This is a genomic window from Streptomyces sp. NPDC033216 (genome assembly GCF_055577115.1).
The window spans coordinates 310,558-538,431 of the sequence record NZ_JBVIQK010000003.1 but is presented as its reverse complement, the minus strand read 5'-3'; the positions used below and the strand labels follow the sequence as shown (position 1 = coordinate 538,431).

Annotated in this window: 193 protein-coding genes and 7 pseudogenes (1 of these 200 only partly in view); 88 read left to right on the top strand and 112 right to left on the bottom strand. The window is 73.0% G+C overall.

Annotated elements, in window-relative coordinates; translation table 11 throughout:
- Nucleotides 1-121: the beginning of a LacI family DNA-binding transcriptional regulator gene (locus tag ACZ5Y0_RS09050; protein ID WP_469127951.1), read on the bottom strand. 992 nt of this gene lie to the left of the window's left edge; 121 of the gene's 1,113 nt are visible here — the first part of the coding sequence; it begins with the start codon at nt 119-121; the stop codon falls past the left edge of the window.
- A 268-nt stretch (nt 122-389) separates the two neighbouring features.
- On the opposite strand from ACZ5Y0_RS09050, the gene ACZ5Y0_RS09045 reads away from it, so the two are divergent.
- From ACZ5Y0_RS09045 to ACZ5Y0_RS09025, 5 genes are all read left to right on the top strand, one after another.
- Complete coding sequence (locus tag ACZ5Y0_RS09045) at nt 390-1,316, top strand: carbohydrate ABC transporter permease (protein WP_469127950.1); 927 nt, start codon at nt 390-392, stop codon at nt 1,314-1,316.
- Between the two features lie 4 nt (nt 1,317-1,320).
- On the top strand, nt 1,321-2,268 hold the full coding sequence (locus tag ACZ5Y0_RS09040) for a carbohydrate ABC transporter permease (RefSeq protein ID WP_469127949.1): 948 nt from the start codon (nt 1,321-1,323) through the stop codon (nt 2,266-2,268).
- Nucleotides 2,269-2,369: 101 nt separating this feature from the next.
- Nucleotides 2,370-3,707 (top strand): ABC transporter substrate-binding protein, encoded by a 1,338-nt coding sequence (locus tag ACZ5Y0_RS09035; RefSeq protein ID WP_469127948.1) that lies wholly within the window; start codon nt 2,370-2,372, stop codon nt 3,705-3,707.
- A 73-nt stretch (nt 3,708-3,780) separates the two neighbouring features.
- A complete protein-coding gene (locus tag ACZ5Y0_RS09030) occupies nt 3,781-5,832 on the top strand; it encodes a beta-galactosidase (RefSeq protein ID WP_469127947.1) in 2,052 nt (683 codons plus the stop codon).
- 141 nt (nt 5,833-5,973) lie between these two features.
- Nucleotides 5,974-8,007, top strand: a complete 2,034-nt coding sequence (locus ACZ5Y0_RS09025) for an RICIN domain-containing protein (protein WP_469127946.1) — start codon at nt 5,974-5,976, stop codon at nt 8,005-8,007.
- Between the two features lie 84 nt (nt 8,008-8,091).
- On the opposite strand, the gene ACZ5Y0_RS09020 is transcribed toward ACZ5Y0_RS09025, so the two are convergent.
- From ACZ5Y0_RS09020 to ACZ5Y0_RS08995, 6 genes are all read right to left on the bottom strand, one after another.
- Nucleotides 8,092-9,648: a CYTH and CHAD domain-containing protein gene (locus tag ACZ5Y0_RS09020; RefSeq protein ID WP_469127945.1), complete on the bottom strand. Its 1,557-nt coding sequence runs from the start codon at nt 9,646-9,648 to the stop codon at nt 8,092-8,094.
- A 28-nt stretch (nt 9,649-9,676) separates the two neighbouring features.
- Entirely contained in the window at nt 9,677-10,579 is a 903-nt protein-coding gene (locus tag ACZ5Y0_RS09015; protein ID WP_469127944.1) for an STM4011 family radical SAM protein, read from the bottom strand.
- Between the two features lie 7 nt (nt 10,580-10,586).
- Nucleotides 10,587-11,924 carry an STM4012 family radical SAM protein gene (locus ACZ5Y0_RS09010; RefSeq protein ID WP_469127943.1) on the bottom strand — a complete coding sequence of 446 codons (1,338 nt, stop codon included), beginning with the start codon at nt 11,922-11,924 and terminating at the stop codon, nt 10,587-10,589.
- Nucleotides 11,921-12,748, bottom strand: coding sequence for an STM4013/SEN3800 family hydrolase (locus ACZ5Y0_RS09005; RefSeq protein WP_469128039.1), 828 nt, complete (start codon nt 12,746-12,748; stop codon nt 11,921-11,923). Before ACZ5Y0_RS09005 ends, ACZ5Y0_RS09010 begins: the two co-directional genes overlap by 4 nt.
- Nucleotides 12,749-12,860: 112 nt before the next feature.
- Nucleotides 12,861-13,997, bottom strand: a complete 1,137-nt coding sequence (locus ACZ5Y0_RS09000; RefSeq protein ID WP_469127942.1) for an STM4014 family protein — start codon at nt 13,995-13,997, stop codon at nt 12,861-12,863.
- A 70-nt stretch (nt 13,998-14,067) separates the two neighbouring features.
- Nucleotides 14,068-15,027 (bottom strand): STM4015 family protein, encoded by a 960-nt coding sequence (locus ACZ5Y0_RS08995; protein WP_469127941.1) that lies wholly within the window; start codon nt 15,025-15,027, stop codon nt 14,068-14,070.
- A gap of 541 nt (nt 15,028-15,568) precedes the next feature.
- Between ACZ5Y0_RS08995 and ACZ5Y0_RS08990 the strand changes: the two genes are divergently transcribed.
- Nucleotides 15,569-18,115 carry a discoidin domain-containing protein gene (locus ACZ5Y0_RS08990; RefSeq protein ID WP_469127940.1) on the top strand — a complete coding sequence of 849 codons (2,547 nt, stop codon included), beginning with the start codon at nt 15,569-15,571 and terminating at the stop codon, nt 18,113-18,115.
- A gap of 55 nt (nt 18,116-18,170) precedes the next feature.
- Here the strand turns inward: ACZ5Y0_RS08990 and ACZ5Y0_RS08985 are convergent, their stop codons facing one another.
- Nucleotides 18,171-18,914: an FAD binding domain-containing protein gene (locus tag ACZ5Y0_RS08985; protein WP_469127939.1), complete on the bottom strand. Its 744-nt coding sequence runs from the start codon at nt 18,912-18,914 to the stop codon at nt 18,171-18,173.
- 212 nt (nt 18,915-19,126) lie between these two features.
- Between ACZ5Y0_RS08985 and ACZ5Y0_RS08980 the strand changes: the two genes are divergently transcribed.
- Nucleotides 19,127-20,053 carry a GNAT family N-acetyltransferase gene (locus ACZ5Y0_RS08980; RefSeq protein WP_469127938.1) on the top strand — a complete coding sequence of 309 codons (927 nt, stop codon included), beginning with the start codon at nt 19,127-19,129 and terminating at the stop codon, nt 20,051-20,053.
- 317 nt (nt 20,054-20,370) lie between these two features.
- On the opposite strand, the gene ACZ5Y0_RS08975 is transcribed toward ACZ5Y0_RS08980, so the two are convergent.
- From ACZ5Y0_RS08975 to ACZ5Y0_RS08955, 5 genes are all read right to left on the bottom strand, one after another.
- Nucleotides 20,371-23,745: a pyruvate carboxylase gene (locus ACZ5Y0_RS08975; protein WP_469127937.1), complete on the bottom strand. Its 3,375-nt coding sequence runs from the start codon at nt 23,743-23,745 to the stop codon at nt 20,371-20,373.
- A gap of 84 nt (nt 23,746-23,829) precedes the next feature.
- The gene (locus ACZ5Y0_RS08970) at nt 23,830-24,282 is read right to left on the bottom strand and encodes a hypothetical protein (RefSeq protein WP_469127936.1); all 453 of its coding nucleotides are present in this window, start codon (nt 24,280-24,282) and stop codon (nt 23,830-23,832) included.
- A gap of 91 nt (nt 24,283-24,373) precedes the next feature.
- Nucleotides 24,374-25,216, bottom strand: a complete 843-nt coding sequence (locus ACZ5Y0_RS08965) for a lysozyme (protein WP_469127935.1) — start codon at nt 25,214-25,216, stop codon at nt 24,374-24,376.
- Between the two features lie 124 nt (nt 25,217-25,340).
- The gene (locus ACZ5Y0_RS08960) at nt 25,341-25,535 is read right to left on the bottom strand and encodes a hypothetical protein (RefSeq protein WP_469127934.1); all 195 of its coding nucleotides are present in this window, start codon (nt 25,533-25,535) and stop codon (nt 25,341-25,343) included.
- A 167-nt stretch (nt 25,536-25,702) separates the two neighbouring features.
- Complete coding sequence (locus tag ACZ5Y0_RS08955; RefSeq protein WP_469127933.1) at nt 25,703-26,362, bottom strand: beta-glucanase; 660 nt, start codon at nt 26,360-26,362, stop codon at nt 25,703-25,705.
- Between the two features lie 300 nt (nt 26,363-26,662).
- On the opposite strand from ACZ5Y0_RS08955, the gene ACZ5Y0_RS08950 reads away from it, so the two are divergent.
- A complete protein-coding gene (locus ACZ5Y0_RS08950; RefSeq protein ID WP_469127932.1) occupies nt 26,663-31,861 on the top strand; it encodes a family 43 glycosylhydrolase in 5,199 nt (1,732 codons plus the stop codon).
- A gap of 150 nt (nt 31,862-32,011) precedes the next feature.
- Here ACZ5Y0_RS08950 and ACZ5Y0_RS08945 read toward each other — a convergent pair whose 3' ends face one another.
- The 5 genes from ACZ5Y0_RS08945 to ACZ5Y0_RS08925 all read right to left on the bottom strand — a co-directional run bounded on the left by ACZ5Y0_RS08945 (nt 32,012) and on the right by ACZ5Y0_RS08925 (nt 37,166).
- Nucleotides 32,012-33,727, bottom strand: a complete 1,716-nt coding sequence (locus ACZ5Y0_RS08945; protein ID WP_469127931.1) for an immunity 49 family protein — start codon at nt 33,725-33,727, stop codon at nt 32,012-32,014.
- Nucleotides 33,728-33,822: 95 nt separating this feature from the next.
- Complete coding sequence (locus ACZ5Y0_RS08940; protein WP_469127930.1) at nt 33,823-34,431, bottom strand: flavin reductase family protein; 609 nt, start codon at nt 34,429-34,431, stop codon at nt 33,823-33,825.
- A gap of 50 nt (nt 34,432-34,481) precedes the next feature.
- Nucleotides 34,482-34,922, bottom strand: a complete 441-nt coding sequence (locus ACZ5Y0_RS08935) for an Lrp/AsnC family transcriptional regulator (RefSeq protein WP_469127929.1) — start codon at nt 34,920-34,922, stop codon at nt 34,482-34,484.
- 35 nt (nt 34,923-34,957) lie between these two features.
- Nucleotides 34,958-36,307: a transaminase gene (locus ACZ5Y0_RS08930; RefSeq protein ID WP_469127928.1), complete on the bottom strand. Its 1,350-nt coding sequence runs from the start codon at nt 36,305-36,307 to the stop codon at nt 34,958-34,960.
- A gap of 103 nt (nt 36,308-36,410) precedes the next feature.
- Nucleotides 36,411-37,166: an ANTAR domain-containing protein gene (locus ACZ5Y0_RS08925; RefSeq protein WP_469127927.1), complete on the bottom strand. Its 756-nt coding sequence runs from the start codon at nt 37,164-37,166 to the stop codon at nt 36,411-36,413.
- A gap of 125 nt (nt 37,167-37,291) precedes the next feature.
- Here ACZ5Y0_RS08925 and ACZ5Y0_RS08920 point away from each other — a divergent pair, with 125 nt between their 5' ends.
- Both ACZ5Y0_RS08920 and ACZ5Y0_RS08915 read left to right on the top strand, forming a co-directional pair.
- The gene (locus ACZ5Y0_RS08920; RefSeq protein WP_469127926.1) at nt 37,292-37,633 is read left to right on the top strand and encodes a helix-turn-helix transcriptional regulator; all 342 of its coding nucleotides are present in this window, start codon (nt 37,292-37,294) and stop codon (nt 37,631-37,633) included.
- Between the two features lie 367 nt (nt 37,634-38,000).
- Nucleotides 38,001-39,704 (top strand): C40 family peptidase, encoded by a 1,704-nt coding sequence (locus tag ACZ5Y0_RS08915; RefSeq protein WP_469127925.1) that lies wholly within the window; start codon nt 38,001-38,003, stop codon nt 39,702-39,704.
- Nucleotides 39,705-39,745: 41 nt separating this feature from the next.
- Here the strand turns inward: ACZ5Y0_RS08915 and ACZ5Y0_RS08910 are convergent, their stop codons facing one another.
- Complete coding sequence (locus ACZ5Y0_RS08910) at nt 39,746-39,919, bottom strand: hypothetical protein (RefSeq protein WP_467515876.1); 174 nt, start codon at nt 39,917-39,919, stop codon at nt 39,746-39,748.
- 217 nt (nt 39,920-40,136) lie between these two features.
- On the opposite strand from ACZ5Y0_RS08910, the gene ACZ5Y0_RS08905 reads away from it, so the two are divergent.
- Complete coding sequence (locus tag ACZ5Y0_RS08905) at nt 40,137-40,772, top strand: class I SAM-dependent methyltransferase (protein ID WP_469127924.1); 636 nt, start codon at nt 40,137-40,139, stop codon at nt 40,770-40,772.
- A gap of 18 nt (nt 40,773-40,790) precedes the next feature.
- Here the strand turns inward: ACZ5Y0_RS08905 and ACZ5Y0_RS08900 are convergent, their stop codons facing one another.
- The 9 genes from ACZ5Y0_RS08900 to ACZ5Y0_RS08860 all read right to left on the bottom strand — a co-directional run bounded on the left by ACZ5Y0_RS08900 (nt 40,791) and on the right by ACZ5Y0_RS08860 (nt 49,785).
- Nucleotides 40,791-41,375, bottom strand: coding sequence for a phosphatase PAP2 family protein (locus tag ACZ5Y0_RS08900; RefSeq protein ID WP_469127923.1), 585 nt, complete (start codon nt 41,373-41,375; stop codon nt 40,791-40,793).
- Complete coding sequence (locus ACZ5Y0_RS08895) at nt 41,368-42,747, bottom strand: diacylglycerol/lipid kinase family protein (protein WP_469127922.1); 1,380 nt, start codon at nt 42,745-42,747, stop codon at nt 41,368-41,370. The genes ACZ5Y0_RS08900 and ACZ5Y0_RS08895 overlap by 8 nt, the downstream gene beginning before the upstream one ends.
- Nucleotides 42,748-42,900: 153 nt before the next feature.
- Nucleotides 42,901-44,631, bottom strand: coding sequence for a tetratricopeptide repeat protein (locus tag ACZ5Y0_RS08890; protein ID WP_469127921.1), 1,731 nt, complete (start codon nt 44,629-44,631; stop codon nt 42,901-42,903).
- Nucleotides 44,632-44,801: 170 nt separating this feature from the next.
- Nucleotides 44,802-46,814: a DUF1996 domain-containing protein gene (locus ACZ5Y0_RS08885; RefSeq protein ID WP_469128038.1), complete on the bottom strand. Its 2,013-nt coding sequence runs from the start codon at nt 46,812-46,814 to the stop codon at nt 44,802-44,804.
- Nucleotides 46,815-47,007: 193 nt separating this feature from the next.
- Nucleotides 47,008-47,997, bottom strand: coding sequence for a hypothetical protein (locus ACZ5Y0_RS08880; RefSeq protein ID WP_469127920.1), 990 nt, complete (start codon nt 47,995-47,997; stop codon nt 47,008-47,010).
- A gap of 228 nt (nt 47,998-48,225) precedes the next feature.
- Nucleotides 48,226-48,762: a cysteine hydrolase family protein gene (locus ACZ5Y0_RS08875; RefSeq protein WP_469127919.1), complete on the bottom strand. Its 537-nt coding sequence runs from the start codon at nt 48,760-48,762 to the stop codon at nt 48,226-48,228.
- A gap of 394 nt (nt 48,763-49,156) precedes the next feature.
- Nucleotides 49,157-49,279, bottom strand: a complete 123-nt coding sequence (ykgO, locus tag ACZ5Y0_RS08870; RefSeq protein WP_073498960.1) for a type B 50S ribosomal protein L36 — start codon at nt 49,277-49,279, stop codon at nt 49,157-49,159.
- 108 nt (nt 49,280-49,387) lie between these two features.
- Complete coding sequence (gene rpmG, locus ACZ5Y0_RS08865; protein WP_469127918.1) at nt 49,388-49,552, bottom strand: 50S ribosomal protein L33; 165 nt, start codon at nt 49,550-49,552, stop codon at nt 49,388-49,390.
- Between the two features lie 77 nt (nt 49,553-49,629).
- A complete protein-coding gene (locus tag ACZ5Y0_RS08860) occupies nt 49,630-49,785 on the bottom strand; it encodes a hypothetical protein (protein ID WP_469127917.1) in 156 nt (51 codons plus the stop codon).
- A gap of 217 nt (nt 49,786-50,002) precedes the next feature.
- Here ACZ5Y0_RS08860 and ACZ5Y0_RS08855 point away from each other — a divergent pair, with 217 nt between their 5' ends.
- Nucleotides 50,003-50,674, top strand: coding sequence for a lipoprotein (locus tag ACZ5Y0_RS08855; RefSeq protein WP_469127916.1), 672 nt, complete (start codon nt 50,003-50,005; stop codon nt 50,672-50,674).
- 23 nt (nt 50,675-50,697) lie between these two features.
- Here ACZ5Y0_RS08855 and ACZ5Y0_RS08850 read toward each other — a convergent pair whose 3' ends face one another.
- Nucleotides 50,698-51,540 carry a DUF72 domain-containing protein gene (locus ACZ5Y0_RS08850; RefSeq protein ID WP_469127915.1) on the bottom strand — a complete coding sequence of 281 codons (843 nt, stop codon included), beginning with the start codon at nt 51,538-51,540 and terminating at the stop codon, nt 50,698-50,700.
- A 922-nt stretch (nt 51,541-52,462) separates the two neighbouring features.
- Here ACZ5Y0_RS08850 and ACZ5Y0_RS08845 point away from each other — a divergent pair.
- Entirely contained in the window at nt 52,463-55,156 is a 2,694-nt protein-coding gene (locus tag ACZ5Y0_RS08845) for a SpoIIE family protein phosphatase (protein ID WP_469127914.1), read from the top strand.
- Between the two features lie 246 nt (nt 55,157-55,402).
- Nucleotides 55,403-56,767 (top strand): FAD-dependent oxidoreductase, encoded by a 1,365-nt coding sequence (locus ACZ5Y0_RS08840; protein ID WP_469127913.1) that lies wholly within the window; start codon nt 55,403-55,405, stop codon nt 56,765-56,767.
- Between the two features lie 510 nt (nt 56,768-57,277).
- On the opposite strand, the gene ACZ5Y0_RS08835 is transcribed toward ACZ5Y0_RS08840, so the two are convergent.
- The 3 genes and pseudogenes from ACZ5Y0_RS08835 to ACZ5Y0_RS08825 all read right to left on the bottom strand — a co-directional run.
- The gene (locus tag ACZ5Y0_RS08835) at nt 57,278-57,532 is read right to left on the bottom strand and encodes a hypothetical protein (protein ID WP_469127912.1); all 255 of its coding nucleotides are present in this window, start codon (nt 57,530-57,532) and stop codon (nt 57,278-57,280) included.
- Between the two features lie 268 nt (nt 57,533-57,800).
- Nucleotides 57,801-58,079 carry a hypothetical protein gene (locus tag ACZ5Y0_RS08830; RefSeq protein ID WP_469127911.1) on the bottom strand — a complete coding sequence of 93 codons (279 nt, stop codon included), beginning with the start codon at nt 58,077-58,079 and terminating at the stop codon, nt 57,801-57,803.
- Between the two features lie 20 nt (nt 58,080-58,099).
- Nucleotides 58,100-58,315: pseudogene (locus tag ACZ5Y0_RS08825) on the bottom strand (serine/threonine protein kinase); the annotation flags it as partial.
- A gap of 315 nt (nt 58,316-58,630) precedes the next feature.
- Between ACZ5Y0_RS08825 and ACZ5Y0_RS08820 the strand changes: the two are divergent.
- Nucleotides 58,631-59,128 (top strand): hypothetical protein, encoded by a 498-nt coding sequence (locus tag ACZ5Y0_RS08820; RefSeq protein WP_469127910.1) that lies wholly within the window; start codon nt 58,631-58,633, stop codon nt 59,126-59,128.
- Nucleotides 59,129-59,156: 28 nt separating this feature from the next.
- On the opposite strand, the gene ACZ5Y0_RS08815 is transcribed toward ACZ5Y0_RS08820, so the two are convergent.
- Both ACZ5Y0_RS08815 and ACZ5Y0_RS08810 read right to left on the bottom strand, forming a co-directional pair.
- The gene (locus ACZ5Y0_RS08815; protein ID WP_469127909.1) at nt 59,157-59,657 is read right to left on the bottom strand and encodes a roadblock/LC7 domain-containing protein; all 501 of its coding nucleotides are present in this window, start codon (nt 59,655-59,657) and stop codon (nt 59,157-59,159) included.
- A 589-nt stretch (nt 59,658-60,246) separates the two neighbouring features.
- A pseudogene (locus ACZ5Y0_RS08810) lies at nt 60,247-60,558 on the bottom strand (SDR family NAD(P)-dependent oxidoreductase); the annotation flags it as partial.
- Nucleotides 60,559-60,797: 239 nt separating this feature from the next.
- On the opposite strand from ACZ5Y0_RS08810, the gene ACZ5Y0_RS08805 reads away from it, so the two are divergent.
- The 7 genes from ACZ5Y0_RS08805 (at nt 60,798) to tgmB (ending at nt 67,897) form a co-directional block, all read left to right on the top strand.
- Nucleotides 60,798-61,943 carry a hypothetical protein gene (locus tag ACZ5Y0_RS08805; RefSeq protein ID WP_469127908.1) on the top strand — a complete coding sequence of 382 codons (1,146 nt, stop codon included), beginning with the start codon at nt 60,798-60,800 and terminating at the stop codon, nt 61,941-61,943.
- Nucleotides 61,944-62,110: 167 nt separating this feature from the next.
- Nucleotides 62,111-62,671, top strand: coding sequence for a (2Fe-2S)-binding protein (locus ACZ5Y0_RS08800; RefSeq protein WP_469127907.1), 561 nt, complete (start codon nt 62,111-62,113; stop codon nt 62,669-62,671).
- Nucleotides 62,668-63,666: an FAD binding domain-containing protein gene (locus ACZ5Y0_RS08795; protein WP_469127906.1), complete on the top strand. Its 999-nt coding sequence runs from the start codon at nt 62,668-62,670 to the stop codon at nt 63,664-63,666. Before ACZ5Y0_RS08800 ends, ACZ5Y0_RS08795 begins: the two co-directional genes overlap by 4 nt.
- Complete coding sequence (locus ACZ5Y0_RS08790) at nt 63,663-65,768, top strand: xanthine dehydrogenase family protein molybdopterin-binding subunit (RefSeq protein WP_469127905.1); 2,106 nt, start codon at nt 63,663-63,665, stop codon at nt 65,766-65,768. The genes ACZ5Y0_RS08795 and ACZ5Y0_RS08790 overlap by 4 nt, the downstream gene beginning before the upstream one ends.
- Before the next feature lie 397 nt (nt 65,769-66,165).
- Nucleotides 66,166-66,447: a DUF1232 domain-containing protein gene (locus ACZ5Y0_RS08785; RefSeq protein ID WP_469127904.1), complete on the top strand. Its 282-nt coding sequence runs from the start codon at nt 66,166-66,168 to the stop codon at nt 66,445-66,447.
- 257 nt (nt 66,448-66,704) lie between these two features.
- A complete protein-coding gene (tgmA, locus tag ACZ5Y0_RS08780) occupies nt 66,705-66,896 on the top strand; it encodes a putative ATP-grasp-modified RiPP (protein ID WP_469127903.1) in 192 nt (63 codons plus the stop codon).
- Between the two features lie 14 nt (nt 66,897-66,910).
- The gene (gene tgmB, locus ACZ5Y0_RS08775) at nt 66,911-67,897 is read left to right on the top strand and encodes an ATP-grasp ribosomal peptide maturase (RefSeq protein WP_469127902.1); all 987 of its coding nucleotides are present in this window, start codon (nt 66,911-66,913) and stop codon (nt 67,895-67,897) included.
- 18 nt (nt 67,898-67,915) lie between these two features.
- Here the strand turns inward: tgmB and ACZ5Y0_RS08770 are convergent, their stop codons facing one another.
- The 11 genes and pseudogenes from ACZ5Y0_RS08770 to bdeA all read right to left on the bottom strand — a co-directional run bounded on the left by ACZ5Y0_RS08770 (nt 67,916) and on the right by bdeA (nt 81,837).
- On the bottom strand, nt 67,916-68,194 hold the full coding sequence (locus ACZ5Y0_RS08770; RefSeq protein ID WP_469127901.1) for a DUF5133 domain-containing protein: 279 nt from the start codon (nt 68,192-68,194) through the stop codon (nt 67,916-67,918).
- A 163-nt stretch (nt 68,195-68,357) separates the two neighbouring features.
- Nucleotides 68,358-70,127, bottom strand: coding sequence for an ABC transporter ATP-binding protein (locus tag ACZ5Y0_RS08765; protein WP_469127900.1), 1,770 nt, complete (start codon nt 70,125-70,127; stop codon nt 68,358-68,360).
- Nucleotides 70,128-70,427: 300 nt separating this feature from the next.
- Nucleotides 70,428-70,998 (bottom strand): annotated as a pseudogene (locus ACZ5Y0_RS08760) (aldo/keto reductase).
- Between the two features lie 163 nt (nt 70,999-71,161).
- Nucleotides 71,162-72,430 (bottom strand): ABC transporter substrate-binding protein, encoded by a 1,269-nt coding sequence (locus ACZ5Y0_RS08755; protein WP_469127899.1) that lies wholly within the window; start codon nt 72,428-72,430, stop codon nt 71,162-71,164.
- Nucleotides 72,427-73,575, bottom strand: coding sequence for a branched-chain amino acid ABC transporter permease (locus ACZ5Y0_RS08750; RefSeq protein ID WP_469127898.1), 1,149 nt, complete (start codon nt 73,573-73,575; stop codon nt 72,427-72,429). Before ACZ5Y0_RS08750 ends, ACZ5Y0_RS08755 begins: the two co-directional genes overlap by 4 nt.
- Nucleotides 73,568-74,464: a branched-chain amino acid ABC transporter permease gene (locus ACZ5Y0_RS08745; RefSeq protein WP_356567197.1), complete on the bottom strand. Its 897-nt coding sequence runs from the start codon at nt 74,462-74,464 to the stop codon at nt 73,568-73,570. The genes ACZ5Y0_RS08750 and ACZ5Y0_RS08745 overlap by 8 nt, the downstream gene beginning before the upstream one ends.
- Nucleotides 74,461-75,384, bottom strand: coding sequence for an ABC transporter ATP-binding protein (locus ACZ5Y0_RS08740; RefSeq protein ID WP_469127897.1), 924 nt, complete (start codon nt 75,382-75,384; stop codon nt 74,461-74,463). The genes ACZ5Y0_RS08745 and ACZ5Y0_RS08740 overlap by 4 nt, the downstream gene beginning before the upstream one ends.
- The gene (locus ACZ5Y0_RS08735; RefSeq protein ID WP_469127896.1) at nt 75,381-76,175 is read right to left on the bottom strand and encodes an ABC transporter ATP-binding protein; all 795 of its coding nucleotides are present in this window, start codon (nt 76,173-76,175) and stop codon (nt 75,381-75,383) included. The genes ACZ5Y0_RS08740 and ACZ5Y0_RS08735 overlap by 4 nt, the downstream gene beginning before the upstream one ends.
- A gap of 422 nt (nt 76,176-76,597) precedes the next feature.
- Entirely contained in the window at nt 76,598-77,863 is a 1,266-nt protein-coding gene (locus ACZ5Y0_RS08730) for a PucR family transcriptional regulator (protein WP_469127895.1), read from the bottom strand.
- A gap of 143 nt (nt 77,864-78,006) precedes the next feature.
- Nucleotides 78,007-80,691 (bottom strand): helix-turn-helix transcriptional regulator, encoded by a 2,685-nt coding sequence (locus ACZ5Y0_RS08725; protein WP_469127894.1) that lies wholly within the window; start codon nt 80,689-80,691, stop codon nt 78,007-78,009.
- A 213-nt stretch (nt 80,692-80,904) separates the two neighbouring features.
- Nucleotides 80,905-81,837 carry a bis(hydroxyethyl) terephthalate hydrolase gene (gene bdeA / locus ACZ5Y0_RS08720; protein WP_469127893.1) on the bottom strand — a complete coding sequence of 311 codons (933 nt, stop codon included), beginning with the start codon at nt 81,835-81,837 and terminating at the stop codon, nt 80,905-80,907.
- A gap of 482 nt (nt 81,838-82,319) precedes the next feature.
- Here bdeA and ACZ5Y0_RS08715 point away from each other — a divergent pair, with 482 nt between their 5' ends.
- Nucleotides 82,320-82,520 carry a hypothetical protein gene (locus ACZ5Y0_RS08715; RefSeq protein ID WP_469127892.1) on the top strand — a complete coding sequence of 67 codons (201 nt, stop codon included), beginning with the start codon at nt 82,320-82,322 and terminating at the stop codon, nt 82,518-82,520.
- A 161-nt stretch (nt 82,521-82,681) separates the two neighbouring features.
- Nucleotides 82,682-83,569 carry a Gfo/Idh/MocA family protein gene (locus ACZ5Y0_RS08710; protein WP_469127891.1) on the top strand — a complete coding sequence of 296 codons (888 nt, stop codon included), beginning with the start codon at nt 82,682-82,684 and terminating at the stop codon, nt 83,567-83,569.
- Nucleotides 83,570-83,589: 20 nt separating this feature from the next.
- Here ACZ5Y0_RS08710 and ACZ5Y0_RS08705 read toward each other — a convergent pair whose 3' ends face one another.
- Nucleotides 83,590-83,868, bottom strand: a complete 279-nt coding sequence (locus tag ACZ5Y0_RS08705; RefSeq protein WP_469128037.1) for a GlsB/YeaQ/YmgE family stress response membrane protein — start codon at nt 83,866-83,868, stop codon at nt 83,590-83,592.
- Between the two features lie 521 nt (nt 83,869-84,389).
- Between ACZ5Y0_RS08705 and ACZ5Y0_RS08700 the strand changes: the two genes are divergently transcribed.
- Together ACZ5Y0_RS08700 and sthA are read left to right on the top strand one after the other, a co-directional pair.
- Nucleotides 84,390-84,596, top strand: coding sequence for a hypothetical protein (locus tag ACZ5Y0_RS08700; RefSeq protein WP_469127890.1), 207 nt, complete (start codon nt 84,390-84,392; stop codon nt 84,594-84,596).
- A gap of 145 nt (nt 84,597-84,741) precedes the next feature.
- The gene (gene sthA / locus ACZ5Y0_RS08695) at nt 84,742-86,145 is read left to right on the top strand and encodes a Si-specific NAD(P)(+) transhydrogenase (protein ID WP_469127889.1); all 1,404 of its coding nucleotides are present in this window, start codon (nt 84,742-84,744) and stop codon (nt 86,143-86,145) included.
- A 211-nt stretch (nt 86,146-86,356) separates the two neighbouring features.
- Here the strand turns inward: sthA and ACZ5Y0_RS08690 are convergent, their stop codons facing one another.
- Nucleotides 86,357-86,830, bottom strand: coding sequence for a DUF5709 domain-containing protein (locus tag ACZ5Y0_RS08690; RefSeq protein WP_469127888.1), 474 nt, complete (start codon nt 86,828-86,830; stop codon nt 86,357-86,359).
- Nucleotides 86,831-87,164: 334 nt separating this feature from the next.
- On the opposite strand from ACZ5Y0_RS08690, the gene ACZ5Y0_RS08685 reads away from it, so the two are divergent.
- Together ACZ5Y0_RS08685 and ACZ5Y0_RS08680 are read left to right on the top strand one after the other, a co-directional pair.
- Nucleotides 87,165-88,634, top strand: a complete 1,470-nt coding sequence (locus ACZ5Y0_RS08685; RefSeq protein ID WP_469128036.1) for an APC family permease — start codon at nt 87,165-87,167, stop codon at nt 88,632-88,634.
- A gap of 11 nt (nt 88,635-88,645) precedes the next feature.
- The gene (locus ACZ5Y0_RS08680; protein ID WP_469127887.1) at nt 88,646-89,605 is read left to right on the top strand and encodes a hypothetical protein; all 960 of its coding nucleotides are present in this window, start codon (nt 88,646-88,648) and stop codon (nt 89,603-89,605) included.
- Nucleotides 89,606-89,860: 255 nt separating this feature from the next.
- Here the strand turns inward: ACZ5Y0_RS08680 and ACZ5Y0_RS08675 are convergent, their stop codons facing one another.
- The 5 genes from ACZ5Y0_RS08675 to ACZ5Y0_RS08655 form a co-directional block, all read right to left on the bottom strand.
- Entirely contained in the window at nt 89,861-90,805 is a 945-nt protein-coding gene (locus ACZ5Y0_RS08675; protein WP_469127886.1) for a lysylphosphatidylglycerol synthase domain-containing protein, read from the bottom strand.
- The gene (locus ACZ5Y0_RS08670; protein ID WP_469127885.1) at nt 90,802-92,298 is read right to left on the bottom strand and encodes a hypothetical protein; all 1,497 of its coding nucleotides are present in this window, start codon (nt 92,296-92,298) and stop codon (nt 90,802-90,804) included. Before ACZ5Y0_RS08670 ends, ACZ5Y0_RS08675 begins: the two co-directional genes overlap by 4 nt.
- A gap of 371 nt (nt 92,299-92,669) precedes the next feature.
- The gene (locus ACZ5Y0_RS08665; protein WP_469127884.1) at nt 92,670-95,015 is read right to left on the bottom strand and encodes a glycoside hydrolase family 65 protein; all 2,346 of its coding nucleotides are present in this window, start codon (nt 95,013-95,015) and stop codon (nt 92,670-92,672) included.
- Nucleotides 95,012-95,755 carry an HAD family hydrolase gene (locus tag ACZ5Y0_RS08660; RefSeq protein WP_469127883.1) on the bottom strand — a complete coding sequence of 248 codons (744 nt, stop codon included), beginning with the start codon at nt 95,753-95,755 and terminating at the stop codon, nt 95,012-95,014. Before ACZ5Y0_RS08660 ends, ACZ5Y0_RS08665 begins: the two co-directional genes overlap by 4 nt.
- A gap of 66 nt (nt 95,756-95,821) precedes the next feature.
- Nucleotides 95,822-96,217: a nuclear transport factor 2 family protein gene (locus tag ACZ5Y0_RS08655; RefSeq protein ID WP_469127882.1), complete on the bottom strand. Its 396-nt coding sequence runs from the start codon at nt 96,215-96,217 to the stop codon at nt 95,822-95,824.
- A 65-nt stretch (nt 96,218-96,282) separates the two neighbouring features.
- Here ACZ5Y0_RS08655 and ACZ5Y0_RS08650 point away from each other — a divergent pair, with 65 nt between their 5' ends.
- Nucleotides 96,283-96,993, top strand: a complete 711-nt coding sequence (locus ACZ5Y0_RS08650; protein ID WP_469127881.1) for a nucleoside/nucleotide kinase family protein — start codon at nt 96,283-96,285, stop codon at nt 96,991-96,993.
- Nucleotides 96,994-97,088: 95 nt separating this feature from the next.
- Here the strand turns inward: ACZ5Y0_RS08650 and ACZ5Y0_RS08645 are convergent, their stop codons facing one another.
- The 5 genes from ACZ5Y0_RS08645 to ACZ5Y0_RS08625 form a co-directional block, all read right to left on the bottom strand.
- Entirely contained in the window at nt 97,089-98,915 is a 1,827-nt protein-coding gene (locus tag ACZ5Y0_RS08645; protein WP_469127880.1) for a hypothetical protein, read from the bottom strand.
- A gap of 6 nt (nt 98,916-98,921) precedes the next feature.
- Entirely contained in the window at nt 98,922-99,800 is an 879-nt protein-coding gene (locus ACZ5Y0_RS08640) for a carbohydrate ABC transporter permease (protein ID WP_469127879.1), read from the bottom strand.
- A 33-nt stretch (nt 99,801-99,833) separates the two neighbouring features.
- Nucleotides 99,834-100,811, bottom strand: coding sequence for a carbohydrate ABC transporter permease (locus ACZ5Y0_RS08635; protein WP_469127878.1), 978 nt, complete (start codon nt 100,809-100,811; stop codon nt 99,834-99,836).
- A 46-nt stretch (nt 100,812-100,857) separates the two neighbouring features.
- Entirely contained in the window at nt 100,858-102,189 is a 1,332-nt protein-coding gene (locus ACZ5Y0_RS08630; protein WP_469127877.1) for an ABC transporter substrate-binding protein, read from the bottom strand.
- A 270-nt stretch (nt 102,190-102,459) separates the two neighbouring features.
- Nucleotides 102,460-103,590 carry an ROK family transcriptional regulator gene (locus ACZ5Y0_RS08625; protein WP_469127876.1) on the bottom strand — a complete coding sequence of 377 codons (1,131 nt, stop codon included), beginning with the start codon at nt 103,588-103,590 and terminating at the stop codon, nt 102,460-102,462.
- A gap of 337 nt (nt 103,591-103,927) precedes the next feature.
- Here ACZ5Y0_RS08625 and ACZ5Y0_RS08620 point away from each other — a divergent pair, with 337 nt between their 5' ends.
- From ACZ5Y0_RS08620 to ACZ5Y0_RS08600, 5 genes are all read left to right on the top strand, one after another.
- Nucleotides 103,928-104,881, top strand: coding sequence for a BadF/BadG/BcrA/BcrD ATPase family protein (locus ACZ5Y0_RS08620; protein ID WP_469127875.1), 954 nt, complete (start codon nt 103,928-103,930; stop codon nt 104,879-104,881).
- A gap of 353 nt (nt 104,882-105,234) precedes the next feature.
- A complete protein-coding gene (locus ACZ5Y0_RS08615; protein WP_469127874.1) occupies nt 105,235-107,130 on the top strand; it encodes a phosphatase PAP2 family protein in 1,896 nt (631 codons plus the stop codon).
- Between the two features lie 183 nt (nt 107,131-107,313).
- Nucleotides 107,314-108,237 carry a MurR/RpiR family transcriptional regulator gene (locus tag ACZ5Y0_RS08610; RefSeq protein WP_469127873.1) on the top strand — a complete coding sequence of 308 codons (924 nt, stop codon included), beginning with the start codon at nt 107,314-107,316 and terminating at the stop codon, nt 108,235-108,237.
- 309 nt (nt 108,238-108,546) lie between these two features.
- Nucleotides 108,547-108,927 (top strand): hypothetical protein, encoded by a 381-nt coding sequence (locus ACZ5Y0_RS08605; RefSeq protein ID WP_469127872.1) that lies wholly within the window; start codon nt 108,547-108,549, stop codon nt 108,925-108,927.
- A gap of 99 nt (nt 108,928-109,026) precedes the next feature.
- Complete coding sequence (locus ACZ5Y0_RS08600) at nt 109,027-111,429, top strand: SpoIIE family protein phosphatase (RefSeq protein ID WP_469127871.1); 2,403 nt, start codon at nt 109,027-109,029, stop codon at nt 111,427-111,429.
- Nucleotides 111,430-111,466: 37 nt separating this feature from the next.
- On the opposite strand, the gene ACZ5Y0_RS08595 is transcribed toward ACZ5Y0_RS08600, so the two are convergent.
- Nucleotides 111,467-112,294, bottom strand: a complete 828-nt coding sequence (locus ACZ5Y0_RS08595) for an ATP-grasp domain-containing protein (RefSeq protein ID WP_469127870.1) — start codon at nt 112,292-112,294, stop codon at nt 111,467-111,469.
- A 271-nt stretch (nt 112,295-112,565) separates the two neighbouring features.
- On the opposite strand from ACZ5Y0_RS08595, the gene ACZ5Y0_RS08590 reads away from it, so the two are divergent.
- The 4 genes from ACZ5Y0_RS08590 (at nt 112,566) to ACZ5Y0_RS08575 (ending at nt 117,849) form a co-directional block, all read left to right on the top strand.
- Entirely contained in the window at nt 112,566-113,414 is an 849-nt protein-coding gene (locus ACZ5Y0_RS08590) for a bifunctional methylenetetrahydrofolate dehydrogenase/methenyltetrahydrofolate cyclohydrolase (protein WP_469127869.1), read from the top strand.
- Between the two features lie 85 nt (nt 113,415-113,499).
- The gene (locus tag ACZ5Y0_RS08585) at nt 113,500-114,285 is read left to right on the top strand and encodes a TetR family transcriptional regulator (RefSeq protein WP_469127868.1); all 786 of its coding nucleotides are present in this window, start codon (nt 113,500-113,502) and stop codon (nt 114,283-114,285) included.
- A gap of 167 nt (nt 114,286-114,452) precedes the next feature.
- Entirely contained in the window at nt 114,453-114,869 is a 417-nt protein-coding gene (locus ACZ5Y0_RS08580; RefSeq protein ID WP_469127867.1) for a Zn-ribbon domain-containing OB-fold protein, read from the top strand.
- 205 nt (nt 114,870-115,074) lie between these two features.
- Nucleotides 115,075-117,849 (top strand): alpha/beta hydrolase family protein, encoded by a 2,775-nt coding sequence (locus ACZ5Y0_RS08575; protein ID WP_469127866.1) that lies wholly within the window; start codon nt 115,075-115,077, stop codon nt 117,847-117,849.
- A gap of 56 nt (nt 117,850-117,905) precedes the next feature.
- Here ACZ5Y0_RS08575 and ACZ5Y0_RS08570 read toward each other — a convergent pair whose 3' ends face one another.
- Nucleotides 117,906-118,286 (bottom strand): PPOX class F420-dependent oxidoreductase, encoded by a 381-nt coding sequence (locus tag ACZ5Y0_RS08570; protein ID WP_469127865.1) that lies wholly within the window; start codon nt 118,284-118,286, stop codon nt 117,906-117,908.
- 29 nt (nt 118,287-118,315) lie between these two features.
- The gene (locus ACZ5Y0_RS08565) at nt 118,316-119,494 is read right to left on the bottom strand and encodes a MalY/PatB family protein (RefSeq protein ID WP_469127864.1); all 1,179 of its coding nucleotides are present in this window, start codon (nt 119,492-119,494) and stop codon (nt 118,316-118,318) included.
- Between the two features lie 156 nt (nt 119,495-119,650).
- Between ACZ5Y0_RS08565 and ACZ5Y0_RS08560 the strand changes: the two genes are divergently transcribed.
- Together ACZ5Y0_RS08560 and ACZ5Y0_RS08555 are read left to right on the top strand one after the other, a co-directional pair.
- Complete coding sequence (locus tag ACZ5Y0_RS08560; RefSeq protein WP_469127863.1) at nt 119,651-120,481, top strand: SAM-dependent methyltransferase; 831 nt, start codon at nt 119,651-119,653, stop codon at nt 120,479-120,481.
- A gap of 119 nt (nt 120,482-120,600) precedes the next feature.
- Nucleotides 120,601-122,001: a S1 family peptidase gene (locus ACZ5Y0_RS08555; RefSeq protein WP_469127862.1), complete on the top strand. Its 1,401-nt coding sequence runs from the start codon at nt 120,601-120,603 to the stop codon at nt 121,999-122,001.
- 141 nt (nt 122,002-122,142) lie between these two features.
- Here ACZ5Y0_RS08555 and ACZ5Y0_RS08550 read toward each other — a convergent pair whose 3' ends face one another.
- From ACZ5Y0_RS08550 to ACZ5Y0_RS08530, 5 genes are all read right to left on the bottom strand, one after another.
- Nucleotides 122,143-122,316 carry a hypothetical protein gene (locus ACZ5Y0_RS08550; RefSeq protein WP_469127861.1) on the bottom strand — a complete coding sequence of 58 codons (174 nt, stop codon included), beginning with the start codon at nt 122,314-122,316 and terminating at the stop codon, nt 122,143-122,145.
- 113 nt (nt 122,317-122,429) lie between these two features.
- Nucleotides 122,430-123,125, bottom strand: a complete 696-nt coding sequence (locus ACZ5Y0_RS08545) for a L,D-transpeptidase family protein (RefSeq protein ID WP_469127860.1) — start codon at nt 123,123-123,125, stop codon at nt 122,430-122,432.
- Between the two features lie 200 nt (nt 123,126-123,325).
- Complete coding sequence (locus ACZ5Y0_RS08540; protein ID WP_469127859.1) at nt 123,326-124,240, bottom strand: SDR family oxidoreductase; 915 nt, start codon at nt 124,238-124,240, stop codon at nt 123,326-123,328.
- 124 nt (nt 124,241-124,364) lie between these two features.
- Entirely contained in the window at nt 124,365-124,994 is a 630-nt protein-coding gene (locus tag ACZ5Y0_RS08535; protein ID WP_469127858.1) for an MBL fold metallo-hydrolase, read from the bottom strand.
- On the bottom strand, nt 124,994-126,082 hold the full coding sequence (locus ACZ5Y0_RS08530) for an S-(hydroxymethyl)mycothiol dehydrogenase (RefSeq protein ID WP_469127857.1): 1,089 nt from the start codon (nt 126,080-126,082) through the stop codon (nt 124,994-124,996). Before ACZ5Y0_RS08530 ends, ACZ5Y0_RS08535 begins: the two co-directional genes overlap by 1 nt.
- A gap of 172 nt (nt 126,083-126,254) precedes the next feature.
- On the opposite strand from ACZ5Y0_RS08530, the gene ACZ5Y0_RS08525 reads away from it, so the two are divergent.
- Nucleotides 126,255-128,009: an ABC transporter ATP-binding protein gene (locus ACZ5Y0_RS08525; RefSeq protein ID WP_469127856.1), complete on the top strand. Its 1,755-nt coding sequence runs from the start codon at nt 126,255-126,257 to the stop codon at nt 128,007-128,009.
- A 120-nt stretch (nt 128,010-128,129) separates the two neighbouring features.
- On the opposite strand, the gene ACZ5Y0_RS08520 is transcribed toward ACZ5Y0_RS08525, so the two are convergent.
- Both ACZ5Y0_RS08520 and ACZ5Y0_RS08515 read right to left on the bottom strand, forming a co-directional pair.
- A complete protein-coding gene (locus ACZ5Y0_RS08520; RefSeq protein ID WP_469127855.1) occupies nt 128,130-128,375 on the bottom strand; it encodes a hypothetical protein in 246 nt (81 codons plus the stop codon).
- Between the two features lie 50 nt (nt 128,376-128,425).
- Nucleotides 128,426-129,136, bottom strand: coding sequence for a TetR/AcrR family transcriptional regulator (locus ACZ5Y0_RS08515; RefSeq protein ID WP_469127854.1), 711 nt, complete (start codon nt 129,134-129,136; stop codon nt 128,426-128,428).
- Nucleotides 129,137-129,284: 148 nt separating this feature from the next.
- Here ACZ5Y0_RS08515 and ACZ5Y0_RS08510 point away from each other — a divergent pair, with 148 nt between their 5' ends.
- Nucleotides 129,285-130,541 (top strand): YncE family protein, encoded by a 1,257-nt coding sequence (locus ACZ5Y0_RS08510; RefSeq protein WP_469127853.1) that lies wholly within the window; start codon nt 129,285-129,287, stop codon nt 130,539-130,541.
- Between the two features lie 60 nt (nt 130,542-130,601).
- Here ACZ5Y0_RS08510 and ACZ5Y0_RS08505 read toward each other — a convergent pair whose 3' ends face one another.
- Entirely contained in the window at nt 130,602-132,473 is a 1,872-nt protein-coding gene (locus tag ACZ5Y0_RS08505) for an endoglycosylceramidase (RefSeq protein ID WP_469127852.1), read from the bottom strand.
- Nucleotides 132,474-132,566: 93 nt separating this feature from the next.
- Nucleotides 132,567-134,525, bottom strand: a complete 1,959-nt coding sequence (locus ACZ5Y0_RS08500) for a GTP-binding protein (RefSeq protein ID WP_469127851.1) — start codon at nt 134,523-134,525, stop codon at nt 132,567-132,569.
- Nucleotides 134,526-134,705: 180 nt separating this feature from the next.
- Here ACZ5Y0_RS08500 and ACZ5Y0_RS08495 point away from each other — a divergent pair, with 180 nt between their 5' ends.
- On the top strand, nt 134,706-135,815 hold the full coding sequence (locus tag ACZ5Y0_RS08495; RefSeq protein WP_469127850.1) for an XdhC family protein: 1,110 nt from the start codon (nt 134,706-134,708) through the stop codon (nt 135,813-135,815).
- A gap of 10 nt (nt 135,816-135,825) precedes the next feature.
- On the opposite strand, the gene ACZ5Y0_RS08490 is transcribed toward ACZ5Y0_RS08495, so the two are convergent.
- The 4 genes from ACZ5Y0_RS08490 to ACZ5Y0_RS08475 form a co-directional block, all read right to left on the bottom strand.
- Nucleotides 135,826-136,326, bottom strand: a complete 501-nt coding sequence (locus ACZ5Y0_RS08490) for a metallophosphoesterase family protein (protein WP_469127849.1) — start codon at nt 136,324-136,326, stop codon at nt 135,826-135,828.
- A 156-nt stretch (nt 136,327-136,482) separates the two neighbouring features.
- Nucleotides 136,483-136,665, bottom strand: a complete 183-nt coding sequence (locus ACZ5Y0_RS08485; protein ID WP_469127848.1) for a hypothetical protein — start codon at nt 136,663-136,665, stop codon at nt 136,483-136,485.
- A gap of 28 nt (nt 136,666-136,693) precedes the next feature.
- Complete coding sequence (locus tag ACZ5Y0_RS08480; protein WP_469127847.1) at nt 136,694-137,065, bottom strand: DUF6479 family protein; 372 nt, start codon at nt 137,063-137,065, stop codon at nt 136,694-136,696.
- 50 nt (nt 137,066-137,115) lie between these two features.
- Nucleotides 137,116-139,563, bottom strand: coding sequence for a SpoIIE family protein phosphatase (locus ACZ5Y0_RS08475; RefSeq protein WP_469127846.1), 2,448 nt, complete (start codon nt 139,561-139,563; stop codon nt 137,116-137,118).
- A 343-nt stretch (nt 139,564-139,906) separates the two neighbouring features.
- Between ACZ5Y0_RS08475 and ACZ5Y0_RS08470 the strand changes: the two genes are divergently transcribed.
- Complete coding sequence (locus tag ACZ5Y0_RS08470; RefSeq protein ID WP_469127845.1) at nt 139,907-142,048, top strand: PP2C family protein-serine/threonine phosphatase; 2,142 nt, start codon at nt 139,907-139,909, stop codon at nt 142,046-142,048.
- A 123-nt stretch (nt 142,049-142,171) separates the two neighbouring features.
- On the opposite strand, the gene ACZ5Y0_RS08465 is transcribed toward ACZ5Y0_RS08470, so the two are convergent.
- Nucleotides 142,172-143,539, bottom strand: a complete 1,368-nt coding sequence (locus tag ACZ5Y0_RS08465) for a S1 family peptidase (RefSeq protein ID WP_469127844.1) — start codon at nt 143,537-143,539, stop codon at nt 142,172-142,174.
- Between the two features lie 189 nt (nt 143,540-143,728).
- Here ACZ5Y0_RS08465 and ACZ5Y0_RS08460 point away from each other — a divergent pair, with 189 nt between their 5' ends.
- The 10 genes from ACZ5Y0_RS08460 to ACZ5Y0_RS08415 all read left to right on the top strand — a co-directional run bounded on the left by ACZ5Y0_RS08460 (nt 143,729) and on the right by ACZ5Y0_RS08415 (nt 154,280).
- Nucleotides 143,729-144,142, top strand: a complete 414-nt coding sequence (locus ACZ5Y0_RS08460) for a PaaI family thioesterase (RefSeq protein WP_469127843.1) — start codon at nt 143,729-143,731, stop codon at nt 144,140-144,142.
- A gap of 507 nt (nt 144,143-144,649) precedes the next feature.
- Nucleotides 144,650-144,865 carry a type A2 lantipeptide gene (locus ACZ5Y0_RS08455; RefSeq protein ID WP_469127842.1) on the top strand — a complete coding sequence of 72 codons (216 nt, stop codon included), beginning with the start codon at nt 144,650-144,652 and terminating at the stop codon, nt 144,863-144,865.
- 127 nt (nt 144,866-144,992) lie between these two features.
- Entirely contained in the window at nt 144,993-145,799 is an 807-nt protein-coding gene (locus tag ACZ5Y0_RS08450) for a hypothetical protein (protein WP_469127841.1), read from the top strand.
- A complete protein-coding gene (locus ACZ5Y0_RS08445) occupies nt 145,796-148,015 on the top strand; it encodes an NHLP family bacteriocin export ABC transporter peptidase/permease/ATPase subunit (protein ID WP_469127840.1) in 2,220 nt (739 codons plus the stop codon). The genes ACZ5Y0_RS08450 and ACZ5Y0_RS08445 overlap by 4 nt, the downstream gene beginning before the upstream one ends.
- A 1-nt stretch (nt 148,016) precedes the next feature.
- Complete coding sequence (locus ACZ5Y0_RS08440) at nt 148,017-150,869, top strand: NHLP bacteriocin export ABC transporter permease/ATPase subunit (RefSeq protein WP_469127839.1); 2,853 nt, start codon at nt 148,017-148,019, stop codon at nt 150,867-150,869.
- Between the two features lie 113 nt (nt 150,870-150,982).
- Nucleotides 150,983-151,990 carry a Ppx/GppA family phosphatase gene (locus ACZ5Y0_RS08435; RefSeq protein ID WP_469127838.1) on the top strand — a complete coding sequence of 336 codons (1,008 nt, stop codon included), beginning with the start codon at nt 150,983-150,985 and terminating at the stop codon, nt 151,988-151,990.
- A 134-nt stretch (nt 151,991-152,124) separates the two neighbouring features.
- Complete coding sequence (locus ACZ5Y0_RS08430; RefSeq protein ID WP_469127837.1) at nt 152,125-152,343, top strand: hypothetical protein; 219 nt, start codon at nt 152,125-152,127, stop codon at nt 152,341-152,343.
- 76 nt (nt 152,344-152,419) lie between these two features.
- On the top strand, nt 152,420-153,427 hold the full coding sequence (locus ACZ5Y0_RS08425) for an iron-containing redox enzyme family protein (RefSeq protein WP_469127836.1): 1,008 nt from the start codon (nt 152,420-152,422) through the stop codon (nt 153,425-153,427).
- A gap of 12 nt (nt 153,428-153,439) precedes the next feature.
- Nucleotides 153,440-154,102, top strand: coding sequence for a HemK2/MTQ2 family protein methyltransferase (locus tag ACZ5Y0_RS08420; RefSeq protein WP_469127835.1), 663 nt, complete (start codon nt 153,440-153,442; stop codon nt 154,100-154,102).
- Entirely contained in the window at nt 154,083-154,280 is a 198-nt protein-coding gene (locus ACZ5Y0_RS08415) for a CDGSH iron-sulfur domain-containing protein (protein WP_383247797.1), read from the top strand. Before ACZ5Y0_RS08420 ends, ACZ5Y0_RS08415 begins: the two co-directional genes overlap by 20 nt.
- A gap of 172 nt (nt 154,281-154,452) precedes the next feature.
- Here the strand turns inward: ACZ5Y0_RS08415 and ACZ5Y0_RS08410 are convergent, their stop codons facing one another.
- On the bottom strand, nt 154,453-154,884 hold the full coding sequence (locus tag ACZ5Y0_RS08410) for a subtilase-type protease inhibitor (RefSeq protein WP_469127834.1): 432 nt from the start codon (nt 154,882-154,884) through the stop codon (nt 154,453-154,455).
- A 433-nt stretch (nt 154,885-155,317) separates the two neighbouring features.
- Between ACZ5Y0_RS08410 and ACZ5Y0_RS08405 the strand changes: the two genes are divergently transcribed.
- The gene (locus ACZ5Y0_RS08405; RefSeq protein ID WP_469128035.1) at nt 155,318-156,487 is read left to right on the top strand and encodes a lactate 2-monooxygenase; all 1,170 of its coding nucleotides are present in this window, start codon (nt 155,318-155,320) and stop codon (nt 156,485-156,487) included.
- Between the two features lie 19 nt (nt 156,488-156,506).
- On the opposite strand, the gene ACZ5Y0_RS08400 is transcribed toward ACZ5Y0_RS08405, so the two are convergent.
- The 5 genes from ACZ5Y0_RS08400 to ACZ5Y0_RS08380 all read right to left on the bottom strand — a co-directional run bounded on the left by ACZ5Y0_RS08400 (nt 156,507) and on the right by ACZ5Y0_RS08380 (nt 164,910).
- Nucleotides 156,507-158,156 carry a ricin-type beta-trefoil lectin domain protein gene (locus ACZ5Y0_RS08400; protein WP_469127833.1) on the bottom strand — a complete coding sequence of 550 codons (1,650 nt, stop codon included), beginning with the start codon at nt 158,154-158,156 and terminating at the stop codon, nt 156,507-156,509.
- Nucleotides 158,157-158,599: 443 nt separating this feature from the next.
- On the bottom strand, nt 158,600-158,977 hold the full coding sequence (locus ACZ5Y0_RS08395) for a toxin Doc (RefSeq protein ID WP_356565833.1): 378 nt from the start codon (nt 158,975-158,977) through the stop codon (nt 158,600-158,602).
- Nucleotides 158,978-158,980: 3 nt separating this feature from the next.
- Nucleotides 158,981-159,226 carry a hypothetical protein gene (locus ACZ5Y0_RS08390; RefSeq protein WP_469127832.1) on the bottom strand — a complete coding sequence of 82 codons (246 nt, stop codon included), beginning with the start codon at nt 159,224-159,226 and terminating at the stop codon, nt 158,981-158,983.
- A gap of 188 nt (nt 159,227-159,414) precedes the next feature.
- On the bottom strand, nt 159,415-161,655 hold the full coding sequence (locus ACZ5Y0_RS08385; protein WP_469127831.1) for a glycoside hydrolase family 9 protein: 2,241 nt from the start codon (nt 161,653-161,655) through the stop codon (nt 159,415-159,417).
- Nucleotides 161,656-161,823: 168 nt separating this feature from the next.
- A complete protein-coding gene (locus tag ACZ5Y0_RS08380; protein WP_469127830.1) occupies nt 161,824-164,910 on the bottom strand; it encodes a glycoside hydrolase family 2 TIM barrel-domain containing protein in 3,087 nt (1,028 codons plus the stop codon).
- Between the two features lie 266 nt (nt 164,911-165,176).
- On the opposite strand from ACZ5Y0_RS08380, the gene ACZ5Y0_RS08375 reads away from it, so the two are divergent.
- Both ACZ5Y0_RS08375 and ACZ5Y0_RS08370 read left to right on the top strand, forming a co-directional pair.
- Nucleotides 165,177-167,564, top strand: coding sequence for a SpoIIE family protein phosphatase (locus tag ACZ5Y0_RS08375; protein WP_469127829.1), 2,388 nt, complete (start codon nt 165,177-165,179; stop codon nt 167,562-167,564).
- 116 nt (nt 167,565-167,680) lie between these two features.
- On the top strand, nt 167,681-168,394 hold the full coding sequence (locus ACZ5Y0_RS08370) for a DUF4232 domain-containing protein (protein WP_469127828.1): 714 nt from the start codon (nt 167,681-167,683) through the stop codon (nt 168,392-168,394).
- 60 nt (nt 168,395-168,454) lie between these two features.
- Here ACZ5Y0_RS08370 and ACZ5Y0_RS08365 read toward each other — a convergent pair whose 3' ends face one another.
- The 3 genes and pseudogenes from ACZ5Y0_RS08365 to ACZ5Y0_RS08355 form a co-directional block, all read right to left on the bottom strand.
- Nucleotides 168,455-170,422 carry an RICIN domain-containing protein gene (locus ACZ5Y0_RS08365; RefSeq protein WP_469127827.1) on the bottom strand — a complete coding sequence of 656 codons (1,968 nt, stop codon included), beginning with the start codon at nt 170,420-170,422 and terminating at the stop codon, nt 168,455-168,457.
- A 434-nt stretch (nt 170,423-170,856) separates the two neighbouring features.
- Nucleotides 170,857-171,390 (bottom strand): annotated as a pseudogene (locus ACZ5Y0_RS08360) (aldo/keto reductase); the annotation flags it as partial.
- Between the two features lie 13 nt (nt 171,391-171,403).
- A pseudogene (locus ACZ5Y0_RS08355) lies at nt 171,404-171,499 on the bottom strand (flavoprotein); the annotation flags it as partial.
- A gap of 259 nt (nt 171,500-171,758) precedes the next feature.
- On the opposite strand from ACZ5Y0_RS08355, the gene ACZ5Y0_RS08350 reads away from it, so the two are divergent.
- Entirely contained in the window at nt 171,759-172,382 is a 624-nt protein-coding gene (locus tag ACZ5Y0_RS08350) for a LysE family transporter (protein ID WP_469127826.1), read from the top strand.
- Between the two features lie 98 nt (nt 172,383-172,480).
- The gene (locus tag ACZ5Y0_RS08345; RefSeq protein ID WP_469127825.1) at nt 172,481-172,933 is read left to right on the top strand and encodes a nitroreductase family deazaflavin-dependent oxidoreductase; all 453 of its coding nucleotides are present in this window, start codon (nt 172,481-172,483) and stop codon (nt 172,931-172,933) included.
- A 222-nt stretch (nt 172,934-173,155) separates the two neighbouring features.
- Here ACZ5Y0_RS08345 and ACZ5Y0_RS08340 read toward each other — a convergent pair whose 3' ends face one another.
- Nucleotides 173,156-174,088: a cation diffusion facilitator family transporter gene (locus ACZ5Y0_RS08340; RefSeq protein ID WP_469128034.1), complete on the bottom strand. Its 933-nt coding sequence runs from the start codon at nt 174,086-174,088 to the stop codon at nt 173,156-173,158.
- Between the two features lie 254 nt (nt 174,089-174,342).
- Between ACZ5Y0_RS08340 and ACZ5Y0_RS08335 the strand changes: the two genes are divergently transcribed.
- Together ACZ5Y0_RS08335 and ACZ5Y0_RS08330 are read left to right on the top strand one after the other, a co-directional pair.
- Nucleotides 174,343-175,365: a glutathione S-transferase family protein gene (locus tag ACZ5Y0_RS08335; protein WP_469127824.1), complete on the top strand. Its 1,023-nt coding sequence runs from the start codon at nt 174,343-174,345 to the stop codon at nt 175,363-175,365.
- A gap of 45 nt (nt 175,366-175,410) precedes the next feature.
- A complete protein-coding gene (locus tag ACZ5Y0_RS08330) occupies nt 175,411-175,707 on the top strand; it encodes a DUF4235 domain-containing protein (protein WP_467515971.1) in 297 nt (98 codons plus the stop codon).
- Between the two features lie 42 nt (nt 175,708-175,749).
- Here the strand turns inward: ACZ5Y0_RS08330 and ACZ5Y0_RS08325 are convergent, their stop codons facing one another.
- Both ACZ5Y0_RS08325 and ACZ5Y0_RS08320 read right to left on the bottom strand, forming a co-directional pair.
- Nucleotides 175,750-176,142 carry a VOC family protein gene (locus tag ACZ5Y0_RS08325; RefSeq protein ID WP_469127823.1) on the bottom strand — a complete coding sequence of 131 codons (393 nt, stop codon included), beginning with the start codon at nt 176,140-176,142 and terminating at the stop codon, nt 175,750-175,752.
- A 70-nt stretch (nt 176,143-176,212) separates the two neighbouring features.
- Entirely contained in the window at nt 176,213-176,476 is a 264-nt protein-coding gene (locus ACZ5Y0_RS08320; RefSeq protein WP_469127822.1) for a hypothetical protein, read from the bottom strand.
- A gap of 45 nt (nt 176,477-176,521) precedes the next feature.
- Here ACZ5Y0_RS08320 and ACZ5Y0_RS08315 point away from each other — a divergent pair, with 45 nt between their 5' ends.
- Both ACZ5Y0_RS08315 and ACZ5Y0_RS08310 read left to right on the top strand, forming a co-directional pair.
- On the top strand, nt 176,522-176,884 hold the full coding sequence (locus ACZ5Y0_RS08315) for a DUF1304 domain-containing protein (RefSeq protein ID WP_469127821.1): 363 nt from the start codon (nt 176,522-176,524) through the stop codon (nt 176,882-176,884).
- Nucleotides 176,881-177,444, top strand: a complete 564-nt coding sequence (locus ACZ5Y0_RS08310; RefSeq protein WP_469127820.1) for a TetR/AcrR family transcriptional regulator — start codon at nt 176,881-176,883, stop codon at nt 177,442-177,444. Before ACZ5Y0_RS08315 ends, ACZ5Y0_RS08310 begins: the two co-directional genes overlap by 4 nt.
- A 268-nt stretch (nt 177,445-177,712) precedes the next feature.
- Here the strand turns inward: ACZ5Y0_RS08310 and ACZ5Y0_RS08305 are convergent, their stop codons facing one another.
- Nucleotides 177,713-178,672: a GlxA family transcriptional regulator gene (locus tag ACZ5Y0_RS08305; RefSeq protein WP_469127819.1), complete on the bottom strand. Its 960-nt coding sequence runs from the start codon at nt 178,670-178,672 to the stop codon at nt 177,713-177,715.
- 71 nt (nt 178,673-178,743) lie between these two features.
- Here ACZ5Y0_RS08305 and ACZ5Y0_RS08300 point away from each other — a divergent pair, with 71 nt between their 5' ends.
- Complete coding sequence (locus tag ACZ5Y0_RS08300) at nt 178,744-179,694, top strand: NADP-dependent oxidoreductase (protein ID WP_469127818.1); 951 nt, start codon at nt 178,744-178,746, stop codon at nt 179,692-179,694.
- Nucleotides 179,695-179,753: 59 nt separating this feature from the next.
- Here ACZ5Y0_RS08300 and ACZ5Y0_RS08295 read toward each other — a convergent pair.
- A pseudogene (locus tag ACZ5Y0_RS08295) lies at nt 179,754-180,179 on the bottom strand (zinc-binding dehydrogenase); the annotation flags it as partial.
- Nucleotides 180,178-180,495: pseudogene (locus ACZ5Y0_RS08290) on the bottom strand (aldehyde dehydrogenase family protein); the annotation flags it as partial. The pseudogenes ACZ5Y0_RS08290 and ACZ5Y0_RS08295, both read right to left, overlap by 2 nt.
- Nucleotides 180,496-180,608: 113 nt before the next feature.
- Between ACZ5Y0_RS08290 and ACZ5Y0_RS08285 the strand changes: the two are divergent.
- The 4 genes from ACZ5Y0_RS08285 to ACZ5Y0_RS08270 all read left to right on the top strand — a co-directional run bounded on the left by ACZ5Y0_RS08285 (nt 180,609) and on the right by ACZ5Y0_RS08270 (nt 183,713).
- Nucleotides 180,609-181,037 (top strand): MarR family winged helix-turn-helix transcriptional regulator, encoded by a 429-nt coding sequence (locus tag ACZ5Y0_RS08285; protein WP_469128033.1) that lies wholly within the window; start codon nt 180,609-180,611, stop codon nt 181,035-181,037.
- A gap of 215 nt (nt 181,038-181,252) precedes the next feature.
- Nucleotides 181,253-181,633, top strand: a complete 381-nt coding sequence (locus ACZ5Y0_RS08280) for an anti-sigma factor antagonist (RefSeq protein ID WP_469127817.1) — start codon at nt 181,253-181,255, stop codon at nt 181,631-181,633.
- A gap of 375 nt (nt 181,634-182,008) precedes the next feature.
- Nucleotides 182,009-182,671, top strand: a complete 663-nt coding sequence (locus ACZ5Y0_RS08275) for a DUF4230 domain-containing protein (RefSeq protein ID WP_469127816.1) — start codon at nt 182,009-182,011, stop codon at nt 182,669-182,671.
- A gap of 400 nt (nt 182,672-183,071) precedes the next feature.
- Complete coding sequence (locus ACZ5Y0_RS08270; RefSeq protein WP_469127815.1) at nt 183,072-183,713, top strand: VanZ family protein; 642 nt, start codon at nt 183,072-183,074, stop codon at nt 183,711-183,713.
- A gap of 44 nt (nt 183,714-183,757) precedes the next feature.
- On the opposite strand, the gene ACZ5Y0_RS08265 is transcribed toward ACZ5Y0_RS08270, so the two are convergent.
- Both ACZ5Y0_RS08265 and ACZ5Y0_RS08260 read right to left on the bottom strand, forming a co-directional pair.
- Nucleotides 183,758-184,000 (bottom strand): hypothetical protein, encoded by a 243-nt coding sequence (locus tag ACZ5Y0_RS08265; RefSeq protein ID WP_469127814.1) that lies wholly within the window; start codon nt 183,998-184,000, stop codon nt 183,758-183,760.
- A gap of 201 nt (nt 184,001-184,201) precedes the next feature.
- Complete coding sequence (locus ACZ5Y0_RS08260; protein WP_469127813.1) at nt 184,202-185,011, bottom strand: SDR family oxidoreductase; 810 nt, start codon at nt 185,009-185,011, stop codon at nt 184,202-184,204.
- Between the two features lie 126 nt (nt 185,012-185,137).
- Here ACZ5Y0_RS08260 and ACZ5Y0_RS08255 point away from each other — a divergent pair, with 126 nt between their 5' ends.
- The 4 genes from ACZ5Y0_RS08255 (at nt 185,138) to ACZ5Y0_RS08240 (ending at nt 189,614) form a co-directional block, all read left to right on the top strand.
- Nucleotides 185,138-186,175 (top strand): PHP domain-containing protein, encoded by a 1,038-nt coding sequence (locus ACZ5Y0_RS08255; protein WP_469127812.1) that lies wholly within the window; start codon nt 185,138-185,140, stop codon nt 186,173-186,175.
- 131 nt (nt 186,176-186,306) lie between these two features.
- Nucleotides 186,307-186,963, top strand: coding sequence for an HAD family hydrolase (locus ACZ5Y0_RS08250; protein WP_469127811.1), 657 nt, complete (start codon nt 186,307-186,309; stop codon nt 186,961-186,963).
- On the top strand, nt 186,960-188,162 hold the full coding sequence (locus ACZ5Y0_RS08245; RefSeq protein ID WP_469127810.1) for an FUSC family protein: 1,203 nt from the start codon (nt 186,960-186,962) through the stop codon (nt 188,160-188,162). Before ACZ5Y0_RS08250 ends, ACZ5Y0_RS08245 begins: the two co-directional genes overlap by 4 nt.
- Nucleotides 188,163-188,585: 423 nt before the next feature.
- A complete protein-coding gene (locus tag ACZ5Y0_RS08240) occupies nt 188,586-189,614 on the top strand; it encodes an SDR family oxidoreductase (RefSeq protein WP_469127809.1) in 1,029 nt (342 codons plus the stop codon).
- A gap of 352 nt (nt 189,615-189,966) precedes the next feature.
- Here ACZ5Y0_RS08240 and ACZ5Y0_RS08235 read toward each other — a convergent pair whose 3' ends face one another.
- From ACZ5Y0_RS08235 to ACZ5Y0_RS08225, 3 genes are all read right to left on the bottom strand, one after another.
- On the bottom strand, nt 189,967-190,227 hold the full coding sequence (locus tag ACZ5Y0_RS08235; protein ID WP_469127808.1) for a hypothetical protein: 261 nt from the start codon (nt 190,225-190,227) through the stop codon (nt 189,967-189,969).
- A 68-nt stretch (nt 190,228-190,295) separates the two neighbouring features.
- On the bottom strand, nt 190,296-191,585 hold the full coding sequence (locus ACZ5Y0_RS08230) for an ROK family protein (protein ID WP_469127807.1): 1,290 nt from the start codon (nt 191,583-191,585) through the stop codon (nt 190,296-190,298).
- Between the two features lie 92 nt (nt 191,586-191,677).
- Nucleotides 191,678-191,893, bottom strand: a complete 216-nt coding sequence (locus ACZ5Y0_RS08225) for a hypothetical protein (RefSeq protein ID WP_469127806.1) — start codon at nt 191,891-191,893, stop codon at nt 191,678-191,680.
- Nucleotides 191,894-191,981: 88 nt separating this feature from the next.
- On the opposite strand from ACZ5Y0_RS08225, the gene ACZ5Y0_RS08220 reads away from it, so the two are divergent.
- The 4 genes from ACZ5Y0_RS08220 (at nt 191,982) to ACZ5Y0_RS08205 (ending at nt 196,597) form a co-directional block, all read left to right on the top strand.
- Nucleotides 191,982-192,581 (top strand): HD domain-containing protein, encoded by a 600-nt coding sequence (locus tag ACZ5Y0_RS08220; RefSeq protein ID WP_469127805.1) that lies wholly within the window; start codon nt 191,982-191,984, stop codon nt 192,579-192,581.
- Nucleotides 192,582-193,171: 590 nt separating this feature from the next.
- Nucleotides 193,172-193,666: an FBP domain-containing protein gene (locus tag ACZ5Y0_RS08215; RefSeq protein ID WP_469127804.1), complete on the top strand. Its 495-nt coding sequence runs from the start codon at nt 193,172-193,174 to the stop codon at nt 193,664-193,666.
- Between the two features lie 108 nt (nt 193,667-193,774).
- The gene (locus tag ACZ5Y0_RS08210; RefSeq protein ID WP_469127803.1) at nt 193,775-195,040 is read left to right on the top strand and encodes an FUSC family protein; all 1,266 of its coding nucleotides are present in this window, start codon (nt 193,775-193,777) and stop codon (nt 195,038-195,040) included.
- A gap of 312 nt (nt 195,041-195,352) precedes the next feature.
- A complete protein-coding gene (locus ACZ5Y0_RS08205) occupies nt 195,353-196,597 on the top strand; it encodes a lactonase family protein (protein ID WP_469127802.1) in 1,245 nt (414 codons plus the stop codon).
- Here the strand turns inward: ACZ5Y0_RS08205 and ACZ5Y0_RS08200 are convergent.
- On the bottom strand, nt 196,565-197,290 hold the full coding sequence (locus ACZ5Y0_RS08200) for a DUF2470 domain-containing protein (RefSeq protein WP_469128032.1): 726 nt from the start codon (nt 197,288-197,290) through the stop codon (nt 196,565-196,567). The genes ACZ5Y0_RS08205 and ACZ5Y0_RS08200 overlap by 33 nt on opposite strands.
- Nucleotides 197,291-197,385: 95 nt before the next feature.
- Nucleotides 197,386-198,000: a TetR/AcrR family transcriptional regulator gene (locus ACZ5Y0_RS08195; RefSeq protein ID WP_469127801.1), complete on the bottom strand. Its 615-nt coding sequence runs from the start codon at nt 197,998-198,000 to the stop codon at nt 197,386-197,388.
- Between the two features lie 107 nt (nt 198,001-198,107).
- Between ACZ5Y0_RS08195 and ACZ5Y0_RS08190 the strand changes: the two genes are divergently transcribed.
- Nucleotides 198,108-199,670 (top strand): cytochrome P450, encoded by a 1,563-nt coding sequence (locus ACZ5Y0_RS08190; RefSeq protein WP_469127800.1) that lies wholly within the window; start codon nt 198,108-198,110, stop codon nt 199,668-199,670.
- On the opposite strand, the gene ACZ5Y0_RS08185 is transcribed toward ACZ5Y0_RS08190, so the two are convergent.
- The 10 genes from ACZ5Y0_RS08185 to ACZ5Y0_RS08140 form a co-directional block, all read right to left on the bottom strand.
- Entirely contained in the window at nt 199,632-200,462 is an 831-nt protein-coding gene (locus ACZ5Y0_RS08185; protein ID WP_469127799.1) for a pentapeptide repeat-containing protein, read from the bottom strand. The genes ACZ5Y0_RS08190 and ACZ5Y0_RS08185 overlap by 39 nt on opposite strands.
- 218 nt (nt 200,463-200,680) lie before the next feature.
- Nucleotides 200,681-201,469, bottom strand: a complete 789-nt coding sequence (locus tag ACZ5Y0_RS08180) for a PIG-L deacetylase family protein (protein ID WP_469127798.1) — start codon at nt 201,467-201,469, stop codon at nt 200,681-200,683.
- Nucleotides 201,470-201,524: 55 nt separating this feature from the next.
- Entirely contained in the window at nt 201,525-202,826 is a 1,302-nt protein-coding gene (locus tag ACZ5Y0_RS08175; protein ID WP_469127797.1) for an alpha/beta fold hydrolase, read from the bottom strand.
- A 148-nt stretch (nt 202,827-202,974) separates the two neighbouring features.
- On the bottom strand, nt 202,975-204,006 hold the full coding sequence (locus ACZ5Y0_RS08170; protein WP_469127796.1) for a LacI family DNA-binding transcriptional regulator: 1,032 nt from the start codon (nt 204,004-204,006) through the stop codon (nt 202,975-202,977).
- Between the two features lie 83 nt (nt 204,007-204,089).
- A complete protein-coding gene (locus tag ACZ5Y0_RS08165) occupies nt 204,090-205,514 on the bottom strand; it encodes a BNR repeat-containing protein (RefSeq protein ID WP_469127795.1) in 1,425 nt (474 codons plus the stop codon).
- Nucleotides 205,515-205,566: 52 nt separating this feature from the next.
- The gene (locus tag ACZ5Y0_RS08160) at nt 205,567-205,887 is read right to left on the bottom strand and encodes an L-rhamnose mutarotase (protein ID WP_469127794.1); all 321 of its coding nucleotides are present in this window, start codon (nt 205,885-205,887) and stop codon (nt 205,567-205,569) included.
- A 17-nt stretch (nt 205,888-205,904) separates the two neighbouring features.
- Nucleotides 205,905-206,987 (bottom strand): rhamnose ABC transporter substrate-binding protein, encoded by a 1,083-nt coding sequence (gene rhaS, locus ACZ5Y0_RS08155; RefSeq protein ID WP_469127793.1) that lies wholly within the window; start codon nt 206,985-206,987, stop codon nt 205,905-205,907.
- 50 nt (nt 206,988-207,037) lie between these two features.
- Nucleotides 207,038-208,051 (bottom strand): ABC transporter permease, encoded by a 1,014-nt coding sequence (locus tag ACZ5Y0_RS08150; RefSeq protein WP_469127792.1) that lies wholly within the window; start codon nt 208,049-208,051, stop codon nt 207,038-207,040.
- Nucleotides 208,044-209,081, bottom strand: coding sequence for an ABC transporter permease (locus ACZ5Y0_RS08145; protein WP_469127791.1), 1,038 nt, complete (start codon nt 209,079-209,081; stop codon nt 208,044-208,046). The genes ACZ5Y0_RS08150 and ACZ5Y0_RS08145 overlap by 8 nt, the downstream gene beginning before the upstream one ends.
- Nucleotides 209,078-210,595: a sugar ABC transporter ATP-binding protein gene (locus ACZ5Y0_RS08140; RefSeq protein ID WP_469127790.1), complete on the bottom strand. Its 1,518-nt coding sequence runs from the start codon at nt 210,593-210,595 to the stop codon at nt 209,078-209,080. The genes ACZ5Y0_RS08145 and ACZ5Y0_RS08140 overlap by 4 nt, the downstream gene beginning before the upstream one ends.
- A 296-nt stretch (nt 210,596-210,891) precedes the next feature.
- Between ACZ5Y0_RS08140 and rhaI the strand changes: the two genes are divergently transcribed.
- The 6 genes from rhaI to ACZ5Y0_RS08110 all read left to right on the top strand — a co-directional run bounded on the left by rhaI (nt 210,892) and on the right by ACZ5Y0_RS08110 (nt 218,588).
- Nucleotides 210,892-212,052 carry an L-rhamnose isomerase gene (rhaI, locus tag ACZ5Y0_RS08135; protein WP_469127789.1) on the top strand — a complete coding sequence of 387 codons (1,161 nt, stop codon included), beginning with the start codon at nt 210,892-210,894 and terminating at the stop codon, nt 212,050-212,052.
- 112 nt (nt 212,053-212,164) lie between these two features.
- Nucleotides 212,165-214,204 carry a bifunctional aldolase/short-chain dehydrogenase gene (locus ACZ5Y0_RS08130; protein ID WP_469127788.1) on the top strand — a complete coding sequence of 680 codons (2,040 nt, stop codon included), beginning with the start codon at nt 212,165-212,167 and terminating at the stop codon, nt 214,202-214,204.
- Nucleotides 214,205-214,257: 53 nt separating this feature from the next.
- Nucleotides 214,258-215,646, top strand: coding sequence for a rhamnulokinase (locus ACZ5Y0_RS08125; RefSeq protein WP_469128031.1), 1,389 nt, complete (start codon nt 214,258-214,260; stop codon nt 215,644-215,646).
- 73 nt (nt 215,647-215,719) lie between these two features.
- Nucleotides 215,720-216,475: a (Fe-S)-binding protein gene (locus ACZ5Y0_RS08120; RefSeq protein ID WP_469127787.1), complete on the top strand. Its 756-nt coding sequence runs from the start codon at nt 215,720-215,722 to the stop codon at nt 216,473-216,475.
- Nucleotides 216,472-217,950 (top strand): LutB/LldF family L-lactate oxidation iron-sulfur protein, encoded by a 1,479-nt coding sequence (locus tag ACZ5Y0_RS08115; RefSeq protein ID WP_469127786.1) that lies wholly within the window; start codon nt 216,472-216,474, stop codon nt 217,948-217,950. The genes ACZ5Y0_RS08120 and ACZ5Y0_RS08115 overlap by 4 nt, the downstream gene beginning before the upstream one ends.
- Complete coding sequence (locus ACZ5Y0_RS08110; protein ID WP_469127785.1) at nt 217,947-218,588, top strand: LutC/YkgG family protein; 642 nt, start codon at nt 217,947-217,949, stop codon at nt 218,586-218,588. The genes ACZ5Y0_RS08115 and ACZ5Y0_RS08110 overlap by 4 nt, the downstream gene beginning before the upstream one ends.
- 6 nt (nt 218,589-218,594) lie before the next feature.
- On the opposite strand, the gene ACZ5Y0_RS08105 is transcribed toward ACZ5Y0_RS08110, so the two are convergent.
- From ACZ5Y0_RS08105 to ACZ5Y0_RS08090, 4 genes are all read right to left on the bottom strand, one after another.
- Nucleotides 218,595-220,133, bottom strand: a complete 1,539-nt coding sequence (locus ACZ5Y0_RS08105) for an FAD-dependent oxidoreductase (RefSeq protein WP_469127784.1) — start codon at nt 220,131-220,133, stop codon at nt 218,595-218,597.
- Nucleotides 220,134-220,629: 496 nt separating this feature from the next.
- Entirely contained in the window at nt 220,630-220,989 is a 360-nt protein-coding gene (locus ACZ5Y0_RS08100; protein WP_469127783.1) for a cupin domain-containing protein, read from the bottom strand.
- Between the two features lie 164 nt (nt 220,990-221,153).
- Nucleotides 221,154-222,131 carry a pyridoxal-phosphate dependent enzyme gene (locus ACZ5Y0_RS08095; protein ID WP_469127782.1) on the bottom strand — a complete coding sequence of 326 codons (978 nt, stop codon included), beginning with the start codon at nt 222,129-222,131 and terminating at the stop codon, nt 221,154-221,156.
- Complete coding sequence (locus ACZ5Y0_RS08090) at nt 222,128-222,841, bottom strand: helix-turn-helix transcriptional regulator (protein ID WP_469127781.1); 714 nt, start codon at nt 222,839-222,841, stop codon at nt 222,128-222,130. Before ACZ5Y0_RS08090 ends, ACZ5Y0_RS08095 begins: the two co-directional genes overlap by 4 nt.
- Nucleotides 222,842-223,055: 214 nt before the next feature.
- On the opposite strand from ACZ5Y0_RS08090, the gene ACZ5Y0_RS08085 reads away from it, so the two are divergent.
- On the top strand, nt 223,056-223,874 hold the full coding sequence (locus ACZ5Y0_RS08085) for an SAM-dependent methyltransferase (RefSeq protein ID WP_469127780.1): 819 nt from the start codon (nt 223,056-223,058) through the stop codon (nt 223,872-223,874).
- Nucleotides 223,875-223,909: 35 nt separating this feature from the next.
- On the opposite strand, the gene ACZ5Y0_RS08080 is transcribed toward ACZ5Y0_RS08085, so the two are convergent.
- Together ACZ5Y0_RS08080 and ACZ5Y0_RS08075 are read right to left on the bottom strand one after the other, a co-directional pair.
- Nucleotides 223,910-224,830 carry a helix-turn-helix domain-containing protein gene (locus ACZ5Y0_RS08080; RefSeq protein ID WP_469127779.1) on the bottom strand — a complete coding sequence of 307 codons (921 nt, stop codon included), beginning with the start codon at nt 224,828-224,830 and terminating at the stop codon, nt 223,910-223,912.
- Between the two features lie 138 nt (nt 224,831-224,968).
- Complete coding sequence (locus ACZ5Y0_RS08075; protein WP_469127778.1) at nt 224,969-225,199, bottom strand: DUF397 domain-containing protein; 231 nt, start codon at nt 225,197-225,199, stop codon at nt 224,969-224,971.
- Between the two features lie 128 nt (nt 225,200-225,327).
- Between ACZ5Y0_RS08075 and ACZ5Y0_RS08070 the strand changes: the two genes are divergently transcribed.
- From ACZ5Y0_RS08070 to ACZ5Y0_RS08055, 4 genes are all read left to right on the top strand, one after another.
- Nucleotides 225,328-225,783, top strand: coding sequence for an ATP-binding protein (locus tag ACZ5Y0_RS08070; protein WP_469127777.1), 456 nt, complete (start codon nt 225,328-225,330; stop codon nt 225,781-225,783).
- Between the two features lies 1 nt (nt 225,784).
- Nucleotides 225,785-226,276 (top strand): hypothetical protein, encoded by a 492-nt coding sequence (locus ACZ5Y0_RS08065; RefSeq protein WP_469127776.1) that lies wholly within the window; start codon nt 225,785-225,787, stop codon nt 226,274-226,276.
- 18 nt (nt 226,277-226,294) lie between these two features.
- Nucleotides 226,295-227,260 carry a pirin family protein gene (locus tag ACZ5Y0_RS08060; protein WP_469127775.1) on the top strand — a complete coding sequence of 322 codons (966 nt, stop codon included), beginning with the start codon at nt 226,295-226,297 and terminating at the stop codon, nt 227,258-227,260.
- A 95-nt stretch (nt 227,261-227,355) separates the two neighbouring features.
- Nucleotides 227,356-227,715, top strand: a complete 360-nt coding sequence (locus tag ACZ5Y0_RS08055; RefSeq protein WP_469127774.1) for a tetratricopeptide repeat protein — start codon at nt 227,356-227,358, stop codon at nt 227,713-227,715.
- Nucleotides 227,716-227,874: the final 159 nt, after the last annotated feature.

Below are 227,874 nucleotides of genomic sequence, written 5' to 3'. Positions count from 1 at the left end.
CCGTCTGCGAGGACACGCCCGCGAGGCGTGCCACGTCCGCCATCGAGGCGGTGGCCCGGCCACGGCCGCGAGCCCGTCGCACCGCGCCGCCCGTCTCCTGAACGCCCCCGGCCGGGCCCATGGCCGTCCCGGCTCCGTTCGCCGGGGCTCCTCCAGCCGTCTCCACCCGTCGCCCCCACCTCTCTGTCGCCGCAGCTTTCAGGGTCTCCTCAGATGACCCTTGACCATGGTTATCGGGGCAGTGTAGACATGCCGCCATCAGATGTTTACGTAAACATAACAGCCCAGCGAGTCTTCGCGGGGGTCGATGTTTGCGTAAACATCGTGGCGGTGCGCACGGCACGTCGGCGCGGCACCGCGGGTCCAGGACTGGATGAGCGAGGAACGACATGACGACGCTGCAACCGCCGGTGGCCGCCGAGCCGCGGCCGGCGCCCCCTCCGGCGAAACGGGACCGCCGCTCGTGGACGGGCTGGGGCTTCATCGGCCCCTTCGTGGCCGTGTTCGCCCTGGTCTTCCTGGCTCCGATCGTGTATTCGATCTACCTCAGTCTCTTCCGCGACCAGCTCATCGGCGGCACGCGGTTCGTCGGCCTCGACAACTACACGCAGGCGTTGCAGGACGACCGGTTCTGGGCCGCGCTCGGGCGGGTGTCGCTGTTCCTGGCCATACAGGTGCCGATCATGCTGGGCATCGCCCTGTTGGTGGCGCTGGCACTGGACAGCGGACGGCTCTACGGCAAGAGCTTCTTCCGCATCACGATCTTCCTGCCGTACGCCGTGCCCGCCGTGGTCGCCACCCTCATGTGGGGCTTCATGTACGGCACGAAGTACGGCCTCGTCGGTGACATCAACGAGGCGTTCAGCGTCTCGCTGCCCGACCCGCTCTCCCCCGACCTGGTGCTGGCGTCCATCGGCAACATCGTCACCTGGGAGTTCGTCGGCTACAACATGCTGATCTTCTACTCGGCCCTGCGTGTCATCCCGCACTCGCTGTACGAGGCGGCGGAGATCGACGGCGCCGGACAGTTCCGCGTGATCACCGCGATCAAGCTGCCCGCGATCCGGGGCGCCCTGGTCATCGCGACGATCTTCTCCATCATCGGCAGCTTCCAGCTGTTCAACGAGCCGAACATCCTGCGGCCGCTCGCCCGCAACGCCATCACCACCGACTACACGCCGAACTACTACACGTACTCGCTGTCCTTCAACGGCCAGCAGCACAACTACTCCGCGACGGTGGCCATCATCATGGGCCTGATCACGATGGTGATCGCCTACGTCGTGCAGCTGCGCGGCATGCGCAAGGGAGCGTGACCCGATGAGCAGCCCTCTCACCACCGCCTCCCCCTCCGCACCCGCGAAGACCCCGGGGCCCGGCCGGAACACGCCGCGGCTGCGCAAGCCGCGCAAGCCCTCCGCCGGCAAGCCCAGGCGCAGCGTGCTGCTGACGGTGCTGACCTCGCTGATCGTCGTCTACACCGTCGTACCGCTGATCTGGCTGGCCATCAACGCCACCAAGACGCAGGCGGGTCTGGCGGACTCGTCCGGGATGTGGTTCGCCGACGACTTCGCGCTGTGGGACAACATCCGCGACACCTTCACCTACGACGACGGCGTGTTCACGCGCTGGCTTCTGAACACCCTGATGTACGTGGTGCTGGGCGCCGGCGGGGCCACCTTCCTCGCGATCCTGGGCGGTTACGCGCTGGCGAAGTTCGACTTCCCCGGCAAGCGCGGCGTCTTCGCCACAGTCATCGGCGCGGTGGCGGTCCCCGGTACGGCCCTCGCGGTGCCCACCTTCCTGATGTTCAGCAAGATGGGCCTGACCGACACCCCGTGGGCGGTGATCATCCCTTCGCTGGTCTCGCCGTTCGGCCTGTACCTGATGTGGGTGTTCGCCACCGAGGCCATCCCCACCGAACTGCTGGAGGCCGCCCGCATCGACGGGGCCGGCGAGGCCCGCACCTTCTTCACCGTCGCCCTGCCGCTGCTCGCGCCCGGCATCGTGACCGTGCTGCTGTTCACCACGGTCGCCACCTGGAACAACTACTTCCTGCCGCTGATCATGCTCAAGGACTCGGACTGGTACCCGCTGACGCTCGGTCTGAGCGCGTGGAACTCCCAGGCCGAGACCATCGGCGGCGACGTCATCTTCAACCTGGTGATCACCGGTTCGCTCCTCACCATCCTGCCGCTCATCGCCGCGTTCCTGCTGCTCCAGAAGTACTGGCAGTCGGGTCTCGCCGCGGGCAGCGTCAAGGAGTGATCCCGCGGCCCCGCGGCCGCGCCCCCCAGCCCCACGTTCAGTCCGCACCGCGCACCACCACCCTCACCCCGTCCCACCCACGAAGAAGTGGAAGCACCTCCATGCGCAGAAAGACCAGCCGCCTGCTTCGCGGCATCGCCCTCCTGTCCACTCTCGCCCTGGGCGCCACCGCCTGCGGTGGCTCGGACGACGACTCCGCCCAGAAGGCGGTCTCCGCCTCGGACGTCCAGGCGGCGCTGAAGAAGGGCGGCACGGTGACGGTGTGGGCCTGGGAGCCCACGCTGAAGACGGTCGCCGCCGACTTCGAGAAGAAGTACCCGAAGGTCAAGATCAACCTGGTCAGCGAGCGGTCGGGCGACAAGCACTACACCGCCCTGTCCAACGCGATATCGGCCGAGAAGGGCGTCCCGGACGTCGCGCAGGTCGAGTACTTCGCGGTGAGCCAGTACGCGCTCACCAAGGGCCTCTCCGACCTCGCCCCCTTCGGGGCGGGCAAGCTGGCGTCCACGTACACGCCGGGCCCGTGGAACGCCGTCACCGAGGGCAAGGCGGTCTACGGCCTGCCGATGGACTCCGGCCCCATGGCGATGTTCTACAACAAGAAGGTCTTCGACAAGCACAAGATCGCCGTCCCGACCACGTGGGACGAGTACGTCGACGCCGCGCGGGCGCTGCACAAGGCCGACCCCAAGGTGTACATCGCCAACGACGCCGGTGACGCGGGCTTCACCACCAGCATGCTGTGGCAGGCCGGTTCGCGCCCGTACAAGGTCGACGGCACCGACGTGAAGATCGACTTCAACGACGCGGGCGCCAAGAAGTACACGGACACCTGGCAGAAGCTCATCGACGAGAAGCTCGTCGCGCCGATCAACGGCTGGACCGACGACTGGTACAAGGGCCTGGGCGACGGCACCATCGCCACCCTGACCACCGGCGCCTGGATGCCCGCCAACTTCGTCACCGGTGTGCCGAACGCGGCCGGTGACTGGCGTGCGGCCCCGATGCCGGCGTGGACCAAGGGCGACAAGGCCGGCGCGGAGAACGGCGGCAGCTCGCTGACCCTGCCGTCGCTCGGCAAGAACAAGGAACTCGCGTACGCCTTCGTCGAGTACGCGAACTCCGGTGACGGCGTGCGGACCCGCGTCAAGCAGGGCGCCTTCCCGGCGACCACCGCGGAGTTGCAGTCCTCCGAGTTCCAGAGCACCAAGTTCGACTACTTCGGTGGCCAGGAGGCGAACAAGATCTTCGCCGACTCCGCCGCGAACGTCGCCGACGACTGGTCGTACCTGCCGTTCCAGCAGTACGCCAACTCGATCTTCAACGACACCGTCGGCAAGGCCTACGTCTCCGGGACCAAGCTCTCGGACGGTCTGAAGGCCTGGCAGGACGCCTCGGTGAAGTACGGCGAGGAGCAGGGCTTCACCGTCGAGAAGTAGGACAGCGACAGACGCAGGGCGGCGCGGGCGATCTCCGCGCCGCCCCCGTGCACCACACCCCGGAAGGACCACCATGATCTCCACCCTCCACTCCCGCCGCCGCGGGGCGGACGGTGACCCCGCCCCGCGTCTGGCCTACGGCGCCGACTACAACCCCGAGCAGTGGTCCCGGGACGTGTGGGAGGAGGACGTACGGCTGATGCGCGAGGCCGGCGTCACCGTGGTGTCCGTGGCGATCTTCTCCTGGGCCCGGATCCAGCCGACCCGGGACACCTGGGACTTCGGCTGGCTCGACCAGGTCATGGACCTCCTGCACGCGGCGGGCATAGGCGTCGACCTGGCCACCGCGACCGCGTCCCCGCCGCCCTGGCTGACCACCGCCCACCCGGAGATCCTGCCGGTGACGGCGAACGGCGAGACGGTGTGGCCGGGTGCCCGCCAGCACTGGCGGCCCACCTCCCCGGTCTTCCGCGAGCACGCCCTGCGCCTGGTGCGGGAGCTGGCGGCCCGCTACAAGGACCACCCCGCGCTGGTGGCCTGGCACATCTCCAACGAGCTGGGCTGTCACAACATCTACGACTACTCCGACGACGCGGCCCGCGCCTTCCGCGTGTGGCTGCGCGCCCGGTACGGCACGCTGGAGGCCCTCAACCACGCGTGGGGCACGGCGTTCTGGTCGCAGCGCTACAGCGACTGGGAGCAGATCCTGCCGCCGAGGCTGGCCGCCTCTCACCCCAACCCCACGCAGCAGCTCGACTTCAAGCGCTTCTCCTCCGACGCGCTCAAGGACCACCTGCGCGCCGAGCGGGAGGTCCTGCGCGAGCTGACGCCCGAGATTCCGGTCACCACCAACTTCATGGTGATGGGCGGCACCAAGGGCATGAACTATCCGGACTGGGCGGAGGAGGTCGACTTCGTCTCCAACGACCACTACGTCCACCCCGGACCGCAGGACCGCGACGAGCTGTCCTTCTCGGCGAACCTCGTCAGCGGCATCTCGGGCGGGCGGCCCTGGTTCCTGATGGAGCACTCCACCAGCGCCGTGAACTGGCAGCCGGTCAACGTGGCCAAGCGGCCCGGCGACCTCGCCCGCGACGCCCTGCTGCACGTGGCGCACGGCGCCGACGCGGTGTGCTTCTTCCAGTGGCGGCAGTCGGCGGCCGGCGCCGAGAAGTACCACTCGGCGATGGTCCCCCACGCCGGCGAGGACAGCGACCTGTTCCGGGCCGTGGCCGCGCTCGGCGACACCCTGAAGACCCTCGCCCCGGTCGCCGGGACCGAGCGGGAGAGCGCCCGGGTGGGCGTCCTGTACGACTGGGAGTCGTGGTGGGCCAGCGAGCAGGACTCGCACCCCACCTCGCTGCTCGACTACCGGCAGGAGGCGCTCGACTGGTACTCGGCGCTCCTCGCCCTCGGCGTCCGCGCCGACCTCGTCACCACCCGCGCCGACCTCTCCCGCCACCAGGTGCTGATCGCCCCGGTGCTGCACATGGTGCCCGCCGAGCTGGCCAAGGAGCTGACGCGCTACGCCGAGCAGGGCGGTCACCTGGTCACCACGTACTTCTCCGGCGTCGTCGACGAGAACGACCACGTCTGGCTGGGCGGCTATCCGGGCGCCCTGCGTGAGCTGCTCGGCATCCGCGTCGAGGAGTTCGGACCGCTCCTGGCCGGCGAGAGCGTGGACCTGGACGACGGCACCTCGGGCACCCTGTGGACCGACCAGATCACCGTCGCCGACGCCGACACGCAGGTCCTGGCCCGCTACCGCACCGGTGCGCAGGCGGGCCGGCCCGCCGTCACCCGCCGTCCCACGGGCGAGGGGTCGGCGTCCTACGTCTCCACCCGCCTCGGCGTCGACGGGCTGGTGTCGCTGCTGCCGCGGCTGCTGGAACCGGCCGGGGTCGCCAGCGAGCTTCCGCGGGAGGCACGCGGGCGGGTCGAACTGACCGTCCGGCGCGGCGACTCGGGACGGTTCCTGTTCCTGGTGAACCGGACCGACGACTCGGTGCCGGTCACCGGGCTCTCCGGGGACGTCCTGGTCGGCACCGGCGGCCCGGACGGCGCGGGCGGCCCCCTGGTCCTCGGACCTCGCGAGGTCGCCGTACTGCGCCAGCCCGCCGGCTGAGACACCCCCGCCGAGCCGCACGCACATCCCCACCCCGCACCACTCCTCGGCACGGCACGCACCCGTGCCGGGAGCCATCCCCTCCCGCCCGCCCGGGCGGGAGGGGCCCACGCAGCGACCGCACCGCAGTTGGGAGAACAGATGGCACGCCGTACCCGCAACAGACGGACCCTCGGGGGCGCCGGACTGACCGCTCTGGCCACGGGGGCCGCCCTGCTCGCCGTTCCGGCGCAGGCCGAGGCCGCCGCGTCCGTGACCGTGCGGCCCGACCCGTCGTACCAGCAGGAGAGGTTCGAGGGCTGGGGCACCAGTCTCGTGTGGTTCGCCAACGCGACCGGCGACTATCCGACGGAGATACGGGAGAAGCTGGCGGACCTCCTCTTCGGCGACGAGGGGCTGGCGCTCAACATCGCCCGGTACAACATCGGCGGCGGCAACGCCCCGGACGTCAAGGACTACCTGCGCGCCGGCGGCGCGGTCGAGGGCTGGTGGAAGGCGCCCGCGGGCACCACCCGCACGGACACCGACTGGTGGAGCGCCGACGACCCGGCCGACTGGAACAAGGACGCCGACGCCAACCAGCGCTGGTGGGTCGACCGGATCAAGAACGACATCGACCACTGGGAGACGTTCAGCAACTCCCCGCCGTGGTTCATGACCGTCAGCGGCTACGTCTCCGGCGGCTTCGACTCCAGCGCCGAGCAGCTGAAACCGGAGTCCGTCGACGACTTCGCCGCCTATCTGGCGGGCGCGACCAAGCGGCTGGAGAAGGCCGAGGGCATCAAGGTCGACACGATCGACCCCTTCAACGAGCCCAACACCAACTACTGGGGCACCCGTCTCGGTGCGGACGGCCGGCCGGTCGGCGGCCGTCAGGAGGGCGCCCACATCGGGCCCGAGGTCCAGCAGAAGGTTCTCGCCGCCCTGGCGCCCGCACTGAGGAAGGCGAAGGTCAAGGCAGACATCTCGGCGATGGACGAGACCAACCCGAGCATCTTCGCCACGAACTGGAACTCCTACTCGCAGGCCTCCCGCGACCTCGTCGACCAGATGAACGTCCACACCTACGGCACCGGGCAGCGCACCGCCGTACGGGACCTGGCCAAGGCGGCCGACAAGCCGCTGTGGATGAGCGAGGTCGAGGGCGACTGGGGTGACGGCCAGAGCTTCACCGACATGCGGCCGGGTCTCGGTCTCGCCCAGCAGATGGTGAACGACCTGCGCGAACTGGAGCCCAGGGCCTGGGTGTTCTGGCAGCCGGTCGAGGATTACGACAACATGAGGCCGGGCGGCGAGTCCGCGAAGGGCGGCAACTGGGGCAGCATCCAGCTCCCGTTCAGCTGCACTTCGAAGGACACCCTGGAGTCCTGCCCGATCCACACCAACACCAAGTTCGACACCGCCCGCAACTTCACGCACTTCATCAAGCCCGGCGACAAGCTGATCAAGGTGGACGACACCTCCAGTGCCGCCGCCGTCACCGCGGACGGCAAGGGCGCCTCGCTCGTCCACGTCAACAGCACCACCGAGGCCCGCACGGTCACCATCGACCTGTCGAAGTTCCGCAAGATCGGCAAGAAGGCCACCGTGACCCCGGTGGTGACCAGCGCCGACGGCAAGCTCCAGCCACAGGCGCCGATCGCGGTCAGCGACCGCAGGGCCACCTTCACCGTGCCCGCCCAGTCGGTGACCTCCTTCGCCGTCAAGGGCGTGTCCGGCGTCGCCAAGGACGCCCCGCTGATCCGCAAGGGCCACACCTACACGCTCACCGGCGTGCAGAGCGGCAAGGCGGTCACCGTCGCCGCGAACGGCACCGATCTGGTCCTCGGCACCGGCAACGGCGGCACCGCCCAGCAGTGGCGGCTCGACTCCCGGTACGGCGAGACCGGCGCCCGCCAGCGGTACGTGTTCGCCAACCCGGCCGAGGGCGAACGGCTCGCCGTCCGCGGCAACGTCCCCGTGGTGGAACCCGACACTGGCGAGCGCGACCCTGCGACCGAGTGGGTCATGTCGACCACCGGTGACGGCACCTGGACGCTCGTGAACCCCGCCACCAGTCGGGTCCTCGAGGTCGGCGGCCAGGCGACGAACGAGGGCGCCGCGGTCACGACCTGGCAGCCCAACTCCGGCTCCAACCAGCGCTGGAGGGTCACGGACGTGACCGACGCGTCGTAGCGTCCCGGCCCCCGGCTCGGAGGCCCGCGCCCGCACCCTGTCCACACGGTGGGGGGCGCGGGCCTCTCGCGTCGGTTCCGGACGTCAGGGGCGCAGCGCCTTGCGCACGCCGCCGGTGGCGGCCCGCCACAGCCGCGGCAGCTCCCGTTCCCGGTCGGCGGCCCCGGCCTGCTCCCGGCCGTACAGCAGGCCCCAGGTGAAGCCGGCTTCACCGGCCCGGTGGGCCGAGACGGCCTGGCGACGCAGGGTCTCGCGGGCCACGACGCTGTCGTGGTGGTCGCCGAGCGCCTTCTGCACGGCCGTGACGCGCTTGCCGAGGCGCTTCGCGGCGCCGCCGAGGGCCGGTCCGGCCGCCTCGGCCGCGTACCGGACGCGCTTGGCTCCCTTGCGGGCATGGTGGAGGGCGGCGTCACGCTCCGGGCCCGGAGGCGTTCGCAGGGCGCGCTCCACACGGCGGGCGAGTCGGTCGTGCTCCTTCAGAAGCGCTCCGGGCAGAACCTTGGCCGGCTTCCGGGCGGCCCTGGGGCGCAGCGGCGGCCTGCTGCCGAGCCGCTCCAGGGCCTCCAGGAGGGCCACGTAACGCGGCGAGGACAGTGCCGCGAGCGTCCGGTCGCGGGCCTCGGACGAGCGGGCGGCGTCCCAGGCCTGGAGGCGGGCGGAGACCGGTCCGAGGACCAGTTCTCCGGGAAGGGCGTCGACCCCGCCGCGCAACCGTTCCAGCAGTACCTCCTGGTCGCGTTCGGCGCCCAGTTCGCCGCCGAGCCACTTCAGTTCCGCCCGGACCGGCTCGGTGACCTCGCGGTCGAGCAGCGGGCGGTACGAACGCAGGCAGCTGCGCAGCCGGCGGCAGGCGACGCGCATCCTGTGCACCGCGTCCGGCAGGCCGCGCCGCACCGCCGGGTCGAGGTCCACGACGGCTCGGACCTGTTCGGTCAGGTAGGCGAGCACGTGCTCGCCGGCGGTGCCGGGTGCGGTGCCGTCGGGTCGCCGTGGGACCGCCGCCTTGTCGGGCCCGGTTTCCGTCAGGGCACGGGCCACCTTGGACGAGGCTTCCGAGCGGGTGAAGCCCTCCTTGCGGAGCGCCTTCTCGACGCGTTCGAGGACGGTGCGGGCGGTGTCCTCGGCGACCGCTTCGACCTCCAGCTCGGTCCAGTCGGCGCGGCCTCGGTCGCCGCGCAGCGAGTCGGCGCGCACCCGGTCGAGGCTCAGCTCGGCGAGGAGGCCGCCGTCGGCATCGACCAGTTCGCGCACGGTCCGGCCGGTGCGCAGGCGGACCACCGGTTCGAGGCGGGCGCCGCGGGTACGGGAGAGCACCAGGTCACGCAGGCTGTCCGGGATGTCGTCCGGGTTGCCGTGATCGTCCGTCCCCAGGGGTGCGCGGATCTCCTCCCGGGTGTCGCCGCCCAGTGGCAGCTTCAGGTGCCAGCCCGCGTCAGGGCCGCCCGTGCGGCGGCGCAGGGTCGCTCCGGCGCGCAGCAGACGCAGGTCGGCGGTGTCGTAGTACACCGCGTCCAGGTCGTGGGTGCCGCCGTCGACCAGTGACCAGCCGGTGGCCCCGCCTGTCAGTCCTGGCAGGCCGGGGACGTCGCCCCGTGTCGGCACCTCGTACTTGCGTTCCGTCTCCCGCGTCGACTGGGTCATGTCTACCCGGTTGACCCGATCCGCCGGATCAAACCCCCTGGGCCCCGGCCGGCAAGGGGTCCGGCGGGCCAGGGGTGTGCCGGGAGGGCGCGGTGGCCGGGACGCGCTCCAGTACGCCGCCCGCGAAGACGTCGTAGAGGGGCAGCGTCTCCAGATGGACGTAGCCGATGTGGCAGTCGCAGGAGGCCAGCGGACAGGGGCGGGGGCGCAGGGCGGCGCGGTAGGAGCCGTCGTAGAGGTTGCCGAGCGGCGCCCGGACGAAGTGGCAGCGGCGGACGGTGCCCTCGCCGTCGACGGAGACGACGGAGTCGCCGGTGCGGCAGGGCAGGCCGGCGCTGGTGTGCGGGTGGCGGCTGTAGGGGAACAGCGGGTCGAGGTCGGTCCACAGGGCGGCGTCGGCGTCGCTGTAGGTGTGGCCCTCGGCGGCGTTGATCCACAGGTAGACGTGGTCGGGGAGGTCGGCGCGCAGACGGCGGGCCGCTTCGAGGTGGTCGGGCAGGCCGACGACGCCGACGCTGAAGCGGACGCCGCGGGCGGTGAGGTCGCGGCACTTGGCGAGGAAGCGGTCGTAGGGGGTCTGGCCGGGGTGGTAGGTGCACCACAGGGCGAGAGTGTCAGGGTCGGCCTCGGCGAGCCAGTCGGTACGGCAGCCGAGGTTGGTCTGGATGGCGACCCGGCGGATGTGCGGGAGGCGGGAGAGGTCGGCGAGGGTGCGCCGGTACCAGGAGCGGACGAGGCCCTCGCCCCAGGGGGTGAACAGCAGGGAGAGACGGTCGTCGGTCTGCCGCGCGGCCCAGTCGGCGAAGCGTCCCAGGGCGGCGCGGTCGGCGCGGAGCTGGGGGCCGGTGTCGCGGCGCTTGGCGAACGGACAGTAGGGGCAGTCGTAGTCGCAGGAGGCCAGGGGCCCGCGGTAGAGGAGCGTCAGGTCCATGACGGGATCACTTCCTCTCGTAGGCGGCCATGGCGGCCCGCACGGCCGGGGAGAACAGGCCGGGGCCGATCGCGTCGGAGTGGGCGAGGCCCTCCGGGGTGAGCCTGAGGACCGCCGGGTCGCCGGCCAGCCAGCCCTGGTGGGCCAGGCGCTCGAGGTCGGGGCCGAAGTCGTCGGCGGGGGCGGTGCCGAAACGGGCCCGGTAGTCGTCGGCGCGCAGCCCGTCGGCCTGGAGGAGGGACTGGAGGAGGTGGCGGCGGCGCGCCTCGTGGCCGTCCATGGCGTGGCCGACCTCGGCGTGGGAGAAGTCCGCGGTCGTGACGTAGTCGTCGATGATCGCGCGGATCTCGTGCATGTCGACGGCGTAGTCGAAGGAGTAGTGGAGGCGGGCCGTGTAGGAGCGGGCGCCGCAGCCGAGGCCGATCATGCCGTCGGTCTGGCAGGCGTGGTCGTCGGGCCCCTTGGACGGGGCGTCCGCACGGCGGAACATGCGCATGGACCGCTGGGTGTAGCCGTGGGCGAGGAGGTGGTCGCGGCCCGCCCAATACAGACGCAGCCGCTGTTCGTCCCAGTCGGGGTCGGGGCCGCCGCGGCGGCGGTCGAGGCCGGTGAGGGGGCGGACGTAGAGGGGGTAGAGGTACAGCTCCTCGGGACGCCAGGCGAGGGCCGCGTCCAGGGAGTGGCGCCAGGTCTCCTCGGTCTGGCCGTCGATGCCGTAGATGAGGTCGATGTTGAGGACCGGTATGCGGGCGTCGCGGATCCGGCCGAGGGCCGTCTCGACGTCGGCGCGCCGCTGCGGGCGTACGGCGGCGCGGGCCTCGGAGTCGACGAAGCTCTGTACGCCGAGGCTGAGCCGGGTGGCGCCGCGGTCGGCGAGGACGGCGAGGCGGTCGGCGGTGGCGGTGGCGGGCGAGGCCTCGACGGACAGGGGGACGGCACGCAGGTCGGCGCCCATGCGGTGCTCGGCGATGTCGCAGAGGCGGTCCAGTTCGGCGGCGGTGAGGAAGGTGGGGGTGCCGCCGCCGAAGGCCGCGGTGGCGAACCGCACCTCGTCGGTGGCTCCGAGAGCTTCGCGTACGGCGTCCGCCTGGCGTTCGAGCGCGTCGAGGTAGGCGCCGGTCAGGCCGTCGGGGGCGCCGATGCGGGTGAAGAGGTTGCAGAAGCCGCAGCGGACCTCGCAGAACGGGATGTGCAGGTAGAGGGAGAGGGCGTCCTTCGGTTCGGCCGCCCACAGGGAGCTGAGCGCCGGTCGGTCGGCGAGCGGGCGGTAGGCGGTCTTGTGCGGATAGGCGTAGACGTAGTGCTGGTAGGGGCTGGTGCGGGTGGTCGGCTCGGCGGTGGTCATCGGGCGGCCTCCGTCGGACGGGGTGCGGGGTCGAGGAAGAAGTGGGCGTAGGGCACCGTCCACACGGATGCGTGGCCGAGTCGGTGTCCGGTGTAGCCGTCGTCGCCGTAGGCGGTGCCGTGGTCGGAGCAGACGATCGCGAAGCAGCGGCGCCGGCTGCTCGCCGCCGCGAACAGCCGGCCGATGTGCCGGTCGACGTACTCCAGCGCGGCAGCGTGCGTCTCGCGGGTGTCGCCGGACTCGCGGGTCGCGCCGGGCAGGTGGAACCAGTTCGGCTGGTGCAGGGCGGAGACGTTGACGAACAGGAACAGGCGCCGTTCGGCCGGGAGTTCGCGTACGACGCGCTCGGCGCGGGTCACCTGGTTCTCGAAGGAGCGGGGTGAGGTGACGCCGAACTCCGGTGCCCAGTGGGACTCGTGGAACATGCCGGGCAGCACCGAACCCAGCGGACCCTGCTTGTTGAAGAAGCCCACTCCCCCGACGCACACCGTGTGGTATCCCGCCTTCGCCAGACCGGACACGAGGTCGGGGGTGTCGTAGACGAAGGTTCCGTCGGCGGTGGTCTCGCTGCCGGCGAAGCTCGCCGCGAACAGCCGGGGGTGCGGTCCGGGGGCCGCCGGGGTGGGCAGGAAGCCCGCGAAGATCGCCTGGTGGGAGGCGTAGGTGAAGCTGCCGGGGGCGTGCCGCTTCTCCCAGCGGCCGCCGGGGAGATGCCGGGTCAGGTTCGGCAGGCGGCCGGCGGCGGCCAGGTCGGCGGCGACGTCGTGACGCAGGGTGTCGAGGGTGACGAGAAGGAGGTCGTGGGTGCCCACCACCTCGTTCATGTCCGGCCGGCTCACGTCCGGCGCGCCTCCGTCCGGCCGGCTCACGTCCGGCGCGCCTCCGTCCGGCCGGCTCATGTCCGGCGCGCCTACGTCCGGCTGGTTCATGTCCGGCTCACGCATGGGGGTTCCTGTTCTGTCGCCGGGCGGGGTCGCCGCCCAGGGCTGCGGCCACCTGGGTGGCGTAGGTGTCGAGGCCCTCCGCGCCGCTGCCGGGCAGTCCGGTCAGTCGGGGCAGCAGGTCGCCGAAGGCGTTGACCTCGCCGACGGAGGCTCTGCGCCAGTCGACGGCCGGCAGCAGGTCGACTCCCACGCAGAGGGTGCGAGGGAAGCGGGCCGCCGCCCGTTCGCACACGTCGAGCAGGTCGGAGAAGCGGGCGCCCGCCGCCTCCACGGCCCGCCGGGCCGCCTCGAGGTCGCCGCGGCTGCCGCCCAGGTGGAGGTTGGTCAGGGGCGAGCGGCTGGTGCGGACCACCGCGTGGGTGGCGCGGCCGGCCACGACGACGACCCGCAGATCGGCGGCGCGGCCCCCCTGGGAGGCCTTCGGCAGCCAGCGTTCCAGGTGCAGGCCGTCGGGGGCGAGGGCGTCGACGATGGCCGCGATGTCCCGCTCGTCCTCGTAGCGGCGGACCCTGAGGGAGTTGAACAGGCGCCCCTGGGCGGTGAGTTCCACCGACGTGGTGGCCCTGATCCGGCCGGGGCCGCCCGTCTCCACGGCCAGCACCCCCGAGGCGGACGAGCCGTGCGCGGGTTTGACGAACAGTCGCGGCATCCGGTGTTCCCGCATCAGCGTCCGTACGTCGTCCCAGCCGCGCACCGGAGCCGCCGACGGGCCGGAGGTGGGCGAGGCGGGAACCGGTACGCCGGCGGCGTCGAGGACGGCGTGGCAGCGCCGCTTGTCGAACAGCACCGGGAGGTCGTCCGGGTCGTCGAGCCGGACGCCGCCGCGCAGTCCGGCGAGCGCGGCGGTGAACCCGGCGTACCAGCGGGCCGAGCCCTCGACGCGGGTGGGGTCGCCGGTGCCGCGCAGCAGCCGGTCGACGTCCGCGTCCTCCCCCGGTGAGTCGATCCGGACGATCTCCTCAGGGCCGAACTCGGCCCCGCCCGCGCGCAGGACGTCCTTCCAGGCGACGACGCGCGGGGCGGGGAGGCCGGCCGCGCGCACGGCGTCCGCGAAGAGGGTGACGCGGCGGTTCTCGGGGTTGCCGACGACCGCGAAGCGTGGCCGCCGGCGGAGGGCCGGCCGCTGCATGGCGTCCTCTCGTGGGGTGTTCGGTGCTCCGCGCGGTGGCGGGGTGTCCGGGGGCGTGCTCAGGGGATGTTCACTCCCCCACGGCCACGTACCGCCACACGGTGCCGTCGCCGTCCTGGTCCTCGTCGGCGTCGTCACGGTCGAGGTCCACCTGGACGCCCTCGGTCTCGACGGTCCGGCGGATCCGGTCCTGGAGGGCCTCGCTGAGGTAATGGTGGTGCAGGTCGAGCTTCTTGAGATGGGTGAGCGGCTGTCCGGCCAGGAGGGCGGTGCCGCCCTCGTCGGTCAGGACCCCCATGGACAGGTCCAGGACCTCCAGGCGGGCGACGACCGGCGCGGAGGCGACGGCCGCGGCCACGGCGTCCTGCATCTCGCTGTTGCGCAGCGCCAGATGACGCAGGCGTGGCAGGCGGGCGCCGGACAGGATCGGCTCCAGGTCGGCGGCCTCGCTGTCGCCGCCGTAGTCGGGGGTGCCCAGCCACAGGTCGAGGTGTTCCAGCGCGGGCAGGTCGCTGGCACCGACGCCGCGCACGACCTCCGCGGGCAGGCCGCCGGCCTCCATGGTGAGCCGGCGCAGGGCGCCGTGCCTCAGTGCCGGGAAGCGCAGGCCCGAGCCGCCGCGGACGCCGAACTCCTCCAGCTCGGGGTAGGCGGCCAGGAGAGGTGTCAGATCGGTCTGGTTGATCCAGGAGATCTCGCACTCCTCCATGACCATGTCCCCGACGAACAGCGCGCGCAGGGCGGGGAACCGCTCGCGGGCCGCCACCAGCGCCTCGACCACGGCGGTGGGTTCGGTCTCGTACGCCTCCTCCCAGGCGCCGACGATCAGTGCGCGCACGCGGGTCGTGTCCACGGCGGCGCAGAAGCGCGCGAACGCCTGCGTCCACTCCTCGTCGGCGTCGTACACACCGCTGGTGATCCGCCAGGCGAAGGCTTCCGCCTCGGGGAGGCCGTCGGTTCGCGCCTCGGGACCGGGGAAGGTGTAGGCGGGCAGCCGGTACAGCGTGTCGAGGTGGTTGCCGATGGTCATGCGGCTGCTCCTGTGGAGGAAGAGGGGCGTTCCGTGGTGACCGCAGTTCTACCAACAGGCACTGACAACGCCGGTGGCGGGGCGGTGGTTCGGCCGCGGCGTCCTCGGGGTCGCTGTGGGGGGCCTGGTCCGGACGCGTCGGCCGCGGGTGCCCCCGCCGGCCGGACGGCCCGCGAGGAGGTCGCCTGGACGTTCGGCTGCGACCGGACGTGCGCGCGCCGGTGCGCCCGACCCGATCGGAGCACGCGGACCGGCCGCACCGGCCAGGCCCTCGGACGAGCGCCTGAGGGAGCCCCGTCGCCATCTTCTGAACGCGGCGGTGATCGCGGCGGGTCGGCCACGGTCACCGCTTGAAAAGTTTCCTGCGTCACGGGGCTTGCCGGACAAGAGAAGTCATCAGTTAAATCAAGTCATGAACTAAGCGGCTGCCTCGCCGCGTTGCGCACCTCCCGTCCCACCGCACGGACGCGCAGCCGTCCGTACGCACCCCCACCCTCCGTACAGCACCGTACGCACCCGCACTCACCCGCAGGGAATCAGCATGAGACTCAGATCCCTGGGTGTCGCGCTCGCCGCCACGGCAGCGTTGCTCACCCTCCCGACGACCCAGCCACCCGCGGCAGCGGCCGACACCCTCCTGTCCCAGGGCCGGACGGCCACCGCGTCGTCGACCGAGAACGCCGGCACCGCCGCCGCCTTGGCCGTGGACGGCAACACCGGCACCCGGTGGTCCTCCGCCGCCACGGATGCGCAGTGGCTCCAGGTGGACCTCGGCGCCACCGCCACCGTCACCCGGGTGGTGCTCCAGTGGGAGGCCGCCTACGGCAAGGACTACCGGCTCCAGATCTCCGCGGACGGCAGCACCTGGACCGACCTGAGGTCGGTCACCGGCGGCGACGGCGGCACCGACACCCTCGACGTGTCCGGCCAGGGCCGCTACGTCCGGATGCAGGGCGTGCAGCGGGCCACCGGTTGGGGCTACTCCCTCTGGGAGTTCCAGGTCTACGGCAGCTCGGGCGGCTCCACTCCCGCCACCTGCGACACCGCGAACGCGGCGCGGGGCAAGCCCGCTTCGGCCTCCTCGACGGAGAACGCCGGCACCCCCGCCTCCGCCGCCTTCGACGGCGACGACGGCACCCGCTGGTCCAGCCAGGCCTCCGACCCCCAGTGGCTGCGGGTCGACCTGGGGTCGGTGCGGGACCTCTGCAAGATCGACCTGAACTGGGAGGCCGCCTACGCGAAGGACTTCCAGATCCAGGCCTCCTCGGACGGGCAGACCTGGAACACCCTCCGCGCCGTGACCGCCGCGACCGGCGGCCGGACGAGTTACGACGTGAGCGGCTCGGGCCGCTACGTGCGGATCAACGGGACCACCCGCGCCACGCCGTACGGCTACTCGCTGTGGGAGGTCGCCGTGCACACCGGCACCGGCGGCCCGCCCCCGATCCAGGGCGGCGGTGACCTGGGGCCGAACGTCATCGTCGTGGACCCCGCCACCCCCGACCTCCAGCGGAAGTTCGACCAGGTCTTCGCCCAGCAGGAGTCGAACCAGTTCGGCTCCGGGCGCTACCAGTTCCTGCTGAAGCCGGGCACGTACAACGGCATCAACGCCCAGATCGGCTTCTACACCTCGATCTCCGGGCTCGGACTCAATCCCGACGACACCCAGATCAACGGCGACGTCACCGTCGACGCGGGCTGGTTCAACGGCAACGCCACCCAGAACTTCTGGCGTTCGGCGGAGAACCTGGCCATCCGGCCGGTCAACGGCACCGACCGGTGGGCGGTGGCGCAGGCCGCGCCGTTCCGCCGGATCCACGTCCAGGGCGGCCTCAACCTCGCGCCGAACGGCTACGGCTGGGCCTCCGGCGGCTACATCGCCGACTCCAAGATCGACGGCACCGTGGGGCCGTACTCCCAGCAGCAGTGGTACACCCGTGACAGCTCGGTCGGCGGCTGGACCAACGGCGTGTGGAACATGACGTTCTCCGGTGTACAGGGCGCCCCGGCCACCAATTTCGACACCGGCCCGTACACCACTCTGGACTCCACGCCGGTATCCCGCGAGAAGCCGTTCCTGTACCTCGACGGCGCCGACTACAAGGTGTTCGTGCCCGCCAAGCGCACGAACGCGCGCGGAGTGTCCTGGCCGGCCAACGCGGGCGGCACCTCGATCCCGCTGAGCCAGTTCTACGTCGTCAAGCCGGGCGCGACGGCCGCCACCATCAACGCCGCGCTCGCCCAGGGCCTCCACCTGCTGTTCACGCCCGGCGTCTACCACCTCGACCGCGCGATCGAGGTCGACCGCGCCAACACGGTCGTACTGGGCCTCGGCCTGGCCACGCTCGTGCCCGACGGCGGTGTGGACGCGATGCACGTGGCCGACGTCGACGGCGTGCGGCTCGCCGGGTTCCTCATCGACGCGGGCTCGGTGCGCTCCGACGCGCTGCTGCGGATCGGTCCGGCCGGGTCGAGCGCCGACCACGCCGCCAACCCCACCACCGTTCAGGACGTGTTCGTCCGCATCGGCGGTGCCGGCCCCGGCCTGGCGACCGACTCGGTGGTGGTCAACAGTGACGACGTGGTCATCGACCACACCTGGATCTGGCGCGCCGACCACGGGGAAGGCGTCGGCTGGGAGACCAACCGCGCCGACTACGGTCTGCGGGTCAACGGCGACGACGTCCTCACCACCGGCCTATTCGTGGAGCACTTCAACAAGTACGACGTCGTCTGGAACGGCGAACGCGGACGGACGATCTTCTTCCAGAACGAGAAGGCCTACGACGTCCCGAACCCGGCCGCCGTCACCCATGACGGCATCGTCGGATACGCGGCCTACAAGGTGGCCGACTCGGTGAACGAGCACGAGGCCTGGGGGTTGGGCAGTTACTGCAACTTCACGTCCGACCCCTCGATCGTGCAGCACCACGGCTTCCAGGTCCCGGTGAAGCCGGGTGTGAGGCTGCACAGCCTCCAGGTGATCTCCCTGGGCGGCAAGGGACAGTACGCACACGTCGTCAACGACACGGGTGCGCCGACCTCGGGAACGGACACCATTCCGTCCAAGATCACTCAGTTCCCGTGAGGTAGGACGTCAACCGCCCGCCGGTACGACCGTACCGGCGGGTCCGGCCGGGGCCTCACGTCACCGAAGGCCCCGGCCGGTCCCCGGCGGCACGGGCGAGGACGTCCGTGACCTGCCGGTGAACGACCTCGCGGGCCTCGGCGGGCAGCGCGCCGAACTCCGTGCGGTCCAGTGCGTGCAGCGCCTCTTCGGGGCCGGCCTCGCACCGGACGCTCTCGCTGAGCACCTCGTAGCCGTCGCGGGCGGCGACCCGCAGGAGCCCGCGATCGTCGCCGTCGGCGTGGACGGCGGTCGCCACGACGAAGGGCGGCGGGCCGCCCGCGTCCGCGGGAACCTTGTGGTAGCCGCTCACGACGGGGTCGCGCCAGCGCAGGCCGAGCATGAGGTGACGCTTGGCCACGACCTCGGCGATGTCCGTCTCGTACACGCGGTCGGGTTCGAGCACCGTGGCCCGCGCGTCCAGCACGAGGACGGCGGGCAGCAGACACCGCAGGGTGCTGCCGACGATGTTGCCGCCGACGGTGGCGGTCCTGCGCACGGCTCCGGTGCCGACGGTGGACGCCGCCCGGCGCAGCACCTCCGGCAGCCCCCCGTCGATGCGGTGCAGCACCACCGCCGCGCCCAGCGCCCCGCGCCCGACCGCGTTGGCCGCAGGCAACTCGCGCAAGGACATGGCCAGTTCAGGGAAACCGTCCCGCTGCCAGGTGGCCCACACGAGAGTGGCCCCGCCTATCGGTACGGCACCCTCAGCGAGGCATTCCTGCGCTGCGGACATGGAGGTGGGAAGACGCAACAACACGGCGACCGACCTGCCTTCCCGGGGAGGTCGGCGGTGCGGAACCGACGCCTCCGCCATATGATCACTCTTGCAGGGCGCATTCTGCCCACCCCCGTGGGGGCGCGTACAGGGCTCACTGCCTCGCAGTGTGCGCCTCTCGTGTGGGTGGGACCGCGGGTTCCCGGACAGATAATCCGTTGCGGTCCGCTTCTCCTCCCCCGGACGCTTGCCCCATGTCCTACGCCCTGCGTCCCGCCACGCTCGCCGACGCGCCCGCCGTCACCGACCTGCTCAACGCCGTCGACCTCATCGAGATCGGCCGGCCAGAGACGGACCTGCACGCTGTCGAGGCGGACCTCAAGCACCCGGAGACCGACCTCGCCCAGGACTCGTGGCTCGCCTTCGAGGGGGAGCGGCTGGTGGCCTACGGCCTGCTGTGGGACGAGTCGTCCGGCGAGCGCATCGACATCGACCACTACGTCCTGCCCGAGCACCAGGAGGCCGGCCGGTCGCTGCTGGCGGCGATGGAGGCCAGGGCGCTGAGCAAGGCCCGCGCGAACGGATCCGCGCGAGCCGTGGTCCACCTGCATCTCAACGTACGGCCCACCCTCGACACCGAGGTGATCCGCACCCGGGGCTGGTACGTCGTACGGCGGTACCACGTGCTGCGGCGCCCCCTGGACCGGCTCGCCGACCTGCCGCCCGTACCGCCCGCGGGCGTGCGGCTGCGGGCCTGCGCCGACGAGGCGGACCGACGGCGGGTGCACGCGCTGTATCAGGCGAGCTTCGCCGACCACTTCGACTTCCAGCCGCGCGGCTACGAGCAGTGGCTGCACGACGTCGACGCACAGGGCCTCGACTGGTCACTGGTGTGGATCGTCGCCACGGAGGACCTCGGCGACGCCGGGTTCCTGCTCGCTCGCGACGACCGTGAGGCCATGGGCTGGATCCGCAGCCTCGGTGTGCTGCGCGAGGCGCGCGGCCGGGGCCTCGCCGGCCTGCTGCTGCACAACGCCTTCGCGGCGTTCGCCGCGCGGGGCCGGGACACGGTGGGGCTGGGCGTGGACACCTCCAACGCCACCGGCGCTCCCCAGTTGTACGCGCGCAACGGGATGACCGTGCACTACGCCGTCGACACCTGGGAGGCGGTACTGAGGTGAGCGGACGCCGACTCCGCCCGGTTCAGTCCCCGAGACGGGCCAGGACCGCGAGCGGCGCAGTGCGGCGGGCCGGCCACCGGACCGCGGCGGTGTGGGATCGGTGCCACGCGCGAGGCGACCACGGGCACGGTGAAGGCCCAGGTGATCGCCCCGTTGTCCGAGCCGGGACTGCGCGACCGCGTGCGGGCCACGCTCCCGGCCTACGGGGGCGGCCCGTCGGGCGGCACGGCACGGACGGCGCGCGCAGGCGCCGGACGTGCGGCGCCGCCCGACGGTCGGCGCCGCCCTTCTGCCGGAAGGGCGCGCCGCCGGCTCGCTCAGCCCACCTCGACGAGCAGGTCGCCGCCCTCCACCTGCTGGATCCGGTTGATGGCCAGCCGGTTGACCCGGCCGCCCCGCGGGGCGGTGATGGTGGCCTCCATCTTCATCGCCTCGATGGTGGCCACCGTGGCGCCGACCTCCACCTCGTCGCCCTCGGCGACCGCCAGCGTGACCACACCCGCGAACGGCGCCGCGACATGGCCGGGCTCGGACCGGTCGGCCTTCTCGGTGACCGGGAGGTCGGAGGCGGCCGCCTGGTCACGGACCTGAATGGGCCTGAGCTGGCCGTTCAGGGAGGACATCACGGTGCGCATGCCGCGCTCGTCGGCCTCGCCCACGGCCTGTAGCTCGATCAGCAGCCGCACCCCGGGCTCCAGGTCGACGGCGTACTCCTTGCCCGGACGCAGGCCGTAGAAGAAGTCCTTGCTGTCCAGGACGCTGGTGTCGCCGTAGGCCTGGCGGTGGGTGTCGAAGTCGCGGGTCGGGCCGGGGAACAACAGCCGGTTGAGGGTGGCGCGGCGGGTCTTCTCCAGGCCCTCCCGGTCCTCGGTGGTCAGCTCAGGGACGGGCTTGGCCCCGGCCCGGCCACGGAGGGCCTTGGTGCGGAACGGCTCGGGCCAGCCGCCGGGCGGGGTGCCGAGTTCACCGCGCAGGAATCCGATGACGGAGTCCGGGATGTCGTACGAGTCGGGGTTCGTCTCGAAGTCCTGCGGGGACACGCCCGCGCCGACCAGGTGCAGGGCGAGGTCGCCCACCACCTTGGACGACGGGGTGACCTTCACCAGGCGGCCGAGGATGCGGTCGGCGGCGGCGTACATCGCCTCGATGTCCTCGAAACGGTCGCCGAGGCCGAGCGCGACGGCCTGGGTGCGCAGGTTGGACAGCTGACCACCGGGGATCTCGTGGTGGTAGACGCGGCCGGTGGGCGAGGCGAGGCCCGCCTCGAAGGGGGCGTAGATCCGGCGGACGCCCTCCCAGTACGGCTCCAGGTCGCCGACCGCCTGGAGGCCGAGCCCGGTGGGGCGGTCGGAGTGGTCGGTCGCGGCGACCAGCGCCGACAGCGACGGCTGTGAGGTCGTCCCGGCCATGGAGGCGACGGCCCCGTCGACGGCGTCGACACCGGCCTGGATCGCGGCGAGGTAGGTGGCGAGCTGGCCGCCCGCGGTGTCGTGGGTGTGCAGATGCACCGGCAGGCCGAACTCGCGGCGCAGCGCGGAGACGAGGGTGGCCGCCGCGGGGGCGCGCAGCAGGCCCGCCATGTCCTTGACGGCCAGGACGTGGGCGCCGGCCTCGACGATCTGTTCGGCCAGGCGCAGGTAGTAGTCGAGGGTGTAGAGGCGTTCGTCCGGGTCGGACAGGTCGGAGGTGTAGCAGAGGGCGACCTCGGCGATCGCGGTGCCCGTCTCGCGTACGGCGTCGATGGCGGGGCGCATCTGGCCGACGTCGTTGAGGGCGTCGAAGATGCGGAAGATGTCGATGCCGGTGGCGGCGGCCTCCTGCACGAAGGCGTCGGTGACCTCGGTCGGGTACGGGGTGTAGCCGACGGTGTTGCGGCCGCGCAGCAGCATCTGGAGGCAGATGTTGGGGACGGCCTCGCGCAGGGCGGCGAGCCGCTCCCAGGGGTCCTCGGCGAGGAAGCGGAGGGCGACGTCGTAGGTGGCGCCGCCCCAGCATTCCAGGGAGAGCAGTCCGGGCAGCGTGTGGGCGACGGCCGGGGCGGCGGCGAGGAGGTCCTTGGTGCGCACGCGGGTGGCGAGGAGCGACTGGTGGGCGTCGCGGAAGGTGGTGTCGGTGACGCCGAGCGTCGGCGATTCGCGCAGCCAGTGGGCGAAGCCTTCGGGGCCGAGGTCGACGAGTCGCTGCCGGGAGCCGGCGGGCGGCTCGGTGGCGGGCAGCGGGGGCAGCTTGGTCGCGGGGTCGATCAGGTCGGGCCGCTCGCCGTGCGGCTTGTTCACGGTGACGTCGGCCAGGTAGGTGAGCAGTTTGGTGCCGCGGTCGGCGGAGTGGCGGGCGGTGAGCAGGTGCGGGCGCTCCTCGATGAAGGAGGTGGTGACCCGCCCGGCCTGGAAGTCGGGGTCGTCCAGGACGGCCTGGAGGAAGGGGATGTTGGTGGCCACGCCGCGGATGCGGAACTCGGCGACGGCCCGCCGGGCGCGGCGGATCGCGGTCGGGAAGTCCCGGCCCCGGCAGGTGAGTTTGACCAGCATCGAGTCGAAGTGGGCGCTGATGTCCGTGCCGGCGTGGGTGGTTCCGCCGTCGAGGCGGATGCCGGAACCGCCCGGGGAGCGGTAGGCGCTGATGCGGCCGGTGTCGGGGCGGAAGCCGTTCGCGGGGTCCTCGGTGGTGATACGGCACTGGAGGGCCGCGCCCCGCAAAGTCACCGTGTCCTGCGACAGGCCGAGGCCGGCGAGGGTCTCGCCGGAGGCGATGCGCAGCTGGGCCTGGACGAGGTCGACGTCGGTGACCTCCTCGGTGACCGTGTGCTCGACCTGGATGCGCGGGTTCATCTCGATGAAGACGTGGTTGCCGTCGCGGTCGAGGAGGAACTCGACGGTGCCGGCGTTGCGGTAGCCGATCTCGCGGGCGAAGCGGACGGCGTCGGCGCAGATCCGGTCGCGCAGCTCCGGGGCCAGGTCGGGGGCCGGCGCGAGTTCGATGACCTTCTGGTGGCGGCGCTGGACCGAACAGTCGCGTTCGAAGAGGTGGATGACGTTGCCCTCGCCGTCGGCGAGGATCTGCACCTCGATGTGGCGGGGGTCGACGACGGCCTTCTCCAGGAAGACGGTGGGGTCGCCGAACGCGGACGCCGCCTCGCGGGACGCGGCCTCGATGGACTCGCGCAGCTGGGCGGGGTCCTCGACGCGCCGCATACCGCGTCCGCCGCCGCCGGCGACCGCCTTGACGAAGACGGGGAAGCCGACGGACTCGGCGGCGCGGACCAACTCGTCGATGTCGTTGGAGGGTTCGGAGGAGCCGAGGACGGGTACGCCGGCGGCGCGGGCGGCGGCGACGGCGCGGGCCTTGTTCCCGGTCAGTTCCAGGGTGCGGGCGTCGGGCCCGACGAAGGTGATGCCCGCCTCCTCGCAGGCGCGGGCCAGTTCGGGGTTCTCGGAGAGGAACCCGTAGCCGGGGTAGACGGCGTCCGCGCCCGCCCGGCGCGCCGCGCCGACGATCTCCTCCACGGACAGGTACGCCCGGACCGGATGTCCCGGCTCCCCGATCTCGTAAGCCTCGTCGGCCTTGAGCCGGTGCAGCGAGTTGCGGTCCTCGTGCGGGAACACCGCGACGGTGCGCGCGCCCAGCTCGTAGCCGGCGCGGAACGCCCGGATCGCGATCTCACCACGGTTGGCGACCAGCACCTTGCGGAACATCCTGGGATCCCTTCAGCCTGCCGGTGACGGGACCATGGTGTCGGTGCCGTCACCGGAGTGCCATGTGAGTCGGGCCACTCGCCCTCACGTTTCGCCCGAATCCGGGCGGGCGGTGTGGTCAGGATGACCGGCGGTACGGCGTGCTTCCTTCAGCTCCGCCTCGTAGAGGTGGTCCCGGCCCTCGGCCAGCTCGTCCACGGCGGCTCGCTCCAGCCGCTTGAACGGCTGGTAGTACGTGCGGTCGTAGGCCTCGACGATCTGGAAGGTCCAGTGGCCGGGGATGACGTTGCGGCCGCGGATCTCGGTGGCGACCGTCTCGGCCCACTCGTCGTGCCCGGCCTTGCGCAGCAGGGTGACCGCTTCGTCCAGTTGGAGGTCCGCGGTGCCGGTCAGCTGGTGGAAGCCGTAGAGGTGCCCTCTGGCCCGTTCCGTCGTCTCCAGCGCTTTCGACAGTGCACCCAGGGCCTTCACGGTGTCGCCGCTCACCCCTTCGGGCCGGCGGTGGTCGCGGTCGGGTCCGTCTTCGTACGTGTCCATGATCTCGCCTGTCCCCCGGACCGGCCCGGTCACACCCGGTTCGGCCCGGATAGTCGGATGCCCGACGACGGGCCTCGCGCCATCGGCGCGGTCAGCCGGTGGCCAGCTTCCGCAGTCTGTCCGCGGTTCCGTTGAACCGGTCGTGGTCGCCGACGGTGGGTCCGGTGGAGGTGTACTGCCAGAAGGTGTGGTGGGCCCAGCCGGCCGGGAGGGTGCCCGGCGTCGAGGCGTACCGCGCGATCCACAGGGGGTTGGTGGCGCCGAATCCGGCGTAGTTGCCGGTGCACTGCGTCCACCAGCTGGTGGCGGTGTAGATGACGGCGTCGCGGCCGGTGCGGGCCTTGTAGCGGGCGAGGAAGTTCGCGATCCAGGAGATCATCGAGGCCCGTGTCCTGCCGAAGCAGGCGTCGCCGTAGGGATTCCACTCGATGTCGAGGACGCCGGGCAGGGTCGTGCCGTCGCGGGTCCAGCCGCCGCCGTGGTCGACGAAGTAGTCGGCCTGCGCGGCGCCGCCGGCGGTGTCGGGGGTCGCGAAGTGGTAGGCGCCGCGGATCATGCCGACGGCGCGGGAACCGCTGTACTGCTTGCTGTAGTAGGGGTTGGTGTAGGACGTCCCCTCGGTGGCCTTGACGTAGGCCCAGGTCACGCCGGAGGCCCACAGGGCGGGCCAGGCGACCTCGCGCTGGTGGCTGGAGACGTCGACGCCTTCGGGCCGGTCGGCCGCCCGGGTGCCGGGGGAGCCGGTCCGGCCGTCGTGGAGGGCGACGCCCATGCCCATGTGGGCGGTGCCGCGGGCGGGGATGCCGGGTGACTCCTCGCCGGGGGACGGCGGGGATATCGGCTGGTGCAGGGAAAGGAGTATGGACAGGGCGACCGGCAGCCCGGTCGCGTACAGACGCAGGCGGCCGGACGCCGCTCTCATGGGCCTTCGCATGCCTCCCATCTGATGTGCTGTCGCGGGCGCCCGCACCTTTTCGTCCCTCCGTCGGCCGCACCCCCGGACGGCAGAACCGGAGGTGGGCAGGAGGCGGGAGGGTCCCGCGGAAAGGCCGACCGGATCACTTCCGGTCGGCGTCCAGTAGCGTCTGCAAATGAATCATGCAGCGGGTGCAGTGGCGGTCGGTCGTGTTCGTGGCCGTCGCGCCGGTGGCGGAGACATCGGTGCCGCACAGGCTCGTCCCGTGGTGCGGGACCACCACGTGCCACACATGCTCACCGCCACCCGACGCGAGGCCCACCTTCATCTCGTACACGGCTCGTCCCTTCTGTCGGGCGTGTCTCCAGAAGACCGTGTGGAACGCCCCGCGTCCCCTCGGGGCGGGCCATTCGGGGGAGGCCGTAGCCCGACCGCCACGGCCGGGTGGCCGGCCGTGGCGGGCCGTGGCACAGTGCCTCGCGCGCCGACCGCTCCCGCGGGACGTCAGGCGCAGGTGTCCCGGTGGACGGTGAGGGCGGCCACCTCGAAGGCCATCTCCGTCACCTCCGGGTCGGGCGGCGGGTGGTAACGGCCGGCGCACACCGAGAGGTTGACGATGAGGTAGGCGGACCAGTGCCGTCCCAGTCCCCGCCGGTCGGCGAAGACCACGGTGCCGTTCAGGGACCAGACGACGCTGCGGGCGCCGAACTCGACGGCGAGGTCGATCCAGCCGCCGGGGCGGACCGCGTCGTCGCGGAGGTAGCGATGGGCGTCCCGGACGCGGTTGGACAGTTCCAGCAGGTCCGGGTTGTCGGGGTGGTATTCGAAGACGTCGACCTCCTGGTCGCCGTCGCACCAGGTCCAGATGGCGGGCCAGGCCCCCGTCTCGACGGGGAGCCGGACCCTGGCCTCCAGCCGGTCGCCGGTGCGGGCCATGAAGCCCTCTTCGCTGCCTTCCGTGGTGAGCAGCCCCGTGTCCCAGAGGCCGTCGGCCCGCCGGGTGGCCCGGAAGGTGCCGGCGCGCGCGTAGGCGGGGTCGGCCACCAGGTGGTCGAGCTTGTCGTCGTCGGGGTTGACGGGACCGCCTCCGGGATAGGCCCACGAGCGGCCCGCGACCCATTGGTCGGCCGAGGCGAAGTCGGCCCTGAAACAGACGTCGGTCACCGGCGTGCTCCTCGCTCTAGCGCGTCGCGTCACGGAAGGCCTGCCCTTTGCACCAGCACTCATACGACGGCGGCCCGTACGCCACTCGGGTGAGGGACCTCGGTACGGACGAGTGATCGACCTGCGCACGGAAGTACGAAGCGATGGCCCCACCCTCAAGGGGCCCTGGCGCGACGGGGGTTGCCCCACGCGTCACCCATGTTCGACCTGTCGGACATGGTTCGAGATCTATTGACGGGGTGCCGATCTCCGTTTGACACTCACGCAACACCACGTCACACAGCGGAAACGGCGGCCGACATGACGCACACCCCACGACGTCGCAGCCACGCGAGACGCTGGGCGGCCCGCCTCGCCGGACTGACCGCCGCCTCCCTGCTCCTGGGTCTCACCGGCACCACGAACGCCGCCCGGGCTGCGGAGCCCGCCGACATCACGGACGGACTCGTGCTGCGGTACGCGCTCGACGGGCCGGCCGGCGTCACCGACTCCTCCGGACACGGCCGCGACGGCACCGTGCAGGGCACCGCCGACTGGTCCACCACCGGCCAGGGACTCGCCTTCAACGGCTCGGACACCTACGTCAAGGTGCCGAACGACATCATGAAGGGCCTGAACTCCATCTCCGTCTCGACGGACGTGCTCATCGACGCGGCCCAGAGCACGCCGTACTTCCTCTACGGCTTCGGCAACTCCAGCGGCGGCAACGGAGACGGCTACCTGTTCACCACCGGCAACTCCCTGCGCACGTCCGTCGCGACGGGCAACTGGTCGACCGAGCAGACGACCAGGCCCGCCGACTCGCACAACCTGACCCGCGCGGTGTGGAAGCACATCACCTACACCCAGACCGGCAGCACGGGGACGCTCTACGAGGACGGCGTGCAGGTCGCCCGAAACACGGCGGTCACCATCACCCCGGCCGCCATCGGCTCGGGCACCACCACCGCCAACTCCATAGGCCGGTCCGTGTACTCCGGCGACAGGCTCTTCAAGGGCAGGATGCGCGACTTCCGCGTGTACGACCGGGCACTGACCGGCTCCGAGGTCGGTCGGCTCGCCCTCCCCGTGGCCACGCGGGGCGTCGCCGACGACAAGTCGGCCCTCACCCTCGGGGACACCGACGGTGTCACCGCGGACCTCGTCCTGCCGAGGACCGGCACGGCCGGCGGCTCGTCCATCGGCTGGAGGAGCGACAACCCCTCCGTGGTGTCGGACTCCGGCGCGGTGACCCGCCCCGCCCCCGGTGAACCGGACGGCCACGCCACACTCACGGCGACCTTGGAGAAGGGCACCGTCAGCGACACCAGGACCTTCCGGGTCACGGTCCCTGCGGCCTTCGACGACAGGACCGCCACGGAGCAGGCCGCCGAGGTGCTCACCGTGCGCAACCTCGACGACGTACGCGGCAACCTCACGCTGCCCACCGACGGCGCCTACGGCACCAGGGTCGCCTGGTCCTCGGCGAAGCCCGCCGTCGTCTCCGCCGACGGGGTGGTACACCGTCCCGCGCACGGCGAGGGCGCCACCACGGCCGTACTGACCGCGACGGTCACCAAGGGCTCGGCGGCCACGACCCGCGACTTCACCGCCGAGCTACCCGAACTGCCCGCGAAGCAGGACCTCGAGGGCTACATGTTCAGCTACTTCACCGGCGAGGGCACCGCGGACGGCGAACAGGTCCACTTCGCCCTCAGCAAGGGCAACGACCCGTTGAAGTGGCGGGAGCTGAACGACGGCAAGCCGGTCCTGACGTCCACGCTCGGCGAGCAGGGCCTGCGTGACCCGTTCATCATCCGCTCCCCCGAGGGCGACAAGTTCTACCAGATCGCCACCGACCTGCGGATCTACGGCAACGGCGACTGGGACGCCGCCCAGCGCACCGGCAGCAGGTCCATCATGGTGTGGGAGTCCACCGACCTGGTGCACTGGACGAACCAGCGCCTCGTCGAGGTCTCCCCGGACAGTGCCGGCAACACCTGGGCCCCGGAGGCCTATTACGACGAGAAGCTCGGCGAGTACGTCGTCTTCTGGGCGTCGAAGCTGTACGCCGACGCCGGCCACTCGGGCGACACGTACAACCGCATGATGTACGCCACGACCCGCGACTTCCACACGTTCAGCGAGCCCAAGGTGTGGATCGACCGCGGCTACTCGGTCATCGACTCCACGGTGATCCGCCACGACGGCACCTACTACCGGCTGTCGAAGGACGAGCGGAACAACTCCTCCTCCACACCGAACAGCAAGTTCGTCTTCGAGGAGAAGGGCGACTCACTCCTGAGCACCTCCTGGACGGCGGTCGCCGAAGGCATCGGCAAGGGCGCGATGAACGCCGCCGAGGGACCGCTGGTGTTCAAGTCGAACACCGAGGAGAAGTGGTACGCGTTCCTCGACGAGTTCGGCGGCCGCGGCTACATCCCCTTCGAGACGACCGACCTCGACTCCGGCGTCTGGACCCCGTCCAGCGGCTACGACCTCCCCTCCCGGCCCCGCCACGGCACGGTCCTGCCGGTCACCAAGGCCGAGTACGTCCGGATGCTGAAGGCCTACCAGCCGGACCAGCTCGTGGAGAACGTCGAGGACATCGAGGTCGAGACCCGCGTCGGGGACGCCCCGGTGCTGCCCGCCACCGTCGTCGCCCGGTACGCCGACGGTGTCGAGCGGCCGGTCGGGGTGACCTGGGAGACCGTCCCCGCGTCGGCCTACGCGCAGGCCGGCACCTTCACCGTGCGGGGCAGCCTGCCCGACTCCACCATCACCGTGGTCGGCGCCCAGGTCACCGTCTCAGAGAAGGGCCCGGACGCCCCCGCCGACCTCCTCGTGCACTACGCCTTCGACGAGACCGGCGGCGGCATCGCCCGCGACTCCAGCGGCCACGGTTTCCACGGCACCTACGTCCGGACGCCCGGCTTCGGGACCGGCGTGGACGGCGGCTCGTTCAAGATGTCCGGTGACTCCGCCACCTCGCCGTACGTCAGGATCCCGGCCGGAGTGCTGAAGAACGCCGACAGCGTCACCGTGTCCACGTACGCCAGGTGGAAGGGCGGCGACAACTGGCAGTGGCTGTTCGGCCTCGGCCCGGACAGCGACAAGTACCTCTTCGCCAGCCCCTCCAACGGCTCCTCGAAGCTCTACTCCGCGATCACCGCCGCCAGTTGGTCGGCCGAGCGGAAACTGTCCGCCGGCTCGCGGCTCACCCCCGGCCAGTGGCGGCACGTCACCGTCACCCTGGACGGGGCATCCGGCACCGCGGTCCTCTACGTGGACGGCGTCCAGGCCGCCCGCACGACCGGCGTCGGCGTCAAGCCGTCCGAGCTGTACGACGCGGCGAAGGACTACAGCGGTTACATCGGCCGCTCCCTGTACGCCGCTGACCCCTACTTCGGCGGCGAGGTCGACGACTTCCGCGTCTACGACCGGGCCCTGTCGGCGACCGAGGTCCTGGAGCTGGCCGGCAACACCACGGGCGTCGCGCGGGCGACCCACCAGGGCCTGAAGGTGGACGCGCTCGTCGACGACGCGGGCAGCAGGATCACGCTGCCGCTCCAGGAGGGCACCGATCTCACGGCGCTCGCTCCGGAGTTCGCCCTCGCCCACGGCGCGGCCGTCAGCCCCGCCTCGGGCACCGTCCACGACTTCACCCGTCCCGTGACGTACGAGGTGACCGGCTCCGACGGCACCAGGCGCACCTGGACCGTGTCGGCGCTGATCATGCGGAGTCCGGTGCTGCCCGGGCTCAACGCCGACCCGAACATCGTGCGGTTCGGCGACACCTTCTACCTGTACCCGACCACCGACGGCTTCGAGGGCTGGAGCGGCACGCGATTCAAGGCGTACTCCTCCACCGACCTGGTCCACTGGAAGGACCACGGCGTGATCCTCGACCTGGGGCCGGACGTGGCGTGGGCGGACAGCAGGGCCTGGGCGCCGACGATCGCGGAGAAGGACGGCAGGTACTACTTCTACTTCTCCGCGGACGCGAACATCGGTGTCGCCGTCTCCGACTCCCCGACCGGCCCGTTCAAGGACCCGCTGGGCAAGCCGCTGCTGAAGGCCGGCCAGTACAGCGGTCAGATGATCGACCCGGCGGTCTTCACCGACGACGACGGCCGCTCGTACCTGTACTTCGGCAACGGCCACGGATACGTCGTGCCGCTCAACGAGGACATGACGTCCTTCGACGCGTCGAAGGTCCAGGACATCACCCCGAGCGGGTACAACGAGGGCTCCTTCGTCGTCAAGCGCGCGAGCACCTACTACCTCATGTGGTCGGAGAACGACACCAGGGACGAGGACTACCGCGTCGCCTACGCCACCGGCCCCTCCCCCACCGGCCCGTGGACCAAGCGGGGCGTGATCCTCGAGAAGGACCTCGCCCTGGGCATCAAGGGCACGGGCCACCACTCGGTCGTCCAGGTCCCGAACAGCGACGACTGGTACATCGCCTACCACCGTTTCGCCCTCCCCGGCGGTGACGGCACCCATCGCGAGACGACCGTCGACAGGCTGGAGTTCGACGCGGACGGTCTGATCAGAAAGGTCGTCCCCACCCTCACGGGCGCCGACCCGGTGACCGTCGTGCACGCCGGTCCCGACGCGACCGGGAAGGAGGGCGACGCGATCGCCCTGACCGGGACCGTCTCCGGGGCGGGCGGCGCGAAGTGGACGGTGGAGGCGGGGGCGCCCTGCGCCGTGGCCGACGCCGGTGCCGCGCGTACGACGCTCACCTGCACGGACGACGGAACCTTCCGGGTCACCCTGACCGGCGGCCGCAGCAGCGACTGGGCCATGGTCACCGTCGCCGACGCGGCCCCGGCGATCACGTCCGCGGCCGGCCCGAAGTCGCCGGTGAGCGTCCGTCAGCGAGTCGTCGTCACCGTCGGCTTCACCGACTCTGGCACCTCGGACGGCCACACCTGCGCGGTCGACTGGAACGACGGCACGCAGCCGGTGCCGGGCACGGTGACCGACACGGGCTGCCGGGCCACGCACGTCTACACCGCGGCGGGCATCCACCGCGCGGTGGTGACCGTCACGGACGACGACGGCGCCTCGGACAGTACGACACTCCCCGAGCTGATCGTGTACGACGGTGCCGCCGGCCCCGCGGCGGGCGCGGGCCTCGTCGCCTCCCCCGCCGGGGCGTACCCGGCCGACGCACGCCTCGCCGGCAGGGCGGCCTTCTCCCTGGCCGCCGACTACCGCACCGGCGCGAGCGCCCCGACCGGCCGGGTCGCCTTCGACTTCGGCCCGGCACGGCTGAAGCTGCGCTCCACGGGACTCGACTGGCTGGTCGTCACGGGCTCCCGGGCCGTCCTCGAGGGCTCCGGCACCGTCGACGGCATCGCGGGCTACGCCTTCCGCGTCACCCTCACAGACGCCCCGGACACCTTCGGCATCAGGATCTGGAAGAGGTCCACGGGCGACGTCGTGTACGTCCTGGCCGGCGGGGCGAAGGTGACGGGCGCCGTCACCGTCGGCCACCGGCACGGCTAGGACCACCGGGTCCGGGGCGAAGGGGCCGTTCCACCGCACCTGACGGCGGTGGAACGGCCCCTTCTCGTCAGCCGGGCGGGGCACACGGACCGGCCGGCACACCGTCCCGGCCGCAGCTCACCGCTGTCATGTCCCTGCCTCCGCACTGTCTCACGTGTCGAACTCGCCGTACCAGGACGCCTCGACGAGGTGCATCGGCAGGTACGGCGACGTGGTGTCGACCGTGAGGCCGATGTCGCGGGCGAGGCACACCATCGCGAGGGGGCCCAGGGCCACGAGGCCGCGCGGGTCGGTGGAGTCCCGGTAGTAGACGGCGTGGTGGTCGAGGGCCTCGGTGAGTGCCGCCGTGAAGTGGTCCTCCTGGCGGGTCAGGAGGCGGTGGAAGAGGGCGACGGGCTGGTAGTCGACCAGGTTGAGGAAGTCGGCCGGGGTGCGGGTCGCCACCTTGGGGTCGGAGGTCTCCATGGTGGTGACGAGCTTCTTCACGAGGTCGTCGGCGGGGACGGAACCCAGATAGCTCTGAAGGGTGTCGATCCAGTGGAAGACGTAGTCGTCGAGGTGCGGCCCCGCCCGGCGCAAATCCTCCACCGGGACCTGGCACAGCGTCCTCAACCGGTCGCCGTCACGGCACACGACGGCCGTCCAGAAGGCGTCGAGCCAGGTGCGCGCGTCGGCGTGCGGGGCGGGCCCGGTGGCCGGGAGGAGGTACGTCTCGTGCCCGATCCGGCACCGCACGGTGCCCTCGCGGGCGAGTGCGGTGCCGAACAGGGCGCCGCCGATCTGCGTCGCGGTGACCCAGGCCCCCCAGGTCTCCACCTTCGCCGCCCGCGGGTCGTCCGCGCACCGGGCGTGGGCATGGGCCACGGCGGCGTCGAAGGCGGGCCGCAAGCACTCCGAGTCCTCCGCGAGACGCCCGGTCAGCTCGGCGACGGTGCGCGCGAGCCGGTCCACGTCGTACGGACCGGCGGCCGGCTCCGCGCCGCCGCGCAGCCGCTTCATCAGGTCCATCAGCTCCGGCGGCGGTACGACGGACAGGGCGCGGGTGTCGTGGTCGAAGGCCGTGAGGCACTCCAGCCGCCCCTGGTGCCACCAGTACAGCCGGGGGCTGAGCGAACCGGGACCGTCCTGGTAGGCGCCGAGGGCGTACGTCGCGAGGTCGTTGACCGCGTCCACGACGGTGCCGTCCACGATGGGGTGGAAGGCCAGGAGGTGCCGGGTCGGTACGGCGACGAGCGCGCCGGCCTCCGGCAGGTCGCCGCCGGTCAGGTGGCGGACCAGTTCCGGCAGGACCAGCGCCTTGCCGGCGACGAAGTGGGAGTCGCCGTACACGGAGTGCAGCACCGCCCCTGACGGGCCGGGGAACTCGTCGTGCTCGACGGGATCGGCGAGCAGGTTGGCGCGCCCGGCGGCCCACAGGTCGTCGAGCCCGGCTCGTTCCACATCGCGGTCGTCGAGGATCCGCACGGACTCGGGGGCGTCCAGCGCCAGCGCGGCCACCAGGTCCTCGGCCACCGGACGCAGGTACGCGAACCGCCCGTCGGCGGGCAGGGCGTCGGACGGCAGCAGGCGCAGGAAGGTACGGCTGTGCAGCTGCTCGGCGTCCTCGTCGCCGTCGGCGGCGGACTCCAGCCGGGTGAAGTGCCGTCGGACCAGCTCGGGCCATGCCTCCTCGGGCACGTCCTCGCACCACCGGGCGAGGTTGGCGAGCGGGTACCGGTGACCGGCGTGCTCGGCGGCGTCCGCCTCCACGGCGAGACGTATGCCGTGGCGGGTGGCGAGATGGTCGGCCACGAGGGCGCGCAGACGGTCGGCCCGGTCGACGGTGAGCGGGGGCAGGTGGGGATCGGGTGCGTCGTGTCGGATCACGTGATCACTGTACGAAGCCGGGTGGTGGCTGCTGGGGCGGGTGGGCCGCGGGGCCCGACGGCCGGCGCGGGGCGGCGCCGGCGGCGGGTACGTGGTCAGGCTCTGGGCCAGTCGCGGTAGGGGATGCGGGCGAGTTCGCTGACCTCGCCGATGGTGCTCCACTCGTTTCCGCCGAGTCGCGCCAGTGGCCGCAGCCCGCGGATGTCCGGCCGGCCGTCCACGACGGCGTCCTCGTGTACGGCGGCGTGCACGACCTGGCCGAGGACCAGGGTGGAGTTGCCGATGCGCAGGGTGGAGTGGAGCCGGCATTCCAGGGCCACCGGGGAGGCGGCCACGCGGGGCGGCCCGACGCGCAGCGAGGGCTCCCGCTCGATGCCGACGGCATCGAACTCGTCCACCTCGGCGGGGAAGTCGACCGCGCTGGCGTTGATCTGCTCGAAGAGCGCTTCGGGGGCGAGGTTGACGACGAACTCGCCGGTGGCCTCGATGTTGCGCAGCGAGTCCTTGCGGCCCACGGAGGTGAACTGGACGATCGGCGGGTCGGTGCAGGCGACGGTGAAGAAGGAGTGCGGTGCGAGGTTCGCCGTCGTGCCGTCGGCCGCCAGGGTCGACACCCAGGCGATGGGTCGGGGTACGACGACGGAGGTCAGGAGCCGGTAGAAGGCTCCGGCGCCCAGGCTGTCGGGGGCGTAGTCGATGCGCATGGCGCCAGTTCTACCGGACCGTCCGGGTCGGCACGGACGCCGCCCCGACCTCAGCCGACGTCCCAGAGGAAACGGTGGGTGTGGATGGCGAAGTAGGGGAACGACTGGACCGCGGCGACACCCTCGGTCTGCCGGACGGTGTCGTTGACGAAGTCCAGCAGATCCTTGGCCGTGGGGCTGACGACTTCGGCGAAGAGGTCGAACCCGCCCGAGGTGAGCACGGAGTACACGACCTCGGGGTGGCCGGCGAGCGCATCGGCGACGGGGCGCGGGTCGCCGTCGGCGGTGATGCCGAGGAGCGCCATGGCCTGACCGCCCATGGCCATCGGGTCGGTGACGCCGACGACCTGGACGGCGCGCGAGTCCAGCAGACGTTGCAGTCGCTGCCGGGCGGCGGACGCGGAGAGTCCGACCCGAGGGCCGAGGTCGGCGTACGCGATACGTCCGTCGGTCTGTAGCTCGCGCAGGATGGCCCGGTCGATCTCGTCCACGGGGGCGTCCTCTTCCTGTCGTGCCGTCGATGGGTTCAGCCGGCCAGTTCGGCCAGGGCCGACGCGAACAGCTCGGTGTGCGCGTCCACATCCTGCTCCGTCGTGTCGGGGCACATGAGGGCCATGTTGTGGAACGGGGTGAGCAGGATGCCCCGGTTGGCGAGGTAGAGGTGGAGGAAGTCCTCCAGCTCCGTGTCGCCGGCCGCCGCGGCCTCGGTGCCGTTGCGGGGCGCGGGGGCGGCGAAGCGGTACTCGGTGCGGGCGCCGAGGCGGCTGACGGACCAGGGCAGGTCGTGGGCGCCGATGCCGGCCCGGACCCCGGCCTCGAAGCGCTCGGACAGCTCGTGCATACGCGTGAAGGCCTTCTCGGTGAGGACGTGTTCGAGGGTGGCACGGGTCGCGGCGACGGACAGCGCGTTGCCCGCGAGGGTGCCGCCGACGCCGCCCATGTCGACCAGGTCGAGGTCGTCGCGGCCGAGGAGCCGGTCGGCGAGATCGGCGGACAGGCCGTAGGCGCCCGCCGGGATGCCGCCGCCGATGGCCTTGCCGATGGTCAGGACGTCGGGTTCCAGGTCCCATGCGGCGGTGCATCCGCCGGGTCCGGCGGAGAAGGTGTGCGTCTCGTCGTTGATGAGGAGCGCGCCGTGCCGGCGGGTCAGTTCGCGTACGCCCTGGAGATAGCCGGGCTCGGGCAGCACGATGCCGATGTTGGTGAGCGCGGGTTCCATGAGGACGGCGGCCACGTCGCCGTGGGCGAGTTCGCGCTCCAGGTGCTCCAGGTCGTTGTATTCGGCGACCCGGCTGGTGAGGGTGACGTCGCAGGGCGCTCCGACGTTGCCGGGGCGGGGGCCTCCCTTGCCGTCGGGGCCCGTGACGATCAGGGACTCGTCGACGCTGCCGTGGTAGCAGTAGCTGTTGACCAGGATCTTCGGGCGGTCGGTGACGGCGCGGGCGAGACGGATGGCCCAGCGGTTGGCGTCGGTCGCGGTGAGCGAGAAGCTCCAGCGGGTGAGTCCGAAGCGGCGGGTCAGTTCCGCACCCACCCATTCCGCGTCCTCCGTGGGCAGCATCGCGGTCGCGCCGCCGAGTGCGGTGAAGCGACGACGCACGGCCTCGGCGACGGCGGCCGGCGAGTGGCCCGCCATGGCGCCGGTGTCCCCGAGGCAGAAGTCGATGTACTCGTGCCCGTCGAGGTCACGGACGCGGGCGCCGCGCGCGGAGTCCAGGTAGCGGGGGAAAGCACCGGCCGTCTTGTTCATCCAGGTCATCGGCACGCGGCCGAAGAGGTGGTCGGCGCGGCCGTAGGCGGCGCGGGAGCGGGGGTTGTGCCGTTCGGCGTCCGCGCTCTCGCGGGCCAGCAGGTGACGCAGTCGGGCACGGTCCATGGCACACCCCGGATCGACGGAACGAATGAATGGCCCGAACCTACGACCGAAAACGCGTGGATGGCAAGGTTGAACGCTCGATTCGACGGCTGGCGCGCGCGAATCAATCGTCCACTGGACCGCCTCTCTTCTCCGCCGGGGCTCCTGCCCGGACCCTGGCCACGGCTGCCGCCACCTGCTCCCGGACGGCCTCCGGCGGCGGGGCGCCCTCCACGGCGCCGACGAGGTCGCGGGCGAGGTGGTGCAGTTTGGTGTTGGTGTGCTGGGAGGCGTCGACCAGGACCCGCCAGGCGTCCTGCGCACTGAGGGCGAAGGAGGCCATGAGGATGCCGCGGGCGAGGTCGATCACCGGGCGGGTCCGCATGGCCCGCCGCAGCTGGACGACCTCGAGGCGCAGGTCGTCCTCGTCGCCGGGACCTTCCGGCGGGACCGGGCCTAGGGCGTCGTCGTCATGATGGGGAACGCGACCGGCACCGGCGAACAGTGGGGCCGTGCCGGTGAGGTCGAGGAGCCGTGCGACCGCGGGGGCGGCCGAGCGGATGACGACCGTCTTGCCCTGTCGCAGGCCCCGTTCACGCACCTCGAGCAGGACGTTCAGGGCGGAGCAGTCGCAGAACGCGACACCGCCGAGATCAAGTTCCACGGCCTCGACGGCCGCGGCCAGCGCGGCCCGCAGGGCGTGCTCGAGCTGTCCGGCGGCCCCCAGGTCCAGTGCCCCGCGGATCTCCACTGCCACGCACTCGCCCCCGACGCGGAGGGCGATATCGGGCATCGGCCGGGCGGGCGAAGCACCGCCGCCCCCGGCCCGCGGGCCGGCCCTCCCCGCGCCGCGCTCCGCGTCGTACGCAGGCTCTGCCATGACCGCCTCCCCGGCCACTGTCCTCACCGTCCCAGCCTCGCTCCGACACCCGTCACACGTCAACTAATACACGAAATAGAGTTCCGGCGTTTGTATACGTGAATGGTCAGCCGTATCATGGCCTCATGGAAGGAGTGCCCGAATCGCACACCGGATGGACGTTCCTGACGAACCATGCCCGCGTACTGGCGGCCATCGCGGACAACCAGACGGTCCGCATCCGCGACATCGCCGCGCACTGCCGGCTGACGGAACGTGCCGTCCAGAAAATCATCGCGGACCTGGAGCAGGACGGCTACCTCTCCCACACCCGGGAGGGACGCGGCAACACCTACCGGATCGAGCCGGGCAAGGTGCTGCGGCACCCGGCCGAGGCAGGACTGACGGTGGCGGCGCTGCTGTCACTGCTCGTACAGGACGAGACGGACCGCACCCTCCAACCCGCACCGGAGACCAGCGGGGCATGACCACCCCGTATCGCCAAGGCCAGGCGTATCGGTCAACTCGGACCCGCTCAAACGTCGTTGCGGCGAAGAGAGACCAAGGTCACGAATACGTATCGGACATTTAACGCTTCGATCTTCACATCAGTCACACAAGTTGGCTAGGTTGACGCAAGGCCGCACGACCGACTCCGGCGAACCCCGCCGGCCGCGCGGCCTCCGCCGGGTCCGTGACAGCAGTGCCGCGGCCGGAGCCGGGGACCGTCCGTCCCCGGGGTGGGATGCTCAACCGCCCGACCGGACGGCGAGCGTCGGGAGTACCTCGCTGCGAGGACCGCTCCCGGATCCACCGCCCACTCGGCCGGCGGAGCACGGAAGGAGTACGTCTTCCATGGCGACGGATCGCACCACGCTCCCCACGGGCACAGGTTCCGCACGCATCGAGGACGCCGGCGCACCGAGCCGTGCGGAGGTCCAGGAGCGGGTCAGGGCCCTGTACGACCGGGCCGAGACCGACACCGGGACCTTCAACGCCACCCGGGCCAGGTCGGGCGGACGCCGCCGGACCGTCACCTCCGTCGCCAACAGCGGGCGGGCGGCGATCGATCCCACGCTGGAGGCCGTGACCCGTCAGTGGTTCGACATGGCGCGCAACAGGCTCGGACCGACCACTCCCGCCACCCTGCCCACCGATCGCCTGCCCGACCGGCCGGCGATCGTCCCGCGCCCGCGGACCGCACCGGAGCTGCCGCCGCCCGGCGCCGGAGCCGTAAGGGAGATCGAGGCGGGCGGCCGGCATGAACTGGAGGCGGGCGGCCGACGCGCACCGGAGCTGACCGGGCGGGCCGTGGCCGCGCTGCCGGCGGCCCCGGTGCGGACCCCCGGGGTGCCGATGGCCGCCCCGGCTTCGGCGCCCTCCCCCGCGCAGGCCGCTCCGCAGGCGTCCCTGCGCAGCGGCAAGGAGAGGATCCGGCGCAAACTCGCCGTCGCCCGTGAGGTGCTGGCCCGCTCCGTCCCGCAGCCGGTGCCGTCGCTGCCCGCGATCGAGTCGCGGCCGGTCGAGCGGACCTGGGACACCGGGCAACAGCAGGCCTACCGTCCGGAGGACGCAGGGGCAGGTCAGCAGACCGGCTCCGGTGACACCGCCCTCACGGCGACCGGCCCGAACGCCGTCGTCAACCCCACGTCCGACACCACCCACCGCACGGCCACGCCGCGCTTCGACGCCCCCTCGTACGACTTCCCCGCCCCCACGTCCGGCTTCGCCGTGCCCCAACCTCCGCTCGTGGCGCCCTCGAACGCCTTCCCGGAGCCTGAGCGGGGGCTGCTGGCGGCCAGTTACGGCGACCTGCTGGCGCCGCCCGCACCGGAGTACGCCGCCCCCGTCGCCCCGTCCCAGCCGGTCCACGTCACGCTTCCCACACCTGAACCGGCCTTCTCGGTCGTCGAATTCCCGGCTCCCACACCTGAACCGGCCTTTTCGATGGCCGAGTTCCCTGTGCCCACACCTGAACCGGCCTTTTCGATGGCCGAGTTCCCTGTGCCCACACCTGAACCGGCCTTTTCGATGGCCGAGTTCCCTGTGCCCACACCTGAACCGGCCTTCTCAATGGCCGAGTTCCCGGTTCCCGCCCCCGGCTTCGTCCTACCGCTGACCGGCGCCGCGCTCCCGGCCTCCCCGGCCCCCGCCCCGTCCCCCCTGGGCGTCACCACCCACGCGACCGGAACCGGCTACCTGGGCAAGGCGGACAAGGCCCTCGCCTTCGCCCGCGCGCAGATCGGGCGGCCGTGCGTGACGGGTGCGACGGGCCCGGAGTCGTACGACTGCTCCAGCCTCACCCAGGCCGCCTGGCGTGCCGCGGGTGTGACGCTGCCGCGGACGCCACTCGACCAGGCGCAGGCCTTCACCCGGGTCGCCCTGGACGATCTGCGCCCCGGCGACCTGGTCTTCTTCTTCGACGACCTGAGCCACACCGGTCTGTGCACGGGCGACGGCCGGATGATCCACGCCCCGGGGCCCGGCGCGGCCATCCGCGAAGAGTCGGTCCACGCCCTGGGCGAGGGCGCACTGCGCGGAGCGGTACGGCCCGCCTGACCCGACCCGCCGCGGCCGTCACCCCGTGTGACGAAAATCGCTCAACGCACGCCGGAGTTCGCCCGCATCTGCTGCCGACGAGCGTTGTTGTAGGCGCGCAGAAGATGCTTCGAGACCGCACACGGCACGGCGTCGAAGTGGCACTGCCGACAGGTGCGGGCGTGCTCCTCGTACGTGGCACGGGCCTGTTGCAGGGCTTCCTCGGGCGAGGTCATCGGGGGTCCTCCGAAGGGAACGACGGTCGCGGGGCCTCACCTACTGGCCAGTAGCCCCACCTCTGAAGGAGAGTGGACCATGTTACTGACGGTAGTGGAAACTCGGATTCCGGCCGCTCGCGACAACCGGCCCACCGCATGCGCGCCCCGGCCCTAGACTGAGGCGCCGTCAGGGCCGCGCGGGTGCGGAACCTGCCCACCACCACGGGAGGCCGGCTTGAGCGGCGAGGACGAGAAGCGGCGGGCGGCGGCGGCGTTCGACGCGCTGGGGTCCGACTACGAGAAGGCGTTCGCGCACTCCGAGGCGCATCACCGGTCGCTGGAGTGGCTGCTCGGGCGGCTCGCGCCGGGCAGTCGGGTGCTGGACGTGGGCAGCGGGACGGGCCGCCCGACGGCCGAGACCCTGGCGGGCGCCGGGCACGACGTACTGGGTGTCGACGTCTCCCCCGTCATGGTCGCTCTCGCCGCCCGGCAGGTCCCCGAGGCGACGTTCCGGTGCCTGGACGTGAGGGAACTACCGCTGAAAAATGGCTCGTTCCACGCGGTGTGCGGATACTTCTCCCTGCTCCAGATGGACCGCGCGCAGCAGACCGCGCTGGTCGGCCGGCTGGCGCGGGCCCTGCTGCCGGGCGGCAGCCTCGTCCTCGCCACCGTGCCGCTGGACGTGGAGGGCGTGGACGCGGTGTTCATGGGGCAGCCGGTGCGGGTCACCAGTTTCGCCCGCGACGATCTCGTCGAGATGGTGGCGGGGGCCGGCCTGACGGTGCTGGCCGAGGAGAGCGTCCTGTTCACCCCCGACCACCCCGAGGCCGTACCCGAGCCGCACGTCTTCCTGTACTGCGGACGGGAGTAGCGGGCTCCGGCCCCGCCGTCAGCCGTCAGTCGTCAGCCGGGCCGCGGCGGACAGCACCAGGGCCGCCGACGCCGTGCCGAGGAGCGCACCCGCCACGACGTCGCCCGGGTAGTGCACTCCGGTGTGGACGCGCGAGTAGCCCACCGCGCAGGCGAGCAGGCCCAGCGGGACGGCGGCGACCGGGAACGCCGGACCGACGGCGGCCGCGAACGCGACGGCCGAGGCGGTGTGCCCGGACGGGAAGGACGCGGAGTCGGGCATCGGCACGTGGCGGCCCGGGAACGGTGAGTCGAAGGCGCGGTGCGGGCGCGGACGGCGGACCAGGCGTTTGCCGAGCAGGTTGGCGCTCGCCGAGGCCACCCCGATGGCCGCGACGCCCAGGGCGGCGGCGCGCCGGGCCCGGCCGCCGCCGAGCGCGAGGACGCCGGCGACCGCGAAGGACAACTTGGAGTGGTCCGCCGCCGCGGACAGCCGGCGCAGGGCGGTGTCCAGCGTGGGCGTCCTGGTCACGGTGACGGTCTCGTAGAGGGCCTGGTCGAGGGTGGCGAGGTCGCGCACCAGGTGCGGCATGCGGACGGGTGGCTCGGTTCGGCGGTCAGACATCGTGCTTCTCCTGGGTCGTGCGGGTGTCGGTGCGGCCGAGTGCGAGGGCGACGATGCGCCGCCAGTCGACGGTCGGGGGCGCGTAGGCGGCGCCGGGACGGTGGCGGGGCACCCGGACCCGTAGCGCGCGGGGCCGCAGCGTGCACACGACCGGGACGGGCAGATCGAGCGCCTCGCCGTCGACGGCCACCGGGATGTGCCCCTCGGGTGCCTTCACGGTGACCCGGCGGGACGTCACCGAGGTGATGCCGCTGGCGCGTTCGCCGAGCAGCACCAGTTCGGCGGCCTGCCCCGGGCCCTCCACCCGGACACCGATCACGCCGAGCCGTCCGGTGTCCAGGCGGGGCCGGCGGCCGCCGCCGAGCGGGTCGGCGCGGGCGTAGGGGTTGTTGCTGACGAGGAGAGCCTGCGGGGCGTGCAGGCGGGTGTCGTCGGTGTGCACGTCGAGGGTGGTGCCGGCCTCGCCCGCGAGCAGGTCGGGCAGGTGCTCCAGGGCGGTGGCGGCCTTGGCGTCGCGGTACTCCGGGCTCTGCACGATCTCCGCGTACGCCCCGAAGGAGACCGTGTTGACGAAGGGCCGGCCGCCGACGTCGCCGAGGTCGACGCGGAGTTCCACACCGTCGGTGAGAGCGTCGAGACTGTGCAGGGGGTCGGCGCGGTCCAGGCCCAGGTCCATGGCGAAGTGGTTGCGGGTGCCCGCGGCGATCACCAGGAAGGGCAGCCCGTGGTCGGCGGCCACGGCCGCGACGAGCGCCTGGGTGCCGTCACCACCCGCGACGCCCAGCAGGTCGGCGCCCTCGGCCACGGCCTGCCGCGCCACCTGCACGGGGTCGGGGTAGTCGTCGGGGCCGAGCACGATCACGCGGGCGCCCAGTGCCTCGGCCCGCTTGACCAGGTCGAACCGCTCCACCTTGCCACCACCCGAGCGCAGGTTCATCAGCAGCACCGGACGCTTGGGGGGCGAGGCCCGACGGGTGTGCATGCCGCGCGGGCGGCGCAGGTTGCGCAGCGCGGAGCGGGCCGAGGCGAGCGCCGCAGCCCACAGGGCGAGCGCGCCGACGGCCACGATCCACAGCCCGGACGCGGCGTACAGCACCAGCACGCCCACGGGCGCGGCCACGGCCAGCAGTCCGCCCAGCAGCCGGGTCCCGCCGCGGTGCGCCAGCATCCACCAGACGCCCGCTCCGGCCAGCGCGAGTCCGGCGAACCCGGTGAGCAGGATCAGCCAGCCGCCGGAGTCGAAGCCCGAGAGGACGACGGCGACGCAGCCGGCGACCAGCGCCAACGCCAGCCGCGCCCAGCCGCGGGCATGGCCGGTCCCCGCGGACGGGCGGTCGGTGCCCGCCACCCCCTTCGTGTGCGTCTCGTTCACCCTGCGCCCGCCATACTCCGAGGTCCCCTGTCCCGCGTGGCCCGTGCCATCGCTCTCCCGTCCACTCCGGATGTCCGCGCCCGGGCCTGGACCCGCCTCCTGCGTCCATCGTGGGGACGGCGGGGCGGCTCGGCATCCCGGGCGGGCGGTCGCTCAATTGTCCATGCCGCAGCAGCCACTCGTGCCGCGGGGCCCGGCCGCGGTGTCGAGACGGCAGAAGCAGGACGCCTCGACGGGTACGTCCGTCAGGGCGTCCGCGAACTTCAGCTGCTGGGCAACGATCCGCGCCTCGCCGTCCCTGCCGAGACGTACCAGGCATTCGTGCAGTCCGTGCAGGGACCAGACGTTCCCCGGATGCTGCGACGGCCGGGGCAGGGAGTCGTCGAGACCCAGGTCGGCACGGTAGACCGCCTCCGCCTCGGCGATCCGGCCCTGTTCGAGCAGCAGGGCGCCGTACGCGTGCCGGGTGGGCTGCATCCAGCCCCAGGGTTCGTCGTAGGGGAGGTTGTCGTCCAGTTCGATCGAGCGTTCCAGGGCGGCGAAGGCGGCCTCGTGCCGGCCCTTGCGGTACTCCAGTTCGCCGTCGAGCATGGTGGCGGCGATGGCGAGGATGTCGGCGCAGGTGTTGTTGAACAGCATGCGCGTCTCCGGGACCCGGGCGGCGGCCTCCCGGAAGAGGGTGCGTTCGACCTCCGCCTCGGGGACCCGGCCGGTCGCGGAGAGGGCGACGCCACGGCCGTAGTGCCGCATCGCGGTCGTCATGCTGTACAGGCGCGGGTCGGTGGGGTCCGGGAGCGCCAGGATGTCGGCCCAGCGGCCGAAGCGGATCAGCACGTGGACCCGCATGGCGAGGAACGCCTCCAGCCAGTCCGCCATGGGCGGGCTCTCCACCCGCAGCAGTTCCTCCGGCAGGCACTCCTCCAGCCGGTCGGAGGCCTCCAGGGCGATCCGCGACCGGCCGAGGAACATCGCGCCGTAGATCCTGAAGTGGTGGTTGTGGGCGCGGTAGAGGGTGTAGAAGTTCATCGCTCCGGCCCGGGCCACGTACTTCTCGTCGGCGGCGACCGCCCGGGTGTTGTCCCTCACCACCGCGCGGTAGTCGCCGCACAGCACTTCCAGATGCGAGGGCATGTGCTGGAGGTGGCCGGCGTCGGGCACGAGGTCGCGCAGCCGGTCGGCGGCGGGCAGGGCCGTCTCGGGAGTCGGGGACATCTCCATCAGGTGGATGTAGAGGTGCAGCACGCCGGGGTGACTGGCCCCGGCCGCGGTGGCGAGCGCCGCGTCGAGCACGGCACGCGCCTCACGCGTGCGCGCGCCCTCGGCGGGTTCCCCGGTGCGCACGTCCCACAGCTGCCAGGGCGTCAGGTTCATCAGGGCGTCGGCGTACAGGGCGGCCACGTCGAGGTCGTCGGGGGCCAGCGCGTGGACGGCGGCCATGGCGTCGGCGTAGGGCCGGTTCCACACCGAGCAGTCGTCGACGGGGCGGTCCTGCGGGTAGCGGGCGCGCAGGGCGGCGATCAGGGCGCGTTCGACGGGGGTGGCGGTGACGGCCTTCTCATGGGCCAGTTCCACCGCGGCGTGGGTGCGCTCCACGGTCCGTGCCAGGTCCTGGTCGTCGTAGAACTCCCAGGGCTTGTTGTAGTTGGGGCCGAGGGCGTAGGCGATCCCCCAGTGGGCCATCGCGCAGTGCGGGTCGGCGCGGACGGCCGTCTCGAAGCAGGCCACCGCCTCCTCGTGGTGGAAGGCGTACGACCAGACCAGGCCGCGGTCGAACCAGCGCTGGGCCTCGGCCGACGACGTGGTGACCGTACGGCGGTGGCTGCCGAGGTCGTAGTACCCCCACTCGGTGCCCGTTTCCGTGTTGCTCTTGTTTCCGTCCCGCATGGGGCTCCCCTCGTCGCGCGGCCGCCCCGCCGGTCCGGGGCAGGCGCCGCTCGGAGCGACCTGTGCGGTCACTCCGAGCGACATATACCGTGCGGCCGGGCGGCGGGGCGGTCTCCCGCGTCAGGGAGCACCCGTTCGTGCCCGGCGCGGTGGTTGCCTCCGTGAGGTACTCAGTACGGGCGCTTCGTGGAACGGCGCAGGAGGACGAATCCGGCGATCAGCGCCAGCGCGCCCGCCGCGGCCGGCCACAGGCCGGCGCCGGTCTCGGCCAGGCTTCCCTGCGCCTGAGGGGCGGGGACGGCGGACGGGGCGTCGCCGGTGTCCGCCGCGACCGGACTCTGCTCCGGGGCCGGGGGCTCGGCAGGGGTCTCGTCCGGAGCCGTGGCGGGGGCGCCGATCTCGCCCTTGGCGTCGGGGTCCTGCGCGGGGGTCTCCGCGGCGGGCTTGGTCGACTTGGCGGTCGGTTTCGTGTAGACGCGGGGTTCGGCGGTGCGGGGTGCGTCGGCGGAGCCGGAGCCGGTGTCGCCCTCGGCCGGCCCGGCCTGGGGCTCCTCTGAGTTCTGGGCGGGGGGCTGCTGCCGGCCGTCGTCCTGACCAGGCTGGTCCTGACCGCCTTGGTCCTGACCGCCTTGGTCCTGACCGCCCTGGTCCTGACCGCCCTGGTCGGCGCCGCCGTTGTCGTCACCGCCGGCGTTGTTCTTGTCACCGCCGCCGTTGTCGGCGCCGCCGCCGTCACCGCTCGCGCCGGCGCCGCAGGTGCGGCCCTCGTTGATGCAGTCGACCATCTCGTTCATCAGGTCCTCGGCGAAGACGTTGATGAAGTCGCCGTGATCCGTGACCGGCTTGTGCAACTGCTCGGGGAAGGAGTCCACCGCGAACAGGGGGGTCGTACGGCCGCCGTCCCCGAGGCTCGGCGCGTCGACGTCGTAGACGATGCGCTGCACCAGCTGCGGGATGGCCTTGAAGCCGGCCGGGCAGCTGCCGTCGGCCGCCGCGAACGCCACGTGGGTGCGGTGGTTGGCGCTGTCGATGTTGGTGCCGTCCCAGCAGCTCTGGAAGCGGAAGGTGCGTACGACGTCGCTGCCGTTGGGGCAGACCGGGTACTTGTCCTTGAGCTGCCGGTCCTCGAAGCCGGTGCAGCTCCAGGAGGCGTTGGCGTTGGCGGTGCCGTTGACGAAGGCCTTGGCGTCGCCGGTGATGATGCGCAGCAGCCGCGGCATGGCCGTGACCTCGGAGCGCGGGTTGCCCACGAAGGTCATGGTGACCTCCTCGGGCGTGACGATCTCGCCCGCGTTGCCCTCGACGCCACCGCCGGGGGACTGCGCGTCCTGCGCCTGGGCGCCGTTCTGGAGTCGCAGCACGGGCCAGAAGTACGAGGACTTGTCGCTCTGGTCGACGCAGCTGGTCTCGCCGTTCGCGAGGTCGTCGTCCGAGGCGAAGGCGTCGTTGGCCTGGTTGCCGACGTAGTCGTGGAAGTGGTGGGCGCCGTTGGTGACGCCCGGTGCGACGATCACGTTGTCGGAGTTGAACAAGCCGTTGGCGTTGACACCGCAGCTGGTGGCGAAGGTGCCCTTCGAGGGGCCGGCACCGGGGTCGGCGGCCTGCTGGGCGGGCTGCACGGACGTGATGTCGGCGAAGTCGGCGGCCACGGGGCCGTTGCCCGCCTGCCCGCCGTTGCCTCCGCCGTCCTGCTGACCGTCGCCCTCGCCGCCGTCGTCCTGCTGCCCGTCTCCGTCCTGCTGCCCGTCTCCGCCCTGCTGACCGTCTCCCTGGTCCTGGCCGTCTCCGCCGTTGCCCCCGGCTTCCTCGCCCGCCTTGTCGTCGGCGGTGCGCAGGGTGCAGGCGGCGAGATCGGAGAGGCCCTCCGGCCGGTCGCCCACGCGGTCGATGGCGATCCCGATGCGGTCGATGGTCGCGGCGCGCTTCTCCTTCAACGGGTTCATCACCGCGTTGTCGGCGAAGCCCGCGTCGTCGCGCACGGCCTGGGCCGAATCCTGGAGTTGCTGGTAGGCGGCGGCTATCTGCTGGTCCAGCTGGGCGAGTTCGCGGTCGACCTCCTCACCCGCGCCGTCCGGAACCGAGGTCAGCCGACTGCCCACGTCCGGACAGTCGATGGTGACGGAACCGGAGGTCCAGGGCCCTTGGTCGTCCTCGGTCGCGGAGGCGTAGACGTTCGCGGCCATCAGCCCTCCGCCGCCGAGCATCAGGGCGACCGCGGCGAACGTCGCTCGTCGTCCGCCCATCGGGCGCCTGCGCCTGCTGTGTCCCACGAAGTGCTCCAAAACGTCGTCGGCGGCCAGGACATGAGATCCCCGCGGCTCTATACGCAACCGGACCCCGGAGTGTTCAACCGCCTTACATCTTCATGGGAGTTTCTCAGGTATCCGCACCTACCTGGGCGTCAGCCCTGGACGCGGGATTCTCCGGGGCGGCCGTGACAGTCGGGGTGGTCCGCGTCGGGGTGACCGGGGTGTCCGGGGCCGGGGCGTCTGACAGCGGGACGCCCGAGAGCTGGGCCCCCGAGGCCGGGGTGGCCTGGGCCGGGGTGTCCGGCGAGGACGGTGCGCAGGCGGGCACGGGCCGGCGCCGGGGACGGCGCCGGTCGGGGAACCAGGCGGGGCGCCGACCGTGCAGCAGGCCCAGGATGACCGCGGCGGCCACCGCCACCAGGTGTTCGCGGCCGGCGAGGTTGGGTTTGGCTATCGATTCCCAGACCATCGAGCCGCCGGTGAGGGTGAAGACGACGGGCGCCCGCCTGACGACGGAGATGTAGGTGAAGAGGCCGACGACCGCGGCAGAAGGGCCTGTGTCGAGCACCTGCCCCGCCTCGGGCGGAAGACCGAACCCCCAACGGTCCGGACCCGCCATGATCATCACCCGCGCGGCGAGGGTGCCGGCCAGCGTGGTCAGGTAGGCGACGGCCAGGGTCCGGCCCCGGCCGAGGCTGTTCTCGGCCAGCGCGAAGGCGAGGAACAGCTGGGTGATACCGGCCCAGACCGGCAGGTCGAGCGCGGGGACGTACAGCGAGACCGGGGTGCGCAGGAGGGCCAGCCACAGGGGGAGGTCTCCCTGGACGCCGCCGACGGCCCGCACGACGTCCGCCCCGGCCGGCCGCTGGGCGAGGGCGTGGAAGAAGATGACGCCCCCGACGGCCACACCGGCGAGCAGCAGCCCGGCGGGTCCGCGCCGGAGCAGTCGCCGTACCGGGTCGACGACCACGCTGTGCGCTTCGGCGCGCAGCGTGCGCAGGACGAAGGCGCCCGCGCCGATGACGTGGGCCGCCGCGCCGAGCCGCTCTCCCCTCGCGTCGCCGCGCACGGCACGGCGCTCACCGGCGCCACGCCGCCGTTCCTGTGCTGGACGCACGTTCCCCAAGGTCTCCCCAACCGCTCGCCGCGCGCGGGGAGCGCACGGCCGGATCCGGCACCCGCGCGCGGTGCCGGCTCCGACGGCCGGATCCGCGCGCGGGTCGTACGCCCATGTAGACGCCGGGAAGGCCTTCGGGGATCAGTCCGGGGCTGTGATCAGGCAGGACGTCGGGGCCGGACCGCCGGCGGGCACCGCCCTCGGGCGCCGCCCCTCCTCGGGCGTCGGTCAGGTCCACAGCTCCTCGCTGTCGCACAGCCGTGCCCCCATGTTGCGTTCCATCATCCGCAGCGCCGCGTCCGCCAGGTCGGCGTGCATGTGGGCGACCGCGTCCCGCGGGACGGTCACCCGCAGATGGCGGATGTGGGCGTCGAGCGCGGAGTACAGGACGCATTGTTCGGTGACCTGGCCGCACAGGACGATGTGGTCGATGCCCTGCTGGTCGAGGAGGTAGGCCAGCGGGGTCTCGAAGAAGATCGAGTGCCGGGCCTTGACCACGAAGAGCGAGGCGTCGTCGGGCACCAGCGGCTCGACGAGGTCGGCGTGCGGGCCGGAGAGAGCCGTGTCGAGAAGCTCCCCGTGGTGGGACCGCCACTCCCCGAAGTTGTCGTTGACGTACACGACCGGGATGTCGGTGCCGCGGGCCCGTTCGAGCAGCCCGGCCACCGCCGGGACTACCCGGCGCGCCGCCGGCAGGAGAAGGTCGGCGTCGGCGTGGTCGTAGGTGTTGATCATGTCGATGACGATCAGCGCGGTGTTGCCCATGCGTCACGGGTTCCCCTCCGGGAGCGGGTACCACGGTCTGCCGCCTCACCGGCATCGGGCGGAGGGCGGGATCCCGGCCGGATCGGACAGGGGGGGAAGTCGGCACCGGCCGGGAGCGGCCGCGATCCCCTGGGGAGCCGGCCGCTCCCCCACCGTAGGCGGGCCTCGCGGTGTCCGCCCGGCGGGTGGTCAGGACGGGTGGCCAGGAGGCGGCCGGATGGGTGAACGGCCGCGCCAGGACGGGTGAACGGCAGCGGACAGGGCGGTGGGGGGGGGGGGGGGGGGGGGGGGGGGGGGGGGGGGGGGAAGGGGGGGGGGGGGGGAGGGGAGGGGGGGGGGGGGGGGGGCCCCCCCCCCCCGCCCCCCCCCCCCCCCCCCGGGCCACTGCGGGGCCTCAGCCCTGGCGAGCCTTGAAGCGGGGTTCCTTCTTGTTGATGACGAAGGTGACCCCCTTCCGGCGCACGACCTGGGCTCCGGGCCTGGACTTCAGGGAACGCAGGGAGTTGCGCACCTTCATGACTGCCTCCTCTGTTGCACCTGCGGGCCGGCGCCGTGGCCCGACCCTTCTCGGGCCGGCGCCGTGGCCGACCCTTCTCGGACCGGCGCTCCTGGTCGGCGCCTCGGCTCAGCGCTCCTCGCGGAACGTGACGTGTCGTCCGGCGACCGAGTCGTACTTGCGCAGGACCAGCCGGTCGGCGTCGTTCTGACGGTTCTTGCGGGTCACATAGGTCGCGCCGGTACCGGCCGTGGACCTGAGGGTGACGACGGGGCGCGCCGTGCTGCGTGCCATGGGGGCCTCCTTTCACCGGCGTCGCACCTTTGAGCGGTGCATGCCAGTCACGGGACACAACAGCGGAGGGGACCGACTCATTCCCGCGCGAAGGTGGTGGTCTTCGCGCGGGAACCGGTGGTGCGGAACTGGCCGCCCCCGCCGTCCGGCACCTTCCGGAGCCGTACGACGCACAGGGGCGTGAGCCGCGTGTGACCGGCGCCGGTCACGACGACCGGCGCGACGGGGGCCACCCCTCCCCGGGACCAGGACACCGGTCGCGAGGGGTGTCCACCCGCCCCAGGGACCAGCACACCGGTCGCGGAGGGTGTCCACCCGCGCCGGACCAGCGCGCCCGGCTTGCGCACGGCCGGGGCGGCAGTCCTTGCCCCGCGGTATCGCCCCCGCCTCGGTTACAGTGCTCCGCCGGTATCGAACGGGAAACCGGTTCCGAGCGGAGGAGAGACAGCGGTGCGTTGTGGGGTGGGGAACGCCTGGCGGGGCCTGGCGACGGCGGCCTTGCTGGCGGCGACGGCGGCGGGGTGCGGGGAGTCGGGGGACGGCTCGGGCGGGTCCGGCACGAGAGCGAAGGCGTCGGCCACCGCCGGGGTCGCGGCGCGTGGGGGGAGCATCGGTGCCGCCGGCTCGGCCTGTGAGCTTCCCGTCACGTTCGACATCGCCGAGTTCTGGGAGGCCGAGGCCATCGACACGGCCTCGCAGGAGGGCGACACCGGCAACGAGATCACGGACCAACTCGCCGACGCGTTCCTGCACCAGGGACCGGTCACCATGGCCTGCGAGGTCGACGCCAAGCCGGCCGGGAAGCTCGGCTTCCTCCGGGTGTGGACGGGCGAGCCCGGTGACGCCGACGCCCGCGGCGTGCTGGAGGACTTCGTGACCGCCGGGAAGGGGGCGAGCGGGGCGAAGTACAGCTCGTTCAAGGTCGGCTCTCTCTCCGGTGCGGAGGTGGAGTACACGACGACGAGCGAGGTGCTGGAGGAGACGAAGAAGGAGCGCGCCCTGGCCGTGAGCACGGCCGACGGCCCGGTCGTCGTTCATCTGGGGGGCATGGACACCGAGGAGCACGAGGCGATGCTGCCGGCGTACGAGCTGGCCAAGAGGACTCTCGAGGCGACTGCCTGACGGGACCCGAACCGGCAGGGGGCTCAGCCGAGCAGCTCACGCATCCGTGCCGCCGCCCGCACGGCCGCGTCGGCGCAGCAGTTGTTGAACAGCACGTGCACGCGCTCGGCCCGGCCGGCGAGGGCGTGCACCCTGGGCAGCCATTCGCGCAGTTCGTCGTCGGCGTACTCGTGGCGGAAGCGGTCCTCCTTGCTGCCCGTCCCCCAGGCGTGGCTGCGGCCGTGGAACCGCACGACCGCGAGCTGTTCGCAGGTCACGGGCGTGACCGGCGGGATCGCGGACGGCAGCGACGGCTCCATGTCGACGGCGACGGCGGCGAAGCCGTATGACCGCAGCAACTCCTCGGTGGTACGCCGCTGTTCACCGCGCCACCAGTCCGGGTGCCGGAACTCCACGCAGACCGGCCACCCGGCGGTGCGCTCACGGCAGTCGGCGAGGACGGCATCGGCGTGCGGGCCGGGGCGCAGCCACGGCGGGAACTGGAACAGGACGGCGCCCAGCCGCCCGGCCTCGCGCAGCGGCTGGATGCCGTCCGTGAAGCGCCGCCACACCTCGTCGAGCGCCTTCGGGGAGCGGACGTCGTCGGGCAGCCCCGGCGGCAGCACCGCGGGCCGGGTGGGATGGCCGGTCAGCAGGGAGAAGGCCTTGACGTCGAACACGAAGCCGTCGGGGGTGCGTTCGGCCCAGAGCCGGCTGTTGCGTTCGGAGGGCAGGGCGTAGTACGTCGCGTCGACCTCGACGAGGGGGAAGTGTTCGGCGTAGTGCCGCAGTCGGCCCTCCGGGTCCCGCCGCCCGGTCGGGTACCAGCCGCTGCCGAGGAGTGCCCGGTCCGTCCACGAACAGGAGCCGATCAGTATCTCGCCCATGGCGGCCGGTTACCCCGGACGGACGGGATCAGCCACCCATCATCCGGCGGGGCCGGTGAGGTGACCTCCCGTCACGGGCGATCGGAGAAGCCCGGCGGCGAGTTCGCGACGGACCGCCTCGCCCGGGTCCACGGCCAGGGCGCTCGGGTGGGTCCGGAATCCGGGCGCGCGATACGACCCGTGTGGCCCGCCTCCCCGGCGGCGCATGCCGCGTACGTGGTGTGGTGCGGTCCTCCAGCGCCTCCGGTCCGGTCATGGCCGACCACCGGGAGACCGCGCCGCGTGGGGGCGCGGACGGTGACCAGGAGGGCCCGGACGTCGTCCGGGCGATGGGCCGGTCCGAGCCGAGGTGAGGCTGGTTACCGCGTCCCTCGACGCGCGCGGGACGCACAGGGCAGCGCGCGGGACGCGCAGGACGGGGTGCAGCGCGGGACGACCGTGGCCGGCGGGACGCCTCGGTGGAGCCCGCCACCCGCCCACGGCAGCGACGACACCACCGGACGGCCGCGCCGACACCCTCTCCGACGCCCCGCCCCGCCGGGCGGCCGTCGTGGGCGGCACGAGGCATCTGCTGATCGACCTCGACCCGGTCGGTTCTCCGGCTGCTGCTGCGTCCGCCTGGCCCCGGCCACCAGCCGGCGGACGGCGGACGGCCGACGCCGGCCGCCTCCCGCCACGCCACCCCGACGGACGTACGCACGGCGTGGGCCTGGCGGAGGGGAGCGTGCCCGGCGTCGGCGGGCGCCCACCGGGCGGCGGCCGGGCCGCCTCCGGAGCCGGGCGTCGCCCTGACCGACGCCGTACCCGGACGGGCCGCTCGATCATCGGGGCACGACACCGACGGCGGCGTCGGGGCCGCCGGAGTCCATCGCACCGCGTAACGGGCCTCGCCTGACGGAGCCGGGCAGTGTAGACATGGCACATGGTCCGACTCCTGGGGCGATCGGGTGCCCGGCCGGCCCGTCGTCCCCGGGCCCCGCTGGTGCGGCGCACGCCCGAGACCACGCTCGGCGGGCGCAGTCTCGCCGCGCAGGTGTTCGTCCTGCAAGTGGTCGTCGTCCTGCTGCTGGTCGTCACGGCGGTCGTCGCCCTGGTGCTCCAGGCGCGGCACGACACCACCGAGGAGGCCCGCAACCGCTCGCTCGCCGTCGCGGAGACCTTCGCGAACTCCCCGGGCGTGCTGGAGGCTCTGCGCGGCCCCGACCCGACAGCCGTACTCCAGCCACGGGCGGAGGCCGCGCGTCGGACCTCCGAGGTCGACTTCATCGTCGTCATGGACGCCGACGGCATCCGCTACACCCACCCCAAGCCCGACCGCATCGGCAGGAAGTTCGTCGGCACGCTGGCCCCGGCGCAGGCCGGCGGGACGGTGGTCGAGGAGGTCGACGGGACGATCGGGCGGCTCGTGCAGGCCGTGGTGCCGGTGAAGGCGGCCGACGGCCGGATCGTGGGACTGGTGTCGGCCGGCATCACCACCGCGCGGGTCGGCGGGAACGCCAACCGTCAGCTGCCACTGGTGCTGTCCACGGCCGCGGTGGCTCTCGCCCTGGCCACCGGGGGCACGGCTCTGGTCAGCCGCCGCCTGCTGCGCCAGACGCACGGACTGGGTCCGCGCGAGATCACCCGGATGTACGAGCATCACGACGCGGTGCTGCACGCCGTGCGGGAAGGGGTGATCATCGTCGGCGGGGAGGGCGATCTGCTGCTCGCCAACGACGAGGCGCACCGGCTGTTGGACCTGCCCGCGGACGCCGAACTCCGCAAGGTGTTCGATCTGGGGCTGGACGCCGACACCGCCGAACTGCTCGCCTCCGGGCGGATGGCGACGGACGAGGTGCACCTGGTCGGGGAGCGGCTGCTGGCGATCAACCAGCGGCCCACCGATCTCGCGGGCGGCCCGGCCGGCAGTGTCGCCACGCTGCGTGACTCGACCGAACTGCGCGCCCTCTCGGGACGGGCGGACGCGGCCCGCGAGCGCCTGGACATGCTGTACGCGGCCGGGGTGGGCATCGGGACGAGCCTGGACGTGACGCGGACCGCGGAGGAGCTGACGGAACTGGCCGTGCCCCGGTTCGCGGACTTCGCGTGCGTCGACCTCTTCGACGCCGTCCTGGTGGGCGAGGAGCCGGACGCGCGGGGCGCTCTGCGGCGGACGGCGACAGGTGTGATCCGCAAGGGCGCGCCGCTGTACGCGGTGGGCGAGCAGATCCGGTTCGTGGAGTCGTCCCCGCAGGCCCGCAGCCTGGCGGAGGGCCGGCCCGTGCTGGAGGCCCGGCTCGCCGAGTCGCCGGGCTGGCGGGCGCAGGACCTGGAACGGACCGAGCAGGTGGTGGAGTTCGGCATCCACTCGCTGATCACCGTACCCGTGCGGGCCGGGGCCCTGGTGCTGGGCGTGGTCAGTTTCTGGCGTTCGGAGCGGCCCCAGCCCTTCGACCCGGAGGAGGTCGTCCTCGCGGAGGAGCTGGTGGCACGGGCCGCGGTCTCCATCGACAACGCCCGCCGCTTCACCCGCGAGCACGGTATGGCCGTGACCCTCCAGCGCAGCCTGCTGCCGCGCACCCTGCCCGAGCAGGGCGCACTGGACATCGCCTACCGCTATCTGCCGGCGCAGGCGGGTGTGGGCGGCGACTGGTTCGACGTCCTGCCCCTGTCGGGGGCCCGCGTCGCGCTGGTCGTCGGAGACGTCGTCGGGCACGGGCTGCACGCGGCCGCCACCATGGGCCGGCTGCGCACCGCCGTCCACAACTTCTCCGCGCTGGACCTGGCGCCGGAGGAGCTTCTCGTGCTGCTCGACGAGATGGTCGCCCGTATCGACCAGGACGAGACGGCCGACGGCAGCACAGCGCCCGTGGCGGGGGCGACCTGTCTGTACGCCATCTACGACCCGGTGTCCCGGCGCTGCGCCGTCGCCCGGGCCGGCCATCCGCCGCCCGCGCTGGTCCATCCCGACGGGCGGGTGGAGTTCCTGGACGTCCCGGCGGGCCTGCCGCTGGGGCTCGGCGGGCTACCGTTCGAGACGGCCGAGGTGGAGCTGGCGGAGGGCAGCCGGCTGGTGCTGTACACCGACGGGCTGGTGGAGGACCGCAAGCAGGACATCGACACCGGTCTGGAACGGCTGCGCACCGCGCTCGGACGCGGCGACGGCTCGCCCGAGGAGACCTGCCGGGTCGTCCTGGAGTCGCTGCTGCCGGCCCGCCCGAACGACGACATCGCCCTGATCGTGGCCCGCACCCGGGCGCTCGGCGCGGACCGGGTCGCCGAGTGGGACGTGCCGGTGGATCCGGCGGCCGTCGGTGAGGTGCGAGCGGCCGTGGCCCGGCAGCTCGCTCGCTGGGAGCTGGAGGACCTGTCGTTCACGACGGAGCTGATCCTCAGCGAGCTGGTCACCAACGCGATCCGGTACGGCAGCCCGCCCGTCCGGGTACGTCTGCTGCGCGACCGGACGCTGATCTGCGAGGTCTCCGACAGCAGCAACACCTCGCCGCATCTGAGGTACGCGGCCATGACGGACGAGGGGGGTCGCGGGCTGTTCCTGGTGGCCCAGCTCACGGACCGCTGGGGGACGCGCTACACGCCGAGCGGGAAGGTGATCTGGGCGGAGCAGCCGCTGCCGTGAGTCACCGGAGTGGGCTGTGCGGGGGCATTCCCGCAAGCCCCGCGAACCCGGGGGCTGTGTGGGGGGCATTCCCGCAGCCCCGCGAACCCGGGGCTGTGCGGGGCATTCCCGCAGCCCCGCGAACCCCGCCACCGGCCCATAAATGATGCTTATGGGCTCATAGACGGGACCCGCGTACTGGGTTAGGTATGCCTCAGTTTAGGCTTCCCCCGAGTCGATCTGTCACCGCTCGAAGGGAACCTGATCATGCCCCGCCCCCTGCGGGTAGCCATCGTCGGAGCCGGCCCCGCCGGGATCTACGCCGCCGACGCGCTGCTCAAGTCGGATGTGGCCGCCGACCCCGGTGTCTCCATCGACCTCTTCGAGCGCATGCCGGCCCCGTTCGGTCTGATCCGCTACGGCGTGGCCCCCGACCACCCCCGGATCAAGGGCATCATCACCGCCCTGCACCAGGTCCTCGACAAGCCGCAGGTCCGCCTCTTCGGCAACGTCGACTACCCGGGCGACCTGAACCTGGACGACCTGCGCGCCTTCTACGACGCCGTGATCTTCTCGACCGGAGCCATGGCCGACCGCGATATGTCGATCCCTGGCATCGACCTCGACGGCTCCTACGGCGCCGCCGACTTCGTGTCCTGGTACGACGGCCACCCGGACGTGCCGCGCACCTGGCCCCTGGAGGCGGAGAAGGTCGCCGTCCTCGGCGTCGGCAACGTCGCCCTGGACGTGGCCCGCATCCTCGCCAAGACGGCGGACGAACTGCTGCCGACCGAGATCCCGCCGAACGTCTACGACGGCCTGAAGGCCAACAGGGCGAGGGAGATCCACGTCTTCGGCCGCCGCGGCCCGGCGCAGGCGAAGTTCTCGCCGATGGAGCTGCGGGAACTGGACCACTCCCCCACCATCGAGGTCATCGTCGACCCCGAGGACATCGACTACGACGAGGGCTCGATCGCCACCCGGCGCGGCAACAAGCAGGCCGACATGGTCGCCAAGACGCTGGAGAACTGGGCGATCCGTGACACCGGCGACCGCCCGCACAAGCTGTTCCTGCACTTCTTCGAGTCGCCCTCGGAGATCCTCGGCGAGGACGGCAGGGTCGTGGGTCTGCGTACCGAGCGCACCGCCCTCGACGGCACCGGCAACGTCAAGGGCACCGGCGAGTTCAAGGACTGGGACGTCACGGCGGTCTACCGCGCGGTCGGCTACCTGTCCGCGAAGCTGCCGAAGCTGCCCTGGGACATCGAGTCGGGCACGGTCCCGGACAACGGCGGCCGGGTCATCGAGGAGAGCGGCGCCCACCTCCAGTCGACGTACGTCACCGGCTGGATCCGGCGCGGCCCGGTCGGTCTGATCGGCCACACCAAGGGCGACGCCAACGAGACGGTGTCGAACCTGCTGGACGACTTCGCCAACGGCCGTCTGCACGCGCCGTCCTCGCCCGCTCCCGAGGCGGTGGACGCGTTCCTCGCCGAGCGGAGCGTCCGCTACACCACCTGGGAGGGCTGGTACAGGCTGGACGCCGCGGAGAAGGCGCTGGGCGAGCCGCAGGGCCGTGAGCGCGTGAAGCTCGTCGAGCGAGAGGACATGCTCCGCGAGAGCGGCGCCTGACCGGCCCGGCGGCGCTTTCGCCGCCACTGCTGGTGAGAAGGGTCCGCGGAGCTGCCGTCCGCGGGCCCTTCAGGCTTCGCGGCGGGCCGCACGGGGGCAGGAGGCCCGGACGGGTGCGGGTGGGGGGCGGGCGGGGCGGGCGGGGCGGGCGGACACGGGGTACGGAGAGGAGCGGTGGGGCCATGACGCCGGAGCAGCCTTGCCGGGCTCGGTGGACGCGGTCGCGTGGACGACGGACGCCCGCCGCGGGTAGGAACGCCGGGCGGGGGGCTGCCCTCGCGTGCTCCCCAGCCCGCCAATGCCCGCAGGCCACCGGGGCGCACGTCTGTAAACGAGCTGACGGGGTGACTTCGTCGACGGCTCGTCGGCACGGGACCCGCGGCGTCGGCCGTGGATGTGCCGACTGCTCAGCCAGGACCCGTCCGGCAAGGCACGGCTGACCACGGAGCGGCTCCGCCGAGTCCCGTTCGCCGTGGAGGGGCACACGCCCGTGCGGACGTGTGCCCTGGTTCAGTCCTCCCTGGCCCGCCGGGTGGCCGTGGCCCCCGGAATCATCCCGGTGTCCACCGCGTGGTCGACCGCGTCCTGTATGTCCCGATACACGAGGTCGGAATTCTCCGCGGGCCGGTCCGGCAGGCCCGCCTCCTGACGGTCCAGGGCCGTGCGCCGCGCGAGTTCCTCCTCGTCGGGCCGCCTGGGCAGTCCCCTGCCGTGGCCGGAGTACGGATCTCCTTCGACGGCGCTGTTGGATTTGTGATGCGTCATACCGCCTCGCCCTCCTTCTCCTCCGCCGTGTCCCCGAGGCCACTGCGCACGGTGTGCTGGAGGGAGTCGTCCCCCGCACCGGCGACGATCGTGTCGCCGGACGGCTCACACGCACCCCGACGACGGCATCGACATGAGCGGCTCCCGGTGCGGCGACGGGTCCCTTCAACCGAAGCGCGGCGCCGGATGCACCGCAAGTGGAGGCGGTGACCGCGAGGCCCCGCACCGGCGACAGGTCGGCCGGAACGGCGGCCGACGAGGGCCGACGCTAGCCGTCGTCGCGTGGGTGGGCCTCGACGACCTGGCCGCGGAGGGTGGCCTTCAGGTAGGCACTGCCGTACTCGTCGGAGAGGTAGACGTTCAGGGCAGGATCGGTGTCGAGGAGCGTGGAGGCCGGGTTGACGATCAGGTAGCGGCTGGTGGGGTCCGGCACGTTCAGGGTGCGGGTCGCCCTGGTGAGCAGCGCGGGCACGGCGTCCCAGGCGACGTCGTCCAGGTCGACGGGGACCGAGCCGTCCGTGATGGTGCCGCCGGGTCCGAACTTCACCGCCACGTCCCCGCCCCGGTAGCCTCCCGCAGAACGCGCTCACGCAGGGTACGGGCGCCCTGCGGGTCGTACTCGGCGAGGTCCCGATCGGGGGGCCGCACCTCCTTGACGGCGACGTCGCGGTGCAGCGCGAGATCGTGCGCCCGCCACACCCAGCCCATGCCCCCGCCGCCGAGCCGCTCGACCAGTTCGAACCGGCCGTCCACGACGCGTCTGTCGGATCCCCCTGTGCTCATGGAAGGGGAGCTTAGGCCTTCGGCGCGCCCGCTCGTGCCCCGGCATGTCCTCCCCGTGCGCCTGCCGTACGGGGCACTGCGCGAATGGGGTGGTGACGCCGCGGGCATGCTCTGGGCGACGTCGCTTCCGGTGGGCCGTGCCGGAACCGGACCGGAGTCCCCTTTCCCCCGCCCGCATCCCACGAAGGACATGTGGCCTTGGTTCAAACGTACCCTGAGGCACCGTCAGCCCGCCGTCCCGGCCGTTCCTGGACCATCCGTGTGGTCGGACACCGGGACCGCACCGCGTCGGTCACCTGTTCCTCCGCGTGCGCGATGCCGTCGCGCTCGCGCGATCTGGCGGCCCTGCGCCGCTTCGCCGAAGCCCATGCCGCCGCGCACGCCCGAGCGGCGTCGGTCCGGTACGACGCCGCCTGCTGGTGCCGACGTGAGCAGTGCGCCCTGCACGAGGGCACGCGGGTCGCCTGCGCGGGGGCGGTCCTGCTGGTGCTGCGGCACGATCCCTCCGTGGGCCAGGTGTGGACGCTCAGTGAGGTCTGTTCCGCCTGTGCCGCGTTGATGCCGCACACCCGGGTTCTCGGCCGTGCGACGCCACCGCCTCCGGCCGACGCCGCCGGTCCGGGTCCGGCGGGCCCGCGCCCGGCGGACGTCCGCCCGCCGTCGGTCCCGGCCGTGGCACCTCCACGGCTGGTGCCCGGCGGTTTCAGCGCGCCCGGCGCGCCGACGGCGAACGCGGGTGGCGCGGAACGCGTCGTCGGGCAACGGCGGGGGGCGGCCCGGCGCCGGGGGCGGGTGGCGGGCGGCGGGGCGTAGGCCCACCGCGCCCCGTCGGCCCGCGCGGTCAGCCGTCGTGCTCCGAACCCCGCTGAGGCCGGAACTGCCGCGGAACGCGCACCGGCAGGGCGCCCGAGGGCCGGTTCCGGGGCGGGGGCGGGAGAGCCGGAACGGCCGGGTACGACGGTTGGGCTGTGGGCAGGGACGCCATCAGTCCGGCGATGTGGGCGCCGCTGCGCCGGCCCTCGAGGTGCAGGCGGCCGACGTTGGCCCGGTCGTCGGCGAGCAGGGTGAGGACGGCGGAGGGGCCGGCCGCGTACGTGGCGACGTAGCCCCTGGCTCCGCGCACGAGGAGTTCGCGGAACTCGCCGCGCGCCGTGAGGTCCACCATGCGGTGGCTGACGCCGAGGGCGGCGGCGGTGAGGGCCGCGAGGCCCTCCGGCTGCACGCCGGGCATGTCCTGGGCGAGGACGAGTCCGTCGACGCTGGCGGCCAGCGCCCCCGTCAGTTGGGGCATGCGCGTGCGCAGCCGGTGCAGTTCGTTCAGGACCTCGGCCTCGACGGCCATCACCAGTCTCCTTTCGGCGCGTGTCGACGGCGCGGCGGTCACCGGTCCGGCGGGGCGCGCCAGCGGGGCAGCACCGAGAGCGTGATCCCGAGGTTACGGAAAGTGGCGGTCCGAGGTGAGAACTTTGGCATTTTCCTCTGGAACGTGCGAGGCCGTCCCCCGATGGCGGCTCCTGGCTCCGGGAGCGGCGTCCGCGGCATCCGGGAAATGGGGACAGGGCCCGCCCCGACGCGGATGGTGGGCGAGCCCTGTCCGCCGGGTCGATCGTCGGGGACCGTGGCGGCCGGGGACCACGCGTGCGCGTCCGCGTCCGCTGGTGAACGCCGCACACCCCGTGTGCGGGCCGCGCACGGGACGCGGACGGCATCGACCGCCACGACTGCACGACGGCGCGCCCTACGGCAGCACGACGGCGACGGCGCCCTACGGCACCACGACGGCGGCGGGTCCCACGGCACCACGACGGCTACCCGCCCTACGGCAGCACCGAGTCGACGTAGCCGCCGTCGACGCGCAGGGCGCCGCCGGTCGTCGCGGAGGCGAGCGGCGAAGCGGCGAGCCGTAGACGACGGGGTTGGCGATCTCCTCCCTCCTCGTCGGTGATCTCCAGGGCGGGGCGGGCGCGCCGAAGATGACGAGATCGTTCACGAGGACGTCCGCGTCGGGCAGGGCCTCGCCGCGCGGGCGGCGCCCTCCCCGGTGCCGACGTCGGCGGCGACCGCCACGAACCGGCCGTCGGGCACCGCGCGCCGCCGTTCGCCGAGGCTCCGGTCGAGGCGGTCGGCGTCCCGTCCGTTGACGCCCACGGTGGCTCCGGCGCGGGCCAGGCCGGCGGCGACGCGCCGATGCCCTGGGAGGAGCCCGTGACCAGCGCTGTCCGTCCTGTGAGATCCAGCTTCATCGGTTCGTTCCTCCTGCGTACCGTCGGTCCCCGCCGGGGTGCCTGTACCCACCCTCACCGACCCGGCGCGCATGCGCGGCACGAGGGACGCCGCTCAGGTTCCCCGCTCCACGCGTGACGCACACCGCGGGTGGGAATGCGCACCACGACCTGATATGCACCGACCCCGCTCGATCATCCGCCCGCCGCGACGGCGATACTGGCAGTCCCCGTCGCCTCCGCCCCTCACGAAGGGACTCATGCTCACCTCCCCGACCGTCCCGGCCCCGACGCCCTCCACGGTGTGGCTGACCCGCGGCCGCCACACCGGGCCCGCCGCGCCGGACGTGCTGCGCAAGAACCTCCGGTCGCTCAAGGACGACGGGACGCTCCACGACTTCCTGGAGGTCCCCGACGGCAACGCCGCCGCGGGCGAAATGACCTTCGAGGCCCGCTGGCAGGTGCCCGAGGACATCACCGTGCGGGCCCGGCTGACGCTCGGCGAATGGTCCGGGCGCGGACAGGAGTGGACGCTGGTGGCGGAGGCGGAGCGGCCGTGGGATCCACGATGGCCGTCGCCGGCCGCCATGTTCTGGCCCTGGGACGCGGACGCCCCGTGGGGGCAGGAGACGGTCACCGGCGGGCACTACCTGGACGTCAGCGCGCTCCCGGCGGACGACAAGGAAGTGCGCCGGGCCCTGCGCGGCGCCCAGCGCGACACCTGGCTCATCCAGGTGGTGGTGCACGAGGCCATGACGCCCGACGAGCGGGGCCGCCGCTCCCTGATCCCGCTGCTGCCACCCGGACTGCATCACCGTGTCGTGGAGCACCGGGCGGCCCCGCACCAGCTGCGCACCGTGAACTGGGCACTGCGCGAGTTCGACGTGGAGGTGCCCCGCGGCGGCGCGGTGGTGCTGCCGGGGTCCCCCGCCCCGGCCGGGTACGAGGCCCCCGACTTCACGGTGCGCAGTGTGTTCCTGGACGGCACGCCCCCCACCGAGCTGCTGGACGCGGTGAACCGGTACGCCGCCCTGCCCAGGCCGTTGCCGGACGGCGGCGAGGCCGCGCTGACCGCGCTGCGGGAGGAATGGCAGCTGCTGACCCTGGAGGAGGAGCTGGCCCGTGAGCGCAGCCTCGTGGTCATGTACCGGGAGGCGCTGGAGGCGATGACGGAGTCCCGGGACCTCTACCGGGAGGCCGCCGAACAGGCCCGCGAGGCGCTGACGGCCTACCGGGAGGCGACCGGGTCGGGCGGGCCTCCACAGCCGGCCGCCAAGCCCGCCGGTTCCCCGTTCCTCCAACTGGGCCGGACCCTGGAGCGCCTGCGCGGGACGGCGAAGGGCCTGCGCCCGGCCCCGGCCGGGAGCCCGCGGCCGCAGGAGCCACCGGGCGGCGAGGTCCGGTAGCCCGCCCGGCCCCCCATCGCTGTCAGGGCCCATCGTCGTCAGGGCGCCACCGCCGCTGTCCGGTCCCCGCCGCCCGGTCCGATTCCACCCCTTCGGGACGTGTCGAGTGCCGTCCGCTGGATACGCGGACCCCACGGCACGACGGATCTTCCGAAGGGGTCCACGACATGGGCAGCGAGCAGCGACCCGCGCGGGGCACCGGCGCACCGCCTCCCCACCGCTCCGAGACGACCCTGCGGGTCAACGGCAAGCCGCACACCCTGACCGTGGACCACCGGCGGGTGCTGCTGGACCTGCTACGGGAGGATCTGGACCTCACCGGCGCCAAGAAGGGCTGCGACCACGGGCAGTGCGGCGCCTGCACGGTCCTCGTCGACGGGCGGCGGGTCAACAGCTGTCTGCTGCTCGCGGTCGCCCTGGACGGCTGCGACGTCACGACCGTCGAGGGACTGTCGAGCGACGGAGAGGAGCCCCACCCGCTCCAGCGGGCCTTCCTGGACCGCGACGCCTTCCAGTGCGGCTACTGCACACCGGGGCAGATCTGCTCCGCGGTCGGTGCCCTCGCCGAGGCGCAGGCCGGCCATCCCTCACTGGTCACCGACGTGCGCTCGGTCTCCGGGCCGGTGCCGCTCGACCGGGACGAGATCCGCGAGCGGCTCAGCGGCAACCTGTGCCGGTGCGGCGCGTATCCCCGCATCGTCGACGCGGTCGAGGACGTGGTCCGGTGAAACCCTTCGCCTACGTACGGGCCGGCAGCCTCGCCGAGGCGGCCGACGCCTACGTCTCCCATCCCGGCGCCCGCTACCTGGGCGGCGGCACCAACCTCGTCGACCTGATGAAACTCGGCGTGGAACAGCCCACCGCCCTCATCGACGTCACGCGTCTGCCCATGGACGAGGTGACGGAGCTGCCGGACGGTTCGCTGCGGGTCGGGGCGCTGGTGCGCAACAGCGACCTGGCGGCGCATCCACGGGTCCGCCGGCGCTGGCCCGCCCTCTCGCAGGCGCTGCTCGCCGGCGCCTCCGGTCAGTTGCGCAACGCCGCCACGACCGGCGGGAACCTCCTCCAGCGCACCCGTTGCCCGTACTTCCAGGACGTGTCCAAGCCGTGCAACAAACGTGAGCCGGGCACCGGCTGCGGCGCCCTGGCCGGCGTGCACCGCGACCACGCGGTGCTCGGCCACTCGGAGCACTGCGTCGCCACCCACCCCTCGGACATGGCGGTCGCCCTGGCCGCCCTCGACGCACAGGTGGAGCTGTACGGCCTCGCGGGCGTACGACGGGTGCCCGCCGCCGAGTTCCACCGGCTGCCCGGAGAGCACCCGGAGCGGGACACCGTGCTGGAGCCCGGTGAACTGGTGACCGCCGTCCTGCTGCCGGCCGCCACGGGCGGGGTGCCGTCCGCCTACCGCAAGGCCCGTGACCGGGCGTCGTACGCCTTCGCGCTGGCGTCCGTCGCGGTGGTCCTCGAGGTGTCGCAGGGCGTGGTCGCGCACGCAGGGATCGCGTTCGGGGGGCTGGCGCACCGGCCCTGGCGGGCCCGGCGGGCCGAGGAGGCCCTCATGGGGGCGGCGCCGACCGAGGCCGCCTGCGAGCGTGCCGTCGACCTCGAGCTGGAGCAGGCCAGGCCGTTGCGCGACAACGGCTACAAGGTGCCCCTCGCGCGCAATCTCGCCGTCGACGTCCTCGGGCGGCTCGCACGGAACACGGAGGACGCGTCATGAGGCCCCCTGTCACGGGCGCTCCGGTCGAGCGGCTGGAAGGGCGCGAGAAGGTCACCGGCACCGCCCGCTATGCCGCCGAGTTCCCCTCCCCCGGGCGGCTGTACGCCCGTCCCGTGCCCGCCGGGGTCGCGCGCGGCCGGGTGGCGGGGGTGGACGACTCCGCCGCGCTCGGCCTGCCCGGCGTCGTGTCCGTCCTCACCCACGAGAACGCGCCGCGCCTCACGGAGCCGGACGACGCGACCCTCGCCGTGCTCCAGAACGCGCGGGTACCGCACCGGGGCTGGTTCGTCGCCCTGGTGGTCGCGGACAGCCCGGAGGCCGCGCGGGCCGGGGCCGCCGCCGTACGGGTCGACTGCTCGGCGGAGCCGCACGACGTCACGCTGGCCGTGACGCACCCGGAGGCCTACGTGCCCGAGGAGGCCAACGGTGGCAATCCGGCCGTCCGCGAACGCGGTGACTCCCGGGCGGCGTTCGCGTCCGCGGCCGTCCGGGTCGACGTCGGCTACCGGGTGCCGCCCCTGCACAACCATCCCATGGAACCGCACGCCAGCACCGCGCGCTGGGACGGGGAACACTTGACGGTGCACACCTCCAGCCAGGGCACCACGGCGGTGCGGGACGTGCTCGCGGGGCTGTTCGGGCTGGCGAGGGAGCGGATCACCGTCGAAGCCGAGCACGTCGGCGGCGGCTTCGGCTCCAAGGGCACCCCCCGGCCGGACGTGGTGCTCGCGGTGATGGCCGCGCTGCGGCACACCGGGCGGCCGGTCACGGTCGTGCTGCCGCGCCGCCTCATGCCCTCGGTCGTCGGGCACCGGGCGCCCACCCTGCACCGGCTGCGCCTCGGCTCGGACGCCGGGGGCCGGCTGACCTGTCTGGATCACGAGGTCACCACGCACACCTCCCGGGTGAAGGAGTTCGTGGAGCAGGCGGCGGTACCGGCCCGCGTCATGTACGCCGTCCCGCACAGCCGTACGGCGCACCGCGTGGTGCCGCTCGACGTGCCGAGCCCGTCCTGGATGCGGGCGCCCGGGGAGGCGCCCGGCATGTACGCGCTGGAGTCGGCGATGGACGAACTGGCCGTCGAACTGGGCATGGATCCCGTCGAGTTGCGGGTGCGCAACGAGCCGGAGACGGAACCGGACAGCGGCAGGCCGTTCAGCAGCCGTCACCTCGTCGAGTGCCTGCGCGAGGGGGCCCGCCGGTTCGGGTGGGAGGAGCGCGATCCGCGCCCGCGCGCCCACCGGGAGGGCCCGCTGCTGACCGGGACGGGCGTGGCCGCGGCCACCTACCCGGTGCTGGTCGCCCCGTCGGCCGCGGCGGCCCGCGCACTGCCCGACGGGAGCTTCCTCGTCGAGGTCAACGCCACGGACATCGGCACCGGGGCCCGCACCGTCCTCGCGCAGATCGCGGCGGACGCCCTGGACGTCCCCCTGGAGCGGGTCCGGGTCCGGCTGGGCAGCAGCGACCTGCCGTCCGCCCCGGTGGCCGGCGGTTCCTCCGGTACGGCGTCCTGGGGGCGGCCGGTCCACGAGGCGTGCGTCCGGCTCGCGGACCGGCTGACCGCCTTTCCCGGGCCCGTGCCCGAGCACGGCCTGGTCGAGCACGCCCACACCGCCGGCGCGGCGGACGCGGACTCCCCCTACGCCCGGCACGCCTTCGGAGCGCATTTCGCGGAGGTCGCCGTGGACACGGTGACCGGTGAGGTACGCGTGCGCCGGCTGCTCGGGGTGTACGCGGCGGGCCGCATCCTCAACGCCCGTACCGCGCGCTCCCAGTTCGTCGGCGGCATGACCATGGGTCTCGGCATGGCCCTGACCGAGGGCAGCACCATGGACGCCGCTTTCGGCGACTTCGCGGAGTCCGACCTGGCCTCGTACCACGTGCCCACGCACGCCGACGTCCCGGATGTGGAGGCGTACTGGGTCGAGGAGGACGATCCGCACCTCAACCCCATGGGCAGCAAGGGCATCGGGGAGATCGGCATCGTCGGCACGGCCGCCGCGGTGGGCAACGCCCTCCACCACGCCACCGGCGTCCGGCTCCGTGAACTCCCGCTCACGCCGGACCGGGTGCTCACCGCCCTGCTGGAGTCCGGCCGCTGAGCCGACCCCGTTTCGCCCGGCGTGCGGGTGGAACGGGGCGGACGGGCCGGGCCGGGTCCGTCCCGTGCGGCCCGTGCCCGGCCTTGCGACCGGGCGGGACGGGTGCGGGCCGGCCGGCGGTCGCGGGAGACGGACCAGTGGCGGCGCGGGCCGGCCCGGCGGCAACCGCGTCGCCTCCTCGACGGGCCGGTTCCCGGCGCGGCCCGGCTCTGGCGGCCGGCGTGCCCGCGCACGGGTCGGCCGCGCGACGCACCCTGATGCTCGCGGCCCGGCCGACCGGCACCCGATCGGCGCGATTCTCCCGCCCTCGACGGGGCATTCGGCAATCGAGAACGGGGAAATCGACAGTCGGGGAAGCACCGGACACCGCGCGACGGACCGCGCACAGGGAGGGCCCGTGGATGCGAGCACCACGCTCGTCACCGTCGCCGTGATAGTGGCGGTGGCGCTGTTCGCCGTGGCCGCCACCGTCATGGTGCGGCTGGTCCGGGCCAGGCGCGGCCTCCGGCGGGCGGGTCTGCCGGCCGGCCCGCGCTGGGTCTTCTGGGGCGCGGTCGCGTACTTCGTCCTGCCGACCGACCTGCTGCCCGACCCGGTCTATCTCGACGACATCGGTGTCCTGCTCCTGGCCCTGCGCTCGCTGCGCCGTGCCCCCGACCACGCGGGCACCGCCGACTGACCGCTCGGGTCTCGCCAACTCACCGCTCGGGTTGCGCCAACTTAGGCCTCACGAACTCGTTTTCACGCCGCGCGAGGCTCATCGCCCCTGCTCAGCTCCCTGCGCCCGGACCGACCCGGCGGCGATCACGGAGAGTAAGGAAACCAACCACCCGTTCGATTCGTATAAGTGACTGAAGGTCGCACCACAGCAGCGGGCCCGAGTGACGTCGCACGGTGGCACCGCTTGATCGATGCAGTACCGACGAGGGAGAGACGATGCAACCGTTCGCGCTCAACTACGCACGCCCGGCGGCGGAGTTGGAGTTTGCCGCTCCGTACGCCTATGACCCAGGACTGCAGTTGAACGTGCTCCTCGACGGCCGGATCGCCGCTCGCGACCACGCCCTGCTGAGAGAGCTCGGGACGACGACCTCCACAGCGGGCTCCAAGACGCACTTCGACGACTGAACGCGGCGGCCGAGATGACCGTGCTCATCCTGACCAGTGAACAGGACGTCACGGCGGACATGGTGGTCGTGCACCTGAACGCCGCAGGCGTTCCCGTCGTGCGGCTCGATCCCGCCGACCTGACCGGTTCCGTGGCGCTCTCCGGGGAGTACGTGCACGGTGTCTTCCGGGGACATCTGTCGTCCGCGGGGCGGCTGGTGAGCATCGACTCGCTACGCTCCGTGTGGGTGCGCAGGCCCGGCGCGGCGGCGGCGCACGCCCCCGAGCCGTCCGCGTGGCTCACTGAGGAGTCCGCACAGGCGCTGTACGGGATGCTCCGCGGTGGCGAGGCCCGCTGGATGAACCATCCGGACGCGTCCCGGCGGGCCCGGCACAAGCCCTGGCAGCTGCGGCTGGCCCAGCGCAGCGGGCTGCCCGTACCGGCCACGCTCATCACCACGTTCCCGCAGGCGGCACGGGACTTCGCCGAGCGCTACCCCGACCTCGTGGTGAAGCCGGTGTCCGGGGCGCATCCGCAGGACCCGCCGCGGGCGCTGCCCACCACCCGCGTCCCGCCCGGCGCCGACTTCGCCGCCGTCGCGTACGGCCCGACGCTGCTGCAACGACGGGTCGCCAAGCGGGCCGACGTCCGGCTGACGGCGGTGGGCCACCGGCTGTTGGCCGCCCGCAAGGCCGTGTGTGCCGACGGCGACCCGGAGGTGGTGGACGTGCGTTTCGCGCCGTCCGACGCGCCGTGGTGCCCGGTCGACGTCCCGCCACGCCTGGCCGAGGCCGTGCGGACGTATCTGTGCGAGGCGGAACTGGCTTACGGCGCCTTCGACTTCGCGGAGGACGCCGATGGCACGTGGTGGTTCCTGGAGTGCAACCAGGGGGGCCAGTTCGGCTTCGTCGAGGTGGACACCGGCCAGCCGATCGCCCGCACCATCGCGGAGTGGCTGGCCGGATCTCCCTCGCAGCGGCCGGACCGGCACGCGGCCCACTGTGGTTCGGCGGTGCCGTGAGCCGGGCCGGGAGGCCGCTCAGACCGCCAGGGACAGCCCGCTCTCCTCGTCCCTCGCCGCGTTCTTCTCCTGCTCGGGCACTCGGGCCGTCGACGGCGGCACCTCGGCGGCGAGCAGGGCGTCCGCCGCGGCGACCGCCTCCCGGACGTCGGACGTGGCCATGAGGACGCACAGCGTGTAGGTGACGTCCTCCAACTCACGGGCCGTCTGCGGCGTCTCCCGCTCGGCCTGGGCGATCCTCAGCGACGCGTAGCGGGTCAGCAGCGTCCTGACGGTCTTCGGGTCCGGAACGATCACGAGCGCCCCTCTCTCCAGGTGTGGTGCCCTGCGCGTGCCCGGACCTCGGCGGTTCATGCACGAGTGAGGCGCGCGTCACTCTCCGGGGGCATCCTTTTCGCCACTCGGCCCCCTGTGGCCCGTCCGGCAGCCGGCGTCGTCCGCCCGCAGGGGGCCCTGTGCGTCAGGCCACCTGGCCGCTGTGCAGTGCTCTGTACGCGCCACCCCGGTGCAGCAGTTCCTCGTGGGTGCCGGTCTCCAGGATGCGCCCCTCCCCCATGACGACGATCCGGTCGGCGCCACGCACCGTGGACAGGCGGTGCGCCACCACGAAGGTGGTCCGTCCGTGCAGCAGGCGGGCGAGGGCCTGCTGGACCAAGGCCTCCGAGCGGGTGTCGAGCGCGGACGTGGCCTCGTCCAGGATCAACACCTTGGGGTCGCGGATCAGCGCACGGGCGATCGCGAGCCGCTGCTTCTGCCCGCCGGACAGTCGGGCCCCGCGCTCACCGACAAGGGTGTCGAGTCCCTGGGGCAACCGGTCGACGAACTCGGTGGCGTTGGCGTCGCGCAGGGCGGCGCGGACGGCTTCCTCGTCGGCCTCGTCCTCCATGCCGTAGGCGACGTTCTCGCGGACGGTGCCGTCGAAGAGGATCGACTCCTGCGGGACCACCGAGACGAACCGCCGGTAGGTGCGCAGGTCGAGGGTGTTCATGTCGGTGCCGTCCAGCAGCAGCCGGCCCGTGGTCGGCCGGATGAAGCCGATGACGAGGTTGAGGACGGTCGACTTGCCGGCGCCGGAGGCGCCGACCAGGGCGACGGTCTCGCCCGGCGCCACGGACAGGGTGAAGTCGCGCACCGCAGGCCGGTCGCCCTCGTAGGCGTGTCCGACGTCCTCGAAGGTCACCGCGCCGTGCAGCGAGGCCAGTTCGGCCTTGCCCTCGTTGTCCTCCAACTCGGGCGCCTGGAGGACCTCACCGACCGAGCGCACCGACTCCAGGCCCTTGGTGATGACCGGCGCCAGGCCGGTCAGCGTGGTCGTGGAGTTGGTGAGGGTGGTGAGGAACGCGCTGAGCATGACGACGTCCCCCGGGGTGACGCCCCAGACCTCGTAGTACGACACGAGGGCGGCGCCCGCCAGGACCAGCACGCCGACCACGTTGAGCACGACCCACGCGATGGAGCCGAAGCGGCCGTTGACCAGGTCGAGGCGCATCCCGGAGGTCAGCAGGCGGCGCAGGGTGCCGTCCATGCGGGTGAGCGCCGTGCCCTCCAGTCCGTGGGCGCGGGTGACCGGGATCAGCCGGGTCATCTCCGTGACCCGCGAGGAGAGGGTCTCCACCTCGTGGCGGAAGTGCTCGTTGTGGGTGCGCAGCCGGGAGCGCAGCCGGGCCACGACGAACGCGGCGGCGGGCACCACGACCAGGAAGACCGGCACGAACTCGGGCGTGCGCACGGCGATGATGACGAGGCCGCCGATGAGTACGGTGATCGCGCCGAGACCGTTCTCCGCGGTCTGCTGCACCATCTGCTCGACGGCCTCGACGTCCCGGACCACCTTGGCCTGGAGCACGCCGGCGCTGACCCGCGAGTGATAGCCGATGGACAGTTGCTGCATGCGGGTGCACAGGGCGGAGCGCAGGGTGGTGCCCATGCGGCGGACGCTGCCGTACAGCAGGCGGACGTAGAGCAGGTGGAGCGGGTAGTTCACGATCAGGATGAAGAGGATGACGCCGGTGCTGGTCCACAGGCGGCCGATGGGCCGGTGCTCCACGACGGTGTCGATGATGGACGCGGTGATGAGCGGCAGCAGCCAGACGGGGCTGTGCTTGACGGTGAAGACGACGACCGCGCCGGCCAGCCGGCGCCGGTCGGCGCGGAAGAGGTAGGCCAGGGTGCGGATCGGGTGTTCGTCGCGGTAGCGGTGGTCGAGGGGCCTGTCGAGCGACGACGCCATCGGAGGTGGTCCTCCCCGGGGTGCGGGATGCGGGATACGCGAATGCGGGAATCGGGTGCAGGCTCGGGCCCCGGGCCGGGGCGGGCGAGCAAGGGGGAGCAGACGGGTGGGACGCAGGTGGCGAGCAGACGGGTGGGGCGGGCAGCGGGCGGGGGCGGGCGCTTCTCCTCCTGCCGCCCGTCGGGACCGCACCCCGCCGGCTCACAAGACCTGGTGTCAGGATGACCGGGCGCCCCGGCTGTCTCGTCCCACGCCTGCACGGAAAGGGCTCGGGAGGTGGCGGTCGCGCGGCGCGTCCCGTCAGGCCGCGTCCTGCTCCGCCGGTTGCTCCGCCGTGCGGACCGCTTCCGTCGCGGCGGCCGAGTCGCGGATGGCCGCGGGGCGGCCGGCGCCCGGAAGGGGCCCCACCTCCGGCGGATCGGCGGGCATCCGGGCCAGGGACACGCCCTGCGGGCTCACCCCGTGCCGCCCGCCGGTCCGGGCGAACGGCGCGTGGGAACGGGGGGAGGCCGGTCGCCGCCTCGCCGAGCCGGCGCGGCGGGGCCTCGCACGCCTCGTTGAGGTGCCGGGACTGCCGTCGGGGGTCCCACTGCCGTGGCGGGGCGCGGATCACCGTCCTCGGTGGCCACCAGCACGTCGGCGCCCCGATCGTCGTGGCCGAGGGCCCTGCCGGTGAGGGTCTCGTCGTGGCCGGCCTCGACGGCCTCGACGTGGTAGGCGTCCGCCGTGTCGATCAGGGTGAGCCCGGCGTCCGGGGCGGCGTGCACGGTGGCGAAGGAGCGCGCCTCGCCGGGGCGGCACTCGATCGACCGGGGCATCACCCCGGCCCGATCGTGCTGACCCCGACGTCACCGACGCGGTGGTTGTGCATGGCTCGTGACCTCCCTAGGCCGTGGGGACAGGGCGAAGTCCGGTGCACCGGAAGGTGATCGCGGTGCACCGGACGCGTCCCAGCCTGACCCCGGCGGGCCTCGGAGGTCCAATGGAAGAAAGCGAACGCATTCAGCAGCGGGGACGCTGAATGCGGGCCCTGTTCAGGAGTTCGACGCCAGGTACTGCTCCACTCCCGGCGCCTGGTGCGCGTCCTCGACCCCCACCACGCCGCCGGCCGCCTTCGCGTCCGGCTTCAGCACGTACGTCGACAGCGCGGCGGGCCGGCCTACGTCCGTGAAGTTCTGCGGGCTGCCGAGGCCGGTGTCGACGTTCTTCTGCGAACGGTGCGCCTTCACCACGTCCTCGCGGGCGAGGCTGCCGGCCTCGCAGGCCTTCTTCAGGTCGGCGCCCAGGAGTTGGACGGCGCTGTAACCGGACAGCGCCCCGGAGTCGACCGGGGAGGCCGGGTACTTCTTGGTGTAGGCGGTGACCATGTTCTTGACGCCGGGGATGTCGGAGCTGACGGCGGGGGCGCCGCTGACGATGCTCAACATGGCCGTCAGGGCCGGCGCTGCGGGGGTCTTCATCAGCTGCGGGGCGAAGCCCGGGGCGCTGCTGACGACGGGGACGCGCAGGCCGCGGGAGGCGGCGACGCCGACCAGGGAGGCCGTCTGGGCGGGCCCGGCACTGATCAGGATCGCCTTCACGCCGTCCTTCTTCAGCGCCGTCACCTGGGCGGAGAGGTCGGTGTCCGTCGCCTTGATCTTCTGGCCGGCGATCTTCAGGCCGGCCTTCTCCGCCGCCCAGGTGGAGCCCTGGAGCGCGTTGGCGCCGTAGTCGCCCTCGAAGTAGACGTGCCCGACGGTGTCGCCCTTGGCCAGGCCCTTGGTGCGGGTGAGGAAGTCGACCGCGGCGATCATGTCCACGTCGTAGGTGGTGGCCATGACCTGGACGGAGTCCTTGCCGAGCAGCGAGGCGGCCCAGGCCTGCGGGTAGGTGAGGAGGTGGTCGCGCTCGATGTCGTCGAGGAGGGCGGCGACCACCGGGGAACCGATGACCTGCGGCAGGGCGACGACGTCCGGGGAGATGTCGGCATAGGCGGTGACGGCCTTCTGGACGTCGTAGCCGTGGTCCTTCACGACGATCTCGATCTTGCGGCCGCAGATGCCGCCCTTGGCGTTGGTCTCGTCGGCCCACATCTGCTGGGCCTGCACGATGCTCTTGCCGAGGGTGGCATAGGGGCCGGTGAGGTCGGTGAGGGCGCCCAGTCTGATGGTCTTGTCGGTCACTCCGGGGCCGGACCTGACGCCGTCGGCACCGTCGGAGGTGCTGTCGCCGTCCGCTTTGGAGCTGCAGCCGGTGGCCGCGATCAGCAGGGCAGCCAGTGCGGCGGTGAGGGCGGTGCCGCGGGTGCGGTGCTTGGGGTTCACGGGGTGTGCTCCTTGGCTCGTGCGGGTGAGTCCGGTGCGGCGGGTGAGGCGTCTGTGGCGGTCGGCGGTGGTGCGGCCGGTGCCGGATCGGGCGACCGGGCGGGCCGCAGGCGGGCGCGGACCCGGCGGGCCAGGCCGTGCAGTCCGTCGGGCGCGTACAGGAGGATCACGACGATCACGGCGCCGTAGAGGTAGCGGGCGGCCTCCGTCGGGCCGATCGCGCCCTCGCCTCCGGTGCCGGGCGCGGTGACCAGCGGCAGTTGGTCGGCGTACCGGGTCATCAGCAGGGGCAGCGCCGTGACGAAGAAGGCCCCCGCGGTGGCTCCGGCGACGGACCCGAGGCCGCCGATGACGATCATGGCCAGGTAGTCGACGGAGAGGGCCAGACCGAAGTAGTCGGGCACCACGCGGCGGAAGGCGAGCGCCAGGAGAACTCCGGCCAGGCCGGCGTACATCGACGACACGACGAAGGCGGCCGAGCGGTAGCGGGCGACGTTCACGCCCATCACGGCCGCCGCGGTCTCGCTGTCCCGGACGGCCGCGAGGGCCCGGCCGGGGCGGCCGCGCAGCAGACCGCGCGCGGTGAACGAGGTGAGCGCGAACAGGGCCAGACCGAGGTACCAGAGGCGTTCCTCGGCCCCGAACGGCACTCCCAGCACGGTGAGTTCGGGGTCGTCGGCGGTGAACCCGAACCCGCCGAGGGTGAGCGGTGGCACCGAGCGCCCGTTGAAGCCGCCGGTGACGGAGTCGGCGGTCAGCAGCAGGTGGTGGCCGAGGAAGACCAGCGCGAGGGTGGCGACGCCCAGGTAGATGCCGCGCACCCGTCCCGCGACCGGACTGAACAGGCCGCCCGCCGCGCCTGCCAGCAGCACGGCCAGGACGGCGGCCGGCGCCGGGGGCAGGGCGGGGCCGGGGTCGCCCGCCAGCCAGGTGTAGCCGTACGCCCCCACCGCGAGGAAGAACGCGTGGCCGAGTGAGAGCTGCCCGGCCGTACCGCTGAGCAGGCCGAGCCCGACGGCGCCGATCGCCGCGGCCAGCGAGAACAGACCGATGCGCAGCCAGAAGGCGTCGAGGTAGAAGGGCAGGGCGCACAGGAGGAGGACGGGCAGCAGCAACCTGGCCCACTTCGGCAGGAGTTCAGACACGGACCGCTCCCTTCGCGCCGAACAGACCGGTGGGCCGCACCAGCAGGACGACCACCATCACGGCGTACGGCGCCACATCGCCGAACCCCTCACCGAGGACGTGCAGTTCGGACTGGTAGCCCGCCACGAGGGCCTCGGTCATGCCGATGAGCAGGCTGCCCGCGAGGGCGCCGGGCGGTGAGGCCATGCCGCCGAGGATGGCCGCCGGGAAGGCCTTGAGGGCGATCTGGCCGGTGGTGCGCTCCAGGCCCGGCGCCGGGAACGCGGCGAGGAACACCGCGGCGAGCGCGGCGAGCGCACCGGCCAGGCACCAGGCGAGCATGCGGACGCGGCTCAGCCGTACGCCCATCAGGGCCGCGGCCTCCACGTCCTCGGCCGCCGCGCGCAGGGACAGGCCCCAGGGCGTGAACCGGAAGAGGGCGAAGACCCCGGCGATGACGACGGCGGAGACGGCGATCGCGGCGAGCCGGCTGTCGGCCACGGTCACCGGCCCGAGGCCGGTCACCGCGTCGCCCCACGGGTCGCCCAGGGTGAGGAGGTCACCACCGATGCGCCGGGCCAGGTCGGTCACGAGGACGATGTCCACGCCGATGGTGACGATGGTCTGCACATGGGCGGCCTTGGGGTCGGGGTCCCCGCGTTGCAGCAGCAGCCGGTCGAGGGCACCGGCGACGGCCGCGGTCGCCAGGACGGCCACCGCGAGGGCGCCGGCGAAGCCGAGGTCGTCGTGGAGGACGGCGACGAGGTAACCGCCGAGCAGGAGCAGCGAGCCGTGGGCGAAGTTGAGGACGCCCGAGGCCTTGAAGATGACGACGAAGCCGAGGGCGACCAGGGCGTAGACGGCACCGAGGGCGAGGCCGTTCAGAAGGGTGTCGAGGAGGGTGGTCACGGAGCGTTCTTCCCGGGGGGCTCGGTCACTGCGGTCGACTCGGGGGTCGTGGAGGACTTGCCGGGCTCGGGGCTCTCGGCGGGATCGGGGGTCTCGCCGGGGGCGCCGGTCCCCAGGTAGGCACGGAGCACCTCGGGGTGACGGCGGATCTCCTCGGGTGTGCCGTGGGCGAGCCGGCGGCCGAAGTCGAGGACGGTGACCTCGTCGGCGAGGCGCATGACGAGGCCCATGTCGTGTTCCACGAGGACGACCGACAGGCCGAGCTGCTCGCGGACCGTGCGGACGACGTCGGCGGTGGCGGCTCTTTCGGCGCCGTTCATGCCGGCCACCGGCTCGTCGAGCAGCAGCACGCGCGGCTCCAGGCAGAGCGCGCGGGCGAGTTCGACGCGCTTGCGGTCGCCGTACGACAGCAACGCCACCGGGGTGTCGACGTGGGCGGCGAGGCCGGTGAGTTCGGCGATCTCGCGGACCCGGTCCAGGTGGGCGCGCTGTTCGCGGGTGGCGCTCGGCAGACGCAGGGCACTGGCGGCGAAACCGGCACGGGAGAGGGCGTGCCGGCCGAGCATGAGGTTGTCGGCGACCGTGCCCTCGGTCGTGACGATGTTCTGGAAGGTGCGGGCCACGCCCAGCGCGGCGATCCGGTGCGGGGCGAGCCCCGTCAGGTCGGTGTCGCCGAGCAGGACCTGGCCGGCTGCCGGGCGGCACAGGCCCGACAGGACGTTGAAGCAGGTGGACTTGCCCGCGCCGTTGGGGCCGATCAGGGCGTGCACGGAGCCCGGGGCGACGGTGAAGGAGACCGCGTCCAGGGCGGTGAGGCCGGCGAAGCGGACGGTGACGTCACGGACGTGGAGCGCGGGCGGTGCGGCCGGGGAACCGGCGGTGGCGCGGGCAGCCGGGCGGCCGGTCGTGCGGATGTTCACGCGGCCCCCTGGTCGCCGGCCGGCTCGTCGGCGCTCTCGCCGAGGTACAGGCGGCGTACGGCGTCCGTGCGGGCGAGTTCGTCGGCGGAGCCGGACAGCCGGATCTCGCCCACTTCGAGGACGTACGCGTGGTCGGCGAGGGACAAAGCCATGCCCGCGTTCTGCTCGACCAGCAGGACGGCGGTCCCCTGCTCGTTGATCTCGCGGACGACTTCGGCGATGCGGAACACCATGCGCGGGGCGAGGCCGAGGGACGGCTCGTCGAGCAGGAGCAGGCGAGGGGCGGCCATCAGGGCGCGGCCGATGGCGAGCATCTGCTGCTCGCCGCCGGACAGCAGACCGGCCGCCTGCCGACTGCGTTCGGCGAGGACGGGGAACAGGCCGTACACGCGGTCGCGGGACTCCCGGACCTGCGCGGGAGCGCGCCGGCCGAGGCCCAGGCCGCCGGCGCGCAGGTTCTCCTCGACGGTGAGACCGGCGAACACCCGTCTGCCCTCGGGGACCTGGACGACTCCGGCACGGACCGCGGCGACCGGGTCGCGTCCGTCGAGGTCCGTGTCGCCGTAGCGGACACGGCCCGCGGTGATGGTGCCGCGGTGCAGGCGCAGGGTGCCCGAGACGGCCCTCAGCAGCGTGGTCTTGCCGGCGCCGTTCGCGCCGAGCAGTGCGACGACCGCGCCCCGCGGAACGGTCAGGGACACGGAGCGCAGGGCCGACAGGGCTCGCCCGTACGTCACGTCGAGCCCTTCGACGTGCAGCGCGGGCGGATCCTGCGGTGGTGCTTCGGGCATCGCGGCTCCTCGGGTCCGTGCCGGCCGGTCACGGCACTTGGGGGGACGGGGGCGCTCACCACAACACGGGCCCGAGGGGCCGGTACAGGCACGGGGGCGGGGTCGCTGCGTGGGCCCAGCGCGGGGGGCGGGGGGTTGTGCGGCTGCCCAGAGGGGGGACGCGTGCCGCCGAGGGGGCGGGAAGGCCCGGATGCGGGTCACGGGGACGGGCACCGACGGTGCGGCCGCCTCGCCGGAGCGCTCCTCGGCGCAGGGGCCGCGCCGCCAGGACCGAGACGCTCGCGACCCGGTGGAGGGGCGACGGGCCGGCCGAGAAGCACGGGCCGACGACATCCACAAGGTGGGGGAACGGCCGGACCGAGAAGGACGGGACCGGGCCGCGGGCGCGAGTGGACCGCAGCACCGCAGCACCGCAGCGTCCGTCAGCGGGCCGACCGCGCTGCCAGGGCGAGGGTGATCTCGACGACGTCGGCCGGGCGGGAGAGGCTGCGGCCCGTGAGCTGCTCGTAGCGGCGCAGGCGGTTGAGGACGGTGTTGCGGTGGCAGTAGAGGCGTTCGCCGGCCCGCTGGGCGGAACCGTCGCAGGCCAGCCAGGTCTCGAGGGTGTCCAGGAGGACGGCCGCGTCGGCCGGTTCCAGGGCTCTCAGGGGGCCGAACACCCGGTCGGCGAGGGCGGTGGCGAGGTCGGGCGCGGAGATCACCAGGGCCGCGGGGAGGTGTTCGGTCAGGCGGATCGTGCCGCCGGTCCCCGGGCACATGCGCAGCGCGGTGTCGGCGAGCCGGCGGGCGTCGCCGACGGCGGCCAGACCGGACACGGCCGTACCGACGCCCACGCGCGCGCCCGACGCCGGGCCGCCGTCGATCGCCGTCTCGTCCTGGCCGTCGCCCAGCAGGACGATGCCGTAGTCCACCTCGACCCCGGTGTGCCAGTGCACACGTGCGCCGCGTCCTACGGCCGCACGTGCACCGGCCGCCTCGGAGGGGGAGCCACCCGACACCGCGACGACGACGTAACGGCCCTGTTCGGGCAGGTCGAGGGCCTGTGCGGCCTCCGGCAGGTCGGCGATGCGGCTGGTGCCCTCCAGGAGGGCTGCGGCGAGCAGCCGCAGCCGGTTCTCGCGCCGCCAGGCGAGCTGCCGTTCGACCTGGCGGTAGGCGTCCGCGACGAGCGTGCAGTGCTCGTCGACGAAGTTCCACACGTCGGTGGCGACGTGCACGAGGAGGCGTACGTCCTCGGGGGCGGCGCGGGAGGTCTCCTCGACCAGCCCCTGCCAGACCAGGGACCCGCCGAGCCGGAAGGCGTGCAGCAGGGCGTCCAGGGGCAGGCCCTGCTCGGCCCGGGTCGCGCCGATCTTCCAGGAGCAGCGGCGGGCCGCGTCCCGGTTGCCGCGCGGATCGAGGAGGGAGTTCACGCTGTGCCGCAGCGATCGGTGTACCTCCTGCCAGGTGGCGGCGGGGTCGCTCTCCACGGCGACGCGGTAGGCGGGCTCCTGCTCCTGGAGCGCGGCGACCAGCCGGTCGGTCAGGTCGGGCAGGTCGTCCAGCAGCACCCGCGCGGCGCGGTGCAGCACGCGCAGGGCGTCGGCGTCGATCAGCGACCGGACGCGCGGGCGCGGCCGCGGGGCCGGTCCGGTGGGCCCGGCCGGTGCGGGGCGCCCCGCGATCCGTGGCCGAAGGGCGTGTCGCATTGCCGTCCTCCCCCAGGGGTCGGTGACCCGGCGGCTCCCGCGCGGCGGTGCTCCCTCCGGTTCCGGGCCGGCCGTGGAGTGCGCGCGGGTCCCGCCGGCTGGCGGGTCCTGCCCCGAAGGATGGCATACCGTCCGGTCGGTCCCTAGGGGTGTGCACCGGTCTTTTCCGCCCGCTCGACCATCCGGGCCAGTTCCAGGCGGGACCGGACACCGAGCGCGGCGAAGACCTTCCGCAGGTGATAGTCGACGGTGCGGGTGCTCACGGACAGGGTCAGCGCGACCTCCCGGTTGGTCGCGCCCTCGGCGACGCGGCGCGCGATGCGCAGCTGCTGCGGGGTCAGTCCGGACAGGTCCGCGGCCGCCGCCGTCGGCGGACCGCTCGCCGCGGCACCGTTGGCGCGCAGCTCGCCACGGGTCTGCTCGGCCCACGCGCGGGCCCCGCAGCGTTCGAAGCCGACCAGGGCGGCGCCGAGGCGGTCGCGCGCCTCGCGCAGCCGGCGCCGACGCCGCAGCCACTTGCCGTGGAGCAGTTCGGTGCGGGCCCGCTCGAAGTCGCCGCCGGCCGTGTCGTGCAGGTCGAGGGCCCGCCGGTAGAGGGCGTCGGCCCGGTCCGGCGGGGCCAGCAGGGCGCGACAGCGCAGGAGTTGCGCGGGGGCCTGGGGGTCGGCGCCGAAGACCGCCCACCGGGCGAAGTCGTCGACGACCGTCCGGGCGCCCTCGGGCTGTCCGGCGGACACGGCGGCCTCCACGTAGCAGGGAACGGCGAGCATCCACAGCGCGAAGTGCCCACGCCGCGCACCCGGCCGTACCAGGGGTCCGAGCCGGTCCGCGGCCTCCTGGGGCCGGCCCCGCCCGAGGTCGGCGCGGGCCGCCGCCCACTCCGCCAGCGTCGCCGCCTGCGCGAGACCGTGCCGGCGGGCGGTGGCGAGCGCGGCGGCCACATGTCCGGCGACCAGCTCGGTCTCCCCCTCGATCGAAGCGGCCAGCGCCAGTACGGCGTGCTGGTGGGCGGCCATGTTGCGCTGCCCCGTCCGGTGCGCGGCGCGCAGTCCCTCCTCGGCGTGGGTACGGGCGAGCGCGTGCCGTCCGGCGCGCAGTTCGGCGTAGGCGAGGTACTCCCGTGCCCGCGGTACCACTGCGACGGTGTCCAGGGCGCGGGCGGCGGCCAGGGCCCGCGCGCCCGCCCGTCGGGCGCCGGCGAGGTCGCCCAGCATCAGCGCCGCGGCGGCGGCCCGCAGGATGTCCTCCGGGTCGCCGGAGCCGTCCGGATCCCGCGCCACCCGTCGCAGCCGGACCGCCGCCTCCTCGAACCGCGCGTCCAGCAGGGCCCGCACTCCCCGCCGGTAATCGGCGCGGCGCTCACCCTGGGACGGGGGCCCGGTGACCTGCCCGCAGCGTTCGAGTGCGGCGAGGCATCCCGCCGGGTCCCCCGCCGCCCACGCCGCGTCGCAGGCGGCCAGCGCGGCGGCCTCGGCGTCCACCGGGGAGTGGGCGGCCAGCAGGGAGGTGGCGAGGAGGAGGGAGGCCTGGGCCTCGTCGACGGGCCCGTCGTGCAGGACCGTCGTGCCCCGCAGCAGCGCGGCACGGCCCCGCACGGCGGCGGGGGCGGCGCCCGTCCGGGCCGCGTCCAGGAGCCGCAGGGCCTGGTGGGAGCGCCCGCCGAGCAACGCCTGTTCGGCGGCGGCCGTGTAGCGCTCGGCGCGCTGCGGACCGTCCTCGCACAGTTCGGCGGCGCGGGTGTGGGCGGCGCAGCGAAGACGCCGGGACGGCAGGTGCCCGGCGGCCGCCTCCAGTTCGTCTCCCACTGCGGCTCCGGCCCAGGCCCGGTGCAGCAGGGCCCGCGGGTCGCCCTCCTCCAGCTCCCGGGCCAGGGCGAGGTGCGCGGCCCGCCGCCGCCCGTCGGGCGCCGCCGCGTACGCCGTCCTGCGCAGCAGGTCGCTGTGGAAGCGGACCTCGTCGTCGGCCGACGCGAGCAGATCGGGCAACGGTAGGGCGGCTTCGTGCCCGAGGTGCCGCACCGCCCGTACGACGAGTCCCAGGTCCGCGCCCGCGTCCTCGTCGTCCCGCGCGGCGGCCGCCACGGTCAGCAGGAGGTCGCGGTGGCCGGACGGGAGTCCGTCCAGGTATCCGCCGGCCAGGCCCGTCAGCGTCTCGGCGCCGGGCAGTGCGCGGGGCGGCGGACGGTCTCCGCGCACCTGCGCGGGCGAGAGCCGCCGTACCAGGGCCAGCAGGAGGGCCGGACTGCCCTCGGCGGCGTCCACGATCCCGTCGCGGACTCCCGCGTCGAGGGTCCCACCCGTCACCTCGTCGAGGAGCGCCGCCGCCTCGGACGGGGTGAGGGGGTCCACCCTCGTCACCGGCAGCCCGGTGAACTCCGGGGCGGGCGGGCGGTGTCCGGGGACCGTGAGCAGCAGGCGCGCCGCCGTCGTCGTACGACACAGGTGCCGGGCGGCGTCTCCCAGCGCGGTGCGGGAAACCGGGTCCCACAGGTGGGCGTCGTCGACGCACACGAGAAGCGGCCGGGAGCCGGTGGACAGGATGTCGAGCAGGGCCTGGCCCGACCTGCCCGGCGGTGTGCGGCCGGTGGCGTCGCCGAGGGCGCGCAGCAGCGTGCGCAGGCCGCCGCCGGGGACGGCCGACCGTGCCGCGTCGGCCCGGACCCGCACGACGGGACCGGCGGTGAAGGAGTGGGCGGCGCGTTCGAGGAACCAGGTGCGGCCGCAGCCGGGTTCGCCCGTGACGACGAGTACGCCGCCGCCGAGCCGGTCCGCCGGGGCCGTCGCCCGGTGGGGTGCCGGGCCGGGAGTCGCGGTCGTCTGTCCGGTCATTCCCGCGACGTTACGCACGCGTAACGTGAGGCGGAAGCCACCCGTCCACCCGTGGGCGGCCCTGGTTCCGGCCTGTCACCTGGGCGTTTCTCGGATCCCGTGCGGCTGAGGGCTTGTGCCGGCGCCCAACCGCCGAACGGGCGCGGCGTGACCGGGCACAACGGCGGCGGCGGTCGCGCGAGGTGCGCGCGACCGCCGCCGGCGTCGTGGGCGTCAGGAGGTGTGCGGGCAGTTGCCCCGGTACTCCTCGATGGTCAGGCTCGGGCGAGGAAGCGGGCACAGGAACTGCTCGTAGCGGGTGTCGTTGTCGATGAACCGCTTCAGCCAGGAAATGCTGTACTTGGCGATCGTCGTGTCCGAGGTGTTCGGGGTGAAGTGCGTGGCCCCGTTCAGCTCCAGGTAGGCGCGGTCCAGGGCGGACGGCAGCGAGGAGTAGAAGGGCTCGGCGTGGCTGGACACGGGGGCGATGGTGTCGCCGTCGGCGCCGAAGATCAGGGTGGGCGTGGTGATCTCCGGCCAGGTCTTGTCGAGGTTCCACGGCGTCAGCGGGATGGCCGCCTGGAGGGAGGGACGGGTCTTGGCGGCCTCGAGGCTGCCGCCGCCGCCCATCGAGTGACCCATCACGCCGAGCCGCGTGCTGTCGACGCGGCCCCGGACCGAGCTGCGCCCGGTGAGGTAGTCCAGGGCGGCGAGCAACTGCCGTCCACGCGAGTCAGGTTGGTCGAGCGTGCTGTTCGTGTCGATGGTGAAGACCACGAAGCCCTGCGAGGCCAGCCGCGGGCCGAGCCAGGCGATGGAGGACTGGGTGCCGGTGTAGCCGGGCGAAACGGCCACCGCTCCGAAGGTTCCGTCGGCGGTGCTGGTGGGGTAGTAGATCGTGCCCCCGCCGAAGCCGGTGACGGCGAGGGAGGAGACGGTGGTCTGCGAGACGGCGTACGGGCCCCGCGACGCCTCGATGCTCGACGTCGTGGGCGCCGGGCCGCGCTCGTAGGGGTTGTCCGCGGCCTGCGCCCCGGCTCCGTTGAGGGTCGTGAGGCCGACGACGGCGGCGATCGCCGTGGCCAGGCCGGCGAACCGGCCGAGTCTGCGGTGGGGGGAACCGGTGGGCACCCGGTGGGCGGCATCGGTACGCGCTTGCTGCTGCAAGACGAGTCGTCCTCTCTCGTGCGGGCCCACCTGGGTGGGCCCGTGTACGGGCTGCTCCGTGCCACTCTCGCGGCGCGGCACCGCCCGGGGACCGGCAATGTCACCGGTCTCGTGCGACGGCCCGACACGCGACACACCCGGGTGGCGCCCGGATGAAACGGCTCCCTCCTTGCTGCTCCGCGCCCCGCTCCTCGGCCTGCCCCGGCGCGGGTGTACGACTTCGCGCGCCGTGCCCGGCGCGGGGACGGCCCGTACGGCGGCATCGGGTTCGCCGGCGTCCGGTCGGCGCGGACCGGGCGGGAGGCGTCGCGGGGAGCGCACCGCCGCCGGACGCTGTGCCGACGGTGGGTCGGGCCGCGCGGACGCGATGCCCACCGGTTTCACGGCTCCTTCACGTCCTGAAGGCGTTTCGGCGGCGATTCCACGCATCAACGGCCTTGTCCGGTTCACCCGGACCGGGTCCCCGGACGAGGAGAGACGCCGTGCTGTGGATCGCCGTACTGCTGCTGCCGATGTTGTCCGTCCTGCTGCTGGTCATGGACCGCGTGGAGGACCGTCTGCTCGCCCCTGCCCGGGTCAGGGGGCGGCATGCCGGACGCAGGAGGCATCTGCGCCTGGTCCGGGGCACGGCCGGGAGCCCGCAACCGGTCAGCGACGAGATCGCCGAACCCCGGGCCGCCTGACGGTGCGGCCTTCGGTGAGTTCCCGGAGGTGCGTGCGGGGCCTCTCGGCCGGGAGCGACCGAACCGAAGATCCTGGCGTCCCTGTGCGAGGCTCGCCACGGACGGCGTCCCGCCCGGCGTCCGACGTCACCCCGACCGGCAGCAGTGAGAGAGGAAGCGACATGCGTATCGGTCTGCTCGGCACCGGCCCCTGGGCGCGGATGGTCCACGCGCCCGTGCTCGACGCGCACGAGGGTCTCGACTTCGTCGGAGTGTGGGGCAGGCGCCCGGCCGCCGCGAAGGAGCTCGCGGACCGTCACGGCACCCGCGCCTTCGACGACGTGGAGGAGTTGTTCTCCGCCGTCGACGCGGTGGCGGTGGCGCTGCCGCCCGACGTCCAGGCGGACCTCGCGGTCCGGGCCGCCGGAGCCGGTCGTCACCTGCTGCTGGACAAGCCCCTCGCCGCGACGGTGGCGGGGGCGCGTGAGGTGGTGCGCGCGGTGCGGGAGGCGCGGGTCGCGTCGGTGGTCTTCTTCACCACGCGTTTCCTGCCCGAGCCCGAGGCGTGGATCGCCGAACAGGCGGCGGAGGGCGGCTGGTTCACCGGCCACGCGCAGTGGCTCGGCTCGGTGTTCACGGGCGGGGACCATCCGTTCGCCACGCCGTGGCGGCGGGAGAAGGGCGCGCTGTGGGACGTCGGCCCGCACGCGCTGTCCGTGCTGCTGCCGGTCCTCGGCGACGTCCGCCGGGTGGCCGCCGCGGCTCCGGGGCCCGGCGACACCGTGCACCTGGTCCTGGACCATTCCGGCGGCGCGTCCAGCACGCTGACGCTCAGTCTGACGGCCCCGTCGCCGGCGTCCGGTTCGGGCGTGGAGATCCGTGGCGAGGCCGGGGTGGCACGTCTTCCGGAGAGTGCCGCGGACGCCCCGACAGCGCTCGGCCGGGCCGCGGACGCGTTGTGCGCCGCGGCCCGTGACGGGCGTCCGCATCCGTGCGATGCGGCATTCGGCCTGCGGGTCACCGAGATCCTCGCCGAGGCCGAGGGCCTGCTGGCCTCCGACGCCGACTGAGTTCCCGCGTCCGGGGCCGGTCAGGCGTGCCGGTGCGAGCGCTTGTTGCCGGTGACGGCCCGGTAGATGACCAGCAGGATGAGCGAGCCGACGATGGCGGCGATCCAGGTGGACAGGTCGAAGAAGCCGTCGATCGAGTCGACGCCGAAGATCACCTTGCCGAGCCAGCCGCCGAGCAGACCGCCGACGACTCCGATCAGCATGGTGACAATGATGCCGCCCGGGTCCTTGCCGGGGAGCAGCAGCTTGGCAATGGCACCGGCGAGCAGGCCTATCAGAATCCAGGCGATGATGCCCACGGTTTCTCCCATCTCCGTCGGAAAGCGCGTACGTCTTCCGAATGCGCGGAGACGGGAATCGCAAACCTGCCAAGGCGCCTCGGTTGTCGTCGAAGGGCGCGTCGCTCCACCGCAACCCGGCTTGGTCGCCCCGGACGGGGATCGGGAGGCCGCCACCGGTCCGTCGGGCGGAACGGCCCCTTCGCGCTCGGCGCCGGTGCGCAGCGGTATCCGGCCCGGACCGCGGGGTCCACCAGGCGCGCCGGATCCGCTGGGTCGGCACCGCCGGGGCGAGAGGCCGCCGTACGAACGGTGGCGTCGATGAACACACGACCGCCGGACCCGGCCCGAGCTTGTGAAGGGGCGGCGAGGGCGCGGTCACCTCCCGGCGCGGGGTGCTGCGCGTGCCCCGGAGAGGGCCCGGCCCGGTGGGGGCGCCCAGGGCCCCGGGATGCAGGGTTCGCTCCCGCGATGAATGGTGTTAGTGGACCCCCTGACCGCACCGGGGCCGCAGCAGCCCTCCGGACCGAGGAGCCGTGACCATGCCGACCACAGAGCCCGATCCCTCCCTGCCGCCCTCCGAGCGCGCCACCCCGGACAACCTGCTCCACACCCGCACCGGCACCGAGGTGTCGCCCGAGGACATGGTGCTGGCCGCCGGCCGGGACCTCACCCCGCGCAACCTCGAGTGGGCGCGGCGCAAGCTGGACGCGGAAGGGCCGGACAGCATCGAGAAGATGCTCCCGTGACCCGGTGGTGAACCGCGTCCGCTCGCCCTCTCCCGCAGGTGGACCGGATCCCCTCGCCCTCCCGGGCAGGTGGACGGTTCCCGACCGGTGGCGGGACGCCGGTTCACCCTTTCGAAGGGGCCCTCCGGGCTGACAGACTCCGGAGGTGCCCGACTTCGACATGCTCGTCCTCGGATCCGGTCCCGGCGGCCAGAAGGCCGCCATCGCCGCGGCCAAACTCGGCCGTCGCGTCGCCGTGGTCGACCGCCCCGACATGCTGGGTGGCGTCTCCCTCCACACCGGCACCATCCCCTCCAAGACCCTGCGCGAGGCGGTGCTGTATCTGACCGGCCTCACCCAGCGCGACCTCTACGGGCAGAGCTACCGCCTGAAGGAGGACATCACCGTCGCCGACCTGACCGCGCGCACCCAGCACGTGGTGGGCCGCGAGACCGACGTCATCCGCAGCCAGTTGTCCCGCAACCACGTCGCCCTCTACTCCGGCACCGGCCGGTTCGTCGACGACCGCACGATCGCCCTGCGGGAGGCGGGCGGCCAGGAGCGGCTGCTGACCGCCGGGCACATCGTGATCGCCACGGGTACCCGGCCGGCCCGGCCGGAGAGCGTGGAGTTCGACGGCCGCACCATCCTCGACTCCGACAACGTCCTCACCATCGAGCGGGTCCCGCGGTCCATGGTGATCGTGGGGGCCGGCGTCATCGGCATGGAGTACGCCAGCATGTTCGCCGCGCTGGGCAGCAAGATCACGGTGGTGGAGCGGCGGGCCGGGATGCTCGACATGTGCGACGTCGAGGTCGTCGAGTCCCTCAAGTACCACCTGCGGGACCTCGCGGTCACCTTCCGCTTCGGCGAGACCGTGGCCGCCGTCGAGCGGCACGCGCGGGGCACGCTGACCGTGCTGGAGAGCGGCAAGAAGATTCCCGCGGACGCGGTGATGTACTCCGCGGGCCGACAGGGCCTGACCGATGAACTGGACCTGGACAAGGCCGGCCTGGCGGCGGACGCGCGCGGGCGGATCACGGTGGACGAGCACTACCGCACGCGGGTGCCGCACATCTACGCCGTCGGTGACGTGATCGGCTTCCCGGCGCTGGCCGCGACCTCGATGGAGCAGGGCCGGGCGGCCGCCTACCACGCCTGCGGCGAGCCGGTCGGGCGGATGCACCGGCTCCAGCCGATCGGCATCTACACCATTCCGGAGATCAGCTTCGTCGGCCGGACCGAGGACCAGCTCACCGAGGACCGGGTGCCGTTCGAGGTGGGCGTCGCCCGCTACCGTGAGCTGGCCCGCGGGCAGATCATCGGCGACGCGCACGGCATGCTGAAGCTCCTGGTGTCCCCCGCGGACCGGACCCTGCTGGGTGTGCACTGCTTCGGCTCCGGGGCGACCGAGCTGATCCACATCGGCCAGTCCGTGATGGGTCTCGGCGGCACCGTCGACTACCTGGTCGACGCGGTCTTCAACTATCCGACGCTCGCCGAGTCCTACAAGGTCGCCGCCCTCGACGCCACCAACCGGCTGCGGCAGTTGGACCGCATCGGCGACTGACCCCCGCGCCTCGGCAGGCCCTGGGGCGGGTCTGACCACGCGCGTCGGATCAGAGCGCGGCGTCCGGCGCGGTGCGTCGCCAGGCCGAGGATCGTCCGCGTACCGCTCGGGTGATCCGACAACGCGGCGAAGTGCCCTGCCGGACGCCGCGCACCCGGCGGCAATCGTCAGACACGGCGTCGCGCACCCGGCGGGAGTCGTCCGACACGGCCTAGGGGAGGTTGGCGTCGTCCACGACGTGGACGGCCGCCTCCTCCGCGCCCGCGGCGCCGCCGTCGATGCCGACGTCCTCGGCGATCTCCTCCTTCGTGGCGTCCGGATGCGCACCCTGGTCGGGGGCGACCAGGCGGCCCGCCCGCTCCTCGCCCACCTCCGGATCGACCGGTTCGCCCTCGCCCCGCGGCAGGTCGCCCACGCCGTCCCCGACGGGCTCGGACACGTCCGGGACCTCCTGCGCCAGGCGCTGGTCGAGGGTCTCCCCGTCGCGCTGTTCGGCCGCGGTGGTGCCGTGCTTGGTGACCCCGAGCGGCTTCTCCGGCGGCGAGTAGCCCTCGTCCAGGATGTCGTCGTAGGTACGTTCGTCGAGCGCGTCCTGGAGGTCGAGCGGCGCGGCGTCCTCCTGCTCCTCGTTGGTGCCGGTGGGCTGGTAGGCGTCGTCGGCGGTCGTCTCGGGCTCCGTGCTCATGGATACCTCCTGGGGTGTCGTTACGGCTGCGCTGTCCCCGTTCGCGTATCCCGTCGCGCGCGCCCCAACCGTGGCACATGCCAACCGCACGAGCGGATGCGGACGTTACCCGTCCGTCAATCTTGAAAGCTCAAACGGTGGGGTTATCATCACTCGCACACTCGGTGTGACGGTCTCCCGACGCAGAGGTGGGACGGCGTCCACCACGCCCCTCCTCCCTCGCGCCGCGAGGCGGTTCCCCGCCGGCGGGCGGCGGCGCACCACCCCCCACCCCCCTCGACACCGCCGGGCCCTCCCCTCTCCCGGCGGTGTGCACGACGAAAGCGGCACGACCATGAGCGACAACGGCAGAGGGCTTCAGGCGAACGTCCTCGGCACGTTCGACACGGTGGTGATGGCGGTGGCGGGCAGCGCTCCCGCGTACTCGATCGCCGCCACCACCGCGGTACTGGCCGCAGCGGTGGGTGTGGCGGGCCCGGCGGCGCTGCTGTACTGCGCGATACCCATGCTGGGCATCGCACTGGCGTTCCGCTATCTCGGCCGGATCGACGTCAACGCGGGGGCCAGCTACTCCTGGGTGGGCCGCACGCTCCACCCCTTCCTCGGCTTCGTCAGCGGCTGGGCGCTGGTGATGTCGGCGACGATCTTCATGGTGGCGGGTTCCCTGCCGGCCGGGTCGATGACCCTGGCGCTGTTCGACGAGGGCCTCGCCGACGACACGGCGCTGTCCACCCTGGTGGGTGCCGCCTGGTTCCTGCTGATGCTGGGCGTCGTGCTGGGCGGCGCCCGGCTCACCGTGCGGGCGCAGCTCGTCATGTCGGGGGTGGAACTGGCGATCCTCGCCCTGTTCGCCGTCCTCGCGGTCGTCCACGCGGACCACGCCCGCCCCTTCGACTGGTCCTGGCTCGGCCTCGGCCGGTTCGACGGCGTGTCGGGATTCGCGTCGGGTGCGCTCGTGGCCGCGTTCTACTACTGGGGCTGGGACGTGAGCAGCAACCTCAGTGAGGAGACCCGCGACAGCCGCCGCACGACGGGTCTGGCCGGCCTGATCGGGGTGGGCATCGTCTTCCTCCTCTTCGAGGTGTTCACGATCGCGGTGAACGTCGTGCTCAGCGCGCGCCAGGTGGCGGAGAGCGGCGCGAACGTGCTCGCGGTGCTCGGTGAGCAGGTGTGGCCGGGCTGGGGCGGCAAGTTGCTGACGTCGGCCGTTCTGCTGTCGACCGTCGCCACCCTGGAGACCACCCTCATCCAGGTCACGCGCTCCCTGTTCGCGATGGGCCGCGACCGTACGATGCCGTCCGCCCTGGGCCGGGTGCACGGCACCTGGAACACGCCGTGGGTGGCGATCGCCGTGGTCGGCGCGGTGGCGCTGGGCATGTTCGTCGCCTCCAACGCGCTCGGCTCGGTGGGCGAGATCCTCTCCGACGCGATCTCGGCGATCGGCCTCCAGATCGCCGTCTACTACGGTCTGGCCGGTATCGCGGTGGTCGTCGCCTACCGCAGGACGCTGCTGAGGTCGCCGACGGCCTTCCTCTTCGGCGGGCTGTGGCCGCTGGGCGGCGCCCTGTTCATGTTCTGGATCTTCGTGGAGTCGCTGGGCGAGCTGAGCACCGCGGCGATCACGATCGGCCTCGGCGGTCTCGCGGCGGGCCTGGTGCCGATGCTCTGGTACTGGCGCAAGGGCAGCGACTACTACCGGCCGGCCCGGCTGGACGCCGCGCGGACCGTGCGGGCCGACCACGTGCCGGGAGACACCGTGACCGCGCGCGCCGCCGCCCACGAGGGTCTTCCCACCGACTTCTAGAAGGGGACCCGATGGCGCGAGACCGCTCCGCTCCCGACTTCGACCCCGACTGCGGGGACACGGCCCTCTCCTCCGCCCGGCAGGACATCGTCATCGGGCGCTGGCAGGGCCTGCGGGACCTCCTGCGGGCGACCGGCCGCGACTGGACGGCGCGCGGGCACCGGGTGCGGTCGCTCGCGCAGGCCTGCGCGAGCAGTTCGACGGTGGAGACCTGGCTGGCGGCCGAGCGGCACAGCGCGGACGCGCTCGTGCTGCGCGCGGCCACCGAGACCACCCGCGCGTTCCACCTGGCCATCGCGGCGGGCCGGGGCATGCCGATCGGCCAGCACCGGGTGGACGCCGCGGTGCTGGCCTGCCGTACCGCCGCCGAGGCGTACCCGGACGATCCGACGCCGTGGATCTCGCTGATCTCGGTGGCGCGGCTGTACCCGTCGGGCGTACGCAGGCGCGAACTGGCCCGCTGGTGGGACGAGTTGCACCGGCGCGACCCGCACAGCACGGAGGGCCATCTCCAGGTGCTGCACTACTACTCGGCTCGCTGGCACGGGACGCACGGCCTGATGTACGACTTCGCCCGGGACGCGGCGGGGGCGGCCCCCGCGGGCTGTGCGCTGCCGGTGCTGGTGCAGTACGCGCGCGTGGAGGAGTACCGCCACTTTCTCGACACCGCGGGCGACAGCTCCCCGTCGGTGGGTCTCGGCCGGCACTGGAGTCATGAGGCCGCGCTCGGCGACGTCCGCCGCACCTGGGAGCGCTGGATCATGGGCCGAGCCGGATCCGAGGTGGCCCCCGGCGAGCTGCGCGACGTCAACTACCTGGCGCACGCGGCCTGTCTGGCGGGCGCGGGGGAGGTGGCCGGCCCGCTCCTGCGGATGCTGGGCCGCCGCGCCACTCGCACCCCCTGGTCCTACACGGGGGATCCGGTGCGGCAGATCGTGCGCTGGCGTGCGGAGTGGCAGCGACGCGGCTGACCGCTCTCCCCCGGCCCGCGAGCCACGACGGGCCACGCCCCTCTTCGACGCGCCCCGTGGGCGGCCCCCGCCGTGCTGCGCGCTGAGCGGGCCGGGGGCGGTGGGCGGCCAGGGGTTCGTCGGAGGGCGCGGTGCCGGGAGTGGGGAGCCTGCGCTCGGCCGCCGTCGTCGTTCCGCGTCCGGCACAGCCGCCCGTCCGCCGCCCCCGCCCGCCCCTGGCCGGCGGACGGGGGCGACACGCACGGCCGACACCGGTCAGAGCGCCCTGCGCCGCAGCAGGACGCCGAGGACCAGCAGGCCCGGCAGGAGCGGCAGCCACAGTGTCAGGAGGCGGTAGCCGAGCACGGCGGAGGCGGCCGTCCCGGCCGGTGCGCCGGCCGTGGCCAGGGCGACTCCGAGGGCGGCGTCGAGTGAGCCGAGGCCACCCGGAGTGGGCACCAGCGCGGCGGCGCCGCTCGCGGCGAGATAGAGCAGGGCCACCCGCGGCGCGGGCAGCGGCAGGGCGACCGCCTGGGTGACGGCGATCAGCACGCAGGCGTGCAGCGCGGCGAACGCCAGCGAGCCGCCCCACAGGGCCGCGGCCCGTCGTGGCAGGGCGTGGACGGCCCTGACGTCGGCCCACACCGCCGTCAGGGCCCTGCGGCAGCCGGGGTGGTGCCGGACGGCCGCCACCCCGGCTACGACGGCGAGCAGGGCCGCGACGAGCGCCCAGCCACCCCAGCCGGACGGGATCCGCAGCAGGCCGGGGCATGCGGCGGCGAGTACGGCGACGAGGGCGGCGCGTGCCACCGTGCCCGCCGTGGCCTTCACGGCGACGGCGGTCGCCGCGCGTCCCGCGGTCAGTCCGCGGCGCATCAGGAAGCGCAGGTTGACGGCTCCCGCGCCCAGCCCGGCGGGCAGCAGGTGGTTGGCGGCGGACGCGGCGAACTGCGCGGCCACCAACGGACCCGGAGGCAGCCGTGGGACGACGGCGCCCTGTTGGGCGAGGGCCGCGCACAGCCAGGTCCCGCCCGCCGCGACCGCCCCGGCGAGAAGGTGGCGCCGGTCGGCGCCGGCGAGCCGCACGGCTCCGGTGTGCAGCAGGGGCCAGTGCCGGTGGGCCAGGCAGACGGCGGCCACCAGGACGGCGAGCGTGAACGCGGTCCGCCAGTAGGCGCCGCCTCTGCGGCCGGCCCCGACGGCGACCCGCTCGGCCGTCATCGCGTGCCGTCCCCGGGCGGTGACGGCGCGAGGTGCAGGTCGAGTCCGGCGGACGGGTGGGTCCGCCAGCCGCGGGCGTACGGCGGTGGTGGGTCGCCCGGCGCGGAGAGGGCGGCGGTCGGGACGCGGCCGGCGGTGCGCGCGATGCCCGCCTCGGTGATGTTGACGTTGTGGCCGCGCGGGTTGGCCGAGGAGCAGCCGGCGTAGTAGGCGACCGGGATGGCCTCCGTACCGGTGAGCAGACAGGGCGGGCGCACGCCGAGCCGGTGCAGGTCGGCGGCGGTGCGGGTCCAGTCGCGGCGGTCGGCGGCGGTGCGGTCCACGGTACGGTCCAGCACGACGTACTGCACCGCCAGATGTCCGGCGAGGCCGAGCGCGAGCGCCCCGGCGGCGGCCGGGCGCAGGCGGCCGCCCGGGGCGGTGACCAGGTGCCACAGCGCGTCGGCGACCGGGATCGCGAGCAGCGCGTAGACGGGCAGCAGGAAGCGCGGGGCCGCGTATCCGATCATGAAGAGGTACGGCACGGCGGCCGTCGCGGCGCAGGCCAGCGGCAGCAGGGTGGGCGTGGTGCGACGGGCCCTGACCGCCACCGCGAGACCGGCGGCGGCCAGCACGGGCAGCACGAACCACCAGGCCGTGATCACCGCGTCGGGCGTCGAGCCGGTGCAGGGGCGGCACAGGGTGCGGCCCACCAGACTGCGCAGTTGGTCGTCGACGGCGATGTTCCAGCCGAGGCCGCCCTGGATGCGCGAGGCCTCGGAGAGCCGTTCCCCGAGGCCGCCGTGGCTGAGGTACGCCTCGATGACCCACTGGCCGCCGCCGGTCGCGAGACCCGCCAGGAGGGCGAGGGCCGGCCGGCCCTTTCGGGCGAGGATCATCAGGACGAGCAGGGGGAGGGTGGTCCAGACGGCGTCGGTGGGGCGCATCCAGGCCATGAGGGCGGCGCCCGCCGCGACGCCCGGGAGCGCCGCCCGGTCGCCCCGGTCGGCGCGGGCCCGCAGGAAGCAGCCGACGCAGGCGAGGGCGCCGATCGCCACCCAGAGGTTGGGCATGGCCGCCGGGCCGTAGAACAGCGTCACCCACAGGGAGGCGAAGAGGGCGCCCGCGGCGGCCAGGACGCGGGGCGGGAAGAAGGGGCGCCAGACCCGCAGGGCCAGGTAGAGGCCGAGGCCGGACAGCACGGCCAGGTAGACGCGCAGCAGCTCGGTCGAGGTGGACCACGACGTGACCGGCGCGACCAGCAGGGAGACGCCGCGGGCGCGCGGCGCGCTGAAGAAGGCGGGCGGGGCCTGGACGGAGATCTGGCTGACGTACACCGTCTCGTCCCAGCCGAGGCCGAGGGCCGGGCCGACGAGGACCAGTTGGGCGACGGTGAAGGCGGTGGCGACGGCCGCGAGCGGCCGGCGGCCGCCCGCCCGCCAGGGCGCGCCGGACAGCGTCGCCGGGGTGCCCCGCCGCGCGCCGACGAGCGTGGAGTTCGTGCCGTCGGCCATCGTCCACCCCTTGCCCAGTCATGCCCGTAAACGGAGAAACATGGTCAAACTAACGCGCGGGGGCTGGGGACGCAGGGTCATATACGGCCAGGTGCGCACGCGGACGACGCGGGCCGCCCGGTCGGGGCCGACCGTCCCGATCGGGCCGGAGCCCCCGGCCCGATCCGACGGGAGGGGCCAGGTGTGCCGTCCGGAGAGGTCGGTGACGCGAGTGGCCGGTGGTCGGCCGCGTTGCCGGATCACCCGAGTACCTTCGGTACCCGGATCACCCGAGTGCCTTCGGCACTCGGACGATCCTCCGCCTCGGACCGCACCGCACCGGACGCCGCCCACCGATCCGACGCGCATCGTCAGGCACGCCCTAGCCAGCCCTAGCGGACGTGCGGGGGCCGGTGCCGGGGCTGCTCCGGCTCCGGGCGTACCGGCGCGGGCGGGACGGGCCGCACCGCGGGCCCGTCGCCGTTCAGGTGGACCGGCGTCCCGTGGTGAGCGATCGTCAGCGGCGGGCCGGACAGCAGGGTGTACGTGGCCTTGTCGGGGCCGATCTCCACGTGCAGGCGACGGCCGAGGAACTGGAGCGAGAAGGCGAGGCGGCTGAACGCCTCCGGCAGGCGGGGCGAGAAGTACAGGGTCTCGTCGCCGTCCCGGCGCAGCCCGCCGAACCCGGCGACCAGCGCCATCCAGGTGCCGGCCAGCGAGGCGATGTGCAGTCCGTCGCGGGTGTTCTGCTCCAGGTCGGCCAGGTCCATCAGGGCGGCCTCGGCCGTGTAGGCGTGGGCCAGCCGCAGATGACCCGCCTGGGCGGCGACGACGGCCTGGCAGCAGGCAGAGAGGGAGGAGTCGCGGACGGTGAGCGGCTCGTAGTAGGCGAAGTTGCGGGCGACCTGCTCCTCGTCGAAGTAGTCGCCGCAGGTGTACATCGCCAGCACGAGGTCGGCCTGCTTGACGACCTGCTTGCGGTAGAGGTCGAAGTAGGGGAAGTGGAGCAGCAGGGGGTACTGGTCGGGGCGGGTGCCGTCGAAGTCCCAGCGCTGGTAGCGGGTGAAGCCGGCGTGCTGTTCGTGGACGCCGAGTTCCTCGTTGTACGGGATGTGCACGGCCGCGGCGGCGTCCCGCCAGGCCGCCGCCTCCTCCTCGTCGACGCCGAGCCGGGCGGCCTCCTGCGGATGGCGCTCGACGGCGCCGGCGGCGGCCAGGAGGTTCGCCCGCGCCATGAGGTTGGTGTACGTGTTGTCGTCGGCGACCGCGCTGTACTCGTCGGGGCCGGTGACGCCGTCGATGTGGAAGACGCCGTGCGCGTCGTGGTGGCCGAGCGAGCGCCACAGGCGGGCGGTCTCCACCAGCAGCTCGACGCCGGTGTCCCGCTCGAAGGCGGTGTCGCCGGTCGCAGCGACGTACCGGACGACGGCGTCGGCGATGTCCGCGTTGACGTGGAAGGCGGCGGTGCCGGCCGGCCAGTACGCCGACCCTTCCGAGCCCTCGATGGTGCGCCAGGGGAAGGCGGCGCCGCGCAGCCCGAGCTGGGTGGCGCGCTCGCGGGCGGCGTCCAGGGTGCTCTGCCGCCAGCGCAGGGCCTCGGCGACCGCGTCCGGCGCGGTGTAGGTGAGGACGGGCAGGACGAAGGTCTCCGTGTCCCAGAAGGCGTGGCCGTCGTAGCCGGAGCCGGTGAGACCCTTGGCGGGGATGGCGCGCCGTTCGGCGCGGGCGCCGGCCTGGAAGACGTGGAACAGGGCGAACCGGACGGCCTGCTGGATCTCCTCGTCGCCGTCGACCACCACGTCCGCGCGGGCCCAGAAGTCGTCGAGGTATTCCCGCTGCTCGTCGAGGAGACCCTGCCAGCCGCTGTGTCCGGCCGCCGCGAGGGCCGCTTCCACCTGGTCGCTCATCGCGGGCCGCGAGCGGGCGCCGGACCAGCCGTGCGCGACCAGCTTCTCCACCCGGAGCGTCTCGCCGGGCTCCAGCACGGACGTGACGGTGAGACGGGCGACGTCCACGTTGCTCTCGCTGCCGATGGTGGTGCGCTCGGGGCCGGTGACGGTGTGGTCGGCGGCGACGGCGACGCGCAGGCCGCTGCGCCGGGTGCGGTGCACGAGTCGCAGCCGCCGGCCGACGGCGACGTCCTCCTCCGGCTCCAGCGGCGACTTCAGCGCCCGCGCGGCGCGCGGGTCGGCGCCCGGGTCGGGCAGGCTCTCGTTGGCGACGAGTTCGGACTGGATGACGACGCGGGAGCGGCTGCCGACGGCCTCCACCTCGTAGGCGACGGCGGCTATGGCGCGCTGGGTGAGGGAGACCAGCCGGGTGGAGCGCACCCGGACCGTGGAGCCGGCCGGCGAGGTCCATTCGCACGTGCGCTCCAGGACGCCGCGGCGCAGGTCCAGGACACGTTCGTGGGAGACGAGCCGGCCGTAGCGCAGGTCGAACGGCTCGTCGTCGACCAGCAGCCGCAGGATCTTGCCGTTGGTGACGTTGATGACGGTCTGGCCGGACTCGGGGTAGCCGTACCCCGCCTCGGCGTAGGGCAGGGGGTGCAGTTCGTGCACGCCGTTGAGGTAGGTGCCGGGCAGGCCGTGGGGTTCACCCTCGTCGAGGTTGCCGCGCCAGCCGATGTGCCCGTTGGACAGGGCGAACACCGACTCGCTCTGGGCGAGGACGTCGAGGTTGAGGCGCGTCTCGCGCACGCACCAGGGCTCGACGGCGTAGGACCGGTCGGTGATCACTCGTGTTCCCCCAGTTCGGCCAGGTCCTTCACGACGACGTCCGCGCCGTGGGCGTACAGGGCGTCGCTCTGCCCCACCCGGTCAACGCCCACGACGTACCCGAAGTGCCCGGCGCGGCCCGCGTCCATGCCGGCCAGCGCGTCCTCGAAGACGGCGGCCCGGTCCGGTTCGACGCCCAGCTCGCGGGCGGCGGCGAGGAAGGTGTCGGGGCGCGGCTTGCCGGGCAGGCCGCGCTCGGCGGCCACCACGCCGTCGACGCGCACCTCGAAGAGGTCCTCGGCGCCGATCGAGCGCAGGACGTCACGGGTGTTGGCGCTGGAGGAGACGACCGCCGTGCGCAGGCCCAGCGCGCGGGCGGCCCGCAGATAGCTCAGGGTGCTCTCGTAGGCCTCGACGCCGTCGGTGCGGATCTTCGCCAGGAGCAGCTCGTTCTTGCGGTTGCCGAGCCCGTGGACCGTCGCCGCCTCCGGTGGGTCGTCGGGGGTGCCTTCGGGCAGCTGGATACCGCGGGAGGCTAGGAAGGTGCGGACCCCGTCCGCGCGCGGACGGCCGTCGACGTACTCGTCGTAGTCGTGGGAGGAGTCGAAGGGCCGGTAGCCCGCGCCGTCGCGTTCCCGCAGAAACCCGTCGAACGCCTCCTTCCAGGCGGCCGCGTGCACGACCGCCGTCCGGGTGACGACCCCGTCGAGGTCGAAGAGGCAGGCCTGGATCGTCTCCGGGAGACCGAGCGTCGTCGTCATACAGCACCCTTTCCCTTCCACGGGCTCTCCACCAGGTGGCGCACGCCACATGGCTAGCGCGTGTCGTCAGTCGTGCGGGAACGAGTGGTGCTCGTGGGTGATCTCCCAGCGGCCGCGCCGCTTGCGCAGGCCGAACGTCAGCCGCAACCGCAGGGTGGGCCGCTCGGCCAGTTCCTCGGGCGTGCCGCAGCGCAGCAGGGCGTGCGCGAAGGCGACGTCCGGGCCGGAGGTCACGTCGAGGACGTCGATGTCGAACAGCGCGCCCTGCGCCTGCCAGGCGAAGAACGGCGGCCACAGCGCCCGGTAGGCGGCGAGGCCGCGCAGGCCCTCGTGGGGCGGGGTCACGTGGTACATCCGGAGGTCCTCGGCGTGGTCGGCGAGGACGGCCTCCAGGTCGCCGCGGTGGACCGCGTCGGCCCAGCGCGTGATCAGCGCGCGGATCCGCCTCTCGTCCTCCGACATGTCCGTCCTCCTCCTCCCCGCCCGGACCGGTCCGGGTTCCCCTCAAGACTGCGACACTCTGCTGTGTGCTCACCTACGACGACCTGATCCCCCGCGCGTGTTCCCTGGCCCGCGGGGGGCGTCGCGCCATCCTCGGCATCGCCGGCGCTCCCGGCGCGGGCAAGACGACGCTCGCGGAGTGCCTGGTACGGGAGCTGAACGGCACCGGGGAGCCCTGGGTGGCGCACGTGCCGATGGACGGCTTCCACCTCGCCGACGCCGAACTCGACCGGCTCGGCCGCCGTGACCGCAAGGGGGCGCCCGACACGTTCGACGCGGCCGGGTACGCGGCCCTGCTGCGCCGACTGCGGGAGGAGGCGGGCCGCGACGACGTCGTCTACGCACCAGGCTTCGAACGGGCGTTGGAGCAGCCGCTGGCGGGCGCCGTCCCGGTGCCGCCGACCGCCCGCCTCGTGGTGACGGAGGGCAACTACCTGTTGCTGGGCACGGGCGCGTGGGCACGCGTACGGTCCGAGCTGGACGAGGTGTGGTTCTGCGAGATCGACGAGGCCGAACGCGTCCGCCGGCTCGTCGCCCGCCACGAGGAGTTCGGCAAGGGCCACGCGGAGGCCGTCGCCTGGGTCCGGGGCACGGACCAGCGCAACGCCGACCTGGTGGCGGCCACGCGGGACCGCGCGGATCTGGTGGTGCCAGGGGCCGTAGGGTGGCGGGACGAGCGTGGCGGTCGGCGTATCCGCCCTGCGGCGGGGGGAGTTGGGGCGGACTCCGCAGGCTGAGCGGCATGCGGAGCGGCCGGGGCGAGGCGCGGCTGCCGGCCTACGCGGTGCGCGGCAGTCCGCGGATGACGCTCGACGCCTGGCCGTGGGCGCGGTCAGAGGGCCCGCAGCGTCAACTCCGGTTCGCCGTGGGCGTCGTCACCGCCGAGTACGGCAGTGAAGGCGGCCGTGCGGATGACCAGGCCCGTCCGGTCGCGGGCGACGGACACCGTCAGCGGTTCCGCCGAGCCGTACCGCACGGCGAAGACGTGCAGGTCGTCGGGGGCGTCCGGGACGGGGCCCGCCTCCAGGGCCGTGGAGCCGGCCAGGTGCCGCCAGCCCTCGTCGGGGTTGCCGTAGCCGCGGGGGTCGGCGGCGAGGGCGAAGGCGGCCTGTTCCTGCGTGAGGTCGGCTCGGGCGTCGAAGTACTCCGCTCCCTCGGCCGCGGGATGGGTCAGGCGCAGGGCACCGGCCGACGCGACCTGGCCGCGTGCCGTACGCCGCACCCGGTCGCCGTCGTCCTCGGCGTACGGCAGGCCGGCGAGCAGGTACGGCGTGCCGTCGAGGCGTTCGACGGCCACCGTCGTCCACAGCCGGGTGCCGTCGCTGACGTACAGGGAGCGGACGAACCTCAGGACGTGGTCGCGGCCGACGACGGGCTTGGTGACCAGCTTGGCCGTGAGGCCGCCGGTGCGCAGGTCGCGGACACGGACCTCGCCCATGGGACGGCACAGGAGGAAACCGTCGGTGACCGGGCCGAAACCGTGCTGGCGGCCGATGACGGCCGGCAGGTAGTAGGTGCCGCCCGCCTCGACCAGCGAGGGGGTCATCCGGTCGTCGAAGGCCACCGAGACGGTGCCGGCGCGCAGTTGATGGCGCACCGTGCCCTCGGGGGGCCGGCGGTGCCAGCGGGTGGTGTCCTGGATCTGCCAGACCAGCATCCACGCGAAGTGGCCGTCGACGCCGCCGTCGGCCTTCACCGCGTGCCGGCCCCAGCGGGTGTCGCCCCGGTAGCGGCCGAGGTCGGAGCCGATCCGGTGGCCGAAGTAGCGCAGGCCGAGGACCGACTCGAAGCCGGAGTGCTGCTCGCTGTAGCGGGGTCCGCCGTTGTCGAAGCCGCCGTTGGTCAGCCGGGCGTCGATGTACCGGGCGAGCGCGTCGCCGTCCCGGGCGAAGACCTCCTCGCCGCTGACCCGGTGGGCCTGGGCGAGGAAGGACAGGGAGATCGGTCCGTAGTTGTTGTCGTAGGCGCCGCCGTGCTCGGGCGGCAGGAGGGCGCCGCGGTCGCGGACGCGGTGGGCGCGGATCTCCTCCTCGTACAGGCTCATGGCCCGTGCGCGCACCGACTCCCCGTCGGGGCCGTGGAGTTGCCGGGCCAGCATGAGCCCGCCGACGACGCAGCCGATGGCCTGGTTGGCGGCCTCCTGCGGGTTGAAGCAGGTCGCCTCGGTGAGCCAGCGCCAGTAGCCGTGCGCGACCTGGAGCATCTCGTGGCGGAGTTCGTCGTCGAGCAGGCCGGCCGCCGTCTCGGTCACGTCGACCATCTGGAGGAGCGCCCAGACCGTGCTCGGCCAGTCCCCGATCGGGTGCGCGCCCGGTGCGAGGGTGTAACGGGCGTACGGCAGCCCGGAGTCGCGGACGCGCAGGTTCGGGTAGCCGGGGTTGTCCTCGCGGTAGACCCGCTCGCGCAGGTGGAAGCGGACGCTGCGGCGCACGGCCTCGGGCAGGCGCGGGTCCCTGGAGCGCTCCCAGGCCAGGGCCAGCAGGGAGGTGACGCCGAGGGAGGTGTCGCCGATGTCGTCGACGCAGTCGGGGTGTTCGAGGCTGCCCTCGGGCGTCAGCCGGGCCAGGGCCTGCTCGGTGACGTCGGCGAGGACGGCGTCGTAGGCCTCCGGGGTGTCCGCGAGGTCGTGCAGCGGGCCGCGCTGGTGTGGGAGGTACACGTGTGCTCAGCCCTTCATGCCGGAGGTCGCCAGGCCTTCGACCAGCCTCTTCTGGAAGATGAGGAAGCAGATCAGCGTCGGCAGGAGGGCGAGTGTCGACATGGCGAACATGGCGCCGTAGGAGGAGCCGCTGGTCTGGTCCAGGAACAGGGTCAGACCGAGGGGGACGGTGAACTTGTCGTTCTGCTGGAGGTAGACGAGCTGGTGCAGGAAGTCGTCGTAGGTCCAGATGAAGGTGAAGATGGTGGTGGTGACCAGGGCCGGCTTCATCAGCGGCAGGATGATCTTCCAGTAGATCTGCCAGGGGTTGGCGCCGTCCATCATCGCCGCGTGGTCCAGCTCGCGCGGGATGGAGCGGATGAACTGGACCATCAGGAAGATGAAGAAGGCGTCGACCGCGAGGAACTTCGGGACGATCAGCGGCAGGTAGGTGTTGATCCAGGTCAGGTTGTAGAAGATCGTGTACTGCGGGATGAGGACGGCCTGGGTGGGCAGCATCAGCGTGCCGAGCATCAGGCCGAACCAGATCCTCTTGCCGCGGAACTCGAAGCGCGCGAAGGCGTAGGCGGCGAGCGAGCAGGAGACGACGTTCCCGATCACCGCGCCGATCGTGACGATCAGCGAGTTGGTGATGTAGAGGGAGAAGGAGTTGCCGGACCCGCTCCAGCCGTCCGCGTAGTTCTGCGGGTTCAGCTCGTTCGGGATCAGTCCGGGGTGGGTGAAGATCTCGGTGTCGGGCTTGACCGAGCTGCTGAGCATCCACAGCAGCGGGTACAGCATGACGACGGCGACGCCGATGAGCACGGTGTGGATGAAGATCCGGCGGGCGCCGGTGGCCGAGCGCAGCTTCTGGAGCGGCGAGGCGCTGGAGGTGGTGACGGACATGGTGGGAAGGACTCCTCGCTCGGACGTCAGGCGTCAGTCGTCGTAGTGGACCCAGTAACGGCCGGCGATGAAGTTGACCGCCGTGAAGCCCGCGATGACCAGGAACAGCACCCAGGCCAGGGCCGAGGCGTATCCCATCTGGAGGTCCGTGAAGCCCTTCTTGTACAGGTAGAGGGAGTACAGCATCGTCGAGTTGAGGGGTCCACCGCTGCCGTTGCTGATGACGAAGGCCGGCGTGAACGTCTTGAACGCGTCGATGATCTGGAGGACCACGTTGAAGAAGACGATCGGGGTGAGCAACGGCAGGGTGATCTTGACGAAGCGGGTGGCGGGCCCGGCGCCGTCGATCGCGGCCGCCTCGTAGACGTCCTTCGGCAGCTGCTTCAGACCGGCCAGGAAGATGACCATCGGGGTGCCGAACTGCCAGACGGCGAGCAGGATCAGCGTGTAGATCGCGGTGTCGGGGCTGGAGATCCAGTCCTGGCCCTTGACGCCGAACCAGGCGAGGAAGTCGTTGAACAGGCCGTCGCCGCCGAAGACCTGGCGCCACACGATGGCCACGGCCACCGCCCCGCCGAGCAGCGAGGGGAGGTAGAAGGCGGCCCGGTACAGGCCGATGCCCTTCAGGTCGCGGTTGAGGAGCATCGCCACACCGAGCGCCAACGCGAGCTTCAGCGGGACCGACACGACGACGTACAGAAGGGTGGCGTGCACCGTGTCCCAGAAGACCGGGTCGTCGGCGAACATCCGCTCGTAGTTGTCGGTGCCGACCCACCGGGCGGGTGTCAGCAGGTCGAAGTCGGTGAAGGACAGGTACAGCGAGTCGAGCATCGGGTAGATCGTCAGGCCGAACAGGCCGAGGAACCAGGGGGCCAGGAAGAGGTAGGGCCACCAGCCGCCGCCCCGCTTTCTGGCGAGGCGGCGCCGCATACGTTCGCGCTCCCGCTGGTCGGAGGGGGGCGCCGGGGCCGGCGTCTCCTTCACGACCGCGTCGGACTTCGCGGTGGTCATACTCATCTCCCTGACCCTCTCCCGGTCTTGCTGCGTGCTGTGCGAGTTACGCGGACAGGATGCCTGCGGCCTGGTCGAAGAACTCGCCGAGCTGCGCCTTGACGGACTTCTTGCCGAAGGCGACAGCGAGGTTGGACTGGAACAGCAGGTCCCAGACCTGGTCGGCGCCCTGCGGCGGGGGCACCGGGTTGGGTAGGGCGTCGGTCGCCTTCGCCACCCGCCGGGAGATGTAGTCGGCGTTCGCCATGTTCAGCTTGTCCGTCTCGGACAGACCCGCGGAGATCAGGTTGCGGGCCTTGTCCGTCGGCGGGATGCCGCGCAGCAGCTGGAAGTCCTTGATGGCGGTGTCGTTCTGCGCGATGAACGAGATGATCTTGACGGAGTCGGCGACCCGCTTGCTCTTGTTCGTGGCGCTCAGCAGCACACCGCCGTTGACGAAGTTGCCCTCGCGCGCGCCTGCCCAGTCGCCTTGCGGGGTGGGGAGGAAGTCCAGCCGCGCGTCGGTGATCGAGCCGCCCGCGCCGTAGACGCCGGAGTCGAAGGTGAACAGGGCCTTGCCGATGACGACCGCGTTCTTGGTGAGGTCGTTGTGCGCGGCGGAGGTGATGGCCGGCGGCGGGGAGGCGTTCAGCTTGCGCATCTCCGCCCAGTACTCCCACCACTCCTGGAGGGTGTCGGCGGTGAAGCCGACCTTCTTGCCGTCCTCGGAGAAGAAGGTCTGGCCCTTCTCCCGGGCGAATATCTCGAAGCACTGGAGGGTGCCGCCGCCGCCGTCGTCCACGCCGTAGGTCTTGCCGCCGCTCTTCTTGTAGACCTGCTGGGCGACCGACTTGAGGTCGGCCCAGGTCCACTCGCGGTCCGGCAGCTTCAGACCGAGCGCCTCCAGGCCGCTGCGGTTGACGGTGAGCTGGTTGACGCCGATGCCGGACGGGACGCCGTAGAGCTTGCCGTCGACGGTTCCGTTCGCCAGGAGGGTCTTGGAGAAGCCGGTGAGGTCGAGGTCCTTGCCGACGTACTCGTCGAGCGGGGCGAGGACCCCCTTGCGGGCGTACTGGGCGACCAGCGCGGTGTCCATCTGCATGAGGTCGGGCGCGCTGCCGCCGGCGACGTTGGTGTTGAACTTGTCGAAGTACCCGTCGTACCCGGAGTAGGTCTCCTGGATCTTGATCTTCGGGTTGTCCTTCTGGAAGGCGGCAAGCGCTTTCTTGTAGGCCGCGTGGCGCTCGTCGCTGCCCCACCAGGTCATGGTCAGCTTGCTGCTGGTGCTGCCGGCCCCGGTGCCGCCGGAGCAGGCCGCGAGCGAGCTGCCGAGCGCGCCGGCGACGGCGAGACCGCTCGCGGCGCGGAAGAGGGTTCTGCGCGAGATCTGGTGACCCACCGGGTCCTCCCTGAGGTGCGTGATGGATTTCCCGGCCGGTCGATGCGGCACGGGCATGCTGCTCGGAATGGCGCCTTCCGGTGGAGCGGCCTCGCCCGGCCGCGCCATCCGGACGGGTACGGATCCCCGGCCGCCATGGCCGTCGTCACACGAGCACGCCCTCGTGCGGCTGCCGTACCTCGGGTACGGGCGGGACGCCTGCCCCAAGCCGACGTCCCGGCCGACTTAGAAAGCGCTTGTCCGGACATTGGCAGACCGAGTCGGAGGCCGTCAATCCTTCGCCCGCGCCGCCTCGGTCACGGTTTGGACTCCCCGGCCCACCGCGAGCCGGGCCGCGCCGACGACGGTGCCCAGGTCACCGACGGTGCTGCTGACCACCTCGGTGGGCCAGCTCAGCCGCTCCACCTCGGCCCGTACACCGGGCAGCAGCCGCGGGTCGGCGCCCGTGCTGCCGCCCAGCACGACCAGCCCCGGATCCAGTACGGCGATCACCGCGGCGGCCAGCCGGCCCACGTCCACGGCGTGTCGGTCCAGGACGGCACGGGCCGGGGCGCTGCCCTTCCGGGCCAGGGCGAGCAACCGGTCCGTGGTGCGCGGACACGGTCCGTCGGCCTCCTGCCAGACCTCGGCGGCGCGCCGCAGCAGGGAGCGGGCGCCCAGGTACTCCTCCAGGGCCTCGTGCCGGGGCTCGGTCCCGTCGGCCCAGGGGTAGGGCAGCCGGGCCAGCTCACCGGCCGCGCCGTTGGCCCCGCGCAGCACCCGCCCGCCCACGACGATGCCGAGGCCGATGCCGACGCCGATCCGCAGGTAACCGAAGGTGTGCCGACCCCGCGCCGCACCCTCGTGCAGTTCCGCCAGCGCCGCGCAGTTCACGTTGTTCTCCAGGTGGACGGGAACCCCCGGCGGCAGCACGACGGCCACGGCGTCGAAGACCGGACCGGCCTTGGCGGTCGCCGGGCGCATGCCGCCCCGTTCCCCCGGCGCGGTGACGTCACCGACCGCGACGACGATGGACCGCAGCGGGGCGTTCGCCGGCAGTGCGTCGAGCGCTTCCCGTACGACGTCGGCGGCGCCCGTCCGCGGGCCGGTGGCCTCGGCGAGCAACGTGCCGTCCAGGGCGCAGCCGCGCACCCGCGTGAGGGCGGGGCCGAGATCGACGGCGAGCACCGCCCCGGCGGCGGGACCGAGGCGGTACACGGCCGCCGAGCGCCCCGTACCGCCGGAGGAGGTGCCGGAGTGGGCCGCGAGGCCGACACCCTCCAGCTCCGCGACGGCCGAGGACACCGTCGGCTTGGACAGGCCTGCCATCGTCGCGAGCTGCGGCCGGGTGGCGCTGCCCGCCTCGGCCAGCACGGCGAACACCGCGCCCGCGCTCTCGGTCAGGCGGGGGGCTCTTGCCACGACGTGTTCCACGGTTCCCCCACTGAGGTCACGGTCCGCACCCACGCGTCGATCATTCCTGTCGATCGACTCTGCGGAATACGGCGATGGAATGGCCGGCGTGGAGCGCGCCCACGCGTTCCCGGCCCGGTGGCACCGCGCTCGGACCCGGGCGCGGCGACTCTTGACGCACTGTACTTCGTTAGTTAACTTCCTAACGAACACCACGGTACTCGCCTGCCGTGCTCCGCCAGAGGCCCGTCCCGGGGCTTCGCCACTTCCCTGACGTTCTCCTCCTGTTCCTCCAGGACACGGTTCGCCCGCCGTCGCAGCCCAGCGCAACGACGAAAGAGGATCCGTGCAGGACTTCCCTCCGGCGTGCCCCCTGCTGGTCGGCATCGACGTGGGCGGCACCAAGACGCACCTGCGCGCGCTCGCGGGAGGCGACCTCGTCGCCGACCACGTCCGCGCCAGCGGCGGCTGGCTGCCCCACGACCCCGCTGCCGCCGCCGGCTGGCTGGCCGCCCTGGTGCGCGACACACTGCCCGCCGGCGCCCGCCCGGCCTCCCTCGCCGCAGGCGCGCACGCCTGCGAGAGCCCCCGCCAGGGCGCCGCGATCGGCGCCGCCGTCGCCGCCCTCCTCGGCGTGCCCGCACGGATCGTCGGCGACGCCGAACTCCTCGTCCCCGCCGCCGGCCTCGACAGGGGCGTCGGCCTGGTCGCCGGCACCGGCTCGGTGGCCGTGGGCCGGCTGCCCGACGGCACCGTCGTCCAGGTGGGCGGCTGGGGTGCGGTCCTCGGCGACGAGGGGGGCGCCGCCGGTCTGGTGCGGGAGGCCGCCCGCGCCGTACGCGCCGCCCACGATCGCGGGGAACGTCCCGAACGCCTCGCGCTCGGACTGCTCGACTCGCTCGGGGTGCCCGAGGTGCCGGCGCTCGGCGCGGCCCTGGAAGGCGTCAGCGACCTCTCCGCCGACTGGGGCCGGCACGCCCCCGCCGTCTTCGCGGCCGCCGCGGACGGCTCCCCCCTCGCCCGCACCGTGATCACCGAGGCCGGCGGGGCGCTCGCCGCGCTGGTCACCCGGCTCGCCGCCCGTGGGGTCCCGGTGGACGACGTCGTGGTCGCGGGCGGCACGGTGCTCGCCCAGCCCGCGCTGTACGAGGCGTTCACCACGGCACTCGCGAGCGCCCTGCCGGGGACACGGGCGAGGACGCTGCGGATACCACCCGTGCAGGGGGCGATCGCGCTGGCACGGGGGCTGGTGCGCGACGGCGTCGACGCGCCTCCCGCCGCCCACCGATCGCCGCCGTGAACCGGCGTTCGCCACCGTCGGCGCGCCGCCCGAGCGGGCCCGAGGTGGCCGGCGCCGACGCCGCCGTGCTCCGGCGTTCGCCGGCACCCTCCCCGCGGCCCACCCTTCCGACGGCTCCGGCGCCTCCCCTCTGCACCCCGTGCGTCCGCGCCCCCGCGCCGAGCCGTCGGCACCGCGTTCACCCGCCTGACACGCCCCGATCGCCGGGTTCTCGCCGACGGGACACGACACGGCCGTAGATCTTCGCGCGTACGCACCATTCGGCTCACGGACCGTCGAACCCGTTCGGAGTCGCCCCCGATCACCCGACCTCCCCCGGCCGCACGGCCGCACCACTCGAGAGAGGCACCTCCATGCCGTCAACCGCCGTAGACCGAAGAGGCTTCCTGAAGGCGTCCGTGGGCGGCTCCGCCGCGCTGGTCGCCGCGCCCACGCTGGTCTTCTGGCCGGCCGCCGCCGACGCCGGGGCCGCCACGGCGCCGCTCGCGTTCGCCGACGACTACAAGAGCAACGTCATGGCGAACCTCACGCCCGAGACCAACGCCGTGGTGCGCGTCCTGGGCGGCATGGCGAAGATCTGGAAGACGGGCGCGGCCTGGAACACCGGGACCGTGCTGCGGCCCGACATCCTGCGCGCCAACATGCGCTACTGCGCCCGCGTCACCGCCGCCCGCACGGAGGCGCAGGCGCGGGAGGCGTTCGTGCACGACCGCCAGCACCAGAGCTACGCGATGATCGGCGCCCTGGGGCCGCTCGCCGATCTCTATCGCACGGGCGCCAGGGCGGTCACCTCGATCACCACCGCGCCGGACACCACTCCCCCGACCACGATCAGCGACACCGTGCCCGCCGACGCCCCGGCCGGCTCCGCGCTCGGCGCCGGGTCCTCCACCTCGGACCTCGGACAGGTGGCCAGGCTGGTCGACACCGTGCGCGGCCCGTTCGCGTCCGGCAACCCCGGCAAGTACGCCTTCCAGTACCCGCGCCCGTGGCGCATGAACGAGAACAGCGAGGTCGTCGACACCGGTCGCACCGACGCCCTCGGCTACCCGGTCTACGACTCGCAGGTGGTCGTCGTCCCCCAGCTGCTGCGCCAGCGCAGCACCTCCCCCGTCGACGACGGAGGCTTCCCCAGCGGGCACACCAACGCCTTCCACCTGGCGGCGCTGGCGTTCGCGTACGCGGTGCCCGAGCGGTTCCAGGAGCTGGTGACGCGCGCCTTCGAGCTGAGCCACACGCGGATCGTCTCCGGCATGCACTCCACCGTCGACGTCATCGGCGGGCGCGTCATGGCCACCGCCCTCGCCGCGGCCACACTGGCCGACCCGGCCAACGCCGAGCTGAAGAGGGCGGCGCGGGCGCAGGCACTGGCGTACTTCACGCAGCGGACCGGCACCACGGCCGACACCCTGTACGCCCACGCGCACTCCGACGCCGGCGACCGCTACGCCGACCGTCGCGCCAACCACCGTGCCGTCAAGCACCGGTTGACGTACGTGCTCACCCGCGAGGGCCGCGACGAGCCGCTCACCGTGCCCAAGGGCGCGGAGGTGCTGCTGGAGACACGGCTGCCGTACCTGACCGCGGACCAGCGCCGCGAGGTGCTGCGCACGACCGCGCTGCCCGCCGGGTACGTCCTGCTGGACGGCTTCGAGCCGTGGGGACGCCTCGACCTGTTCACGGCGGCGGACGGCTACGGCTCCTTCGACGCCGACGTGACGGTCACGCTGGACGCGTCCGCGGGCGGTTTCCGGGCGGCCGACGCCTGGCGCAACGACATCGGCGGCCGGGGCGGTCTGACGAAGAGGGGCACCGGCACCCTCACCCTGACCGGCCACAACCGGTACACCGGGGGGACCGTGGTGGCGGACGGCGTGCTGGTGTCGGCGTCGGCGCACGCGCTGGGCCACGGTGACGTACGGGTGCTGGGCGGCACCGTCCGCGTCGACGAACCGGTCCAGGTGCACGGCCTGTTCGCCCAGGAGTCCGGCACGCTGGAGCCGACCCTGCGCGCGGGACGGCACAAGGCGGTCCTGACCGTGACGCGCCGGGTGGCGCTGGGCGCGGACAGCGTGCTGTCGCTGCGCCTGGACGGGGAACGACCGCCTGCCGTGGGCAGCATCGTCCGCGTGATCGACGCTCCGGCGCTGCGCGGCCGCTTCGACCGGGTCGAGCTGAACTCCGCCGGCCTGCGGGCCGTGCCGCTGTACACGGCGGACGGGCTGTCCGTGCGCATCGTGCGGCGATGACGCCCTGACGGGCGGAGAGCGGTACGCCGACGGGTGCGGGCCCCTCGGCGGACCGTCCCCGCGCGCGCCTCTCGTCCTCTCCCCCGACGTCCTCACCGGGCGCGGGCCCGCTCTCGGCCGCACCCGGCCGGGCACGGTCCGTGAGCTATGTTGAGCTTCGTGGGAGAACAAGGAGGAGGAGCGGTGCCATCGCCTCAGCAGGCACGCGCGCAGGCGACCTCGATCACCTCGGGCAAGACCGATCCGGAGGCGGAGGTGTCCGCGACCTCCCGGCTCAGGGCGCTTTTCGACGGACCCCATCTGTCCCCGGGCCAGCGGCGCATCGCCCAGTACCTGATCGAGCACCTCACCGAGGCGGCGTTCCTGTCGATCACCGACCTGGCCGAGCGGGTCGGGGTCAGCCAGCCCTCGGTGACCCGGTTCGCGGCGGCGGTCGGTTTCAGCGGGTATCCGGCACTGCGGGAGAAGCTCCAGTCGATCGCGCTCGGCACGCTCGCGGGCGGCCCCGCGCCGGCCGAGGAGAACCGGAGCAACGAACTCCAGGCGGCGGTGGACGCGGAGATCGAGAACCTGGAGAACCTGCGCCGTGACTTCGCCGACCCCGATCAGGTCATCGACGTGGGCCGGCGGCTGTCGGCCTCCACCCCGCTGACCATCGTGGGCCTGCGCATCTCGGCCTCGCTGGCGGAGTACTTCGCCTACGCGGCCCGCCGTATCCACCCGGACGTACGCCTGGTGACGCGGGGCGGCAGTGTCGCGTACGACGCTCTGCTCCAGTCCCGGGAGGCGGGCGGGGCGTGGGTGCTGGCGTTCTCGATGCCCCGGCACGCGCAGGAGACGCTGACCGCGGTGCGGGTCGCGCGCAGTGCCGGCCTCAAGGTCGCGCTGGTGACCGACCTGGCGCTGGGGCCGATGGCCGACGAGGCCGACGTCACCTTCGCCACCGGGACCGGCTCCCGGCTGGTGTTCGACTCCTACGCCGCCCCCGGTGTGATGGCCGCGGCGCTGCTCCAGGCGATGACGGACGCGGGCCCCGAACGCACCCAGGCGCGGCTGGAGGAGTACGAGCAGATCGCCGAGCAGCACCAGTTCTTCCTGAGGGAATGACCAGGCGCCGCCGACTCACCCTCACCCCCCGTCACACGAAAGTGCGCCGGGATCATTGCGAACAAATCGCGCATGAATGTTTTCATGCGTCTTGCAAAGGGGGCGGCATATATAAATACTGCTCACGGCCGCACCCGCCCGCCAAGGGCACCAGAACGGGCACCCGAAACCGCCGTCCCCCACCCGCGACGGCGCCGAGGATGCTCGGGGCCTCGCCGGAACGAGCGCCCGCGGCGGCCCCGGTCATCCCCTGGACCGGGGCCGCCCAGAACCGTCGGACCACCCGTCACCGACACAGACCCGGAAGCGATGATCATGCCCCTGACGACCACGCGCATCAGCCCGGACTGGCCGTGCCAGGTCAAGACCCCCGGCAGCTACGACTGGGAGCGCTCCGCTGCCAAGTGGCTGCGCGAGCTGGTGCCCGCGCGCTACGCGAGCTACCCCGCGCTGCTGCGTCACCCCGTGCTGCTCGCCCGCCATGCGCAGATCCAGGTCCAGCACGAGATCCGGGTGGCCCGCACCGCTCTCCAGACGGCCCGTGCCGACCTGCCCCGGCTCGGCCTGCCCGAGTCCGTCATCGAGCACACGATCAAGCTGTACGCCGCCGAGGTGCTGCAACTCCAGCACATCGCCCGCAGTGTCCGCGCGGTCACCGAGGCGCTCGTGGAGAGCGGTCCCGGCCGCTGAAGGAGTCCCTCCGTTCCCCCTCCCGTCCGCCATCGTCGCTGGCGAGAGCAAGGACACAAGACCGTGCTCGGACCCCGGCCGGTATGCCATGCTCAAGGCGTGACGAGCGAAGCCGCCCGGCCCCCCGAGGCCGGCGCCGTACCCGACCCGGCCGCCCTGACCGAGGTCGTCGCCCGCCAGCGCGCGGAACTCGACCGGCTCCACGACATGGCGGCCACTTCGGTGGTCGTGGAGCGCGCCACGGGCGCCGTGATGGCTTGTACCGGCTGTTCCCCGGACGCCGCCCACGAGGAGCTTCGGCGGCGGGCCGAGAAGGCACGGCGCACGCTGCTGGAGGAGTGCTGGATCACCCTCGGCGGCCTGGGCTCCCAGGGCCGTACGGCCGCACAGCCGCTCCCGGCCGACGAAGTCACCGATCCCCCGCCCCGGTCCGCCCCGCTCGCCGCGGAGCCCGACCGCGAGGCCCTGGCCCGTTTCGGCCAGGCACTGGTCCGGGTCGGCGGACCGCAGGACCTCGCCCGCTGCCTGCTCGACAACCTCCCGCCGGAGACCGGTGCCGAGGCCGTCCTGATCTTCGCGCGGCTGCCCGCCGGCGGACTCGAACTCGTCGGCCACGCGGGCGTCGACGACCTGCTCGTCCAGCAGTGGAGCCGGGTGCCGCCGCTGAGCGGGATCGCCCCGCTGGAGGCCCTCGACTCCGGTGAGGCGCGCTGGCTGGAGGACCTCCAGACGGACCGGTGGCGCTACCAGCTGATCGGGGACCCCGCCGAACAGTGGCAGACCCGCGCCTGGCTGCCGGTGCCCACGGGCAGGTCGGCCGACATCGTGGTCGGCATACTCCGGCGCCGCGAGGGGCCGTTCACCCCCGAGGTCCGCCAGCACCTGCTGGCCGTCGCCCGGTTGTGCGCGGGCCCGCTGCACATGTTCGACACCGCTCAGGACCCCGCGGTCGGCACGGTCGCGACCGCGCTGTCAGCGGTGCGGACGGTGTTCGACCGGCTGGCGGGCAGCTCGGTCCTCCTCACACCCCTGCGCTCCCCGTCCGGGGAGGTCGAGGACTTCCGCATCGACGCCGCCACCGCGGACACCTTCGACGCCGTCGGCCGAAGGGGCCCCGAGCTGGTCGGCCGACGCTTCCTCGAGTGCTGGCCGATGCCGGTCGAGGACCCGCTGTGGCAGGGCTGCCTGGGCACTCTGGTCACCGGCCAGCCGTACGAGAGCGAGCCGTTCACCCGGCAGGACGTCGTCGCCGGGGCCGGCGAGCCGTCCACCTGCTCGGCGCGGGTGGCGCGGCTGGGCGACGGACTGGTCGTCAACTGGATCGGGCACGACCCCTCGGACCGGCAGGAGCAGCGCCTCGCCGACGTGCAGCGGCTGGGCAACCTCGGCTGGGTCAACTGGCACCTGGCCACCGGCGAGGTGAACTGGTCCTCCCAGGTGTTCGCCATCTTCGACCGCGACCCCGCCCGTGGAGCGGTGCCGCTGGCGCAGTTGCCGGGGCTGGCGCTCCCCGAGGACATGCCGGCGGTGGCCCGAGCCGTCACCGAGCTGATGCGGCGGGGCCGACCGTGCGACGTGCCGTTCCGGATCGCCACCCGCGACGGGACCAGGCATCTGCGGGCCGTCGCCGAGGCCGTGCCGGACGACCGGGGCGCCCCGGTCGAGGTCCACGGCTTCGTCCAGGACGTCACCGCACAGCGCAGCGCCGAACTCGCCCTCGTGGCCAGTGAACGGGCCATCCTGACCCAGCACGGCGTGCTCCAGGCCGAGCGCACGGTCGCGGCCAGGCTCCAGGACGCGCTGCTCCCGCTGCCGAAACAGCCCGTGCGGCTGGCGGGGCTGCGGGTCGACATCGCCTACCTGCCCGCCCAGTCGGGGCTCAACGTCGGCGGTGACTGGTTCAGCGCCATCGAACTGCCCGACGGCGACGCCCTGTTCGTGGTGGGCGACGTGGCCGGGCACGGCATCGACGCCGTCGCGGCGATGGCGCTGCTGCGGTTCACCGCCAAGGGCATGGTCATCACCGGCTCGTCACTGACCGGGGCTCTCGTCCGGCTCAACGCCCTGCTGCTGCACTCCCGTGATCCGCACGGCACGGCGACCATGGTCCTGGCCCGCTACAACCCCCGCGAACGCCGGCTGGTGTGGGCGCAGGCGGGCCATCCGCCGCCCCTGCTGCTGCGCGACGGGAAGGCCCGCTACCTCGACCGGCCCTTCGGGATGCTGCTCGGCGCGGGCGACACCGCGACCTACGAGGAGGCGGAGTGCCGTCTCGCGCCCGGTGACCGGCTGGTGCTGTACACCGACGGCCTGGTCGAGCGGCCCTCGGAGAGCATCGACCGCGGCCTGGACCGACTGGCCGGGGCCGCCGAGATGCCGGGTGCGGGCGGGTCGGCCCCGCTGGACCGGCTGCTCGGCGCGCTGCTGGAACCGGAGCGGCGGGACGACGTGTGCGTGCTGGACATCAGGGTCCCGGGGGAGGGCGAGGAGACGGCGGCGTAGGCACCGCCCGTCAGTCGGCGGCGCGGGGGCGGCCGGGTCAGTCGGCGAGGAAGCCGTGCAGGGAACGGGTCATCGCGGCGACGAAGGCGTCCCGCGTCCTGTCGTCCAGACGGTCCAGGGACAGGTACGGATTGAGGTCCTCCAGCTCGACCAGCAGCAGCTCGCCGTCCGGGGCCCGGCAGGCGTCGACGCGCTGGATGCCGTGCGCGAGCCCGTTCCAGTCGACGAAGCGACGGGCGAACCGCAGGTCCCGGGCGCTGACGTCGTACGGCTCCAGCTGCCAGCGGCGGTCGGGGTGCGGGGCGTACAGGGCGTACTGGAAGTCGTCGTCGACGAAGTAGAAGGAGATCTCGTGGACGAAGTCGACGCACGGCTGGATCAGGGTGGCGCCGTCGGCCAGGGCCGGCAGGGCGTCGGCGGCGACGAAGCGCAGGCCCAGGGAGTCGGCGCCCAGCTTGGGCTTGACCACGTAGCGGTCGGATGCGGGCAGCCGGGGCAGATCCTCGCGGCGGTCGACGGTGGGGATCACCGGGAAGCCGCCCGCGCTCAGGTCGAGGAGGTACTGCTTGCCCGCCATGTCGGCGCGGCCGGTGAGCGGGTTGTAGACGCGGGTGCCGGCGCTCAGCGCGCGCTCGCGGAAGGCGGCGTACTCCTCGCCGTAGCCGAGGACGGGTCCGCTGTTGCGGACGACGACGGCGTCGAAGGCGTCCATCAGCGAGGCCGCGTCCAGCGGATGGCACAGGGCGAGGTCGAAGTGGGCGCGCAGCCGGGAGGTGAGGAAGACGTCCTCGTCGCCGTAGCGGCGCCCGCGGGCCTCGTAGGCCAGGTCGGTGACGTAGAGGAGACGGGGGCGGACGGCGGACATGCGGGACTCCTGGGCGGTGCGGGCGGTACGCGGCACTGGGCGACGGCGGCGGTGCAGGCAGCGTATGTCGGGTGCGGAGAGGTCCCGCCCGCGGGTCCCGCGACGGGCGTTGTCGTGGCGGTGGGCGTGGGGCGGGCGGGACGTACGATGACAGGGTCGGGAACCGGATCGTCCGACCGGTCCGGGACAGCGTCGTCTCCCCCGTCGTCTCTCCTGTGCGTCTCCGCCTCCTCTGTACGTCTTCGGTACTCCTGAAGGGCTCGCGACTCCCGTGACCACCGCAACACTCCTCGACGGCAAGGCCGCCGCGGCCGACATCAAGAGCGAACTCGCCCTGCGCGTGCAGGCGTTGAAGGAGCGCGGGATCGCGCCGGGGCTCGGCACGATCCTGGTCGGCGACGATCCGGGCAGCCGCTCCTACGTCGGCGGCAAGCACCGCGACTGCGCCCAGGTCGGCATCGCGTCGATCCGCGTGGAGCTGCCCGCCACGGCCTCGCAGGCCGATGTGGAGGCGGCGGTGCTGCGGCTGAACGCCGACCCGGCGTGCACGGGGTTCATCGTGCAGCTGCCGCTGCCCGCACACATCGACACCCATGCGGTGCTGGAGCTGATCGACCCGGTCAAGGACGCGGACGGGCTGCACCCGGCGAACCTCGGTCGGCTGGTGCTCGGCATACCGGCACCGCTGCCCTGCACCCCGCGCGGCATCATCGACCTGCTGCGCCGCAACCACGTGCCCATCACCGGGCAGCAGTTCTGCGTCATCGGCTGCGGTGTCACCGTGGGCCGGCCGCTGGGCCTGATGCTGACCCGCAGCTCCGAGCACGCCACCGTGACCCTGTGCCACGAGGCGACGCAGGACGTCGCCGCGCACGCCCGCGTGGCGGACGTCGTCGTCGCGGCGGCCGGCGTCGCGCACATGGTCACGCCGGACTGGGTCAAGCCGGGCGCCACCGTGCTGTCCGTCGGTCTGACGCGCACCGTCGAGGGCATCCTGGGTGACGTCCACCCGGACGTGAGCGATGTCGCGGGGTCGTTCGCGCCGCCGGTCGGCGGAGTGGGCCCGATGACGCGGGCGATGCTGCTGACCAACGTGGTCGAGGCCGCCGAACGGTTCTGAGGACACTCCCCCGGCGGCTGCACTCAGTTCCCCGCGCAAGGGAACTGAGTGCCACCGCCGCCGGACGGGTGTTACGTTCCCTGCCATGAGCTCCAGTGACAGCGCCGAGGCGGCCGGCACCAAGCCGCCCATGCGGGACGCCCTGGTCGCGGCCGCCTTCCGGCTGTTCCTGGAGCGGGGCTACGAGCAGACGACCGTCGACGACATCGTGGCCCTCGCGGGCGTCGGCCGGCGGTCCTTCTTCCGCTACTTCCCCTCCAAGGAGGACGTGGTCTTCCCCGACCACGAGCGCTGCCTCGCCGACATGACCGCCTTCCTCGCCGCCGACGACGAGGGACGCGACCCGGTGCGCCGGGTGTGCGACGCAGCCCGGCTCGTGCTGCGCATGTACGCCGAGAACCCCTCCTTCTCCGTGCAGCGCTACCGCCTCACCAAGCAGGTGCCCGGACTGCGGGCCTACGAGCTGTCGGTGGTGTGGCGCTACGAACGCGCCCTCGCCGAGTACCTGCGCCACCGCTTCGCCGGCCGGCCCGACGGGACCCTGCGGGCCGACGTGGTCGCCGCCGCCGTGGTCGCCGCGCACAACAACGCGCTGCGCTCCTGGCTGCGTTCGGACGGGGAGGCCGACGCGAGCGCGACGGTGGACCACGCCCTCGGGTACGTGCAGTCGGCGTTCGGCGCCCCGCCCGCGGCTCCGGCGCGGGGGCGCCCGGACCGTCCGGAGCACTCCCAGCACTCCCAGCACTCCCAGCACTCCCAGCACTCCGAGGATTCCGAACACCCGGAGGACGTGGTGGTCGTCGTGTCGCGGCGCGACGCGCCCCTGTGGCGGGTGGTGCGGGAGATCGAGACCGCGCTCGGCCGGCGGTAGGCCGCCCTCCAGCGGCCTCCGCCATATCGGGGGTACGCAGTGCCTTTACCGGTGGCACTGAGTGCCATACTCTGTGGGCGTGCACGGTGGCACGGCGAACCGCGCACACCCGTGTCCGGGTGAGCCGCGCACGGGGCATTCCGGCCGAAGGCAGGGAGTTGACCAGCGTGTACCACCACTCAGGAAGCGCCGTTCAGCAGGCGGCGGGCTCCTCGGCGGGTCTCCTCGACCGCCAGGCCGCCACGGACACGGACGCGATCCTCTTCCAGCGCTGCACCTGGTGCGGCACCGCCATGTACCACCGGCTGCTGTGCCCGGTGTGCCAGGGCAGCGACCTGCGCACGGAGCGCAGCGAGGGCACGGGCACGGTCCGCCACGCCACGGTGGTGCACCGCAACACCCCGTCCGCGCGCAACGTGTCCCTGGTCGAGATGGCCGAGGGCTTCGTGGTGCGCGGCCGGGTGATGGGCCCGCTCATCGGCATCCACAGCGGTGACCGGGTCCGGCTGTCCACGGCCAAGGACCCGGTGCGGGGCGAGCCGGTCTTCCAACTGCTCGACGAGCCGTACCGGGCCTGGCACTGACCCGGCGGCCCTCCCGTACGACAGGTTCGCGTACGGGCGCGGCACGGGCGGTCACGGGTGACCGGATTCTTGTCCCGCGCGGACGGAATCCGACACGGAACCATCGGCACAGGCAACCCACAGGTCCCCTTTCGCTTCCTTCGTGACGCGAGGGGCTCCGGATACGGACGGGGTCCCCGCGCTCCGAACGTTGAGGAGTGGACCCTTGATCCGTGCCCGGCGAATAGGTGTCACCGCGGTGACCGCGCTCGCGGCCCTGGCGGGAACACCGGGACTGGCACAAGCCCGGCAACCGTCCGAGACAGGGCCGTCGACCATCTCGTCCGACAGCGGTCTGCCGCCCGGCTGGCAGGTCGGCGGCGAGGGTGCGGCGCGCGAACTGGTGTGGCGCTCGCCCACGCCCGTGCCCATGGGCGACGCCCGCGTGGAGTTCCGCGCCGGCGACCGGTCGCTCGGCGCCCCGAAGGCGGAGAACGACGGCCGTACGTTCCGGCTGTCCCTCGCCGCCGTCGGCGACGCCCCCCTGAAGGACCTTCAGGTCCTGTCGAGCGGACGCCGGCTGGACGCGCCCGCCGGCCGGACCGCGAGGCGACACCGCGACGCGCTGTCCGCCCCGAACCCCCCGGCCGCGTCCGCGGCGAACTCCGTGGACCCCGGCAGGCCGGGGGTCTACCGCACGACCTCCGGTGAGTACGGTCTCGACCCGGTGAAACTGCCCGGCTTCGCCGAGCCGGTCGAGATGCGGGCCGTGGTGGTGGCGCCCCGGGGCACCACAGGCAAGCGGCCCCTCGCACTCTTCCTGCACGGCCGTCACAGCACCTGCTACAAGCCGGGCGGCGACGACGTGACCGGCGACTGGCCCTGCCCCGCGGGCACCAAGGCGATCCCGAGCCACCGCGGGTACCTCAAGGACCAGCAACTCCTCGCCTCGCAGGGTTATGTGACGGTGTCGATCTCCGCCAACGGCATCAACGCCCAGGACTGGGAGGCCGAGGACGGCGGCGCGCAGGCCCGTTCCTCGCTGGTGCGACAGCACCTCGCGAGATGGGCCGGCTGGGCCGCCCGCCCCGGCGCCGCCCCCGCGGCGGTGCGTAACGCCCCGACCGCCGACCTCTCCCGCGTCCTGCTCGTCGGGCACTCGCGCGGCGGCGAGGGCGTCAACCGGGCGGCGATGGACAGCCTGTACCCGCCACCGGCCGCCCAGGACGGCTACCGCGGTCCGGTCCGCTGGAAGATCCGCGGCACCGTCCTCGTCGGACCGACGGTCTTCGGCCAGAATCCGGTCGCCGACGTGCCGTCCACGACGATCCTGCCCGGCTGCGACGGCGACGTCTCCGACCTCCAGGGCGAGGTGTACGTCGACGGCACGCGCGGCATCAGTCGCGGCACCGCCCTGCACAGCGCCGTGTACATGGTCGGCGCGAACCACAACTTCTTCAACACCCAATGGACGCCCGGTTTGTCCGAGGCACCCTCCTCCGACGACTTCTGGGACGACTCGGAGCAGCCCGACCCGGTGTGCTCCGCGGGCGCCCGCACCCGGCTCACCGCCGACCAGCAGCACCGGGCCGGCGCCACCTACATCGCCGCCGCGGCCCGGCTGTTCGTCGCCGGTGACGACCGGGTGCGCCCCCTGCTCGACGGCTCGGGACGGCGCGCCCCGTCCGCGGACCCGGCCCGCGTGCTGACCCACGCCGTCGGCGCCCGCCGGACGGCCGGGTTCCTCCCCGACGGCGGGGTGAAGGTGACCGGCGGCAGGCTGTGCGCGGCGATCGACCCAGACCCCGCCAAGGCCTGTCTGCCCGCCGACACCAAGGGCTCCTCGCCTCACTTCGCGTGGTGGCAGATGGGCAAGGAGGCAGGCCGCGGCGCGGTCGCACTGACGTGGACGGCGCCGGGCACGGCGACGAGGATCCGCCCGCCCGCGCCGCTCTCCCTCACCGGGGCCCGGAGCCTGGCGCTGCGCGTGTTCGTGCCGCCGAACACGACCGGCACCGCACTGGACGTGTCGGTCACCGACTCCGCGGGCCGTCGGGCCAGGCTCGGCCGGGTCACGGTCGACGGGCTGCCCGGCAGCGAACGCACCGCCTCCTACTGGGCACGCGAGGTGCGCGTCCCGCTGACCGCGGCCACCCGCTCCGGACTCGACCTCAGGCACGTCAAGTCGCTCGAGCTGACGCCGCGTTCGGCGTCCGGGCAGGCCTGGCTGATGGACGCCTGGGGCTGGGCGCCCGGCACCCCGACGGTCGGGGCGGCGGCTCTGCCGCGCGTCGACATCGGCCGTCTCACCGTCAAGGAGGGCGACTCCGGGAGCCGGACCTACCACGTCCCGGTGCGGGTCTCGGGGCACGGCAGCGGCAAGGTCCGCTTCTCCGTCCTGGACCCCGACACCGGCCGGGCCGTGGACAAGCTGGTCACGGTACGGCCCGGAGCCACCCCCGTCGTCGTGGCGGTCCGGGTGGAGGGCGACACCCGCTTCGGCCACGACGAGCCGCACGACCTTCTTGCGAAGGCCGTGCGCGGCGCCGTCGTCGGCTCCTACCGGGGCGGTGTCACCGCGGAGAACGACGACCCCGAGCCCGAGGTGACCATGACCCCGGTCACGGACCGGGTCGCCGAGGGCGGGACGCTGACCTGGCGCATCTCCTTGTCCGAGCCCGCCGACGCGGCGATGTGGCAGCCGGTTCGGGTGGTTCCGGTCACCGAGGGCGCCGAGCTGTCGACCAAGGACGTCGACCCGCGGTGGCTGCTCGACCACGCCGGTGACGGGCCCGATCCGGAGCGCCCGCTGTCCGAGGCGAACCTGTGGGTGTGGACGGAGATCCCCGCCGGGACCACCACCGCCGACTTCACCGTGGTGACGGTGGCGGACCAGGTGGCCGAGCCGGCGGAGTCGGTACGCCTCGCGCTCACCGACGACGAGGCCGGACCGCTTCCCGGCCGTCCCGTCCTGACGGGAACGGTCACGGACGCGTCGTAGCCGGCGCGGCCGCGGTGAGGGGGCCGGTACCGGCCGGTACCGGCCCCCTCACCCGTTCACAGGGTCACGCGGATCCCGACCGTCCCGTCCACGCCCCGCCGGAGCCTGCTGCCGAGCAGCGTCAGGCGGCCGACGACGCCGTACTTGCGTGCGATCAAGGTGCGGTACCGGGCGGTCGTCCGCGCGTCGCAGATCTCGGCGTGGGCCGGGCGCTGCTCGCCGGTGGGGTTGCCGCGCACGTCGCAGGGACCCACCATGACGTCGCCGCGGGCCCTGATCCGCTTCACCTTCCAGGAGTCGGCGGCCGACCACGCCCCGAGCGCCTCCCCGTCGCGCACCACCCACACGGGGGTGGCGACCCCGGTCCCGTTCTTCCGATAGCTGGTGATCAGCAGGTACTTCCCCGCTCCGAGCCGGTCGAGCGCCTTGTCGTCCATGTCCGCAGTGTAGGCACGCGGACCAAGGGTCAGCGCAGCGCGGACGCCATCCGTCGCACCCCCTCCGCGAGGATCTCCGGCGAAGTCCCGAGGTTCAGCCGTACGTGCCCGGCGCCGCCCGGGCCGAAGTCGGGACCGGGGCTGAGGGCGACCCGGCCCCGCTCCAGGAAGATGCGCGCCGGATCGTCGCCGAGGCCCAGCGCCCGGCAGTCCAACCAGGCCAGATACGTCGCCTCGCCCGGCCGGTGCCGGACCCCGGGCAACCGGTCGGCGAGGAGGGCGGCGAGCAGGCGACGGTTGTCGTCGAGGCCGGTGAGCAGCGCGTCCAGCCAGGGCGTGCCGTCGCGCAGGGCGGCGGTGTGGGCGAGGACGCCGACGTGGCTGGGGCCGTGGCCGACCTCCTCCGGCAACAGGGCCAGGTCGGCTTCGGCCGCGGGGCCCGCGACGGCGAGGCCGGCCTTGAGCCCGGCCAGGTTCCACGCCTTCGACGCCGACATCAGCGACAGGCCGTTGTCCGCACCGGGAACGCTCAGATACGGCACGAAGTCGACTCCGCCGGCCGTGAGCGGGGCGTGGATCTCGTCGGCGACCACCCGGACGCCGTACCGGTCCGCGAGTGCCGCCACCGCGGCGAGTTCCTCGGCGGTGTGGACCGTGCCGGTCGGGTTGTGCGGGCTGCACAGCAGATGCGCGGCACGCCCACCGCCCGCGACGGCCCGCCGGTAGGCCGCCTCCAGCACGTCGAGGTCGAGGCGTCCGTCCGCGCCGAGCGGCGCCTCGGCGATCCGGCGGTCCATGTGCTCGACGAACTGGAAGAACGGCGGGTACACCGGCGGGTTCACCACGACCGGGTCGCCGGGCCCGGTCACGAGCTTGAGCATCTCGACGACGCCCAGCATCACGTCGGGCACGATCGCCGTACGCTCGACCGCGAGGCCGTGCCAGCCCCACCGCTCGGCGGCGAACGCGGCCAGCGCCTGCGCGTATCCGGTGCCCGCGGCGTAGCCGGTGTCGCCCAGGGCGAGCGCGTCACCGACCGCCCGGACGACGGGCTCGGCGAGGGGGACGTCCATCTCCGCCACCCACAGCGGCAGGACGTCGTCGGGGTAGGTGCGCCACTTCATGCTCGTGCGGCGCCGGAGGCGGTCGAGGGTGAGGGCGCGCAGTGGATTCGGTTCACCGGACGATTCGTGCGGGATCCTGGTCATGGGCACAAGATAGAGGGCCGCCGGACGAGGGGGATGATCGGAACGGGACAGCGGCGGCGGAAATCGGGGGACCACGCGCGGAGATCAACGCGCCGGTCTAGATTGCTCCTTGGCCCGAAAGCACCGTAAGCCCCCAGGCATCCCAGGAGCAGATCCGTGACCGAGAACCCACCGGCCGTGGACGAGGCGGCGCACTCACTGCGCGACCGCATCAACACCGGCCAGCCGCACACCGCTCGCATCTGGAACTACTGGCTGGGCGGCAAGGACAACTACGAGGTCGACCGCGCCGCCGGCGACCAGATCCGCCGGCTGCACCCGGGCATCGGTGAGTACGCCCGCGCCGACCGCCTCTTCCTGGGCCGTGCCGTGCGCCATCTCGTCCACGACGTCGGGATACGTCAGTTCCTGGACATCGGCACCGGTCTGCCCACCGCGGACAACACCCACGAGGTGGCGCAGGCCGCCGCCCCGGACGCGCGGATCGTCTACGTCGACAACGACCCACTGGTCCTGGCGCATGCCCGCGCCCTGCTCACCAGCACGCCCGAGGGCCGTACCGACTATCTCGACGAGGATCTGCGCAACGTCGACGCGATCCTCGAACACGCGGCGAAGACGCTGGACTTCAGCAAGCCGGTGGCGCTGATACTGCTCGGCGTGGTCATCTTCGTCGGCGACGACGAGGACCCGTACGGCCTGGTGAGGCGGCTGGTCGACAGGCTGCCCGCGGGCAGTCATCTGGTGCTGTCGCACACCATCACCAGCCCGGCGATGCCGGACGTGGACGAGGCCGTCAGGTTCTGGAACGAACACGGCACGCCGAAGCTGACCCAGCGCCCACCCGAGGACGTGGCCCGGTTCTTCGACGGCCTGGAGCTGCTGGAGCCGGGCGTGGTGTCCTGCTCGCGCTGGCGGCCGGAGGAGACCGGCGGGGCGGAGCCGGAGGAGGTCGCCATGTTCGGCGGGGTGGCCCGCAAGGCGTGAGGTGATCGTCCCCGGGCTGAACGCGGCCGGGTCCCGGCACGTAAGGGAGTGAGGGTTCTCGACGACGGGAGGACCCCGCGGTGTTGGGACCGCGCGTTCGCTGTTTCCGGGAGCCATGCATGAGGCACGTACGACGACGGATCGTCCGGCGAGCGACACGGCTGGCGGCCGTCGGCGGGCTCCTCCTGGGAGGTGCCATGGTCACGCAGGCGGCCATGGCGAGCGAGACGCCCGCCACCGCGACCGCGCCGGACGGTGCGGCGCGCTCCGTCACGAGCACCGGCGCGGATCTGGTGAAGCGGCTCGGCACCGCCCGGACGGCGGGCACCTGGGTCGACGCCGAGGGCCGTCCGGTCGTCGCGGTCACCGACGAGGGCACGGCCGCGACGGTCCGCGCGGCGGGCGCCGAGGCGAAGGTCGTCGGGCACAGCATGAACGAGTTGACGTCGGCCGCGGCGGCACTGCGTTCGGCGCCGCGGGTGGCCGGGACCGCCTGGGTGCTGGACTACAGGTCCAACCAGGTCGTCGTGCGCGGCGACAGCACCGTGTCCGCGTCCGACTGGGGGCGGATGACGGAGGTGGCGTCGGGCATCGGCAGCTTCGTCCGCATGGAACGCACCGAGGGCGCCTTCACCACCCGGCTCAACGGGGCCCAGCCCATCCTGTCGACCGGCGGGCGCTGTTCGGCCGGCTTCAACGTGACCAACGGGTCGAACGACTTCATCCTCACCGCCGGTCACTGCGGCCCCGCCGGATCCAGCTGGTTCGCGGACAACCGGGGCACCCAGCAGGTGGGACAGACGGTCAACTCGACGTTCCCCGGCTCCGACTTCTCGCTCGTGCAGTACGCGGGCGGGAAAGCCGGCGCGGGGGCGGACATCGTGGCCATCGGCGACGGCAACGGCGTGCGGATCACGGGCGTGGGCGACGCGGCCGTGGGACAGCGCGTGTTCCGCAGCGGCAGCACCACCGGGCTGCGCGACGGCGAGGTGACCGGCCTGGACGCGACGGTCAACTATCCGGAGGGCACCGTCTCCGGACTGATCGAGACGAACGTGTGCGCCGAGTCCGGCGACAGCGGCGGCCCGATGTTCTCCGACGGCATCGCGCTCGGCGTCACCTCGGGCGGCAGCGGTGACTGCACGACGGGCGGTACGACGTTCTTCCAGCCGGTGACGAAGGCGCTGGCGCAGCTCGGGGTGCAGCTGATCGTGGCGGCGCCGTCCGACGCCGCCCGCGACGGTGCCTCGCCCGCGCCGTCCGAGGGCGCTCCCCAGCCGTCGTCGTCGCCCACACAGGCGGCGGTGGCCCCGGGGTCGGTCACGCCGGGCTCGACGACGCCGGTGACGGGCGGCACGGGCAGCGTGTCACTGGCGGCGAGGCTCACGGATCCGCGCGCCATCGGACCCGGCCTGCTGGTGATCGCGGGCAGTCTGGTCGCGCTGGTGGCGACCCGGTACATCAGGTCGGAGCAGGACCGCAGGGCGTACCAGCGGCAGTACTCGGCCAGCTGGGGATGAGGTGACGCCAGGCACAGTGGCGTCAGGGGACAGATTGTCGGACAGGTCGCCGGACAACGAGAAGGGCACCCACGCGGGGTGCCCGGACGGAGTGGCGAGGGGCGGAGCGGCGAGGCTGGAAGGCCCGCGGCCGGACGGCCGTCAGGCCGCCTCGACCGATTGCGGGGCCACGGCGGCCCACTCCAGGACGAGCCGCCGGTACTCCTCGCGCTGCTCGCCCGTCAGTGTCCCGCCCGACCGGAGCCACAGGGCTCTGATCTCCTCGTTGACCTCCGCGGCCGATCGCTCGGAGAGGTGTTCAACAGTGGTGGACATGGTGTGAATCTTACGGCGCCGAAGGTGAAGGGCGCGTGAGTTATACACGCACTATACGGACAAAACGGACGTGTCACTGATCACGTCCGTCTGCCCGTATCCACGCGCGCCGGTCAGGTGCCGGGCTTGCGGCCGTACACGAAGACGTCGTCACCGGTCTTCAGCAGGGACCAGTACTTCTTGGCGGCCGTCTTCGTCATGTTGACGCAGCCGTGCGAACCGGGCGGGTTCCACATGCTGACGCCGACCGAGTGGAAGGCCTGGCCGCCGTCGAAGAACTGGCTGTACGGCATCGGCACGTTGTAGATGCTCGACACGTGGTCGATGTTGCGCCAGTAGACCTTCTTCAGGCCGGTGCGGGTCTCGTAGCCGTCGCGTCCGGTGCGGACCGGAACCGGCCCGTAGACGAGGCGGCTGCCGTCCTGGATCCAGCTGATCTGGAGCGTGAGGTCGACGCAGGCGATACGGCCCTTGTTGGTCGGGCACTTGCCGGCCTTGTTGGGCTTGCCGCCCACCGCCTTCTGCTTGTTCATGAGATCCATCACCCCCCAGGTGACGGGCCCCGCGTAGCCGATGTTCGGCGAGATGCCGTGCTTGCTCTGGAAGGCCTGGATGGCCTTGCAGTCGGTCGACGACTGCTTGCCGTCGACCGGTCGGCCGAGGAACTTCTCGACCTGCTTCTGGTACGGCCCGGCCTGCGTGGTGCAGCTCGCGGCCTGTGCGGGCGCCGCGCCCAGCGCGAGCGTCAGCGGCGCGATCAGCCCCGTGACGCCGAGCACGACGGCACCTCGTCTGCGTATGTCCCCCATGACTGCCCCTACCCTCTCCCTGGCCCGATTCCGGCGACTCGACCAACTAGACCCGTCTGCCGGTCCTTCGGTTGTAGGGCGGCCCGTACTGTGACGAAACAGTGAACTTCCTCGGGGTCCACCTCCTCACGACCGGACGGGGTGCTCGCGGCCGCACGGCGGCCGGGACCTCGCCGTCGGCCGCCGGACGGGGAAGGGGCTCAGCGGTAGCCCGTGGTGTCCGCCGGCTTCCCCGCGTCCTGGACCTCGACGAGGTAGCGCCAGGCGTCGGGGCGACTGCCGTCGAGGTCGGTGAAGCCGTATTCGGGGGCGAGGCCACCGCTGGACAGTGACCGCCCGTTCCAGCGGGCCACTTCGCGGTCGGCGGCGAGGGCGGCGACGGCACGGCCGACATAGTGGGGCGTCTCGGAGATGGCGAAGTGCGGAACCGTGTCGAGGGCGTCGCGCCAGTTGTCCTCGCGCACCCCGAACTGGTCGAGCATGATCTCGGAACGCAACCAGCCGGGGGTGAGCGCGAGCGCGGTGGCGCCGCGCGGACCGAGTTCGTGGGCGAGGGCGAAGGCCATCCGCAGGACGGAGGCCTTGGCGAGGTCGTAGAAGAAGTTCACGCGGTAGGTGTCCCGGTTGTACTCGGCCGTGCCGTCGGTGACCTCGACCACGAGGCCGCCGGGACGGCGCAGCAGGAGCGGCAGGGCGTGGTGGCTGGTGATCGCGTGGGTCTCGACGGCGAGCCGCAGCAGCCGCAGCCCGTCGTCGAGGTCGTGCTCCCAGACGGGGGTGTCCCAGGCGAAGAGGTTCTCGCCGCCCCAGATGTCGTTGACGAGGACGTCGAGGCGGTCCTGCTCGGCGGCGATCCGGTCGACGAGCGTGCGGACCTGGGCGGAGTCGAGGTGGTCGGTGGGTACGGCGATCCCGTGACCGCCCGCCTCGGTGACCAGGTCGGCGGTGTCCTCGATCGTCTCGGGGCGGTCGTACTCGGAGCGGCGCGCGCGGGTGGTGCGGCCGGTGACGTAGACGGTGGCGCCGGCCGCGCCGAGTTCCACGGCGATTCCCCGCCCCGCCCCTCGGGTCGCCCCGGCGACCAGGGCGACCCTGCCTTCCAGCGGACCGGACATGTGTGACCTCCTGCGGGTGTTCCGTCGATGCCGTCATCGAGGATCACGTGGAAGCCGGACATCTTCTGTCGCTTTTTCCGGCCGGGTCACCCGGCCGGCGGAGGGGATGCGCCGGGGCGGGCCGTCAGTGGCCCCGAGTGATCCACTCCTGGAGGTGGGGAGCCTCCGCGCCGATGGTGGTCGGGTCTCCGTGACCGGTGAGGACCTTCGTCTCGGGCGGGAGGGTCAGGAGGCGGTCACGGATGGAGTCGATGATGGTCGGGAAGTGGGAGTAGGAGCGGCCGGTGGCGCCGGGGCCTCCCTGGAAGAGGGTGTCGCCGGTGAACAGCACACCGAGCCCCGGCTCGTACAGGCAGACCGCTCCGGGCGCGTGACCGGGCGTGTGCAGCACGGTGAGGTCTGCGCCCGCGGCCTCGATGACCTGGCCGTCGGTCAGATGGGCGTCGGGGTCGCGGTGGGGGTGGGTCAGCTTCCACAGCGGCAGGTCGTCGGGGTGCAGCCAGATGGTGGCGCCGGTCGCGTCGGCGAGGGCGGGCGCCGCACCGACGTGGTCGTTGTGGGCGTGGGTGCACACCACGGCCGTCAGCCGACGGTCGCCGAGGGCGGCGAGGATGGCGTCCGCGTCATGGGCGGCGTCGATGACCACGGCCTCGTGGTCGTCCCCGATGATCCACACGTTGTTGTCGACGTCCCAGGTACCGCCGTCGAGACGGAACTGGCCCGAGGTGACGAGGCGTTCGATGCGGGTGGACATCAGAGCACCACCACCGAGCGCAGCACGTCGCCGTGGTGCATCCGCTCGAACGCCTTCTCCACCTCGTCGAGCCGGATGGTCTCGGAGACGAACGCGCCGAGATCCAGGCGGCCTTGCAGGTGAAGGTCGATCAGCATGGGGAAGTCACGGGAGGGCAGGCAGTCGCCGTACCAGGACGACTTCAGCGCGCCACCGCGTCCGAAGACGTCCAGCAGCGGCAGCTCCAGCTTCATCTCCGGGGTGGGCACGCCCACCAGCACGACGGTGCCGGCCAGGTCACGGGCGTAGAAGGCCTGCTTGTACGTCTCCGGGCGGCCGACCGCCTCGATCACCACGTCCGCGCCGAAGCCGCCGGTCAGCTCGCGGATCGCCTCGACCGGGTCCGTCTCCTTGGAGTTGACCGTGTGGGTGGCGCCCATCGTGCGCGCGGTGGCCAGCTTCCGGTCGTCGATGTCGACGGCGATGATCTTCGCCGCGCCCGCCAGGCGGGACCCGGCGATGGCCGCGTCACCGACCCCGCCGCAACCGATGACGGCGACGGTGTCGCCGCGGCCGACGTTGCCCGTGTTGATCGCCGCGCCGATGCCGGCCATCACACCGCAGCCCAGGAGTCCGGCCACCGCCGCGGAGACGGACGGGTCGACCTTGGTGCACTGACCGGCCGCGACCAGCGTCTTCTCCGCGAACGCCCCGATACCCAGCGCCGGTGACAACTCCTGTCCCGTGGCGGCGAGCGTCATCTTCCGGCTCGCGTTGTGGGTGTCGAAGCAGTACCAGGGGCGTCCGCGCAGACAGGCCCGGCACTGGCCGCACACCGCCCGCCAGTTCAGGACGACGAAGTCGCCGGGGGCGACGTCGGTGACGCCCTCGCCGACCGACTCCACGACACCGGCCGCCTCGTGGCCCAGGAGGAAGGGGAAGTCGTCGTTGATGCCGCCCTGCTTGTAGTGCAGGTCGGTGTGGCACACCCCGCAGGCCTGGATCTCCACCACGGCTTCCCCGGGTCCGGGGTCGGGCACGAGAATCGTCTCCACCCGCACCGGTTCGTTCTTCCCCGGTGCGATCACTGCGCGCACTTCCTGCGCCATGGTGCTGTTCCTTTCGTCGGCGGCCGACCGTCCGCCTCCGACCCTACGCGTGAGCGATCGGCGGGGGACGTACATCGAGCCAGGTCACCGGCCGCGAGGCGGTGCCGGGGCCGGGTTCCACGGGCGTCGACGTAGCCTGAACGCCGCAACCCGACCCGGATCGAGGAGCCTCGTGAGCATCGCAGAGACGGCCGCCGTCCAGCCTCCGTGGCGGCTGCTGCTCGACTACGTCGGACCGCACCGCTGGACGCTGCTGGCGGGGGCGCTGCTCTCGCTCGTGACGGGGGCGACCGGGCTGCTGCTGCCGCTGGTGGCGCGGGCGCTGATCGACGACCTGTCCCACGACCGCGCGATCACCGGCGCGTTGGTGCTGCTGTCGGTCCTGGTCGTCAGCAACGCGGCGGTCGGCGCGCTGGGTTCGTACGTGCTGCGGCGCACGGCCGAGTCGGTGGTGCTGGGCGCGCGCCAGGCGCTGTCGTCGTATCTGCTGCGGCTGCGCATCGCGGCGGTGGACCGCAGTGAGCCCGGTGACCTGATGGCCCGCATCACCTCGGACACCACCCTGCTGCGGGAGGTCACCACCGATTCGCTGGTCGGTCTCGGCACCGGCGGGCTCACGCTCGTCGGGACGGTGGTGCTGATGGGGGTGGTGGATTTGGTGCTGCTCGGGGTCACCCTGGGGGTGATCCTGGTCGCGGGCACGGTCATCGGGGTGATCGTGCCGCGCATCAACCGGGCCAGCCGCCGTGCGCAGGACGCTGTCGGGGTGATGGGTGCCTCGCTGGAGAGGGTGCTGGGGGCGCTGCGCACGGTGAAGGCGGCGGGTGCCGAGGACCGTGAGGAGAAGGCGCTGCACGCGGCGGCGCACGACTCGTGGCGGCAGAGCGTGTCGGCCGCCAAGTGGTCGGCGGCCGCGGGCAACACGGCCGGTCTGGCCATGCAGAGCGCGTTCATCACGGTGCTGGCGGTGGGCGGTGCGCGGGTCGCCACGGGCGCGATCGACATCGCGACGCTGGTGGCCTTCCTGCTGTACGTCTTCTATCTGATGTCGCCGATCCAGCAGGTCATCGGCGCGGTCGTGCAGTACCAGGCCGGCTCGGCGGCGCTCAGCCGCATCCAGGAGACGCTGCTGCTGCCCGCCGAGCCGGCGTCCCGCCCCGCGCCCCTGCCCGCGCCGACGGACCAGCCGGCCTCGCTGGCCTTCACCGACGTCCGCTTCCGGTACGCCGCCGATCTGCCGTACGTCCACCACGGGGTGACGTTCGACGTCCCGGCGCGCGGCATGACCGCGTTCGTCGGCCCCTCCGGCGCCGGGAAGACCACGGTGTTCTCACTGATCGAGCGGTTCTACGACCCCGACTCCGGGACGATCACCCTCGACGGCCGGCCACTGCCGGACTGGGAGCTGGGCGCACTGCGTGCCGCCATCGGCTATGTCGAGCAGGACGCCCCGGTGCTGTCGGGGACCCTGCGCGACAACCTGCTGCTGGGGAACGCGGAGGCCGACGACGACACCGTGCGGCGGGTGCTGAGGACGACCCGTCTCGACGGGCTGGTCGGCGGACTGCCGGACGGGCTCGACACGCGTGTCGGGCACCGCGGGACCAAGCTGTCCGGCGGGGAGCGCCAGCGGGTGGCCATCGCCCGCGCCCTGCTGCGCAGCCCGCGCCTGCTGCTGCTGGACGAGGCGACGTCCCAACTGGACGCGGTGAACGAGGCGGCCCTGCGCGACACCGTCGCGGAGGTGGCCCGTACGACCACCGTCCTGGTGGTCGCGCACCGGCTGTCCACGGTCACCTCGGCCGACCGGATCGTCGTCATGGAGGCCGGGCAGGTGCGCGCGGTGGGCACCCACCGTGAGCTGGTGGCGGCCGACCCGCTCTACGCCGAGCTGGCGGCGACACAGTTTCTGGCGGCGGCGGGCTGAACGCCGGCGGGGGCCGCGCGGAGTGCGGGCGGCCACCGCGCGGGACACGGGAACGTGCGACCCGAGTCAGGGGTGGACGGCCGGGAGCGGCCCGGTGACCGGGGTGACGAGAGCGGCGACCTAGCGCAGCTCGTTCAGCTGCTGGAGGCGGTACAGCTCGTTCAGCTCACCGAGGTGGTCCGGGGCCGGCGTCGGCTCGGCGCGCTGCCCCTCGGGGAACGGCGCCTCGGCGAGCGAGTCCAGTCCGGTGATGGGGTTCAGCTTGCCGACGGCCGGAGCCTCGGCGGCGCTCGCCAGGGGTGCGGCGAGGCCGGTGACCCCGGCGGCGAGAGCGGCGACGGCGACGATGCGACGAGTGGAGATCATGCCTACAGCAACGCGCCGGAGGGCCCCTCGGACACGGGTGTGCCGCGGCGTCACCCGAGGGGGCGTGGCACGTCGCCCGCGCTTGCCCGGCGCGGTGCGGCGCAGGAGTCTGGGCCCCACCCCGCGGGCCGCAGTATGTTCAGCAGTTGCCGCACCAGTTCGTCCACGGCCTCGTCCAGGGTCGCGTCCACCCAGCCCGCGCTCCAGTCGTGCAGGAGGCCGTTGACACTGCCGATGAAGGCCGTCGCCGCGAGACGGTAGTCGCGGGGGGCCGCCTCCCCCCGGTCGGCGGCGGCCGCGGCCTCGGCGCGGATGAGTTCCACCCAGCGGGCGCGCCGTGCCAGGCGCTGTTCCTCCATGCGGGGGCTGACACCGACGATCTCGACGAAGGTGATGCGGATGTGGCGCGGGTCGGCGGTGACACTGCCGGCGTAGGCGCGGAAGATCGCCGCGACCCGCTCCGCGAGCGGCAGGTCCCGGGCGGTGGCGAGCGCGGCCACGACCGCCTCCTCCGCCCAGTCGTTGACCTGGAGATGCAGCGCCGCGAGGACGTCCTCGAGGGTGCGGAACTCCTCGTAGAACTGACGCGTCGACAGCCCGGCCGCCTCACTGAGCGCCGCGACGGTCGTGCCCCGGTAGCCGGGGCTGTCGCCGAAGAGTCGCAGCGCCGCGTCCAGGAATCTGCGCCGCCGTTCGGCCTGCCGTTGTGCGGCGGACTTGCCGGCGTATCGGCCGGTCGGCGCCCTGAGCCTGCCCGCCACGGTTCCCCCCTCGTCGCTCCGTCTCTCGATTTTGTCGTGCGCGTGGTCTTGTGGCGAAGCACGCCCTTCCTTACTTTCCAGTAAGTCAACTTTGAACGCACCCGTGTTCAGATTCGGGACCTCCCACCCCCCAGAGGAGAGAGCAGACATGGCTGCCTTCAGAACCAGGCACCTTTGCTCCGTAGCCGCCGCCCTCGTCATGACCGTCACCGCCCCCACCGCCGTCGCCGACGCCGCGACCGCCACCACCGACGCCGCGGCGCTGCGCCAGGTGCTGCTGGTCGCCAACAACTGGGACGGCACCGCCGACGTCATCAAGTCCACCGGGGACTACGCGAGGATCGGCCGGATCAACGTCATCCCCGACAAGGACCAGCGCATGGCGGAGATCAACGCCGACCCGGTCCGGTGGATCGCCTTCATGACGATCCGCAACAGCGTCGGCGAGGGTCACGACCAGTTCGTCGACGACATGTACTCCACGCCGGACGGCACCTCCGTGGTGGTCTCCCGGCCCAGCTTCGCCGACGTCGTCTCGATCAACCTGTCGACGGGTGCCGTGAACTGGCGCTTCCCCGTGTCGGGTTACCGGTCCGACCACATGGCCGTCTCCCCCGACGGCAAGCGGGTCGCGGTCTCCGCGTCGACGTCGAACACCGTCCACGTGCTCGACATCACCAACGGCAAGCAGCTCGGTTCGTACGCCACGGGCGACAAGCCGCACGAGAACATCTTCACCAAGGACGGCAAGTACATCTGGACCATGTCGATCGGCGACGTGACCACCGCCCTCGACGCGCCGTGGCTGGACTGGACGAAGGGCGACCGGCGCATCACCGTCGTCGACGCGACGACGTACCAGCCGGTGAGGACGATCGACATGCGGCAGCGGCTGGACGCCGTCGGTCTCTCGGACCACTCGGACGCCGTGCGCCCTGCCGTGTTCTCCCCCGACGAGTCCACGCTCTACTTCCAGGTCTCCTTCTTCAACGGGTTCTTCGAGTACGACATCGCCTCGGACCGGATCACCCGGACCAAGACGCTGCCGAAGAACTCCGCGACGAGCGACGACCGCACCACGTTCGTCAACGACTCCCGGCACCACGGTCTGTCGATGCGGCCGGACGGCAGCAAGCTGTGCGTGGCGGGCACGATGGACGACTACGCGACCGTCGTCGACCGCGCCACCCTCCGGGAGGGCCCGCTGGTCCCCGTCTCCAAGCCGTACTGGGCGACGGTCGGCGGCGACGGCAAGGACTGTGTCGTCTCCGAGAGCGGCGCCGACCAGGTCACGGCGATCGACTTCGCCACCGGCCGCAAGGTCGTCTCGGTGCCGGTGGGAGACCACCCGCAGCGGGTGCGGCTCGGTCATGTCGCGGCCGACTGGAGGTCTCCGGCCGGCTGAGCCCGACCGTCCGCCCGTGCGCGGGGCTGCGGCGCGGATCCCGGCGCACGGGCGGGTCCGTCACCCGCCGATCCGCTGCGCCGCCCAAGCGGCCAGTTCAGCGCGGGCCGCGGCCAGCAGGGCAGCGGAGGGGGCGGTGGCGCCGTTGGTCACCAGGGCGTAGTGCAGGGTGCCCGAGTCCGTGTCGGTGAGCAGCAGGCGCCGGCTTCCGGTACCGCCCGGCTCGGCGGCGACGCCGACCGGGGTGGTGGCGGTGTACACCGGCGGGGCGTGGGCCGTGCCCAGGTCGGAGACCACGGTCGTCGACGCGGTCGGGAACGAGGCGGGCAGGTGCAGCTCGGTCGGCGCGGAGCCACTGCCGGAACGCCACACGAGCAGGCCGTACTGCCCGGTGCCGACGAGTTGGGCCACGCCGGGCAGCGAACTCGGCACCGGGTTCCAGGTGAGGGTGGTCGAGCCGTCGCGGGAGCGGTCCTCGTAGGTGAAGGCGAGGGTCGTGCCGGAGGCGGCGCTGGGGTAGATCCGGTCGAGCAGCCGCATGTCCTGACGAAGCGTCACCCTGCCGCTGTCGTCGAGGCGTACGGCGGAGAGGTCCTCGTCGTTCCACGCGTCGCCGGCGGTGAGCACCTTGTCGGGGTTGCCGTTCATCAGCTCGTGGTGACGGCCGTGGTAGATGTCCCACTGCCACTGGTTGCCGGAGAGGACCGGTCCGGAGGCGGCCGGGTCCGTCCACCAGCCGGCGCCCTTCACGCGGGAGTCGAGTGCCTGGTACATGGCCTTGAGGACGGTCGGCGCCTTGTCGGAGACCGTGCCGGCGAGGGGATGGCCGAACTCGCTGACCACGGCCGTCGTCCCGGCCGCCGCCGCCCGGTCCCGGACGGTGCCGAAGTCGGTGACGTACCGGCCGTCGGCCGCCTTGCCCCACATCAGGACGGCGGAGATGGCCTTCTGGTCGTAGAAGTGGGTGTTGAAGACATAGCGGGAGCCGAGGGTGCCCGCGTCGAGGAGGCCGCCCACCTGCTTCTGGGAGTCGATGTTGGCGTTCCAGAACATGTTCGGCTCGACGAGGGCGGGCTTGTCCTGCCAGCCGGCCGCGTCCATGCGGGCCCGGAACCTGACGTAGAAGGGCCACAGCAGGTCGCGTTCCCAGGTGCGGCTGGTCTGACCGGGGTCGTAGGTGCCGGCGTAGGGCTCGTTGTAGGGGTCGAAGCCGATGACGCCGGCGAACTCCTCGGCGGTGAGATGCTGCCGGACGTACGTCATGGTCTGCTGCGCGGTGGCCAGGAAGGCGTCCTGGACACCGTACGCGTTGTGCCAGAAGTCGCGCTGGGCGGCCTTCACCGCGCCGTTCTGGGTGATGTTCTGGCCCCAGAAGAGGCAGATCCCGCAGGACTCGTCAGGGTAGTCGCCCAGCTCCACCGCCCACCCGGGGGCGCCGTCGCCGGTGTACCAGCTGTCGGGGTCGAAGAGGTGACGGGAGTGGAGGTCCTGGTGGAAGTCGGGGTAGACGCGGATGCCGGCGTCCAGGAAGGCGCGCATCTGGTCGGTGGCCGCGGCCAGGTAGGCGGTGTCGACCTGGCCGCGCACCGGTTCGGCGTAGGCCCAGGAGAGCAGGAACCGCACGGAGTTGCCGCCGCCGAGGGCCCGCAGGGCGGTCGCCGACTTCTTCGCGTCGGCGACCGAGGCGAAGGGCAGGCCCTTGTTCTCGGCGAGCTTGGTCTCGCCGGAGACGTTGTAGCCGCGCAGCACCACCTCGCGGCCGGTGCCGTCCACGAAGCGGCCGCCGGACACGGTGAGCGCGGTGCCGTCGAACGGGAGGGAGTCGGGGAGGGGGGCGGCGGTGGCGGCCGGGGTGCCCGCCACCGTCAGGAATCCGCAGAGTCCGCAGAGGACGACCAGAACAGCGAGCAGACGTGCCCGGATATTCGGCATGTCCACTACAGTCCGACCCTTTCCGGACACCGTCAATACCTTCTGACTCACGAGTAAGTTGACTTTCCGTCACCTCGGCTCGCGCGGCTCGACTCAACTGCTCCTGCGGCCCGTCACGTTCAGCAGGTACTCCTTCCGGTCGAGCGGGTTGTGGTCGGTGCGCGGGCGCTCGGGGAGCCTGCCGTGGACGACGGGGGCGTAGTGGTCGAAGGCGCTCTCCAGCTCACCCTCGCCCCGCGTCAGCCCCGGCAGCCGCTGCTCCAGGGCGTGCACCCGGGCGGCCGGCACCGTGCCCTCCAGCACGCACAGCACGCCCCGGGTCCGCGTCGCGCGCGGTACGGCCCGCAGGGCGGCCAGCACCGGCAGCAGCGCGCCGAGGCTGTCCACCGGGGCCTCGATCCGGAACCGGTGCATCGGCTCGTGCACCTGTGTCCCCGCCCGGCGCAACGCCTCGACCAGGACCAGCGGGGTCAGGCCCCGGAAGTCGTACCCGGTGCTCGACATGCTCTTGTCGAAGCCCTGATGGGCGTGGCTCTGACGGGGCGAGTACCCGCAGTGCGTCATGGTGACCGCCGCGTCGGTGACCCGCCAGCCGTGCAGCCCCTGGCCGAGCGTCTCGCGCACGGTGTCCTCGACCGCCTTGAAGAAGGCGTACGGCATGGATCCCAGCTCCACCTCCAGGCCGAAGGTCACGCCGCTGCCCGGCGGGGCGGGCTCGACGCGCAGGCCGACGGTGGCGAGGAAGGGGTTGCCGTCCCCCTTGTCGAACTCGACGGCCGCTCCCGGGCCGGCCGGACGCTCGACGCACAGGGGTGTCGTCTCGCGGAAGGTGACCCCGAGCCCGTACTCCTCGGCGAGAGTGGCCTGGACGACCTCCTTCTGCACCTCGCCGTAGAGCGACACGGAGACCTCCTGGCGTACCTCGTCGTGGCGCAGGCCGATCAGCGGGTCCTGTTCGGCCAGCTGGGTCAGCGCGAGGTGCAGCGAGCGGCGGTCGGTGTCCGGTCCGGGCACCACGACCGTCTCCAGGGTGGGCGGCGCGAAGACGTGGCCGGGACCGGTGCGCGGGACACCGAGGCTGTCGCCGATCCTGACCTCGGGCAGGCCCCACAGCCGGGCGATGTGGCCCGCCTCGGCAGTCTCCCGCCGCACGTCGGTGCCCTGCTCGAAGACACTGATCGCGGTGACCTTGCCCTCCCGCCCGCCGAAAGGGACGCGGTCGCGGGTGCGCAGGGTGCCGGAGAAGAGGCGGGCGTAGGCGACCTTCTCCCCCGCCGGTCCCCGCTCCACCTTGAAGACCGTCCCGCAGAGCGGGCCCTCGCGGTCCCCGGCGGCCGGCGGAAGCAGGTCCCTGATGCCGGCGATCAGCTCCGGAACGCCGGCCCCGGTCGCCGCCGAACCGAAGAAGACGGGGTGGACGCGGGATTCGCGGGTCTGGGCGACCAGGGCCGCCCGCAGTCGCTCCGGGGTGAGCGATCCGTCGACGTACGCGGCGAGGAGGTCGTCGTCGTGGTCGGCGAGCACGTCGGGGGCGGGCATGCCGGGGCGGAACGCTGCCCGGGGGGTGCCGAGGCCCGTGACGGCGCCCATCGCCACGACCGGCGCGCAGAGCCGGCCGGACAGCTCTCGCAGGACACCCTCGTAGCGGGCGCCGCGCCGGTCGGTCTTGTTGACGAAGACGAGCGTGGGGATGCGCAGCCGCCGCAGGGTCCGCATCAGGACGCGCGTCTGCGCCTGGACACCTTCCACCGCCGAGACGAGGAGCACGGCGCCGTCGAGCACGCCGAGGGCGCGTTCCACCTCGGCGATGAAGTCGGGGTGGCCGGGGGTGTCGATCAGGTTCACGGTGACGTCGTCGACCGGGAAGGAGACCACGGCCGCCTTGATGGTGATGCCCCGCCGGCGTTCCAGTGCGAGGGTGTCGGTGTGGGTGCTGCCGGCGTCTACGCTGCCGATCTCGTCGGTGATCCCGACGCAGTGCAGCAGCCGCTCGGTGAGGCTGGTCTTACCGGCGTCGACGTGGGCGAGGATCCCGAGGTTGAGCAGGTGCACGGAACGTCATGTCCTTCGGAGTGGGGGTGATTCCTTCCTGGGGGGACATGAACGCTGCTCGCATCTGTGCTCCTGGATCGTCCGGTGACGGGTCTCGTGCAGTCCAGCAGACGGGCGGTGGCGGCGGCAACGGGATTAGGGCCTGTACGGTGCCGGGCCGGCGCCGGGAAGGAGCGGGACGTGCGTGAGATTCTCCCGGTGCTGAAGGGCTGGTACGCGGCCGGGGAGCCGTTCGCGCTCGCCACCGTGGTCGCGGTCAGCCGCAGCGCGCCGCGCGATCCGGGCGCCGCCATGGCGGTCGGTCCGCACGACGAGGTCGTGGGCAGTGTCTCCGGGGGGTGCGTGGAGGGGGCGGTGTTCGAGCTGGCGCGGGAAGTGGTGACGAGCGGTGAGGCCCGGCTGGAGACCTTCGGCTACACCGACGAGGACGCCTTCGCGGTGGGCCTGACCTGCGGCGGCGAGATCACCGTGCTGGTGCGGCCCGTCGAACCCGGCCTCGACCCGTCGTTCGGGGCGGTCGCCGAGTCGGTCGCGGCGGGCCGGCCGGTGACCGTCGCCACGGTCACCGACGGGCCCGCCCGGCGCGGGGCCACGCTCGCGGTGTGGCCGGAGGGGACCTCCGGCACGCTGGGCACGGCCGGCCTGGACGCGGCGGTCGCCGCCGACGCGCGCGGCGAACTGGCCCTGGGCGCCACCGGCGTACGGCACTACGGGCCACGTGGTCAGCGGCGCGAGGACGCCGTACCGGTGTTCCTGCACTCGTTCGCGCCCCCGCCGCGGATGCTGGTGTTCGGGGCGATCGACTACGCGGCGGCCGTCGCCCGGATCGGGGACTTCCTCGGCTACCGGGTCACGGTGTGCGACGCGCGGCCCGTGTTCGCCACCCCGCGCCGTTTCCCGGCGGGCGTCGAGGTGGTCGTGGAGTGGCCCCACCGCTATCTGCGCGGGACGGCTACCGACGGGCGCACCGTGATCTGTGTGCTGACCCACGACCCGAAGTTCGACGTGCCGCTGTTGGAGGTCGCGCTGCGCCGGCCCGCCGCGTACATCGGGGCGATGGGCAGCCGCCGTACCCACGACGAGCGCAGGGGCCGGCTCGTCGACGCCGGGCTGACGGAGCGTGAGCTGTCCCGGCTGCGCTCACCGGTGGGGCTCGACCTGGGGGCGCGCACGCCCGAGGAGGTGGCGGTGTCCGTGGCCGCCGAGATCGTCGCGCTGCGCTGGGGCGGCAGCGGGGCTCCGTTGACGACGACGGCCGGAGCGGTCCACCCCCCGCGCCCCGTGCCTTAGCCCGCTCGGCTCAGCGGGGCGGCAGGCGGTGCAGCACGACGTCCGTCAGCCGGCCCACGTCCACGACGGCGGTCAGGTAGGTGCAGTGCGGTTGGCGTCGGCGGTCGGTCGGGGAACCCGGATTGAGCAGCCGCAGCCCGCCGGGGGCGGTGCTGTCCCACGGGATGTGGCTGTGGCCGAAGACCAGGACGTCGAGGTCGGGGAAGCGGGCGGCGCAGCGGGCCTCCCGGCCCTTCGCGGGGCCGGTCTCGTGGACCACCCCGAGGCGCAGCCCCCCGAGATCGGCGTACGCGAACTCGGGGAGCCGGGCGCGCAGTCCCTCCCCGTCGTTGTTGCCGTACACGCCGATCAGCCGACGGCTGCGGCGCTCCAGCAGATCGAGGGTGGCCGTGTCGACCCAGTCCCCCGCGTGCACGACGACATCAGCCCCGGGGAGGGCGTCCAGCAGCGGCGCCGGGAGCGCCTTGGCGCGCTTGGGGAGGTGGGTGTCGGACATCAGCAACAGTCGCACGCCCTCAGCGTACGGCGGCGGGCGGGTCTCCCGGTCCGCGCGACGCGCTCCCGGCCGCCTCGACCCCTTTCCCGGTCCTGTCGGCCGCTTCGGTCCGGTTCCGGGTGGTCTGGCTCTCGGCACGCTCAGGCTTTTCCCGGACCGCCGGCGGACCTCTCAGTCCTCACCCCTGACGATGTTGCCCTGCGGGCCGGAGCGCACCGCGGGCGCGATGCCGGGCGGCTCCACGGCCGGTGTCCAGGTGCGGGGCGCGGCCTTGGTGCCGCGCAGCCTGCGGGCCCTGGCCCAGCCGGTTTCCCGCCGGTGGGCGGTGCGCTCGTCGAGAGGCGAGGACGTCACAGCCGTTCATCGCCTTTCTGCGTCACGGTCAGCGGGCACCGGGGCCGCCACTGCCGAAGGAACCGCCGGACCCGGAATCCCAGCGGGGGCGGCTCTGGTCGTCGCTCGCCCGGCTGCCGGTGGGCCGCAGCTCGTGCGGGGTGAGGCGCTCGCCGTCCTCCGGCTGCGGCATCTCGTTGGGCTCACGCGCCCCGTGACTCTCGCGTACCGGGCCCGACGCGGGCATCCGGGGCTGTTCCTCGGGGCGCGGCGGCGCGGGCTCACGGCTGCGGATCTTGGCGCCGAGCCGGAAGGCGAAGATCAGGCCGCCGACCAGCACGACGCCGACGACGACGAAGGCGACGGTGGCCAACGCGGATCTTCCGGAGGCCGCCAGAACGGCGGTGGCAATGGTGTCCATGGACGGCGGGTACCCCGCCCGCGCTCGGGAACACCCGCAGCGCCACTGGCTCACCCCTCCAGCTGCACCTCGCTCCACACCTGTTTGCCGCCGCTGACCGGCAGCGTTCCCCAGGTGTCGGACATGGCCTCGACGAGAAGGATGCCGCGGCCGCCCGTCGCCTCCCAGCTCAGGCTGGTCGGCTTGACGGGCGTGCGGGGCGAGACGTCGGTGACGGAGATGCGCAGCCGGTGGTTGACCAGCGTGAGGTCCAGACGGACGGGGCCCTCGGTGTGCACGAGGGCGTTGGTGACGAGTTCGGAGACGACCAGCAGGGCCGCGTCCATGGCGTCCACCGGAATCCCCCAGGCGCGCAGGCTGCGCCGGGTGAAGCGGCGGGCGTGCCGGGCGGCCTCGGGGACCCGCCACACCGTCCAGCCCTCACGCAGGGGTCGTACGGCCATGCCGTCGTAGCGCATCAGGAGCAGGGCCACGTCGTCGCCGCGGTGGGCGTTGCCGAGCAGGGCGTCGGCGACGAGACCCAGGTGGGCGGGGTCGGACACGGACAGTTCGTGGGCGAGCCGGTCCATGCCGGTGTCGAGGTCCATGTCGGCGGACTCCACGAGCCCGTCCGTGGTCAGGGCGATGACGGTGCCGGGCATCAGCCGCAGCGGGGACATCGGGAAGTCGGCCTGGGTGACGACGCCGAGCGGGGGGCCACCGTCGGACTCGGCGATCTCCGTTGCGCCGTCCGGGTGGCGCAGCAAGGGCGGCGGGTGTCCGGCGCGGACGCACCAGGCGGTACCGGCCTCCAGGTCGACCTCGACGTAGCAGCAGGTGGCGAAGAGGTCGGTCTCCAGCTCCATCAGCAGCCGGTTGGCGTGCGAGACCACCACGTCGGGCGGGTGTCCCTCGGCCGCGTAGGCGCGCAGGGCGGTGCGCATCTGGCCCATGAGGGTGGCGGCGCCGGTGCTGTGGCCCTGGACGTCGCCGATGATGAGGGCGACGTGGTTGTCGGGCAGCGGGATCACGTCGTACCAGTCGCCGCCGACCTCCAGGCCCGCGGTGGCCGGCAGATAGCGGGCGACGGCGACCGCGCCGGGGAGTTTCGGCAGCCGGCGGGGCAGCAACTGACGTTGGAGCATGCCCACGAGTTCGTGCTCGGCGTCGAAGGCGTGGGCGCGCATCAGGGCCTGTCCGACGAGGCCGGCGGAGGCCGTGAGCAGGGCGCGTTCGTCGGGCCCGAAGTCGTGCGGGGTGTCCCAGCCGATCAGGCAGGCGCCGGCCATGCGGCCCCCGGCGGACAACGGCAGGACGGCCAGGCCGCCGGGGCCGACCTCCGCGAGGGCCGGTTCCAGGACGGTGCCCGCGGGCCAGATCCGAGCCCGCCCCTCGCGCAGGGCGGCGGCGAGGGTGGGCATGGTGCGCACGGGCGCGTCCGGCCACTCGGTGCGCCATTCCAGCCGCCACAGTTCGGGCCAGGACTCGGGTTCGGGCGGGTCGAGGACGGTGACGACGAGGCGTTCGTTCTCCAGCTCGGCCAGCGCGATCCGGTCGGCCCGCAGCGGGAGGCGCAGTGCGGACACGACGGCCTGGCTGACGTCACGGACCGTGCCGGCGGTGGCCAGGGCGGCGGCCAGTCGCTGCACGCGGGCCACGTCCGTGACGCCGGAGCGCAGGGTGGAGACGTCGGCGACGGTGCCGACGAGCCGGGCCGGGTGACCGTCGCCGCCGGGCAGGAGACGACCGCGCAGCCGCAGCCAGCGGGGCGGCCCTTCGGCCCGCAGCACCCGGAACTCCAGTTCGCGTTCGCCGATCGACATGTGGTCGGCCTCGACGACGGACATCAGCGAGGGCAGGTCGTCCGGGACGGTGTGTCCGAGGAGGGTCTCGACGCGGCCGTCGAACTCGGCCCTGCGCAGGCCGAACAGCTCCAGGATCTCGTCGCCGACCTCCACCCGGCCGGTGTCCATGGCGAGGCTGAAGGAGTTGGCGCGCAGCTCCTCGGCCTCGTCGGGCCCGGCCGGGGCGGGAAGGGAGACAGCGTCGGCGACCAGTTCCAGACAGGCGCGGTCCTCGGTGTCGAAGCCGCCGGGGTCCTCACTGACGGCGAGCAGGCAGCCGCCGCCGTCGCCGTCGTGCACGGGCAGTGCGGCTAGGTGCACGTCCCCGGCGGGCATCCGGCGCGAGTCCGGGGCGTCGGCGAGCTGCTCGGGGCCCAGCCACAGGGGCGTTCTGGTGCGGTGGGCGTCGGCGGCCGGGGACCGCCCGTCGAGGGGGTAGCTCTCGCGCAGCCCGTACAGGGTCCTCGGGACGCCGGCCGACTCGATCAGGCAGAGCAGGTCACCGCCCTCGGCGGGGGCGTAGACGGCGGCCAGGCGCGCGCTGGAGAAGACCAGGGCCTGTTCGAGAACGCGCCGCATCCGCTCCGGTGAGGCGGGGGCGCCCGTGACCGTCTTCAGGGCAACTTCGACACGCAGGGCTCTCGCCTTGCGCTCCGCAGCACCCTGACTGACCACGACCGTAATTACAGCGCTTATGAGACGTTCCCGCAGCCCTTGTGACGGCGCGGAGAGTTTTCGCCCGAGCGCGGGAGGACCCGAGCGCGGGAGGAGCGGGGCGCGGGGGCTCGGGGGTGCCCACGCTGCGTTCTCGCGCCTCCCCATGGCCCCCGCGCCCCAAGCCCCGCAGGCGGGCCCCCGTCACACCCCCGCCGCCCCCGACCCCGCAGGCGGTCCCCCGTCAGGCCGCCTCACGGCCCCGCGCCCCAGCCCCCGCCCACCGCCGTCGTCGTCGGCCACTCGCCGTGCGCTCGCGGTCGGCAGGGGGCAGATTGGTGGAGACGAGCGGTCGGGCGAGGAGGTGGGCGCCGTGTCCGAGGGACAGCGGTCCGGCCGGGCGCCCGGGAATCCGGTCGGAGGGTCGATGCTCTCGCCGGCGTTGAAGGCGATGATGGACGCCGTCGGGGCGCACTCCGGCGCCGTCTATCTGCTGCCCGGCGACGAGCCGGTGCTGGAGATGACGGTGATGGCGGGGCTGCCCAGGTCGTTCGCGGCGCCCTGGGAACGGGTGGGGCTCGGCGCGCCGATCCCGGTGGCCCGTGCGGTGCGCGAGCGGCGGCTGGTGTGGGTGGGCGGTGAGGAGGAGATGGCCCGCTCCTATCCGCGGATCGCCATGGTCCTGCCGTACCCGTTCGCGCTGGCCGCGCTCCCGCTGGCGACCGGTTCGAAGGTGTACGGCGCGGTCTTCGTGACCTGGCCCGGCTCACATCCACCGGAGCTGTCGGACCGGGAGCGGCATGAGCTCCTGACGGGCTGCGAGCGGCTGGCGCTGGGGCTGGAACGGGCCGCCGCCGAGAACCGTCCGGTGCGCGCCGAGGCCGATCCGCCGGTCGCGGGGCCGCCCGGGGCGGCCGACACACTGGGCACGGTGGAGGCGGCCCGCATGGTGGCCCGGCTGCCGTACGGACTGTGCTCGCTGGATCTGACCGGCCGGGTGGCGTTCGCCAATGCGGCGGCGGCCGACCTGCTCGGTGTCCCGGTGGGCGAACTGCTGGGCGCCCACCTGTGGGCGTCGGTACCGTGGCTGGCCGACCCGATGTACGAGGAGCGCTACCGGGCCGCGCTGCTCAGCCGGAACATCACCTCCTTCGTGGCGCTGCGCCCGCCCTCGGACTGGCTGTCCTTCCGGCTGTATCCGAGCGCTTCGGGGATCACCGTGCGGGTGGTCCGGGCGCGGGCGGTGTCGGTGACGGGCCCGGCCGACGGCGAGCGCGACGACGCGCCGCCCCGGCTGGTGTCGATGTCACAGGCGCTGAGCCTGGCCGGGGCGCTGACCGAGACGGTGAGCGTGCAGGACGTGGTGCGGCTGGTGGCCGAGGAGATCGCGCCGGCCGTGGGCAGCGGTGCCCTGACACTGCTCGGGACGCGGGCGGGCCGCCTGGACGTCCTGGGGCACCACGGTTATCCCGACCCCCACGTGGTGGAGCGGTTCGACGGAATGCCGCTGGCCTCCCCCTCGCCCGGCACGCACGCCCTCACCCACGGGGTGCCCGCGTTCTTCGACTCCCGCCGCCGGCTGGAGCAGCTCCATCCGCACGCCGCCCCCGACGGCTTCGCGGCCTGGGCCTATCTGCCGCTGATCGCCTCGGGCCGCCCGGTGGGCGTCTGCGTGCTGGCCTACGCCGAACCCCACGACTTCTCCACGCACGAACGCGCGGTCCTGACCAGTCTGGCCGGGCTGATCGCGCAGGCCCTGGACCGGGCCCTGCTGTACGACGCCAAACACCGGCTCGCGCACGGCCTCCAGGCGGCTCTGCTCCCCCACTCGCTGCCGTCGCTGCCGCGGATCGAGGCGAGCGCCCGCTATCTGCCGGCCACCCGGGGGATGGAGATCGGCGGCGACTTCTACGACCTGGTGCCCTCGTGTCCGCTGCCGGCGGCGGTGATCGGGGACGTACAGGGACACAACGTGACGGCGGCCGGGCTGATGGGGCAGCTCCGCACGGCCGTACGGGCGTACACGACGGTGGGGCAGGCGCCGGCCGAGGTGATGCGCAGCACCAACCGGCTGATGATCGACCTGGGGACCGACCTGTTCGCCAGTTGCCTGTATCTGCGGCTGGACCTGTCGCTCGGTCGCGCGGTGATGGCGCGGGCCGGACATCCGCCGCCCCTGCTGCGGCGGCCGGACGGACGGGTGCGGGTCCTCGACCTGGCGGGCGGACCGCTGCTGGGCATCGACCCGGAGGCGACGTACCCGACGACGGAGATCGAGCTGTCGCCCGGCTGTGTGCTCGCCCTCTACACCGACGGGCTGATCGAGTCGCCGGGGGTGGACATCGAGGACGCGGTGGCCGACCTGGGGCGACGGCTGGACGAGGCGGGGGATCTGCCGCTGGAGGAGCTGGCCGACGGACTCGTGGGGCACTTCGCGGCGGCCGAGGAGCGGGTCGACGACGTGGCGCTGCTGGTGCTGCGCGCCGGTGCGCGGGACGACGGCTGACGAGCCGTCGGCCGGGTCCCGGCGGCGGAAACGCCACGGTCCGGCCCTCCCGCCGGAGGGTCGGACCGTGGCACCGGCCGGAGCGGTGGTGGCGTCCGGCCGGTGGTAGGGGTGAGCGGTGCGTCAGTGGGTCCCGGTCTGCCCGGAGTCGTCCTGAACGCCGTCGCCGCCCTGGTCCTCGGCGCCGGCTTCACCGCCGGCGTCCTGACCGTCCGCGCCCTGGCCGGCCTCTTCGCCGGCGCTGTTCCCCGCGTCGCCGCCGGCCTCCTGAGCGCCGGCCTCCTCACCGGCATCAGCACCGTCACCGGCGCCCGCTCCGGCCTCCTCGCCGCCGACGCCGTCGTCGGCACCGACTCCCTCACCGGCCCCGCCGTCGCCGAGGGTCGCACCGACCGCCTCCAGGGCGGTGGTCACCGGCTGGAAGAAGGTCTCGCCGCCGGCCGTGCAGTCGCCGCTGCCGCCGGAGGTCAGGCCGATCGCGAGCCCGTCCTGGGTGAACAGCGAGCCGCCGCTGTCGCCGGGCTCGGCGCACACGTCGGTCTGGATCAGGCCCGTGACGGTGCCCTCGGGATAGTTGACGGTGGCGTCGAGGCCGAGGACCTGCCCGTCGGACAGACCGGTGGTGCTGCCCATCCGGAAGACCTGCGTGCCGACGGTCGCGTCGGCGGCCCGGGAGATCCGGAGGGTCTGATCGCCGAGGTCGACCTCGCTCGGCGCGACCGTGGCCGGGTCGTCGTACTTCACGAGTGCGAAGTCGCCGTCGCCGGGGAAGACCGCCTGGTCGACGGTGGCGACGGGCTCGCCGGCCTCGGAGTCGGACCAGGCCTCGGCCGCGACCCCGCAGTGACCGGCCGTCAGGAAGGCCGGGGAACCGTCGCCCGCGGTGACGTTGAAGCCGAGGGAGCAGCGCGCTCCGCCGCCGAAGATGGCGTCGCCGCCGGAGGCGAAGGTCTTGAAGGTGCCGGCGGACTTCTTGATGGTCGCCGTTCCGGCGCCGAGGTCGCGGACGGTGGACTCCAGCCGGTCCCACTTGCCGCCGGTGACGGTGGAGTCGGCGGTGACGAGGATCTTGTTGGTCCGCGGGTCGACCGCCCAGGAGGTGCCCGGGATGGTCGCGTCGGCCTTGAGGGTCTGCGCGGCGGCCTTGAGTTCGGCCGTGCTGTTCTCGACCTCGCGTACCTCCGCGCCGGCCTTCTCGGCCTGCACCACGGCGTTGTTCCGGTCACCGGAGACGTCGGCGACGTTGACCACGAGCTGCTTGCGGCCGGTGTCGTAGTACGAGCCCGCGAAGGCTTCGCCCAGCAGGTTCCGCAGCTGCGCGGCGAGGTCGGAGGCGTCCGCCGCCTTCAGGGTCTTCGGCGCCGCGGCGGCCTGGTCGCCGCCGTCCTGGGAGGCGTTGGCGTGGGGGAGCAGGAGTGCCGCCGCTCCGAGCGCCGCGACACCGCCCAGCGCTATCGCGGCCTTGCGCTTCGGCATTCGCTTGTGACTCAAAAAACTCGACCTCCTGGGGGGACGGGGTCCGGCTGCCGGGGGCGGCAGCCTCGTACGGCGGCGCCTGGTTGCCGATGGGTACGCAGGGGGCGCGTGGTGCGTTCAACGCCGTTTGCCACCTTCCTTTGCGAACCCGCGAATCGGCCATGACCGGAGTCCGGGGCCGTCGGCCGGGGAACAATCGCCCATATGACGATGACGACCACTGAAGCCGACAAGATCCTTTCCGACTGCTTCGCACCCTGGGTGCGCGCGCTGGGCCTGTCCGTGGAGGCACTGGCAAACGACCGGGCGACTCTGCGTCTGCCCTGGTCGGCGGAGCTGGCCCGGGAGGGCGGCGGCCTGTCGGGGCAGGCGTTGATGGCGGCCGCGGACACCGCGACGGTGATCGCCGTCTCGGCGGCCCGGGGCGCCTTCGTGCCGATGACGACGGTGCAGCAGTCGACGTCCTTCCAGCGCGCCGTGACCGACTCGGATGTCCTGATCCAAGCGGTCCTGACGAAGCTGGGCCGCCGGATGGCGTTCGCGGACGTCGCGATGACGGCTGAGCGGTCCGGTGAACTCGTCGCGCGGGCGAGCACCGTCTACGCCCTGCTGGGCTGATACCGGCTGGAGAGCGACGCCGGGACGGCGACGGAGGCGCGGGACACCGACGAGGCACGAACAGCGACCACTCGGTCACTCAGTGTTCCGGCCGGTGAGCGGAATGCCTGCTTCAGAGAATCTGCACACCGATTGCCCAAGCGGGTCACGGGGCGCGGAGCTTCTGCACAACCTCGCGGACGCCGCCATGCCATTGGGACGGGTGTGCCGGATTCGCCACGAGGGCGTGCGCCGCTCATCGGAGCGATTCCTGTCCAGGGTGTGAAGAAGTCGCCGACAAGGCGTGACCACGCCTGCACGCTTTGACGCTCCGGCGAGGTAAGTGGGCTGGTGAGGCCGGTGATTGAGTGGATGCGTCGGCGGCGGACCTGCTTTGATCCATCGCACCGCGGGGTTCGCCGGGGGTCACCGGAAAGGGGCCTTCGGTGCCGCGGTCGCGGCCGTCATCTGTCCCCAGAGAAGGCCGTTCCCCCCTGATGAGATATCCATGTGAAGGGAAGTTCCCCCATGAACTCCACCCCCCAGGTTGAGACCGTCGAGATCGCCGACGCCGACCTCGACAACGTCTCCGGCGGCCTGTCCGTGCACGCCGTCGGCACCGTCACCGGCCTGGTGGACGGCGTCGCCCCGGTCTCCGGCCTGGTCGACACGGTCGTCGGCACGGTCGAGGGCGTGACCGGCCTGAACACCGCCCCGGTCACCAACCTGGTCGCCGGTCTCTGATCGCAGCCTTGTGACCCTTCGAGTCCCGGAGCCGACACCCGGTTCCGGGACTCTTCGGCGCCGTGCGGCCCCGATCCGGTGGTCCGCACTCCCCGAACCGGTGCCGTGAAAACCCCAGGGAAGTCCCGTGCAGTTCCGCCAACAGGCCCTCGCCAAGCTCCAGTCGCCCGAGGAACTCGACCTGCCGGTGCGCTTCGCCCGGCCCCAGGGCTGGCTCGTGCTGTCCGTGACCGTGGTCGTCATGGCCGCCGCGTCCGTGTGGGCGGTGACCGGTTCGGTCGCCTCCACCGTGAGCGCGCCCGCCGTCCTCACCCACGGCGAGGGCAGTTACATCCTCCAGAGCCCCGCCGCCGGCCAGGTCACGGCGCTCCTCGCGAAGGAGGGCGAGCGGCTGCCCGCCGACTCCCCCGTGCTGAAGGTGCGTACGGCCGACGGCGAGACCGTGGTGCGCACGGTCGCCGCGGGCCGGATCACCGCGCTCGCCGCCACCATCGGGCAGATCATCTCCACCGGCGCGAACGTCGCCGCCGTGGAGAAGGTCGCCGCCGCCGACGACCCGCTGTACGCGACCGTGTACGTCCCGGCGGAGAACGCGGCCTCCGTCCCGGCGGACGCGGCCGTCGACCTGACCGTGCAGACCGTGCCCTCGCAGCGGTACGGCGTGCTGCGCGGCCATGTGAAGTCGGTGGACCGCGCGGCGCAGTCCGCACGGCAGATCGCCGCGTTCCTCGGCGACAGCCAACTGGGCGAGCAGTTCACCGAGAAGGGCCGCCCGGTGGCGGTCCTGGTCCGCCTCGACCCGTCCTCCGCGACACGGAGCGGCTACCGGTGGTCGTCCGCCGACGGGCCGCCGTACGCGCTCACCTCCATGACCATGGCCACCGCCTCGATCCGGCTGGCCGACCAGCGTCCCCTCGATTGGCTGCTTCCGTGACCGCGACCGAGACCCGCGGCAGGCGGCGGGCCGCGCCACCCCGGCGTTCGGTCCCCAAGAGCCGGGGGAAGACCGTCCGTACCCCCACCGTGCTCCAGATGGAGGCGGTGGAATGCGGAGCCGCCTCCCTCGCCATGGTCCTCGGGCACTACGGCCGGCACGTGCCGCTGGAGGAGCTGCGCATCGCGTGCGGGGTGTCGCGGGACGGCTCGCGCGCGAGCAACCTGCTGAAGGCGGCCCGCCGTTACGGCCTGACCGCCAAGGGCATGCAGATGGACCTGGCGGCTCTCTCCGAGGTGCGGGCGCCCGCGATCCTCTTCTGGGAGTTCAACCACTACGTCGTCTATGAGGGCCTGGGCCGCCGCTTCGGCCGCCGCGGCGTGTTCGTCAACGACCCCGGCAAGGGCCGCCGCTTCGTCCCGATGGAGGACTTCGACGGCAGCTTCACCGGCGTGGTGCTGGTGCTGGAGCCCGGCCAGGACTTCGAGCGCGGCGGACGCAGGCCGGGAGTGCTGGGCGCCATGCCGGCCCGGCTGCGCGGCACCGCGGGCACCCTGCCGGCCGCCGTGCTGGCGAGCCTGCTGCTGGTCGTCGTGGGCGCGGCCGTCCCGGCGCTGAGCCGGACCTACATCGACATGTTCCTGATCGGTGGCCAGACCTCGCTGCTGGACGTGCTGTTCGCGTCCATGGGCACCTGTGTGCTGCTCACCGTCGCGCTGACCTGGCTCCAGCAGGCCAACCTGCACCACGGCAGGATCATCTCCTCGACCCTGTCCAGCGCCCGCTTCCTGCGCCATCTGCTACGGCTGCCGGTCACCTTCTTCTCCCAGCGCAGCCCGGCCGACCTGGTGCAGCGCCTCCAGTCGAACGACGCGGTCGCCGAGACCCTCGCCCGCGACCTCGCGTCGGCGGGCGTGGACGCGGTGGTCGTGGTCCTGTACGCGATCCTCCTCTACACCTACGACCCGGAGCTGACGTTCGTCGGCATCGGCGTGGCCCTGCTGAACCTCGTCGCCATGCGGGTGGTGATCCGGCTGCGCGCGACCCGTACGGCGAAGCTGCGCGCGGACAACGCGCGGCTGACCGACACGGCGTACAGCGGACTCCAGCTGATCGAGACGATGAAGGCGACCGGTGGTGAGGACGGCTACTTCCGCAAGTGGGCCGGGCAGCACGCCACCACGCTGGAGGAGCAGCAGCGGCTCGGGGTGCCCAGCGCCTGGCTGGGCGTGGTCGCGCCGACGCTGGCGACGGTCAACAGCGCACTCATCCTGTGGATCGGCGGGATGCGGGCGATCGACGGCGCCATCTCCGTGGGTCTGCTCGTCGCCTTCCAGGCGCTGGTCGCCCGCTTCACCGCCCCCCTGACCCGGCTGAACGGCGTCGCGGGCCGCATCCAGGACTTCGCGGCGGACGTGGCCCGGCTGAAGGACGTGGAGAACTTCCGGGCCGACCCGCTCTACGACCGCCGCTCCGGCGGCCACTCCGCCCGCCGGCTGCACGGCCACGTCGAGCTGGAGAACATCGCCTTCGGGTACAGCCCGCTGGACAAGCCGCTGCTGACCGGCTTCGACCTGAGTGTCGGGCCGGGCCAGCAGGTGGCGCTGGTGGGCGGCTCGGGCAGCGGCAAGTCGACGGTGTCCCGGCTGATCTCGGGCCTGTACGCCCCGTGGGAGGGCGTGATCCGCGTCGACGGACAGCGCCTGGAGGACATCCCGCGCGGGGCGCTCGCCGCCTCGGTCTCCTTCGTCGACCAGGAGGTGTTCCTCTTCGAGGGCACGGTCCGCGACAACGTGGCGTTGTGGGACCCCTCCGTCCCGGACGACGCCGTGATGGAGGCGCTGCGGGACGCCGCCCTGTACGACGTCGTCGCGCGGCGGCCCGGCGGCATCCACGGCCGGGTCGAGCAGGACGGCCGCAACTTCTCCGGCGGACAGCGCCAACGCCTGGAGATCGCACGGGCGTTGGTGCGCCGGCCCAGCATCCTGGTGCTGGACGAGGTGACCAGCGCGCTGGACGCGGAGACCGAGCGGATCGTCATGGACAACCTACGCCGGCGTGGCTGCGCCTGCGTGGTGATCGCGCACCGGCTCAGCACGGTCCGCGACAGCGACGAGATCGTCGTCCTCGAACACGGCACCGTCGTGGAGCGCGGACGGCACGAGGAACTCCTCGCCCGCGGCGGGGCGTACGCGGCACTGGTCAGGGAGCGATGAGATGACGGCCGTACCCGAAGGCGACATCGTGCTCTCGGCGTTGGGGCAGACGGGCACGCGGGTCGACTGCGCCGGGTTCAGCCGGCTCGACCTGGAGGGTCCGCAGGTGCTGTGGCTGGTCGCCGAAGGCGCGCTGGACCTGTTCGCGGTGGACGCCGAACAGCGGGGGCCCTGGCATCACCTGGGCCGGCTGGAGAGGGGTTCGCTGCTGCTCGGGCCGGTCGCCGGCCCCCAGCACACCCTGGTGGCCCGCCCGTCGCGCGACTGTGCGGTCCACCGCGTCGGCCTGCGCGAGCTGTACCGGCCCGCAAGCACCCAGACCTGGTCCTACGACGAGTACGGCAACCCCCACCACGCGCCGCCCACGTCGAGTCCGCTGGAGTACGCCCTCGCCCTGGGCGTCGGCCGCGGACTGTCCGTCCTCTTCCAGGCACCGATGGGCAGCGAGCGGACCGCGGCGGGCGGCGGTGCCGCCGAGCGCGTTCGTCCGCACACGGGGGACGACGACGACGTGTTCTGGATGCAGGTGCCGCCGGGCAGTGTCCAGTACGGCTCGCTGTACGGCGCGGAGGCCGCCACCGACCTGCTGATGGACCCGGCGCTCTGGCAGTCCGTGGTCGACCAGCAGTACCGCCTGCTCACCGCTCTGGACCGGTGGATCGAGCAGGTGGAGCGCACCCACGAGACGCGCGCGGCAGCCGGCATCAAGGCCGGTGAGGCGGTGCGCGCGCAGGCCGACCGGACACTGCTGGCGTCGATCGGCGGGAAGGCGGGGCCGCGCGCGACGGCCGCGGACGCGGACGCCACGTTCGCCGCCTGCGACCTGGTCGCGCGGGCGGCCGGCATCGCCCTCGTCGAGCCGACCCGGACGGGCGCCGGCAACGACCGTCTCGACCCGGTCGAGCAGGTCGCGCTCGCCTCCCGTGTGCGCACCCGCGCCGTACGGCTCGACGGGCGCTGGTGGCGCGAGGACGTCGGCCCGCTGGTCGGCCACCGGGCACTGTCCGGGGCGCCGGTCGCCCTGCTGTGGCGGCGCGGCGGCTACGTCGCCGTCCATCCCGCGACCGGCCGCGAGACACCGGTGGAGAAGGCCAACGCGGAGGAGTTCGAGCCGCGGGCCGTCATGTTCTACCGCCCGCTGCCCGAGCGGCGGCTCGGTCCGCTCGGACTGCTGCGGTTCAGCATGCGGGGAACCGGCCGCGACCTGACGAACCTGCTGCTCAGCGGACTCGTCACGGTCGCGATCGGTGCCCTGGTGCCGATCGCCACCGGCAAGGTGCTCGGCGAGTACGTGCCGAGGGCCCAGCAGGGGCTGATCGAGCAGGCGTGTCTGGCCGTCCTGGTCGGCGGTGTGGTGGCGGCGGCGTTCACGCTGCTCCAGAACATGACCCTCCTGCGGCTCGAGGGCCGGATCGAGGCGACGCTCCAGCCGGCCGTGTGGGACCGGCTGCTGAGGCTGCCGACGAAGTTCTTCGCCGAACGCTCCACGGGTGAGCTGGCGAGCGCGGCCATGGGTGTCAGCGCGATCCGCAGGCTGCTGGCGGGCCTCGGCCCGTCGGTCGCGCAGTCCGTCACCGTCGGCACCATGAACCTGGGCCTGCTGCTCTGGTACAGCGTCCCCATGGCACTGGCCGCGATCGGCATGCTCGTCGTCGTCGCCGCCGTCTTCCTCGGGCTCGGGCTGTGGCAGGTGCGCTGGCAGCGCAGGCTCGTGGTGCTCTCCAACAAGCTCAACAACCAGGCGTTCCAGACCCTTCGGGGCCTGCCGAAGCTGAGGATCGCGGCCGCCGAGAACTACGCCTACGCCGCCTGGGCCGGCCAGTTCGCCCGCAGCCGTGAACTCCAGCAGCGGCTCGGCCGGATCAAGAACCTCACCACGGTGCTGGGCGCCGTCTATCTGCCGTTGTGCTCGCTGCTGATGTTCATGCTGCTGGCCGGTCCGGCGCGCGGCACGCTGTCGGCGGCGGACTTCCTGACCTTCAACACGTCGATGACGATGCTGCTGACCTCGGTGGCCTCGCTGACCGGCGCGTTCGTGTCGGCGGTGGCCGCGCTGCCGCTGTTCGAGGAGATCCGGCCGGTGCTGGAGGCGACCCCCGAGGTGCGGGCGGCGAGCACCCGGCCGGGTCCGCTGTCCGGCGCGGTCGAGGCCCGCCGGCTGTCGTTCCGCTACTCCGACGACGGCCCCCTCGTCCTGGACGACGTGTCGTTCGAGGTGCGGCCGGGCGAGTTCGTGGCGATCGTCGGGCCGAGCGGCTGCGGCAAGTCCACCCTGCTGCGCCTGCTCATCGGCTTCGACCGCCCGGTCTCGGGCAGCGTGCTGTACGACGGTCAGGACCTGGCGGCCCTCGACCAGTCGGCCGTACGGCGGCAGTGCGGGGTGGTGCTCCAGCACGCCCAGCCGTTCACCGGATCGATCCTGGACGTCATCTGCGGCACCGGGTCGTACACGCCCGAGGAGGCGATGGCGGCGGCCGAGATGGCGGGGCTCGCGGAGGACATCAAGCGGATGCCGATGGGGCTGCACACGATCGTCTCGGGCAGCGGCTCGGTGTCGGGCGGTCAGCGCCAGCGGCTGATGATCGCCCAGGCGCTGATCCGGCGCCCGCGCATCCTCTTCTTCGACGAGGCGACCAGCGCCCTGGACAACGAGACCCAGCGCACGGTCATCGACAGCACTCGCAAGCTCGACGCCACCCGCATCGTCATCGCCCACCGGCTGTCGACGGTGCTGGACGCGGACCGGGTCGTCGTGATGGAGAACGGCAGGATCGCCGAGCAGGGACCGCCGTCCCGGCTGCTCGCGGACGCCGGGGGCCGGCTGCACGAACTGGTGCGGCGGCAGCTGGCCTGAGCCGGCGGCGGCCACTCGCGTGCCGGGATTCCGGGCGCTGCCGGCCGCGGTGCGTGGAAGTCGCGTGCCGCAGAGTGACGTAGGGAGCGGCTCCGCCGGGTATGCGCACGCGCATGAGAATCAGCGTGCTGGACGTGGGATCCAACACCGTGCGACTGGTGGTGGCGGACGCGCAGGACGGCGTACCTCTGCCGGTGCACACGGCCAAGTGGCGGTTGCGGCTGTCCCAGCAGGTCAAGCCGGGTGAGCCGATACCGGGCGAGGCGATCGAGTACCTGGTCGACGCGGTCACGGCCGCGAACCGTACGGCGACACGGTGGGGGGCGACGAGCCCGCTGGCCTTCGCCACCGCCATGGTGCGCAACGCGCCGAACCGGCAGGAGGTGCTGCGTACGGTCACCTCACGCACCGGTGTACCACTGTGCACCCTGCCGGGCGAGGTGGAGGCCGAGCTGACGTTCCTGGGGGCGCGCCGCTGGATGGGATGGCGGGCGGGGCCGCTCGCGCTGATGGACATCGGCGGCGGCTCGTTCGAGGTGGCGTTCGGCCGGGGCCGGTTGCCGGACTTCGTGGCCTCGCTGCCGCTCGGCGCCGGCCGGCTGACCCACGAGTTCTTCGCGGGCCAGGACCCGCCGGCCCCGGAGCGCGTACGCGAGCTGCGCCGCAGGGTCCGCCACCAGCTGCGGGACGTGGCCGCCCGGATCCGCTGGGAGGGGCCGCGCACGGCGGTGGTCACCTCCCGCACGTTCCAGCAGCTGGCCCGGCTGTGCGGGGCGCCGCCCGGCCGCCACGGTCCGTTCGTCGCCCGCACCCTGGACTGCGCCGACCTCGGCGAGGCGGTGATCCGGCTGGCACGGTTGCCGGCCGCCGCGCGGGCCGAACTGCCCGGCATCTCCGCGCCGCGCGCCGCGCAGAGCCTGGCCGGCGCGGTGGTCGGACACACGGCGATGAAGCTGATCGGCCTCAAGACGGTCACGGTCTGCCCATGGGCGATCCGCGAGGGCGTCCTGCTGCGGCACATCGAGGACGGGGCGTCCTGGTGGGCGGAGGTCACCCGGCTCTCCGACGAGTCGCCGCCGGACCCGGTACCGCTGCGCGCCGCGGCAACCGCCACGAACTGAACCGGGCCAGGGCCGCCGGCCCGGCACGCGACGGCGCCACGAGGCGGTGGGGCGCCGCGAGGCGGTGGGGCGCCGCGAGGCGGTGGGGCGCCGCGAGGCGGTGGGGCGCCGGCACCGAGAGGAAGGGAACCGTCATGTCCGAGAACGCCGGGAACCGACAGCAGCACACCGAGCGGGACGCCGAGCAGGACCGGCAGGACCCCCCGAGGACCGCGCTCGAAGAGGTGATGCGGGAGATCCGTGAGGCCGCCGGCCGCACCGACGAGCGGCACGAGGCCCGGCGCGGCCGGGGGGAGGCCGGCGGGGCCGTCACCCCCGACACCCGAGCGCGGGAGGATGCCCGCGGGCACTGACGAGGGGGGCGGTGACGGCTCAGCCCTCGGCCCACTCCGGGGGGATGGCCCGCGACCTGCGGGGTACCCGGCGGTCATGGCATATGAAGGACCACGGCTGCCCACCGCCCGCGGCCCCCTCTCCGCGGCTGTCCGGGAGTATCTGCTGGGCGCGGGCTCACTGCCGCCGGCCGGGACGGCCGCGGGCGCGCCCGCGTACGGCGACGACCTCCAGCTGGCCCTGTACCTCTGCTACGAGCTGCACTACCGCGGCTTCGCCGGGGTGAGCCCCGAGGTCGAGTGGGATCCCGACCTCCTGCGGCTGCGCGCCGAGCTGGAGCACCGCTTCCTGACCGCCCTGCGCGCCGACGCCCCCGTCCACGACAGCGTGGAGGACGCGCTCGCGGAGCTGCTCGTCGAGCCCGTGGAAGGCGACGGTGTCTCTCACTTCCTGTGTGCCGAGGGTGAGCTGTGGCAGCTGCGCGAGTACGCGGCACAGCGTTCCCTGTACCACCTGAAGGAGGCCGACCCGCACGCCTGGGTGCTGCCGAGGCTGTGGGGGCGGGCCAAGGCGGCGATGGCGGCGGTGGAGTTCGACGAGTACGGCGGCGGCCGCCCCGACCGGGTCCACGCCCGCCTGTTCGCGGACCTCATGACGGACCTGGGCCTGGACACCACGTACGGCCGCTACCTGGACGCGGGGTGCGCCGAGACACTGGCCACGGTCAATCTGATGTCCCTGTTCGGCCTGCACCGCGGTCTGCGCGGGGCGCTGGTCGGTCACTTCGCGACGGTGGAGATCACTTCCTCACCGGGCTCCCGGCGGCTCGCGGAGGCGATGCGCCGCGCGGGCGCCGGTCCCGCCGCCGTGCACTTCTACGACGAGCACGTGGAGGCCGACGCGGTCCACGAGCAGGTCGTACGGCACGAGGTGATCGGTGGTCTGCTGGAGGAGGAGCCGCATCTTGCCCCCGATGTCGCCTTCGGCGTCGGCGCGACCTCCCTGCTGGAGGACCGGCTGGCCGATCGGCTGCTCACGGCCTGGCGTGCCGGACGTTCCTCGCTGCGCACTCCCCTGGCCTCGGAGATGGCCCATATTTCCTGATGGCGGGGGTACTTGGTCGCCGTGAATCAACCGCTGGTACTTCCGGGCGTGTACGCCCCTCAGGAGGACACCGACCTGCTTGCCGGGGCGCTGTCCGAAGAACCGCTGTCGCCGGGCTCCGACGTCCTCGACGTGGGCACCGGTTCCGGCGCGCTGGCCCTGGAGGCGGCGCGGCGCGGCACTCGCGTGACAGCGGTCGACGTGTCCTGGCGTGCGGTCTACGCCGCACGCTGGAACGCTTGGCGGGCCGGGCTGCCGGTGCGCGTGCTGCGCGGGAACCTCTTCGAGCCGGTGCGGGGCCGCACCTTCGACCTCGTCCTGGCGAACCCGCCGTACGTGCCCGCTCCGACCGGCCGTGCGCCGCGCGGACCGGCCCGCGCCTGGGACGCGGGCGGTGACGGCCGGATGGTGCTGGACCGGATCTGCCAGGAGGCGCCGGGGCTGCTGCGGCCGGGCGGGGTGCTGCTGCTGGTGCACTCCGCGCTGAGTGATCCGGACCGAACCGTGCGGCATCTGCGTACGGCGGGCCTGAAGGCGGCCGTGACGCGGCGGCGGCGTATCCCGTTCGGGCCGGTCCTGCGCTCCCGTGAGGAGTGGCTGCGGCGCCGGGGCCTGCTGTCCGTCGACGAGAACAACGAGGAACTGGTGGTCATCCGTGCCGAACTCCCCCGCTGACCGCCCCCGCCGGATCAGCGTGCAGCGCAAGGGGCCCCTGCTGGTCGAGGGGCCCGTCGAGGTGGAGCTGGAGGACGGCTCCACGGTCGTCTCCGACCGCTTCCGGGTCGCCCTGTGCACCTGTCGGCGCAGCCGCCGCTATCCGTGGTGCGACACCAGCCACCGCGACCGGGCCTGACGTCGTCCGGTCCCGGGCAGCTCGCGCGCGGAAAATGCCAGGGACCGGCGGGCGGCCCCACTCCGCCCGGCCGGCCCCTGGTCGCGGGATCGCCGTGGTTGTCCGTGTCAGTGGCTCGCACTCCCCACGTCACGAGCCGTTGGCATTGCCCACGGGGCCACGCGACCCCGGTCTAGAACGCGAAGAGGACGCTCCCGGAGGAGTTCTTCACGCAGTCGTTGGAGAAGGTGCGCTCGTAGGAGACCCGCTTGCCCTGCCATACGCCGTCCACGGTGACGACCACGGGGTCGTACTCCCTGGTGCACAGCGCGTCACCCGGGTCGGCCAGCACCTCGAAGTCACCGCCGGAGGCGCGCAGCTCGGCACAGGCCAGGGCGGCGGCGGGGTGGCTGCCGGAGGGGCCCGGCGCACAGGTGAGGGTGACGGCACGGGCCGGGTTGACGGCGGCGGCGCTCTCTCCGTGCCCGAGGGTCAGCACCAGGGCCGACGGGGCGTAGAGCGAGGCCGGGGCGGCCGAGGCGGCGAGCGCGGACCCGGTGAGGGGTCCAAAGACAGAGGCGGCCGTGAGGCCGAGGGTCGCTGCCCAGCGCGCGGTGTTCCGCATTGTGTGCATCCTTCCGCTCGATTCGGTGTGCCGGTCCGACTCGGTCGGTGTCGAACGCGGCGAGCGCGAGTCTGCCGAGTCCGCCGCCGAAACTCACATCGACCCCATGGGTTTCAGTAACCTTGCGTATTGAATCAGTGGCGTGAAGTCACGGAATTCGAACGTTGCAACCCCCGGGGCAAGCGCTTCATGATCCCGCACTGGCCTGAATGACCGGTTTTCATGGGCTCGTTAATCGTCCGGAAATATTCAGCTTCCCGGCCCGGCCCCGCGAATCGGCCCGCCCGCGCCCGCGTCGGCGTCTCGCCGACGGGTGCCGGACCGCCGGCCGACAGGTCCTCTCCAGTACCTCCGAGCGCCGCCCGCCCCCCACCTACCGGCCGGTATGGTCGCCGTGAAGTGGCGGCTCGACGACGAGGGGCGGGATCCACGGATGGTCAGGCAGTGGGCGGACTTCCAGTACGAGATCTATCTGAACGGGATGACGGGCGCGGTGCCCCGGCTGCCCACCGACCTGAGTCGGCTGGAGGAGCTGACCGAGCGGCGGCTCGGTCCCGGGCCGGTCGGTTATGTGGCGGGCAGCGCGGGTGACGGCAGTACCGCCCGCGCCAACCGGGCGGCCCTGGAGCGCCGTCGGATCGTGCCGCGGATGCTGCGGGACGTGCGGGAGCGCGACCTGTCGGTCGAGGTGCTCGGCCGTTCCCTGCCCGCGCCGGTGGCGCTGGCTCCCGTGGGCGTGCTGTCGATCATGCACCCGGAGGCCGAGGCGGCGGCGGCCCGCGCCGCCGCCGCGCAGGGCGTGCCGTTCATCCTGTCGTCGGCGTCGAGCACACCGATGGAGGACGTCGCGGCGGCGACGGGGGACGCCGAGCGCTGGTTCCAGCTGTACTGGTCCAAGGACCGGGAGGTGACGCGGAGTTTCCTGGACCGGGCGCGAGCGGCGGGATTCTCGGTGCTGGTCGTCACCCTGGACACCCCGCTGCTGGCCTGGCGCCCGCGTGACCTCGACCGGGCGTATCTGCCGTTCCTGCACGGGGTGGGCACCGCCAACTACTTCACCGATCCGGCGTTCCTGGCGGGCCTGGCCAAGCCGGTGCGGGAGGACCCGGACGCGGCGGTGATGCACTTCGTGAACCTGTTCGCGGACCCCGGCAAGACCTGGCCGGACCTGGCGTTCCTGCGCGAGCACTGGGACGGGCCCATCGTACTGAAGGGTGTGCTGCATCCGGACGACGCCCGGCTGGCCGCCGATGCCGGGATGGACGGTGTGGTGGTCTCCAACCACGGCGGGCGGCAGGTGGCGGGTGCGGTCGCCGCCGCCGACGCGCTGCCGCGGGTCGCGGCGGCGGTGGGCGACCGGCTGACCGTGCTGTTCGACAGCGGGGTGCGCAGCGGCGACGACGTGTTCAAGGCGCTCGCGCTCGGCGCTCGCGCGGTGCTGCTCGGCCGGCCGTACGTCTACGGTCTGGGCCTGGGCGGGCAGCCCGGCGTGGAGCATGTGATCCGCTGTCTGCTCGCCGAGCTGGACCTCACGCTGGCCCTGTCCGGTCACGCCACCCCGGTGACCGTCGGCCCGGCGGACCTGGAGGAGGCCGCCGGGTGACGGGCGGACCTGCCGCTCCTCAGGCGGTGCGGTCCGACAGTTCGACGGGCCGCGCCGCGGGCGGCTCGGTTCCGGTGATCGACAGCGAGCCGGTGGCGGCCGGGGCGGCGTAGGCCTGCCAGCGCTGCCCCGCGGAACGGTCACGGACCTTGACGACGACGTCTGCGCCGGATTCCGCACCGGCCGGGGCGAGGGCCAGCGACTCGTTCCAGCGGGGCAGCAACTCCCCCTGCGGGGTGAGGTCGTAGCGGACGTCGTCGGCGCGCGGGTCGCCGACCGCCGCGCACGCCTCCAGGATGACGACGCCGGCGTCCGCGTGCGCGTCCACGCACAGCTGGGGCTCGGCCAGGCTGCGCAGTCGCCCGTCCTTCTCGTACGACCACTGCTGGGACCGGTCGTTCGAGCAGTCCGCCAGTTCGAGGACGGCGCCCGCCTTCGCCTCACCGCGGACGTCCAGGCACAGGTCGGCGGCGAGGTTGCGCAGCCGGGTCCCTCGCGGGGCGTCGGGGAGCTTGGCGGTGTCGGGGCCCGAGGGGACCGTCGGGGTGGCGCGGGAGCCGGTGCCGGACGAGGCCGTGCCGTCGGCGGTGGCGGGCGGGGCGGCCGGCTCGGCGGTGCCGTCGTCGGTCCACAGGCCGGCCGCGAGCAGGGCGGTCAGCAGGCCGGCGCCGGCGAGGCCGACACCCGTGAACAGGGCGCGCGGGGAGCGCGGTCCCGCTCCGGGTTCGCGGCCGGGTGAGGGGGTACGGGCGAACAGACCTGCGGCGCGGCGCGTGCCGCGCGGGCGGCCACCGCGGTGCCGGGCGGAGCCGCGCAGCGGCACGGGCGGCCGTACGGCGCGGCCGGGCCGCGATTCGACGTAGCGGCGCGCTCCCCAGCCCAGCACGGCTTCGGCGAGCAGGACGCCCAGGTCGCCCTCGAAGTGGCCGAGTTGCTCCGCCGCCGCACGGCAGTAGCGGCAGGCGTCCATGTGCCGGCGGACGTCGGGCAGGAGGTCGCCGCCGCGACCTATGGGGACGTCGAGAAGCCGGTTGTAGAACCGGCATTCCTTGCCGGGCGCGAGGTCCCGGTGGGCGCGGACGCATCCCTCGCGGAGCTTGTCGCGGGCCTGTTCGTGGACGCCGGCCACGGTGTCGGTGTCCATGCCGAGCAGGCCGGCGGCGACGGTGATCGGCTCCGCCTCGACCTCGGCGTGCCACAGCACGCAGCGGGCGACCGGGGGCAGGCCCTGGAAGGCGCGTTCCGCGAGCAGCCGGTTCTCCGGGGTCATGGACTCGGCGGCCCGCATCCCCCGGGCGCCGGCCGGTTTCCCCAGGTCGGGCAGGACGCCGGAGAGTGTCTCGTCGGTGGCCCACTGCCGGACCGTGTCGCGCACGGTGACCAGGAGGCGGGGGCGCAGCGCGGTGCCGGGCTCGCCCAGCTTCAGCCGGTCGAGGACCTGGTGGAAGGCGGCGGTGGCGACCATGGAGGCGACGCCGGTCGGAGAGGCGAGGCAGATCACCGCGTAGTCGTGAACCGGTTGCCAGTGCCGCGCGATGAGCATCGCCGTGGACTGGGCCACCTCACTGTCCGTCCCCCCGCGGGTCCCCGAGGCGAGGGCCTCGTCGGATTCACCGGGTCCCGAGCCGGGCGGGGGGTAGGGCGGGCGGGGGGGCTGGGGGGTGAGCACTGTGCGGCTTCCTTCGGTACGTACCTGTCCGACGCGGCGGGAGCAGGTGTCCGCCTCCGCCGGCGAACACCGGGCACCCGGCCTCGGCCCCCGCACGAGTGGCTCACCTTCGCACAACCGAGTCGCGCGCAACAAGCCGCCGGGAATTCCCGGCCACTGTTGAAAGAATGTCGACAAGCGGCGCCCGATTCACCCTGTCCGCAGCGGATTTGGCCGCCCCTTCCGGCCTGTCACCCCGACCGCGTTGGCCGGTCACCCCGACCCCGTGTGAAGCGCGCGCTCGCGGCGGCGCCGCGCACACGTTCCCCGCGTGCGCGGCGCGTAGTGGACTGGGAGCCGGCCCTTCCTCGGAGGCCACGCGCGGGACGGCGGCTCTCCCTGCGCGAAACGGCCGCCGGCCCTGTTCACTCCCGCCCTGGGCCGGCGGCCCGCGAAGGCCTCGCTCAGATCTGCCAGGAACGGAGCCGGTCGGCCGCGCCGTACACGTCGGTCTTGCCGTCGATCAGGTCGCGGGTGAGGTCGACGAGGGCGCCGTAGGGCGGGTCGATGCCGACGCCGCTGACGAACATGTAGGCCACCGCCGTGGCGCTGGCGAAGCGGGCGTTGGCCGAGGGCAGGGGCTTGAGCAGCGCGAGGGTGTGCAGCAGCGCGGCGGCCCGCCAGGCCGGGTCGGAGTCCACGCCGAGCCGGGGCGGGTCGACCCGGTGGCGGGCGACGGCGGCGACGAGCGCGGAGAAGTCGTTGATGGTCGGCTGGTCCGGCAGGACCTCTTCGTGGCGCTGGAGCAGCCAGGGCACGTCGATGTGGATGACTGGGGTCATCGGTCAGGCGACCCGCCCCTCGCCCTTGACGGGTGCCTCGTCGTCGGGAAACGCCGCGGCGAACTCGTCGGCGTGGGTGGCGAAGAACCTGCGGAACGCCTCCGCGCCCTCCTGGAGCGCCCGGTGCCTTGCTATGTCGGCGGCGGCGGCCTCCCGGACGAGCGCCTTCATCGACGTACCGCGTTCCTTGGCGATCTGCCGCAGGTCCTCCAGCTCGCGATCGCTGAATTCCACATTGAGGGCTGGCATGTCCTTCACGGTACCGCTCGGGTACTTACGCGTAAATATCCCCTGGTCAAAGTAGCGACAAGGCGGTACCGAACGGTGTCCGAGCGATCCTGCCACCGGTCATTTCCTGGCAGGCTCGGACACCGTCCGGCCGCGAACGGTCTCCCTCCGGCAGCTGTCCCTGGTTCCTGCTCCGTGAGCCCCGGCCGCTATCCCTGGTCGGCCACGAAGGAGGCCATCCGGGCCAGGGCCGCGTTCCAGTTGATCGCCGTCTCGTTCGTCGACCACGACTGGATGTCGTCGATGTAGCAGAACTGCCCGACGCAGCCCTTGAGTTTCGCCTGCGCGAGCGGGTCCTGGATGCTGGAGTTCGGGCCGCCCGCCAGTGTGCCGTCCGGCGGGCCCGGCAGGTTGGGGTCGAGCTGGTGGGCGTACCAGCGGCTGTGCTGCTGATGGGCGGCGACGTCGCCGTAGCCGGTGACGTAGGAGATGTTCAGGGCGTTGCGGCCGAGGATGTTGTCCATCGCCTGGACCGCTCCGTCGCGGTACTTCGAGGCGCCGGTGATGTCGTAGGCGGTGGCGACGACCACGGCGTTGTTGAGGACCTGGTGGGCGGAGCCCCAGTCGTAGCGGTTGTCCTGGGGCGCGTACGGCATGCCGTACGCATGGCCCCGCAGGGTCGCGAGGTAGGCGTCCGCGCCCGTGACCACCGAACGGCGCACTTTGTCGCGGCCGGGCAGCCCGCTCGGGACGGTCGCGAGGTCGAGGCGGGCCGCCGCGGCGGTACGGGACCAGTCGAAGCCCTGGGGGACGAAGATGTCGGCCGTGTGGACCGGGGAGTTCAGGACGTGGTCGGCGAACCGCCGCTCACCGGTGGTGAGATACAGCTCGGCGGCCGCCCAGTAGAACTCGTCGGTCACGTCGTCGTCGCTGTAGGCGCCGCCGCCGATGCCGTCGGCCGGGTCGGCGTGGACGGCGGGGTGGGCGAGGGCGGCCGTCCACGCCGTGCGGGCGGCCGTCAGCGCGCGGGCGGCGAAGGCCTTGTCGTAGGGCTTGTACAGGCGGGCCGCCTGCGCGGCCGTCGCGGCCAGGTTCAGGGTCGCGGCGGTGGTCGGCGGATGCAGCTCGCGCTTCTGCGGGTCGTCGTCCGGCAGCATCGGCAGGCCGGTCCACTGCTCGTCGTGGACCTTGTGGTGCGCCATGCCGGCCAGCGGCTGCCCGTCCGGCACCTGCATCCTCAGCAGGAACTCCAGTTCCCAGCGGGCCTCGTCGAGGACGTCCGGCACCTTGTTGCCGCTCTCGGGGAGCGCGAGGGTGCCGTCGCCGAGCTTGGCCGGGTCGCCGGTGCGGGCCGTCAGCGCGCGTTCGTGGGTGCTGAGCAGCTCCCAGGTGGCGATGCCGCCGTTGACGACGTACTTGCCGTGGTCGCCGGCGTCGTACCAGCCGCCGGAGACGTCGAGGGTGTAGTCGCAGACGCCGGGCCGGCAGGGCACGGCGGTGTCCCCCTGGTTGGGGGCGACGCCGAGGTGTCCTGCGGCCCTGCCGTAGCCGGGCCGCAGGTCGTCGCGGATCTCGATGCCGCTGCGCTGCGGGTAGTAGTACTTGACCGCGTCCAGGCGGAGCCGCTCGTAGGCGGCCGTGCCGATGTCGAAGGGATGGCTCCTCTCGCCGTCCACGGACAGCGTGAAGCCGGTGCCGCGGGTGCGGTACGCGCCGAAGTCGACGGAGTGGACGTTCTGCCCGGAGGACGCGTCGAGGCCGCGCGGCACGGTCCAGCCCCGTGCGACGGTCGCGCCTGCGGCGTTCCGCAGTGCCCAGGGCAGCTTCCCGGTGGCGTCGGTGACGACGGTGGCGTTCTTGGGCCCGGCGGGCAGATAGGCGACCTGGTTGACGCGGACCCGCGGCCCGGTGTCGGGCTCGTACACCTCCGGCGGCACCCCGCCCAGCAGGGACACGTCGTCGAGGCAGAACCGCCAGGGCTCGGCGCTGCCGCCGACCTGGAAGGCGACCTGCCCCTGGGCGGAGTCGACCGGTGAGGTGAAGGTGTAGGAGTACGCCCCGGCCGGCTCGCCCAGCACCGGGACGGCCTCGTGCCAGGTCTCGTACGGCGCGACGGCCTGGCCGACGATCGCCCGCACCACGTGTCCCTCGGGCACACCGGACGCCTTGAAGGAGAACCGGTAGGTCTCCCCCTTGACCAGGGCGATGCCGTCCTGGCCGACCGCGGAGTCCCAGCGGTTGACGGTGCCGCCCGGCACGTCCGCGCACAGCCGGCCCTCCGACGGGGCGGTGACGGCGTTGCTGGACCACCAGGCGTCGGCGCCCGCGTCGAAGGTGCCGTTCCTGATCTGCTCGGTCTCCTCGGCTCCGGCCTGCGGCACGGGCAGCGCGGTGAGCGCCGCGGCCATCAGGGCCGCCAGGGGCAGCAGGGTGGTTCTGCGTGGTTTCACGTCTGGGCTCCTCCGGCAGATGCGGGAACGCTCCGGACGGGAGTGCGATGGGAGCGCTCCCAAAGGCGGTCGGAGCCCATGGTTGTTGCAGTCATGACACCCCGTCAACGGTCCGGACAGGACGGCTTGACCGTCACGGCCGCCGCCCTGCCCGGACCCGACCGGTTCCTATGCCTCCAACCTGCTGATCCTGATCGCCCCCTGAACCTCACCGGGGCGGCTGCTCACCAGGTTCAGCCGCAGCCGGGAGCCGCGGACGGCGTCGAAGGTGACGACCGTCGGCCGGTCCGAGACGTCCGCCCACTCGACGGCCGCCCCGGTGACGGGCGCACAACGCTCCCCGTCGCCGACCTCGACCTCGATCGCCGCCGGCAGGCTGTGCGCGGCCCCGGTCGTGAAGGACACCTCCACACGGTCGAAGGTCCGCGTCCGCCCCCAGTCCACCGACACCCAGTCCTTCGGGCGGGCCTGGCTGAAGGCGGGCAGCAGGGCGGTGGCCGCCTTGACGAAGGCGTTGGACCAGCCGGTGGCCGGATCGCCGTCCAGCATCGCGGCGGGCAGGGTGTCGGTCCGGCCCGAGTAACTGGCGTCGGCACGGGGATGGTTCGCGGGCTCGGGGAGGTCCGGGACGAAGGCGGGCGCGGGGGTGGTCGCCGCCGTGCGGGAGTGGGTGGTGCGCACGGTGACGGTTCCCTTGCGCAGGCCGTCCACCTGGGCGCTCACCTTCAGGGAGCCCGCCTTCGTCCCGGAGCGCACGATGGCGAGGGCTTTGCCGTGGAAGGCCGTGCGGGTGCTGGCCTGGTAGCGCTCGGCGCTCTCCTGGCGCCCGTTGTCGAGCCCCGCGAGGGATCCGCCGCGCACCTCGAAGGAGATGAGGTGCTCCGCGTCGGGCACGACCACACCTCGCGCGTCCACGACGTCGGCGGTGACGAAGACGAGCGAGCGGCCGTCGGCGGGAAGCGTCCCGCGGTCCGCGGTGAGGCGGACGGCGTGCGGGGCACCGGCCGTGCGCAGGACGTCGGTGGCGACGACCCTGCCGCCGTCGCGGGCGACGGCCTTCAGCACGCCCGGCCGGTAGGGCACCTTCCACGTGAGATGGAGTTTGCCGGCACTGCCGTTGGGGCTGGTGTAGCTGCCGGGGTAGGGGCCGGCCGTGAACGTCTTGTCGTCGCCGGTGGCCTCGGTGGTCTCCAGATACGGCCGCCCGTCGACGGTCCTCTTGGCGTCGAACTCCCGGACGCCGAGCGACTCTCCGTCGAGGAACAGCTCGACGCTCCTCACGTTGGCGTACGCCCACACCTCGACGGTGTCGCCCGGCTCGTGGTTCCACGTCGCCGGCAGCAGGTGGACCATCGGCTCGTCCGTCCACTGGCTGCGGAACAGGTGGTACATGTCCTTCGGGAAACCTGCCGTGTCCACGGCGCCGAAGAAGGACGCCTTCACGGGGAAGACGTCGTACGGCGTCGGCTCGCCGATGTAGTCGATGCCCGACCACAGGAACTGCCCGGTGAACCACTTCCGGTCGCGGTCCTTCTTGTGCCCGTACTCGCCGCTCATGGTCCAGGAGGCGAGGTTGTTGTCGTAGGACGAGGTCGCCCGTCTGCCGGGGGTGTGGTTCTCGCCCGTGTTGAGGCGCTCCGGCTCCTGGTACGTGCCCCGCGTCGAGGTCTCCGAGGACGACTCGGACTCGAAGAGGAACAGGTGGGGGTAGGCCGCGTGCAGGTCGTCCACCGATGTGGCGGTGTTGTAGTTGAGGCCGAGCCCGTCCAGCTTGGCCAGCATCAGATCGGCCGCCGAGCCCTTCGCGGGGAGCCTGCGGTACTTGTCGGAGCCGATCACCAAGGGCCGGGTGGCGTCGGCCGCCCGGATCGCGGCGATGATCCGGTCGGCCATGGCGAGACCGGCCGTGGTGGTCGAGTCGGGTATCTCGTTGCCGATGGACCACAGCACGACGGCGGGCGAGTTGCGGGCCGCGAGGACCATCTCGGGGGCGTCCCGCTCGCACCACTCGTCGAAGAACCGCCCGTAGTCGTAGCGGGTCTTGCCGGTGCGCCAGCAGTCGAAGGCCTCCACGAGCATCACGATGCCCAGTTCCTCGCAGATCCGGATCATCTCCGGCGCGGGCGGGTTGTGGGAGGTGCGGAAGGCGTTGACGCCCATCGACTTCATGATGGTCAGCTGCCGCCGGATCGCGTCGGCGCTGACGGCGGCGCCGAGCGCGCCCAGGTCGTGGTGGAGGTCGACGCCCTTGAGCTTGGCGTGGGCGCCGTTGAGGTGGAAGCCCTCGTCGGGGTCGAAGCCGAAGGTGCGGATGCCGAAGGGGGTGCGGTAGGTGTCGGCGCGCCGGCCGCCGACCCGCAGCTCGGTCTCCAGGGTGTACCGGCGGGGCGTGGCGAAGTCCCACAACAGGGGTTGGGGCACGACCAGTTCGTGGGTCTCCGTGGCCCGGTCGGTCACCGTGACGGTGGTGGACGTACGGGCCACCGTGCGGCCGTTCGGCGCGATGATCCTGGAGAGGACCTCCACGTCCGCGGCGGCGCCGGAGGCGTTCACCAGATCCGTGCGCGCCCGGACGACGGCCCGCTCGGCACCGACCTCGGGAGTGGTGACGTACGTGCCCCAGCGCGGGACGTGCACCGGCTCCGTGACGATCAGGCGGGCCTCGCGGTAGATGCCGCTGCCGGAGTACCAGCGGCTGCTGGGCAGCCGGTTCTGCACCTTCACCGCGAGGACGTTCTCGGTACTTCCGTCGGTGTGCACCAGATCGGTGAGATCGATGGCGAAGCCGGTGTAGCCGTAGGGGTGCCGGCCCGCCTCGATGCCGTTGCAGTAGACGTACGAGTCCATGTAGACGCCGTCGAACTCGACGGAGATCCGCTTGCCGGCGCAGTCCGGCGGCAGGGTGAAGGCCAGGCGGTACCAGCCGAGGCCACCGGGGAAGAAGCCGGTGCCACTGGTGGTGCCGTGCTCGGTCGTGGGGGTCTGCTCGATGCTCCAGTCGTGCGGGACGGCCACCCGCCTCCAGGCGGAGTCGTCGTGACCGGGGGCGGCGGCATCGGCGTACCGCCCCGTCGGGTCCGTGATCCCGCCCGGGTTCACCAGAGCGAAGCGCCAGCCGTCGCGCAGCGCGACCGTGCGCCGGCCGGAGCCGCCCGCGGCGGCGTCGGCGGCCTCGGCCACCGGGCTGCCGAGGAGCCCGCCTGCGGCGGGAGCGGCGGCGGAGGCGAGCAGGACCGATCTGCGAGTGACCGTCATGGCGGCTCTCCCTCATCAGGAACCAGAAGTACTCACAACTGGACTTCAGCAAACAGAATCTGACGCCGCGCCACTCGGGTCCGTCAAGGGGGCGGTCGCACTCGTCCGCCCACCTGCTCCGCGGCCCGCGTTCCGGCGGTGTCCGCACACCCGTCCGTGTGGCAGAGGACGACCCGCGTTCTCGTCCGTGCCGACGCCACAAGCACTAAGGTGGAACGCAGGTGGCCTGCCTGTTCACTGTGAGTGTCCGCGATGGAGTGGGGACGATGACCTCGGACGACCCGTTCGACGACGCCACGACGGCGCGAGCGGTCATTGCCGAGGACGGCACGCTGGCCGAGTGGAGCGAGGGTGCCCGCCGCCTGCTGGGCCACCGCTCCGCCGAGGTGGTCGGCAGGCCGGCCGCCGTTCTGCTGGCGGACGGCGGGCCGGCGCGGCCCCCCGGCCCCGACGAGGGCCGCTGGAGCGGCACCCTGGCGCTGCGCCACCGCGACGGTCACAGCGTGTCCGTGTGGGTGCTCGCCCACCGGCGTCGGTCGCCGGACGGCGGTCCGCTCACCTGGCTCGCCGTGACGCCGCTGCCCGCGGGGTTCCCGGACCCGCAGGACGACGACCTGGTGCGCGCCGCACTCGTCCAGTCCCCCTGTGCCACCATGATCTTCGACGACCGGCTGCGGCTTCGCGCGGTCAACGACGCCATGGCCGAGTTGGTCGCGCTGCCCGCCGCCCGCATCCGGGGCCTGCGGGTCACAGAGCTGGGTGACCGGCCGCAGAACGCGGAGATCGAGACGTACGTGCGCCGGGCCCTCGCCACCGGCGAGCGCCAGGAGATGCAGACCGTCATGAAGGCCCCCGGCGAGGAGCGGGCGCACGCCTGGCTGGCCCGGATCGCGCCGCTCACCGACGCCGCCGGACAGGTTCGGGGCGTCTGTGTGACCGCGCACGACTTCACCGAGCACTTCCTCGCGCGCGAGCGCCTCCAGCTGGTCAACGAGGCGAGCGTGCGCATCGGCAGCACCCTCGACATCACCCGTACGGCCCAGGAGCTGGCGGAGGTGTGCGTGCCCACGCTGGCCGACTTCGTCAGCGTCGACCTGCTGGACCCGCAGGAGTACGGCGGTGAGGCGAGCGGCCCGCTGACCGCGCCCGTCCGGCTGCGGCGGGCCGCCCACCACTCGGTCAGCCCGGGCGCCCCCGAGGCCGTCTGCAAGCCGGGGCAGGTGGACAGCTATCCGGCCGCCTCCCCCCAGGCCGGCTCGCTGCTCGCGGGCCGCACCGTCACCGCCGCCGTGCCGACCGGTGCCGACCTGGACGCGTGGCGCTCCTGGGACGAGCGGCGGGTCCAGCGGGTCCGGGAGTACGGCACCCACTCCACGATGTCCGTGCCCCTCCAGGCCCGCGGCACCACGCTCGGCGTGGTCGTCTTCTCCCGCTACCGGCGGCCGGAGGGCTTCTCGCCCGACGACGTGCTGCTGGCCGAGGAACTGACGGCCCGTGCCGCCGTCTGCATCGACAACGCCCGCCGCTACTCCCGTGAGCGCGAGACCGCCCTGGCCCTCCAGCGCAGCCTCCTGCCCCGCACCCTGCCCCGCACCGCCGCCGTGGACGCCGCCTCCCGCTATCTGCCGGCCGCCCGCGCCGGTGTCGGCGGCGACTGGTTCGACGTGATCCCGCTGTCGGGGATGCGGGTCGCGATGGTCGTGGGGGACGTGGTCGGGCACGGCATCCAGGCGTCGGCCACCATGGGCCGGCTGCGCACCGCCGTGCGCACCCTCGCCGACATCGACCTGGCGCCCGACGAACTGCTCACCCACCTCGACGACCTGGTCGTCCGGCTCTCCGAGGAGGCGGGCGGGGAGGGCAGCCCCGGCGAGGTCGGGGCGACCTGCCTGTACGCCGTGTACGACCCGGTGTCGCGGCGCTGCACGCTGGCCCGGGCCGGGCATCCGCCGCCCGTGCTGCTGCCGCCGAACGGCGAGCCACGCGGGGTCGAGCTGCCCGCGGGGCCCCCGCTGGGACTGGGCGGGCTGCCGTTCGAGTCGACCGAGCTGGAGGTGGCCGAGGGTTCCGTGCTGGCCTTCTACACCGACGGTCTCATCGAGTCCCGCGAGCGGGATGTGGACGCCGGTCACCGGATGCTGCGCGAGGCGCTGGCGGCGTACTCGGACTCCCTCGACGAGACCTGCGACCGGGTGCTGCACTCCCTGTTGCCGCAGGGCAGCGCCGCCGACGACGTGGCCCTGCTGCTCGCCCGCACCCGCGGTCTGCCTTCCTCCCAGGTCGCCACCTGGGACATCCCGGCGGACCCCGCGCTCGTCGCGCCGATGCGCAGGCAGGCCGTCGAGCAGCTCGCCCGCTGGGAGCTGAGCGAGCACGCGTTCACGGCGGAGCTGGTCGTGAGCGAGCTGGTCACCAACGCCATCCGGTACGGCGCCCGCCCCATCCGGTTGCGGCTGATCCACGACGCGACCACGCTGATCTGCGAGGTGTCCGACACCAGCCACACCGCGCCGCATCTGCGCCGGGCGAAGACGTTCGACGAGGGCGGCCGGGGGCTGCTGCTGGTCGCCCAGCTCACCCAGCGGTGGGGCAGCCGGCACACGGCGGAGGGCAAGACGATCTGGGCCGAGCTGGGACTGCTCGGGGACGACTGAGCGCCGGTCGCGGGCGGGTACGGGCAGGCCGGGTGTGGGTCGTGGCGTGCCGGGGCACCCGCCACGGGGACGCGCCACACCTGTGACGCGGGGACGCGGCATCGAAGGGTGGAGCGATGGCACACACGGCCCCGGCTGACCCGGACCGGGCGCGTTGCGCCCGGGAGCGCTCGTCCCCGGCGGGTTCGTCCGGGGGGCGGCGTCCGGCCGTCCTGGCGGCGGGTGCCATGGCGGTGCTCGGACTGCTGAGCGCCTGTGGCGCAGGCGGTGAGGGCTCCGGGCCCGCACCCGCCTCCTCACCCGCCGTCTCCTCCTCGGCCGTCTCCTCCCCGTCGTCGGCGATGTCCGCGCAGGTGTCCTCGGCGCCGGCCGCCACCACCGCGCCCTCCCCCGCCCGGCCCGTTGCCGGCGGCCGCTGCCACACCTCGGAGCTGCGTGCCTCCGTCGGACGCAATGACCCCGGGGCCGGGCAGGAGAACTTCCCGGTCGTCCTCACCAACGCGTCCGGCCGGACGTGCACCCTGCGCGGCTATCCGGGCGCCGCCTTCCTGGACGCCTCCGGCAGGCAACTGGGGCCGGATCCACGGCGGGAACCGGGCTCGACGCCGGTCACGGTGACGCTGGCACCGGGCCGCAGCGCCTGGGCGGGACTGACGTACTCCGACCCCGAGGTCAGCGGGGCCGAGGCGACCACTCCCACGACGCTGCTCGTGACACCGCCGGACGAGCGGGACCCGCTGCGGGTGCCGTGGACCGGCGGACAGGTCCCCGTGTCGGGCAACGCCTCGTCGGTGCGTCTCACCGTGCTCGCGGCCGGCACTGGCCCCTGATCCGGGACCCAGCCCCGCCCCGAGGCGCGTCGGCCGGAACCACCGCGGCCGACGGTGGCGTCACCGGCGGCCGTCCGAGCCGGGGCCTCCGTTACGGTGACCGCCGAAGCCGCCAGAGCCGAAGCCGCCGTATCCGTACCCCTGGTCCTGGGTGCCGCCGCTCGGACACGGGTACCCGTAGGGCCCGCAGGCGGTGTCTCCGGGGGCGGGTGTGACGCTGAGGATCGGAGTGGGGGTGAGGGTGGGGGCCGGCTCCGGGCCGGGCGTGGCGGCCGGGGGCTTCGACGCCTCGGGGGTGGGCTGCGGGGCCTCGGCTCGGGTATCGGAGAGGGTGCTGCCGGCGCCCCACTTGACGGCCTGCATCTGCGGGTCGGGCTGCGAGGTGTCGATCACCCAGCGCTGGGCGCCGCTGTCGGTGCGGTTCTTCAGGACGAGGGCGCCGGAGCCGTCGGTGGCGGCCGGAGCCAGGGCGAGGCTCTGGTTGGAGCGCGGGACGAGCGTGCCCTGGAGGGTGAAGTCGTAGCGGACGCTTCTGGCGCCGGGCTGCGAGGCGCCCACGCAGGGGGCCAGCCGCACCGAGTACCCGAGGTCGGAGTCGAGGCAGAGATCCGGGTTCCCGGTGTTGCGCAGCAGCCCGTCGGCCTCGTACGACCACTGCTGGCCGACGTCCGAGGAACACCTGGCCAGCTCGGTCTCGGCGCCCTTGACGGTCTTCGTGCCGACGCTACCGATGCACAGCCCGGAGGCCACGTTGCGCAGGCGGCCGCGCAGGGTGCCCTGGGTCTCCTCACCGGCGTCGGCCCAGGACGGGTCGGAGGTGGAGGCGTCCGTGTCGGGTGCCGGGGTGGCCGCGGCGTCGTCGCCCGACGAGGCGGAGTCGCCGCCGGAGAGCGCGGACCACAGCACCAGGGGGACGGCGACCAGCCCGCTGACCGTGAGCACGGCGACGGCGAGGTTGCGACGGCGGACGCGGCGGGCCGCCTTGTGCGCCGACCGCCGGGAGAGGAGGCGGGTGCGCCGGCCGGAGCGGCCTTCGGAACCGGCGCCGTCGTGCGGTTCCGAGCCCGGTGCGGGGGCCTCGGCGGGCTCACCGGCACCGGTCGTCCCGGCGGGGGCTGCGGCCGGCGTCTGGTCGATGAAGGCCTCGCCGACGAAGGCCGGCCGCTGGACGGGCGGTGCCGCGACGGGCGCGTCGGCGGAGGGTTCCGTCCTGGCTCTGAGGTAGGCGGCGGCACCCCAGCCGAGGACTCCCTCGGCGAGGGCGATGCCGAGGCCCGCGCCGAACTGGCCCAGCTGGTCGGCGGTGTGCGCGCAGTGCCGGCAGTGGCCGAGGTGGATGCGCAGGTCGGGGTCGACATCGATGCCGCCGCGGCGGCAGGTGACGTCGAGGAGCCGGTGGTAGCGGTGGCAGTCCTCGTCGACGGCGAGTTCGCGGTGAACCTGGAGACATTCCTCGCGCAGCCGTTCGCGGGCCCGGCGCAGTTCGACGCGGGCGCACTCCTCCTCCAGGCCGACCAGCCCTGCCGGGACGGCGAGGGGTTCGGCCTCGATCTCGGTGTGCCACAGCAGGCAGCGCGCCGACTGCGGCAGTCGCTGGAACGCCCGGGACAGCAGTCGGCGGTGCACGGGCGGCAGCAGCCGGGCGGCCGGCCGCTCGCCGTCGTCCTCGGCGGCGCGCAGGTCGGGGTGGAGCAGGTCTCGACGGCCGTCGGAGTCCCACTCCGCGGCTATGCGGCGCACAGTGACCAGAAGGTGGGGCCGCCACGCGGAGGTGGGCCCGTTCTGGCGCAGGGTCTCGCCGAAGATCCGGGTGAAGGCCGCAGTGGTGAGCATGCCGGCCGCACGCTCCCCGTCGGCGCACAGCCGCGCGTAGGCGAAGGCCGCCTCCCAGTGCCGGTCCAGCAGTTCACCGACGGGGTGCAACGCGGGCGAGGTGCCCGTCCAGTTCTTCAGCTCGGCGCTCAACTGTTCGTCCGTCACCTCGAAGCGGCGCGTCGAAGAGTAATTCGACAGGCCTGCGTCTTTCACGGCTGCATTCCTCCCGGGAACATGCGGCATAAAGTCCGTACCAAAGGGGTGGGCGATCCCGTCTTCGCAGCGACGGGAAGCCTTGCGCACAACGTTCGGCATCCCGAACACCCGCCGAGCGCGGCTCTGTGGGAACGCAGAGGGTGGGGACGGGGATGCCTCGTGCGCACAGTCGGGGAAAACACTCTCCATGCGCCGACGAGGCCCACCTTTGCACAGGCGGACCAGGCGGAACAAGGGATCTCGTGGTTTCGTGATTGCTCACCGCCACAATGCTTTTGACAAATCGTCGATGACGTCGTCATTCGGGACGGTCGCTGTAATGGTGTCCCTTTCAGGAGCTGATCGTGGGGGTATTCAGTCCGGACGCGGCGGACGCGGGGCGGCGCCCCGACGGCGGGCGCGGAACACCCGTGGCCCGCCGCGTCCGCCCGTCAGTGGCCCGAGACCGCGTGCGGGGTGTACGGCTGCTCCAGCTCCCGCGACTCCTCGTCGGTGAGGGTCAGTTCCACCGCCGCCACCGCGTCCACGATGTGGCCCGGCTTCGACGCGCCGATGATCGGGGCCGTCACCGTGTCCTGCTGGAGCAGCCAGGACAGGGCCACCCGGGCACGCGGGACGCCCCGGGCCCCGGCGATGCGGGTGACCGCCTCGACGACGGCGCGGTCGCTCTCGGGGGAGAGGCGGCTGCCGAACTCGTCCTGCGTACTGCGCTCGGTGGCGGTGCCCCGGTCGCGCGTGAGCCGGCCACGGGCCAGCGGACTCCACGGGAGCACACCGACGCCCTGGTCGGCGCAGAGCGGCAGCATTTCGCGCTCCTCCTCGCGGTAGAGGAGGTTGTAGTGGTTCTGCATGGAGACGAACGTCGTCCAGCCGTGCCGTTGCGCGGTGTACTGCATCTTGGAGAACTGCCAGGCGTACATCGAACTCGCCCCGAGGTAGCGCACCTTGCCCGCCTTCACGAGGTCGTCAGGGCTTCCATCGTGCGGCGGTGATCAGCCTGCCGACGTCCGCGGCGACGCCGGCGGCGCAGACGACGACGTAGAGGAAGGGCGGCTTCTCGTCCTGTGCGGTCACACCCGCACCCTACTGAAGGGCACAGGCGGGCCTCGGGCACCGGTGCGCGCTGCTGCGCCGGCCTCTCGTCCGGCACGGGGCGGGCCCTGGGCCGCCGTCCCCAGGGCCCGGAAAACCCGTTGCCGCGTCATGACCCGCTCCCGCAGGATCTGGCCATGCCTACGCTCGCCGCCCGCACGCCGATCCCGTCCGCCGCCGTCCTTCCGGCGCGGGTCCGGCAGCAGCCCGGCGTCCACCGGAGGCCCGAGCCCGCGCGCCCGTGACGGCCGCGCTCGTCGCCGGCCTGGTCGCCGGATACGGCATCGCCGTACCCGTCGGCGCGGTCGGGACGTATCTCGTCTCCCTCACCGCCCGTACCTCAGTGCGCACCGGTGTGTGCGCCGCGCTCGGCGTCGCCTCCGCCGACGGGCTCTACGCCCTCCTCGCCACCGTCGGCGGCTCGGCCGTGGCCGCCGCCCTGCGCCCCGTGCTCGGCCCCCTGCGCTGGGCCTCGGCCCTGGTCCTGCTCGCCCTCGCGGCCTGGGGTGCGACGACGGCCGTACGCCGGTATCGCGCCCACCGGCTCACCACCCGGACCGCCCCTCCCCCGCCGAGTCCGATGCGGGCCTATCTGAGCCTGCTCGGCCTCACCCTCCTGAACCCGACCACCGTGGTCTACTTCGCGGCACTCGTCCTGGGCACCGGTCCGGCGGACGTCGCACGCCCCTTCGAGCAGGCAGTGTTCGTCCTGGCGGCCTTCGCCGCGTCCGCGAGCTGGCAGGTGCTGCTCGCCGGGGGCGGCGCCCTGCTGGGCCGGGCGCTGACCGGCCACCGCGGGCGGCTGGTGACGGCTCTCGTGTCGAGTGCCGTGATGACGGTGCTGGCCCTGCGCATGCTCGGGTGACAGTGCGTCGGGCGGCGGATGAAACGCGCAGCTGCCAGTGTTGAACGCGGGTGTCGGTCTACGACATCACGAAGGCCAAGACGAAGGGGACAGATGCCATGCCTCTCAAGGGTGAGTACGAACCGAGTCCGACCCAGTGGGTGCGCGAGCAGGTGGAGTTGTACGAGAGCTCGGGCGGTACCGAGGGAACCACGCTCCAGGGCACCGGAAAGCCCGTGATCGTGCTGACGACGGTGGGCGCGAAGAGCGGGAGGATCCGCAAGACGCCCCTGATGCGGGTCGAGCACGAGGGGCGCTACGCCGCAGTCGCCTCGCTGGGCGGGGCCCCCAAGCATCCCGTCTGGTACTTCAACGTGAAAGCCGATCCCCGCGTGGAGCTACAGGACGGCCCGCAGAAGCGGGACATGAGGGCCCGTGAGGTGACCGGCGAGGAGAAGGCGCAGTGGTGGGAGCGGGCGGTCGCCGCCTACCCGCCGTACGCCGAGTACCAGCGGAACACCGACCGGGAGATCCCCGTGTTCGTCCTGGAGCCGGTCGACCAGCCGCACTGACCTGCCGATCGCGGCTCGGCGACCCCGCGGCCTGCTGACCTCGTGGCCTGCCGAGCGCTTGGGCCGGTGACCGAGGGACGCCGGCCCCGAGGGCCGGTGCCCGCGTGGCCCGGTGGGCTTCGGTGAGCCCTGCCGGTGCCCCGGCCGTCCCTCGCCGGAAGGAACTCCGCGGAAAAACCGCCGTCGGCCGGCATGGACGTATCCGTGCCGGGCAACCGATGGTCAGGCCCCGCCGCGCTCCCCCGTCGCGGCGGGGCTTTCGTCGTGCTCGTCGCGGTTGGGGGGATCGGGGCGGTCGGTCACGTCGAGGAAGATCTGGTCCGCCTCGGGGACGACACCGGCGATGGAACGCTTGATACGCATCGCGACCTCCTCGACCAGTTCGCTGTCCATGCCCGGCACCAGATCGACGCGGGCCGCCACCAGCGCCGAGTCCACGCCCGTCCGCATCGTGAACAGACCCTCGACACTGTCGATCTCCGGCTGCGCGGCCAGCAGGGCGCGGATCCGGTCGGCGGTCTCGGGGTCGGCGGCCTCACCGATCAACTGGTCGCGGGCCTCGCGGCCGAGTCCGTAGGCGACGCAGACGAGGAGCAGACCGATCGCGAGCGACGCGGACGCCTCCCACACCACCTGGCCGGTGACCATGTGCAGGGCCATGCCGATCGCGGCGAAGGTGACGCCGAGGACCGCGGTGCCGTCCTCGGCGAGGACCGTGCGCAGGGCCGGGTCCCGCAGGCCCGTGGCCGCGCCGCCCAGTCGGCGCACCTGGTACAGGGCCCGGAGCAGTGAGGCACCCTCCGCGAGGAAGGCGACGCCGAGCACCACCAGGCCGACCACGTAGCCGCTGAACCGCTCCTCGTCACCGGTGAGCAGCGCCTCGACGCCCTGGAAGAAGGAGAAGCACCCGCCCATGACGAAAATGCCCACGGCCGCGAGGAGCGACCAGAAGAAGCGTTCCTTGCCGTAGCCGAAGGGGTGCCGGCGGTCGGCGGGGCGGCGGCTGCGGCGCAGGGCGGCGAGCAGAAAGATCTCGTTGAGGCTGTCGGCCACGGAGTGCGCCGCCTCGGACAGCAGCGCGGGCGAGCCGGCGACCAGACCGCCCGCCAGCTTGGCGACCGCGATGACCAGGTTGGCCGCGAGCGCCACCAGCACGGTGACACGGGTCCGGCGGTCCGCGGCGGCCTCGGCGGCGCCGTTCGAGGTCGCGGTCGCGGCGGCCGCGCTTCGTAAGGCACTGCTCTTCGGGGGTGTGGTCCGCGCCGTCGTGCCTTTCGGGGTGTTGGATCGCGAGGTTGTCCCAGTCACCTCCGCCAAATGCCCCGGCCGATCGGACTCATACCGTGCCGTCGGCGGAAAACGGGGAAGGCGGTGAGGCAGGCACGTACGCACCACGACCGGGAGGAAGCATGGCGGGCCGGGCTGCCGACGGCAACAGCGCCCTCGGGCACAAGGCGTTCAAGCGGTCCGCGAGCCACTTCGCCGACCGGATCACCGCGGACGGCCGCGACGGGTGGCCCGTGGCGGCCGGCCGCTACCGCCTGGTCGTCAGCCGTGCTTGCCCGTGGGCGAGCCGGGCCGTGATCTCCCGGCGGCTGCTCGGGCTGGAGGACGCCCTTTCGCTGGCGATCGCCGACCCGGTGCAGGACGACCGCAGCTGGCGCTTCACCCTGGATCCCGACGGCCGGGACCCGGTGCTCGGTATCCGCTTCCTCGCCGAGGCCTACGACCGGCGCGAGAAGGATCACCCCGGCGGGGTGAGCGTGCCGGCGATCGTGGACGTCACCGACGGGAAGCTGGTCACGAACGACTACCGGCGGATCACCCTCGATCTCGCCACAGAGTGGCGGGCCCTGCACCGGGAGGGGGCGCCCGACCTCTACCCGGAGCCGCTGCGCCACGAGATCGACACGGTCATGGCCGAGGTGTACGAGGACGTCAACAACGGCGTGTACCGGGCCGGGTTCGCGAGCGGCCAGGGCGAGTACGAGGAGGCCTGCGCCGCGGTCTTCCGGCGGCTGGAACTGCTGGCGTCCCGGCTGGCCGGGCAGCGGTACCTCGTCGGGGACGCCATCACCGAGGCGGACATCCGGCTCTTCACCACGCTGGTGCGGTTTGACGCCGTGTATCACGGCCACTTCAAGTGCAACCGGTGGAAGCTGACGGAGAACGAGGTGCTGTGGGCGTACGCCCGCGACCTGTACCAGACCCCCGGATTCGGTGACACGGTCGACTTCGATCACATCAAGCGCCACTACTACCAGGTCCACACCGGCATCAACCCGGCCCGGATCGTCCCCCTCGGACCCGACCTGTCCGGCTGGCTGAGCCCGCACCAGCGGGAGCGGCTCGGCGGGCGGCCGTTCGGAGACGGGACGCCGCCGGACCCGCCACGGCCGGGCGAGGAGGTCCCGCCGCAGGGCCGGCCCTGACTCGCCGCACACCCGATCCCGTCCCAACGCACTCAGGAGGTACATGTGGGTAAGAAGCAGAAGCTCCCGCTCGTCTACCAGCCCGTCGGCTTCGTCTTCGGCTGGGCCAGCGGCGCGCTGGCGGGGATGGCCTTCCGCAAGGTCTGGAAGGCCGTCCGCCACGAGGACAACGCACCCGACGCGCTGGACCGGGACCGCGGCTGGGGAGAGGTCATCCTGGCCGCGGCCATCCAGGGGGCGATCTTCGCCGCGGTGCGCAGCGCGGCGGACCGTACCGGCGCGAAGGCCATCGAACGGTCGACCGGTGTGTGGCCCGCGAAGGAGAAGGGCGGCCGGGACTGAGGAACACGGCCGGCGCCGCCCCTTCACGGGGCGGCGCCCCGCTCAGTCCTGCTTCGGCGCCGTGGACGGCCGCAGTCGCAGGGTGAAGGAATGCCCGGCCGGGTCCGCGTACTGGCGTTCCTCGTGCGGGCCGGGGGCGCCCTTCGTCTCGAGGGGCCGCCCGCCGAGGCTCACGATCCGGCGCTCCGCCTCGTCGAGGTCCTCCACCAGGAACTCGAGGTGGGCCTGGAACGAGTTCTCGGGGCGGGGCCAGCTGGGCGGGGTCATGTTGACGTCGCGCCGGAATCCGAGACGGGTGCCGGCGGCGCCCACGATCTCCACGAGGTTGGCGCTCGCGACGCTCTCCTCGGCGTCCAGCAGCGCCTTGTAGAACTCGGCGAGCTTCTCGGGCTCGGCGCAGTCGAGCACCACGGTGCCCGCTTTCACCAGTGCCATGTCTCTCCTTCGCGAGGTCCGGTGGCGGGGCGGACCCGCGCCGCCCCCGAAGTCTGCGGATACCCCGGATTCAGACGGCCACCAGCCATTCCCCGCCCCCCGTCGGCTCCCTCCCCTGCGGTGCCTCCGTTCCGCGCCGGGCCCGCACGCGGCGCGGCCGGACGGAGAAGTACATGCAGGGCTTGACCAGTTCGGCCCGCGCGTCGGAGCCGGCGCCGGCAGCGAAGATCTCGGCGCCCGCCTCCGGGAGGCCGACGGCCCACCCGCCTTCGGGAGGCCGACGGGCCCCACCCGGAGTCCAACGACGCCGCTCGGCGCTGGACTTCCTGGACACCTGTCCACCTATACTGGACACCTGTCCAAGAAATGGGGAAGACGAATGACAGCCGTCGCCGACGTTCTCGTGGGGCTCGTCGCCGCGTTGCACCTCTACATCCTGGTGATGGAGATGTTCCTGTGGCAGAAGAAGCAGGGGCGCTCGTTGCACGGTTTCGATGCGGAGATGGCTCGGGCGACCGCCCCGATGGCCGCCAACCAGGGGCTCTACAACGGGTTTCTCGCGGCGGGCCTGGTCTGGGGACTGATCGCCGGCGACCCGACGGGTTTCCGGGCGCAGGTGTTCTTCCTGTCCTGCGTGATCGTCGCGGGCGTCTACGGCGCGGTCACGGCGAACCGCCGGATCCTGGTCGCGCAGGCGCTTCCCGGCGCCCTCGCCCTGACCGCCGTCCTGATCGCGCGGTGACCCGCCGCGAACCCGAGGACCCGCGGGCGGCCCGCACCCGGGCGAGGCTGCGCACCGCGCTCCTCGACGAGTGCGCCGAACGGCCACTGGCGGAGGTCGGCGTAGCCGCGCTGGTCCGCCGGGCCGGCGTCGGCCGCGCCACCTTCTACGTCCACTACGACGATCTGGAGGCCCTCGCGGTCGACGCCTGCGCGGACGTCGTACGCGAGGCGGTGGAGGCGCTGCACGCCTGGCGGGGGCGGCCCGATCCGGTGCGCGCCCCGGCGGCGCTCGCCGGGTTCTTCGCGTCGCTGAGCCCGCACGCGGCGCTGTACCGCGCCCTGTTGACGCCGGGCGGCGGCGGGCCGCTGGGGCGCGTGCTGCACCGGGATCTGCGGGCGTACAGCCTGCGGGAGCGCGAGCGGGCGGGCGCCGCGGACGCGCCGCTGGTCGCCTCGGCCGTCGCCGCGACCTTCGCGGGGGTGCTCGCGGACTGGCTGCACGGCCTCCTGGACGGCGGTCCCGCCGAGATCGCCGACCAGGTGTGGCAGTTGCTGGTCGCCCTGCACACCAGCCGCTGAACCCTCACATGCAGGCCACCCCGCCCGTCGCCGAGGGCCAGGCCTCGACGCCGTCGGGGGTGCGGACGTACGCCGTCCCGCGGTCGTCCGTCAGCCACAACTGCCGACCACGGCAACGGTATCCGGTGTCGCGCGCGTCGGCGGGGAGGGTGACGTCGGGGTCGTAGGGGGCGGTCAGCGCCTCGGTTCCGAGGACGCTGCGCGCATTCCCGCCCCCGTTCCCTCGGCTGTCCTCGCGCTTCTGCGACGCGGCGGGAACCCGGAACGTTCAACGGGCCGTCTGGAACGTCTTCCGGTACGCCTGGGGCGAGACACCGATCGCCGCGTGCAGGTGCTGGCGCAGCGAGGCGCCCGTGGCGAAGCCGACCCGGCCGGCGATCTGGTCCACCGTCAGGTCGCTGGACTCCAGCAGGTGCCGGGCGTGCGCCACGCGCTGCTGGATCAGCCAGCGGCCGGGGCTGAGACCCACCTCGTCGTGAAAGCGGCGGGCGAAGGTGCGCAGGCTCATCCGGGCGTGCGCCGCGAGGTCGGCGAGAGTGAGGGGTTCGCCGAGGCGCCGCAGGGCCCAGGCACGGGTGGCCGCCGTGCTCGCGGCCCCCGTCTCGGGCACCGGCCGCTCGATGTACTGGGCCTGTCCGCCGTCCCGGAAGGGCGGGACGACACAGCGGCGGGCCACCGTGTTGGCGAGGTCGCTGCCGTGGTCCTTGCGGACGAGATGGAGGCAGACGTCCACGCCGGAGGCGGCGCCGGCGGAGGTCAGCATCGGGTCGTCGTCGACGAACAGGACGTCCGGGTCGAGGTCGACGTGCGGGAACATCCGGCGGAACTCGTCGGCGAGCTGCCAGTGGGTGGTGGCCCGGCGGCCGTCGAGGAGACCGGCGGCGGCGAGCACGAAGGCGCCGGTGCAGATGGACACGATGCGCGTGCCGGGGCGGATGCGGGCGAGGGCGGCGGCGGCCCCGTCGGGGAGGCCGGCGGTGACCCGCGAGGGCGAGACCGGGGCGATGACGACGGTGCCGGCGGTTTCGAGCACCTCGGGACCGTGTGCGACGCCGATCGTGAAGTCCGCGTTCGTGCGCACCGGCCGGCCGTCGACCGTGCAGGTCAGTACCTCGTACCGGCCGTCGGCCGCGCCGAGGATGCGGCTCGGGATGCCGAGTTCGAAGGGATAGACGCCGTCGAGGGCGAGGACGACCACGCGTTCGGGATGCTGTCTGTTGCCGCGCATGGCACGATCCTATCGAAGAGTGGCAATCATGCCATTTACTGGGTGCGCGGACCCTGGCAGGCTGTGGCCCCATGAGTACTGAGCGCACGATGCGCGTCATCGGACAGGACGTCCTCGGCGGACCCGAGGTTCTGAAGGTGGAGACGGTGGAGCGGCCCGAGCCGCGCCCCAACGAGGTATTGGTGCGGGTGCGCGCGGCCGGGGTGAACCCCACCGACTGGAAGCACCGCGCCTCGGGCGGCTTCCTCGGCAAGCCACCGTTCACGCTGGGCTGGGACGTCTCCGGCACGGTGGAGAAGGTGGGCATCGGCGTCGCCGCCTTCGCCCCCGGTGACGACGTCTTCGGCATGCTGCCCTACCCGCACGGTCACGGCTCGCACGCCGAGTACGTCGTCGCCCCGGTGCGCGCCCTCTGGCACAAGCCCGCCTCGATCGACCATGTGCAGGCGGCCGCGCTGCCGCTGGTGTCGCTGACCGCCCTCCAGGCACTGGGCGAGGTCGCCGACGTCCGGGCGGGACAGCGGGTACTGATCCACGCGGCGGCCGGCGGCGTCGGGCACGTGGCCGTGCAGATCGCCAAGGAGCGCGGCGCGTATGTGATCGGCACGGCGAGCGCGGCCAAGCACGACTTCCTGCGGGAACTGGGCGCCGACGAGGTGATCGACTACCGGGAGACCGACTTCACGCAGGCCGTGAAGGACGTCGACGTGGTGCTGGACACCATCGGCGGCAGCACCTCGACGGGTTCGCTGCGGGTGCTGCGCCCGGGCGGCGTCGTGGTCTCGATCCTGCCGGTCGGGTCGCGGAAGTTCTTCGACGAGGCCGAAGCGCTCGGCGTGCGCGCGGTGCGGATGCTGGTGGACGCCGACCGCGCCGGAATGCGCCGGATCGCCGCTCTGGTCGAGGCGGGCAGCCTGCGCGCCACGATCGCCGGGACGTTCCCACTGGCCGATGCGGCCGAGGCGCACCGGCTCGGCGACACCGGCCGGACCACCGGAAAGCTGGTCCTGACCGTGGACTGATTGCCCGTCAGTCGACGGTGGACTGACCGTCCGTCAGTCGCCCGTCGACTCACGGGCGTTCAGTTCTGCAAGAGGAGGACGGGCTTGACGGTGCGGCCGACGGTCATGTCCCGCACCGCCCGGTCGATGTCCTCGAACGGATAGGTGCCGACCAGACGGTGCAGCGGAAGCCGCCCGTCCTTGACCAGTTGGACGAGGGCCGGGATGAAGGTCTGCGTCTCACTGTCGCCGAGGGTGAGGCCGACGACCCGTTTGCCGCTCAGCAACCCGTTGACGTCCAGAAGGACTTCGGTGCCGAAGGGCGGGGCGCCCACGACGACGAGGGTCCCGCGGGCGGCGAGCGCGTCGACGCCCCGGCGCAGGACGGCGACGTTGCCGGTCGTCTCGACGACCCCGTCGGCGCCCCGGCCGCCGGTGATGTCCGCGACCGCCGCACCGAGGTCGGCCTCGCTCGCGTCCACGGTGTGGGTGGCGCCCAACTCCGGTGATCGGCTTGCCGACGTCGAGACTCTCCAGGCGGGCGATCTCGTCGGCCTCCTCGCGGATCAGCTCTGCCACGCGGTGCAGGACGCGGCCCCGCTCCCGGCCGCTGAACCCGGACCACGGGCCGGCGTCGAAGGCGGTGCGGGCCGCCCGGACGGCCGCGTCCACGTCGGCGGGGCCGGCGGCGGCGACGCTGGTCAGCACCGTGCCGCGGGACGGGTCGACCACCTCGGTACGCGCTCCGTCGGCGGCCTCGCGCCACTGTCCCCCGACGAAGAGCCGGCCGGGGCCGGTCGGGTGGGTCTCGAAGGTCGTCATCGCCACTCCTCAGCATCGTCGCCAAGTTTTCAACAAACAGGATTCCTGTTGGTTCGCAGCCTCCTTACAGACAGGTTTCCTGTCAATGCTCTAGGCTCTGGCCCATGGTCGGCATGCACACAGCCAAGGCACCCCCGTCCCTCCTCTACATGGTGAAGCAGGTGGAGCTGGTCGTGCGCTCCCACCTGGACGAGCTGGTCAGGCCGTCCGGGATCACGGCGCTCCAGTACACGGCGCTCACCGTGCTGGAGCGACACGACGGACTGTCGGCCGCGCAACTGGCCCGCGACTCCTTCGTCACCGCGCAGTCCATCGCCGACGTGGTGCGCTCACTTCGGAGCCGGGGTCTGATCCGGCGCGAGCGCAACCCCCGCAACCGGCGCGAGCTGCTGATCCTGCTCACCGACGAGGGGCGGGAGGTGCTCGACCGGCACGCCGGGCCGGTGCGGGAACTGGAGGAGCGGATGGTGCGGGACCTCACGGACCGGCAGGCCGAGCAGTTCCGGCTGGCGCTGTCCAAGGCGTGGCAGGCCCTCTCGTAGGGGCGCAGACTCCCGCCGGAGGGGTATTCTTCACCACTTCGTTCACGACCCGAAAAAACTCGGCCGAGACACGCCCTCATTTTCGAAGACATATGTCAATCGAACATGCTGGAATTCACTCCATCGGAGTAACGTGCTGGGGTGGGGAACTGCCGTGCGCACCCCCGCCGTTGGAGGCTCCCGACCGGTGGAGCTGTGTGGGAGGCGATGTCGTCGTGCAGCAGGAATCCGCCGCGGACACCCCGCATCTGCGCGTCCGGGAGGACCGGGGGTACACGGTGCTGGAGTTCCACGGCGAGATCGACATCGTCGCCGCGGCGGAGATCGGCTCGCTCCTGGACCGTGCCACGGCCGGTCCCGCCCCTCGCGTGGTGCTCGATCTGAGCGGGATCGAGTTCTTCGACTGCTCGGGGCTGCGCCTGCTCTACCGCGCCCGCGGCCGGGTCCTGGACCACGGCGGCGACCTGCACCTCGTCTGCACCCACGCGCTGACCCTGCGCGTCCTGCGGGCCACCGGGCTGTCCCGGCTGCTGCCGCCCGCGCCGAGCCTGGAGGCGGCCCTGGAGCGGCCGGGGGCCACGTCCGGCTCGTTATGACCCCACATGACCCCACCAGGGTCTTTCCCGGCACCTCCGCGTCGAAGAGGGCACTCACGAACCCACCGACCCACCGTCGTGACTACGCCGTACGGCCTCGGCCAGGGCCAGGCGACAAACAGCGCGTGCACCCTGCCCGTGTGCTCCTCGACGGCCACCGGCACCGGGCCGGTGCACACGATCCCCAGCACGCCCGGCCGCTCGCCGAGCCGCTCGAGGGCGCCGTCCGCGAACCGTCCGTGCGGACGGGCCACCCCCATCGCCGGCGCCGGCTCCCGCACCCGGTCCGGGGACGCCCTTGTCACCGCTCCTCAACGGGAGGGCCTGTCACGGCGTTTGACGGGCATCAGGTGAGCAGGAAGGAGGACCGTCCCCATGACGACTTCCATGAAGCGCCTCCCCAGGCGCATGCCCGGCTGGGCCAAGGTGCTCACCGCTGTCGTGGTCGTGCTCGTCGTGATGTTCGCCGGGATCCGGCTCAGCCTGCTGCCGGGACTGCGCGACTTCTTCGGCACCGAGACCCACGACCGTTCGGGGCCGGCACTGCTCCAGTCCATCCAGGACATGAGCCGCTACGAGGCCGCCTCCGGCAACTTCCAGGTCGTCGTCGACCTGGAGAAGGACGCCAAGTACCTCCCCGACGCGCTCCGAGGCACGCGCACCCTGTACGTCGGGGCGGGCACCGTGGACGCCTACGTCGACCTCGGTCAGGTGGGCGACAAGGACGTGACGGTCGACAGCGACCGTACGTCGGCCACCCTCCGGCTGCCGCACGCCCGGCTCGGCACGCCGGCCCTCGACCCCGACCGCTCCTATGCCGTCTCCAAGCAGCGCGGCCTCCTCGACCGGCTCGGCGACCTCTTCTCCGACAACCCCAACGGCGAGCAGGCCGTGCAGAAGCTCGCGGTCCGGCACATCGGTGAAGCGGCGAAGGACAGCGAGCTGACCGCGCGCGCCGAGACCAACACGACCAGCATGCTCCAGGGCCTGCTGCGCTCGCTCGGCTTCACGGAGGTGCGGGTGACCTACGGCGCCTGATCTGCGGGGTGCGCCCTCCGGTTGCACGACCGGGCGCGTCCGCGTCTCACAGCCCCGGACAGGCGGGCAGCCCCGGCGGGAACGGCGGGGCTGCTGGACTGGGCCCGCGGCACGGCCGCGCCGACCAGCAGCGAAGCGAGGTGGGACGGGTGGGCCACGCAGTTCCCGACGTCCCCGGCTGGGCGACGGTGCAGCGGCGGCGCCCGATCCGGCGCACGGCGGAGGGCGCGCCTCGCGAACCGGACGCGTGCACGGCGGCGGCCGGCGAGGCCGGGGTCGCTCCGGCGGCGCGGGAGGCGGCCCCGGGGGTGTGGGGAGCCGGGGTCCGGCCCGTCGCATCTCGCGTCCATTCGGGGGTAACCGCCTTACCACGCAGGGAAGTTGAAGAGTGGAGGACCGCATGGACCGTGCAGCCCTACGTCCGCGTGCCGCCGCACTGCGGGTACGCACCGCGTTTCGCCTGCGCACCGCCGAGCCGGAACCGCCCGCGGAGACCGAGCAGGCCAAGAGGGGCAAGGGGGCGGGATTCGGCAGGCGGGCGAAGGCCGGCAGGCAGACCACGTCCGGCGTCGCCGGACGCGACGGGCGGCGGCCGCTGCCCTGGCCCCTACGGCTGCTGGCGATGATGATCGCCTTCGCGTTCATGGTGGCGTTCGCCGTCGTACTGGCCCGGCTCACCCTGGAGCCGTCCCCCGCCTCCGAGGCGCTGGTGCACTCCAACCTTCACCCCGGCCGGTCGCTGAGGGCGTACCTGGACCAGCCGGAACTGCGCGACGCGGTGAAGCAGATCGGCGGGAACCTGCTGCTCGGGGTGCCGTTCGGCGTGCTGGTGCCCGTCGTCGCGCCCGGGGCGCGCGGACTGGTGCGGGTCCTGCTGCTGACCGCGAGCGTGATGCTGCTGGTGGAGTTCGCCCAGGGCGCGCTGGTGACCGGGCGCGCCTTCGACGTCGACGACGTCATCCTCAACACGGCGGGCGCGCTGGTCGGTTACCTGCTGGCCGGCCGGAGGATGGGCCGGGCCGTGCACGCGCGCCGGGTGTGACGACGCGGGCGGCTCCCGGTGCGGGCACCGGCAGGTCCACCCAGCTAGCGGTGGCGGGGTTTCCAGGTGTAGCGGTCGCCGCCCACCCAGCGCACCACGTCCGGGTCGTCGAGGTCGTGGACCGTGATGCCGAACGCGGCGGCCGTCTCGAGGACATCGGTGACGGCCCTCGCCTCACCGACCACCTCTCCGTCGATTTCCACGATGCGAAACGGTGACTCGCCCGGCTGCACCCCGAGCACCGTGATCCGCGGCTGGGACATGTAAGGGCTCGCGATTTCGGTCATGTCATAGAGCGTAAAACGCAATCAGCCGGTGCGAATCACCTGATTCCGGCGTCGGCTGGACCGTTCCCGCCGTCCAGCAGGTCCAGCCCGGACCGCTCGACGGCTACCCCGAGGATTGGCCGCCCGGCGGCCCCGTGTTCACCCGGCCGGGTGAGGCCGGGGCCGCCGCAGGAGCCGTACGAAGCCATACCGCGGGCGGTCTCAGGGCCTGCGCCAGTCGTCGCTGTCGAGGTGCGATCCCGCCTGCGGGCCCATCCTGAGCATCCCGCCGTCCACGCTCCAGGAGGCGCCGGTGACATACCCGGCGTCCGGCCCGGCGAGGAAGGCGATGACGGCGGCGACCTCGCGGGCGTCGCCGGGGCGGCCCAACGGGATGCCGGGGCGGCTCCGCGTGTGCGGGTCGATGTCCTCCTGCCCGGTCATGGGCGTGGCGATCTCGCCGGGCGCCACGGCGTTGACGGTGATGCCGTACTCGGCGAGTTCGAGGGCCATGACCTGCGTGAGCAGGCCCAGTCCGCCCTTGGCCGCGCAGTACGGCGCGGCACCGACGCGGGGCTGGTGCTCGTGGACGGAGGTGACGTTGACGATGCGGCCGCCGTCGCCCTGCCGGATCATGCGGCGGGCCGCCTCCTGCCCGCAGAGGAACGGGCCGACCAGGTCGACGTCCAGGACGCGCCGCACATCGTCCAGCTGGAGGTCGAGGAAGGGCGTCATGGTGCCGGTACCGGCGTTGTTGACAAGCACGTCGACGCGGCCGAGCCGGTCGCACAGCTCGGCCACCGTGCCGACGACGGTGTCCGGCCGGGTCAGGTCCAGCGAGGCCACGGCGGCCCGTCGGCCGTGCGACCGGACCTCCTCCGCGGTGTCCTCGGCTCCCTTCGAGTCGCTGTGCCAGGTGATCCCGACGTCCATCCCCGCGGCGGCGAGGCGTACGGCGGTGGCGCGGCCGATGCCGGAGTCGCCACCGGTGATCAGGGCGACCTTGGGCTGGGGAACGGTGGGGTCGGACATCGGCGGCCTCCTCGGGCACGGCGAGGGTGGGGGACGTCGCAGTACCCGGGTGGGTACGGACCAAAACCGGCGTTCCCGTCGTGCGGGCCGGGCCCGGGTGGGGAACGCTGGTGCCAGGAGGTGGCGATGGACCCCGTCGAGGCTCTGGACCGGATCGCCTTCCTGCTGGAGCGGTCCCTGGCGCCGACCTACCGGGTGCGCGCCTTCCGTACCGCGGCCCGTGTGCTGGCGCGGCTGCCCGCCGGGCAGATCGGTGAGCGGGCGGACGCCGGAACGCTGGAGTCCCTCAAGGGGGTCGGTCCGAAGACCGCGCAGGTGGTGCGCGAGGCGCTGGCCGGAGGGGTCCCGGCCTATCTGGAGAAGCTGGAGGAGGAGGTCGGCAAGCCGCTCACCGGCGGTGGAGCCCGGCTGCGGGCCCTGCTGCGCGGTGACTGCCACCTGCACTCCGACTGGTCGGACGGCGGCAGCCCCATCGAGGAGATGGGCCGGGCGGCGGCCGCGCTGGGACACGAGTGGGCGGCGCTGACCGACCACTCGCCGCGGCTGACGGTGGCCCGCGGGCTGTCCCCGGAGCGGCTGCGCCACCAGTTGGACGTGGTGGCCGAGCTGAACGCGACGTGGGCACCGTTCCGGCTGCTGACCGGCATCGAGTGCGACATCCTCGACGACGGCTCCCTCGACCAGGAGCCCGAACTGCTGGAGCGGCTCGACGTGGTCGTGGTGTCCGTCCACTCGAAGCTGCGGATGGACGCCCGCGCGATGACGCGCCGGATGGTGACCGCCGTGCGCGATCCGCACGCGGACGTGCTCGGCCACTGCACGGGGCGGCTGGTGACCGGACGGGGGCGGCCGGAGTCGCAGTTCGACGCGGACGAGGTGTTCGCCGCCTGCGCCGAGTCGGGCACGGCCGTGGAGATCAACAGCCGGCCCGAGCGGCTCGACCCGCCCCGGCGGCTGCTGCGCCGGGCCGTGGCCGCCGGCGCGCTGTTCTCCATCGACACGGACGCGCACGCGCCCGGACAGCTGGACTGGCAGGTCCTCGGCTGCGAGCGGGCCGAGGAGTGCGGGGTGCCACCGGAGCGGGTGGTCACCACCTGGCCCTTGGACGACCTGCTGGCCTGGACACGGGAGGGCCGGGTGCCGGCGGGCGTGACCGGCGCCTGACGTGGTACCCGGCGCGGGCCGCGCGAGCAGGAAGGGACCCGCCCGCGGCCCGCGTGGACCCGCGCGGACGCGGACGACCGGTCCGCACCCGTGACGCCCCGCGCGGACGAAAGCCGACGAAAGGACCCCGGATGGAACGCGCCGCAGTCTTCGACGTCGACGGCACGCTCGTCGACACCAACCACCTGCACGTCGTGACCTGGTGGGAGGCGTTCCGGCAGGCCGGCCACCGAGTGCCCATGCACTCCGTGCACCGGGCGATCGGCCTCGGTTCCACCGACCTGATCGCCCACGTGCTGGGCGAGGACCGCGACGAGGAACAGGACGCCGTGCTGAGCGCCGCGCACAAGGCCCTGTACGGCCAGTACTTCGACCGGCTGCCCGCACTGCGGGACGCCGGGGCGCTGCTGCGGCGGCTGCACGAAGACGGCCGACGGGTGGTGCTCGCCACCTCCGCGAGCGGCGCCGAACTGTCGGCGCTGCGCCGCGCCCTCGACGCCGACGAGGCGATCACGGCCACGGCGAGCGCGGACGACGTCGAGCAGGGCAAGCCCGCCCCCGAGACCGTCGAGCACGCCCTGGAGCTGGCCGGCGTGCCCGCCGAGCGGGCCGTCTTCGTCGGCGACACGGTGTGGGACATGCGGGCGGGCCGCCGGGCCGGGGTGCGCTGCGTCGGCGTGCTGTGCGGGGGCATCCCGCGCGCCGACCTGGAGGAGGCGGGCGCCGAGGCGGTCTACGACGATCCGGCCCATCTGCTGGCGGCCCTGGAGGACAGCCCGCTGGCATGAGCGACCGAGTGGGAACACACGTGACGGAGGCGCCCTGGGGGCGGCGCGTGCTGGAGGCGGCGCGGCGCGAGGGGGGTGCCGTCGGCCGGGCCGCGCGGGCGGCAGCCGGCGGGCCCGGCAGGGAACGGGACCTGGTCGTCCAGTCGCTGAAGGCGGTGGTGGCGGCCCTGCTGGCCTGGCTGGTGGCGGCGGACTGGATGGGCGACCCGATGGCCCTCATGGCGCCCTGGGTGGCGCTGGTCCTGGTGCAGGCCACGGTGTACGGCTCGCTGCGGCAGGCCGCCCAGCAGTGGACGGCGATCTGCGCGGGCACCCTGCTCGCGTCGGCCGCGCAGGCCGTCACCGGAGACACCCTCGGCGCGCTCGCGCTGTCCCTGCCGGTACTGATGCTGCTGGCCAACTGGCCCCGGTTCGGCGACCAGGGCATCTACGCGGCCACCACGGCGGTGTTCACGATCGCCTCGGGCGCGGTGTCGGCGTCGGCGGTCGGACACCGGGTGGGGCAGGCGGCGCTCGGCGCGGTCATCGGGATCGCCGTCAACGCGCTGGTGCTGCCGCCGGTGCATCTGCGGGACGTGCGGGAGAACCTGGTGGCGCTGGCCCGGGAGGCGGGCGGGACGCTGGACGCGGTCGCGGCCGGGCTGCGGGAGGGCGACTGGGACGCGACGACGGCCGCCGAGTGGTCGCGGGCGGCCGACCGGCTGGAACGGCGGCGTGAGGGGCTGCGCTCGGCGCGCGGCTGGAGCCAGGAGAGCCTGCGACTGACCTCCGGGCCGCTGCGGGCGCTGCACCGCCTCCCGCTGGACGTGCCACCGGAGTCCGAGGACGCCCGCTGGGGCCGGGTCACCGACCACACTGCGGCCCTGACCCGCGCGCTCGCCGTGGCGGCCGACGGCGACCGCACGCCGGCCCCGCCCGAGGCGGCGGCCCTGCGGACCTACGCCCGTCTGCTGGAACTGCTGGGCGAGGCCTGCCGGACGGAGGCGGAAAGGTTCCCGGTGCTCGGGGCCCGAGGCGAGGAGAGGGCGGAGGAATCGGCCGAGCTGGAGGAGTTGCGACGCCGCTTGCAGGACAGCCTGCGCGATCACGCCACGCGCGGTGCGGCGCATACGGCTGTCCTGGGGACGCTGCTGCTCCAGGCGGAGAACCTGTGGGCCGAGATCCTCCCGGCCGCCCGGCAGGCGGACCGGAGCCGGTGACGCGGATCACGGCGGGGGGCGGCGGGGCCGGGAACACCCAGCGGTGGTTCACCGTTGAACAGACCGTGGGTGCGGATGGGACAGTGTCCCCGGGCCTCACCTTTTGCCCACAGGGACGATCGTTCGGCTGAAGCCCTGTGGAGCCTTTCGCCGAGAGGCGACCGCCGTCCGCGCCCACACCCAGACCGCCCCGACCGTGATTCCCCCGTCCCGGTCGGGGCTTTCCTCTGTCCCCGGTGGCCGCCCGTGCCGGCCGGCCGGGACGGGCGGCCACCGGGAGGACCGCGACGCCACCGAGCCCGAACGATCTCGCTCATCCGGTGATCGTCCCGCGGCCGTCCGGTCCGTTCCGGGTGGCGCGTGCCTCGCCCGGAACGGGGGTACTCGTCGCACCCCAGCCGAGGGCGGCGAGAGGAGTCGAAGGTGAGCAACGGGTCGGGCAGGAGGGTCGTGGTCACCGGGGCGACCGGCAATGTCGGCACGAGTGTGGTGCGGCTGCTGGTGGAGGATCCCGAGGTGGAGTCGGTGGTGGGGCTGGCCCGGCGGTTCCCGGACCGGACACCGCCGAAGACGGAGTGGTCGGCGGTCGACCTGGGCTCCGCGGAGACCGATCTCGCCGGGGTGTTCGAGGGCGCGGACGCGGTGGTGCATCTGGCCTGGGCGTTCCAGCCGACGCACGATCCCGTGAGGACCTGGCGGACCAACGTGCTGGGCAGTCTGCGGGTGTTCGAGGCGGTGGCGGCGGCGAACGTGCCGGCACTGGTGCACGCCTCGTCGGTGGGTGCCTACTCGCCGGGGCCCAAGGAGCGCCCGGTGGACGAGTCGTGGCCCACGCACGGCTGGCCGGACGCCGCGTACTGCCGGGAGAAGGCCTATCTGGAGCGGGCCCTGGACACCTTCGAACGCGACCATCCCGAGACCCGGGTGGTGCGGATGCGGCCGGCGTTCCTGTTCAAGAGGGAGTCGGCGAGCGAGCAGCGCCGCATCTTCGGCGGCCGGTTCCTGCCGGGGCAGGTCTTCCGTCCCGACCTGCTGCCGTTCCTGCCGGACGTGCCGGGACTGCGGATGCAGGCGCTGCACACCGACGACGCCGCTCAGGCGTACCGGCTCGCCGTGCGCACGGAGGTGCGCGGGCCGTTCAACCTCGCGGCCGATCCGCCCCTGGACGCCGCACTGCTCGCCGAGATGTTCGGCGCCCGCCCCGTGCGGCTGCCCCGGACGGCGGCCCGCTCGGCGATCGCCGCGGCCTGGGGCCTGCGCCTGCTGCCCGCCTCTCCGCACCTCTTCGACGCGGTCCTGCGCCTGCCACTGATGGACTGCACCCGCGCCCGCGTCGAACTGGGCTGGCATCCTCAGCGCACGGCGCCGGAGGTCCTGGAGGAGTTCCTGCGCGGGGTCCGCGCCGGCGCGGGCGCGCCGACGGCGCCGATGCGAGGACGCAAGGTGGGCTGACGACGGGTGTCGGCGGTACGCGCCGGTGACGGCCGGGCCTGGCCGTCACCACCCCACCGCCGGGACCGATTCGGGGCGCACCACCGGCCTCCCCTGACGCTCGGTACGGCCATCTGCGGCGGGCCCTCCCCCGGCTCGGACACCGCCGGTCCGCGTCCGGGCGGGGCGGGCCTGGCCGTCAACCCCCTCGTGCCGATCCGGCGTGCCCACCCGGCGCCGACCCTTCGTGCCTGCCCGCAGGAGTGGAGCGCGGTCCGGCACGGCGACGAAAACCGCCCGGTCGGCCATGCGGACGATCGTCGCAAGGGACCGGGCGGCGGGTCGTCGGGACCTCCGCCTGGGCGCGCACGTCTCAGCCGGACGGCTCCTCGGGGGTGGGCTGGTCGGGGTTGACGGTGGCCGGACGGGGAGCGCCCTGGCGGCCGGTGCCCGCCTCGTCCGTGTCGGGGACGTCCGCGCCGGTGTCGGCATCGTCGCTCGCGCCGGGGTTCTTGTCCGACCGGGCGGGAGCGATTTCCCAGGGGTCCTCGCCTCCGTCCGCCTGCTGGTCGGGCAGGTCGCGCGGTACGGGCGTGCCGTTCTCTCCAGGTCCTTCGAGGCGGTGTTCGGCCACGGCGTCCTCCCTTCGGGGTCATGTCGCACGGGCGGGACGCGAGTACCTCCTGGGTGACCGGCGAAACCTCAGTGCGGGACGCGGTCCTCCAGAGCGGTGCGCCAGGCCGGGGCCGGACCGCTGGGGACGGGCTCGGGGCGGCGGCCGCCGCGCGAGAAGAAGTCGGCGAGCGGCAGGATCGCCGCGCCCACGGTCACCGCGTCGGGCCCGAGCCGGCCCAGTTCGACGGTGACCTTCTCGGCCGGGTGGCGCAACGCGTACGCGGTGGCGTGGCGGCGCACGGCGGGCAGGAAGCGGGCGCCGAGCTGGAGGCCGGCCCAGCCGCCGATGAGGATGCGCTCGGGCTGGAAGAGGTTGATCAGGTCGGAGAGCCCGGCACCCAGGTACTCGGCGGTCTCCTCCAGTACGGCCAGGGCGACCGGGTCGGCCTCGGCGCCGTCGGCCGGGTAGGCGGCCGCGAGCATCGCGGTGAGCGCGGTCTCCTCGTCGGTGCCCCGAGGAGGCTCGCCGCCCTCCTCGCGCCAGCGGTCGAGAAGCGCCTCGGCACCCGCGTACGCCTCCAGGCAGCCGAGCGCCCCGCAGCGGCAGCGGCGTCCGCGCACCCGCACGGTCAGGTGCCCCCATTCGACGGCGCGGCCGTTCTCCACCTCGGGGGTGACGAGGCAGGCTCCGACGCCGGAGCCGAAGAGCACGACGCAGGCGTTGTGGGCGCCCCGGCCGCCGCCGAACCACATCTCCGCCTGGCCCAGGGTCTTGGCGCCGTTGTCGATGAAGTACGGGACGCTCTCGGGGAGCGGGGAGCCCGCCCGCAGCAGTTCCTCCAGCGGGACGGCGTCCCAGCCGATCGTCTGGCCGTGCACGACGGCCCCGTGCTCGGGGCCGCGCTCGACGATGCCGGGGACGCCGATGCCGACGCCGAGCAGCCGTTCGGGGGCGATGCCCGCGGCGCCGAGCACTTGGGCGACGCCGTCGCGGATGTGGCCGACGATGCCCTCGACCTCGTACTGCCGCTGTTCCAACGGGCGTTCCGCGCGGGCGAGTTCGGTGAGGGTCAGGTCGAACAGCTCGATGCGCACGCGGGTCTCGCCGACGTCCACGCCGATCATGTGGCCGCTGGCGGGCGCGACGCGCAGCAGGGTGCGGGGCCGGCCGCCGTCGGAGTCGACGCTGCCGGCCTCCTCCACGAGCCCGTCGGCGACGAGGTCGGCGACGACATTGCTGACCGAGCCGGAGCTGAGGCCGGTGACCGGTCCCAGCTCGAAGCGGCTGAGGGGGCCGTCGAAGTAGAGCCGTTGCAGGACGGCCGTGCGGTTGGCCCGCCTGAGATCGCGTACCGTACGCCCGTTGCGCCCCGCCATGTCGGCCCCCTTCGAACCCTGCCCGACCTGCAACATACCTGTGCGGGTGGGGTCCGCGCGACATTCGTACAACCCTTAGTTCACGATGTGAGCTAAGAGACGCGGGCCTTCTCGATCCCCTCGGGGGCCGCGAGCCGCTCGGTGGCGACCGACTTCTGGACCGCTTCGGCCCGGCCTTCGGCGACCGCCCGCGGCAGGCTCTCGGTGACCACGATCAGGCAGCGGCGGGCGTGGCGGCGGGCCAGGCGCAGGCGGGCCGAGGCGTCCCGCCCCGCCGGGCCGTGCGGCGCCCGTTCCCGTGACTCCATGCCTGTGCGCCCCCCTTCCCCCGCCCTGTGCACCGCGAGCCGGCCGCATCCCCTCGGGTGCGTAGACCGTACCGACTACCCTGGCCCGATGACCACCGGCCGCCCGAGCGCGCTGTCGACGGCGCTGGACGAGACGCACGACCCGCCGCTACGGCCGCTGCCCGCGGCGGTGGCCGAACTGCTGCGGGACGTGGGCGCGCCGCCTCGGCTGGTGGCACATCTGCGGGCCGTGCACGATGTCGCCGCGCAACTCGTCGACTGGCTCGGCGCGTACCGGCCGGAGCTGGCGGTGGACGCCGACGCGGTGCTGTTCGGCGCCGCCACCCATGACGTGGGCAAAACCCTGCACCCCGCCGAACTCTCCGGCCCCGGCTCGCGGCACGAGGAAGCCGGCCGGGACCTCCTGCTGACCCACGGCGTTCCCCCCGAGCTGGCACGCTTCGCCGCCGGACACGCCCACTGGAGCACGGAGACCGCCGTCGAGGACCTCCTGGTGAGCCTGGCCGACAAGGCCTGGAAGAACAAGCGGGTGGCCGACCTGGAGGACCTGGTGGTGGCCGGCCTGTCCCGCGCGGGCGGACGCCCGGCCTGGGAGGAGTTCCTGGCCCTCGACGAGTTCCTCGTCCATGTCGGCGAGGACGGGCACCGCAGACTGGCCTGGCAGGCGGCGCATCCGGTGCTCGGGTGAGCGCCGCGTAGCGGTGGCACCCGCTGGTGGGCGCGCCGGCACGGAGGGAGGCGGCCGCCGGTACCGCGGGCAGAGGGGCGGCACACCTCCTCGACCCCTCCGCCCCCTCCCTCGAACCGGTCCGGCGTGCGCCACCCCGCCCCACGCCTGGGGCGGAGAATCCGGCGCGCCGTACTCCGGTCGCTCCCGCGGCTCGGCGTCGTCGTACTCGCCCTGGAGATGCGCCTCTCCCGACTGGGGTAGCCGCCGGGGTGTGGGGGTGAGCCGGCGTGGACGGTGCCGGTGACGAACCGCGGGTCGGCGGGCCCCGTCGCACGCCAGGGACCGCAGGTGGGGATCCCCGTGCCGGGCCGGTCGGGATGTGTCGGAGGTCGCGCGCGGGGTCGGCGCGTGCGGCCGGTCCCACCCGCCGGGCGGGCCGCGGTCCGGCGCCCGGCCGCCCCTCGCGCCCGCCGTGGCACGACCTGACGGAAAATCACTGGCCCCCTTTACCCGTGTCTCTTTACGCTTAGGTTAAAACCTAGAGCCCCAAGGAAGCGGCGGTCCGGTCCGCCGGCCGTCGGGGGCCCGCGATTCAGGAGACCTTTTCGATGAGGACACTCACCGAGCACGACATCCGCAACTCCTTCGTCAACTGCTCCAAGGGGGAGGCCAGGCGCCTGGCGGTGCCGCGCGATCTCGACTCGCGACCCTGGGGCGATCTGGACTTCCTGGGTTGGCGGGATCCAGGCGCCCCCGACCGCAGCTACCTGGTGACCGAGCGGGGCGGGCGCCCGGTGGGTGTGACCCTGCGGTTCCCCGCCTCGCGGCGTGGGTTCCTGCACCGCAGCATGTGCTCGCTGTGCCTGACCACCCATCCCGGCGGCGGAGTCTCTCTGATGACCGCGCGCAAGGCCGGCGCGGCGGGGCGTGAGGGCAACTCGGTGGGCCTGTACATGTGCACGGACCTGGCCTGTTCGCTCTATGTACGCGGAAAGAAGGTCCCCGAGTCCGGGGGCCGGTTCGAGGAGAGCCTCACCCTGGAGGAGCAGATCGCGCGGACGACGGGCAACCTGGCCGCCTTTCTCGACAAGCTGTCGGACTGACTCCGCGGGCCGCCCCCCGTCAGGCTGACGCCTCCGTTCGCGCCCCCTTTCGAAGTGGGTGACGGAAGAGACGTTCGAGGCAGGTGAGGAGCGGGAACTGGCCAAGGAATGCAAGATGTACGTGAACGTGCCGCGCCGTTCGTGCGGTTCGTGCGGCGCCGTCGGGAACCCGCGGTCGTCCAGGCCCTGCGGTCCTCCGCAGCCGCGACGATCGCCTATGTCATCGCGCTGCACCTGAGTCCGGAGGCAGCCCCGCTCACGGCACCGCTGACCGCGCTGCTCGTCGTCCAGGTCACCCTGTACGCGACGCTCACCAACGGTGTGCGGCGCGTCAACGCGGTGGTGGCGGGCGTACTCGTCGCCATCGCGTTCAGCCTGTTGGTGGGGCTGACCTGGTGGAGTCTCGGGCTGCTGATCGTGGCCGCGCTGGCCGTCGGCCATCTGGTACGGGTCGACGAGTACGTGCCCGAGGTGGCGATCAGCGCCATGCTGGTGCTGGGCGTGACCACGGTCGGGAACACCGCCTGGGCGCGTGTGCTGGAGACCCTGATCGGGGCCGTCGTCGGCCTCGGCATCAACCTGCTGCTTCCGCCCCCGGTGTGGGTGGAGGAGGCCGGCGAGTCCATCGAGGGCCTGGCCCGGCGGGTACGGCAGCTGATGCTGCGGATCGGCGAGGAAGCCGCCGGCCGCACTCCCTCCGAACAGGCCGCCGCCCGCCTGCACGAGGCACGCCGCCTCGACCACGACATCGTCGAGGTGGACGCGGCGCTGCGGCAGGCGGAGGACAGCCTGCGGCTCAATCCCCGTGTGCGCGAGGGCGTGCTGCACCGGGTGGTGCTCCGCACCGGCCTGGACACCCTGGAGATCTGCACGGTCGTCCTGAGGGTCCTCGCGCGCACCCTCACCGACCTGACGAAGGAGCGCGAGCCGGCGGCGTTGTTCCCCGCGGAGACCAGCGCCACCCTGGAACGGCTGCTGTCGGAGATCGCCGACGCGGTGGTCAGCTTCGCGGTACTGGTCACCACCCACGTCAGCGAGAACGCGGAGTCCGCCGAGGAGCGCCTCACCTCGCAGCTGCGGCAGGCCGCGGTCACCCGCGACAAGCTCGCCCAGCTGCTGCTGGAGCAGCTCCAGCACGACGCCCGGCAGTGGCAGCTGCACGGCGCGGTGCTGACCGAGGTCAACCGCATGCTCGACGAACTCGACACCGAGCACCGCTCGCGCCGCCTCCTGGAGGAGCTGGACCGCGCCACGCGGGAGCAGGACCGGCGACTGCCGTGGCTGTCCCGGCTGCGCGAGCGCATCCACCGGCGGCTGCGGGTTCCGGACCGGCTGCGGCGCAGGAGGCGCACCGACACGCGCCGTTCTGCGTGACGACACCGCCCGGCACGGGCCGCGCCGAGCCGGTCCCGTGCCGGGCCCGTGGACGGCGACGGGGCGTGGGCGACGCACGGGGACGACGAGGGGGACGATGACCCCGGCCCTCCGCAGGCCCGGCCCCCCGGCCAGGCTCCGAAGCGCATCAGGTGCAGCCGCTCGACGACGCGCCGGGAAAGCCGGCGTGCGGAACGCACCGGTGGGCGGGACAACTGCGGGCCGACGCTGCGTTCGGCTTTGCGTTCGGCGGGTGGCGCGGGTCAGGGTGGCTTCCACAAGGGTGGCGGACGACGACTCGAGGTGCGGCGCATGGGCAGCGGGACGGGAACGGCACACGGAGGCTGGGGCAGGCGTCGCTTCGTCGGGGCGCTCGGCGCGGCCGCCGCCGCCTCGGCCCTGGCCGGCTGCGGGGACGGCGCGTCACGGACCCCCGCGGCGCCGCACGACGGCACGGCGAGCGCCCCGGACCAGCCGTCCGCCCCCTCCCCGACCGCCGCCTCCTCCCGGCCCCCGCGGACGCCGTCCGGCCCCCGGCCGCTCTACCTCGGCACCTACACCTCCGTCGAGGGCGGCGGCAAGGGCATCGGCGTCGCCGCGTACGACCCCGTGTCGGGCCGGATCACCCGCTCCGGCACGATCACCGGCGTCCCGGACCCGTCGTATCTCGCCGTGCACCCGGACGGCCGGACGCTGTACGCCGTCCAGGAGCGGGAGCGCGGGGCCGTGACCGCCGTACGCACGGCGGACCGTCGGGTACTGGGCAGCCGGGCGACGGGTGGGGCCCACACCTGTCATCTGTCGGTGCATCCGGGCGGGCGCTGGCTGCTGAGCGCCGACTACGGCTCGGGCACGGTCGCGGTGCATCCCATCGACGCCTCGGGGGCGCTCGGCGAGCGCACCGACCTGGTCACCCACGGCCGTCCGGCGCCCGGACCGGGGCAGGAGGACCCGCACGCGCACCAGATCGTCACGGCACCGGACGGCGGCCACGTGCTCGCCGTGGACCTCGGCACCGACACCGTCCACTCCTACCGCCTGGACCAGCGGGCGGGCACGCTGACCGAGGTCGCGCGGGCCCGCACCCGGCCGGGCGCCGGTCCGCGCCATCTCACCTTCCACCCCGGCGGCCGGTACGCGTACCTGGCCGACGAGGTCGACGACACGGTCTCGGTCTGCGCCTACGACCCGCCCTCCGGCCGCCTGACGATCGGCGGAGCGCAGTCCACGGGTGCGAAGGCGGACCCCAACCACCCGGCGCAGTTCGCCGTCACACCGGACGGCGCGTACGCCTTCCTGGCCAACCGGGGCGACGACACGATCGCGCGCTACGCCGTCGAGGCGGACGGGGCGCGGCTGCGCCTGCTCGGCACGGTGCCGTCCGGCGGGGAGTTCCCCCGGCAGCTCGCCCTCTCCCCCGACGGCGGACTGCTGTTCGCCGCGAACCAGCGCTCCGGCACGGTCGGCGTGTTCCGGGTGGACGGCCGCGACGGCGCACTGCGGCGCGCGGGCGAGCCGTTCGGGTCACCCGTCGCGGTCTGTGCGCTGCCGTTGTAGGGCGCGGGGGCAGGACGCGGCGGCGGCCTGGTGGAGCAGGACGTGCATGCGCTCGGTGAGCTGCCCGACGTCGTCGGCCGGCGCGTGGAAGGGCAGCCGTACGTCGCCGTGGGCGCGGGCGCGCTCGATGCGCAGCGTCAGTCCGTGCCGGTCGACGGCGAGCGGTGTGACCCGGACGGCGCCGTGCAGGCTGTCCGCGCGGACGAGCCGGGTGAGCCGTTCCACGGCATCGGGGTGTGCGTCGGCGAGGTGGGTGAGCAGGTGCGCCTCGGCCAGGGCCAGCGGATCGGGGTCGGCGGCGGCGAACTCGTCGAGGGCGACGACGACCGCCCCGGCGGGGTCCTTCAGCACGACGCGGGTGGCGTGGAAGGCGAGGTGGCCGTCCTCGGGGACGAACCAGCCGGCCAGCCAGAGCCGGGCGCGGATGCGGCCCCGCACCGGGACGGGCGCGACGTCGGCGAACTCCAGTACGGCGGACGGCTCACCGCGCGGCGCGCAGATCGCGGCCGTCAGCAGCGCGCTGTCCTCCGGCACGTGCAGGAACACCCGCCCGTCGTCGCCGACGGTGTGCGCGCCGACGAACTCCTCGCGGCCGCCGTCCGCGGTCACCGCGCACGACCACGACGCGGCGAGCACGGACCGGGCCCGTTCCGCCGCGCCGGGCACGGCCGTCCAGCCGTCGCTGTCACCCATCCCGGACATCCCAGACCTCCTTAGGTTAGCCTTGCCTAAGTTATCGGAGATCGGGGCGTGCGCCAACCAGGACCGTGAACCCCGTGCGGCACCCCTCATCGGGCGATGACGCCGAGCAGCGCCCGTGCGCACAACTCCCGGACCTGCTCCCGCGACAGCGTGTCCTCGGCCCCGCGCAGCCACTCCAGGCACACCGCCGTGGTGAACGCCAGCCAGCCGCGCACGGCGAGGCGCACGTCGGCGCGCCCCCCGAACAGCGGGCCGAACTCGGGGTCGGCGGCGAGGGCGGCGAGGATCTGCCGCTCCTGGGCCGCCAGCGCCCGCTGGTAGACGCGGCGCACGGCCCGGTCACCGGCCGCGTCCGCCCGGTGGAAGGCGCGATAGCCGTGCGCGTGGGCGCGAACGTACTCCAGGTAGGCGTCCAGGCCGGTGGCGAGTTGCTCGCGGACGGGGACGCCGGGGACCGCCGCCGTCATGCGCAGCATCCGCTCGCTCTCCCGCTCGACGACCGCCGCGAAGAAGTCCCGTTTGGTCGGGAAGTAGTGGTAGAGCAACCCTCGCGAGACGCCGGCGATCTCGGCGACCTGCTCGATCCACACCTCGTCGTACGGGCTCTCCGAGAACAGGCGCGCGCCCACCGACAGAAGCTGGTCGCGGCGCTCCTGGGTGCTGAGGCGGCGCCGTGTGCGCTCCCCCTGGTGGGCGGCCATGCGGGCACTGTACTTGACGCCGGTTCAGCGGCGGGACGAGACTGGGCGCGTTATTGAACCCACGTACAACAAGCCCAACCTGCCGCTGGATCAAGGGAGATCGCGTCATGGCGGAGTCGAAGGCCGGGGCGGAGCCGGGCCCGCGGGCCGGGTCGCGAGCGGGCACGGAGGCCGGGGCCGCGCTCCCCAAGGGGTTCCGCGGTGCCGAACTGGGGTGGCCCGAGCTGCGGCGCATCCCGCGTCCGCCGTACCGGCTGCCACTCGTCGGGGACGTGCTGGGAGCGAGCCGGCGGACGCCGGTGCAGGACTCCCTGACGTACGGCCGCCGGCTCGGTCCGATCTTCCGGCGGCGCGCCTTCGGCCGGGAGTTCGTCTTCGTCTGGGGTGCGCGGCTCGCGGCCGACATGGCGGACGAGACGCGGTTCGCCAAGCACGTGGGGCTCGGGGTCGCCAACCTGCGGCCGGTGGTCGGGGACGCCCTGTTCACGGCGTACAACCACGAGCCCAACTGGCAGCTGGCGCACGACGTGCTGGCGCCCGGGTTCAGCCGGGAGGCCATGGCGGCCTACCACCCGATGATGCTGGACGTGGCGGACCGGCTGACCGGTCACTGGGACCGCGCGGCGGCCTCCGGGGTCGCTGTGGACGTGCCCGGCGACATGACGAAGCTGACGCTGGAGACGATCGCGCGCACCGGCTTCGGACACGATTTCGGCTCCTTCGAGCGGCCCCGTCCGCACCCCTTCGTGACGGCCATGGTGGGCACCCTGAGCTACGCGCAGCGGCTCAACACCGTGCCGTCACCCCGGCTGCTGTGGCGGGCCGGCCGCCGCAACGAGGCCGACATCGCCTACCTCGACCGCACGGTCGACGGGCTGGTGCGGACGCGCCGGACGGGCCCCGGCGGCGACGGCGACCTCCTCGACCGGATGCTGGAGACGGCCCACCCCGAGACCGGGGAGCGGCTGTCGGCGCAGAACGTACGGCGCCAGGTCATCACCTTCCTGGTCGCCGGCCACGAGACCACCTCGGGTGCGCTCTCCTTCGCCCTGCACTACCTCTCCCGGCACCCGCGGGCCGCCGCCCGCGCCCGCGCCGAGGTGGACCGGGTGTGGGGCGACGCCCCGGTGCCGGGGTACGACCAGGTGGCCAAGCTGCGCTACGTGCGCCGGGTCCTCGACGAGTCGCTCCGGCTGTGGCCGACGGCGCCCGCGTTCGCCCGGGAGGCCCGCGAGGACACGGTGCTGGCCGGCGAGCATCCGATGCGGCGCGGCGCGTGGGCGCTGGTACTGACGGCGATGCTGCACCGCGACCCCGAGGTGTGGGGCCCCGACGCCGAGGAGTTCGACCCGGACCGCTTCGAGGCGGGCGCGGTACGGGCGCGCGCCCCGCACACCTTCAAGCCGTTCGGCACCGGGGCGCGGGCCTGCATCGGGCGGCAGTTCGCGCTGCACGAGGCCACGCTGGTGCTCGGCCTGCTGCTGCGCCGCTACGAGTTGGTGCCCGACCCCGGCTACCGGCTGCGGGTGACGGAACGGCTCACCCTGATGCCGGAAGGGCTGCGGCTGCGACTGGAGCGGCGCACCCCGGTGGCAGCCACCGCCGGAGCACCGGACGCGGGGGAACCCGCCTCAGCGCCCCGCTGTCCAGTGCGCGGGCCGGCCGACTGACGCCGGCAGCCTGGTCCCGGCACTCCCCCGGGCCGCGGTGAGCTGCGGCTGGGTCAGGAAGATCGCGCCGGTCAGGTCGGCGTCCGTGAGGTCGGCGTCGCGCAGGTCGGCGCCGATGAGGTCGGCACCGCGCAGGTCGGCGCCGGTCAGGTCGGCGGCGACGAGCAGGGCGCCGCGCAGGTTCGCCCCGCGCAGGTCGGCCCCCTTGAGACGGGCGCCCATCAGGTCGGCTCCCCGGTGTTGCTTCCTGCGGCCGGGCACACCCGCGCGGGCCAGTTCACTGCTCCGCAGCAGCAGGGCGTTGACCTCCCCGCGGTGCGCGGACACGTCCAGCGCGGCGAGTTCCTCGGGGGTGCCCCGCGTCAGTTCCTCCGTGCGCTCCAGGGCGCGGCGCAGTTCGGGGTGGAGCGGGCGGGCCGCGGCCAGGGCGAGGGCCTCGGTGAGGTACCAGAGCAGTTCGTGGAGGTGCCGGACGACCGGGAAGACCTCGACCATGCGGCGCGCGTGGTCGCGGGAAGCCGTACGCCAGCCCTGGCCGGCGAAGGTGATCTGCGAGACCTTCTGGCCGGCGCCGAAGCAGTCGTAGACCGTGCAGCCGTTGAAGCCCTGCTGCCGCAGCCGGGCGTGGATGCCGCAGCGGTGGTCCTCGCCCAGGTTGGGACAGGGTTTCCCGGCGTCCTTGTCGATGGCGAAGTCCGCGGAGCGGGCGAAGGGCAGGGCCACGCAGCACAGCCCGAAGCAGTTGCCGCAGTCGCCGCTCAGGTCTTTCCGGTCCACCGTCTGGTCTCGCATCTGGTCCACCCTACTGACCTGCGCTCTGTCCCCGTACAGGGTGACGTTCCTGCCGCCGGCGACCGTGACGCCCAGGACCGCCCGCAGGACACCGTCGGGGGGCCTCGAGGATGCCGGCCTCACCGTGGATCAGGACGAGCGGGTCGTGGGAGGCGGACCCGCGGCACCCGGACGGGCCCGGCGCTCCGCGCGACGGGCCGACAGGGCCTCTTCGGCGTTCAGGCCTCCCCCTGTTCCCTCTCCCCCGCCGGCCCTGTCGGGCCCTGTCGGCCGAACAGTTCGAAGGCCACCGCCGGTGTGCCGCCGAAGCGTTCCCCCGCGGCCCGCGCCACCTCCGTCAGGAGATTCCGTACGTAGGTCTCGGGGCGCTCGTCGGTCAACGCCTCGATGTACGTCCGGTGGCAGAGCAGCGAGGCGACGGCCCGCTCCAGTCCCGGCGTCGCGTCCACGGCGTGCGTGGGGTTCGCGGACCCGGCGACGGCGACCCAGCGGACGCCGTTCCAGGGCCGGAGGCCCCGCTCGGCCAGTTCCGGGAAGATCCAGCGGTTGCCCGCGTCCCCGGCCGCGTCGAGGACGGCCCGGCCGACGGCGACGTGGTCGGGGGTGTTCCAGGCAACCCCGCCCCAGGTGTCGCGGTGGTTCAGGGTGATCACCAGCTCGGGGCGGTGTCGGCGGACGGCGGCGGCGATGTCCCGGCGCAGGGCGGGGCCGTACTCGATCACCCCGTCCCGGTGGTCGAGGAACTCCACCGTGGCGACACCGACGACGGCGGCGCTCGCCCGCTGCTCGCGTTCCCGCAGCGGCGCGCACTCGGCGGGCGCGATCGTGTCGATGCCGGCCTCGCCGCGGGTCGCCAGCACGTAGGCGATCTCGCGGCCCGCGTCCGTCCAGGCGGCGATCGCGGCCGAGCAGCCGTACTCCAGGTCGTCCGGGTGCGCGACGACGGCCAGCGCGCGCCGCCAGTCCTCGGGCATGGGTGTGAGCTGAGGTGGTGTCGGCTCGATCATGGTCCGCACCCTAGCCGGAGCCCACCGCCCGGCACACCCGGCTTCCCGCGGCGGGTCAGGCCTCGTCGCGGGTCAGCGCCAGCAGCCGGTCCAGGACGCGGGGGCCGCCCGCGCGGACGCCGTCGTGTTCGAACTCGTCGGTGACCCAGGTGCGCAGACCGCGGATGGCGCGGGCGGTCCGCAGGGAGTGCGCGGTGTCGACGTACAGGTCGTCGTGGTAGATCGCCGCCGCGACCGGGACCTCGTTGGCGGCGAGGCGGGCCGGGTCGTACAGGGGCGTCCAGTCGGTACGGGCGGCGAGGAGGTCGGCGGTCTCGCGCAGCGGGCGCAGCGCGGGGTCGCGCTCGAACATCCAGGGGTGGACGGTCTCGCCGGTCAGCAGCAGCGGTCCGTCGCCCGCGAGGGTCTTGGCCGCGTCGAACTGCGGGAACTCGGCGCGCACCCGCTCGGCCGACCAGGCCGTGGGCCGGTCGTCCTGACCGTAGATCGACTCGTGGACGAGGGCGTAGAGGGGGTGCGAGGCGTACGACAGGAGGCCCTGGATCTCCTCCTGGAACGCGTCGGACAGGGCGGGTCCCCGCAGGGTGGGCACGAAGGGGTCCTCGAGGAGGAAGTGCAGCCGGTGGCTGCCCTCGCTGCCGCCGAGGAGGATGCCGAGGGTCTGGAAGGCCTCGACGCCCAGGCGGTAGCCGCCGGGAAGGGTCACCTCGTGCTGGAGCAGGTGCTCGGCGATCCGCCGGGCGCGCTCGACGTCCTGCGGGTAGCGGGCGTAGTGCGCGGCGACCTTGCGTTCCATGCGGGGGTACGCGGCGCGGTAGACGTCGTCGGCGTGGGCGTCCAGTGAGGGCAGGCCGCCGGTGATCACGGCCGCGGCGAGCCCTTCGGGGGCGAGGGAGAGATAGGTGACCGTGCAGAAGCCGCCGAAGCTCTGGCCGAGGACGGTCCAGGGGGCACCGCCGGTGACCTCGCGGCGCACCAGCTCGCAGTCACGGACGATGGAGTCGGCGCGGAAGCGGGCCAGGTACGCGGCCTGTTCGGCCGGGCCGCCGCGCAGCGGGAGCGTCTGGCGGTTGGCTGGGGTGGAACGGCCGGTGCCGCGCTGGTCGAGGAGGAGCACGCGGTACTCCTTCAGGGCGCGGTCGAGCCAGGCCTGCCGGCCGACGGACCGCTGGGCGCCGAAGCCGGGTCCGCCCTGGAGGTAGAGCAGCCAGGGCAGGTCCCCTCGCGCCTTGTCCCCGGCGACGACCTCGCGGGCGTACAGCTCGATCGTCTCCCCTGCCGGATCGGCGTGGTCGAGGGGCACGGTGAAGCGGTGGTCGGTGAGGACGACGCCGGGCTGGCGGTAGCTGACGGACAACTGAGGCTCCCGTGACGATCGGTGTGCGGGCCGCGTCCCAGTTCAGCACATGTCCGGGTGCCGGCGGAGCCCGGGGGATCATGAACGGCTACTGAACGGCGGGTCAAGCCGCCGACCGCCCCGGGGATCACCGCTGCTGAACGGCCGGTCAGCGCGATGGCAGGCTGGACCGGCGCACGACCAGTTCCGGCTGGAGCACGACCCGGCGGTGCTCGTGCCCGCGCGCCCCGCCGTCGGATCCCTCCTCGGTCTCCTCCAGGAGCATGTCGGCGGCCAGGGCGCCCATGGTGACGGCCGGCTGGCGGACGGACGTCAGGGGGACGGCCGCGGCGGCGGCGAACTCGATGTCGTCGTAACCGACGATCGCGAGGTCGTCGGGGACGTTGACGCCTGCCGCGTACATGGCCTGGAGGACGCCGAGGGCGAGCAGGTCGTTGGCGCAGAAGACGGCGGTGGGACGGTCGGCCAGGCCGAGGAGCCGGGCGCCCGCGTCCCGGCCGGCGGCCACGTCGAGCCGCTCGGTGGGCAGTTCGCGCAGGCAGTCGGGGCCGAGGCCGGCCTCGGCGAGGGCGCTCAGGGCGCCGGTGCGGCGGTCGCGGATCTGGGTGAGTCCGGGCGGGCCGCTGACGTAGGCGACGGAGCGGTGTCCGGCGTCGACGAGATGGCGAACGGCGAGGGCGCCGCCGGCCACGTCGTCGACGGAGACCGAGCACTCGGTGGTGCCCTCGGAGACCCGGTCGACCAGCACGAACGGGATGCCGTGCCGACGGAACGCGGCGATGTTGCGGCCGGTGGCGTCGGCCGGGGTGAGCAGCACGCCCCGCACCCGCTGTTCGGCGAAGAGAGACAGGTACTCGGCCTCCTCACCGGCGCTCTCGGCGCTGTTGCAGACCATCACGCCGAGCCCCGCCCGCCGGGCGGCCCGTTCGGCGCCGCGGGCGACGTCCACGAAGAAGGGGTTGCCCATGTCGAGGACGAGCAGCCCCATGATCCGGCTGCGGCCCGCCCGCAGTTGGCGGGCGGACTCACTGCGGACGTAGCCGAGCCGGTCGATCGCGGACAGCACACGCGCGCGGGTCTCCGTGGCCACGGTGTCCGGGCGGTTGATGACGTTGGACACCGTGCCGACCGAGACTCCGGCGACGCGGGCGACGTCCTTGATTCCCACCGACTGGGCCATGAGGCAGGGACCTCCAGAGAGACAGGGACGAGGGGGCGGCGGGGGCCTTCACATTACCGCCCTCCCGCCGCGTACCGGACCGGTCAGGCGGGCAGCCGGAAATCGACGACGCGGAGCGCCGAGGGGGTCGTCCCGCTCGACTTCTCCTGGTACATGAACGACAGCACGTGGTCCGCCCTGACGCGGGATTCGTCGATCACGACCTCGCCGAAGGCGTTGAGGCCGCTGCCGTCGAAGAGCAGCGTCCAGTCCGTGTGGCCGGAGGCCTTCGAGGCGCCGGCGATCCGGCCGAAGGGGAAGATCGCGTAGGCGTTGTCGTACTTGTCCAGGACCAGCTTGGTGCGCTGGCTGGAGCCGAGGACGACGGGGATCTCCGTCTTCTGCCAGGTCCCGGAGGATCTCTTGCGGAGGTGGAAGGCCCGGCCGTCGGCGGTGCGGTCGCTGACGTAGTCGGTGGTGCACTGGCCGAAGCGGCCGGGGACGTAGCTGATGATCGCGTGCGGGAGACCGGTGGAGTCGGTGAACTGGCTCTCCTGGTTCATCAGGGAGTGGTCAGGATCGAGGGCGTCCACGACGAGTCCGCGGTCCGTGACGGCGACCTTGTCCGAGCCGCCCGTGGTGCCGACGACGGTGCCCGCGTCGTTGCGCCAGGTCCGGCCGCGGTCGGTGGAGTACACGTAGCCGGTGTCGTGGTTCGTGATGCCGCCGCTGGAGCACATGACGGCGCTGTTCTGCTCACGCCAGGTGAAGAACGCGTGCAGGCGGCCGTTGACGTCGTAGTCGATGCCGTGAAGGTACATGTTGCGCGCGGTCGAGGAGCCGTGCTCGCTGGTGTAGGTGCCGGTGGAGCTGGACCACTCGCCGAGGTCGGTCCACGTCGAACCGTCGTACTCGGCGAGCGCGTTGCGGCCGTTGCCGGAGATGCCGACCCGGTAGCTCAGCTGGAGCTTGCCCTCGGGGGTCGAGACGAACTGCGGGTAGGTGAACCGGGTGGTGAGCGGGAGACCGTCGAGAGTGGACTGGACGGCGCCGAAGACCGACGACGTCCAGGAGGTGGTCGCCGGGTTGTCGAGGAGCCCGGCGACGGACTTCACGTAGGAGAAGCCGTCGCTGTGCGAGTCCATGTTGAGGTGCAGGCGGCCGTCGGACCTGGAGACGCCCATGGAGACGACGTTGTGGGAGTCGTCGCTCTTGAGCTGGTGGGAGAGGGTGACGGTGGACCAGCTGGTCCCGCCGAGGGCGCGGCGGGCGACGACGGCGTTGCGGGTGGAGGTGTACCAGGCGGCGTACTGGTGGCCCTTGTAGGTCAGCAGGCCGTTCTTCTGGAACGCGTTGTTGTTGACGAGGCCGTCGTAGGACACGAAGAACAAGGCCCGGTCGTCGAGTCGGGTGGTGCCCGTCCTGGTGACCGAGGGGCCGGGGTCGGCGGCGCGTGCGGTGCCGACGGCGAGGACCGGGGACGCGGCCGCGCCGAAGAGGGCGCCGGACAGCAGGGTACGTCGTCTCATCTCGGAGGACTCCGTTGTCGTGCGAGAGCGGAAGGGAGGCGAGCGAGGGCTGTCAGGCGAGGTGGAACACCTCACTGAGGGGCTTCATCGCCTCGTCGGGGCGGGACCCGTCGAGGGATTCGAAGAAGGGGGACATCTCAGCCTGCCAACGGGCGTTGACCTCGGTGGCTTCCATGCCGGCGAGGGCGGCCTCGAAGTCCTCCGTCTCCAAGTAGCCGACGAGCAGCCCGTCGTCCCTGAGGAAGAGCGAGTAGTTGTGCCAGCCGGTGGCCGCCAGGGCTTCGAGCATCTCCGGCCACACGGCGGCGTGACGTTCGCGGTACTCGGTGAGCCGGTCCTGACGGACCTTGAGCAGGAAACAGACGCGCTGCATGAAGTACCGCCGCCTTCTCAGAAGTTGAACTGGTCGATGTTCCCGGCGTCGAAGACGGTCGGCTTGCCCAGGCTGATCACGCCGTCCTTGCCGATGGTGTAGCTGGTGCCGCCGGCCTTGAAGGTCTCGCCCTCGGCGCCGGTGATCTGACCGGAGACCAGCGCCACGGCCGTCTGCGCGGCGAGTGCGCCGAGCTTGGCCGGGTCCCACAGCTCGAAGGCGTCGACGGTGCCGTTCTTGACGTACTTGCGCATGTCGTTGGGGGTGCCGAGGCCGGTCAGCTTGACCTTGCCCTTGTACTTGGAGCCCGACAGGTACTGGGCGGCGGCCTTGATGCCGACGGTGGTCGGGGAGATGATCCCCTTCAGGTTCGGGTACTCCTGGAGCAGGCCCTGGGTCTGCTGGAAGGACTGCTGGGCGTCGTCGTTGCCGTAGGCGACCTTGACGAGCTTGATGTCCTTGTACTTGGGGTCCTTCAGCTCCTCCTTCATGAAGTCGATCCAGATGTTCTGGTTCGTCGCGGTCTGCGCGGCGGACAGGACCGCGATCTCACCCTTGTAGCCGATCTGTTCGGCGAGCAGCTGCACCTCTGTGCGGCCGAGGTCCTCGGCGGACGCCTGGGAGACGAAGGCGTTGCGGCACTCCGGGTTGGTGTCGGAGTCGTAGGTGACGACCTTGATCTTGTTGCTCATGGCCTGCTTGAGCGCGGTGCACAGGGCGCCCGGGTCCTGCGCCGACACGGCCATCGCGTCGACCTGCTGCTGGGTGAGGGTGTTGACGTACGACACCTGGCCCGAGGTGTCGGTGGCGCTGGAGGGGCCGACCTCCTTGTAGCCGGAGCCCAGCTCTTTCAGGGCCGCCTCGCCGCCCTTGTCGGCGCTGGTGAAGTAGGGGTTGTTGACCTGCTTGGGCAGGAAGCCGACGGTGAGGCCCTTCCTGGTGGCCGCGTTCGGGTCGGCCTTGCCCCCGGAGGCCGCGGCGCCGGTGCTCTCGTTCTTCACGTCCTCCTTGGTGGTGCCGCCGCAGGCGGTGGCGGCGAGCGCGAGGGAGGTGACGGCGGCGAGAGCCGCGCCCGTACGGCGAAGGGATGACTTGCGCATGACGAAGGGTCCTTTGTGAGTACGAGGGGAAGCGGGGAGCGTCTGAGAGGTCATGACGTCGGGGCCGGCGTCCCGGCCGGTGGCGGCGCCGACGCGGCCCGGCGGGCGGCCCGCGCGACGGCGATCTGGCGGGCGACCCGGGGGCCGAGCACGGAGAGGACGAGCAGGACGCCGGTGACGACGATCTGCGACTGGGCGGAGACGTCCTGGAGGCTCATCACGTTCTGTAGGGCGCCGAGCAGGAAGACACCGGCGACGGCTCCGCCGAGGGTGCCCTTGCCGCCGTCGAAGTCGATGCCGCCGAGCAGCACCGCGGCGACGACGGAGAGTTCGAGGCCGGTGGCGTTGTCGTAGCGGGCGCTGGCGTAGTGCAGGGCCCAGAAGACGCCGGTGAGTGAGGCCATCAGGCCGGTCAGCGTGAACAGGATCAGCTTCTGGCGCTTGACGCGGATGCCGGCGAAGCGGGCGGCCTCCTCGCCGGCGCCGATCGCGAACAACGAGCGGCCGAACGGGGTGGCGTGCAGGGCGACCACGGCGATCGCGAGGAGCACCACGAAGGGCGGGAAGGCCTGCGGGACGAAGGTGTCCCCGAGGCGTCCGGCCGCGAAGTCCAGGTACCGGGTGGGGAAGTCGGTGACCGCGTCGGAGCCGAGCACGATCTGCGCGATGCCCCGGTAGGCGGCCATGGTGCCGATGGTGACGGCGAGGGAGGGCAGCCCGAGGCGGGTGACCAGCAGGCCGTTGATCAGGCCGCACACCACGCCGAGCAGCAGGCAGACCGGGATGATCGCCTCGATGGTCATGCCCTGGTTCCACAGGGCGCCCATCACCGCGCCGGACAGGCCGGCCGTGGAGGCGACGGACAGGTCGATCTCGCCGGAGACGACCAGGAGGGTCATCGGCAGGGCGATCAGCGCGATGGGGAGCGTGTTGCCGATCAGGAAGGACAGGTTGAGGGCGTTGCCGAAGCCGTCCACGAAGGAGAAGGACAGCAGGAGCAGGACGATCAGAAGGGCGCCGACGACCGTGTCCCACCGGATGGCGCGGGCCAGCGACTCAGGCATGGCGGGCGTTCCTCTTCTTCAGTGCCGACGCCACCCGCAGCGCGACCACGCGGTCGACGGCGATGGCGAGGAGGAGCAGGATGCCGTTGATGGCGAGCACCCAGACGGAGCTGACGCCGAGGGCGGGCAGCACGCTGTTGACGGAGGTCAGCAGCAGGGCGCCGAGGGCGGCGCCGTAGACGCTGCCGGAACCGCCGGTGAAGACCACACCGCCGACGACGACGGCGCTGACGACGGTGAGTTCGTAGCCGGTGCCGGTGCCGGAGTCGACGTTGCCGAACCTGGCCAGGTACAGGGCTCCGGCGAGGCCGGCGAGGGCGCCGCAGAAGGTGTAGGCGACGAGGATCCGCTTGCGGACGGGGATGCCGGCGAGGCGGGCGGCCTCCGGGTTGGAGCCGAGCGCGTACAGCTCGCGGCCGCTGCCGAAGTGCTTGAGGAAGTAGGCGGTGGCCATGAGGACGACCAGGGCGATCATCGCGAGATAGGGCACGGCGGAGAGGCCGCCGGAGCCGAAGTCCACGAACCCCTCCGGGAGATCGGCCGCGGTGATCTGTCGGGAGCCGACCCAGATGGAGTCGACGCCGCGGACGACGTACAGCGTGCCGAGGGTGACGACCAGGGCCGGCACCTGGCCGAGGCTGACCAGGAGGCCGTTCAGCAGGCCGAAGCCGATGCCGAGCAGGACCGCCAGGACGACCGCCACGACCGGGTTGCCGCCGTCCTGGAGGTGGACGCCGGCGGCGAAGGCGCTGATGCCGAGAGTGGAGCCGACGGAGAGGTCGACGTTGCGGGTGATGACGACCAGGGACTGGCCGGTGGCGACCAGGACCAGGATCGTCGCGTTGAGCAGCAGATCCTTGATGCCCTGTGGTGACAGGAACTCACTGTTGCCGGCCTGGGCGATGGCGATCATCACCAGCAGGACGAGGAGGATGGCCAGTTCCCGTATCTTGAAGACGCGGTCCACCAGGCGGGTGCCGCTGGACCTGGCCACCTCGGCGGCGGGGGCTTCGGGAGCGGTCACCGTCATGCGGCCGCCCTCCCCGTGGCTGCGGCCATCACGGTCTCCTCGGTGGCGTCGGAGCGGGGGATCTCGGCGGTGAGCCGGCCCTCGTGCATCACCAGCACGCGGTCGGCCATGCCGAGGACCTCGGGCAGGTCGGAGGAGATCATCAGGACGGCGACCCCGTCGGCGGCCAGCTCGGACAGCAGCCGATGCACCTCGGCCTTGGTGCCGACGTCGATGCCGCGGGTGGGCTCGTCGACGATGAGCACCTTGGGCCCGGTGGCCAGCCACTTGGCGAGGACGACCTTCTGCTGGTTGCCGCCGGAGAGCGTGTTGACGGTGTCGGCGATCCGGGCGTACTTCACCTGGAGCCGGAGCGCCCAGTCGAGGGAGCGGCTGCGTTCGGCGCCGCGGTCCATCAGGCCCGCTCTCACCGTCGTACCGAGTCCGGTCAGGCCGATGTTGCGCTCGATGGACATGTCCATCACCAGGCCCTGGGCGCGCCGGTCCTCGGGGACCAGGGCGAGGCCCGCGGCCATGGCGGTGGACGGGGCGCCGTTGGTGAGGCTGCGGCCGTCCACCTCCACCTCGCCGGCGTCCCAGCGGTCGATGCCGAACACCGCGCGGGCGACCTCGGTGCGGCCGGCGCCGACCAGGCCGGCGAGGCCGACGATCTCGCCGCGCCGGACCTCGAAGGAGACGTCGGTGAAGACGCCCTCGCGCGTCAGCCGGCGCACGCTGAGGGCGACCTCGCCCGCCTCGACGTGCTTCTTCGGGTACAGCTCGTCGAGGTCGCGGCCGACCATCCGGCGCACCAGGTCGTCCTCGGTCATGCCGTCGAGGGGTTCGCCGGCGATCCGGGCGCCGTCACGCAGGGTCGTCACCCGTCGGCAGATCTCGAAGATCTCCTCCAGCCGGTGCGAGATGAACAGCACGGCGGCGCCCTGGTCGCGCAGGGTGCGTACGACCCCGAAGAGGCGCGCGACCTCGCTGCCGGTGAGAGCGGCGGTCGGCTCGTCCATGATCAGGACGCGGGCGTCGAAGGAGAGCGCCTTGGCGATCTCCACGATCTGCTGGTCCGCGATCGACAGACCGCGCGCGGGGCGGTCCGGGTCCAGGTCGACGCCCAGGCGCCGCATCAGGGCGGTGGTGGCCTCGCGGGCGGCCTTGTGGTCGATGCGGCCGAGGGCCCGCCGGGGCCGGCGTCCCATGAAGATGTTCTCGGCGATCGAAAGGTCGGGAAAGAGCGTGGGCTCCTGGTAGATGACGGCGATTCCGGCGTCGCGGGCGTCGCCGGGGCCGTGGAAGACGACGGGCTCGCCGTCGAGCAGCACCTGACCGGCGTCCGGTCGGTGCACTCCGGCGAGGGTCTTGATGAGGGTCGACTTGCCCGCGCCGTTCTCGCCGGCGAGGGCGTGCACCTCGCCGGGGAACAGCTCCAGGGAGACGCCCCGCAGAGCGCGTACGGCGCCGAAGGACTTGGAGACGTCCCTGAGCGCCAGCACCGGGGCTCGTCCCGTGTCGGACGGGTGGGTCATGGATGGCTCCTCGACGACGTACGCCGACAGTCCCCGAAGGGCGCCACGACGTCGTGAAAGGTTTCAACTGGATGGCCCGGACGTTAGGCACGACGGACAGGGCACGTCAATGGGTTCGTCTCGAAAAGTTTTCGATAGTCGACGGTCACACACCGGTCACGGAGAACGCTCCCGGACAGAGGGGTTGACACGCTCCCGGCAGGCTCATAGCTTCCCGTTCTGAATCGTTTCACCCGGAAGCCTTTCCGGAAGCCGCTCAGGTTGTCTTCCCGAAACCGATGCCACAGGAGCCCCAAGTGACCGACCTCGCCGCGGTGAAGGCCGCGCTGAAGACCCAGGCCGTAGAGACGCCGTCGTGGGCGTACGGGAACTCGGGGACCCGCTTCAAGGTGTTCGCCCAGGAGGGCGTGCCGCGCGACCCGCGGGAGAAGCTCGACGACGCCGCGAAGGTGCACGAGTGCACCGGCGTCGCCCCGACCGTGGCCCTGCACATCCCCTGGGACGAGGTGGAGGACTACTCCGCACTTGCGAAACACGCCGAGGACCGGGGGGTCAGGCTGGGGACGATCAACTCCAACACCTTCCAGGACGACGCCTACAAGCTGGGCAGCATCTGTCACCCGCAGGCCTCGGTCCGCCGCAAGGCCGTCGACCACCTCCTCGAGTGCGTCGACATCATGGACGCGACCGGCTCCACCGATCTCAAGCTGTGGTTCGCCGACGGCACGAACTATCCCGGCCAGGACGACATCCGGGCGCGGCAGGACCGGCTGGCCGAGGGCCTCGCCGAGGTCTACGAGCGGCTCGGGGACGGGCAGCGGATGCTGTTGGAGTACAAGCTGTTCGAGCCGGCCTTCTACACGACCGACGTGCCGGACTGGGGCACCGCCTACGCCCACTGCCTCAAGCTCGGACCGAAGGCGCAGGTCGTCGTCGACACCGGGCACCACGCGCCGGGCACCAACATCGAGTTCATCGTGGCCACGCTGCTGCGCGAGGGCAAGCTCGGCGGATTCGACTTCAACTCGCGGTTCTACGCCGACGACGACCTGATGGTGGGCTCCGCCGACCCGTTCCAGCTGTTCCGGATCATGTACGAGGTCGTCCGGGGCGGAGGGCTCGGCTCCGACGTGGCGTTCATGCTCGACCAGTGCCACAACATCGAGGCGAAGATCCCGGCGATCATCCGGTCCGTGATGAACGTGCAGGAGGCCACGGCGAAGGCGCTGCTGGTGGATCGGCCGGCGCTCAGTGCCGCGCAGGCGTCCGGGGACGTGCTGGAGGCCAACGCCGTGCTGATGGACGCCTACGACACGGACGTGCGTCCGCTGCTGCGTGAGGTGCGGGAGGAGATGGGGCTCGCCCCGGACCCGATCGCCGCGTACCGGGCGTCCGGCTGGGCCGAGAAGATCGTCGCCGAACGGGTCGGCGGGCAGCAGGCCGGCTGGGGGGCGTGAGCGTCCGCCTTCACCTGTCCGTCCCGGACTGCGGGCCCGTCGTGGCCGGTCGCGCAGTTGCCCGCGCCCCGAAGTAGTGCTCTCGCCCTCTGCAAGTAAGGACTGAAGGTTCATGACCACCCACCCCGAAGCCGCCGCTCTCCTCGCCCGGTCGCACCGGCTGGGCGCTGATCCGCGGAACACCAACTACGCCGGCGGGAACACCTCCGCCAAGGGCACCGGCACCGACCCCGCCACCGGTGGGGAGGTCGAGCTGATGTGGGTGAAGGGGTCCGGTGGAGACCTCGGGACCCTCACCGAGGCGGGGCTGGCCGTGTTGCGGCTGGACCGGCTGCGGGGACTCGTCGACGTCTATCCGGGCGTCGAGCGCGAGGACGAGATGGTCGCCGCGTTCGACTACTGCCTGCACGGCAAGGGCGGGGCGGCGCCGTCCATCGACACCGCCATGCACGGCCTCGTGGACGCCGCCCACGTCGATCACCTGCACCCCGACTCGGGCATCGCGCTGGCCTGCGCCGCCGACGGGGAGAAGCTGACCGCCGAGTGCTTCGGGGACCGCGTGGTGTGGGTGCCGTGGCGACGGCCCGGTTTCCAGCTGGGGCTGGACATCGCCGCGGTGAAGGCCACCAACCCGCAGGCCGTCGGGTGCGTCCTCGGCGGACACGGGATCACCGCCTGGGGGGACACGGCCGAGGAGTGCGAGCGCAACTCGCTGCACATCATCCGTACCGCGGAGGCGTTCCTGGCGGAGCGGGGGGAGGCAGACCCGTTCGGACCGGTCGTCGAGGGCTACGGGGCGCTGCCCGAGGACGAGCGCCGGGAGCGGGCCGCCGCGCTCGCGCCGTACGTGCGGGCGATCGCCTCGCGGGACCGGCCGCAGGTCGGGCACTTCGACGACTCCGACGTCGTCCTGGACTTCCTGGCCGCCGCCGAGCATCAGCGTCTCGCCGCGCTCGGCACCTCCTGCCCGGACCACTTCCTGCGGACCAAGGTGCGGCCCCTCGTCCTGGACCTGCCGGCCACCGCCACGGTGGCGGAGGCGGTGGCGAGGCTGAAGGAGCTGCACGCCGCCTACCGTGAGGAGTACGCCGCCTACTACCGGCGGCACGCCGGGCCCGACTCCCCCGCGATGCGCGGCGCCGACCCGGCGATCGTGCTCGTGCCCGGGGTGGGCATGTTCTCCTTCGGCAAGGACAAGCAGACCGCGCGGGTGGCCGGAGAGTTCTACGTCAACGCGATCAACGTGATGCGCGGCGCCGAGTCGGTGTCGACGTACGCGCCGATCGAGGAGTCGGAGAAGTTCCGCATCGAGTACTGGGCGCTGGAGGAGGCCAAGCTCCTGCGGATGCCGATACCGAAGGCGCTGGCCACGCGGGTGGCGCTGGTGACGGGCGCGGGCAGCGGGATCGGCAAGGCGATCGCGCACCGGCTGGTCGCCGAGGGGGCCTGTGTCGTCGTCGCCGATCTCGACGGGGACAAGGCGGCCGCCGTCGCCGAGGAGCTGGGCGGACCGGACAAGGCCGTCGCGGTGACCGTCGACGTGACCTGCGAGGAGCAGATCGCCGAGGCCTTCCGGGCCGCGGCGCTGGCCTTCGGCGGGGTCGACCTGGTGGTCAACAACGCGGGCATCTCCATCTCCAGGCCGCTGCTGGAGACCTCCGCGAAGGACTGGGACCTCCAGCACGACATCATGGCCCGCGGTTCCTTCCTCGTCTCGCGCGAGGCGGCCCGCGTGATGATCGCGCAGGAACTCGGCGGCGACATCGTCTACATCGCGTCGAAGAACGCCGTCTTCGCCGGTCCGAACAACATCGCCTACTCCGCCACCAAGGCCGACCAGGCCCACCAGGTACGGCTGCTGGCCGCCGAGCTGGGCGAGCACGGCATTCGCGTCAACGGGATCAACCCCGACGGCGTGGTGCGCGGCTCGGGCATCTTCGCGGGCGGCTGGGGCGCCGAGCGCGCGGCCGTGTACGGGGTGGAGGAGGAGAAGCTGGGCGAGTTCTACGCGCAGCGGACCATCCTCAAGCGGGAGGTCCTGCCCGAGCACGTGGCGAACGCGGTGTTCGCCCTCACCGGCGGCGAACTCACCCACACCACCGGTCTGCACATCCCGGTCGACGCGGGTGTGGCGGCCGCCTTCCTCCGGTGACGGCCGTGAAGTCGTACGCCGCGGTCGACCTCGGCGCCTCCAGCGGGCGGGTGATGGTCGGCCGCGTCGGCCGGGACTCGCTGGGGCTGGCCGAGGCGCACCGGTTCCCCAACCGGCCGGTGCGCGTGCCGGAAGGGCTGCGCTGGGACGTGCTGGGGCTGTACGCCGGGGTGCTGGAGGGGTTGCGGGCGGCCGGCCAGGTCGACTCCGTCGGCATCGACAGCTGGGCCGTGGACTACGGCCTGCTCGACGCCGACGGGGCCCTGCTCGGCAACCCGGTGCACTACCGCGACGCCCGCACGGAGGGCGTCGCGGAGGAGGTGTGGGGGCGCGTCCCGCCCGCCGAGCTGTACGCGGCGACGGGGTTGCAGTACGCCCCGTTCAACACCCTCTACCAGCTCACAGCAGCCCGCGGGAGCCGTCAACTGGTCCATGCGAAGCGGTTGTTGCTCGTCCCTGATCTGCTGTCGTACTGGCTGACCGGTGAGCAGGGCACCGAGCTGACCAACGCCTCCACCACCCAGCTCATCGACCCCCGCACCCGCGACTGGTCGTACGACCTGGCCGCGCGGCTGGACATCGACCTCGGCCTGTTCGCGCCGCTGCGGCGGCCCGGGGACGCGGCGGGGGTGCTGCGGGCGGAGGTGCTGGAGGAGACCGGGCTGGCCGGTCCCGTGCCGGTGACGGCCGTCGGGTCGCACGACACGGCGTCCGCGGTGGCCGCCGTACCGGCGACGGGCGAGCGCTTCGCCTACATCTGCACCGGCACCTGGTCCCTGGCCGGCCTGGAACTGGGCGGGCCCGTGCTCACCGAGGACAGCCGCGCCGCCAACTTCACCAACGAGCTGGGGCTGGACGGCACGGTCCGCTACCTCCGCAACATCATGGGGCTGTGGCTGCTCCAGGAGTGCGTACGGTCCTGGGGCGATCCGGATCTCGGCGGGCTGCTGCGCGACGCCGCCGGGGTGCCGGCGCTGCGGTCGGTGGTCGACGCGGGAGACGCCGCCTTCCTGGCACCGGGCCGGATGCCGGAGCGGATCGCCGAAGCGTGCCGTGCCTCCGGGCAGCCGGTGCCGCGGACACCGGCCGAGGTCACCCGCTGCATCCTGGACTCCCTCGCGCTCGCCCACCGGCGGGCGGTCGAGGACGCCCAGCGGCTGGCCGGCCACCCCGTCGACGTCGTGCACATCGTCGGCGGCGGCACTCGCAACGCGCTGCTGTGCCAGCTCACCTCCGACGCGTGCGGGCTGCCGGTGGTGGCCGGCCCGACGGAGGCCGCCGCGCTCGGCAACGTCCTCGTCCAGGCCAGGGCGCACGGGCTGGTCGGCGACCTGCACGCCCTGCGCGGGCTGCTCGCCAGGACCCAGCCCCTGACGCGCTACGAACCGCGGGGCGGGACCGGGCGCTGGCGGGACGCACAGGCCAGGATCGCCACAGGGTGAGCCGGGGCCTGTTACCGGTGCGGCCGCCGGACTACCCTGCACTCATCCGATGACCAACCCACGAGGAGCCGCGATGCGTGTCGCACTGTTCCTGACCTGTGTCAACGACACGCTGTACCCGGACACCGGCCGCGCTGTGGTGAAACTGCTGACCAGACTGGGTGTCGAGGTCGACTTCCCGATGGCTCAGACCTGCTGCGGGCAGGCCCACTACAACACTGGTTACCGGCACGAGACCGAGCCTCTGGCCCGCCATTTCTCCGATGTCTTCGGGGAGTACGAGGCGATCGTGACGCCGTCGGGGTCCTGCGGGGCGATGGTGCGCGAGCTGTATCCGCGGATGGGTGAGCGGGCGCGGGCCGAGGGCCGCGGCGACACCCTCGCCGCGACCCTGGCGCCGGTGGTGCCGAAGACGTACGAGCTGACGGAGTTCCTGGTCGACGTGCTCGGCGTGACGGACGTCGGGGCGTACTACCCGCACACGGTGACCTACCACCCGACCTGTCACGGGCTGCGAGGTCTCGGTCTCGCGGAGCGGCCCCGGCGGCTGCTGGGGGCCGTGAAGGGGCTGGAATTGGTCGAACTGCCCGGCGCCGAGGAGTGCTGCGGCTTCGGCGGCACCTTCGCGCTGAAGAACGCCGACGTCTCCGCCGCGATGGGCGCGGACAAGGTGCGCAACGCCGAGTCGACGGGCGCCGAGGTGCTGTGCGCGGCCGACAACTCGTGTCTGATGCACATCGGCGGCACCATGACCCGGCTCCGGTCGGGCCTGCGGCCGGTGCACATCGCGGAGATCCTGGCGAGCACGGAGGAGGAACCGGCCGTATGAGCGGGACGTTCGTCGGGATGCCGGCGTTTCCGGAGGCCGCCCACGAGGCGGTCGGCAACGCGACGCTGCGCGGGAATCTGCGGCACGCCACCCACACCATCCGCGGCAAGCGCGCGAAGGCGGTCGCCGAGGTCTCCGACTGGGCCCAGTTGCGGGAGGCGGGCAAGCGGATCAAGGACCACACGCTGCGTCATCTCGACCGGTACCTGGAGCAGTTGGAGAAGTCGCTCACGGCGGCGGGCGGCATCGTCCACTGGGCGGCCGACGCCGACGAGGCCAACCGGATCGTCACCCGGCTGGTCAAGGAGACCGGCGAGTCGGAGGTGGTGAAGGTCAAGTCCATGGCCACGCAGGAGATCGGGCTCAACGAGGCCCTGGAGGCCGCCGGCATCCGCGCCTACGAGACCGATCTCGCCGAGCTGATCGTGCAGTTGGGCAAGGACCGGCCCTCACACATCCTCGTCCCCGCCATCCACCGCAACCGCGGGGAGATCCGGGACATCTTCGCCCGCGAGATGGGCGAGTGGGGGCGTCCGGCGCCCGAGGGGCTGTCGGACACCCCGGCCGAACTCGCCGAGGCGGCCCGTCTGCACCTGCGCGAGAAGTTCCTGCGCGCGAAGGTCGGCATCTCCGGTGCCAACTTCATGGTCGCCGAGACCGGCACCCTCGTGGTCGTCGAGTCCGAGGGCAACGGACGGATGTGCCTCACCCTCCCCGAGACGCTGATCTCGGTCGTCGGCATCGAGAAGATCGTGCCGTCCTGGCGCGACCTGGAGGTCTTCCTCCAGACCCTCCCCCGCTCCTCCACCGCGGAGCGCATGAACCCCTACACCTCGACGTGGACCGGCACGACGGACGGGGACGGGCCGCGGACCTTCCATCTGGTCCTGCTGGACAACGGCCGCACCGACACCCTCGCCGACGAGGTCGGCCGCCAGGCCCTGCGCTGCATCCGCTGCTCGGCCTGTCTCAATGTCTGCCCCGTCTACGAGCGGGCCGGCGGGCACGCCTACGGCTCGGTCTACCCGGGGCCCATCGGCGCGATCCTCAGCCCTCAGCTCCGGGGCACCCAGAGCGAGATCGACGCCTCCCTGCCGTACGCCTCCTCGCTGTGCGGCGCCTGCTACGAGGTGTGCCCGGTCGCCATCGACATCCCCGAGGTGCTGGTGCATCTGCGGGAACGGGTCGTCCAGGGCGGGCCGGTGACGCGGGAGGGCGACAAGGCGGTCCTGAAGCCGGCCAAGGGGCACGCCGCCGAGCGGGCGGCGATGCGGGCGGCGCGCTGGGCGTTCAGCCGTCCCGGCGCCCTGCGCGCCGGGCAGCGGCTCGCCTCCCGCACGCGCCGGCTGCATCCGCGCTCGCTGCCCGGCCCCGGCAAGGCCTGGAGCGACACGCGGGATCTCCCGGCCGTACCCGCGGAGTCCTTCCGCGACTGGTGGCAGCGCACACAGGGCGGAAAGGACGGTGCCGAGTGAGCAGCAGGGAACGGATCCTGGGACGGGTGCGGCGCGCGCTGGCGGACGTGCCGCGGGACGAGCCACCGTACGAGGAGGCCGTCGGCCGCGGCTATCTGCGCGAGCACGGCGACCGGAGCGTCGAGGAGACGGTGGAACTGCTGGCCGAGAACCTCGCCGACTACCGGGCGGTCGTGCACCGCTGCGCCGCGCCGGACCTGCCGGCGACGATCGCGGGGATGCTGGCGGCGAGGGGCGCGAGGACGGTGCTCGCCCCGCCGGGACTGGACGCCGGCTGGCTGGCGGCCACCGACGCCGAGCGGCTCCCGGACACCGCCGGGGACACGCCCTACGAACTCGACCGGGCCGACAGCGTGATCACGGCGTGCACGGTGGCGGTGGCCGAGACCGGCACCCTGGTCCTGGACGGCTCCCCCGACCAGGGACGCCGCCGCATCACTCTCGTCCCCGACCACCACATCTGCGTCGTGCGCGTCCCGGACCAGGTGGTGTCCTCCGTCCCCCAGGCCCTCGAACGGCTCGACCCGGCCCGCCCGTTGACGTGGATCTCCGGCCCCTCCGCGACCAGCGACATCGAACTGGACCGGGTGGAGGGCGTGCACGGCCCGCGCACCCTGGAGGTGATCCTCGTGGGCTGAGCGCCCTTACAACTCGCGGCGCTCCAGGGGTTCCTGGGCCGGGCCCTGGATGACCTTGCCCTGCACGTCGAAGCGGGAGCCGTGGCACGGGCACTCCCAGGCCCGCTCCGCGCGGTTGAACGCCACCAGGCAGCCCAGGTGGGTGCAGCGCGCGGAGACGGCGTGCAGTTGTCCGTCCTCGTCGCGGTGGACGGCGCAGCGCTCCCCCGAGACGCGGACGACCGCGCCGTCTCCGGGGGCGATCTCGTCCACCGCCGAGCCGGTCCCCGTCGGCAGCCGGTCCCCCACGAAATGGCGGGCGACGTCGGCCTGGTGCTTGAGGAAGGTCGCGCCCTCGCGGACGACGGAGGCGATCCGCCGCGGGTCGTACAGGTCGGTCCAGGGGCAGTCGTGTCCGGTGATCCGGTCGCTGAGCAGCCGGCCCGCCATGATGCCGCCGGTCATGCCCCAGCCGCCGAAGCCGGTGGCCACGTACACGTTCCTGCTGCCGGGGTGGAGGGGGCCGACCAGGGGGACCGAGTCGGTGGAGTCGTTGTCCTGGGTGGCCCAGCGGTGTGTGAAGGTGAGGTCGCCGAAGTGCTCGGTGGCCCACTCGGCGAGCCTGCCGAACCTCTCCTCGACGTCTCCGCCCGCACCGGGGGTGAAGTGCTCGCCGGTCATGACGAGGAGGCGTCGGCCGTCGGGCAGGGGCGCGGTGCGCACGGAGCGCGTGTTGCGTTCGGGGGTGATGTACATGCCGTGCGGCGCGCGGTCGGCGTCGATCGGCGCCGCCAGCACCAGTTCGCGGCGCGGGGAGAGCCGGGTGAAGAGGAGCGCGCGGTCGAAGACGGGGTAGTGGGTGGCGACGACGACGGTGCGGGCCGTCACCTTCGTGGTGGACGCCGGGCTCTCCACGGTCAGTTCGCAGGGGTCGCCCTCGTGGAGGTCGGTGACGCGAGTGTGCTCGTGGATGGTGCCGCCGAGCCGCCGGATGGCGTCGGCGACGGCCAAGAGGTACTTGCGGGGGTGGAACTGGGCCTGGTCGGCGACCCGGACGGCGCCGGCGACGGGAAACGGCAGCTCGGTGTCGGTGACGTACTCGGCGGCCAGCCCCGCTTCCCGCGCGGCCTCCGCCTCGGCCTTCAGCTGGTCCGTGCGGGCGGGGTCCTCCGCGTAGGTGTAGGCGGCGGTGTCCTCCCATTCGCAGTCGATGCCCAGCTCGGCGGCGATCGCCGCCGCGTACCGGATGGCGTCCGTCTGGGAACGGGCGTACAGCCGGGCGCCTTCGGGGCCGCGCGTGCGCCGCAGACGGTCGTAGACGAGGGTGTGCTGGGCGCTCAGTTTGGCCGTGGTGTGGCCGGTGACGCCGGCCGCGATCCGGTGCGCCTCCAGGACGGCGACCGAACGGCCCCGCCTGGCCAGTTCCAAGGCGGTGCTGAGCCCCGCGATGCCCGCGCCGACGACGGCCACATCGACGGTGAGCGGCCCCGTCGGAGGGGGTGCCGGCTCACCGGGTGGCGCGGTCCGCAGCCAGTACGACCCGTGGATGTCCGCCTGCTGTTCCATGCGTCCCGAGTGCCCGCGACGGGGCCGGTCACACGACCGGGCCGGACCGGTCACACGACCGGGCGGGGCCGGCGGCGCGCAAGCCGCGCCGGGGGCGGGAAGCGGCTCTCCGGGGAGACACCCACAACGGCCGGTACCCCGCCCCGCCGGCCGTGGCGTGGCCCGGCGGGGCAGCGGCGGACGGACGGCGGGGCGGCGCGGAGCCACGACTCGGCTTCAGCCCGACCCAGTTCGCGGGCACACGCCGGACGGCCGACCCCCGCAGGACGGTCTTCGTGCCCGGTGACGTCCGCACATGAGCGACTCCCTCCCGCCCTGCCGCCGCCGTCGGATCACGGCGCCAGCCGGCGCCGGGGGCTCCGGCTGGATCCGGATCGGTGGCCACGGGAGAGTCGGCCGCCCCGGAACGCGCCCAGCCGGTAGGGAGGCGCGAGTGCCGCACCGTCCGCCGGCTCGGCGCGTCGGTCAGCCGTCCCCTCCGTCCGGTCGGCTAGGCTCAGTCGGCCTTCGCGTACTCCTGGGCCATCTGTCCGGCGAAGTCGTACACCACGGCCTGCTCGTCGCCGACCACCCAGGCGTCGTGGCCGGGCGAGCAGACGAACACGTCACCGGGGCCCACCTCGCTCTCGGCTCCGTCGTCCATGCGGATGCGCATGCGGCCCCGCACCATGTAGCCGTTGTGGTGGACCTGGCAGCTCGTGGTTCCCGCGATCGGCGCCACCGACTCGGACCAACGCCAGCCGGGTTCGAAGGTCGCCACGGCGAAGTCCAGCCCCGTCATGTGGACGGCCTCGAGGTGCCCCCGCGGGAAATCGCGTCGCTCGTCCGGCTTGTCGAGCGTCTTCACTTCCATCATGACGCTCCTCCTTCCGGCCGCGTTCGAGCGCGGCCGGGGCCGGTCTCCCCGGCGGCACCGGGGGTCACCGGTGGGGGCCGGCCCCCACACGTTCATCCTCCGCCCGCGACCCGGAGGCCGCCATTCGGGTGTACCGGCGTTCCTCGGGTGCCACAGGGCACCCCTCAGGCGCCGCCGGCGCAGAGCCGCGTGAAGCGTTCGGCGTCGATGTTGCCGCCGGAGACGATCACACCGACCCGACGCGGCAGTGGCCCCGTCCGGCCGGAGAGCAGGGCCGCCAGGGGGGTGGCACCGCTCGGCTCGATCACGATCTTCAGGCGTTCGAAGGCGAACAGCATGGCCGCGCGGATCTCGTCGTCGGAGACCAGCGCGATCTCGTCGACGAGCCGCCGGTTCACGGAGAAGGTGAGTTCGCCGGGCGTGTGCAGGGCCTGGCCGTCGGCGATGGTGTGCGGCACCGGGATCTCCACACGCCGACCCGCCTCCAACGACCGCCTCGTGTCGTCCCCGGCTTCCGGCTCGACGCCGACGATCCGGGTCCCCGCGTACAGCCCCTTGGTCACCGTGGCGCTGCCCGCGATCAGTCCGCCGCCGCCGACCGGCGCCAGCAGAGCCCCCAGTTCTCCGACCTCTTCCAGGAGTTCGAGGGCCGCGGTGCCCTGTCCGGCCATGACGTGCGGGTGTTCGTAGGGCGGAATGACGGTCAGGCCCCGTTCGGCGGCCAGGGCCTCGGCGATGGCCACCCGGTCGCCGCCGTAGCGGTCGTAGGTCACGACCTCCGCGCCGTACGCCTCGGTCGCCGCCCTCTTGGAGCCTGGGGCGTCGTCGGGCATGACGATCACCGCGGTGGTGCCGAGTTCCCGGGCGGCGAGGGCGACGGCCTGGGCGTGATTGCCGGAGGAGTAGGCGGCGATGCCGCGCGCGAGCTGCGCGGGGGTCAGCCGGGAGGCCGCGTGGTAGGCGCCGCGGAACTTGAAGGCGCCGACCCGCTGGAAGTTCTCGCATTTCAGGAGGACTTCCGAGCCGACGAGCGCGTCGAGGGTGCGGGAGCGCAGGACGGGGGTGCGGTGGGCGACGCCCTTGAGCCGGGCGGCCGCGTCGCGGACGTCGTCCAGGGTGATCGGCGGGCGGGTGGTCGTCACGGGTGGGCTCCCTCGGAGGTGGGGTGCGGGCCGGGCGCTGCGGCCGTGCGGGCCTGGGACAGGTAGCTGTAGGCGGAGGCACGGGAGATGCCGAGGCGGGCGGCGACCTGCTCGATCGCCCGGCGTACGGCGAACACGCCGCGTTCGTCGAGGGCGCGGAAGAGGGCGAGGCGCCGGGGCCGCTCCAGACCGGCCCAGGTCCGGTCGCGCGGCAGATGGGTGTCGAGGAGGGCGTCGACGACGGAGTCGATGTCGTCGCCGAAGGTGGTCACGGGTGGGTCCGCGGGCTGACCGGCACCCCCGGCCAGTGCGGCGAGCAGGCGCTGCGCGCGGCCTACCTCCGTGACGTCCACATTGACGCACAGGGCGCCGAACACCGTGCCGGCGGAGTCGCGCAACACCATCGTCGAGGACTTCACCGTCCGGCCGGTGCCGGTACGGGTGACGTAGTTCAGTTCGTCGTCGGCGTCGTCGCCGCGGGCGAGCACGCGCATGCCGATCTCGCTCATCGCCGCGCCGACGGTCCGCCCCGTGACCTCCCCGGCGACGGCGACCACGGAGTTCTCGGGACGCCGGTAGTCGTGCAGCACCACCTCGCACACCGGCCCGATGGTCGCCGCGACGCCGTCCACGACGGGCACGAGGGCGCGCAGGATCGCGTCCCGCTCGGCCTCGCGGGGCCTCTCGTCCGGGAGTTCCCCGACGGCCATGCCGCTCCCCTCCTCCGTGTGCCGTACGTCCTGTGCGCACGCCTCCCCATTAGACCATGGATCCAAGTATTGGACTACACGTCCAGAAAACGAGCACGCCCGTCCCTTTCGCGGGAAGCACGGATCAAGGGGTGGCATCGCCAATTGCCGCTTCCCTAGGATGGGTTGCCGACCGCGCCAGCCCTCGGCGTGGGCCCGGACTGGGGGAAAAGAGATGCAGTCAGGCAAGCAGCTGTCCACGTCGATCGATGCCACGGTGCCGACAGCCGCGCGCATGTACGACCACTATCTGGGCGGCAAGGACAACTACGCGGCGGACCGCGCGGCGTGCGAGGAACTCGACAAGGTCGTCCCCAGCACGCGCGCCCTCGCCCTGAACAACCGGCGCTTCCTCCAGCGGGTCGTACGGACCCTGACGCAGGAGTACGGAATCCGGCAGTACCTCGACCACGGGTCAGGCCTGCCCACGCAGAACAACGTGCACCAGGTCGCCCAGAGCATCGACCCGAGCGCGCACGTCGTCTACGTCGACAACGACCCGATGGTCCTCGTCCACGGCCGGGCCCTGCTGGAGCAGGACGAGCGCACCGCGGTCATACACGCCGACATGCGCGAGACCGAGGCGATCTTCACCCACCCCGACACCGAGCGCCTGATCGACTTCTCGCAGCCGGTGGCCGTGCTGTTCAACTCGGTCTTCCACTGCATCCCGGACAGCGAGACCGACGGCCCGCCGGCGGTGGTACGCCGCGTGATCGAACGCCTCGCGCCGGGCAGCTTCCTGCTGATGTGCCAACTGGTCAGCGAGGACCCGGAGCTCCGCGCGTTCGTCACGGACTTCATGGACCAGGCCACGCAGGGCCACTGGGGCCGGGTGCGCCAGGAGAAGGACATGGCCGCGCTGTTCGAGGGACTTGAGATCCTCGACCCCGGCCTGGTGGAGGTCTCCACCTGGCGGCCCGACACGGAGGTGGCGCCCCGACAGCTCACGCAGGAATGGATCGAGTTCGGCGGTGTGGCCCGGTTGCCCTGACCGGCCGCCTGCGCGCGCTCCCGGACAGGCACCGTTCAGGGAGCGCGGTAGCGGGTCTCCGCCGTCTCACGCAGGAGCACCAGGGAGTCACGGGGGCTGAGCGCCTCGTCGGCCAGCCGGTCCAGCGTGACCCGGTACTCCTCCGTCTCGTCCTGCTCCTCCAGGAAGGTGGCGCTTCTGATCTGCTCGAGGTAGACGACATCGGGCAGGTCGGAGCCGCCGAACCGCAGATAGGTCACGGGGATCGACGGCTCGCAGGCGTGGGTGACGTCCAACGGCACCACCTGAACGGTCACATGGGGCAGCTCGGCCATCTTCACCAGGTGGTCGAGCTGCTCCCGCATCACCTCGGGGCCGCCGAGCACGCGCAGCAGCACCGACTCGTCGACGACGGCCCACAGTTGCGGGGCGTCCTGCCGCTCCAGGAGCCGGGTGCGCCGCGTGCGCAGTTCCACCCGCCGCTCGACCTCGCGAACGGGCGCCGTCGGCAGGCCCCGCTCGACGACGGCCCGGGTGTACGCCGGGGTCTGCAACAGTCCCGGAACGTACTGGATCTCGAAGGTACGGATCGTGGTGGCCGCCTCCTGGAGTCCCACCAGGCGGTCGAACCACTCGGGCATCAGCCGCTTGTCGTAACGCTGCCACCAGCCCGGCTCACCCGCCCGCCGCAGCAACTGGAGCAGGACGGAGGCCTCGTACGCGTCGGTCCCGTAGAGGTTCAGAAGCGCGCGGACGTCACCTTCCGTCGGAGGACGGCGCCCCTTGCCCGCCTCGATCCGCGACAGCTTCGCGGGGCTGAACCCGACCGCACGCGCGGCCTGGTCCTGGGACAGCCCGGCGTTGTCGCGGATACCCGCCAGCTGTACGCCGACGAGCATTTTCAGCAAGGTCGGGGCGGGCTCGGCCCGGTTCAGATACGGTTCGAGGCGGGAGACGCGAGGCGACTCGGCAGACATCCTGACTCCCCGTTCTGGCGTGCGTTGACCGGCAGACGACAAAGCCCATTGTCGCACCCGAAGGCCACCGACCGCACGTCGTACGGGAATTGACTCCGCTCGCGCCGCTCCAGGTCCGGCTCGGGCGAGCGCATGCCGTCACAGCAGGTGGTCGAACTCCCCGCCCTTCGCGCCGGCCACGAACGCCGCCACCTCAGCCGGCGTGTAGACCAGCGCCGGCCCTTCGGGATCACGGGAGTTGCGCATCGCGACCCCTCCCCCCTCCAGGACGGCCACCTCGACACAGTTGCCCTCGGCGCTGCTGTGACTGCTCTTGATCCAGCGGGCGCCCAGCGCGCTGGCCCGGACTCCGTTCGGCACTGACGACACTGCAACCCTCCTCGCTCGAACGCGCAATTTCCCGTGAAATTGCACGAGGACTTCGTCAGCGTGGATAATAGCCGTGTCGTCAACCGCACTTCCCCCGCCCTGTACTGACGTCGCCTCAGGGAGATGCCGTGTCATCACCTGCCCGGTTCCGGAGTCACGAGTCCGTCCGCGACTCGCCCCGAACGGCCGTGCTGCACCTCTCGGGCAGTCGGGAGGGATTCGCCGAGGCGCGGGACTTCACCCACCGCACCCTGGACGGCTGGTCCCTGGAGCACTGCGCCGACGACGCGCTGACCGTCGTCACCGAACTCGCCGCCAACGCCGTCCTGCACGGCCTGCCGGACCCGCCCGAGGAGGGCGGGGACGTACGGCTCAGGCTCGCGCTGCGCCGTTCCCACCTGGTGTGCGCCGTCACCGACCCGAGCGGCGAGCTGCCCGTCTACCCCCGCGCCGGAGATTCGCTGCTGGAGCACGGCCGGGGACTGCACATCGTCGACGCCCTCTCGGAGCACTGGGGCTGGACCCTTCGCCCCCCCGCGGGCAAGACCGTCTGGGCCATGCTCCCGACCCGTACCCCCACCTGACATGACTGCCATCAGGAGATCCACGCCGCTCGAGGACCTCGGCCATGTGCCGTGGCCCGAGATGGCCGACTCGACCGGGTCCGCCGAGGCCATCCCGGTCCTGCTGACCACCGTCGCCCGCGGCGACGCCGACACCGCCGGGCCCGCGCTCGGCCAACTGCGCCAGCGCATCTGCCAGTACGGCTTCGTGGTGGGCCAGGCGACGGCGGCCACGGTGCCCTTCCTCTGGGAACTCGTCCGGCTCCCGCAGGTCACCTGCCGTGTCGAGATACTCCAGCTGCTGAAGAGCATCGCCGACGCCCGGCAGTGGGAGACCACCGCCGCCGTGTATCCCAAGCTGCTGCGCCGCCGCGAGAAGTACGTGGAATGGGAACGCGACGCGCGCCACGCCGTCCACGCCCAGCGCGGCGTCCTGCGCCACCTGCTCGACGAACCGGACCACGACATCGTCCGGGCCAGCCGGGAACTCGCCGCCACGCTGACCGGCCGATGACGCGTTAGGTTGTCGCCCATGAGCAACCTTGACCGCTCGCCCGTGCCCAGCGTGTGCGGCGGACGCGGATTCGTCGTCGCCGAGCCCGTGCGTGAACTGCTGAGCCCCCGGCACGTCCGGCTCGGGGAGTCGACCGAGGTGCGCCGGCTGCTGCCGAACCTCGGCCGCCGCATGATCGGCGCCTGGGCTTTCGTCGACCACTACGGACCGGACGACATCGCCGACGAACCCGGAATGCAGGTTCCGCCCCATCCGCACATCGGGCTCCAGACGGTCAGCTGGCTGCACGAGGGGGAGGTGCTGCACCGCGACTCCACCGGAAGCCTCCAGACCATCCGGCCGCGCGAACTGGGCCTCATGACCTCGGGCCGCGCGATCAGCCACTCCGAGGAGAGCCCGAAGTCCCACGCGCGCTATCTGCACGGAGCCCAGCTCTGGGTCGCCCTGCCCGACGCCCACCGGCACACCGACCCGCACTTCGAGCACCACGCCACCCTGCCCACGGTCAAGGCCCCCGGCCTCACCGCGACCGTGATCCTCGGCGACCTCGACGGCGCGACCTCACCGGGCACGACGTACACCCCGATCGTCGGCGTCGACCTCGCGCTCACCCGTGGCACCGACGTCCGGCTGCCGCTCGTCCCCGACTTCGAGTACGGCGTACTGGCGATGTCGGGCGAGGTACGCGTGGACGGCGTCCCCGTGCTGCCGGGGTCCATGCTCTACCTCGGCTGCGGCCGCGGCGAACTGCCCCTGCGCGCCGAATCCGACGCGGGCCTCATGCTGCTGGGCGGCGAACCCTTCGGCGAAGAACTGATCATGTGGTGGAACTTCGTCGGCCGCACCCAGGCCGAGATCGAACAGGCTCGTCTGGACTGGATGAAGGGGGCCCGTTTCGGTGACGTGAGCGGCTACGACGGCGCCCCGCTTCCGGCCCCCGACCTGCCCGCGACCCCGCTGAAGCCGCGGGGCCGGGTTCCTTAGACGGGCGGACGGGGAAGTGGCCGCCGTCCAGCCCGAAAGGCTTGTGGAATATTCAACCATCGGTGCGCGGTTGTGCTGGCCGAAGGAGGCCACGAGTGGACACGATCTACGACACCGAGTACTACGCCCACGGAACGCCGGCCGAGCGCTGGGAGCGCGCGAGGCTGTTCTTCGACGCCAAGGAGTACACCGCCGCCGCGCGGGTCCTGGCCGGGCTGGTCGAGGAGGTGCCGGAGCAGACCGGACCGCGGCTGCTGCTGGCCCGCGCCTACTACCACTCCGCCCAACTCGGCCGCGCCGAGAGCGAGTTGCGTGTCATCGTGGAGCGCGACCCGGTGGAGCAGTATGCCCGGCTGATGCTGGGCCGCACCCTGGAGCGGCAGGGCCGGCACGCGGAGGCGGGCCCGCACCTGCGGATCGCCTCGGCACTCACGGGTGACTTCGAGGGAGCCTGAGGCAGGGCCCGCGGCGGGCCCGGCAGATCCGGGAGCGGGGGGGGGGGGGGGGGGGGGGGGGGGGGGGGGGAGGAGGGGTGGGATGTAGGAACAGGAAGGGAACCAACCCACGTGGCGAGGGAAAATAACAAAAAACAAAAAAACAAAAAAAAAAAAAAA

Bases quoted from the DNA above. Each gene is read 5' to 3' on its own strand.
- ACZ5Y0_RS08390 (WP_469127832.1), bottom strand. From the start codon at position 159,226: ATGCCAGCCCTCAATGTGGAATTCAGCGATCGCGAGCTGGAGGACCTG.
- ACZ5Y0_RS08250 (WP_469127811.1), top strand. From the start codon at position 186,307: ATGGAACGCGCCGCAGTCTTCGACGTCGACGGCACGCTCGTCGACACC.
- ACZ5Y0_RS08265 (WP_469127814.1), bottom strand. From the start codon at position 184,000: ATGACCGAAATCGCGAGCCCTTACATGTCCCAGCCGCGGATCACGGTG.
- ACZ5Y0_RS08540 (WP_469127859.1), bottom strand. From the start codon at position 124,240: ATGTCCGGTCCGCTGGAAGGCAGGGTCGCCCTGGTCGCCGGGGCGACC.
- ACZ5Y0_RS08550 (WP_469127861.1), bottom strand. From the start codon at position 122,316: ATGTCCACCACTGTTGAACACCTCTCCGAGCGATCGGCCGCGGAGGTC.
- ACZ5Y0_RS08840 (WP_469127913.1), top strand. From the start codon at position 55,403: ATGCCCCGCCCCCTGCGGGTAGCCATCGTCGGAGCCGGCCCCGCCGGG.
- ACZ5Y0_RS08150 (WP_469127792.1), bottom strand. From the start codon at position 208,051: ATGCCTGAGTCGCTGGCCCGCGCCATCCGGTGGGACACGGTCGTCGGC.
- ACZ5Y0_RS08980 (WP_469127938.1), top strand. From the start codon at position 19,127: ATGTCCTACGCCCTGCGTCCCGCCACGCTCGCCGACGCGCCCGCCGTC.
- ACZ5Y0_RS08605 (WP_469127872.1), top strand. From the start codon at position 108,547: ATGATCATGCCCCTGACGACCACGCGCATCAGCCCGGACTGGCCGTGC.
- ACZ5Y0_RS08190 (WP_469127800.1), top strand. From the start codon at position 198,108: ATGGCGGAGTCGAAGGCCGGGGCGGAGCCGGGCCCGCGGGCCGGGTCG.
- ACZ5Y0_RS08085 (WP_469127780.1), top strand. From the start codon at position 223,056: ATGCAGTCAGGCAAGCAGCTGTCCACGTCGATCGATGCCACGGTGCCG.
- ACZ5Y0_RS08655 (WP_469127882.1), bottom strand. From the start codon at position 96,217: ATGTCGGAGGACGAGAGGCGGATCCGCGCGCTGATCACGCGCTGGGCC.
- ACZ5Y0_RS08440 (WP_469127839.1), top strand. From the start codon at position 148,017: ATGACGGCCGTACCCGAAGGCGACATCGTGCTCTCGGCGTTGGGGCAG.
- ACZ5Y0_RS08790 (WP_469127905.1), top strand. From the start codon at position 63,663: ATGAGGCCCCCTGTCACGGGCGCTCCGGTCGAGCGGCTGGAAGGGCGC.
- ACZ5Y0_RS08145 (WP_469127791.1), bottom strand. From the start codon at position 209,081: ATGACGGTGACCGCTCCCGAAGCCCCCGCCGCCGAGGTGGCCAGGTCC.
- ACZ5Y0_RS08530 (WP_469127857.1), bottom strand. From the start codon at position 126,082: ATGGCGCAGGAAGTGCGCGCAGTGATCGCACCGGGGAAGAACGAACCG.
- ACZ5Y0_RS08480 (WP_469127847.1), bottom strand. From the start codon at position 137,065: ATGGACACCATTGCCACCGCCGTTCTGGCGGCCTCCGGAAGATCCGCG.
- ACZ5Y0_RS08815 (WP_469127909.1), bottom strand. From the start codon at position 59,657: ATGGCCGTCGAGGCCGAGGTCCTGAACGAACTGCACCGGCTGCGCACG.
- ACZ5Y0_RS08675 (WP_469127886.1), bottom strand. From the start codon at position 90,805: ATGACGGCCGAGCGGGTCGCCGTCGGGGCCGGCCGCAGAGGCGGCGCC.
- ACZ5Y0_RS08080 (WP_469127779.1), bottom strand. From the start codon at position 224,830: ATGTCTGCCGAGTCGCCTCGCGTCTCCCGCCTCGAACCGTATCTGAAC.
- ACZ5Y0_RS08700 (WP_469127890.1), top strand. From the start codon at position 84,390: ATGCCGACCACAGAGCCCGATCCCTCCCTGCCGCCCTCCGAGCGCGCC.
- ACZ5Y0_RS09020 (WP_469127945.1), bottom strand. From the start codon at position 9,648: ATGACCCAGTCGACGCGGGAGACGGAACGCAAGTACGAGGTGCCGACA.
- ACZ5Y0_RS08885 (WP_469128038.1), bottom strand. From the start codon at position 46,814: ATGGCCGCGAACGTCTACGCCTCCGCGACCGAGGACGACCAAGGGCCC.
- ACZ5Y0_RS08970 (WP_469127936.1), bottom strand. From the start codon at position 24,282: ATGGACACGTACGAAGACGGACCCGACCGCGACCACCGCCGGCCCGAA.
- ACZ5Y0_RS08425 (WP_469127836.1), top strand. From the start codon at position 152,420: ATGGCATATGAAGGACCACGGCTGCCCACCGCCCGCGGCCCCCTCTCC.
- ACZ5Y0_RS08765 (WP_469127900.1), bottom strand. From the start codon at position 70,127: ATGGCGTCGTCGCTCGACAGGCCCCTCGACCACCGCTACCGCGACGAA.
- ACZ5Y0_RS08225 (WP_469127806.1), bottom strand. From the start codon at position 191,893: ATGGAGTCACGGGAACGGGCGCCGCACGGCCCGGCGGGGCGGGACGCC.
- ACZ5Y0_RS08325 (WP_469127823.1), bottom strand. From the start codon at position 176,142: ATGGCACTGGTGAAAGCGGGCACCGTGGTGCTCGACTGCGCCGAGCCC.
- ACZ5Y0_RS08535 (WP_469127858.1), bottom strand. From the start codon at position 124,994: ATGTCCACCCGCATCGAACGCCTCGTCACCTCGGGCCAGTTCCGTCTC.
- ACZ5Y0_RS08210 (WP_469127803.1), top strand. From the start codon at position 193,775: ATGCAAGATGTACGTGAACGTGCCGCGCCGTTCGTGCGGTTCGTGCGG.
- ACZ5Y0_RS08640 (WP_469127879.1), bottom strand. From the start codon at position 99,800: ATGTCCGTCACCACCTCCAGCGCCTCGCCGCTCCAGAAGCTGCGCTCG.
- ACZ5Y0_RS08305 (WP_469127819.1), bottom strand. From the start codon at position 178,672: ATGCGCGGCAACAGACAGCATCCCGAACGCGTGGTCGTCCTCGCCCTC.
- ACZ5Y0_RS08585 (WP_469127868.1), top strand. From the start codon at position 113,500: ATGAGCTCCAGTGACAGCGCCGAGGCGGCCGGCACCAAGCCGCCCATG.
- ACZ5Y0_RS08455 (WP_469127842.1), top strand. From the start codon at position 144,650: ATGAACTCCACCCCCCAGGTTGAGACCGTCGAGATCGCCGACGCCGAC.
- ACZ5Y0_RS08915 (WP_469127925.1), top strand. From the start codon at position 38,001: ATGGCGACGGATCGCACCACGCTCCCCACGGGCACAGGTTCCGCACGC.
- ACZ5Y0_RS08940 (WP_469127930.1), bottom strand. From the start codon at position 34,431: ATGCGCATCGACTACGCCCCCGACAGCCTGGGCGCCGGAGCCTTCTAC.
- ACZ5Y0_RS08900 (WP_469127923.1), bottom strand. From the start codon at position 41,375: ATGTCTGACCGCCGAACCGAGCCACCCGTCCGCATGCCGCACCTGGTG.
- ACZ5Y0_RS08965 (WP_469127935.1), bottom strand. From the start codon at position 25,216: ATGCGAAGGCCCATGAGAGCGGCGTCCGGCCGCCTGCGTCTGTACGCG.
- ACZ5Y0_RS08300 (WP_469127818.1), top strand. From the start codon at position 178,744: ATGAGTACTGAGCGCACGATGCGCGTCATCGGACAGGACGTCCTCGGC.
- ACZ5Y0_RS08735 (WP_469127896.1), bottom strand. From the start codon at position 76,175: ATGCCCGAAGCACCACCGCAGGATCCGCCCGCGCTGCACGTCGAAGGG.
- ACZ5Y0_RS08845 (WP_469127914.1), top strand. From the start codon at position 52,463: ATGGTCCGACTCCTGGGGCGATCGGGTGCCCGGCCGGCCCGTCGTCCC.
- ACZ5Y0_RS08890 (WP_469127921.1), bottom strand. From the start codon at position 44,631: ATGCGGGACGGAAACAAGAGCAACACGGAAACGGGCACCGAGTGGGGG.
- ACZ5Y0_RS08950 (WP_469127932.1), top strand. From the start codon at position 26,663: ATGACGCACACCCCACGACGTCGCAGCCACGCGAGACGCTGGGCGGCC.
- ACZ5Y0_RS08875 (WP_469127919.1), bottom strand. From the start codon at position 48,762: ATGGGCAACACCGCGCTGATCGTCATCGACATGATCAACACCTACGAC.
- ACZ5Y0_RS08180 (WP_469127798.1), bottom strand. From the start codon at position 201,469: ATGATCGAGCCGACACCACCTCAGCTCACACCCATGCCCGAGGACTGG.
- ACZ5Y0_RS08245 (WP_469127810.1), top strand. From the start codon at position 186,960: ATGAGCGACCGAGTGGGAACACACGTGACGGAGGCGCCCTGGGGGCGG.
- ACZ5Y0_RS09015 (WP_469127944.1), bottom strand. From the start codon at position 10,579: ATGGACCTGACGCTCCTCTACCGCGGGCCCCTGGCCTCCTGCGACTAC.
- ACZ5Y0_RS09010 (WP_469127943.1), bottom strand. From the start codon at position 11,924: ATGACCACCGCCGAGCCGACCACCCGCACCAGCCCCTACCAGCACTAC.
- ACZ5Y0_RS08170 (WP_469127796.1), bottom strand. From the start codon at position 204,006: ATGGCCCAGTCGGTGGGAATCAAGGACGTCGCCCGCGTCGCCGGAGTC.
- ACZ5Y0_RS08615 (WP_469127874.1), top strand. From the start codon at position 105,235: ATGCCGTCAACCGCCGTAGACCGAAGAGGCTTCCTGAAGGCGTCCGTG.
- ACZ5Y0_RS08570 (WP_469127865.1), bottom strand. From the start codon at position 118,286: ATGGACGACAAGGCGCTCGACCGGCTCGGAGCGGGGAAGTACCTGCTG.
- ACZ5Y0_RS08200 (WP_469128032.1), bottom strand. From the start codon at position 197,290: ATGGGTGACAGCGACGGCTGGACGGCCGTGCCCGGCGCGGCGGAACGG.
- ACZ5Y0_RS08345 (WP_469127825.1), top strand. From the start codon at position 172,481: ATGCCTCTCAAGGGTGAGTACGAACCGAGTCCGACCCAGTGGGTGCGC.
- ACZ5Y0_RS08690 (WP_469127888.1), bottom strand. From the start codon at position 86,830: ATGAGCACGGAGCCCGAGACGACCGCCGACGACGCCTACCAGCCCACC.
- tgmB (WP_469127902.1), top strand. From the start codon at position 66,911: ATGACCGTGCTCATCCTGACCAGTGAACAGGACGTCACGGCGGACATG.
- ACZ5Y0_RS08545 (WP_469127860.1), bottom strand. From the start codon at position 123,125: ATGGGGGACATACGCAGACGAGGTGCCGTCGTGCTCGGCGTCACGGGG.
- ACZ5Y0_RS08275 (WP_469127816.1), top strand. From the start codon at position 182,009: ATGACGACTTCCATGAAGCGCCTCCCCAGGCGCATGCCCGGCTGGGCC.
- ACZ5Y0_RS08805 (WP_469127908.1), top strand. From the start codon at position 60,798: ATGCTCACCTCCCCGACCGTCCCGGCCCCGACGCCCTCCACGGTGTGG.
- ACZ5Y0_RS08660 (WP_469127883.1), bottom strand. From the start codon at position 95,755: ATGACGACGACGCTCGGTCTCCCGGAGACGATCCAGGCCTGCCTCTTC.
- ACZ5Y0_RS08925 (WP_469127927.1), bottom strand. From the start codon at position 37,166: ATGGCAGAGCCTGCGTACGACGCGGAGCGCGGCGCGGGGAGGGCCGGC.
- ACZ5Y0_RS08435 (WP_469127838.1), top strand. From the start codon at position 150,983: ATGAGAATCAGCGTGCTGGACGTGGGATCCAACACCGTGCGACTGGTG.
- ACZ5Y0_RS08800 (WP_469127907.1), top strand. From the start codon at position 62,111: ATGGGCAGCGAGCAGCGACCCGCGCGGGGCACCGGCGCACCGCCTCCC.
- ACZ5Y0_RS08725 (WP_469127894.1), bottom strand. From the start codon at position 80,691: ATGACCGGACAGACGACCGCGACTCCCGGCCCGGCACCCCACCGGGCG.
- ACZ5Y0_RS08670 (WP_469127885.1), bottom strand. From the start codon at position 92,298: ATGGCCGACGGCACGAACTCCACGCTCGTCGGCGCGCGGCGGGGCACC.
- ACZ5Y0_RS08910 (WP_467515876.1), bottom strand. From the start codon at position 39,919: ATGACCTCGCCCGAGGAAGCCCTGCAACAGGCCCGTGCCACGTACGAG.
- ACZ5Y0_RS08215 (WP_469127804.1), top strand. From the start codon at position 193,172: ATGAGGACACTCACCGAGCACGACATCCGCAACTCCTTCGTCAACTGC.
- ACZ5Y0_RS08380 (WP_469127830.1), bottom strand. From the start codon at position 164,910: ATGACGGTCACTCGCAGATCGGTCCTGCTCGCCTCCGCCGCCGCTCCC.
- ACZ5Y0_RS08520 (WP_469127855.1), bottom strand. From the start codon at position 128,375: ATGATCTCCACTCGTCGCATCGTCGCCGTCGCCGCTCTCGCCGCCGGG.
- ACZ5Y0_RS08165 (WP_469127795.1), bottom strand. From the start codon at position 205,514: ATGAGACGACGTACCCTGCTGTCCGGCGCCCTCTTCGGCGCGGCCGCG.
- ACZ5Y0_RS08460 (WP_469127843.1), top strand. From the start codon at position 143,729: ATGACGATGACGACCACTGAAGCCGACAAGATCCTTTCCGACTGCTTC.
- ACZ5Y0_RS08730 (WP_469127895.1), bottom strand. From the start codon at position 77,863: ATGCGACACGCCCTTCGGCCACGGATCGCGGGGCGCCCCGCACCGGCC.
- ACZ5Y0_RS08430 (WP_469127837.1), top strand. From the start codon at position 152,125: ATGTCCGAGAACGCCGGGAACCGACAGCAGCACACCGAGCGGGACGCC.
- ykgO (WP_073498960.1), bottom strand. From the start codon at position 49,279: ATGAAGGTGCGCAACTCCCTGCGTTCCCTGAAGTCCAGGCCCGGAGCC.
- ACZ5Y0_RS08565 (WP_469127864.1), bottom strand. From the start codon at position 119,494: ATGACCAGGATCCCGCACGAATCGTCCGGTGAACCGAATCCACTGCGC.
- ACZ5Y0_RS08335 (WP_469127824.1), top strand. From the start codon at position 174,343: ATGGCGGGCCGGGCTGCCGACGGCAACAGCGCCCTCGGGCACAAGGCG.
- ACZ5Y0_RS08920 (WP_469127926.1), top strand. From the start codon at position 37,292: ATGGAAGGAGTGCCCGAATCGCACACCGGATGGACGTTCCTGACGAAC.
- ACZ5Y0_RS08835 (WP_469127912.1), bottom strand. From the start codon at position 57,532: ATGACGCATCACAAATCCAACAGCGCCGTCGAAGGAGATCCGTACTCC.
- ACZ5Y0_RS08090 (WP_469127781.1), bottom strand. From the start codon at position 222,841: ATGGCCGTCGGGGAACTCCCGGACGAGAGGCCCCGCGAGGCCGAGCGG.
- ACZ5Y0_RS08065 (WP_469127776.1), top strand. From the start codon at position 225,785: ATGACTGCCATCAGGAGATCCACGCCGCTCGAGGACCTCGGCCATGTG.
- ACZ5Y0_RS08105 (WP_469127784.1), bottom strand. From the start codon at position 220,133: ATGGAACAGCAGGCGGACATCCACGGGTCGTACTGGCTGCGGACCGCG.
- ACZ5Y0_RS08205 (WP_469127802.1), top strand. From the start codon at position 195,353: ATGGGCAGCGGGACGGGAACGGCACACGGAGGCTGGGGCAGGCGTCGC.
- ACZ5Y0_RS08130 (WP_469127788.1), top strand. From the start codon at position 212,165: ATGACCACCCACCCCGAAGCCGCCGCTCTCCTCGCCCGGTCGCACCGG.
- rpmG (WP_469127918.1), bottom strand. From the start codon at position 49,552: ATGGCACGCAGCACGGCGCGCCCCGTCGTCACCCTCAGGTCCACGGCC.
- ACZ5Y0_RS08990 (WP_469127940.1), top strand. From the start codon at position 15,569: ATGAGACTCAGATCCCTGGGTGTCGCGCTCGCCGCCACGGCAGCGTTG.
- ACZ5Y0_RS08285 (WP_469128033.1), top strand. From the start codon at position 180,609: ATGCACACAGCCAAGGCACCCCCGTCCCTCCTCTACATGGTGAAGCAG.
- ACZ5Y0_RS08710 (WP_469127891.1), top strand. From the start codon at position 82,682: ATGCGTATCGGTCTGCTCGGCACCGGCCCCTGGGCGCGGATGGTCCAC.
- ACZ5Y0_RS08115 (WP_469127786.1), top strand. From the start codon at position 216,472: ATGAGCGGGACGTTCGTCGGGATGCCGGCGTTTCCGGAGGCCGCCCAC.
- ACZ5Y0_RS08260 (WP_469127813.1), bottom strand. From the start codon at position 185,011: ATGTCCGACCCCACCGTTCCCCAGCCCAAGGTCGCCCTGATCACCGGT.
- ACZ5Y0_RS08220 (WP_469127805.1), top strand. From the start codon at position 191,982: ATGACCACCGGCCGCCCGAGCGCGCTGTCGACGGCGCTGGACGAGACG.
- ACZ5Y0_RS08820 (WP_469127910.1), top strand. From the start codon at position 58,631: ATGCCGTCGCGCTCGCGCGATCTGGCGGCCCTGCGCCGCTTCGCCGAA.
- ACZ5Y0_RS08405 (WP_469128035.1), top strand. From the start codon at position 155,318: ATGGTCAGGCAGTGGGCGGACTTCCAGTACGAGATCTATCTGAACGGG.
- ACZ5Y0_RS08595 (WP_469127870.1), bottom strand. From the start codon at position 112,294: ATGTCCGCCGTCCGCCCCCGTCTCCTCTACGTCACCGACCTGGCCTAC.
- ACZ5Y0_RS08685 (WP_469128036.1), top strand. From the start codon at position 87,165: ATGAGCGACAACGGCAGAGGGCTTCAGGCGAACGTCCTCGGCACGTTC.
- ACZ5Y0_RS08140 (WP_469127790.1), bottom strand. From the start codon at position 210,595: ATGACCCACCCGTCCGACACGGGACGAGCCCCGGTGCTGGCGCTCAGG.
- rhaS (WP_469127793.1), bottom strand. From the start codon at position 206,987: ATGCGCAAGTCATCCCTTCGCCGTACGGGCGCGGCTCTCGCCGCCGTC.
- ACZ5Y0_RS08255 (WP_469127812.1), top strand. From the start codon at position 185,138: ATGGACCCCGTCGAGGCTCTGGACCGGATCGCCTTCCTGCTGGAGCGG.
- ACZ5Y0_RS08995 (WP_469127941.1), bottom strand. From the start codon at position 15,027: ATGACCATCGGCAACCACCTCGACACGCTGTACCGGCTGCCCGCCTAC.
- ACZ5Y0_RS09000 (WP_469127942.1), bottom strand. From the start codon at position 13,997: ATGCAGCGGCCGGCCCTCCGCCGGCGGCCACGCTTCGCGGTCGTCGGC.
- ACZ5Y0_RS08410 (WP_469127834.1), bottom strand. From the start codon at position 154,884: ATGCGGAACACCGCGCGCTGGGCAGCGACCCTCGGCCTCACGGCCGCC.
- ACZ5Y0_RS08635 (WP_469127878.1), bottom strand. From the start codon at position 100,811: ATGACCACCGCGAAGTCCGACGCGGTCGTGAAGGAGACGCCGGCCCCG.
- ACZ5Y0_RS09040 (WP_469127949.1), top strand. From the start codon at position 1,321: ATGAGCAGCCCTCTCACCACCGCCTCCCCCTCCGCACCCGCGAAGACC.
- ACZ5Y0_RS09035 (WP_469127948.1), top strand. From the start codon at position 2,370: ATGCGCAGAAAGACCAGCCGCCTGCTTCGCGGCATCGCCCTCCTGTCC.
- ACZ5Y0_RS08125 (WP_469128031.1), top strand. From the start codon at position 214,258: ATGGTCGGCCGCGTCGGCCGGGACTCGCTGGGGCTGGCCGAGGCGCAC.
- ACZ5Y0_RS08120 (WP_469127787.1), top strand. From the start codon at position 215,720: ATGCGTGTCGCACTGTTCCTGACCTGTGTCAACGACACGCTGTACCCG.
- ACZ5Y0_RS08975 (WP_469127937.1), bottom strand. From the start codon at position 23,745: ATGTTCCGCAAGGTGCTGGTCGCCAACCGTGGTGAGATCGCGATCCGG.
- ACZ5Y0_RS08270 (WP_469127815.1), top strand. From the start codon at position 183,072: ATGGACCGTGCAGCCCTACGTCCGCGTGCCGCCGCACTGCGGGTACGC.
- ACZ5Y0_RS08375 (WP_469127829.1), top strand. From the start codon at position 165,177: ATGACCTCGGACGACCCGTTCGACGACGCCACGACGGCGCGAGCGGTC.
- ACZ5Y0_RS08160 (WP_469127794.1), bottom strand. From the start codon at position 205,887: ATGCAGCGCGTCTGTTTCCTGCTCAAGGTCCGTCAGGACCGGCTCACC.
- ACZ5Y0_RS09045 (WP_469127950.1), top strand. From the start codon at position 390: ATGACGACGCTGCAACCGCCGGTGGCCGCCGAGCCGCGGCCGGCGCCC.
- ACZ5Y0_RS08680 (WP_469127887.1), top strand. From the start codon at position 88,646: ATGGCGCGAGACCGCTCCGCTCCCGACTTCGACCCCGACTGCGGGGAC.
- ACZ5Y0_RS08395 (WP_356565833.1), bottom strand. From the start codon at position 158,977: ATGACCCCAGTCATCCACATCGACGTGCCCTGGCTGCTCCAGCGCCAC.
- ACZ5Y0_RS08930 (WP_469127928.1), bottom strand. From the start codon at position 36,307: ATGGACCGTGCCCGACTGCGTCACCTGCTGGCCCGCGAGAGCGCGGAC.
- ACZ5Y0_RS08100 (WP_469127783.1), bottom strand. From the start codon at position 220,989: ATGATGGAAGTGAAGACGCTCGACAAGCCGGACGAGCGACGCGATTTC.
- ACZ5Y0_RS09005 (WP_469128039.1), bottom strand. From the start codon at position 12,748: ATGAACGAGGTGGTGGGCACCCACGACCTCCTTCTCGTCACCCTCGAC.
- ACZ5Y0_RS08185 (WP_469127799.1), bottom strand. From the start codon at position 200,462: ATGCGAGACCAGACGGTGGACCGGAAAGACCTGAGCGGCGACTGCGGC.
- ACZ5Y0_RS08195 (WP_469127801.1), bottom strand. From the start codon at position 198,000: ATGGCCGCCCACCAGGGGGAGCGCACACGGCGCCGCCTCAGCACCCAG.
- ACZ5Y0_RS08060 (WP_469127775.1), top strand. From the start codon at position 226,295: ATGAGCAACCTTGACCGCTCGCCCGTGCCCAGCGTGTGCGGCGGACGC.
- ACZ5Y0_RS08555 (WP_469127862.1), top strand. From the start codon at position 120,601: ATGAGGCACGTACGACGACGGATCGTCCGGCGAGCGACACGGCTGGCG.
- ACZ5Y0_RS09030 (WP_469127947.1), top strand. From the start codon at position 3,781: ATGATCTCCACCCTCCACTCCCGCCGCCGCGGGGCGGACGGTGACCCC.
- ACZ5Y0_RS08850 (WP_469127915.1), bottom strand. From the start codon at position 51,540: ATGGGCGAGATACTGATCGGCTCCTGTTCGTGGACGGACCGGGCACTC.
- ACZ5Y0_RS09025 (WP_469127946.1), top strand. From the start codon at position 5,974: ATGGCACGCCGTACCCGCAACAGACGGACCCTCGGGGGCGCCGGACTG.
- ACZ5Y0_RS08510 (WP_469127853.1), top strand. From the start codon at position 129,285: ATGGCTGCCTTCAGAACCAGGCACCTTTGCTCCGTAGCCGCCGCCCTC.
- ACZ5Y0_RS08315 (WP_469127821.1), top strand. From the start codon at position 176,522: ATGACAGCCGTCGCCGACGTTCTCGTGGGGCTCGTCGCCGCGTTGCAC.
- ACZ5Y0_RS08505 (WP_469127852.1), bottom strand. From the start codon at position 132,473: ATGCCGAATATCCGGGCACGTCTGCTCGCTGTTCTGGTCGTCCTCTGC.
- ACZ5Y0_RS08230 (WP_469127807.1), bottom strand. From the start codon at position 191,585: ATGGCGGGGCGCAACGGGCGTACGGTACGCGATCTCAGGCGGGCCAAC.
- ACZ5Y0_RS08370 (WP_469127828.1), top strand. From the start codon at position 167,681: ATGGCACACACGGCCCCGGCTGACCCGGACCGGGCGCGTTGCGCCCGG.
- tgmA (WP_469127903.1), top strand. From the start codon at position 66,705: ATGCAACCGTTCGCGCTCAACTACGCACGCCCGGCGGCGGAGTTGGAG.